This window comes from Superficieibacter sp. BNK-5 (assembly GCF_047456055.1).
Taxonomy (GTDB): Bacteria; Pseudomonadota; Gammaproteobacteria; order Enterobacterales; family Enterobacteriaceae; genus Superficieibacter.
The window spans coordinates 3216635-3447320 of record NZ_CP179893.1 but is presented as its reverse complement, the minus strand read 5'-3'; the positions used below and the strand labels follow the sequence as shown (position 1 = coordinate 3447320).

Here is a 230686-nt window from a genome sequence, read left to right as displayed (position 1 = left end):
TTTGCGCAACGACTTCACGATCGATACGCACCGGCAGCCCCTTCTCATCGGCAAATTTTGCGACGATGGCATACACCTGGGGGATCAGATGGACGTGATGGTGACTGTCAATATGCGTTGGCGCACGGCCAAAAACATCTAAAAAGCGCTGATATTGACAGGCCAGTTCGCGCTCAACCTCCTGCGAATTTAAAGTCCCCTGCTCTGCCACTTCCCAGACCCATTTCCCCAGCCTGCCGTCACGCGCCAGCGATGGCATGGCGGTTAAAGGACAACCAAAGCTGAGCACAAAATGCAGCCCGACGCCAAGTTGCGGCGTTTGTGCGCTGAGTTCAGCGGCGTGTTCCACCGCCGGCGCGTTCATCATTGCCGTGGTGGAGGTCACCACACCATGACGTGCGGCCTCGATGATGCCAAAATTAACGCCTTTGCTTAATCCAAAGTCATCAGCGTTGACGATCAATAAACGTTGCACAGGGTGCCTCCTTTCATTAATGCGATGATTTAATGGCGGCAACCGCCTTCGCAAAGCGCGGCAGATGCTCCTGATGCGCCAGCAGCAGTTCGCGTACCAGCACCTCAGCATCGTTGTCGGAACGCATCAATGGGTTCAGGTTCAGGGCCAGTAACGCATCGTTAAATTCGCCGCTCAATGCCGCCTTGCTTGCCGCAATTTCGAAACACTTAATGGAGTGGATCAGCCCCAGCACTTTTTCATCAAAGTGGGTGATACGCGGGTGTGGCGTCGCGCCGTTACGACCCAGCAGGCAGGTCATCTCAACCGTCCAGTCCTGCGGAATATTCTGCACGCTTCCCTGGTGCGGAATATTGATGTAGTGCTCAGTTTGCTTGTCATTGTAAATCGCGTTAATCACTTCACAGGCGGCATCGGAGTAGTATGCGCCGCCGCGCTGTTCAAGCTCCGCCGGTTTAACGTTCAGATTGGGATCTTTATACAATTCGAAAAGCTGTTTTTCGAGTTGCTGGACAACCTGAGCGCGCGCGCCGCCTTTATAGAATTCGCCCATTTCAATCGCCAGCATCTCTTTGTGCTTAAAGTAATAAAGCAGATAAGAGCATGGCAGCAGATTGAGCGAACGGATCAGCCCTTCATTAAACGGCAGGCCAAAGATATTTTTGACGGTTCTTGCGGTCAGCGTACCGGATGCCACACCGTCGATCAGTTCGGCAAAACGCGACTGACCGTTGACCAGTACATCTTTAATAAAGACCATATGGTTGAGACCAAACAGGTCGACAGACAGGTCGTCGCTATCTTCCAGTTTGAGTACGTCGCGGATAAACATTTTCATGCCGACCGGCACGTTGCACACGCCGATAAAGCGCCTGAAGTTGGTGTGACGATACACCGCCTCAGTCACCATACCGGCCGGGTTAGTGAAGTTGACAATCCACGCGTTCGGACAAATTTCTTCGACATCTTTAATAATGTCAAAGATGACCGGGATGGTCCGCAGGCCCTTAAACAGACCGCCTGCGCCGTTCGTTTCCTGGCCCAGATAGCCGTGGCTTAGCGGAATACGTTCGTCTTTTTCACGCGCTTTTAACTGGCCGACGCGTAATTGGGTGGTAACGAAATCTGCGCCCTGTAGTGCCTCGCGGCGGTTCAGCGTTTTAAAAACTTTTAGCGGCACGCCCGCTTTTTCCACCATTCGTTGACACAGGCTATGAATAATGTCGAGCTTCTCCTGCCCTTCTTCTACATCCACCAGCCACAATTCGCTTACCGGCAGTTCATCATAACGCTTAATAAAACCTTCGAGTAATTCCGGGGTATAGCTACTGCCACCACCAATTGTGACAACTTTTAAACTTTTCATATAAACTCCCGTTCAGTAAACGATCGCCATGATGAATACCTTCACGCGATCATACCTGTGAATTGATAATATAAATAACTTTCTGTGTGACGGTGTTAATTAGCCACCACAACGCTGTTTACGATAAGATCCTGGCGTAAATGCGGTTAATTTTTTAAAGGTCTTAATAAAAATACAAGGACTACTAAACCCGGCGTCATAAGCGATATCGGCCACCGAGAAATTGGTGGTTTCAAGCTGCTTTTTGCAAAAATTAATGCGGATCTCGTTGATGATTTGCACCGGCGTTTTGTTGTAATACTTTTGCGTGGAGCGCGTGAGATACGCCTGGCTCTTAGCCGAAATCTTAATCATCTTCTCCAGCGCATTCTCACCAAACATGGCTTTGTCGTGCATCTCTTTCACGGTTCGCCTGAGCCAGACGGGAATATCATCATCCTCCACCTGCTCTTTATGATGCTGTAAGCGGTTAACAATATAAAACGTTAACAGCTTATTAAATTCATCAAATTCATTATCGCGAAAATCCAGCGAAGCAATAACCGACTCAATATAGGTGAGAAACTCTTTTTTAATATGATACTTTTGCGAGGCAACAAAGCAAAACGGTAACAGGTACAGGTAATGCTCATCAAAAAATGAACGGCTAATCCCCATATTCAGAATTCGCGTCATGCCAAATTCATAAAAAGTTTGATGATGCGAGCCGATAGGAATGAAAACGAAATCCCCTCGCTCCAGCAGTACCCGTTTACCATTGATCTCCTGATAGCAGCTTCCTGTCAGGACAATGGTAAACTCGTAATAGTCGTGCTGATGTAATCCACTGACGCTTTCCACCTTATCAAAGATGAACATATGAAAATCTTCACTGTTCAAAAATTGACTTGCGCGTACCGTTTTGATTTCCATCGCACTCTCCTGTTGCCCGGTGTTCTCTAGCCTATTGCATTTTCTCATGCAGCTCAATCAGCTCGGCAATCAGCTCACGGGCCAGCATCGACGTCATCAGGTGATCCTGCGCATGCACCAGCACCAGGCTCACTTTCATTTTTCCCTGCCCCTGATCGCCCTCAATCAGTTGGGTCTGTACGCGATGCGCTTCGTTCAGCGCCAGCTTTGATTGCGACATCAGTTCCTGGGCCGCAACAAAATCGCCCTGTTTCGCTTTTTTTAGCGCCGCATAGGCCTGACTACGCGCGGAACCTGAGTTAATAATCAGCCCCATCACCACTTCTTCAAGTTCATCGGCCGTGGTATCGGATTCAACAATCTCTTCCAAATCAAACATACGATCTTTCCTTTCAGCAGGGAGCGGGACTTCTCCCGCTCCGGTGAGGGTTAAAACGACAGGGCGTTCCTGATGTCTTCTTCGCTCTCTTCTTCCTCAATCACGGTTTGTGCTTTATTGGAGATGATCACGAAAGGCAGATAGAACATCGTTGCCACCCCCAGGTTGAACAGGGCCAGGATCAATGCACCGATGCTACCGTTAGAGTTAAAGAACGCCCCGAGGCCTGGCGGCATGGTCCATGGCGCAAAGTTGGTTGACGGTGGGATAAGACCCAGCGAGTAAGCCGCCAGCGTGATGCCCGCCAGAATCGGCTGGATCAGTACGAAGGGGATCATCATTAGTGGATTCATGATAATCGGCATACCGAACAGAATCGGTTCGTTGATATTGAACAGCCCTGACGGCAACGCCAGTTTCGCCACCTGACGGTGATCCGCACGGCGTGAGGCGATGAAAATCGCGATAATAAGACCCAGCGTGGCCCCTGTACCACCGAGGAAAATATACGATTCCAGCATCGGTCCGGTCCAGAAATGGAAGGTTTTACCGGCGGCAATGGCCGCATCCACCGAACCAAACTGGGTGTAGGTCGCCATATTTTCCATACCCCAGGGACCAAGGATACCGCTGTTCAGTGCGGTCAGCGCCAGCCCGCCGTGGACACCAAAGAACCACAACAGCGCGTTGAATACCACGTAAGCCCAGCCCACCACGCTTCCCATGGAAGCCAGCGGTTTAGAGACGCTATCCATAATGATTTGATGGAAGTTACTGCCGATGAGCGACAGGCCCCAAGCGACGAAGCCCATAATTAACAAAATGATAAAACCTGGGATCAGCGCAGAAAACGAGCGTGAAACCGATGCAGGCACACTCTCCGGCAATTTGATGACCCAGTTACGGCGCACGATAAAGGTGAAAATTTCTGCGACTACCAGCCCGATAATGATACCGGAAATGATGTTCTGCCCGCCCAGCCAGTTGGCACCGACGGCATAGGCTTCTCCCACGGAAAACGGCGTAACCGTCATAAAAGAGGCAATCGACAATAAACCGGCAGCCAGCGGATCGACTTTACGTTCTTCCGCCAGCGCCATACCGATAAAGAACGGTGTCATCAGCGACATAATACCCAGCGTACCGTTATAAACGCTGCCGCCAATAACCTTGAACCCTTCTAATGTTTGAATCGTCGAAGCGTCAAGTCTTACTCCTAATGAAAAAAAGAATGACCCTTCACCAAAACTCAAAAATACGTTATTAATCAGAACAAACATTGCGCCTGCAAGCGTTAATGGCATTAACCGAATAAAACCATTTTTAATCGCATTAACATGCACCTGCTTGCCTAATTTCACAGCAAAGGGAAGAAGAACCCTCTCAAGTGAATCAATCGCTTTGCTCATAAATAGCATCCTGTAATGCCGCAATGCAAAATTGCGGCGATGAAATATGAAATTACTCTTTGACGGGAAAAATAAATAAAATTAATGTACTGCTGCTTTTTTAATGGCTGCGACGGCGGATTTTAATACCCCCAATCCATCGACTTTTCCGTACAGAATGGAATCAATCACTTCAACAGGTTTGTTGGGTACAGCGCTTTTAATATCTGGCAACATATAAGCAATTTGTGGCCCGATTAAAATGACATCTGCTTCAGGCCCTTTTTCTGCGGCCAGTGATTCAGGAAATGCTTCAATGATAACCGGCACTTCATATTTTTCTGCCTGAGCACGCATTTTTGATACCAGCAGAGAAGTGGACATCCCTGCGGAACAAAACAAATAAATTTTTTTCTTCTCCATAAAACCCTCCATAATTTTACGAACAAATTTTATACGGCGAATTATTAACCTCAACTTGCCTTTGCAGGCAATTCGAAATGATATTGTTTTGCCTGAGTGAAGTATACGATTTTACGTAGGGGGGTGATAATGCGTAAAGTGCATGAATTGTCTCTCTTTGACCTCATGCTTTGACGACCCTCACATTTCGGTCAAATAATTCGCGATGCTAAAAAAGAATAGCGCAGACAAAAAGAAACCGGCACAAAGGCCGGTTTCTTTTTTAACTCAGGCAGCAAAAGGAGGTTACTGCTTCGGAGCCTGCGGATCGGTATCATACTCGGCACAGGTCTGATAGCCAGAGTTAAGCACCCGACCAGCATCATCCAGAGCCACAAAATAAGTTTCTGTTTTACCGTCCCGTTGACCCAGGATATAGGTCTGGCATGTACCGCGAGCATGGACCATCGACACTTCAGAAGAAGGACGGCCGGCGATCTGCTGCACCTGCTGACGCGTCATCCCTTTCTTAATATCTTTTACAACTGGCTGTGTGAATTGGTCTTTAGTACGATCATAGGCCGTACAACCAGCCAACATAGTCAGTACTGCCGCTGCACTTAAAATTCCTGCTACATTCTTGTTCATATTCCGTCCTCTTGTTTATCAGCGTGTTATAAGCCTGGAATACAAACCCGAATTTTTCAACTTGCTTGAGAAAATCCTCTGTCTTTCGGAAATATCCTTAAAAAACAGCTATGGAGAGCGAAAATGCGTCAATTACCCTCTTCTGCCCGGTCAATTGTTGTCGTTTTAACGCTTAAGAGGTAGGTTTAAGGTATCGTCCAGAAATGTCGATGACATAGCAGAATTTAATTACGGGGGTGACATGGCTCTGCAACAAGAAATTATTCGTGCGCTTGGCGCTAAACCACAGATTGACGCGGAAGAAGAGATTCGCCGCAGCGTGGACTTTCTCAAATCCTACCTGACCACCTATCCCTTCATCAAATCCTTAGTCCTGGGGATCAGCGGCGGACAGGATTCAACCCTTGCCGGAAAACTGTGTCAGACAGCGATCGATGAGCTGCGGGCCGAAAGCGGTGTTGAGGACCTGCAATTTATCGCCGTGCGCCTGCCCTACGGTGTGCAGGCAGATGAGCAGGACTGCCAGGACGCCATTGCGTTTATTCAGCCCGATCGCGTATTGACCGTCAATATCAAAGGCGCAGTGTTAGCCAGCGAGCAGGCATTGCGTGATGCAGGCGTTGAATTGAGCGATTTTGTACGCGGCAATGAAAAAGCGCGTGAACGCATGAAAGCACAGTACAGCATTGCAGGCATGACCAAAGGGGTGGTCGTGGGCACCGACCATGCCGCTGAAGCGCTGACTGGATTCTTCACCAAATATGGCGACGGCGGCACGGACATTAATCCGCTGTTCCGTTTAAACAAACGTCAGGGTAAGCAGTTGCTGGCGCAGCTTGGCTGCCCGGAACATCTTTATAAGAAACTGCCGACGGCGGATCTGGAAGATGACCGTCCATCTCTGCCCGATGAAGCGGCGCTCGGCGTCACCTATGAAGATATTGACAACTATCTTGAAGGCAAACCGGTTGATGAAGGCACCGCCCGTATTATTGAAGGCTGGTATCTGAAAACCGAACATAAGCGTCGCCCGCCAATCACCGTGTTTGACGATTTCTGGAAGAATTGACGTACTCCCCGCCCTAAAGGGCGGGGATTCTTGCTTCGCGGAGCCGAACCTGAGCCGCATTAAGCGGTTCAGGGATTACCGGCTCTCCACAAGCTAACACGGCGAGTCCCGCCGCTTTTATATTCCGCGCTGCGTTAATGTCACGGTCATGGTCTGCGCCGCATTCCGGGCAGTGCCATTTCCGGACATCCAGCAACATTTTTTTCATCGTGAAACCGCAACTGCTACAGCGTTTTGAGGACGGGAAAAACTGATCAATGGTGACCACTGAACGTCCGGCCCATTCGCCTTTGTACTGGAGCTGGCGCACAAATTCGCTCCAGCCTGCGTCTGCTATCGCTTTTGACAGTGACGGGTTGCGGATCATGTTCTTCACTTTGAGGGATTCGACGCAAACAACTTGATTCTCGTTAATGAGTTTGCGGGTGGCCTTGTGCAGGGCATCCATCCGGCAATCGGCAATTTTCGCGTGGACCCGGGCCACCTTTAAGCGGGCTTTGGTGCGGTTTTTCGAACCTTTGGCCTTTTTGCTTAACCGGCGCTGGAGGAACGCCAGGCGTGCCGCGTATTTAGCGGTATGGCGGGGATTGCCGGACTTAAATCCGGTATCGGTGACGAACAAATCTTTTAAACCAACATCAATGCCAGCCGTTCTCGGGCTGATCGGCAGTGATACAGGTTCAAATTCGCAAAGACACGACACGAAATACCGCCCGGCGGCATCTCTGGACACGGTGACGGTAGACGGTACGGACGGCAGCGGGCGACTCCAGCGCACGTCTAAAGGCGTTTTGCTCTTTGCCATGTACAACCTGCCATCGCGGTATTTAAACGCGGCATCGGTAAGCGTGGCGGCCTGTTTATGGCGCTTGCTTTTGAATGTCGGGTATCCGGCACGTCCGGCGAAGAAGTTCGAAAATGCCGTTTGCTGGTGGCGCAGGGCTTGCTGTAGCGGCACGCTGGAAACATCATTGAGCCAGGCAAATTCTGGCTCCTTTTTCAGCGCCGTTAATCGTGCGCTGGCCTGCACATAACCAATTTTTTCCTGACGCTCATAGTACGCATCGGTCCGCCAGCGAAGTATGGAATTATAGACGAAACGCACGCACCCGAACGTCTGAGCCAAAAGCTCAACCTGATCGGGTGTTGGACAGAATCGATATTTATAGGCGCGTTTCATATGACTTGCAAAATACGCTGAAAAATGTAATCCATATTGACGAAGGTCAAAAAATGTTACGCCGTTACCGCGCTTATATCCCCGACCGATTGGGCGAGGTCTTAGGCGCAAATTGATAATCGCCTACGGACCGGGCAGGTTTTCCGATCCGTTCTTTTCGCCTCTTTTTTCGCCAGATTTAACTTGCTATACTGTATGTGTAAACAGTATCAGGAGTTAATGTGGCAAGGCGTCCCTCAGCCCCGCGCCTCGATTTCGAAGCGGCGGCAATTTATGAATATCCCGAGCATTTACGTCCCTGGCTTGAGGCGCTGCCCAAATTGCCCGGCGTTTATTTTTTTCATGGCGAAAGCGAAGCGATGCCGCTTTACATCGGTAAAAGCATCAATATTCGCAGCCGTGTGCTCTCGCATTTACGCACGCCTGCCGAAGCCGCGATGCTGCGCCAGTCCCGACGCATCACCTGGGTCCGTACCGCAGGTGAAGTGGGCGCACTGTTGCTGGAAGCGCAGATGATTAAAGAGCAGCAACCGCTGTTTAATAAGCGGCTGCGGCGCAATCGCCAGCTCTGTTCGTTGCTGATGGTGGACGGTAAACCGCAAATCGTTTACGCCCGCGAAGTCGATTTCTCCCACCAGCCGGGGCTGTTTGGTCTTTTTGCCAATCGACGCGCGGCGCTTGGCGCATTACAAAGTATCGCCGATGAACACAAGCTATGTTACGGGCTGCTCGGGCTGGAATCCGTGACGCGTGGACGAGGCTGCTTTCGTTCTGCCCTGCACCGTTGTGCGGGAGCCTGCTGTGGTAAAGAAAGTATCGAAGAACATAATCAGCGGCTGTATGACGCTCTGGCGCGGCTACAGATCGTCTGCTGGCCGTGGCAAGGCCCGGTAGCGATGAAAGAAAGCGGCCCGGATATGACCCAATATCATATTATTGATAACTGGCTGTGGCTGGGATCGGTGAACAGCCCCGACGAGGCGTCGTCGTTATTACGCACCCCTGCCGGGTTCGATCAGGACGGCTATAAAATTCTCTGCAAGCCGCTGATCGCGGGAAATTTCGAAATCAGCGAATTAGTGTCCCGGTAGCCAGGTGATCTCACTGAACAGAAGTTGACCTTCACTTTTGAGTAAGCGCAAGGTATGACACCCGTCCTGCCAGTATGCACCCTGTTCGGCGGTGAGTAATTTATCGCCGAGCTGCCATGCACCATTTAAGACGAATACCACGCCACCGCGCGAAGCAAAGGTGGTGAAGGTGCGATCAGCCACCCGGACTTTTGCCTGGCAACGATCGCGACGGGTAATGACGTTGAAGTCCATTGACATATGCCCTTCGGTAAGATGCGCCCGGACTTTGTGCTCGCCGGAAAAGCGAAATGGCTGGAACTGCCGCAGCGTATGCCGGAACGCGTTTCCGGCGTCAAGCGTCATTTCGCCCCCCTCGAGCAGAGTAATCACCCTGTCTGTGCCAGGAATAACCGCAAATTCACCATTCGCGGCAATAGAGGCGATACTGGCCCGCCAGTTGAAGTCGCGGGTGGCCGGAGGAAAACAGCACAGTTCCCGCGTCTCACCTGCACCGTTACGCCATAAATTGACCGCCATTTTGCGCATATCAAAATAATCCATCATCACTCCTGAAAGGCACAGTGCGTATCGCCATGCCGCCTGTGGCTATTGGCGGCTTATCATCATCAATTATTCGTTATTTATCGGCAGCAGAATGACTGGCCTTAGCGCAGCGTTATAACAAATTAAAAAAAAGTCCGCGATGCGACGTAAGGCCATGATAATGCACCAGCTTGAGGAGAATACCGTGTCGGTAGCCGGTGGCAAGAGATAAAATGAAAAAACCGCCGGGCCTGCCCACGGCCTGTATCGGCTATGGGCAAGACCGGCGGTCTTGAATGTTGTCGGCTGAATTATTCAGCTGGCGGAGCCATTTTACCGTCCGGGGCGTGATGTTCTGTCAGACGCTTCTCAAAATTGGCATTAAACTGTTTTTTCTGTTCCGGAGTCAGAATGTTGTAAATCTTGTTCTGCGCTTCCATTCGGGCCAGCATCTGCGATTTGTGCTGGGCCGCCATTTTGTCGATCTGCGCTTCGGCTTTCGCTTTATCGAAGGTATCGCTGGCGATCAGGTCATGGTTTGCACGCAACTCTTCCACTGGCGGGCGCTTCATCTCGCTACGCTGAGCTTTCATGATGTCGCGAACCTGCTGTTTCTGCGCGTCGGTCAGATTCAGATCCTTAAACATCATGTCATGATGCGGACCCATCGGCCCTCTGTGCTGCGGTGCCGTTTTCGCGGGGGTCGCGGTAGTGGTTGTGTCAGCGGCATGAGCCAGGTTAGCCGCGCCAAAAGCCAGGGTTGAGGCAACAAACAGAGCAGTTAATTTACGCATGGATTTATCCTTCTTTCAGTTATTCTTTCGGCGTGTTTGCCGTGTTGACGATATTAACTTTACGCGCTTTATCGTCAATAAGTCAGTGCAAGAGTAAAGCATTGAAAGTGTAAAAAACGTTTTACCGCCAATTATGAAGAAAATATGAAAAAAAGATGGAGAGTGATAACAAAAATAAATAATTCGTTGATTACGAAGAGATTATGCAGAAGTATAAAACAGCGGCGATTATTAATAAAGCACTTTGCTCAGATTAATCTGCATTGCTCCTGCCAGGTTTAACCCGGCGTTCAGTAATATACCGATGCCGGGAATTACACTATCCGCTGCAAAGAACGCGTTTTAACATTAAACCTGCACGCAAGCCTGGCGCGACGTCAGGATTGGGGAAAAGAACATATTCTGTCTCGTTGCCAACCTGCCAGCAGCGTTCCCCGTCTTCCGCCAGCAGGGTGCCGGGGACAAAGGAGGTGAAATTAAGCGTTTCTGCTGACATGTGCAGGGTGAAATGGCTGTCGTACCGGGTCAGTTGCTGTACCACCTGATAGCGCAGTGGTTCCGCGTAGCGGGTGTCCACCAGCTCTCCGGCGAGTAAATGGGTGAGTGCCCGGGCAGTGGTGGCGAAAAGCGACAGATCGTTGTCACCAAACGGCAATGCTTTACCCAGCTCAAGGGTGCAGGCCAGTGCCGCAAAGCGTTCTCCGCTGAAATGGCTGAAGGTGCCGCCCGGATGCTGATGAAAAACCAGTGCCTCCAGCCCGGCGGCTCCCAGCCACTGTAGAAATGACTCATCCCACGGCGCGGCTCTGGCAGGCAGCACGCCAAAACGCAGGTGGTGCGAGCCACGGATGGCGGTATGCAGATCCAGATGCCAGCACTGCGCCCGTTCATCCTGCTGGAAGAAACGGCTGACCGTCTCTTCCAGCAGCGCGGCACGCGCGGTTTCATCGCTCGCCGGGAATTGCCGCCAGCGTCCGCCAAACATCCGATTGAGATCGGCTTGCAGGTAGCGTTTACCTGCCCGTAACGCGGCAGGGTTCCCGAAGATCACCAGCAGCCGCCAGCGCAGCGGGATCTCCCCCGCCATTAATGCGGTAAGTAGATGGTCCACCATTTCGACCGGCGCGGTTTCGTTGCCGTGTATTCCGGCTGAGAGAACCAGCGCCCGGGCGACCGGCTGATGCGGTGACAGTTCGAGTATTCCCTCGCCCAGCCAGCGCCAGCGGAAATACGGCGTTTCTCCCCGCGTTGCCAGTGGCGGCGTGGCCGACAGCGTCGATGCTAAAAAATGATTCATTTCGCCCCCGTTAGCGCTGGAAGGGATAGACAGAGCCGAGGTGGAGGATCTGCGTCAGGTTGTCCAGCGCCTCGCGCCCCTCGCGCAGCAGGTGTGGATCGGCCAGATCGGTCTGCACCAGTTGATCACAGTAATAGCGATCTACCCAGCGATTTAAGCTGTTGAACAGTTCATCATTCATCATGACGGCCGGATTCACTTTTCGACGCTCTTCTTCCGTCAGCACCACCCGCAGGCGCAGACAGGCCGGGCCGCCGCCGTTCGCCATACTTTCGCGCAAATCAAAGACCTTCAGCTCGCTGATGGGATTGTCCTCTTCCAGCAGTCGGGTCAGATAACGCCAGACCCGCGGATGTTGCTGCGACTCCTGGGGCAACACCAGCAGCATTGAGCCATCGGCTTTACTCAAAAGCTGGCTGTTAAAAAGATAGGTGGCGACGGCTTCATCGACGCTGACCTCACTGGCCGACACCTGAATCGGCATAAAACCGGGAATACGCTGGTGCAGCGTCGCCATCAGCGCAGGCTGATCGACAAAAGCCTCTTCATGACAGAACAATACCTGGCGGTTGCTCACGGCGATCACGTCATTATGAAAAACGCCGCAGTCAATCACCGCCGGATTTTGCCGGGCGAAAACGAGCTGCTGCGGATTGACCTGATTCAGCCGTGCCACTGCCTGACTGGCTTCCAGCGTCTGACGCGCCGGGTAGCGCTCCGGACGCGCCACACCGCTCTCTTCACGTCCGTAGACAAAAAGCTGAATGCCCGGCTGACCATACTCCCCGCCGAGGCGGTTATGGTTCGCCGCGCCTTCATCGCCAAACAATGCCACCTGCGGCAGCGCGGAATGGATCGCGAACCGGGAGGGATCGGTAAAAATGGCGCGCAGTAACGCTTCGGTGGTTGGCGCTTCGCTGGCGCGGTGAAATTTGTTATTCAGGTTAGCCACCGTCAGGTGAACTTTGCCGTCCAGCGCATCCGCAGAAGGACACACCGTGGCGGCATTCGCCACCCACATTGACGAGGCTGAACTCACCGACGACAGCAGCCACGGGGCCTGCGAGGCGACGGTTTCAATAATCTTTTCATCGCTGCCACTAAATCCCAGTTGCCGCAACAGCGCAATATTCGGCCGCTCCTGCGGCGGGATCACCGCCTGCATAAACCCGGCGTCGGCCAGCGCCTTCATCTTTAATAACCCCTGCTTCGCCGCCAGCTTGGGATTCGACAGTTGCAGACGATGTTTTGTCGACGCCTGATTACCAAACGAGAGGCCCGCATAGTGGTGAGTGGGACCCACCAGCCCGTCAAAGTTCACTTCCCTGGCGTTCATAACTGTTCCTCGCGGTCAAAATTCAGTCCCGGACTGAGTGTGGCTGGCAGGGTTAACGCAGATGACGCCAGGCTTGCCATTGGCCACGCGCAATAATCGGCGGCATACCACGCGCCAGGCCGATGATTTCCGGACGCACCGACGCCGCCGAAGGGCGCGGTGCTGGCTGCGCCGGTCAACGGTTTATTCCAGTTGACGATCCCGGCTCGCGCCTCCAGCAATAATTGCTCAAACTTCTCCCGTTCGCCAGAAATCAACCCGCTCGCCAGCCCGTAGCGGGTGGCGTTCGCCAGGCGGATGGCGTCATCGAAATCATCATAGCGCCAGACGCACAGTAACGGGCCGAAGACCTCTTCATCCGGGGTAGTTGCCACACCGGTAACATCGACAATTCCCGGTGTTAGCAGCGAGGTGCCCGGCTGGAGCAAGCGCGGTTCCAGCAACGTCACGCCGCCGTTGTCGACGTGCTGCTTCCATGCCTGAACAACGTGCTGCGCGGCCTGTTCTGAAATCAATCCCCCCATAAACGGCGGCGGTTCGGCATTCCACGCGCCGGGCGTCAGGCGACGGGCAACCTCCACCAGCCGGGCCAGAAAACGATCGCCCTGCTCGCCCCGCTTCACCAGTAGCCGCCGTGCGCAGGTGCAGCGCTGTCCGGCGGTGACAAATGCGGACTGAATGGTGAGATGGACGGCGGCGTCAATATCCGCTGGCTCATCAACGATGAGCGGGTTATTGCCGCCCATTTCAAGGGCGAGGATTTTCTGCGGTTGCCCGGCCATTTGTTGATGCAACTGCGCGCCGGTGGCGGAACTGCCGGTGAATAACAGACCGTCGATGTCGGCAAGCTGACTAAGCGCGACGCCGGTTTTCCGACCGCCCTGTACCAGATTCAGCACGCCGGGAGGTAAGCCCGCATCTTCCCACAGCTTAACCACCGCCTCACCGCTGGCCGGGGTCAACTCACTGGGTTTGAAAATCATCGTATTGCCTGCCAGCAGCGCGGGCACGATATGGCCGTTCGGCAGATGGCCCGGAAAGTTATAGGGACCAAAGACCGCCAGCACGCCATGCGGACGGTGGCGTAACGTGGCCTCACCGTCCGGCAGATCGGTACGCTGTTCACCGGTGCGAACGTGATACGATTTTACCGAGATCGCAATCTTATTGATCATCGCCGCCACTTCAGTTGCCGCCTCCCAGCGCGGTTTGCCGGTTTCTCTGGCGATGATTTCCGTTATGGCCGGTTTATGACGCTCCAGCAGCGAGGCAAATCGTTCAACAATCGCCTGACGGGCGCTGAACGGTTGTCTGGCCCAGCCAGCAAACGCCGCGCGTGCCGCGTCCCCGGCCTGACGGACCTGTTCAGCATCAGCATCATAGCCATGCCACACCACCTCGCCTGATACCGGATTGCATTTAACGCGGCGCTCGCCACGACCCGTTATCCAGTCACCGTTGATCCACTGGCTCATTGTTTTTTCTCCTCAGCGCACAGACGTACCACCCGGACATGGTCGCCCGCATGACATTTCAGGGCGTCCATCTGGGCCGCCGTCAGGATCAGCCGCTCGCACTTCGGATCGGCCTCAATCAACATGGCACGAAAGTGATGATACTGTTCGTTAGCGACCAGGCACATCGGCTGCTCGCCCGACGCGGGTTGACCTTCTGCAACCGTCACCAGCCGGCTTTTGCGAATGGCACGCACGCGGTCGATATCGCACTCCAGCGTCGGGCCACCGTCAAAGATGTCGATGTAATCCCGGTAGCGGAAGCCCTCTTTCTCCAGTACCGCACGGGCTGGCGCGGTTTGTGGATGCACCTCGCCAATGACGGCCTGCGCCTCGGGTGACAGAAAATCGGTATAGATAGGATGCCTGGGCATCAGCTCAGCAATAAAGGCTTTTTGCCCGGTGCCGCACAGGTAGTCCGCCCTCGCAAACTCCATCGAAAAAAAACGCTTGCCAAGACCTTCCCAGAACGGGGAATAGCCGTTGTCGTCAATCACGCCGCGCATTTCGGCAACCACTTTTTCATTGAAGCGGTCGCGAAATGCCGCCATAAACAGAAAGCGTGATTTTGACAACAAATAGCCGTTTCCCTCTTTGCGCCAGGCGGGATCGAGAAACAGGGTGCATAATTCGCTGCTGCCAGTATGGTCATTACTCAAAAAGAGCGCCGGGAGCGCGTTATACACGTTCAGTTCTTTGGAAGCATGAACCAGGGTGCCAACACGGTAGTTGTACCAGGGATCGTTTAAGCCAACCGCGACCTCAATGGCACAAATTCCGGCGACGTCGCCGCTGTCCGTGTCTTCCAGCACAAAAACGTACCCCTGCTCGCCACGCTCAATGGTGCCTTGCCAGGTTTGTAGTGAACGTTCAATACGCGCTGAAAGCGTCGCTTCATCGGCAGGAAGCGAGGTTAAGCCACCGCCTGTTTTACCGGCCAGCGCCACCAGTGCGGGCAAGTCATCATGGGCAACCGGGCGAATAATCATCATGATGAACCTCCTGACACAAAGCGTTCACAGGCGCGGGCAAAGCGGTCAAGACCTGCGGTGATCTCTTCTTCGCTGATAATCAGCGCCGGGGCGAAGCGCACTACGTTGCCACCGGCAATCAGCACCATCAGCCCCTCGTCGGCCGCCAGGTTACTCAGCTCTTTGGCTCGCCCGGCATAACGTTCGTCGAGCACGCAGCCGATCAGCAGGCCAAGACCACGGATCTGTTTAAAGACGCCGGTTTTCTGGCTGATAGCCTGTAGCCGTTCGCTGAACCACTGGTGGCGCTGCTTCACGCCGTTCAGCACCTCTTCACGGTTAATCAGGGAGAGGACTTCTCCGGCGACCGCACTGGCCAGCGGGTTACCGCCGTAGGTGGTACCGTGAGTGCCGACGGTCATGACTCTGGCGCAGGCGTCGGTTGCCAGCAGCGCACCAATCGGAAAGCCACCGCCCAGCGCCTTGGCGGTGGTCAGTAAATCAGGCGTGACGCCATAATGCATGTAGGCATACAGCTCGCCGGTACGCCCCACGCCAGACTGCACTTCGTCAAAAATCAGCAGCGCATGATGGCGATCGCACAACTCCCGCAGGCCGCGCAGAAAAGCCGGTTCGGCAGGCACGACGCCGCCCTCGCCCTGAATCGGCTCGACAATCACCGCACAGGTGTCGTCGTTGATCAGCTCGTGTGCCGACGCCAGATCGTTAAATACCGCGTGGCGGATGTCCGGAGGGAGCGGCGCAAAATCCCGCGAATAGGCAGGCTGTCCGCCAGCGGAGACGGTGAACAAAGTGCGGCCGTGAAACGCATTATTGAACGCCACGATACCGCTTTTGTGCGGGCCGACCCGATCGTGCGCATATTTACGTGCCAGCTTGAGCGCCGCTTCATTGGCTTCCGCCCCGGAGTTACAGAAGAAAACACGATCGGCAAAGGTGGCGTCGATCAGGCGTTTCGCCAGCCGAAGGACCGGCTCATTGGTATACCCATTGCCGGTATGCCAGAACTTGTCCGCCTGATCTTTCAGCGCCTGATTCAGCGCCGGATGCGCATGTCCCAGCGCGTTTACCGCGATGCCACCCGCAAAATCAATATAGTCCTTACCCTGCTGATCCCACAGGCGGGAACCTTCTCCGCGTACCGGAATAAAAGACGCCGGAGCGTAGACAGGCATCATCCATTCATCAAAATTATTACGCGTTATTGACTGAGACATAGCGACCTCATCCGGTAAATGAAAAGTTTATGAAATGTTAATTTTCATGAGCGTTTGCGCTGTAAATGTAGATTGCAGGCATCGTGCCAGCCAGCGAAAAAAATGCATAAATCGGATGAGAGAACGAAATATCAAGGAGATACAAGCCGACGCTATGCACCTATATTGCATATAAAGTGCATAACTAGTCTGAAAGGAGGTTTTATAGCGCGATAATCAGAAATATTATTCATACGTAAAATATAATTCTGGAAATGTGATCGCCTGCGAAATTTCTCGTAGATTTACGCCTCAAAACGGGGCGTCGTGCACCGGGATCGCGCAAAAATTGCACGCTGGCGGATGAGGCGAAGCATTGCCGCGCCATACGGCGTAATTTCTGCTACCATCGCAGCTCTACTCATCCAGCACAGTGGCAGCGACTATGAAATTTGTCTCTTTTAATATCAACGGCCTGCGCGCCCGCCCTCACCAACTTGCCGCGATTATCGAAAAGCATCAGCCCGATGTCATTGGCCTGCAGGAAACCAAGGTCCACGATGATATGTTTCCCCTCGAAGAGGTGGCGAAGCTGGGATATAACGTGTTTTACCACGGGCAAAAAGGTCATTACGGCGTCGCGTTATTGACCAAAGAGACGCCGGTCTCGGTGCGTCGCGGCTTTCCGAATGACGATGAAGAGGCCCAGCGCCGGATTATCATTGCTGAAGTGCCCTCGCCGCTGGGCAATGTCACCGTGATTAACGGCTATTTCCCCCAGGGCGAAAGCCGCGATCATCCGCTTAAATTCCCTGCCAAAGCCCAGTTCTATCAGAACCTGCAAACTCTGCTGGAGAGCGAACTGAAAAAAGAGGATCCGGTGCTGATTATGGGGGATATGAATATCAGCCCCACCGACCTGGATATTGGCATTGGCGAAGACAGCCGCAAACGCTGGCTGCGTACCGGCAAATGCTCGTTCCTGCCGGAAGAACGTGAGTGGATGCAGCGCCTGCTGGGCTGGGGCCTGGTGGACACTTTCCGTCAGGCGAATCCGGAGACGACCGAGCAATACTCCTGGTTTGATTATCGCTCAAAAGGCTTTGATGATAATCGCGGCCTGCGCATTGATTTGCTGCTGGCAAGCACCCCGCTGGCCGAGCGCTGCGTGGAGACGGGTATTGATTATGAGATCCGCAGTATGGAAAAACCCTCAGACCATGCGCCGGTATGGGCGACGTTTAAGGTTTAATGAAAATTCTCGACGTGGTTGCCGCCATCATTGAACGTGATGGCAACATTTTGCTCGCTCAGCGATCTGAACAGGCCGATCAGCCAGGGCTTTGGGAGTTTGCGGGCGGAAAAGTGGAGCCAGGCGAAACGCAGCCGCAGGCGCTCGTTCGTGAACTGCGGGAAGAGCTGGGGATCGATGCGACGGTGGGAAGCTATGTCGCCAGCCATCAGCGCGACGTCGCGGGCCGGATGATCCACCTTCATGCCTGGCACGTCCCGCAGTTTAGCGGTACGTTAACCGCTTATGAACACCAGGCGCTGATCTGGTGTTCCCCTGCGCAGGCGCTGGCTTATCCGCTGGCACCCGCCGACATTCCATTATTAGAAGCGTTTATGCTTTTACGCGCCGCCAGACCAGCGGATGAGTACTGAGGGTCTTTTCATCGCGCTGACATTGGAGCAGTACCCCTTCGGTTTTAATCACCGCACCCTCAGAATAATATTGATCCTGATAGACGCAGCACTGGTTACAGGGCTGCGCACGTTGACCGCTGGAGCTAAAGACTTCGGGCGGAACATTCACCTCAACATCGGGGCGAATTCGCTGGTCTGCCAGCGCGCTGGTACAGCTCAATGCAAAAATCGCGGCAGCGATAATAGTCTTCATATTATTTAATTCCTGAATGTATTTATTGCTTACTATAACCAAAGCCAGATAAATATTCTGTCATCACTTTTTATTATGATGTCCAGGCCATTATAAATTCGCCCTCTGATAGATTTTTTTCTTGCAACCCGCACGGGCGCGAATGCTATAGTCGAAAAGCAGTCACTTTTTAATCGCAACCATAATAACTACAACCCATCACATCATAAGAGGATCTTATATCTATGGATCAGACACGCTCTCTGGAAACTTTTCTTGCCCGCGTACAGCAGCGCGATCCAGAGCAAAAAGAATTCGCTCAGGCCGTGCGCGAAGTTATGACAACATTATGGCCATTCCTGGAACAGAATCCCCGCTATCGCGAAATGTCGCTGCTGGAACGGCTGGTCGAACCCGAACGCGTGATTCAGTTCCGCGTGGTATGGGTTGATGATCGTAATCAGGTTCAGGTCAACCGTGCCTGGCGCGTACAGTTCAGCTCTGCCATCGGCCCTTTTAAAGGCGGTATGCGCTTCCACCCGACCGTTAACCTGTCCATTCTGAAATTCCTCGGCTTTGAACAGACGTTCAAAAATGCGCTGACTACCCTGCCGATGGGCGGCGGTAAAGGCGGAAGCGATTTCGATCCGAAAGGAAAAAGCGATGGTGAAGTGATGCGCTTCTGCCAGGCGCTGATGACCGAATTATATCGCCACCTTGGCCCGGATACTGACGTACCGGCAGGCGATATCGGCGTGGGCGGACGTGAAGTCGGCTTTATGGCCGGGATGATGAAAAAACTCTCCAACAATACCGCCTGCGTATTTACCGGCAAGGGCCTCTCATTTGGCGGTAGCCTGATCCGTCCGGAAGCGACCGGCTACGGGCTGGTGTACTTTACCGATGCGATGCTGAAGCGTCATGGTCTCGGTTTCGAAGGCATGCGCGTCGCGGTGTCCGGTTCCGGCAACGTCGCGCAGTACGCGATTGAAAAAGCCATGTCGCTGGGCGCGCGCGTTATTACCGCCTCCGACTCCAGCGGCACGGTCGTCGATGAAGCGGGCTTTACCGCTGAAAAACTGGCACGCCTGGTGGAAATTAAAGCCAGCCGCGATGGCCGCGTAGCCGCCTACGCGAAAGAGTTTGGCTTAACGTACCTCGAAGGCCAGCAGCCCTGGAACGTCCCGGTAGACATCGCCCTGCCGTGCGCCACTCAGAACGAACTGGATGTGGATGCGGCTCGCCAGCTTATCGCTAACGGCGTGAAAGCGGTGGCGGAAGGAGCCAACATGCCGACCACCATTGAGGCGACCGATCTGTTCCTGGACGCTGGTGTCCTGTTTGCGCCGGGCAAAGCGGCCAACGCGGGCGGCGTGGCAACGTCGGGTCTGGAAATGGCGCAGAATGCGGCACGCATGGGCTGGAAAGCCGAGAAAGTGGATGCCCGCCTGCACCATATTATGCTGGATATCCACCACGCCTGCGTCGAATACGGCGGTGAAGGCAAACAGACGCATTACGTGCGCGGCGCGAATATCGCCGGCTTTGTGAAAGTGGCCGACGCGATGCTGGCGCAGGGTGTGATTTAAGTGTTGTGCGCCTCGTGAAAAGCGAGGCGCTTTATTTCGTTACTGATAACCTGCCCAGGCGCGATCCAGTACCTCCACTGCCGGTTGGGCTATCGCCACGCTGCTGGGTGGCAGAGTGCTGGTCCTGACCCTGCTGGAGCGTAATTCTCCCCATGACCAACTCACCCGGACGTTGCTGTCCAGTCTGGCGATCGCTTGCGCGGCGTTGTTACCGTAAATGAAAGGGAAATCAGCGGCGGTAATAAATTCAGATTTACCAATGCGCAGTTTCGAAATGGGATTAAAGCGCATTTTTCCAACGCTAATTAAATACCCTTCCGGCACTTCCAGCGCGGTTAATTCCGGGACTTTCTGAATATAAAAATTCTCTTCATTGATAAAACAGCCGTGAAAATCGGCATCGTTATCATTAATGCTTTCCCGGGTTTCACAGGCAAAATGCCAGCCATCATCACCGCTACCGATATAGCCATCGGCATTCACCCCGGTATGCGTTAGCGTATAGCGGGTGTTGCCAAGGCTGCCCTCCTCTTTAGCAAAAAGATCGAGGGTGGCAGGCACGTTGCGACTGGCGGTGATCTGGCAGGTTATTCTTCCTTGCGGGAATAACGGACGGGACGAAAAGGTCATAATGACGGGCGCAAGGCTATATTCCGTTACCGAGCTAATCTCGCTGGCAAAGTATAAATCTGCGCAGTGAACAGAATGCAAATTCGCCTGTTGCTTCAGCCACGTGGTTTCCTCGAGGGTAGCCCGACGAAACGGATGCCGGGTTACGCCGCCGTCAGTCGTGGCATGTGATAAGGCAGAAAAGAAAAACAGCGCCGCAAATATATATTTTTTATCCATGTATTTAACCCGATAAATATTTATCCCTTATTTTTATCCGGGATATCGCCCAAAAGTCGGCGGGAATAATATCAGGGTTAAAAAAAACGCCTTTGAGCAATATCCCCTCAAAGGCGTTTTTCAGAATATATTAAGACGCCGCGGCGTCTGCGCCTTTACCGGGCGACGCCGATTTTTTGCTACTGCGTTTACGGAAGGTTTTTTTCTTATCCGCACCCGGCACAACAATGCCCCGGAACTGACGTACCGGCGTGCTGCGGGCCTGGTGAATCAGGTCATGAAGGGTGCCAACCAGCGGCTGCATAAAATCCTGATAGCGGCACTGTTTTTCACTGATTTGCGTCAGCACCGACTCCCAGTGCGCGGTCATATCTGGCCGTGCCGCCATTTCGGGCAGAGAGTGGATCAACGCGCGCCCCGCTTCCGTTGAATGAATGTAACGCCCCTGCTTATGTAAGAAGCTGCGCTTAAACAGCAGTTCGATGATCCCGGCGCGAGTCGCTTCGGTGCCAAGACCATCCGTAGCACGCAGGATCTTCTTCAGATCTTTATCCTGCACAAAACGGGCGATCCCGGTCATGGCGGAAAGCAGCGTGGCATCGGTAAAGTGGCGCGGGGGCTGAGTTTGCCGCTCGACGACCTCGCCTTTTTCACACAACAGCTCATCGCCTTTGGCCACTACCGGCAGCGGCGTGCCGTCATTCTCTTCATCCCGCTCTTTCGAGCCAAGCAGCGTGCGCCAGCCCGCATCGGCCAGAAAACGCGCTTTAGCAACGAATTTGCCGTTGGCAATTTCCAGCTCAATGACGCATTTACGGAACACGGCATCCGGGCAAAATTGCATCAGATACTGGCGGGCAATCAGACCGTACACCTTCGCCTCATTGTCGTTAAGATTGACGGAGGAACTGCGCGCTGTCGGGATGATCGCATGGTGGGCATCCACCTTTTTATCATCCCAGCAGCGGTTGCGTTTGTTCGGATCGACCGCCGGCTGTGGCAGCAGCTCTGGCGCATGAACGCTGATCGCGTTCATGACTGCCTGACGCCCGGCGAAATGTTCCTCTGGCAGATAGCGACAGTCTGAACGCGGGTAGGTAATCAGCTTGTGGGTTTCATATAGCTTCTGGCAAATATCCAGCACGTTCTGCGCGCTGAGATTGAAACGTCTGGCGGCCTCAATTTGCAGCGATGAAAGAGAAAACGGCAGCGGCGCGGGTTCTGATTCCCGTTTATCGTTATACGAGGTGACGATGGCGGGCTGCCCGGCAATCCGGCTCACGACGTGATCGGCCAGCGGACGGTGCAGCAGACGCCCCTCTTCATCCTGATACGGTTCGCAGGCTTCGCTGGGTTGCCAGAGGGCAGTAAAGCGCTCGTCCTTTGGCGTGACAATATGCGCTTTCACATCGAAAAAATCTTTAGCGACGAAGTTTTCAATTTCTTCATCGCGTCTGACCACCAGCCCGAGTACCGGCGTTTGCACGCGCCCCACGGAAAGCACGCCCTGATAGCCCGCGTTGCGTCCGAGAATGGTATAAGCGCGGGTCATATTGATACCGTACAGCCAGTCGGCCCTTGCTCGCGCCAGGGCAGAGACGCACAGCGGAATAAACTCGCTGTTAGCACGCAGGCGCGAAATGGCGCGCTCGACGGCCTGCGGGTTGAGATCGTTAATCAGGCAGCGCTGTACCTGCTGTCGCTTTGCCGGGGCGAGTTGCAGGTAGTCCAGCACCTCATCCACCAGCAGTTGCCCTTCACGATCCGGGTCTCCCGCGTGGATCACCTCTTCGGCCTCGTGCAGAAAACGCTTAATCACGTTGAGCTGTTTCGTTACCGACGGTCGCGGCTGGAGCTGCCACTTTTCGGGCACGATAGGCAGATCGCTCAGATTCCAGCGCGCGTAGCGGCCATCGTAGGCGTCAGGCTGCGCCTGTTCGAGAAGATGGCCGATACACCAGGTCACTACCTGGCCATTTCCACACTCAATAAAGCCATCGCCCTTGCGATGCGGTTTAGGCAGTACATCCGCAATCGCCCGACCGAGGCTTGGTTTTTCCGCAATAAACAGCCGCATCGACTTAACGGATCTCGATCATCGGTCGTCCCGCGCGTGCATGCACCAGTTCGCCAATGGCGCTCAGGCTGATGCCAAATTCCGCGGCGGCGGCCTGGACTTCCGCTTCGCCTTGTTCTGTCACCGCCAGCAGCAGGCCACCGGAGGTTTGCGGATCGCACAGCAGGTTGCGCCACGCTTCCGGCATATCGCCCATCAGGTGCCCATAGCTGGCATAGTTACGCCCGGTCCCGCCCGGCACCGCGCCCAGCAGGATATACTCTTCCACGCCCGGCAGTTTCGGCACATCTTCAAAGCGGATCTGCGCCTGTACGCCTGCGCCCTGACACATTTCGCTCAGGTGGCCCAGTAAACCAAAGCCGGTGACGTCGGTCATCGCTTTCACGCTATCAAGGTTGGCAAACGCCGCGCCGGCAAGGTTCATCTGGCACATTACTTCCGTCGCCAGTCCCTGATGTTCCGGCTTAAGCAGGGATTTTTTCTCGGCGGTCGTTAACACGCCAATTCCCAGCGGCTTGGTAAGATACAGTTTGCATCCCGCCTGAGCAGTGCTGTTTTTCTTCACGCGCTCCGTCGGCACGATGCCCGTCACCGCCAGACCAAAAATAGGCTCAGGGGCATCAATAGAGTGGCCGCCTGCGAGAGCAATACCCGCCTGTTTACACGCATGACGCCCGCCTTCGATCACCTCGCGGGCGATTTCCGGAGCCAGTTTCTCAATCGGCCAGCCAAGAATAGCGATGGCCATAATTGGCTTTCCGCCCATGGCAAAAATATCGCTGATGGCGTTAGTGGCGGCAATGCGGCCAAAGTCGAACGGATTATCAACGATCGGCATAAAGAAGTCGGTGGTGCTGATAACGGACGTGCCGTTGCCCAAATCATAGACCGCCGCATCGTCGCGGGTTTCATTGCCGACAAGCAAGTTGGGGTCGATAAACTTTGCCTGTTCGCTGTGCAGGATCGTCTCCAGCACTTTAGGGGAAATTTTACAACCGCAACCCGCTCCGTGGCTGTATTGCGTTAAACGAATAGCTTGCGCGCTCATGGACCTCTCCTGTTAATGCACTGCCGCTATGGTAGCGCCAGAAGCGGGCAGTGATAAGTACTACTGTCTGAATCACGCTGCTTTCGCTCATAATCCAGACAGTTTTTCCGCTGTTATCAAAAATAGCGCACGAATGGCGCGGTATCGGCCATCTCAATGGTGGTTGAGGCTTTTAATTGCGGCGTGCCCAGATAAAGGAAACCGACGATTTTATCCTGCGCGCGGCATTCCAGCCCTTCACGCACAACCGGGCTGTCGGTTAACGGACCACTGCGCCAGATGCCGTTAAATCCTTGTGCCAGCGCCGCCATTTGCATGGCCATCACCGCGCAGCCGGCAGACATTTCCTGTTCCCAGCGTGGCACCTTATGGTGCTCCTCGCATTTTGCCACTACCGCGATAATCATCGGGGCACGAAGCGGCGCGTTACGCGCTTTGTCGATGGCTTTTTCGTCCGATCCGGCCTCGATTGCGCCTTTTTCCAGCAGCTCACCGAAGCGCTGACGCGCCTCACCTTCTACAATAAAAAATCGCCACGGTTGTAACGTACCGTGGTCCGGTGCGCGAATGCCGGCGCGTAAGATATTTTCCAGTTGATCGCCTGCCGGAGCCGGGTCGATCAGCCGTGAAGCACTGCGGCGGTTGACGAGCAGTTCAAGTGCGTCCATTAATTAACTCCTGTTATGTTAATTCTTCACAAAATTAACATGTACAGGCGTTTTGTTACAGCACCGGCGGCGATTCCTGCTGACAAGTGGCGGCGGTGTATTTAGGATAGCCACACGATTTTGCCGACACGGCAAATTTTTCATTCTGTTTGGTCAGGGAGATTGCATGCGAACCCTTTGGCGATATATTGCCGGATTTTTTAAGTGGACATGGCGTTTACTGAACTTTGTACGCCAGCTAGTTCTTAATGTGGTGTTTATTTTCCTGCTGCTGGTATGCGTCGGGATCTGGATGCAGCTCACCAGCGGTCCGGAAGAGAACACCCAGCGCGGCGCACTGCTGCTGGATATTACCGGTGTTGTTGTCGATAACCCGTCTCCCACCAGTAAACTGAGCGCGGTGACTCGCCAGTTGTTTGGTGCCAACTCCGATCGCCTGCAGGAAAACTCGCTATTTGATATCGTGCATTCTATTCGGCAGGCAAAAGAAGACCGTAATATCACGGGCATAGTGCTGGATTTGAAAAACTTCGCCGGGGCCGATCAGCCGTCGATGCAGTACATCGGTAAAGCGCTGCGCGAGTTCCGCGACAGTGGCAAACCGGTGTATGCCGTTGGTGACAGCTATACGCAGGGCCAGTATTACCTCGCCAGCTTCGCGAACAAAATCTGGCTGTCGCCGCAGGGCACGGTCGATCTGCACGGTTTTGCCACTAACGGCCTGTATTACAAATCGCTGCTGGATAAGCTGAAAGTGTCCACCCACGTGTTCCGGGTCGGCACGTATAAATCCGCAGTCGAGCCGTTTATTCGTGATGATATGTCTCCTGCCGCACGTGAAGCGGACAGCCGCTGGATTGGCGAGCTGTGGCAGAACTATCTCTCTACCATTGCCTCCAATCGAAAGATCACCGCGCAACAGGTATTCCCTGGTGCTCAGGGGGTTCTCGACGGATTGCGTAAAGCCGGTGGCGATACGGCGAAATACGCGCTGGACAACAAACTGGTTGATGAGCTGGGTTCCAGCGCCGATATGGAAAAAGCGCTGACCAAACAGTTTGGCTGGAGCGATAAAGACAAAGATTTTAGCGCCATCAGCATGTATGACTATGCGCTGAAAAAACCGGCGCAAGAAGGTGGCAAAATCGCGGTGATCTTCGCTAACGGCGCGATCATGGATGGTGAAGCGACCCAGGGTAATGTAGGTGGCGATACCACCGCTGCCCAGATCCGCGAAGCGCGTCTCGATGCCGATGTGAAAGCCATCGTGCTGCGCGTTAACAGCCCTGGCGGCAGCGCCAGCGCTTCAGAAGTCATTCGTTCAGAACTGGCGGCGGCAAAAGCGGCGGGTAAACCGGTGGTGGTTTCCATGGGGGGAATGGCGGCATCCGGCGGTTACTGGATTTCAACGCCAGCGAACTATATCGTGGCTAACCCAAGCACGCTGACGGGCTCTATCGGCATCTTCGGCGTGATTAACACCGTAGAAAACAGCCTTGATTCGATTGGCGTCCATACCGATGGCGTGGCTACCTCGCCGCTGGCGGATGTTTCTATTACGAAAAATCTGCCACCGGAAGTTCAGCAGATCATGCAGTTGAGCATCGAAAATGGCTATCAGCGCTTTATTTCGCTGGTTGCCGCGGCCCGTAAGAGCACGCCGGAGCAAATCGATAAGATTGCTCAGGGCCATGTCTGGACCGGTCAGGATGCAAAAAATAACGGTCTGGTCGACAGCCTCGGCGACTTTGACGATGCGGTTGCCAAAGCGGCCGAGCTGGCTAAGCTCAAGCAGTGGCAACTGGATTATCTGGTGGAAGAGCCAGGCGTCTTCAACATGGTGGTTGATAGTCTGACCGGTTCGGTCCGCGCCATGCTGCCGCAGGCAATGCAGGCGTACCTTCCGGCTCCGCTGGCAGGTGCCGCAAGCGTGGTGAAGGAAGAAAGCGATAAACTCGCGGCCTTTAACGATCCGCAAAACCGCTATGCGTTTTGCTTAACCTGCGCGAATATTCGTTAACCCCTGTCTCCCTTCCGCCTGGCGGAGGGGAGCTTTCCTGATTCAAAGACATCATGCAAAAGAAATCCATTTACGTCGCCTATACCGGCGGCACCATTGGTATGCAGCGCTCCGAGCAGGGCTATATTCCTGTTTCCGGTCATCTCCAGCAACAGTTGTCGCAGATGCCGGAATTCCACCGCCCGGAGATGCCGGATTTTGCCATTCATGAGTATCAGCCGCTGATGGATTCTTCCGATATGACGCCGCAGGACTGGCAGCATATCGCGGAAGATATCCAGGCGAATTATGACGATTACGACGGCTTTGTGATCCTGCACGGCACCGATACCATGGCGTTTACCGCCTCGGCCCTCTCCTTTATGCTGGAGAATCTCGGTAAGCCTGTCATTGTGACAGGGTCACAAATCCCGCTGGCGGAGCTGCGTTCTGACGGACAGATTAATTTGCTGAATGCGTTATACGTTGCCGCGAATTACCCCATCAGTGAAGTGGCGTTGTTTTTTAATAATCGTCTTTATCGCGGTAATCGCACCACCAAAGCGCATGCTGATGGTTTTGATGCGTTTGCCTCGCCGAATCTGGCGCCTCTGCTGGAGGCAGGCATCCACATTCGCCGCCTGGGTACACCGCCCTCTCCACGCGGCACCGGCGAGCTGATTGTCCACCCGATTACTCCCCAGCCCATCGGCGTGGTGACGATTTATCCGGGGATTTCCGCGGACGTGGTACGTAACTTTCTGCGTCAGCCGGTCAAGGCATTGATCCTGCGCTCCTACGGCGTGGGTAACGCGCCGCAGAACGCCGAGTTTCTTCAGGAGCTGGCCGACGCCAGCCAGCGTGGCATTGTGGTGATCAATCTTACCCAGTGTATGTCAGGCAAAGTGAATATGGGCGGCTATGCCACCGGAAACGCGCTGGCGCACGCCGGGGTGATCAGCGGTTTTGATATGACGGTCGAAGCCACGCTGACCAAACTTCACTACCTGCTAAGCCAGGGGCTGAGTACCGGGGCGATTCGTACCGCCATGATGCAAAATCTGCGTGGCGAACTGACGCCAGACGAATGAGGAAGTAATCATGAATAAACGCGCACTGTTACTGGTGGATATGCAGAATGATTTTTGCGCGGGCGGCGCGCTGGCCGTGCCGGAAGGTGATAGCACCGTTGATATCGCCAATGCGCTGATTGACTGGTGTCGCAGCCGCAGCATCAAAATCGTTGCCTGCCAGGACTGGCATCCGGCGGATCACGGGAGCTTTGCCAGCCAGCACGGCGTTGAGCCTTTTAGCGAAGGCGTGCTGGATGGCATTCCACAGACCTTCTGGCCCGATCACTGCGTTCAGGGGAGCGAAGGCGCAGAGCTGCATCCGCTACTGAAGCGTGACGCAATCGAAGCGGTTTTTCGCAAAGGCCAACATCCGCAGATTGACAGCTACAGTGCTTTTTTCGATAACGAACACCGTCAGCAAACCGGGCTGAATAACTGGCTACAGGAACATGAGGTTGGCGAAGTAATCGTGATGGGGCTGGCAACGGATTACTGCGTCAAATTTACCGTGCTCGATGCACTGCAACTGGGTTATCAGGTGAATGTGATTACCGACGGCTGTCGCGCAGTGGATCTGAATGCGCAGGACGGCGCGCACGCGTTTATGGAGATGTCGGTCGCGGGGGCCACGCTGTATACTCTGGCAGACTGGGTGGAAACGCAAGGGTAGCATGACTTACCATCCCAACATGATGTTCGCGACACATTGCATCATTATTACTCTGGAAGGCACTGAACTATGGCGTTTATCCCTAAAAATTATGCCCGGCTTGAAGTCGGCTATCGCGAGAAAGCGCTGAAGCTTTTTCCCTGGGTCTGTGGGCGGTGCTCGCGCGAGTTTGTGTACTCAAATCTCCGTGAGCTGACCGTGCATCATATCGATCACGATCATTCGAATAATCCCGAGGATGGCAGTAACTGGGAGATGCTGTGCCTGTACTGCCACGATCACGAGCACTCGAAATATACTGAGGCCGATCAATATGGCTCCACGGTGGTCGCAGGTGAAGACGCGCAGGATAGCGTGGGTGCAGCGAAATATAACCCGTTCGCCGATCTGAAAGCGATGATGAATAAGAAGTGAGTGTCGTACTCGCCCGATAGCACAGGCTTAGCGGGCGAAAAAGCGAGATCGACGGAAGACCGCCCCGCTCAGGGTCAGGATTTAAACGTCGCGATTGGTTGCGGCGCGATACCAAACTCTTCTTTTAGCTGCTGCTTGGTTTTCATGACCATCTGACCACGAGTGTCAATGGTCATATGCTGAGCATTGGTGTTGTGACGCGCCTGCCACAGCATCACCAGTTGCAGGCTGTTCTCTTTTTGCTCAGGCGTCAGCGCCACACCATCAGGCCATTTGCCTAACTCTACTGCGGTTACCAGACGTTGATAGACTTCCGGGGTCATGCTCTCAATAACATTGTTGAGATCCATGCTGTTGCTCCTGCTGCTGGAATAATTTGCTGAATCGATTTTTCAACCCTTGATTTGTTCGCCATCGCTATCATCGGTGAAGCTCAGGGAGGCCGAGTTAACACAGAAGCGCTCACCGGTGGGCTGAGGGCCATCCGGGAAGACGTGTCCGAGGTGGGCATCGCAGTTTCCACACCGAATTTCAATACGTTGCATGCCGTGCGAGTAGTCATTTAACGAACGCACCGCGTCTTCGCTAACCGGTTCAAAGAAGCTCGGCCAACCGCAGCCGGACTCATATTTTGACTGAGAATTGAACAATGGTGCGTCGCAGACCAGGCAGTGATAGACCCCTTCGCGTTTATTGTGCAGTAAACGACCAGTGAACGGCGGTTCGGTGCCATGATTTTGCGTCACATAAAATTGCATTTCGCTCAGCGAATTTTTTAGCGTTTCTGAGGAGGGTTTATTAGCCATTTTCTCACATCTCGCAGTAGTCGCACTTACATTTATAAGCCTATTCTAACAAAACATTAACATCAAGGTCCGGCTATTTGTTCTAAACTTATCCGGTGTATGGGGTTACCCTGATTATTGTGATGGCGTTCACATTTTTATCCGGCTAGCCCTTTAAAATTCCGAGCGCAGCCCCCATGTGCTTTTCAGCACAAAAGAAAAGTGGAGCGAGTCAGTCGTCCAAAGGTTAGGCAGAGGATTGATTTGTCGCAATGATTGACACGATTCCGCTTGACGCTGCGTAAGGTTTTTGTAATTTTACAGGCAACCTTTTATTCACTAACAAATAGCTGGTGGAATATATGACTATCAAAGTAGGTATCAACGGTTTTGGCCGTATCGGTCGCATTGTTTTCCGTGCTGCTCAGGAACGTTCTGACATCGAAATCGTTGGCATCAACGATCTCCTGGACGCTGACTACATGGCGTACATGCTGAAATATGACTCCACTCACGGCCGTTTCAACGGTACCGTAGAAGTGAAAGACGGCCATCTGGTTGTTAACGGCAAAACCATCCGTGTTACCGCAGAAAAAGACCCGGCTAACCTGAAATGGAACGAAATCGGCGTTGACGTTGTTGCTGAAGCCACCGGTATCTTCCTGACCGACGAAACTGCTCGTAAGCACATCACTGCTGGCGCTAAAAAAGTCGTTCTGACTGGTCCGTCCAAAGACAACACCCCGATGTTTGTTAAAGGCGCTAACTTTGACAAATATGAAGGCCAGGACATCGTTTCTAACGCATCCTGCACCACCAACTGCCTGGCTCCGCTGGCAAAAGTTATCAACGACAACTTCGGCATCATCGAAGGTCTGATGACCACTGTTCACGCGACCACCGCAACCCAGAAAACCGTTGACGGCCCGTCTCACAAAGACTGGCGCGGCGGCCGCGGCGCATCCCAGAACATCATCCCGTCCTCTACCGGTGCTGCTAAAGCAGTAGGTAAAGTACTGCCAGAACTGAATGGCAAACTGACGGGTATGGCGTTCCGCGTTCCGACTCCGAACGTATCCGTTGTTGACCTGACTGTTCGTCTGGAAAAAGCGGCTTCTTACGAAGAAATTAAGAAAGCCATCAAAGCGGCTTCCGAAGGCCCGATGAAAGGCGTTCTGGGTTACACCGAAGATGACGTTGTTTCTACCGATTTCAACGGCGAAATCTGCACTTCCGTGTTTGATGCTAAAGCTGGTATCGCACTGAACGACAACTTCGTGAAACTGGTTTCCTGGTACGACAACGAAACTGGTTACTCCAACAAAGTTCTGGACCTGATTGCTCACATCTCCAAATAAGTTGAGATGAGACATGATCCCAAAAGAGCGACTTCGGTCGCTCTTTTTTTGTTTTGAAGACAGAGGATTGCGCTAAATGATTAATAAAATTTTTGCTCTACCTGTAATCGAACAGATAACCCCGGTTCTTTCTCAACGTCAGCTCGACGAGCTGGATGTAATCGTTGTTGACCATCCGCAGGTTAAAGCTTCATTCACGCTCCAGGGTGCGCACCTGCTCTCCTGGAAACCGGCTGGTGAAGAGGAAGTCTTGTGGTTAAGTGGCAATACTCCGTTTAAAAACGGCGTGGCGCTGCGCGGTGGTGTTCCGATCTGCTGGCCATGGTTTGGCCCTGCAGAACAAAAAGGCCTGCCTTCCCACGGTTTTGCCCGCAATCTGCCGTGGACGCTGAAGGCGCACAATGAAGACGACAATGGCGTAGTGTTGACATTCGAGCTTCAGAGCAGCGATGCAACGCGTCAGTACTGGCCGCATGATTTCACGCTTTACGCCCGCTACAAACTGGGTAAAACCTGTGAAATCGAGCTGGAAGCCCACGGCGAATTTGAAACAACCTCTGCCCTGCATACGTACTTCAACGTTGGCGATATCAGCGCGGTGAAGGTCAGCGGCCTTGGCGATCGCTACATCGATAAAGTGAATGACGCGCAGGAAGGGATACTGGCAGACGGCGTGCAGACTTTCCCGGATCGCACCGACCGTGTTTACCTTAACCCGGAAGCCTGCAGCGTGATCCACGATACGGCACTTAACCGCAGTATTGAAGTGATTCATCATCACCATTGCAACGTGGTTGGCTGGAACCCTGGCCCGGCGCTTTCTGTCAGCATGGGCGATATGCCGGATGACGGCTATAAAACCTTTGTCTGCGTGGAGACGGCGTGCGCTACCGTTAAGCAGAAAGCCAGCGAAGAGAAGCCTTCTCGTCTGGCACAGACTATTCGCGTGGCTAAACGCTGAGTCTGTGTTATTTGCCGGGTGGGGGCTTCGCCTTGCCCGGCCTACAAAACACCACGTTATTCGCAACCTCAGGCCTGGGCAAGCGAAGCGCCGCCAGGCATAATTCCACGGTATAACGTTTATCTACAATCTGACGGCTACTCACTATTACCCGGCGACATATCAAACCACGTCCAGCGGCATTTTGCGCTGCGGGGCCGGGAAGGCGCGGTCCAGCTTTGCCAGCTCATCTGCACTCAAGGTAATATTCAGCGCTGCGGCATTCTCTTTAACGTGCGCCACGCTCGACGCTTTCGGGATCGCCATCACGCCCTGATGACTAATCACCCACGCCAGCAGAATTTGTGCCGCGCTGGCATTATGCGCATGGGCGATGTCCAGCACCGCGTTGTTATTCAGTAATCCATTACGCAGACGACCTGCCTGCGCCAGCGGACAATAGGCCATTACCGGCAACGACTGTTGCTGGCACCAGGGCAGTAAATCATATTCGATGCCGCGCGAGGCCAGATGATAAAGCACCTGGTTGGTCGCGCACTGTTGACCGCCGTCAACCTGCCACAGCTCCTGCATATCATCGATGTCCAGGTTCGATACGCCCCAGCGGGCAATTTTCCCCTGTGCGATCAGCGTTTGCATCACCTCCACCGTTTCCGCCAGCGAATAATTTCCCCGCCAGTGCAACAGATACAAATCGAGATGGTCGGTGCCTAAACGACGCAGGCTGGCTTCACAGGCGGCAATGGCTTTTTTGCCCCCCGCATTCCACGGATAGACTTTTGAGACCAGAAAGACCTTATCGCGAATGCCCTTCAGCGCCTCGCCCACCACCTCTTCAGCACCGCCGTCAGCGTACATTTCAGCGGTATCCATCAGCGTGAGTCCCTGCTCCACGCCAGCCCGTAACGCGGCGACTTCAGCGGCACGCTGGCTTCGGCTCTCTCCCATATACCACGTCCCCTGACCGATTGCCGGCAGCGTGGCTTGATGGCTAAAGTGAACGGATTTTGTCATAGCTCCTCCTGAGAGTTTTACTGCACCAGCATAATGCAAAACAGGGCGTATTCGCCCTGTTTTGTCGCACAATATGCCCTGTTAGTTTGCACTATCAGAAACTGTAGGTCACCCCGGTAGAGAAAAGCCCGGACCAGGATTTATCAACCATCGGGCTGTCGGTTACTTCATCCGACAGGCGCGTATAGCGTCCGGAGCCATAAATATTCCAGTTGTCGGTCAGACTATAGTTAACGGCCAGTTCAACATACGGGTTCCAGCTGTCGTCAGGGTTGTAGCTCTTAAGCCCACTGCGGCGAGACTCCTTCCCGGAAACCCCATAGTAGTAGTCGTTCTGATTTTCACTGCTCCATTCCACCCCGATGCCTGGAGTGATATGCAGGCGATCGTTGGTGTAGCGATAAAGCCATGCCACATCACCGGTGAAGCCGTTACTGTTATCCAGCGTATCGCCCGCAAACGTAGTACGCAGGAAGCCATATGGCGTTTCATGGATATAGGTCAGCCCCGCCATTACCGTGGAGCGACGGCGATCGAGCTGGCGCAACTGGTTGTTATCGCTGTCGTGAGGTTTGAAATGCAGCGGCGAATAGTACGCTGTAATAGAGAGTTTGTCGGTCTTGTCATTCCACAAATAGTAACCGCCGCCGAGGCCACGGAACCAGAAATCATCGCCCTCATAAGCGATTACCGGTACAGGATAAACATCGTCGTCATATTGCTTGTAGGGGTTTTGTACGACGCCGACACCCGCGCCCACTGTCCAGGGGCCTGCTGCTGCCTGCGCAACGGAAGCCGAAGAAGCAATTAGCACACCCAGTGCCACAAGTTTGAATTTAGTCACAATTCGCTCTTTCCTGTATCAAATTATCCGCTGAGGAAGTGTAACCGCCCTTGACCCACATCCCAAATTATTTACAAGAACCTTACTTAGACAAACGTTTTAGCATGATTGCCGCTAATGACAAAAGGTTTGCATATTCGTTACATCACCATGACGCAAGGCCAATGTTCTTCAGCCTGAAAGAATTTTTTGATGATGAGTTATTGATATGTCATTGAAATTGGGCCTGGCTCGCAGGCAAGTTTTGCAAATGCCATCTACGCTTTATTGAGAAGGTGTATCGCCGGGCACATCGTCTTTTGGCCTCCTCTAACCTGGCATAATGGTTGCTGGAGTGTGAATGAGCGTGGCTCAGCCTACCTCTTCCGGGAGCCTCTACTATTCATATGAACGGCTCTTTTACCTGTGCTAAAACGAAAGGACGGCATGCCATGAATATATTCGATCACTACCGCCAGCGTTATGAAGCTGCCAAGGACGAAGAGTTCACACTGCAGGAATTTCTTACTATTTGCCGCCAGGATCGTAGCGCCTACGCCAATGCGGCGGAGCGGCTATTGACGGCAATCGGTGAGCCAGTGATGGTTGATACTGCTCAGGAGCCACGGCTATCACGTCTCTTTTCGAACCGGGTTATCGCACGCTATCCGGCCTTTGAGGAGTTTTACGGTATGGAAGAGGCCATTGAGCAGATTGTTTCGTACCTGAAACATGCCGCTCAGGGCCTGGAAGAGAAAAAGCAGATCCTGTATCTGCTGGGACCGGTCGGCGGCGGTAAATCGTCGCTGGCAGAACGACTGAAAGCGCTGATGCAGCGCGTGCCGATCTATGTGCTGAGCGCTGACGGCGAACGCAGCCCGGTTAACGATCATCCGCTATGCCTGTTTAATCCACAGGAAGATGCGCAAATTCTCGATAAGGAGTACGGCATCCCGCGCCGCTACCTTGGCACGATTATGTCGCCGTGGGCTGCGAAACGCCTGCATGAATTTGGCGGCGATATCACGAAATTCCGCGTGGTAAAAGTGTGGCCTTCCATTCTGGAACAGATTGCGATTGCCAAAACTGAACCTGGCGATGAGAACAACCAGGACATTTCGGCGCTGGTGGGTAAAGTGGACATCCGTAAGCTGGAAAACCATGCCCAGAACGATCCTGATGCTTATGGCTATTCCGGCGCGCTGTGCCGGGCCAACCAGGGGATCATGGAATTCGTCGAAATGTTTAAAGCGCCGATCAAGGTGCTGCATCCCCTGCTGACGGCGACGCAGGAAGGTAACTACAACGGTACCGAAGGGATCTCCGCCCTGCCGTTTAACGGAATTATCCTCGCCCACTCGAACGAATCTGAATGGGTGACGTTCCGTAATAACAAAAACAATGAGGCGTTTCTTGACCGTGTGTACATCGTTAAGGTGCCTTACTGCCTGCGGATTTCCGAAGAGATCAAAATCTACGAGAAACTGCTTAATCACAGTGAGTTGACCCATGCACCGTGCGCACCGGGTACCCTGGAAACGCTGGCTCGCTTTACCATTTTGTCGCGTCTGAAAGAGCCGGAAAACTCCAGCACCTACTCCAAAATGCGCGTCTATGATGGTGAAAGCCTGAAAGACACCGACCCGAAAGCGAAGTCTTATCAGGAATATCGGGATTACGCCGGGGTGGATGAGGGCATGAACGGTCTCTCGACCCGTTTCGCCTTTAAGATCCTGTCTCGCGTTTTCAACTTTGATCACGCAGAGGTTGCGGCAAACCCGGTCCATCTTTTCTACGTACTGGAGCAGCAGATCGAACGTGAGCAGTTCCCGCAGGAGCTGGCAGAGCGCTATCTTGAATTCCTGAAAGGGTATCTGATCCCGAAATATGCCGAATTTATCGGCAAAGAGATCCAGACGGCCTATCTGGAATCCTACTCCGAATATGGGCAGAACATTTTTGATCGTTATGTCACGTATGCGGATTTCTGGATCCAGGATCAGGAGTATCGCGATCCCGATACCGGCCAGCTTTTTGACCGTGAATCGCTTAACGCCGAACTGGAAAAAATCGAGAAGCCTGCCGGGATCAGTAACCCGAAAGACTTCCGTAATGAAATCGTTAACTTCGTACTGCGCGCCAGAGCGAATAACAGCGGACGTAATCCAAACTGGACCAGCTACGAGAAACTGCGCACGGTCATTGAGAAGAAAATGTTCTCTAATACCGAAGAGCTGCTGCCGGTGATCTCGTTTAACGCCAAGACCTCGACCGACGAGCAGAAAAAGCATGACGATTTTGTCGACCGGATGATGGAGAAAGGCTATACCCGTAAACAGGTTCGCCTGCTGTGCGAATGGTATCTGCGGGTACGTAAATCATCATAATACTAACGCCCGGCAGCGTGATGCTCGCCGGGCCTGAATAAAGATGCGATCTCAGGCCCCGGGTTCCTGAGACGCAGCGTGAAGTTGGCAAAAGCAGTACGGGGGGCATATGACCTGGTTCATTGACCGACGACTGAACGGTAAAAATAAGAGCGCGGTGAACCGTCAGCGTTTCTTACGCCGTTATAAAGCACAAATTAAGCAATCTATTTCCGAAGCGATAAACAAGCGCTCGGTGACTGACGTCGACAGCGGCGAATCCGTCTCCATTCCGGCAGGCGATATCAACGAGCCAATGTTCCATCAGGGGCGTGGCGGCGAGCGGAGTCGGGTGCATCCTGGAAACGACCACTTCGTTCAGAACGATCGCATTGAACGTCCTCAGGGTGGCGGCGGTGGTGGCGGTAGCGGACAAGGCCAGGCGAGTCAGGACGGCGAAGGCCAGGACGAGTTTGTCTTCCAGATTTCCAAAGATGAGTACCTGGATCTGCTTTTCGAAGATTTAGCGCTGCCGAATCTGAAGAAAAATCAGCACCGGCAGATGAACGAATATAAAACGCATCGCGCCGGGTATACTTCCAACGGTGTGCCCGCCAACATTAGCGTGGTACGCTCGCTGCAAAATTCACTGGCCCGACGTACTGCAATGACGGCAGGCAAACGCCGTGAACTGCGGGCGCTGGAAGCCAGTCTGGATACGGTGAGTAAAAGCGAACCAGCGCAACTGCTCGAAGAGGAGCGGCTACGCAAAGAGATCGCCGAACTGCGGGCTAAAATTGAACGCGTGCCGTTTATCGACACCTTCGATCTGCGCTACAAGAACTATGAAAAACGACCGGAACCCTCCAGTCAGGCGGTGATGTTCTGTCTGATGGACGTTTCTGGCTCGATGGACCAGGCCACCAAGGATATGGCGAAACGCTTTTATATTCTGCTCTATTTGTTCCTGAGCCGAACGTATAAGAACGTTGATGTGGTGTATATTCGCCATCATACTCAGGCAAAAGAAGTGGATGAACATGAGTTTTTCTACTCGCAGGAGACCGGGGGAACTATTGTTTCCAGCGCCCTGAAGCTGATGGATGAAGTGGTTAAAGAGCGTTACGATCCGGCGCAGTGGAACATCTATGCTGCGCAGGCATCTGACGGCGATAACTGGGCGGATGACTCACCGCTGTGTCACGAGATCCTGGCGAAGAAAATTCTGCCGGTGGTGCGTTATTACAGCTATATCGAGATCACACGGCGAGCGCATCAAACGCTGTGGCGGGAGTATGAACATCTTCAGGCATCGTTTGATAATTTCGCCATTCAGCACATTCGGGAGCAGGAAGATATTTATCCGGTGTTCCGCGAGCTGTTCCATAAGCAAAGCGTCACTTCAAGTGATTAGCGTTACGCCCCGCGCCGATGCGCGGGGTGCATTACTGCCCTTTGACAGAACAGCAGGCGATATAGTTGAGGTGTCTGCGCTGCGATCGAAAAAAACGAAACATCCCCAGAAAGCGGCTGCGGTTCTCGCGGCAGCGTAATCCGTTAAAAACAATCCTGATTGCGCCTTTAAGTCCTTCATCGCGGATTAACCCTTGCGGTGACATCAGCGACATTTCCCCCTGATGCTGCTTCACCTCGGCAAAACCCGATGCCAGTAAAATCTCCCGCCAGCCCTGTTTCGTCATTGGACTGACATTGGATTTCACCACCTGCTGAAGCTGGCTTTGCTGCTCCTCAGCCAGCCGCCCGGCGGTAAACATAATATCGTGGGTTAACAGGCGTCCGCCGGGCTTTAAAACCCGATAATATTCGGCAAGCAATTTCGCTTTAGCTTTGTCAGCGTACATGGTGAGCATGGCTTCGTTAATCACCACGTCAAAGCTGTTATCGGCGAAGGGCAGGCTATTCGCGTTGGCAGGCATGACCTGAATATGCTCCTCAAGCCCCTGCACCGCGACGTTATTCTTCGCCTTCGCCAGTGCGTCCTTATCCATATCAACGGCAGTAACATGACAGCCATAGCGTTGCACCAGCTCAATCGCCGTCGTCGCCATATTACAGGCCACTTCCAGAACCCGGCTTTCCGGCGTTAATTGCGCCTGGCTGAACAGCCATTCGGTCGCCTCTGTGCCGCCAGGACGCAAACGCGTTTTGCCAAGGCTGGCCAGAAAAGTATGCCCTGCTTTTTCATGAATGCTCATTTATCCCCTCCCCCTCATAAGATGCATACTGAATACAACATTACCAGCGTAGCGATAAAACTGAGAATGATTTTTATTTTTACTGAGATAGCCGTCGACAGATTATTCAACCGGAGGCATCAGCGGGTAAAAAAAGCCTGTTTACTCACGGGTATGTGCGTAAAATGAGCATGCTTATTATTTTTCGGCAAGGAAAACTACGATGTTTGATGTCACACTGCTTGTCCTGCTGGGACTGGCAGCTCTGGGGTTTGTCAGCCATAACACTACCGTCGCCGTTTCTATTCTGGTGCTGATTATTGTCCGGGTAACGCCGCTGAGCACTTTTTTCCCGTGGATTGAAAAACAGGGGCTGACCATCGGGATTATCATCCTGACGATTGGCGTTATGGCCCCTATTGCCAGCGGCACTCTGCCGCCGTCCACGCTGCTTCACTCGTTTGTGAACTGGAAATCGCTGATTGCCATCGCCGTAGGAGTGTTCGTTTCCTGGCTGGGCGGGCGCGGCGTAACGCTGATGGGGAGCCAACCGCAACTGGTCGCCGGCCTGCTGGTGGGAACGGTACTGGGCGTGGCACTGTTTCGCGGCGTGCCGGTGGGTCCGTTAATCGCTGCCGGGCTGGTCTCGTTGGTCATCGGAAAGCAGTAGTCCCTTTTCATATCTGGCGTAGACAGGTTGTATTACGCCTTCGTTTTATCTGTAGAGAAATTTATGTCTTCTGTTCTTCCTGATTCGGGCCGCCGCAGCATCCTGCTCATTGCCGGTATTATGATGATTGCGACCACCCTGCGCGTGACGTTTACCGGCGCGGCACCGCTGCTTGACGCTATCCGCGCGGAATATGGCCTCACCACCGCGCAGACTGGCCTCCTCACCACGCTTCCGCTGCTCGCCTTCGGCCTGATCTCCCCGCTGGCCGCAGGCGTGGCGCGTCGTTTTGGTATGGAGCGCAGCCTGTTTGCTGCGATGCTGCTGATTTGCGCCGGGATCGCCATCCGTTCCCTGCCCTCGCCTCTATTTTTGTTCACAGGTACGGCCATTATTGGCTGCGGTATTGCGCTGGGTAACGTCCTGCTGCCGGGCCTTATTAAGCGTGATTTCTCACAGCACGTGGCGAAAATGACCGGCGCTTATTCGCTGACCATGGGTGGCGCGGCGGCATTAGGCTCGGCGCTGGTGGTGCCGCTGGCGTTAAGCGGTTTTGGCTGGCGCGGGGCGCTGCTGATGCTGATGGTGTTTCCGTTGCTGGCGTTTTTGCTCTGGCTCCCCCAATGGCGTCAACAACAGCCTGTATCGTTAACGTCCTCACGCATGCAGCACAGCCGGGGGATCTGGCGATCGGCACTCGCCTGGCAGGTGACGCTATTTTTAGGCATTAACTCGCTGATTTATTATGTGATTATCGGCTGGCTACCCGCCATTTTGATCGGTCAGGGTTACAGCGAAGCGCAGGCGGGATCGCTGCACGGCCTGCTGCAACTGGCGACAGCGGTTCCGGGTCTGGCCATTCCGCTGATTTTGCATAAACTTCGCGATCAGCGTGGGATCGCCGCGCTGGTAGCTTTGCTGTGCGCCGTCAGCGCGGCGGGTTACTGGTTCTTTCCGCAAAGCGCCGTACTGTGGACACTGCTTTTTGGCTTCGGGTCCGGCGCCACTATGATCCTTGGCTTAACCTTTATTGGCCTTCGCGCCTGCTCTGCACACCAGGCGGCAGCACTTTCCGGCATGGCGCAGGCGGTGGGTTATCTGCTTGCGGCCTGCGGTCCACCGCTGATGGGTAAAATTCACGATGCCAGCGGCGACTGGCATGTGCCGCTGCTGGCCTGTGCGGTGTTATCCATCGCGATGGCCGTTTTCGGTGCCCTCGCCGGACGCGAGCGGGAAATTAACGTGAATTAATGGCTGGCGGCATATAGTAGCGCCTGCACCAGCGGTGCAGGTCGCCCTGCCAGCGCATTGCGCTCATGCTGAAAGAGCGTTGCGACAAAAAACGGGTGGGTCACGAGTTCAACCGCCCGGATTTCCCCCTCCTCATCCCAGCCGGTCACATGCAACGGCTCATTTTCAAGCGCCAGCGCGAAATCCGCCGCGATGCCGTAATTGCAGTGATACCCCTCTTCAATACTCTCTTTGCCATAAGCACGGGCGATATGGGTATTGGCACGCAGCTCAATAACATCGTTTTTTTCGACCAGCGAACAGGCCAAAGGTGCAATAACCATTCTTCCTTCGTTATCCATTTCGGCATGAGCGGCATCCTCCCAGCCCATCACGTTGCGTGCGTATTCCAGAATGGCATGCTGAAAGCCACCGCAGGTACCCAGGAAGGGAATCGCGTTTTGCCGGGCATAGCGCGCGGCGAGCAATGCGCCGTCGATATTTTCATAGGGGCTGGCTGGCACCAGCCAGATGGCATCATACTCCGCCAGATCGTCTTCGTTTTTAATATCACGGGTGGCTAACCAGTGATATTGCGCAGCCATATCCAGCACGGCAGCGGCATCATCAATAGCCAGCGGGATCGCCTGATGAGCAATGACATCGGCATTATAATCGCCGACAAGTGCAATACGCAGAGAGGAATTCATGAGGAGTACCTTATGTCTGAACGGAAAACGGACAACACAAGGAACCTCACATTAGCGATCTTTTCACTTAAAGACAATACCTTAATTCAGGCGGTCGGCGGCGGGCCGTAGCGCTGTATTGTGCGCATGGGATGTACTACTCTTGAGGTCATATATGACATTGCCGGATACGGAATGAAAAATAAGTTACTGGTGAGCGCCTGTTTGATGGGATTTACCGTTCGCTACAATGGCAGCGAAAAAGCTAACCTGACGACACGACTCGCCCGCTGGCAGCGCGAAGGACGGGTCGTCATCCACTGCCCGGAACTGGCTGCCGGGCTATCCACTCCCCGCCGGCCAGCAGAAATTGTCTCTGCCGATGGCGCGGATGTGATGGGCCATCGTGCGCGGATTATTGAAAATGATGGTCGGGATGTGACCGCCCATTATCAGTTGGCCGCCTGGCTGGCGCTGCAAACGGCGATGGAACAATACTGCGGTGCAGCGCTGCTGACCGACGGCAGCCCGACCTGCGGCAGCCAGTTTATCTATGACGGCAGCTTCAGCGGTATCCGCAAAGCAGGTATGGGCGTCGCCGCTGCGCTGCTGCGTGAACATGGGATCGCCGTTTTTTCTGAACGGCAGATCCCGGCGCTCATCGCATGGATGGAGAAAACGGAGGAGGAGTATGATCCAGTGTCAACGCGTATACGATGATCCCGCCCCGAATGACGGTTGAAGAATCTCACCCTGCTTTATGCCGCAAAAAACATCCGCCAGAATCATGCGCTGATTCTGGCGAACTGGCTTAATGCGTTGAGGGATGATCGCGTCGCCACAGCTCCCACTCATCGATAGTCTGTCCATCGCTGAGGCGGCATTCAGTACGCACGCCCTGAGGACTCTGCACCGGCTCCCGCGTCCCGCCTTGTTTCAGACACCATACTGCCGCCGGATTTGCCAGTCCGACTTCAGGAGATGGGTTTTGCTCGCTGGCACAGCCCACCAGCACCAGCGGTAACAACAGGCTAAGTCGTTTCATCGTCTCTCCTTGTATCGCTCCCGGAAACCTGAAGTTGATCTTCATGATTTCTTCATTTTCCACGGGCATTTTTCGTTTAGTGTAGAGATGCTCTTTTCATGACCAGAGAGCAAATCATTCCGTAATTGAGTTTTTCGCCCCGCTGCTCGCTACGGGGCTTTTTTTTGCATGACGCCATTCTGATAAGCCGAATATATCAAATTTTACCCAACCGTGCTTTACTGTGCCTGTAACAAGAAAATGTCTTTTCAGACACCATGTTTCTCTGCACCGGTGAATTAACAGGACTAATGTGATGAAAAAAACAACGATTATTATGCTGATTGTAGCGATTGTCGCCGTTGCGGGCACTCAGCTTGGCTGGTGGTAATGCGAAATACGTTTTCAGGATAAGTAATAAATACAGGCTCTCTCAACTCATAAAACAGAGCCTGTAGCCTTGTGTATTAATCAAGCAATAACGTAAATAATCGAAAAGAAAAGGCATATTACCTCCTTTTTGTCATAGTTAATTAATCCTATTAGACTTATCTGATTCTATTGTTATATTTAAGTTATGGGAAGATAATGAAAGTGAATTAAAACGCGTTGACAAGGAGTTTTCAGTTAATGGATTGGGAAATTGATCAAACCCTCGTTTGCCCCGTTACCGGGACTGGATTTGCTATCGCCTCTGCTGTAAAAAACATGAAGCTAATACTATGGTATAAAGGAAGCTACTTTCTTCGTACAGGTAATATTCTCACCCATAGCCCTTTTGGTGTAATTGTGAATGGAAGGAGAACGTCAATAGCGATTATTCATACCTTCCATTACTCAAACGCGCTATGGCAAACATTTAAAAACAGGATCTCATGCCCAGGCAATGACGATCCGACAATAACTGTTTGCCATCGTTATAAAGAGTGCATGTTTACGCTATGCCCTTACGGCGCGAAATCAGACTGAGCGGATTCAGGCATTAACCGGACACGCGTAAGGCACGTCCGGTTCAACTGCTAACGGCGATACTCCGCCAGTTTCGGTACGCTGCTGATGGCCAGATGACTAACGTCATCGCCTGCTACCATCGCAGATTTACAAAATATGCATTTTGCACCGAAGCGATTTTTTTCCGTCACATCGTAGGGTGACGTTCTGTACTGCGACCCGTGACAAGCCGGGCATCTGAATTGTATTTTCAAAATTATTTCCTTACATAAGCGCCTTATGGCATTCATGGTTTGAATACAGATGCGAATCGAAGCTTCAGATGGAGACTCAAGAGAGGATATCTTTGATGAGAACTGCTTTAGTAAACTACTCAAAAGGTTGTCTGTGTATCAAACCCACACTCCATTTACGCATGATTCGAACATTAACACAAGATTTATTTACGCTATTAAGTGGCGGGCCCACATTCCTGCCTCGCTAGTCTATTTTAAAAAAAACGCCGACTTTTTTCCGGGGTAACTGGTCATGACCGTTCAATTTATTCCAGTAACCCCGCTTGACCATAAATAACTTAAAAATTATGCCACCATCCGCAGACAGGCATTGGCGCAGTTTCGGCATATTTTAGCGCAGCGCTGGCAGTGATCGCTCTGATGCTTGGCACACTCCTCTGCGCAGGCTTTACAAATATCCACGCAGATACGACACGTCTGCTTAAAATAGTCGCTATCGAGACTCATAAACTGGGCTGACAGCCGACAAATACCCGCACACTGCACGGCAAGTCGAATGCAGTCGGTCATCATGCCAGGGTTTTCTTCCTTCAGACAAGACGCGGCGCAGAAATCACACATCGCCGCGCACTTGTAGCATAACTCAATACATTTCAGGGCGTCCTGATGCATATCTCACCTCATTTTTTTCATCATAGATGTGATAAGTCTGGACAAAGAAAGGGATATAGCAAGCGCCGGGAGACGATTAGCAGGCGGAGACGGTCGTCAGGATACCTTGTTTCGTTGATGACCGAAGCATCCCTTTTTCACTGTTCTAAGATGCGCTGGAACATTAACGAGGGAGTCATTGTATGATAGCAGTCCTGTTTGAAGCCACTACGTTACCCGATGCACAACAGCGATATCTGGAGCTTGCCGCAGAACTCAGGCCGCTGCTGGCAACCATGCCGGGATTTATCTCGCTTGAGCGTTTTCAAAGCCTGTCCACACCTGACAAAATATTGTCTCTGTCATGGTGGGAAAATGAAGAATCTGTTCTGTGGTGGAAACAAAATAGCCATCATCAGGCCGCTCAGGCAGAAGGAAAAAACGCCATTTTCTCCTTTTACCGTATCCGCATCGCTGGTGTACTGCGGGATTACTCCGTCGATACAGGGAACATTAGAAATGTATGATATTCATGTCGTGCTCAGCAATGCGCCAGGCTCGCTCGCCGCTTTAGGAAAAACCTTAGGCCAGAACGGCACAGGTCTGGAGGGCGGAGGCGTTTTCATCTTGCCGGCGAGGCAGGCGCCTCGCTGCTACGGTTGATGATTGAAAAAGAGTGGCTACGCCGGACGCCAGGTTACCGTGAGCTGTCGGTGACGCTGAAGGGACAGGCCGCGTTGCAAAAATGGTTTTCAATAACGGCAACCACGACTTCACGCTAAACGCTATTATTGGCCAGATTCAAACCTCCGGATGCTGCGTTGAAAGCAATCGTCGGCATGTGCTACAGCATGCGGTCTATACTGTGGATTCACTTTAGTTCTTTCGGAGGTAAAATGGAGTATCTGGCAAGACTGAATATCGTGACGGTGCTGATGTCCACTGCTTTCTGGATAAATCTCGCGTTAGTATTTTTTATAACCGCAATAACCTACTGGGTGATCAATCGATTACTCGGCTTTGTCTATAAAACCTTTCAGAACTCTAACAAGCATGAAGGCCATGATGAGCGCCTGCGATATATCGTTTTTGATATGCTGAAAAAAACCAATAAAGCACTCATCCTGTTTGCTGCTTTTCTCTTCAGCTTGCGTTTTATTGCCTTACCGGATCGGTTGTTTTCTACTATCTCCCACGCCTGGTTTTTAGTCGTGGCAATACAGATGGCTATCTGGCTCGATCAAAGCGTGCAGTCGTGGATGCGGCATTTGCTCTATGCGCCAGGGACCAATAAAAATCCAGTTACACTGGTGATCCTGGGTATGATCATGCGGGTGCTGGTGTGGTCCATGATGCTGCTCTCTATTCTGGCGAATGCGGGAGTTGATATTACCGCGCTGGTAGCAAGTCTGGGAGTGGGCGGGATTGCCATCGCGCTGGCGGTTCAGACCGTATTAAGCGATGTGTTTGCCTCGCTGTCGATTGGGTTTGATAAGCCTTTTGAAATCGGCGATTTTGTGGTCTTTAATGACGTTGCAGGTACGATAGAGCATATTGGGCTAAAAACTACACGTATTCGTAGCCTCAGCGGTGAGCAGATTGTCTGTGCAAATGCGCAGTTGCTGCAGCAAACCATTCATAACTACAAACGGATGCAGACGCGACGTATTGTTTTTACCTTTGGCGTTGCCACCTCTACCCCACCGGAAAAGCTGCGCACCATTGGCGATATGGTGAAAAATATCATCACAGAGGTCGGCGAAACGAAATTCGACCGCGCGCATCTGCTGGCCTTTAATCAGGATCGCCTGACCTTTGAAGTCGTGCATATCGTAAACACCGCTGATTACAATAAGTACATGGATATCCAGCAGGAAATCAATATTCGTATTATTGAGCAGTTGCTTGAGAAAGATGTTGAACTGGCGCTGCCAAGTCTGGTCGTGAGATCACCGGTGCAACTGGCAAGCAATAAGGCCTCACGTCAAATACCGGAGCGTCAATCTGCATAAACGGATCTACCGTAATAGCCGGGGAAACACCCCTTTTACGCTACACAAGGAAGTCTTGAACAGCTTTTTTGTGTAAATGAACTATTTTTGCAGAGACAAGCATTCTCTGCGATATAACGCTCGTTCTGCAAAAACAAGGGGAACCAAAGATGATGGATACGCAAGAGCAATACTGGAACCCGATGGTTCCTGAATTAACCGTTTCTGACGTTGCTCGCTCGCTGAGTTTTTATGTTGATATGCTTGGCTTCACGGTCCTTATCCGACGCGACAATCCGGACTTCGCGTACCTCTGTTCAGGCGAAGCACAACTGATGCTTGAGGCTTATCATCCTGGCAGTTGGGATACCGGTGAACTCAGCTATCCACTGGGCCGCGGAGTAAATTTTCAAATTGAAGTCGATGATATCACTCCCCTATTTACACGCCTCAGGGAAAATAATATTCAACTCTATCGCGAACCGAATGATAACTTCTATAGCACCGAGGACCGTCGGTTCTGCCAAAGAGAATTTCTGGTTCAGGATCCTGATGGTTACTTGCTGCGTTTTAGCCAGTATATTGATAGCTCGCCACAGGACTAGACAGCGTGATCATCGGCTCGCTTCACTTCTGAGAGTAAGCAGTTTGATAATCGTTAAAAAATGAATAAAAAAACGGGAGCATTCAGGCTCCCGTTTTGTTTACACCATCAGAAATTACATATTCTTGATGATTGCATCACCAAACTCTGAACATTTCAGCAGCTTAGCGCCTTCCATCAGACGCTCGAAGTCATAGGTCACGGTTTTAGCCGCGATAGCGCCTTCGGTGCCTTTAACGATCAGGTCTGCCGCTTCGAACCATTCCATATGACGCAGCATCATCTCAGCGGACAGAATGATTGAACCCGGGTTCACTTTATCCTGACCGGCATATTTCGGTGCCGTACCGTGCGTGGCTTCGAACAGCGCGCATTCGTCACCAATGTTTGCGCCTGGTGCAATACCGATACCGCCAACCTGGGCCGCCAGGGCGTCAGAGATGTAGTCACCGTTGAGGTTCATACAGGCGATAACATCATATTCTGCCGGACGCAGCAGGATCTGCTGGAGGAATGCATCGGCAATCACGTCTTTAACGATGATATCTTTACCGGTTTTCGGATTTTTGATTTTCAGCCACGGGCCACCGTCAATCAGTTCGCCGCCAAACTCGTCACGCGCAAGCTGGTAGCCCCAGTCTTTGAACGCGCCTTCGGTGAACTTCATGATATTGCCTTTGTGTACCAGGGTAAGGGAATCGCGATCGTTAGTGATAGCGTATTCAATCGCCGCACGCACCAGACGTTTGGTCCCTTCCTCAGAGCACGGTTTGATACCAATGCCGCAATGTTCCGGGAAGCGAATTTTTTTCACGCCCATCTCTTCACGCAGGAATTTAATGACTTTTTCCGCGTCGGCAGAGTCGGCTTTCCATTCGATCCCGGCGTAGATATCTTCGGAGTTTTCACGGAAGATAACCATATCGGTCAGTTCAGGGTGTTTAACCGGGCTTGGCGTGCCCTGGTAATAACGCACCGGTCGCAGGCAGACATAAAGGTCCAGTTCCTGACGTAGCGCCACGTTCAGAGAGCGAATACCACCGCCAACCGGGGTAGTCAGAGGGCCTTTAATGGCCACACGGTATTCACGGATCAGATCAAGTGTTTCAGGGGGCAGCCAGACGTCCTGGCCATAAACGTGGGTCGATTTTTCACCGGTATAAATCTCCATCCAGGAGATCTTACGCTCGCCTTTATAGGCTTTTTCCACGGCGGCATCGACCACTTTCAGCATCGCCGGCGTGACGTCAACACCGATACCATCACCTTCAATGAAGGGGATAATCGGGTTATTCGGAACGTTCAGCTTGCCGTTTTGCAGGGTGATTTTACTACCTTCCGCCGGAACAACTACTTTGCTTTCCATTCACCTCTCCTTCGAGCGCTTCTGGTTGTTACTGATTTTTGTTAATGATTTGTAATAAGCCCATCAATACTACCTGATAGTTTGGTTCCATGAAAGGCATTCATCATTACGCTATAATGCGACAATTGATAACGTCTGAAAATACTATGCGTAAAACTTCTTTAGATAATGCTTAACGTTTGTCTACAATGTGATAAAAGAACTAAAAAATCAATAGATTATAATAATCCTGCAAACTTCCTGCACTATCACCTGACAGGCTTTTTCCATTCTCATATCAGGTGTATCGTTTCAGCCTTTCAAGCTCTGATTGCTAAAGCCTGAAATAAAGCCAGGAAGGGTGGTTACGCATCAGGCCGTGCTGTAGCGAGATGACCTGCTAACGGAGAGATAAGCTGCGCAATTTGCGTAATCTGAATGGTATTCACATGTGGCTAAAAAAGGCTCCTATCCATAAAAATCTGGATAATATTACGTGATAAAAAGCAAGGGGTGTTGCAAAACTATTGAGAAACCGTTATTTCTAATTTGGATAAAATATTTGTAGAACTTCACTTTTACTTTTATTAAATATATCGAGATCCCGTTCAAAACCAGTCCGGGCGATATAACCTTCTTTTTCTTTAGTGAATCGCTTATCATCTGTGAAAAATAAAGCCATTAAATAGTCAGTATCTTTAATACCTTTACCTTCTACAAGTGAAATAACGTGTTTATAACATAATGTATCATGCTCTCCTGTACGTTCTTTCAGCATGCACTCTTGTAATTTTAAGGATGAATCATTATTTTTGGCATTGTATCTATTAAGTAAACTGACAGCTTCACTATAATCCCCCTCAGAAATTAAAATACTTGAATATGCTCGTATTACGTTATTATTGTTGGGATTGTGTTTTGAAAGACAATTTAATTTATCCTGTACAACTTTCTTCTCTTTCGTGTCAGCAAGTGTGTACTTCGTGACCAACTCCGAAGCCTGTTTTGTCGGGATATCAGCATATACCTCTTCCGCACAGGCATTTGCCATTCCCATGAAGAGCAATGCAGCGCCGATAATTTTTTGTATAGTCACCAACTCATCTCCTGTTGAATTGCGTTAAAGCTATGACTCTCTTTAGGCTCCTGGGAAATGGTATAACTGTCCCTGCATAACCTGCATCATATAAATAACCTGCCTCTAACTCTATTTTGGGTGCTGATGAAGAGTTATAGGGTATGTGAAACATTGTTGATCCAATGACAAAATCATCGAAACCCACAGCAAAACCTTCCCCTTTTTTTCTCTCAAGAGAATATATTTTATTACTGAGTAGATCTCTCACTTTACACCAAAATAAAAGGCTTCCAGTACCTGCCGCTCTTGCTGCATTGCTTTTACCAGTAGCAGATATGTAAACATTTTTACCGTTTGATGAATTTTCATCTTTGATAACGATATCAATAGAGTAGCTGGCATGTATGCCCACCCCTTCAATTCTCATATCAGCCGGTTGGGAAAAATAAAAACTTTTTATTGTCATATTAAGGCATCCTTTTTAACAAATCATCCATAAACCGCAAAAAGATAACATATAAAACTTTCTTAAGAATTTATTTTACCCCCGGACTAAAACGTAAGCAACTGTTTCCCCGCAAAGGCTGACAGTGTCCTCCAGCGATTCATCTCACTCTCTTTATGTTGAAAGTTTACCTGCATCTGTTCAGCATTATGAGGCCTGAAATTCATTGTGAAGGCCACAGGATCCTACAAGTTAAACGCGCCTTTCGAAGAAAGAAGATTTCTGAAAGAATACGCTCTCTGCCACGCCTGGTATCGCTTTATGCAGCTACGGCACTGACCGGGGAACATATGCACAAAAAATCGACGTATCAGCGCATTAACAAATTCAGCTCACAACGAGCCACCAGGAATGAACGTAAAGACCAGCCGCAGCGGGTCATTGTGTTCAATAAACCCTATGATGTGCTGCCGCAGTTCACCGATGAGGCCGGACGCAGCACCTTAAAAGATTTTATCCCGGTCGCCGGGGTATATGCCGCCGGGCGTCTGGATCGGGATAGTGAAGGTCTGCTGGTCCTGACGAACGACGGTGCGTTACAGGCGCAATTGACCCAGCCGGGTAAGCGCACCGGTAAAATCTATTATGTTCAGGTTGAGGGCGTACCTTCAGAAGAGGCGCTGGCAGCGTTGCGTGCTGGCGTTACGCTCAATGACGGCCCCACCCTGCCCGCGGGCATCGAGGTAGTGGCGGAGCCTGACTGGCTGTGGCTGCGCAAACCGCCGATCCGCGAGCGGAAGTCGATCCCGACAAGCTGGCTAAAAGTGACGCTCTATGAAGGGCGCAACCGTCAGGTGCGCCGGATGACGGCCCACGTCGGCTATCCCACGCTGCGTCTGATCCGCTACGCGATGGGTGATTATACGCTGGATAATCTTGCCAGCGGTGAATGGCGGGAAATCGAAAATAGGCTGTGAATTGATAAAGTAAACGGTAAAATCCCTGCTTTTGATTCGCCCGACGGCTTTGACGAGAGGGATCCATAATGTCTCAGCCAGATTATCTTCTATTGCTTAACAAACCAGCGGCTGAGCGACTTTATCTGATGTTGCAATCCGGACTTATTTGCCATGACCACTATATCCCGTTCTGTGACAACGTCATCCTGGATGAAGCCACTCCTCCGGGATGGATATTAGAATTAGCCACCGTGACCGACACGCCAGATGCGCTCACTATTATCGGCAAATATGTCTGGTCAGAACCTTTTATCCAGTTCGAAGCGTCAGTTGATTTTTATATTGCCTGTCTGTTTTTACGCTACCAACAATGCCAGATCTCATGGGAGACCTTTCTCAAACTGGCGGGACGATATTCAGATGCATACCAGGAAGGCCGTTACGATTGTAGCTACTACTACGGCATGTTAAACGCGCTTGAAGACTGCGACTACGATTTACGCTGTGAAAAAAATCAGGTACAGGAAATCGATCGACAATTTGCTACTGTTATCTCTTCGGCAAGAGAGCTCTACAACGACTTTGTCCTGTGGTTTAACAAAGGAAAAAGTCAGAACATCATAAGGCAATCTCATGTTTAAACCGCACGTCACCGTCGCCTGCATCGTGCATGCAGAGGACAAATTTCTCGTCGTTGAAGAGACCATTAACGGCAAAGTATTGTGGAACCAGCCCGCAGGCCATCTGGAAGCGGATGAAACGCTGGTGCAGGCGGCAAAGCGCGAGCTGTGGGAGGAAACGGGTATCGTGGCAGAACCGCAGCATTTTATCCGCCTGCATCAATGGATCGCCCCGGATAAGACGCCATTTCTGCGCTTCCTGTTTGCCATTGAACTTAACGAAATGTGCCCTGGAGAGCCGCACGACAGCGATATCGACCGTTGTCTGTGGGTCAGCGCCGATGAGATCCTTAACGCGGCGAACCTGCGTTCGCCGCTGGTAGCGGAGAGTATTCGCTGCTGGCAAAACGGACAGAAATACCCGCTGGCGCTGATCGGCGAATTTAACTGGCCGTTTACAGAGGGTGTCAAGTCAGGGGGGGCGTGCTAAAATACGCCGCCTTGAAGTTCAATGTCGTGAGTATTCCTATGTCTGAAAGCCCGAAAAAAGTGATCGTCGGTATGTCCGGCGGTGTCGACTCTTCCGTTTCTGCTTATTTGCTCCTGCAACAGGGCTATAAGGTAGAAGGCCTGTTCATGAAGAACTGGGAAGAAGACGACGGCGAGGAATATTGCACCGCTGCGGCCGATTTAGCCGACGCGCAGGCAGTCTGCGACAAGCTCGGCATTGAACTGCACACCGTTAACTTTGCCGCAGAATACTGGGATAACGTCTTCGAGCATTTCCTCGAAGAGTATAAAGCGGGCCGCACGCCGAACCCGGATATTCTGTGCAACAAAGAGATCAAATTTAAAGCCTTCCTTGAATTTGCCGCCGAAGATCTGGGCGCGGATTATATCGCGACCGGTCATTACGTGCGTCGTGCGGACGTTAACGGCAAAAGCCGCCTGCTGCGCGGTCTGGACGGCAATAAAGATCAAAGCTACTTCCTGTATACCCTCGGCCATGAACAAATCGCCCAGAGCCTGTTCCCGGTGGGCGAACTGGAAAAACCGCAGGTGCGTAAGATTGCGGAAGAGCTGGATCTGATCACCGCGAAGAAAAAAGACTCCACCGGTATCTGCTTTATCGGTGAGCGTAAATTCCGCGAGTTTCTCGGTCGCTATCTGCCCGCCCAGCCGGGTAAAATCCTTACCGTCGATGGCGAAGAAATTGGTCAGCATCAGGGGCTGATGTACCACACCCTCGGCCAGCGTAAAGGGCTGGGGATTGGCGGGACCAAAGAGGGTAGCGAAGATCCGTGGTACGTGGTGGATAAAGACGTTGAGAACAATATTCTCATCGTGGCGCAGGGGCATGACCATCCGCGTCTGATGTCCGTCGGGCTGATTGCCCAGCAACTGCACTGGGTCGACCGTCAGCCGTTCACTGGGACTCTGCGCTGTACGGTGAAAACCCGCTATCGTCAGAGTGATATTGCCTGTACGGTGACGGCGCTGGATAACGAGCGCATTGAGGTTCATTTCGATGAGCCGGTCGCGGCCGTCACGCCGGGCCAGTCTGCGGTCTTCTACAGCGGCGAAGTGTGCCTCGGCGGCGGTATTATTGAGCAGCGCCTGCCGCTGCCGCTATAAAAGCGTCTTTGATTATGTTTACCTGCGGATCGTGGATACGCAGGATTAACAAGGAGTGAGTGTGGCGAAGAACTATTATGACATCACCCTGGCGCTGGCAGGCATCTGCCAGTCCGCACGTCTGGTGCAACAACTGGCCCATCAGGGCCACTGCGATAGCGACGCCCTGCACGTTTCGCTGAACAGCATCATCGACCTCAACCCGGACTCAACGCTGGGAGTTTTCGGTGGCAGCGAAGCCAACCTCCGTCTCGGTCTTGAAACGCTGCTCGGTGTGCTGAACGCTAGCAGCCGTCAGGGCCTGAACGCTGAACTCACTCGTTATACCCTTAGCCTGATGGTGCTTGAGCGTAAGCTCGCCAAAGCCAAAGGCGCAATGGATACGCTTGGCAGCAGCATTTCTGGTTTACAGCGCCAGCTCGACCATTTCGATCTTCAGTCTGAGACCTTGCTGAGCGCGATGGCGGGCATCTATGTCGACGTCATTAGCCCGTTGGGGCCACGCATCCAGGTGACTGGCTCTCCTGCCGTACTGCAAAGCGCACAGGTGCAGGCCAAAGTTCGCGCCTCGCTACTGGCCGGTATTCGTGCCGCTGTGCTCTGGCACCAGGTTGGCGGTAGCCGCCTGCAACTCATGTTTTCTCGTCAGCGCCTGCTAACTCAGGCCAAACACATTCTTGCTCATTTAACTCCGGAGTTGTGATCTATGGAATTATCCTCACTGACCGCCGTTTCCCCCGTCGATGGACGCTATGGCGATAAAGTCAGCGCGCTGCGCGGCATTTTCAGCGAATACGGTTTGCTGAAATTCCGCGTCCAGGTCGAGGTACGCTGGCTGCAAAAACTGGCCGCGCACGCAGCGATTAAGGAAGTTCCTTCATTTGCTGCCGACGCAAACGGTTACCTTGATAAAATCGTTGCCGACTTTACTGAAGAAGACGCAGCACGCATCAAAACGATTGAACGCACCACAAATCACGATGTAAAAGCGGTTGAATATTTCCTCAAAGAAAAAGTCGCCAGCGTGCCTGAGCTGCATGCGGTTTCCGAGTTTATTCACTTCGCCTGTACTTCCGAAGACATCAACAACCTCTCCCACGCGCTAATGCTGAAAGCCGCCCGCGATGAGGTGATCCTGCCTTACTGGCGCAAGCTGATTGATGCGGTAAAAGATCTTGCCGTGCAGTATCGCGATATTCCCCTGCTCTCCCGTACCCACGGTCAACCGGCTACGCCGTCTACGCTGGGTAAAGAGATGGCTAACGTCGCGTACCGTATGGAGCGTCAATATCGTCAACTTAGCCAGGTCGAGATCCTTGGCAAAATCAACGGTGCGGTGGGCAACTATAACGCCCATATTGCGGCCTACCCGGAAGTAGACTGGCATCAGTTCAGCGAGGAGTTTGTCACTTCGCTGGGTATTCAGTGGAACCCGTACACCACACAGATCGAACCGCACGACTATATTGCCGAACTGTTTGATTGCATCGCGCGCTTCAACACTATCCTGATCGATTTCGATCGTGACGTCTGGGGTTACGTGGCGCTTAACCACTTCAAACAGAAAACCATCGCCGGTGAAATCGGTTCCTCCACCATGCCGCACAAAGTGAACCCGATTGATTTCGAGAACTCCGAAGGCAACCTGGGCCTCTCCAACGCGGTCTTGCAGCATCTGGCGAGCAAACTGCCGGTCTCCCGCTGGCAGCGCGATCTGACCGACTCCACCGTACTGCGCAACCTTGGGGTTGGCGTGGGTTATGCGCTGATCGCCTATCAATCCACCCTGAAAGGCGTCAGCAAACTGGAAGTGAACCGCGATCGTCTGCTGGACGAACTGGATCACAATTGGGAAGTACTGGCCGAGCCGATCCAGACCGTGATGCGCCGTTACGGCATTGAAAAACCGTATGAGAAACTGAAAGAGCTGACGCGTGGTAAACGCGTCGATGCGGAAGGTATGAAACAGTTTATCGACGGTCTTGCGCTGCCGGAAGAAGAGAAAACCCGCCTGAAAGCCATGACTCCTGCCAATTATATTGGTCGTGCCATCACCATGGTGGATGAACTGAAGTAATTTCCTGCCACGCCCTCTTTCTGTCAGGAGAGAGGGCGTTATTACCGGCTGGTTGAACCACTATTTATCTCTTTGCGCTACACTGTTGCCGATCGTTATGTGAGGAAAGAGTTATGCGCGTACTCGTTGTAGAAGATAATCCCCTGCTGCGTCATCATCTTAAAGTCCAGCTTCAGGAGATGGGCCATCAGGTCGATGCCGCTGAAGATGCCCGCGAAGCGGATTATTATCTTGGTGAGCATGTTCCTGACATTGCGATTGTCGATTTAGGATTGCCGGATGAAGACGGTCTGTCGCTAATCCGCCGCTGGCGCAGCCACGGCGTCTCCCTCCCGCTACTGGTGCTGACCGCCCGTGAAGGCTGGCAGGATAAAGTCGAAGTCTTAAGCGCGGGCGCGGATGACTACGTCACCAAGCCTTTTCATATCGAAGAAGTGGCCGCGAGAATGCAGGCGCTGTTACGGCGCAATAGCGGGCTGGCCTCGCAGGTGATTTCTCTGCCGCCTTTCCAGGTCGATCTCTCCCGCCGTGAACTCTCCGTCAGCGACGAAACCATCAAGCTGACCGCTTTTGAATACACGATTATGGAAACGCTGATCCGCAACCACGGTAAAGTGGTCAGTAAAGATGCATTAATGCTTCAGCTTTATCCGGATGCAGAGCTGCGTGAAAGCCATACCATTGATGTGCTGATGGGGCGACTGCGCAAAAAAATTCAGACCCGCTATCCGCATGAGGTTATCACCACCGTGCGCGGCCAGGGCTACCGTTTCGAACTGCCGGCATGAACCGTCTGCTACGGCATTTTTTGCCGCTTTCTCTGCGGATCCGCTTTCTGCTGGCCACGGCGGCCATCGTATTAATTCTGTCTCTGGCCTATGGCATGGTGGCGCTGGTCGGCTATAGCGTGAGTTTTGATAAAACTACCTATCGCCTGCTGCGCGGGGAGAGCAACTTATTTTATACCCTCGCCAGGTGGGAGAACGGCAAGCTAAGCATTGACCTGCCGGAAAATCTGGCGCAGCAAAGCCCGTCTATCGCACTTATTTATGACGATCACGGCACATTGCTCTGGGCGCAGCGCGACGTTCCCTGGCTTATCCAGCGCATCCACCCGGACTGGCTAAAAAGCAACGGATTTCAGGAAATCGAAACGGACGTGGATTTCAGTAGCAGCCTGCTGCGTGACGATCGTGACGTGGAAGAAAAACTTGAGGAGATGCGCCGCGAAGCCGATCCTGACGATGAAATGACGCACTCTGTGGCAGTCAATATCTATCCGGCAACCGCCAGAATGCCACGCTTAACCATTGTCATCATCGACACCATCCCGATTGAGCTGAAAAGCTCTTATATGGTCTGGAACTGGTTCTTCTATGTGCTTATTGCCAACTTGCTGCTGGTGATCCCCCTGCTCTGGGTCGCGGCATGGTGGAGTTTACGCCCGCTGGAGGCGCTGGCGAAAGAAGTCCGCGAACTTGAGGAACACCACCGCGAGGCGCTAAATCCTGAGACCACGCGTGAACTTACCCATCTGGTGCGCAACCTTAACCGCTTGCTGAAAACGGAGCGTGAGCGTAACGAAAAATATCGCACTACCCTCACCGATCTCACACACAGTTTAAAAACGCCGCTCGCCGTACTGCAAAGTACGCTGCGATCCTTGCGCAGCGAAAAAATCAGCGTTGCCGACGCTGAGCCGGTGATGCTGGATCAAATCAGCCGCATCTCACAGCAAATTGGCTATTTTTTGCATCGTGCCAGTATGCGCGGTGGCAATATTATGCTGAGTCGCGAACTGCATCCGGTAGCGTCGCTGCTGGATAATCTGACCTCCGCGATGAATAAAGTTTATCAACGCAAAGGCGTCAGTATTTCGCTGGATATCTCGCCGGAAATCAGTTTCGTCGGTGAAAAAAACGATTTTATGGAAGTCTGTGGCAACGTGCTGGATAACGCCTGTAAATACTGCCTTGAGTTTGTGGAAATCTCCGCTCGCCAGACAGACGACAACCTGCACATTATGATCGAAGATGATGGTCCCGGCATTCCGCAAAGCAAACGCGAACTGGTGTTTGATCGCGGACAGCGCATTGATACCCTTCGACCGGGTCAGGGCGTGGGGCTTTCTGTGGCACGGGAAATCGTTGAACAATACGATGGTAAGATTGTCACTGACGAGAGTCTGCTCGGCGGCGCGCGAATGGAAATTATCTTTGGCCGACAGCATCCCGGTAATCAAAACGGTTAACGCCCGGGTTTTTCTTTTTTTCTCCTGCATCGTAACTGCCCGCCATCCGTTATAATCGCTTCAGTTACGAGCCTGCGGGAAACTATTATGGACTATCAATTAGCATTAAACTGGCCCGATTTCATTGAACGCTACTGGCAAAAACGCCCGGTGGTGCTGAAACGGGGTTTCGCCAATTTTGTGGATCCTATATCTCCCGACGAGCTGGCCGGTCTGGCGATGGAAAACGAAGTCGACAGCCGTCTGGTAAGCCATCAGGATGGTAAATGGCAGCTCAGCCACGGCCCTTTTGAAAGCTACGATCATCTGGGTGAGAATGACTGGTCGCTGCTGGTGCAGGCCGTCAATCAGTGGCATGAACCAACTGCAGCGCTGATGCGACCTTTCCGTGCCCTTCCTGACTGGCGCGTGGACGATCTGATGATCTCCTTTTCCGTACCGGGCGGCGGCGTGGGTCCGCATCTCGATCAGTATGATGTGTTTATTATTCAGGGCACCGGACGTCGCCGCTGGCGTGTTGGCGAGAAAGTGCCAATGAAGCAACACTGCCCGCATCCTGACCTGCTCCAGGTCGATCCATTCGAAGCGATTATCGACGAGGAGCTGGAACCCGGCGATATTCTGTATATTCCACCAGGATTCCCGCATGAGGGTTACTCGCTGGAAAACTCGATGAATTACTCGGTGGGGTTCCATGCGCCAAACGCGCGGGAGCTGATCAGCGGCTTTGCCGATTATGTTCTGCAACGCGAACTGGGCAGTTACCGCTACAGCGATCCGGATATCCCGTCACGCGACCATCCGGCGGATATTTTGCCGCAGGAACTGGATAAGCTGCGCGGCATGATGCTGGATCTGATTAATCAGCCGGAGCATTTCAGCCAGTGGTTTGGCGAGTTTATCACCCAGGCGCGTCACGAGCTGGATATTGCCCCGCCGGAGCCGCCTTATCAGCCGGATGAAATTTACGATGCGCTGAAGCAGGGAGATAAACTGGTACGCCTTGGCGGCCTGCGCGTGCTGCGTATTGGCGACGAGGTATTTGCTAACAGTGAGAAAATCGACTCCCCTCACCGTCCGGCACTCGAAGCCCTCTCCAGCCACATCGTGCTAAGCGGCGAACATTTTGGCGACGCGCTGGAAGACCCCTCTTTCCTCGCGATGCTGGCGGCGCTGGTTAATAGTGGATATTGGTTCTTCGAGGATTAAGGCTCAGCCTCTTTTCTTAATTGGTTCTTTGAGGATTAAGGCTTAACCTCTTTCCTTAAACATGCCGGGCGGCGCAAGCTTGCCCGGCCTACAAAACCCAGCCCTCGCCAACTCATCTATTCCAGGCCTGATAAGCGCAGCGCCATCAGGCATTCCCCCCCCCCAGCCCCCGTAGGCCTGATAAGCGCAGCGCCATCAGGCATTCAGCCCTCCGAACATTCAGGTAAAAAAACGCGGTTCGCCCGTCGCAAAATCGGTAATATCTCCAGCCCAGTCTACCGGGTATAACCCTTCTCTTACATCTCGATGGAATGTTGAATACGGCCAGTCTTTCACTTGCTGTACCAGACCATGTTTAAGTGGATTAACGTAGATATAATCAATATGTCGACGGTAGTCCTCTACATCCCGGATACCATGTTCCCAAAAACGAGGTTGCCATACCTGTACCATGCTCTGTTCTTCCCTGAGCGATTTGGTAAAGGTTTTTTTAATTTCACGCCAGCGTCCCGAATAATCACAGTCATCTTCCGGTAACGACCAGATACAATGCATGTGTTCAGGTAAAATAACCCAAGCGTTGATAGTAAAAGGTTTTTTATGCCTGACCAGGTTAACAGCCTGACGCAGATGGTGGATATGGCGAGTAAGTAAATCACTACGACGATCATGAAGGTTTACTGTAAAAAACCATGTACCGCCTTGAATATAGTATCGACGATAGAATGACATGAGAGATTCCTTTCTCTACGAACGAATAAACGAGGCAATGTGCTCAACATGCCGGGCGGCGCAAGCTTGCCCGGCCTACAAACCCTATACACCACTCAGCCCAACGTAGGCCTGATAAGCAAAGCGCCATCAGGCATTCAGCCCGCCGTCCCCAACACTAGCCCGATAAACCGATCAAGCAACGTTAGCGTTATGCTTTGTCGTTAATTCCGCAATGCGCACAATCACCTGTACCGCTTTTTCCATTCCTTCGAGCGATACAAACTCGTGTTTGCCGTGATAGTTATAGCCGCCGGTGAACAGGTTCGGGCACGGTAATCCCATAAAGGACAACTGGGAGCCATCGGTGCCGCCGCGAATCGGTTTCATGTCCGGTTCAATATGGCAGTCAAGCATCGCCTGTTTCGCGATTTCAATGATATGCGGATGTTCGGCCACCTTTTCATGCATATTGTAATAGCTGTCTTCAATGATCAGCTCAATGTAGCAATCTGGATGCAGCCCCTTGCCGACTTTTTTGGCGATTTCCATCATCTTGCGCTTGCGGGCTTCAAACTGCTTACGGTCAAAGTCGCGCACGATGTAATGCATTTCAGCACGATCAACGCTGCCTTTAATGCTGGTAAGATGATAAAAACCTTCATAGCCCTCGGTGTGCTCAGGACTTTCTTCGGCAGGCACTTCTGCGTGAATGCGCGACGCCAGTGATAGCGCGTTGACCATCACCCCTTTTGCCGTACCGGGATGCACGTTATTGCCAACGATTTTGATGGTCACCGAGGCCGCGTTGAAGTTTTCAAATTCCAGTTCACCCACGCCGCCGCCGTCAACGGTATAGGCCCACTGCGCGCCGAACTGTTCGACGTCAAAATGTTTCGCGCCTTTGCCGACCTCTTCATCCGGCGTAAAGGCCACGCGGATATCGCCGTGAGGAATATTTTTACCCTTCAGCACCGCCAGCGCGGTCATGATCTCAGCCACACCCGCTTTGTCATCCGCGCCGAGCAGCGTTTTACCGTCGGTGGTAATCAGCGTCTGGCCCAGCATCTGATGCAGCACCGGGAACATCACTGGCGACAATACTTCGTCACCAATGCCTAACGCGATATCTCCACCGCGATAACCTTCGATGATCTGCGGATTGACATTTTTACCGCTAAAATCTGGCGACGTGTCAACGTGGGAGATAAACCCGATTGCCGGGATATTGCCATCAACGTTGGCAGGCAGCGTGCCCATCACGGTGCCTTTATCGCTAAGGGTAACGTTAACCAGCCCCATCTCCTCAAGCTGGGCTTTGAGCAAATGCAACAGCTTCCATTGTCCTTCGGTACTCGGCACCTGACGCACGCCAGGCTTCGATTGCGTATCCAGAGAAACGTACTGTAAAAAACGCTCAAGTAATTTTTCCATGCGGTCACCCTCACTTTTTGTGACAACATTATCAATAAGCACGAAAACACAAATATTGCGTCAGGTCACTTTTAGGCTGGCAAACGAGAATATTTTTCGTTACGCCAGCCTTTGTAATAAAGGTAGCGTACCATTACGTATCAAGGATTGGCGATTTCAATGGTTTGCCGTAGAATGCCAGCCCTTAATCATGTGCAGAACCCAAAGGTGGTTAATCACAAACCCCGTATCGGTCAGCTTCCCGATGCGTCTACATGGGACAGAGTCATAAATTGAATACACAACCGCGTTCGCTTTCACCACTGGTGCAACTGGCGGGAATTAATAAAAGTTTTGACGGTAAGAAGGTTATCGCAGATTTTAACCTGACCATCAACAACGGTGAATTCCTCACGCTGCTTGGCCCCTCTGGCTGCGGTAAAACAACCGTTCTACGCCTGATTGCCGGGCTGGAAAATGTCGATACCGGCCGCATCCGTCTGGAAGATCTGGATATTACCGATGTTCCGGCAGAAAACCGTCACGTCAATACCGTCTTTCAAAGCTACGCGCTTTTTCCGCATATGACCGTTTTTGAAAACGTGGCGTTTGGCCTGCGGATGCAAAAAACGCCTGCCGCTGAAATCACTCCGCGCGTCACCGAAGCACTGCATATGGTGCAACTCGAAGAATTTGCCCAGCGCAAACCGCATCAGCTCTCCGGCGGGCAGCAGCAGCGCGTCGCCATCGCCCGCGCGGTGGTCAACAAACCTCGCCTGCTGTTACTGGATGAATCGCTTTCCGCGCTGGATTACAAGCTGCGCAAGCAGATGCAGAATGAACTCAAAGCGCTTCAGCGCAAGCTGGGCATCACCTTTGTCTTTGTCACCCACGATCAGGAAGAAGCTCTGACCATGTCAGACCGTATCGTGGTAATGCGCGACGGGCGCATTGAGCAGGACGGCACGCCGCGCGAAATCTATGAAGAACCGAAAAACCTGTTTGTCGCCAGTTTCATTGGTGAAATCAATATATTCAGTGCCACGGTAATCGAGCGTCTCGACGAACGCCGCGTGCGTGCCAGCGTTGAAGGCCGGGAATGTAATATTGACGTTAACTTTGCCGTCGAAAAAGGACAGAATCTGAACGTCCTGCTGCGTCCGGAAGATCTGCGCGTTGAAGAGATCAACGACGGCAGCGAGGCCGAAGGGCTGGTGGGTTACGTGCGCGAGCGTAACTATAAAGGCATGACTCTGGAGTCCGTGGTCGAGCTGGAAAACGGCAAGATGGTGTTGGTCAGCGAGTTCTTTAACGAAGACGATCCGGATTTCGATCACTCGCTGAATCAGAAAATGGCAATTAACTGGGTAGAGAGCTGGGAGGTTGTACTGGCTGATGAAGAACACAAGTAAATTCCAGAATGTGGTGATCGCCACTATCGTTGGTTGGCTTGTGTTATTTGTCTTTCTGCCCAACCTGATGATCATCGGCACCAGCTTCCTGACCCGCGACGACGCCAATTTCGTCAAGCTGGTCTTTACGCTGGATAACTATGCCCGGCTGGTGGACCCGCTCTATTTCCAGGTGCTGCTGCACTCGTTAAATATGGCGCTGATCGCCACCGTCGCTTGCCTCGCGCTGGGCTATCCGTTTGCCTGGTTCCTGGCGAGGCTGCCGCAAAAGGTGCGTCCGCTGCTGCTCTTTTTGCTGATTGTTCCTTTCTGGACCAATTCGCTGATCCGCATCTATGGCCTGAAGATTTTTCTCAGCACCAAAGGCTATCTGAACGAGTTTTTGCTGTGGCTGGGCGTTATTGAAACCCCCATTCGGATTATGTTTACCCCCAGCGCGGTGATCATTGGCCTGGTGTACATCCTGCTGCCGTTTATGGTGATGCCGCTGTACTCCAGCATTGAAAAGCTGGATAAACCGTTGCTGGAAGCAGCGAAAGATCTGGGCGCTAACAAGATGCAAACCTTCGTGCGTATTATTCTGCCGCTGACCATGCCGGGCATTATTGCCGGTTGTCTGCTGGTGATGCTGCCAGCGATGGGGCTGTTTTACGTTTCAGACCTGATGGGCGGCGCGAAAAACCTGCTAATTGGCAACGTCATTAAGAGCCAGTTCCTCAATATTCGCGACTGGCCGTTCGGTTCAGCCACCAGCATTACCCTGACGGTGGTGATGGGGCTGATGCTGCTGGTTTACTGGCGTGCCTCACGCCTGCTGAATAAGAAGGTGGAGCTGGAATGATCGGTCGACTGCTGCGCGGCGGTTTTATGTCCGCCATCTATGCTTATTTATATATTCCGATCATTATTCTGATCGTGAACTCCTTTAACAGTTCGCGCTTCGGCATTAACTGGCAGGGGTTTACTACCAAATGGTATAGCCTGTTGGTGAATAATGACAGCCTGTTACAGGCGGCACAGCATTCGCTGACCATGGCGGTATTTTCGGCAACCCTGGCGACGCTGATTGGCTCATTGACCGCCGTAGCGCTCTATCGCTACCGTTTTCGTGGCAAGCCCTTCGTCAGCGGGATGCTGTTTGTCGTGATGATGTCGCCGGATATTGTGATGGCGATTTCCCTGCTGGTGCTGTTTATGATGCTGGGGATCGAACTGGGATTCTGGTCGCTGCTCTTTTCGCATATCACTTTCTGCCTGCCCTTCGTGGTGGTTACGGTCTATTCACGCCTGAAAGGGTTTGATGTGCGGATGCTGGAAGCGGCGAAAGATCTGGGTGCCAGCGAGATGACGATCTTGCGTAAAATCATTCTGCCGCTGGCGATGCCCGCGGTAGCTGCTGGTTGGCTGCTCAGCTTCACCCTGTCGATGGATGACGTGGTGGTATCGTCGTTTGTTACCGGCCCAGCCTATGAAATTCTGCCGCTGAAAATTTATTCGATGGTCAAAGTTGGCGTGTCACCTGAAGTGAACGCGCTGGCGACGATTTTACTGGTTTTGTCGCTGGTTATGGTGATTGCCAGCCAGCTTATTGCACGTGATAAAACAAGGGGACGTTAAGATGATTAAATGGTCACGCCACCTGCTGGCCGCGGGCGCACTGGCCTTCGGCATGAGCGCCGCCCACGCCGACGACGGCAAAACGCTGTATTTCTACAACTGGACCGAGTATGTGCCGCCGGGCCTGCTGGAGCAGTTCACCAAAGAGACAGGGATCAAGGTTATCTATTCGACCTATGAGTCGAATGAAACCATGTACGCCAAGCTGAAAACCTATAAAGACGGCGCGTACGATCTGGTGGTCCCGTCCACCTATTTCGTCGATAAAATGCGTAAAGAAGGAATGATCCAGAAGATCGACAAATCTCAGCTGACCAACTTCAAAAATCTCGATCCAGAAGTGCTGAATAAACCGTTCGATCCGAATAATGACTACTCCATTCCCTACATCTGGGGCGCAACCGCGATCGGTATTAACAGCGATGAAATCGATCCGAAAAGCGTCACCAGCTGGGCCGATCTGTGGAAACCGGAATATAAAAGCAGTCTGCTGCTGACTGACGACGCACGCGAAGTCTTCCAGATCGCCCTGCGCAAGCTCGGTTATTCGGGCAATACCACCGATCCCAAAGAGATCGAAGCGGCGTATAAAGAGCTGCAAAAGCTGATGCCGAACGTTGCGGCATTCAACTCGGATAACCCGGCCAACCCGTATATGGAAGGCGAAGTAAACCTGGGGATGGTCTGGAACGGTTCGGCCTACGTTGCCCGTCAGGCGGGTACGCCGTTGCAGGTAGTCTGGCCGAAAGAAGGCGGCATTTTCTGGATGGACAGCCTCGCCATTCCGGCTAACGCAAAAAATAAAGAAGGCGCGCTGAAGCTGATTAACTTCCTGCTGCGCCCGGATGTGGCAAAAGAGGTCGCGGAAACTATCGGTTACCCGACGCCTAACCTTGCCGCACGCAAGCTGCTTAGCCCGGAAGTCGCAAACGATAAGTCGCTTTATCCTGACGCTGAAACCATCAGCAAGGGCGAGTGGCAGAACGATGTTGGCGACGCCAGCGCGATTTATGAGCAGTATTATCAGAAGCTGAAAGCGGGACGCTAACAGCAGACAGGCGGAGCAGCCTGCTCCGCCTGGAAAGTGCCTTACAAACCTTTCAGCATTTTCTCCACAAACTCCGGCACCACTTCACTCGCCAGCCCGTAATGCTTCTCTTCAAATTCGCTACCAACCTGGCTGGGTTCGAGATTCAGCTCCACCGTATGCGCGCCGTGTAAGCGGGCCTCATGGACAAAGCCTGCCGCCGGGTAAACGTGCCCGGAGGTGCCGATGGCGATAAAGACATCCGCCATTGCCAGCGCGCTGTAGATTTCATCCATACCGAGCGGCATTTCGCCGAACCATACCACATGCGGGCGCAGCGGTGCGGGAAACTGGCAGCAGTGGCATTTATCCTCTGGCGTGACGTCACCGGTCCACTCCAGCACCTGCCCGCTCCATGAGCAGCGGACTTTCAGCAGTTCGCCGTGCATATGCACGATATGTTTATTACCCGCGCGCTCATGCAGATTATCAATATTCTGCGTGACCAGCAGAAAGCGATCGCCGAGCGCCTCTTCAAGCTTAGCCAGCGCATGATGCGCGGCGTTAGGGACAATTTCAGCCTGCTGGAGCTGCCGACGCCGGGCGTTGTAAAACGCCTGCACCAGCGCCGGATCGCGGGCGAAGCCTTCGGGCGTTGCCACATCTTCAACCCGATGCTCTTCCCATAAGCCATCCGCCGCACGGAAGGTGCGGATCCCCGACTCGGCTGAAATTCCGGCACCGGTCAGAACCACGACTCTTGGTTTATCCATCTCTTCTGGCACCCTGTCTCTGAAGAAAATGCGTTGACGCAGACGCTCGCGCAGTCGGCGTTTGTTACGGCGAAAACGACTTAATCGATGTAGGCGGCGCGACTGCATAATTACCTCTGGGGAGTATCAGTAAGGTGAAGGAACGCCGCGCCGCGCATTCCTCCTGCATCACCGTGCCGGGCGCGCTCAATGCGCGGTACGCTGGCAACCGGTAATAAGTGGCGCGGTAAACGCGCCGCGAGTCCTTCAGCTATAGCACTAAAGTTAGACAATCCACCGCCGATCACCACTAAATCAGGATCGATAATCGTCAGGATATTACCGAGGCACACCGCCAGCAGGTCGAGATAACGCTCTACGTGCTGACGCGCCTTCTCGTCGCCCTGTTGCCAGAGGTGCACAATCTCCTCGGCGCTGAGCGGCTGGTGGTAGTAATGCTGATAAAGCCAGGCAAAGCCACGGCCGGAAAGATAATTTTCAATACAGCCAATCTGGCCGCAGCCGCAGCGCCGTAGGGGAAAGTCTAAGCCCATCAGGGTAAATGCATCGACCGGCAGGCGAATATGACCAAACTCGCCGGTGATATAGCTGCATCCGGTAATGGGCTTGCCGTTGATGACCAGGCCGCCGCCGACCCCGGTCCCGAGGATCAGCCCCATCACCAGCGGATACTGGATAAATTCTTCATCCCAGGCTTCGGAAAGCGCAAAGCAGTTGGCGTCATTGTCCAGACGCACATCGCGGTCCAGCAAACGACTGAGATCGGCGCGCAGCGGTTTGCCGCTGGCGGCGGGGACGTTGGCGGCATACAGCGTGCCGTCATCGGTTTCCGGCATACCGGGAATACCAATACCGACCGTGCCTTTACAGGCGAAACGGGCGTCGGCCTCGGCAACCAGTCCGGTTACTGCCTGTAAAAAGGATTCATAACTGTCTCGTGGGGTGGCGATGCGCTTTTCCCATTGCAGATGTCGCTTATTATCAAAAACGCCCAGCGCAATCTTGCTGCCACCAATATCAAATCCGTAATACATCGCCACTCCTTTTGAAATTATTGCCCGCTTAATACCCTTGCAGGATCAATGTTACTCGCGCGCCGCGCCGGATACCAGCTTGCCAGCAGGCTCAGCAGCAGCGCCGTCACCAGAACATACAGCACGTCCAGCCAGTGTAATTCTGACGGCAGGAAGTCAATAAAGTAAATATCGCCGGACAGGAACTGATGGCCGATCAGCTTTTCGATGAACTCAATAATCGCCGTCAGCTGTAGCGCGCCAATCACGCCGATAATGACTCCGATAAGGCTGCCAAATAGTCCTGCGAGCAGTCCGTACCAGACGAAAATCGCGCGGATCAGCCCGTCTTTCGCGCCGAGGGTGCGCAGTACCGCGATATCGCTGCTTTTGTCTTTTACTGCCATCACCAGAGTGGAGACGATATTAAAACAGGCCACGCCGATCACCAGAATCATCGCCAGATACATAATGGCGCGGATCATCTGAATATCGCGATACATATAGCCGTAGGTACCTACCCAGCTTTTGATATAGACGTAATCATTGGTCACTTCACCCGCCGAGCGCACCAGCGCCGGCGCGTTAAAGACGTCGTTAACTTTCAGCGCAATGCCGGTCACACTGCTGCCCATCTCCAGATACTGCTGCGCATCCTGCATCGGGATCATTGCAAAGCTATGATCGAGCTGGCCGCTGAGTTGCAAAATGCCGGTAACGCGGAGTCGAATACGCTTCGGCTGAAGCAGCTTATGGTCGGCGCTGGCATTGGGGATCATAATCGACACTGAATCGCCCTGCTTAACGTGCAGCGCGTCGGCAACGCCTTTACCGATAATAATCTGCTGTTCGCCCGCCTTGAAGTTCGCCCAGGCATTGCCCTGCACATACTGAGGCAGCGCGCTGAGACGGCTTTCCTGCTGTGGATCGACGCCCTTTACCTGAATGGCGCGGATGTTCGCGCCGCTCTCGACCAGCCCGGTGAAATCGACGTAAGGCGCGGCAGCGACAATACCAGGCACTTTTTCGATTTTGCTGAGCTTGTCGTTCCAGCCGTTCCACGGCTGATTCACCGGCTCGATCTGACCGTGCGGCACCACGGCTAAAATACGGTTGTTCAGCTCGCGCTCGAAGCCGTTCATTGCGCTCAGACCAATAATCAGCACCGCGACACCGAGTGCGATGCCAATGGTAGAAATAATCGAAATCAGCGATACCATGCCACTGCGACGGCGGCCACGGCTAAAACGCAACCCGATAAGAAGGGATAAAGGCGAGGCCATTAATCAGCTCCCATCAGGCTCAGTTCAGTATTCAGGCGACCATCCCGCATTTCCAGCTGACGGGACATCCGCCGTGCCAGTTGCAGATCGTGGGTCACGACCAGGAATGCGGTTCCCTGCGAACGGTTCAGTTCACCGAGAAGCTTGAAGATGCTGTCAGCGTTACGCGCATCCAGGTTACCGGTCGGCTCATCGGCCAGCACCAGACGCGGGTTATTGACCAGCGCACGGGCAATCGCCACGCGCTGACGTTCACCGCCGGATAACTCGGAGGGACGGTGGCTGGCGCGATGATCAAGCCCCACTGCTTTCAGCATCTCCCGCGCCCGCTGGTTGATCTCCGCCGGACGTTTTTTGCCAATCAGCAGCGGCATCGCGACGTTCTCCAGCGCGGTAAAATCAGGCAGAAGGTGATGAAACTGATAGATAAAACCAAGGTTCTGATTACGCAGTTCCGCTTTTGCCGCAGATGACAGTTTGCTCATCGGCTGGCCGCTGAAAATCACATCGCCGGAGGTCGGCGTATCCAGCCCGCCGAGCAGGTGCAGCAGCGTACTTTTCCCGGAGCCGGAGCTGCCGACAATCGCCATCATTTCGCCTTCGCCCACGCTGAAGCTGACATCGTGCAACACGTCGGTTTGCACACTGCCTTCCTGATAGCGTTTGCACAGGTTGTCGCATTGCAACAGGATCTTATTCATAACGTAAAGCCTCAGCGGGTTGAGTGGCGGCAGCGCGCCATGAAGGATAAAGCGTGGACAGCAGCGCAATCGCCATCGCCACCAGTGCAATCGCGATCACCTGTAACGGTTCAATCGCCACCGGCAGCGCCGCGCCGTCAAGAAATGCGCCGATAATCGGCATTAAATTGTTGAGCTGGCTGGCGAGCAGCGCCCCCAGCGCAGCACCGAGCAGCGCACCGATAATGCCGGCGCTGGCCCCCTGCACCATAAACACCGCCATGATCTGCCGTGGCGTCAGGCCCTGGGTTTGCAGAATGGCAACTTCGCCCTGCTTCTCCATCACCATCAGCCCCAGCGAGGTGATGATATTGAAGGCGGCGACGGCGACAATCAGACTGAGCAGCAGGCCCATCATGTTTTTTTCCATCCGCACGGCCTGGAACAGTTCGCCTTTACGCTCGCGCCAGTCCTGCCATTTGGTGTCCGGCGGCAGCGTCTGTTGACTGAGGGTATCCACCTGTAAAGGCTCATTAAGCCATAAACGCCAGCCGGTGATATTCCCGGTCGGGTAACGCATCAGGCGCGACGCGTCCTGAATATTGACCAGCATCTGATAGCCGTCGACTTCGCTGTTGGCGGCAAAGGTGCCAATCACCGTAAACAGGCGCTGGCTGGGAATGCGCCCCATTGGCGTAAACTGGCTGGCCGATGGCACCATGATGCGTAATGAATCGCCACGGTTAAGCCCCAATTGCCCGGCCAGTTGCTCGCCAAGAATGACGTTGTAGCGTCCCGGCTGCAAATCGGTCTGCTTCACATTAACTAAATACGGTGAGAGCGGATCTTTTTGCGCCGGATCGACGCCCAGCATCACGCCCACCGCCACGCTGCGCGCGCTCTGCAATACCACGTCACCCGTGGTGATGGGCGCAACGCGGTTTACGCCCTGAAGCGTCACCGCCTTTTCAGGAATTTTTTGCGGGTCCAGCGACCCTTGCGCGGAAGAAAGAATGGCCTGCGGCATCAGCCCCAGAATATTGTTTTGCAGCTCGCGCTCAAAGCCGTTCATAACGGAAAGCACCGTCACCAGTGCCATCACGCCAAGCGTAATGCCGATAGTGGAAAGCCATGAGACAAAGCGACCGAAGCGGTCCGCTGCGCGCCCACGCATGTAGCGCAGGCCGATAAATAGTGCGACAGGTTGGTACATGTAATCCGTCTGGTTGCTGTGGCAGAAGAGGAAGTATATAAGCGAAAGCGCACAGCGTAAATGAGGGAAACCGTAAGAGTTCGTCATTGGACTGTCAAAAAGTTCAGCTAAATCAATTTGCTATTATTGATTCACGCGCGCGGGCGCAGATTGATCTACCATTTGCTTATGTAAAATGAACGCGGATAATAATCTGCATTGAGAATCAGCACGTTGTCCCCATATCTTCTGGGCAAACCTATCAGAGACCCCGACACGACCTATGCCTGAACAACACCGTTATTCCTTGCCTGTCAAAGCAGGCGATCAACGCCAATTGGGAGAGTTAACCGGCGCGGCCTGCGCGACAGAGATCGCCGGGATCGTCGAGCGCCATCCAGGCCCGGTAGTGCTGGTTGCGCCCGACATGCAAAACGCCCTGCGCCTGCACGACGAAATCACCCAGTTTACGGATAACCTGGTTATCAACCTCGCCGACTGGGAAACGCTGCCTTACGATAGTTTTTCTCCGCACCAGGAGATCATCTCCTCGCGGCTGTCGGTGCTCTATCAGCTTCCCACCATGCAGCGCGGCGTATTGATCCTGCCGGTGAATACGCTGATGCAGCGCGTCTGTCCACACAGCTATCTGCACGGTCATGCGCTGGTGATGAAAAAAGGACAGCGCCTGTCGCGCGATGCGCTGCGTGCGCAGCTCGAATCCGCAGGCTATCGTCATGTGGATCAGGTCATGGAGCACGGTGAATATGCCACCCGTGGCGCGCTGCTGGATCTCTACCCGATGGGTAGCGTGCAGCCCTATCGTCTGGATTTTTTTGATGACGAAATCGACAGCCTGCGCCTTTTTGATCCCGATACCCAGCGCACGCTGGAAGAAGTCGACGCCATCAACCTGCTGCCCGCGCACGAATTTCCTACGGATAAAGCGGCGATCGAACTTTTTCGCAGTCAGTGGCGCGACAAGTTCGATGTTAAACGCGACGCCGAGCATATTTACCAGCAGGTGAGTAAAGGTACATTGCCTGCCGGGATAGAATACTGGCAGCCTTTATTTTTTAGCGAACCGCTGTCGCCGCTGTTCAGCTATTTCCCGGCCAATACGCTGATTATCAATACCGGCGACGTCGAAAGTAGTGCCACCCGTTTTCAGGCCGATGCCCATGCCCGCTATGAGAATCGGGGCGTGGATCCGATGCGTCCCCTGCTGCCGCCAGAACAGCTATGGATGCGCACCGATGAGCTGCTCGGCGAATTAAAACGCTGGCCGCGCATACAGTTAAAAACCGAGAGTCTGGCAGATAAAGCCGCGTTTACTAATCTGGGCTATCGCACATTGCCCGACCTGTCGGTACAGGCGCAGCAAAAGTCCCCGCTCGACAACCTGCGTAAATTTCTGGAGTCTTTCGACGGTCCGGTGATTTTCTCGGTTGAAAGTGAAGGACGCCGTGAAGCCCTCGGCGAGCTGGTAGCGCGTATCAAGTTGTCGCCAAAACGCATCCTGCGGCTGGATGAAGCGACGGACAAAGGGCGCTATGTGATGATCGGTGCGGCCGAACACGGGTTTATCGACACCCTGCGCAACCGTGCCCTGATCTGCGAAAGCGATCTGCTGGGCGAGCGCGTAGCGCGTCGTCGCCAGGATAGTCGCCGCACCATCAACCCGGATACGCTGATCCGCAACCTCGCTGAGTTGCATATCGGGCAACCGGTAGTGCATCTGGAACACGGCGTGGGCCGCTACGCGGGCATGACTACCCTTGAGGCGGGCGGCATCACCGCGGAATACCTGATGCTGACCTACGCCAACGACGCCAAGCTGTACGTTCCGGTTTCCTCCCTGCATTTGATCAGCCGCTATGCGGGCGGTGCAGAAGAGAATGCGCCGCTGCACAAACTGGGCAGCGATGTCTGGACCCGCGCCCGGCAGAAAGCCGCCGAGCGGGTGCGCGACGTGGCGGCAGAACTGCTGGACATTTATGCCCAGCGGGCGGCGAAAAAAGGCTTTGCTTTTAAGCATAACCGTGAACAGTACCAGCTATTTTGCGATAGCTTTCCCTTTGAGACCACGCCCGATCAGGCGCTGGCGATCAACGCCGTGCTGAGTGATATGTGTCAGCCGCTGGCGATGGATCGTCTGGTCTGTGGCGATGTGGGTTTTGGTAAAACTGAAGTCGCCATGCGCGCCGCCTTTCTCGCGATCGAAAATAATAAGCAGGTCGCGGTACTGGTTCCCACTACCCTGCTCGCCCAGCAGCATTTTGACAATTTCCGCGACCGTTTCGCCAGTTGGCCGGTGCGCATCGAGATGCTATCGCGCTTTCGCAGCGCCAAAGAGCAGGCGCAAATTCTCGAACAGGCGGCCGAAGGGAAAATCGATATTCTGATCGGTACCCACAAACTGTTGCAGGCGGATGTCAAATGGCGCGATCTGGGCCTGCTGATTGTCGATGAAGAGCACCGCTTCGGTGTGCGGCATAAAGAGCGTATTAAAGCGATGCGTTCTGACGTGGACATTCTGACGCTGACCGCCACGCCGATCCCGCGCACGCTGAACATGGCGATGAGCGGGATGCGCGATCTGTCGATTATCGCCACTCCACCCGCACGCCGTCTGGCGGTGAAAACCTTCGTGCGCGAGTACGATAATCTGGTGGTCCGTGAGGCGATCCTGCGTGAAGTATTGCGTGGCGGGCAGGTCTATTATCTCTATAACGATGTTGAAAATATCCAGAAAGCGGCGGCGCGCCTCGCCGAGCTGGTACCGGAGGCGCGCATTGCCATCGGTCACGGCCAGATGCGCGAGCGCGAGCTGGAACGGGTCATGAACGACTTCCACCACCAGCGTTTTAACGTGCTGGTGTGTACCACCATCATTGAGACCGGGATTGATATTCCGACCGCCAATACCATCATCATCGAACGCGCCGATCATTTCGGACTGGCGCAGCTACATCAGCTACGCGGGCGCGTCGGTCGTTCGCATCATCAGGCCTATGCGTGGCTGCTGACGCCGCATCCGAAAGCGATGACCACCGACGCGCAGAAACGCCTGGAAGCGATTGCCTCGCTGGAAGATTTAGGCGCGGGCTTTGCGCTGGCAACGCACGATCTGGAAATTCGCGGCGCGGGTGAACTGCTGGGTGAAGATCAGAGCGGTCAGATGGAAACCATCGGCTTCTCGCTGTATATGGATCTGCTGGAAAACGCGGTAGATGCCCTGAAAGCGGGTCGCGAGCCGTCGCTTGAGGATCTCACCAGTCAGCAAACGGAGGTCGAACTGCGAATGCCGTCGCTGCTGCCGGATGATTTTATTCCGGACGTTAACACCCGCCTTTCCTTCTATAAACGCATTGCCAGCGCCAAAAATGAGAATGCGCTTGAAGAGATTAAAGTTGAGTTGATTGATCGCTTTGGCCTGCTGCCTGATCCGGCGCGTAATCTGCTGGATATTGCGGGTCTGCGTCAGCAGGCGCAGCGGCTGGGGATCCGCAAGCTGGAGGGCAATGATAAAGGCGGACAGATCGAATTCGCGGAGAATAATCACGTTAACCCTGCCTGGCTGATTGGCCTGCTGCAAAAGGAGCCGCAGTATTTCCGGCTTGATGGCCCGACGCGGCTGAAGTTTTTCCAGGATCTCAACGAGCGAAAAGTGCGTATGGACTGGGTGCGCAACTTTATGCGCCAGCTTGAGGAAAATGCGATAGCCTGAATGTAGTAATAAAAAAAGCCCCACGGTAATCACCGTGGGGCTTCCTGTAAATACCAGGCAGAGGGTTATCTTATTTGTAAATCACAGCGGTGCCATGCAGCGTATTCGGACCACTTACGGAGGTGATGCGGAAAGATTTCGCGCCCATTGCATCCGCTTTTTGCGCCAGCTGGTTTTCCAGCGAGCCTAAATTTGTCCCGGCATCCGCAGAGATAACGCCAGCTTTTTGCTGATCGGCTGGAGTGGATTGCACCTGAACAGCAGCAACGCTTGCAAAAGAAAGTGAACTCAGTACAGCGGCGGCGAGGAGAGTTTTGATGTTTTTCATAATATTGACCTTATGCAGATGAACGGTGGATCGCATTTAATTAACGATCGATAGGTAAATCATAAGTGTGATCAATGTCACAGTCAAGTTTATTTTATAACGATCGTTATTAATAAATGAAAACCCTTATCTTTCATTAACATAAGCTTATTAATTTTTTATTGGTTTCAAGGTAGCACCGCGATACATTTATTTTTATAATGGTTATTCACTTAACTGACTCAGGTACAACGGCACCATGACAGCTGACGTTCAAAGTTGCACAAAAAAAAGCCGTGGCCGACCAAAAGTGTTCGACAGGGACGCGGCGCTGGATAAGGCCATGACACTCTTCTGGGAACACGGGTATGAAGCAACCTCGCTCGCCGATCTGGTCGAGGCGACGGGCGCTAAAGCCCCGACGCTCTATGCGGAGTTTATTAATAAAGAGGGGCTGTTTCGGGCGGTACTCGATCGCTATATCTCGCGCTTCGCCGCGCGCCATGAGGCAGCGTTGTTCAACGAGGAACAATCCGTAGAGCAGGCGCTGGAAGCCTATTTCACGGCGGTCGCTACCTGCTTTACCAGCAAAGAAACCCCGGCGGGCTGCTTTATGATCAACACGTCTGCGACGCTTGCCGCCTCGTCAAAGGAGATTGCCCGCACGCTTAAAACCCGTCATGCGCAGCAGGAACAGACGCTGTGTCAGTTTCTGGTTTCCCGGCAGCAACGTGGGGAGATCCCGGCGCAAAAAGATGTTCAGGCGCTGGCGCAGTTTCTGAACTGTATTTTGCAGGGCATGTCGATTAGCGCGCGTGAAGGCGCGAGCCTTGAGGATTTGCAGCAGGTTATTCGTACCACCTTCTGCCTGTGGCCAAAGATGCTTACGCTGTAAGCCACAAAAAAGCCCCTCAGCCTGAGCGATGAGGGGCAAACAGTAGATAACGCTTTTTTACGCTTTGTTATTCAGGATCAGCTGACCGTTATTATCGAGCGGGATTTGCGTTCCCGGATCGTCTTTCATGCGGATTTTCCCCTGCTGATCGCCGATTTTATAGGTCACATCATAACCAAGCATATTTTCCGATTTGTCGTACACCGTTTTGCAGCGCTGCTGCGTGGTAGTGTACGTATCCGCTTCCTGCATAGAACCCTGGATCTGGTTACCGGCATAACCGCCGCCCAACGCGCCCGCGATGGTGGCAATGTCTTTACCACGTCCGCCGCCAAACTGGTGGCCTACAACCCCACCGGCGACCGCACCGAGCACAGAACCAGTAATGCGGTTTTCGTCCTGCACCGGGCGTCGGTGCGTGACATTGACGTTACGACACTCTTTACGCGGCGTTTTAACCGTTTCTTTTATCGGCGTTGCTGAGACTACCTGCGCATACTGCGGGCCACGTTCAAAGACGTCCAGACTGGCTACGGCTGCCACACCCAGCGCAGCGGCTACGCCAATCCCTATACCCGCCAACATTGATTTATTCACGGGAGATCCTCCTTCGTTGCTGTTGGTCATAATTTTGCAATCAAGTGGATATTTCGCCAATCAGAACAGCGCCTAAAAACGGGGGATCGGTGGGTAAAACAGAATGATTCAGAGGAGTCTTAGGGCCATACGCCCTTTTGGCAGGATTATATTTTGCCAGGGAGAGAAGTTGCCTGATGGCGCTGCGCTTATCAGGCCTACGGAGGTAGCCGGGTGGGTTGAATGCCTGATGGCGCTGCGCTTATCAGGCCTACGGGCAGCCAGGCTTACGTGTGGTGGATTCACTGGCCGGGCGAGCTTGCGCCGCCCGGCTGCATGGCTTAGTGCAGTTTAAGACGCGGACGGATCACCCGGTTAATGCTGCCGACCAGCATCATCAGACCGGTTTTAAAATAGCCGTGCAGCGCGATCTGGTGCATACGGTACAGTGAGATATACACAAAACGTGCAATACGCCCTTCGATCATCATCGAGCCACGGGTCAGGTTCCCCATCAGGCTACCGACGGTCGAAAAGTTAGACAGCGACACCAGCGAACCATGATCTTTATACTGGTACGCTTTTAGCGGTTTCCCCTTCACCTGCGCCAGGATGTTATGCAGCGCACAGGTTGCCATCTGGTGCGCGGCCTGCGCGCGTGGCGGTACAAATCCGCCTTCCGGACGAGCGCAGGAGGCGCAGTCGCCGATGGCGTAAATATCCGCATCGCGCGTCGTTTGCAGCGTCGGCTCGACCACCAGTTGGTTGATGCGGTTTGTTTCCAGTCCACCTAACTCTTTCATAAAGTCCGGCGCTTTAATGCCTGCGGCCCAGACCATCAAATCAGCTTTAATGTACTCGCCTTCTTTAGTGTGCAATCCGCCTTCGTCGGCGCTGGTCACCATTGTTTGGGTAAGCACTCGCACGCCGAGTTTGGTCAGTTCGTTATGCGCCGCACCCGAAATACGCGGCGGCAGCGCAGGCAGAATACGCTCGCCGGCTTCCACCAGGGTGACATTGATCGCTTCATTGGTCAGCCCTTTGTAGCCGTAACTGTGGAGCTGTTTCACCGCATTGTGCAGTTCCGCAGACAGCTCAACCCCGGTTGCCCCACCGCCGACAATCGCGATATTCACCTTGCCGTTAGCCCCCAGATTTGCCGAGAACTTGAGGAACAGGTTGAGCATCTCCTGATGGAAACGACGCGCCTGATGCGGGTTGTCGAGGAAAATACAGTGCTCTTTAACGCCTGGTGTATTGAAGTCGTTAGAGGTACTGCCAAGCGCCATGATCAGCGTGTCGTAAGGCAGCTTGCGCTCAGGCACCAGTAATTCGCCTTTTTCATCGCGCAGTTCGGACAGGGTCAACGTTTTACTTTCGCGATTAAGATCGATAACCGACCCTAGCTGGAACTGAAAATGGTGATTCCGCGCGTGCGCCAGATAGCTCAGGGCATCCACACCTTCATCGAGTGAACCCGTCGCCACCTCATGCAACAGCGGCTTCCACAGGTGGCTGTGGTTGCGGTCGACGAGGGTGATTTTGGCTTTCTTACCCCGCCCTAACTTTTTGCCCAGCTGCGTTGCCAGTTCAAGACCGCCAGCACCACCGCCTACAATCACAATCTTCTTCAATGGTGTAGTCAACGTGACCCCCTAAAATTATTAACCAATTGTTAACTAAAGGTTATGATAATAACTTTTAGTTAACAACAAGTTACCGCTCTGAAACCGTATCACTCCCATGAGAATAACACGTCAGGGTCATTGGTCATACCAAAATTGATGTACATCAAGTTTTGCCGCTGAAAAGATGAACAACTGTAGACACAGGCAAAAAAAAGGGCCAGCCCGATGGCTGACCCTTTATCTGACAGAATGTTTATCCAAGTGTTTTAAACGCCTTAATGCGCTGTAAGTGCGGAGAGATATTTTTGAACTTGTGGGTCTGCTCTTCATCCCAGACGATTTCATACCACGGGCACAAAATCTCTGCGCTGCGCTGGCTGTTAAGCGCCTCATCCCGGCGCGACAGGATCGCCATACACCGGTCGCGATTCTTCTCACGGAAATTACTCACGCACTTAGTGGCTATATCAGTATATTCTTCCGGGCGATCGATTTTGCCTTCCATATTTTCCGCCGGGAACAGGTTCGGGTTGAACACCACCTGGCGGATATCACAGAGGAAGCCAATGCGTTCTGCCCAGAAACCGCCAAGCCCGACGCCGCAAATCAGCGGGCGATCGTCCGCATTCAACTGGAGCATCTTGTCGACTTCTTTCAGCAGATGCTGCATATCATGCTTCGGGTGACGCGTACTGTAGCTAATCAGTCGCACATCCGGATCGATAAACTGCAACTGCAATACCTTTTCATGGTTGCCCGGGCTGTTTGAGTCAAAACCGTGTAAATAAATAATCATCGCATCCTCACCATACTCTGTATCCCGCAGGGATTAATGGATTGCTTTGTGTTCCTGCCAGCGCGCGTGCAGCTGATTCAGTTGCGCACTTATCGTCTTCCAGCGGGCGGAATCCATCAGTTCCTGACGAGTAAACGTCCCTTTATGATACAATTGCGTAACACGCTGTGCATTGATCGGCGACAGATTATCCAGCACGCTGACCGCCCCTTTACGATTATTGCAGACCAGGATCATATCGCAACCCGCATCCAGCGATGCCTGACCGCGCTCGGCGTAGCTTCCCATGACTGCGGCACCTTCCATCGACAGGTCGTCAGAAAAAATCACGCCATCAAAATGAAGTTCACCACGCAGGACGGTTTTCAGCCAGTGCGGAGACCCACTGGCCGGACGGGGATCGACCTGCGTGTAGATCACATGCGCGGGCATAATGGCGTCGAGACGCTTTTCGTCGATCAGGGTACGGAAGATAGTCATATCCCGGGCGCGAATTTCTGCTTCAGAGCGCGGATCCTGCGGCGTCTCTTTATGCGAGTCCGCCGTCACTGCACCGTGGCCGGGGAAGTGTTTACCGGTAGTTTTCATTCCCGCCGCGTGCATGCCGTCAATAAACCGCCGGGCCATCGCCAGCGCCTTCAGCGGATCGTCATGATAAGAGCGCTCGCCAATCGCGGCACTAATATGACCGACGTCCAGCACCGGGGCGAAACTGATATCAATGTCCATGGCGATCATTTCGCTCGCCATCAGCCAGCCCGCCTCTTCGGCCAGCACGCCACCCGCTTCCAGACCGTGCAATTCGGCAAAAGACTGGGCGGCAGGCAGGCGGGTAAAGCCCTCGCGAAAACGCTGAACGCGTCCACCCTCCTGATCGACGGCCACCACCAGCCGATGATGCGAGGCGGCACGGATCTGGCGCACCAGCTCGCGCAACTGCGCAGGATCGTGATAGTTGCGGGTAAAAAGAATTAATCCGCCTACCGACGGATGCGCCAGAATCTCACGCTCTTCCGCATCCAGTTCAAAACCTTCGACATCCAACATTACCGGACCCACGCTTATCTCTCCTGTATTTTATGTAGCTGTTTCCATGTTTTATCGGCGAGGACGATAAACTGCCCGTCACCGGTTTGCTGCCAGCGGCGCTCAAACCACCCCGCCATCAGCATCAGCACCCACGGGTGCCAGCGTCTGACCTGTCGCCAGAGCAACGATGGCGCGATGCGCGCCGTGGCTGCATAGTCCTCAACCAGCTGGCGTCTCGCCGCCTGTCCTGTCATCCACACTGCCGCCAGCTCCAGCGCGATATCCCCATCACCTGCATATTCCCAGTCAATTAGCCGCAGTCCGCTGGCGGTGTGCACGATATTGCCCGGGTGAACATCCATATGCAGCGGCGACAGCCGCAACGGCTGCGGCTCCCCGCTGCGCTTTAACCGTTTTAACTGCCTGAGCCAGAACAGCGTGCGCCGCTCGCTGGCGCTGTTTTGCCAGTAATACTCCAGCAGCGGGAGAAGCGTAATGCGCCAGCCAAAACGCGGCTGCTGATGGAGATGATACAGCACCTTTACCAGTTCGGAAGTCGCGGGCAACGTGCTTTTTACTGCGCCGTGCAGATAATCGACGACCATCCAGCCGCGCGTGTAAAAACACGCCGACGGCGCGAGCGTGGCAGGCAGGCGGCGAAGCGCATGGTACTGGCGCAGAAAGTGAAATTCAGGGGACTGCGGATCGTGATGCTGACGTAGCACCCTTCTCTGCTGCCCCTTCTCAATGATGCAACTCCCGCCGCCTAACCCGGAGGAGGACTCCGGCGCGACGGGATGATACTGCGGAAAAAAGCGTGACAGTAGCTGGTCACGCGACAGCTTATTGTTGCTGAACTGCACCTTTACCCGACCAGATAATCTCGCCGGTCTGCACCAGCATCAGCTGCATTTGCAGGGTTGGCGTATTCACATTACCCGATGCGTTTGAGTACAGCACATAATGCGCGCCAACGTTACGGGCGATGCCTATGGCTTTACTGCGGCTACCGAGGCTGTCCTGCGGTGACAGACCGAGCTGCTGTTTTGCCATCGACAACTGCTGAGCGGAAACGAGCGTAAATTTACCGTTGTTAGCCAGCGCGTTGCGCAGCGCTTCGGTCGCCTCACTCGCGTTAAGGGAACCGTTAGTGCGGTTGTTCACGCTGTCTACCAGCAGAACGCTACCGCTGTTCACGCCGTCTGCTTGGAGCATTTTCCCGGCCAGAGGCTGAATCGCACTGTTCCAGTCATAGTGGCGCTCACGCGGTGCCGGTGCGGCGGTATCATCCTGATGCTCAATCGGTCCTGGCTGTTCCGGAATGGTCGGCACCGTCGGTACGCCCGGCACCGGCTGCTGCGGCTGAGTCGGTTGCGGCTGCTGCGCGCCCGGCTGAGCGGTATCCACTGGTGCAGGTTGTTGCTCTTTAGTTACACACCCTGCCAGAAAAATCGCGAGGGCGCTAATCAGCGCGAAACGTCGCATCGTTATCATCAAGGTTACCCCGTTATATTGTTATAAATAGAGATAAAGTCTGACCTTCTCGGCACCCAGACCGTTTGCCGTCCCAAACAACGTTACGCCGGAATTTCCAGGAATGGTCACACTGCGCGGTGCCTCCAGAGGGTGCATCTCCAGTCCCCGACCGTCATACCAGTAAAAACGATAGTGCACGGTGACCGGTTCGCGTCGTTCATTAAACAGCGCAGAGGACGCAATCGCCTGGATATCGGAGTTTTTCACTTCAGGCGGCTGAGCGCTGATCCCGGCGGCCAGCACTGTTGCTTCCATAACCAAAGTTTGGTTATCGCCGACCGGAATTTCCGGGCGTGGGGAGCTGCAGCCGGCCAGCAGAGCCATCGTCAGCAACGCTGCATACCGTCCTCTTTTCATCGTATTAGCCTTTATGCGCCAGCATAGGACCCAACGCGCGTCCGCCCAGCAGGTGCATATGGATATGATAGACCTCCTGCCCACCATGACGATTACAATTCAGGATCAGCCGGTAGCCATCCTCAGCAATGCCTTCATCGCGAGCAATCTTGCCCGCGACGGTGATCATCCGTCCCAGGGCTTGCTCGTGCGCTTCTGTCACATCGTTTACCGTTGGGATCAGAATGTTAGGAACGATCAGGATATGGGTGGGAGCCTGCGGGGAGATATCACGAAACGCGGTGACAAGTTCATCCTGATACACGATATCCGACGGGATTTCGCGGCGGATAATCTTACTAAAAATGGTCTCTTCGGCCATGACATTTCCTTAATTCATTATGAGTGCGCAAACCTGACATACAGGATACAACATCCATAAGAGTATGAGCGACTTACTCCCGCTCTTTCAACTTTATCCGACGTTTTCTTTCCCCCTTCTCACTCAGGCGCTGCTGGTTTAAGCAGAAATCCCGACGAAACACGGTCCGCGCGATCAAAACAACGTTCTGGAAAGCGGCGTAACATCTGTTTACAGGATGAACATAAATGCGTATATTTCGCATTTGCATTTACATGCGCGAATGCAAATCAGAATTATTACCTTGCACTTACTACCGGCACCGCATCGGTTTTGAGGCAAATAGTAAACATAACAAAGGGTTTAACATGTCTTTCACTCATTCAACCAGGGATGACCAGCACACGCCTGCCACCACCCCAACTCGTCTGGCCGCCTGCATCGCCTTTGCGCTGATGCCTGCCGCCGTTTTCGCTGCTGATACTAAAAAAGAAGATACCATTGTGGTTGATGCTGCCGCTCAGGCCGCCGCGGATACACAGGAGCAGGATTACAGCGTTAAAGCCAGTACTGCTGGTACGAAAATGATGCTGGTACAGCGTGATATCCCGCAGTCGGTGAGCATTATTAGCGAGCAGCGCATGGAAGATCAGCAACTGCAATCCCTGGGAGAGGTGATGGACAACACCACAGGCATCAGCAAAAGTCAGGCGGACTCCGATCGCAGTCTTTATTATTCCCGTGGCTTCCAGATTGATAACTACATGGTTGATGGGATCCCAACCTATTTTGAGTCCCGCTGGAACCTGGGCGATGCCTTATCTGATACCGCCCTGTTCGAGCGAGTGGAAGTGGTGCGCGGCGCGAACGGGTTGATGACCGGAACGGGGAATCCTTCCGCCTCCATCAATATGATCCGCAAGCATGCGACCAGCCAGGAATTCAAAGGCAACGTTTCTGCGGAGTACGGAAGCTGGAACAAACAGCGCTACGTCGCGGATTTACAAAGCCCGCTGACCGATAATGGTAAAGTGCGCGGTCGCATTGTGGCAGGTTATCAGAATAATGACTCCTGGCTCGATCGCTACAACAATGAGAAAAAATTCTTCTCCGGCATTATCGATGCCGATCTGGGTGATCTGACCACGCTTTCCGCAGGCTATGAATACCAGAGCATCGACGTTGACAGCCCGACCTGGGGCGGTCTGCCGCGCTGGAATACCGACGGCAGTACTAATCACTACGATCGCTCACGCAGCACCGCGCCGGACTGGGCTTATAACAATAAAGAAATTAATAAAGTCTTTGTGACGCTTAAACAGCGTTTCGCCGAAACCTGGCAAGCCACACTGAACGCGACCCACTCCGAAGTGAAGTTCGACAGTAAAACGATGTACGTTGATGCGTATGTCAACAAAGCCGATGGAATGCTGGTTGGCCCTTACAGCAGCTATGGTCCGGGCTATGATTATGTCGGCGGCACCGGCTGGAACAGCGGCAAGCGTAAAGTCGACGCGGTGGATCTCTTTACCGACGGCAGCTACGACCTGTTCGGCCGTCAGCATAACCTGATGATCGGCGGAAGCTACAGTAAGCAGAATAACCGCTACGTGAACACCTGGGCCAACGTGTTCCCGGATGAGCTGGGTAGTTTCTATAACTACGACGGCAACTTCCCGGAAACCAACTGGGGACAGCAGTCTCTGGCGCAGGATGATACCACCCATATGAAATCGCTGTATGCCGCGACGCGCATTTCATTGGCCGATCCGCTACACCTGATCCTCGGTGCCCGCTATACCAACTGGGAGATCGATACGCTGACCTACAGCATGGAGAAAAACCACACCACGCCTTATGCGGGACTGGTTTACGACATTGATGATAACTGGTCGGCCTACGCCAGCTATACCTCTATCTTCCAGCCGCAGAATTACCGCGACAGTTCAGGTAAATACCTTGCGCCGATCACGGGTAATAACTACGAGGTGGGCCTGAAATCAGACTGGATGGACAGCCGTCTGACCACCACGCTGGCCGTGTTCCGTATTGAACAGGATAACGTTGCACAGTCTACCGGCTCGCCTATCGCTGGCAGCAACAATGAGACCGCGTACAAAGCGGTGGACGGCACGGTAAGCAAAGGCGTCGAATTTGAAATTAACGGCGCGATAACCGATAACTGGCAGATGACCTTTGGTGCAACGCGCTATGTTGCTGAGGACAGCGAAGGCAACGCGGTGAATCCTAACCTGCCACGCACCAGCGTGAAACTGTTCTCCAGCTACCGTCTACCGGCTGTACCGGAACTGACCGTTGGCGGCGGCGTGAACTGGCAGAACCGCGTTTACACCGATACCGCGACCCCGTTCGGTACCTTCCGTGCAGAACAGGGCAGCTACGCGCTGGTGGATTTGTTTACCCGGTATCAGGTCACCAAAAACTTCTCCGTGCAGGGTAACGTTAATAACCTGCTTGATAAAACCTACGACACCAATATCGAAGGCTCTATCGTTTACGGCGAACCGCGTAACTTCTCAATTACTGCCAATTACAGCTTCTGATTGTCATCTTCTACAGGGGGCCGCCCGGCTCCCTGCTTTTCAAGCCCTGACTGCCCACCAATTTTTGACATTGTTCCGGTTTATATTTTCAGGGGATACTTCCCTGCTCTGACTCATCGTTGTGCAGGGATCAACTTCAACAGGAGAGAACATGTTTCGCTTTATTATTGCCATCCTCGGCTCGTTAATGATTATGCAATCGGCCTTCGCAGATGCTACCCGTCCTGAAATTGCTAAATACGTTAAAGGCTACGAAGGTCAGGAAGGCGTTCAGGTGTGGACACTGCGAATTGGACCAAAAGAGGCTAACGAATCTTTAGTGCAGATTGCGAATGTTGATAACGCGCTGGATAAGAAGATTATTCGTTGCAAAGTAGAGCCGGCGAGTGGCGGCGCAACCAGTTATAAAACAGAAATCGATGGTAAATCGTGGGAGCTTTTGCGGGTTAAAGATGGCTCGGGCGAACTTTATCTTCCCGGTGAGTCTTCATCGACCTGGGTGGCTTATAGTCAATCGCTATCACAGGAAGGCAATGCCGAACATTTCCTGACGGACTATCTGGAGCAGGAAGCTAAATAATCTCCTCTCCCTGACGTAAAAAAGGCAGCGTTTCCGCTGCCTTTTATCTCCCCAATTTACTGCTTAGCTGTGACGGATATATTCGTCCATCTCAGTTTTCAGGTTGTCAGACTTGGTGCCGAAAATAGCCTGCACGCCAGAGCCTGCCACCACCACACCTGCTGCCCCCAGACGTTTCAGGCCAGGCTGATCGACTTTAGCCACGTCCGCCACGCTTACGCGCAGACGGGTGATACAGGCATCAAGGTTGGTGATGTTATCTTTACCACCAAACGCCGCTACCAGAGCCGGAGCCATTTCGCTGGTCGCGCCCGCTTTGGCGTCTTCACTTGTGTCTTCACGACCCGGCGTTTTCAGGTTCAGCGCTTTGATCAGCACGCGGAAAACCGTGTAGTACACGATCGCATAGCAGATACCGATTACCGGGAACAGCCACAGTTTGCTGCTGTTACCAGACAGAACCACAAAGTCGATCAGGCCATGTGAGAACGAGGTACCGTCACGCATTCCCAGCAGGATACAGATCGGGAAAGCCAGACCGGCCAGAATTGCGTGGATCACATAAAGAATCGGTGCAACGAACATGAACGAGAATTCAATCGGTTCGGTGATGCCGGTCAGGAACGAGGTCAGCGCCGCGGAGATCATGATACCGCCGACTTTAGCGCGGTTTTCCGGCTTCGCCGAATGCCAGATAGCAATAGCAGCAGCAGGCAGACCGTACATTTTGAACAGGAAGCCGCCAGACAGTTTACCCGCCGTCGGGTCACCGGCCATGTAACGCGGAATATCGCCGTGGAATACCTGACCTGCTGCGTTGGTGTATTCACCAATCTGCATCTGGAAAGGAACGTTCCAGATATGGTGCAGACCAAACGGCACCAGGCAGCGCTCAATGAAGCCGTAGATACCGAAAGCGACTACCGGGTTCTGGTAAGCAGCCCACTGCGAGAAGGTCTGAATAGCCGTACCGATAGGTGGCCAAATGAAGGAGAGCACGATACCCAAAAAGATCGCCGTCAGGCCAGAGATGATCGGCACAAAACGTTTACCGGCAAAGAAGCCCAGATACTCAGGCAGCTTAATACGGTAGAAGCGGTTGAACATATATGCCGCAATCGCACCCGCAATAATACCGCCTAATACACCGGTATCTGCCAGATGTTTAGCCGCGATTTCTTCGGCGGGTAAATGCAACACCAGCGGCGCAACAACAGCCATGGTTTTAACCATGATGCCATAAGCGACAACGGAAGCCAGAGCAGAAACACCGTCATTATTGGTGAAACCCAACGCAACGCCGATGGCGAAGATCAGAGGCATATTAGCAAAAACAGATCCGCCTGCTTCCGCCATAACATGTGAAACAACTTCTGGCAGCCAGCTGAAGTTTGCCGACCCGACGCCCAGCAGGATACCTGCGATAGGCAGTACGGAGACTGGCAGCATCAGCGATTTACCGACCTTTTGCAGGTTAGCAAATGCATTCTTAAACATAATTGGAGTGCTCCTGAGTATTTGTGCTTTTTTTACGCTTTCGCGCCTGGATGAGGGGGGAGAGCCTCATCGTTAACCAGGCCTCTTAGGGCCTTTATTTATTACACAGAGTAAAATAATTCATGAGATTTTTGTTTGATGGCAATCACGTTTCCGCCATCAATCATTAGCAGATTTTCATATATTTACAATCGGGATAGCAAAGAAGCTTATAAATTGGCGTCACCACCCGTTTTCAGGCGGTGAACTTTACTCGCTTCTGGCATTAATTACGAGCACTAAAAGAATTAGTGGATCAGGCAGACTGAAGGCGAAGCGGATCGATGTGAAACAGGCTGACGAAGTTCTCTGTGGTTTGCTGCGCCAGTTGTTCAAGCGTCACCCCTTTTAGCACGGCCATATATTCCGCCACGTCGCGCGTCATTGCGGGCTGGTTTTCTTTACCCCGATGCGGTACGGGGGCCAGGTAAGGTGAATCCGTCTCCACCAGCAAACGATCAACAGGAATGTAGCGCGCAGCGTCGCGCAGCTGTTCTGCGTTGCGGAAGGTAACGATGCCGGAAAATGAGATATAGAATCCCATATCCAGGAGTTTGCCTGCCGTTTCGCGATCTTCCGTAAAACAGTGTAGTACCCCGCCGCACTCCGTCACCTTTTCTTCACTCAGGATTTGCAGAGTGTCGGCACGCGCATCGCGAGTGTGTACAATGACTGGCTTGTTAAGCTCGCGCCCGATGCGGATGTGATCGCGGAAAGAGCGTTGCTGCTGCGCTTTGGTTTCTGGGGTGTAAAAGTAATCGAGGCCGGTTTCCCCCATCGCCACCACGCCCTCTTCCGCCGCCAGCGCACGCAGTTCTTCAACGTCATACGCCTCGTCCTGATTAAGCGGGTGAACGCCGCAGGAGAACACCACGTTCGGACGATCGCCCACCAGCGTGCGCATACCGCGATAGCCCGGCAGCGTGGTTGAGACTGCAAGGCAGAATTTCACATCGCGGGCGGCGGCTTTCGCCAGCACATCATCGACGTCTTTATGCAGGGATTGATAATCAAGGCCATCAAGATGGCAGTGTGAGTCGACTAAAAACATAATGTCTCTCTCAGAGGTGTGAAACAGGGAGCGTCACGCCGGGTTGCAGGTAATGCTCCCAGCGTAGCAAGCAATCGGTCAGCGTCAATTCGCGATTAAGGCCCGTCACGTTGAGCAACTGTTGACGGCATGCGCAGATTTCCTGCGCCAGAGTTCGCAATCTGGCTCCGGTAAGGTCCCGCGCCAGAAGACTGACCAACGGCACAACGTCCGCATTGGTCAGGCGGGTGATATGTTGGTTCACTTTCAGCGCATCAAGCATCAGTGTCGCCAGCCAGTGCAGGCGCGAGGCGACATCTTCGTGATTCAGTACCGGCAGAAGCGATAGCCAGTCACGGCGGGTTAGCGCGTTTTCCAGCCCCTGACAGAGCTGCTGGCGCGCCGTCCAGGCGTCGGTCTGCAAAAGCTGAAGCGCCGCGGCTGGCGCATTGCCGCTCAGGCGCAGCGCCGTAAGCAGCATTTCTTGTGACGCCGTCACTTCTCTCGCCAGCCAGGCCAGCGCATACGGTTCTCCGGGCGGTGCGAGGTGATGCATTCGACAGCGGCTACGCAAGGTCGCCAGCAGATGCACCGGTTCACGGCAGGCCAGCAAGAACCAGGTATTTGCTGGCGGCTCTTCCAGCGTTTTCAGCAACGCATTGGCGGCAGCATCGGTCAGAAGCGTCGCGTCGCTTAACCAGACCACTTTCGCCCCGCCAAGCCGCGCGTGTTCATATAATTTTTCGCTCAGTTCGCGCACCGCATCAATGCCCAGCGAACTTTTGCCTTTTTCGGGAGCCAGCGCGTAATAATCCGGATGCGTTCCCGCCTGCATCAGCTGGCAACTATGACACTGGCCGCAGCTTTTATGCCCCTCCGGACGCTGGCACATTAAATAGCGGCTGATGGCATACATCAGCGACTCTGCGCCCATCCCCGGCAAGGCGTGGATCAGTAACGCATGATGGCCACGCCCGCCCTGATAGCTGGTGACCAGCGATTCGAAATGCGGGCGCAGCCACGGATACCATTTCATGCCCCCTGCTCCCTGACCCAGGCAATAATGGTGTCACGGATATCGCTCATCACCTTCTCCAGCGGTTGTGTCGCATCGATCGTGCGAATACTGGCATCCTGCGCCGCCAGTTCCAGGTAACGCGCACGGGTACGGTTGAAAAAGTTCAGCGACTCCTGCTCAATGCGATCCAGTTCACCGCGCGCACGTGCGCGTTTTAGTCCCACTTCAGGCGTTACATCGAGATACAGGGTGAGATCCGGGCGAAAATCGCCGAGTACCGCATCGCGCAGGGTAGCCAGCATAGTACGGTCAACGCCGCGTCCGCCCCCCTGGTAAGCCTGGGTCGAGAGATCGTGACGGTCGCCGATAACCCACTGTCCGTTCGCTAATGCCGGTTTAATGACGGTCTCAACCAGTTGCACGCGGGCGGCGTAAAACATCAGCACTTCGGCTTTGACGTCAATTTTTTCATCGCCCGTGGACTGAATGTCCAGCACCAGGCTGCGCAGTTTTTCAGCCAGAATCGTACCACCGGGCTCACGAGTGAACAGTAAGTCGCTGATGCCTTGCTGTTGCAGGGTTTGCACCACGACATCACGGGCGGTGGTTTTTCCCGCGCCTTCCAGCCCTTCAATGACGATATATTTACTGCGCATTTTTTTCCTTAAGTGCTTTCAAATAGTCCTGCACCGAGCGGTTGTGGCTGGCAAGGTTGGTATTAAAGGTATGCCCGCCTTTACCGTCGGCAACAAAATAAAGATACGACGTTTTTTCCGGATGCGCGGCGGCATTAAGCGATGCTTCGCCCGGCACAGCAATCGGCCCCGGGGGCATTCCCGCGATGACATAGGTATTATACGCGGTTGGCGTCTCCAGATCTTTACGCGTCAGATTGCCATGATAACTCTCACCCATCCCATAAATCACGGTCGGATCGGTTTGCAGGCGCATCCCGCTACGCAGACGGTTGATAAATACAGAGGCGACCCGCGTGCGTTCACTGGCGACCGCGGTCTCTTTTTCGATGATGGAAGCCATCGTCACCATCTGGTTTTTATCTGCGTAAGGTAAATCATCGGCCCGCCCGTCCCAGGCCTTATCAATGGCGGCAACCATTTTATTATGCGCACGCTTAAGCAGTGCCACATCCGTGGTATTGGCGGTATACATCCACGTATCCGGCCAGAACCAGCCTTCGACCCAGTCCGCATGCTCCAGTTTTAACGCGTCGGCGACGGTCGCGTAGCTGTCGTCTTTCAGCGTGTGTTTAATATAGGGGGCATCACGGAGCTGGCGTAGATAGTCACTGACGCGCATCCCCTCCACCAGACGCAGCGGGAACTGTGCCTCTTTGCCGCTCTCCAGCAGTTTTAGCATCTCGCGGACGGTCATACCCGGCGTAAAGCGGTAGGTCCCGGCTTTAAAGTGCGACAGATCTGGCTCAAGGCGCAGCAGCCACTGAAACACGCGCGGACGGTTAATGATTTTCTCTTTATAAAGCTGTTCGCCCAGCGCCAGCCGACCGGTGCCCGCTTGCAGGGTAAAAATGGTCTCGTTGTTAATCAGCAACTTACTGTTCGCCAGATGGCGAACTTTCCAGGCTCCTGCGCCAGCGGCAATACCCAGCACAACCAGCAACAGGAGGATAAAACGCAACATTTTCTTCATGATGTAATCAATGGCTCACAAAGTGGGGCTAAAAAATGATAAAGCTCGCGCGATGACCACTCGTTGTCTTCCCAGCGACGAACCGGTGCCAGCGGCAGCAGCGCGTTGCAAATAAGCACTTCATCGGCATCACGCAGCACATCAGGACGCACAGCGGTTTCGACAACGCGAAAAGGCGATTGTGCGAGTTGAGCGATGCAATGCTGACGCATAATGCCATTAACACCTGCATAATCGAGACGAGGCGTAAACACATCCCTTCCCTTGCGCCAGAATAAATTAGCCGCACAGCATTCCGTAAGCCACCCGTCGCTGTCAAGGACCAGCGACTCATCGGCATCCGTCTGCTCAAGATGAGAGCGAATGAATATCTGTTCGAGACGGTTAAGGTGTTTCATGCCGGCAAGGTAAGGATTACGTCCAAGCGGGACTGGACTGAGCGTCAGCGTAATCCCCTCCTCCCGCCAGCGCGAATAATGGTCAGGATAAGGCGAGGTGCTAAGAATACGCGTCGGTGCCTGGCAGCCTTGCGCACTATAACCGCGCCCACCAGCGCCACGGCTGATGATGATTTTCATTACGCCCTGCTGTTGTTCCAGCGCGAGACTGTTCATTTCGCTCGTCAGTTGCGGCCACGGTTCAAAAGGAATAAGTAATCGCTGGCTCTCGTTCTGGAGTCGATGCACATGTCTTTCAGCCAGAACAACCCGTCCGGCAAAGATCCGCGCGGTGGTAAAGCAACCATCGCCAAACTGCGTGCCCCGATCGTTTACAGGCAGCATTTCAGTACGTAGACCATTCACCAAATACACTGCCGCCCCTCTCGAAATTAAATTGACGAGCTAAATTATATCAATTAAATCATTCAGTGTACATATAATAAGTTGGCTCTATCATTTCCCATAAAAATATCATAAAGAATAATATATATAATGAATAGATTATTTAAGAGAGATTAAAAAGACGATTAAGCATAAATCACAACACCTCTTTAGATTATCCTGTAAGATCCATTTACCCATAGATACAACATTAGCAAAGTAATAGTGTTGATTCTATGGAAATATCCAAGAAATGAAAATATCTAACATCTCTATAAAAGGAAAAGATTAATGAAGGGAAAGCTGACCGCTATTGCTTTATTAGCAGCCGCCGTGACAAGTTCAGCCGTTATGGCCGATGATGGCAAAGTGAATTTCGTTGGAAATATCATCGAACAAGGTTGTGAAGTTAACAGCACTATCAACTCTCCGCTGGAAGTTAAGTTAGGCGATGTTGCAAAAACCGCCTTAGCGGGCACCGGCACCACAGCAGCTAATACCAAATTCACCCTGGTATTAAAAAACTGCCCGGATGACCTGAAAGGCAAGCCTGTGGTAGTTAAATATGACGGTGCAGCAGATACCGTCAATCCTGATACTTTGCAGCTCACCGGCTATGGTGATACTGGCGTCGCTAAAGGTGTTGCAATCCAGTTAGCTAATGAATCAGGAGAAGCTTTACCGCTGGGTCTGAGTTCTGACGAGAAAACGATATCCGCGACCGGCGAAACGAACCTGAATTTCTTCGCCCGCTATATCGCAACTGAAGATACTGTGACCGCAGGTACAGCTAATGGCACGGTAAACTTTACGCTGTCTTATAATTAATATTTTTATTAATTTATTTAACGGCTATGGACTAAACCGGGACATCCCGGTTTAGTCTTCTGAGGCTCATCTGATGACATTTATTAAAACATTACTCGCTACAACACTTCTGTTTTCGATGGCAACCGCGCAGGCTGGCGTAATTATCGGCGGGACACGTGTTATTTATGATGGTAGTAAAAAAGAAACGTCCATTAGCGTCAAAAACCCGGACAAATACTCCTATCTGATTCAGTCATGGGCTGAAAATGAGAGTAATAACGCTGAAAAGGTTCCCTTTATTATCACGCCTCCCCTGTTTCGACTGGGGGCAGCGGAAGAGAACAAACTGCGGATCATTCGTGCCGGTGGAAACCTACCCGAGGATCGGGAATCGATGTTCTGGATGAATATTAAATCGATTCCGGCAACAGAAAATCAACCCGATACCAACACGCTGCAAATTGCCATTAAAACGCGCATCAAGCTTATCTATCGCCCTCAGACACTGACCGCTCAACCAGAAAGCGTCGCGGATAAACTGACATGGCAGCGCAGCGGCAACCAGCTGACGGTAACCAACCCTACCCCGTATTACATGAATTTCAGCGCCATTAAGGTAGGTAACGGCACCGTGAAAGATGCAACCTATGTTGCACCAATGAGCAGTGCACATTTTTCGCTGCCGGCAGGTGCCACCGGCAATGTGAGCTGGATCATTATCAGTGATTTCGGTGCCGCCGGTAATAAACATCAGGCTCGCTTATAACACGTATTAACTCAACTCCGTAAGGATCGCGGAATGCATACAGACGCTAAAAAAAAGACAATATTGCTCACAAAAATCGCCTGTTTCATTGCCTTGCAGTGCGCGCTTCCGGCGCTGAATCCCGCTTTTGCCCGCGAATACTTTAACCCTGCGCTGCTGGGAATTGATGGCCCAGGTAAAGAACTCACCGACCTGAGCGCATTTGAAGACGGTATAGGGCAAATGCCTGGCGTCTACCGCGTCGATGTTATCGTAAACAAAAACGCGCAGGGCACGCGCGATGTTAATTTTTCTATGCAAAAAGACGCGGCGGGCAACGAAACGTTGCAACCCTGCTTCAGCGTTGACGAACTGCGAGAATTTGGTATTCGTACAGAGCAATTCCCCCAGCTTTCTGCCGGAGGCGAGTGCGCCAGCCTCTCTGCAATTCCGATGGCGCGCGCCGAGCTGTTTTTTAGCCGCCAGCAATTAATGCTTGAAATCCCTCAGGCGGCAATGAATACCCAGGCGCGCGGTTATGTTCCCCCTGAGCGTCTGGATGAGGGCGTGAACGCCCTTTTGCTCAATTACACGTTTAACGGCGGTAATACTAAAGCCCGACATTCAGATGACCTCGACTCGGACAGCTATTACCTCAATTTACGCCCCGGCATTAACGTTGGCCCCTGGCGTTTGCGTAATTACAGCACCTGGAGCCGTAACAGCACCGACGGGCAGACGGATGAACAATGGGACTCGGTTTATACCTATGCGCAGCGTAATATTCTGGCGCTCAAAGGTCAGTTAACCCTTGGCGACAGCACCTCCCCTTCGGATATGTTTGACGGCGTTCCCTTTCGCGGCGCGCAAATAGCATCCGATGACGATATGCTGCCGGAAAGTTTGCGCGGCTATGCGCCAGTGGTACGCGGCATTGCCCGAACCAACGCCCAGGTCATCATCCGGCAGAACGGCTATATCATTTACCAGTCCTATGTCTCGGCAGGTCCGTTTGTTATCAGTGACATGTATCCGACCGGCAGCAGCGGCGATCTTGACGTCACGATTAAAGAGGCGGATGGCAGCGAGCAACATCAGCTGGTTCCTTTTGCTTCCCTGCCGGTTTTACAACGCGAAGGCCGATTGAAATACAGCCTGACCAGCGGTCAGTACCGTCCTTATGATGGCGATATTGATAAATCCTGGTTAACGCAGGGCACGGCGATTTACGGTCTGCCCGCCGGATTTACCGTGTACGGCGGCGGCCAGTTTTCCCAGCACTATCAGTCCCTGCTGGCCGGTCTCGGCAAAAACTTTGGCAGCCTGGGTGCCGTTTCCGTTGATGCGACCCAGGCCTGGTCAACGCAAAAAGAGCAGGATAAAGAAAGCGGCCAGTCTTTACGCGTGCGTTACAGCAAAAATATTATCGAGACGGGCACGAACATTTCCATTTCCGGTTACCGCTACTCGACCTCAGGTTACTACACCTTATCAGAGGTGCTGGATACCTGGCGGAATACGCTCCGGGAAGACCGCCCTGACCGACGTCGAAACCGGGCGGAAATCCTGCTTAACCAGAACCTGTGGGAAAACGGCGGTTCGATTTCACTTAACGCGATAAGCGAGGATTACTGGAACAGCGATCGTGAAATGCGCTCGATTGGCGCGGGTTATAGCAACAGCTGGAACGGCATAACCTACAGCCTTAACTATAGCTATAACCGTAATACAACCAACGGCCACGATAGCGATAAAGTTTATGATGAAGATCAGGTCTTCTCGCTGAATATCAGCGTGCCGCTTGACCGGTGGTTAAACCACAGCTGGGCGAATTACGCGTTCAATACCAGTAAACATGGCAACAGCAGCCATACCGTTGGTCTGAACGGCACGGCGCTGGAGGAGCAAAACCTTAACTGGGGCATACAGGAAAGCGAAACCGATCATGGCGAAGGCAGCGGCGGCAACGCCACGCTGGATTATCAGGGCTCCTATGCCAGGGTCAACGCGGGCTATGCATACGATCGCGACCAACATCGCGTCAATTACGGTATTGAGGGCGGTATCGTCGCTCATGCGCATGGCATAACCTTAAGTCAGGCGCTCGGCGAGACGGTGGCGCTGGTAGAAGTGCCGGGCGCTGGCGGCGTAGACATCAGCAATCAGACCGGTGTCAGGACAGACTTCCGTGGCTACACCATCGTGCCGTATATCAACCCTTATCGGGAAAACGACATTGTGCTCAATACCGAAGCGCTACCGGAAGATACGGATGTCGCTCTGGCGTCGGTCACCGTCGCCCCAACCCGCGGGGCGATTGTTCGGGCGCATTTTGATACCCGCATTGGCAAACGTGTTCTCATGACGCTCACCCGCAGCAACGGCGAAGCAGTTCCTTTTGGTGCCGTGGTTTCCTTGGATGGTGCGGACAGCAATTCGGCGATCGTCGGCGATGGCGGGCAGGTTTACCTCTCCGGCATGGCAGATCGGGGGAGCGCGGTCGCGAAGTGGGGCCGAAGTGCAAACGAACAATGTCGTATTAGCTGGAGATTGGCGGAAACTGTGCCAACAAGCGGCGTAACAGAGACACAAACACTATGTCAGTAATCAAGGATACGATCATGAAGACATTTTTAGCCGGTATCATCCTCGCTTCTGGCAGCTTGCTGGCTATAAAGCCTGCCTACGCAGATTATTTTCTGGACTTTAGCTTTCATACTATGAATTATGGCTTAGCGCCATTATCCATACCGGCCTCCGTAGGAGAGACCAGCGGCTGGACCGATAATAATTCTATACTTTTTCATACTTTCGCAAGTGATGGCCGTCAAAGTTATGTCGAGCTCTCAGTTAATGGTACGCTTCTTGGCGATGGCGTCACCTGGGCTACGAATAATCCCGGCATTGGCATTCAGTTCAGGTTTACGCCTCGTGCAGCTGGTTATACACCCGCTGAAAGTACAACGGCCCCTAATTACAGAATTAATATGGACGGTACCAGCGGCGTAAGCACCGGCTATTTCCATTTATATTACCGTATCGTGAGATTATTAGAAAAAATCCCGGCAGGAAGCCTGACGTCAGCGCCTGAAGTCACCCTGAACGCTTATAATCCAGATGGAGATGGTACAGGCATGTTCTCAGGGCTCATTCTTGCTGGAATAACCAGCCAGCCCAAAATAGATGCCTGCATTATCAATGCGCCGCAGGAAATTACCCTATCCCCCCTTTATGGCGTGGATATCGTGAATGGCGCGATGAAAGTGACCGACGCTCCGACGATTACGCTGACCAATTGTCCTGGCGCTGTTAATAAGATTACTTATAACTTCTCAGCCGTATACGGTACGCACAAAGCTGCAAATGGTGTTTTAAATACGGCTGAAGGAGAGGGTTACGCGCAGGGCGTCTATATACAAATACAAAACGCGGATGGAACGCCGCACACCGTCAATAACGCAATTGCCCTCAGCGATTATGCAGGGTCAGGAGATTATACTATTCCTGATTTTAAAGTCGCTTACTATGTTGACGATAAAAATGAAATCACCGCTGGAAACGTTAAATCGGCCATTGAGCTTAAAGTTGAATATAACTAACACTAAGGACAAAAAATGAAAATGGATAAAAAAATGGCACTCCTGGCGCTGGTTTGCGGCAGTTTATTTTCCGCAACCTGCTCTGCCGTAAATATTGATATTACCGGCACGGTTGTCGCTTCCCCTTGCGTTGTCAACAACGGCAATGAGTCTCTGGAAGTGCCTTTGGGCGATAATATTCAGGCTAATGAACTGGCTGTGGCGCAGAGCACAACCGCCTGGAAAAACTTTACGCTGGCGCTGACTAGCTGCCCGCCGGCAACGACATCCTTCAGCGTGGCGTTTGCCGGCACGGCAGATGATAACGCAAACTATTATAAAAATACCGGTACCGCAACCAACCTGAAACTGGAACTGACCAGCCAGGATGGCAGCAAAACGTTCAACAACGGGGCCGTACTGGAAAACGTCGCCATTTCGTCCTCCCATACATATGACCTGTTGCTTCGCGCTCGTGCAGTTTCGAAAGGGTTGGTCATGCCGGGTACGATCCAAAGCCAGGTACAGGCGACATTTACCTATCAGTAATACAGGAAGGCAGAATGGCGCTAAAACGACTCCCCGCCCTCCTGTGTCTGTGGGCGGCATATGGCATGAGTTCCGCACAGGCGGCCGATATTAATCTTAGCGGTACGGTAGTCGCTTCTGCTTGTACCGTGGATACCGGCACGAAAGAGCAGACGGTAACCTTTCAGCAGGCCCGCGCGGTTGACTATACCCGCGTCGGAGATAGCAGCGAATGGCAGGATTTTACGCTGACCTTATCGGCCTGCCCGGTATCAACAACCCAGGTTACGGCTTCATTTAGCGGCGATCCAGATAACGACGATGCCACAAAATTCGCCAATACGCAGGGCGATGCCACAGGCATGGCGTTGCAGATTATGACGCGAGACCATCTTACTGAAATCCAGCCTTCAGGCGAATTAGCGGTCAGGGTCGATAGCGCAAACCGCAGCGCGGAGTTTCCGCTTTCCGCCAGAATGTTCACGCCAACGGGGAGAGTAACAGCCGGTCAGTTTCAGACGGTGGTTCAGTTCTCTTTTACGTACCAGTAACCAACCCATAAAAAAAGCGAAACGCCTGGGCGCTTCGCTTTTTTACTGGCGACGATAATGACTAGATGCGCTTAAAGATCAGCGAACCGTTAGTACCGCCAAAGCCGAAGGAGTTACACAGAGCGTACTCCAGTCCGCTGACCTGACGGGCTTCGTGCGGAACGAAATCCAGGTCACAACCTTCATCCGGGTTATCCAGGTTGATGGTTGGCGGAATAGCCTGATCGCGCAGCGCAAGGATGGAGTAGATGGACTCTACTGCCCCTGCTGCACCTAACAGGTGACCGGTCATGGATTTGGTCGAGCTGACCATTACGCGACGAGCTGCGTCACCAAAGACCGTTTTCACTGCCTGAGTTTCTGCTTTGTCGCCTGCTGGTGTAGACGTACCGTGCGCATTCACGTAGCCGATTTGGCTTGCGTCGATACCCGCATCGCGGATAGCGTTCGCCATCGCCAGTGCGGCACCTTCGCCATTTTCCGGCGGCGACGTCATGTGATACGCATCGCTGCTCATGCCGAAACCGACGATTTCCGCATAAATTTTAGCGCCACGTTTTTTCGCGTGTTCATACTCTTCAATCACAATAAGGCCAGCACCGTCGCCGAGGACAAAACCGTCACGGTCTTTATCCCACGGACGGCTTGCCGCCTGCGGATTATCATTACGAGTAGACAACGCACGCGCTGCGCCAAATCCGCCCACGCCCAGCGGTGTGCTGGCTTTTTCAGCCCCACCAGCCAGCATGGCGTCAGCATCGCCATAAGCGATCATCCGCGCGGCCTGGCCGATGTTATGCACGCCAGAAGTACAGGCGGTGGCAATAGAAATGCTTGGACCACGTAGGCCGAACATGATGGTCAAATGACCCGCCACCATGTTAACAATTGTAGACGGCACGAAGAACGGGCTGATCTTACGCGGACCGCCGTTCACCAACGAGGTGTGGTTATCTTCGATAAGACCGAGACCACCAATACCAGAACCGATCGCGGCACCAATACGTGTCGCGTTCTCTTCCGTCACAACAAGGCCAGAATCCTGCATGGCCTGCCAGCCTGCAACAATTCCATATTGAATGAAGGCATCCATCTTGCGCTGTTCTTTGCGCGAGATAATGTCATCACAGTTAAAATCCTTTACTAAGCCAGCAAATTTCGTTGCATAGGCGCTAGTATCGAAATGGTCGATCAGGCTGATGCCACTCTGACCGGCAAGGAGAGCTTTCCAGGTAGACTCTACGGTATTGCCGACAGGAGACAACATGCCCAGTCCGGTCACAACTACACGACGCTTAGACACGGTTGTCCTCCAGGGAGGGAAAAAAAAAGTGCCAGATAAAACTCAGGCGGTCGAGTGACCGCCTGGAGATGTTCACTTACGCCTGGTGGCCGTTGATATAATCAATGGCAGCCTGAACGGTAGTGATCTTCTCAGCTTCTTCGTCCGGAATCTCAGTATCAAACTCTTCTTCCAGAGCCATTACCAGCTCAACGGTGTCAAGAGAATCTGCGCCCAGGTCTTCAACGAAGGAAGCATTGTTGGTCACTTCTTCCTGCTTAACGCCCAGCTGTTCGCCGATAATTTTCTTAACGCGTTCTTCGATAGTGCTCATACTCTTAAATTTCCTATCAAAACTCGCTTTCGCGATGGTTTTCGTAGTGTATAAAATGTTGAAAAATTTGCAACTAAATCCCGGCAGTTCTTACCACGATTTTACGCTATTTTGCGGGTGAACCCCTCAATAACGCAAACTATTTTGCACCTGTTTATGCTCTAAAACGTGCGGTTTGCGCGGTTCCTGAGCATTTCGGGTGCATCGTGGTTAAACCATGTACATTCCGCCGTTGACGTGCAGGGTTTCACCAGAGATGTAACCTGCTTCGTCAGACGCTAAGAATGCCACCGCGCTGGCGATCTCTTTTGCATCACCAAGGCGACCCGCCGGAACTTGCGCCAGAATACCCGCACGCTGTTCGTCAGAGAGCGCACGCGTCATGTCCGTTTCAATAAAGCCCGGAGCAACAACGTTTACAGTAATCCCGCGAGACGCCACTTCACGCGCCAGCGATTTACTGAAGCCGATCAGACCCGCTTTTGCCGCAGCATAGTTGGCCTGGCCTGCATTTCCCATGGTTCCAACGACAGAACCGATGGTGATGATACGCCCATGACGCTTTTTCATCATAGCGCGCAATACTGCTTTTGACAGACGGAAAACCGATGACAGGTTGGTTTCCAGGATGTCATTCCATTCGTCATCTTTCATGCGCATTAACAGGTTATCACGCGTGATGCCGGCATTATTCACCAGAATATCGACTTCACCAAACTCTGCGCGAATATTTCCCAGCACGGATTCGATAGATGCCGGATCGGTCACATTCAGCATCAAACCTTTACCATTGCTGCCCAGATATTCACTGATAGCCTGCGCGCCATTCTCACTGGTCGCGGTACCGATCACTTTTGCACCGCGTGCAACGAGGGTTTCCGCAATCGCGCGGCCAATGCCACGGCTTGCGCCCGTTACCAGTGCGACTTTTCCTTCAAAACTCATGGTATTCCTCTTTTTATTGTGCAATCGCCGCTGACAGTGCTTCCGGCTCGTTAAGCGCCGAGGCAGTCAGGGTGTCAACAATACGTTTGGTCAGGCCGGTCAATACCTTGCCTGGACCGACTTCATAGAGGTGCTCAACGCCCTGTGAAGCCATAAATTCTACGCTTTTCGTCCACTGGACCGGGCTGTAGAGCTGGCGTACCAGCGCATCGCGGATGGCATCCGGCGCGGTTTCGCACTTAACGTCAACGTTGTTGACGACGGGCACGGACGGCGCGTTAAAAGTGATATTCTTCAGCTCGGCCGCCAGTTTTTCTGCGGCGGGTTTCATCAGCGCACAGTGAGACGGAACGCTGACGGGCAGCGGCAGCGCACGCTTGGCTCCGGCTGCTTTACAGGCCGCACCAGCGCGCTCAACGGCGTCTTTATGCCCGGCGATAACCACCTGACCCGGCGAGTTATAGTTCACCGGAGAGACCACTTCCCCCTGCGCTGATTCTTCGCAGGCTTTAGCAATCGCCGCGTCGTCAAGGCCAATGATGGCAGACATCGCGCCGGTGCCCGCAGGTACAGCTTCCTGCATAAACTTACCGCGCAGTTCAACCAGACGTACCGCGTCGGCGAAATCAATCACGCCAGCACAGACCAGCGCCGAGTATTCACCCAGGCTATGACCTGCCATCAGCGCCGGCGTTTTACCGCCCTGCTGCTGCCACGCGCGATACAGTGCAACCGAAGCGACCAGCAGCGCAGGCTGCGTCTGCCATGTTTTATTCAGTTCTTCTGCCGGACCTTGCTGGGTCAGTGCCCACAGATCGTAGCCCAGCGCCGCAGAGGCTTCGCGGAAGGTCTCTTCAATAACCGGATGAGCAGCGGCCATGTCAGCCAGCATCCCCACGGTCTGCGAACCCTGTCCCGGAAAAACGAATGCAAATTGCGTCATATTATTATCCTTTTTTAGAAACGAACCAGCGCCGAACCCCAGGTGAAACCGCCGCCAAAGGCTTCCAGCAGCACCAGTTGTCCTGGCTTGATGCGTCCATCGCGCACGGCTTCGTCAAGCGCACAAGGCACCGAGGCCGCCGACGTGTTGCCGTGGCGGTCAAGGGTCACTACCACGTTGTCCATCGACATACCCAGCTTTTTCGCGGTGGCGCTGATAATACGCAGGTTAGCCTGATGCGGCACCAGCCAGTCCAGCTGCGAACGATCCAGATTGTTAGCTTCCAGCGTTTCATCGACGATGTGCGCCAGCTCGGTGACCGCAACCTTAAAGACCTCGTTACCGGTCATCGTCAGGTAAGTAGAATTTTCCGGATGCACGCGATCGAGGTTCGGTAGCGTCAACAGCTCACCGTAGCGGCCGTCAGCGTGAAGATGAGTGGAAATAATCCCCTGTTCTTCAGACGCGCTCAGCACCACGGCACCCGCACCGTCGCCAAAGATGATGATCGTACCGCGATCGGTGGGATCGCAGGTACGTGCCAGCACGTCAGAGCCGATCACCAGCGCGTGTTTCACCGCCCCGGATTTTACATACTGGTCAGCCACGCTCAGTGCATAGGTAAAACCTGCACAGGCTGCGCCAATATCAAAAGCCGGACAGCCTTTAATCTCCAGCATGTTCTGGATCTGGCAGGCCGCGCTCGGAAACGCATGGCTTGCCGAGGTGGTGGCAACAATAATCAGTTCGATCTGTTCGGCGTCAACGCCCGCCATCTCAAGCGCACGTTTTGCAGCTTCAAAGCCCATTGTAGCAACGGTCTCATTCGGCCCGGCGATACGGCGTTCACGAATACCTGTACGGGTGACAATCCACTCGTCAGACGTGTCGACCATTTTTTCCAGATCGGCGTTAGTTCGCACTTGTTCGGGCAGATAGCTGCCGGTACCCATAATCTTCGTATGCATGTACGCTCAGTCACTTTTTGCTAATACAGATTCCAGGCGAGCGGCAATCCGCTGGGGGACTTGTCGCTGCACCGCCTGCACTGCCTGTTCAATTGCCACGCTAAAGGCTCTCTGATTGGCAGCACCATGACTCTTAATCACCGTGCCGCGTAATCCTAACAGACAGGCACCATTATACTGGTCGGGGTTGAGGTGACTGAATCGCCTTGTCAGGCTTTTTTGTAACCAGTGTTTTAATAACCACAGCCACCACGACCTTTTTTTACCTTCACCCTGAGACTTCAGCAGCGAAAGAAACATTCTTACAACACCTTCCATGGTCTTTAATGTGACATTGCCTGTGAATCCGTCGCAGACCATAACATCGGTTTTTCCGGTCAACAGTTCATTGGCTTCAAGATAGCCAATATAGTTGATCGAGGGCACTTTTTTCAGCAGTTCGGACGCCTGACGAATATTATCGAGTCCTTTGACTTCTTCTTCACCAATATTCAGCAACGCCACGCGAGGCTGAGTGATACCGATGACCTCTTCTGCCAGCACGGCACCCATCACGGCAAACTGCGCCAGCATTTTACTGTCGCAGTCTACGTTAGCTCCCAGATCGAGCACCACCGTTTTTCCCTTCTGCTGGTGAGGAAGGATAGTCACCAGCGCCGGGCGCTCAATACCGTCGATCGGCTTGAGCAGTAATTTCGCCAGCCCCATCAGCGCACCGGTATTGCCCGCGCTGACGCAGGCTTCGGCACGACCTTCTTTCACCAGTTCCAGCGCAATGCGCATAGAACTGCCCCGGCTGTTACGCACAGCCTGAGAGGGGCGAGCATCACTGGCAATAACTGACTGCGCAGGAATAACCTGCAGACGCGAACGTTGTTCAAAGTCAGCTCTGGCAAGTAATGGCGTGATAGCGTCGGGATCGCCGACCAGGAGGAGTGTGAGTTGCGAATTAGAGTTCAGTGCCTGCAAAGCTGCAGGCACTGTCACGGAAGGGCCAAAATCGCCCCCCATGACATCTAACGCCAGGGTTAGATGAGTCAAGGTATCGTCGCTGCCCGGTTTGGTTATCCCCGTCTGCACGGGGAATTCCTCACTAAGCTTCACCACGCTTCCACTCTTCGTCTTTCACGTTACCGCAACGGCAACGCGAAAGTCGTTGAGTATCGCGTGATTACTTAGCGATGACCTTGCGGCCACGGTAGAAACCGTCGGCAGTCATGTGGTGACGCAGGTGGGATTCACCAGACGCTTTGTCTACAGACAGGCTGGTAACTGCGGTCAGAGCGTCATGAGAGCGACGCATGCCACGTTTGGAACGGGTTGGTTTATTTTGTTGTACGGCCATGGACCTTACTCCTTAATTACGGCTTCTCCCCGCGCTCGCGGGAAACACCTGTTACTTACGCTTTAAGCTGGCTAATACGGCAAATGGATTTGGTTTTTGTGCCTCTTCAGGCAGTTCGCCAAAGACCATGTCCGCGTCGGACACTTCACAGTGTTCAGAATCATGCACCGGAACTACCGGCAAGGAGAGGATAATTTCATCTTCAACCATCGCCAGCAGATCGATTTCACCGAAATCGTTAACCTCAATCGGTTCATACGCTTCCGGGAGTGCTTCAGCCTGTTCGTCGGAACGGACCGGACTGAAACAATACGTTGTGTGAACGTGACGCGTGAACGGTTTCCCGCAACGCTGACATTCGAGCGTTACCGTGACCTTTGCATCGCCGTTGATGACCGCGAGGCGCTGGCTGTCGATAGCAAACGACATCGTGCATTCTACATCACTGTCCACACTGACTACAGACGCGGCAACACGCTCTGCCTGATCGGGAGCATAAATGCCCTGGTAATCGAGGCGTTTTTGAGCCGTGCGAACCGGGTCAAGAGTCAGGGGTAATTTTACCTTTTGCATAGGGCGCGCATATTAACTTTGTAACGTCATAGAGTCAAAGAAAAAGGCAACCTCAGGATGCCTTTTGCCAATAATTCGCACACATTGCGGCCTTTAGTTTAAAATGAGGGCATCCGATACGCTATATCTGAATGAAAAAATATATGACCCGTCTTATTCTTGCCTCTACTTCACCGTGGCGGCGTATGCTCCTGGAAAAGCTTGGCCTTACCTTTGAATGTGCGGCGCCGGATACCGATGAAACGCCGATGCCCGGCGAAACGCCACGTCATCTGGTGCTGCGTCTGGCGCAGGCTAAAGCACAGTCGCTGGCCGAGCGTTTCCCTCAGCATCTTATTATTGGCTCGGATCAGGTATGCGTACTGGACGGTGAAATAGCCGGTAAACCGTTAACCGAAGAACGCGCGCGGCGGCAATTAATGCAGGCCAGTGGCAATATCGTCACTTTTTATACTGGGCTAGCGCTTTATAATTCGGCAAGCGGGCATTTACAAACTGAATGTGAGCCGTTTGATGTCCACTTTCGCCATTTGAGCGAGCAGGAAATAGGCGACTATCTGCGCAGAGAAAATCCACTGCAATGCGCGGGCAGTTTTAAAAGCGAAGGGCTGGGGATCGCCCTGTTTGAGAGACTGGAGGGGCGCGATCCCAATACGCTGGTGGGGCTGCCGCTGATTGCGCTGTGCCAAATGCTGCGTCGCGAAGAGATGAACCCGCTGTTGGGATAAGCAAATTGCGGGTGTGGAAGTGGTATCCGGCTGCGGTGCGCTATATGCCGGATGGCGGCTTTGCCTTATCCGGCCTACGAATCGCGTTATTGTCGGGCATTGTACCGTACGAATGATAGTATCGTTGGGCCTTGTACCGTGCAAATGATGGTATCGTTGAGCTTTGATCGTAGGCCCGGTAAGCGCAGCGCCACCGGGCAGGCAAGCCAAAAACACCTATGATGCCGTTGTAATGCCGGATGGTGGCCTCGTCGGGCTTTGTACCGTGCGAATGCTGGTATCGTTGAGCTTTGATCGTAGGCCCGGTAAGCGCAGCGCCACCGGGCATGACGACTGCGGCGCTACTTCGCGTTACGCAATACCTGCAAACACCGCTTCAGCTCATCATCCAGCGGCGCTTCAATACGCAACACCTCTCCCGTGGCCGGGTGGGTAAACTTCAGCGCTGCCGCGTGCAGGAACAGACGGTTAAGGCCGGTTCCCGCCAGTTGCTTGTCAAACTCACGGTCGCCGTAGCGATCGTCAAAGGCAATCGGGTGGCCCGCATGTAACGTATGCACGCGGATCTGGTGCGTGCGCCCGGTCACCGGGCTACAGCGTACCAGGGTGGCATGCTCATAACGTTCTTCCACCTTGAACCGCGTTTCGGACGGTTTACCTTCCTGATCCACTCGCACAATGCGCTCACCGCTTTGCAGAATATTTTTCAGCAGCGGAGCCTGGACAACTTTCATATGCGATTGCCACTGGCCGCGAACCAGCGCCAGATAATCCTTCTGCATACCTTTATCGCGCAGTTGCTCATGCAACGAACGCAGCGCCGAGCGCTTTTTGGCGACCAGCAGCACGCCGGAGGTATCGCGGTCCAGACGGTGCACCAGCTCAAGGAAGCGCGCTTCCGGGCGCAACGCACGCAGACCTTCAATGACGCCAAAGCTCAGACCGCTGCCGCCGTGGACTGCCGTTCCTGAAGGCTTGTTGAGCACCAGAATATGCTCGTCCTCATAGAGAATGACATCCGTCAGCGCGGCCACTTTTTGCAGGCGCGGCGAGACGGCCACTTCTTCACGTTCAGCGACGCGCACCGGAGGAATACGAATTTCGTCTCCCGCCTCCAGCTTATACTCAGGCTTGATGCGCTTCTTATTCACCCGCACCTCGCCTTTACGCAGGATGCGATAAATCATGCTCTTTGGGACCCCTTTTAACTGGGTGCGCAAAAAGTTGTCGATTCGTTGCCCCGCGTCATCAGCGGTAATGGCAATCATTTTTACGGATGGATTCTCATTTTTCATAGTCGGCGATTTTAATTAGCCATCCTCATTAGCGCCACTCATTTTTATGTGCTTATATTTAACATCATCCGATCTCATTGGGTTTACATGATGTTGTTGTGGTTGTTATTAGAACAATCTGACCCTGACGTGTAAAAACTGTGAGTAACCGGGTGATAAAAGGTAAAAGCCAGCTTGCTATAATAAGGTTAGCAATGGAATAATGATGCGGTTTTCCGTGTTGAATCTTGTTAAGACAAGGAATTTTGCGGAATTACCAGTTTTGTCTGTCCGGTCATCAACGCAGCAATGGCGTAAGACGTATTGACCTTTCAGACAGTTAGCGGGCTACGGGTTGTAGTCCTTACCGGTAAATGGATTCGTCCCTGGAGAGTTTCCCCAGGCTGTTTCCCAGTTAATTGCGCTGTGTTTCCGTATGAAAGACAGGCAACCGACACTCTGCGCCTCTATAAGCGAGCGACAACCGTGAGGTTGGCGACGTGAACAGACACGAGGCCATCGGTCATCCCCGGAAAGGCAATACTCTGCCCGTAGCTTAGTCGTCAATGTAAGAATAATGAGTAAGTTACGATGAAAAGAATGTTAATCAACGCAACTCAGCAGGAAGAGTTGCGTGTTGCCCTTGTAGATGGGCAGCGCCTGTACGACCTGGATATTGAAAGCCCGGGACACGAGCAGAAAAAAGCGAACATCTATAAAGGTAAAATCACCCGTATTGAACCCAGTCTCGAAGCCGCGTTTGTTGATTATGGCGCTGAAAGACATGGTTTCCTCCCCCTCAAAGAGATCGCTCGCGAGTATTTCCCTGCCAGCTATAACTCTCATGGCCGCCCGAACATCAAAGATGTGTTGCGCGAAGGCCAGGAAGTCATCGTTCAAATTGATAAAGAAGAGCGTGGTAATAAAGGCGCAGCGCTGACCACCTTTATCAGTCTGGCGGGTAGCTATCTGGTGCTGATGCCGAACAACCCGCGTGCAGGTGGTATTTCACGCCGCATCGAAGGTGACGACCGTACCGAATTGAAAGAAGCGCTGGCCAGTCTTGAACTGCCGGATGGCATGGGCCTCATCGTGCGCACCGCGGGCGTTGGCAAATCTGCCGAAGCGTTGCAGTGGGATCTGAGCTTCCGTCTGAAGCACTGGGAAGCGATTAAAAAAGCCGCCGACAGCCGCCCTGCCCCGTTCCTAATCCATCAGGAAAGTAACGTTATCGTTCGCGCATTCCGCGACTATCTGCGTCAGGACATCGGCGAAATCCTCATTGATAACCCGAAAGTGATGGAGATGGCGCGTCAGCATATCTCTGCGCTGGGTCGTCCGGATTTCAGCAGCAAAATTAAACTGTATACCGGTGAAATCCCGCTGTTCAGCCATTACCAGATTGAATCGCAGATCGAATCTGCCTTCCAGCGTGAAGTGCGCCTGCCGTCCGGTGGTTCCATTGTTATCGATTCCACGGAAGCGCTGACGGCCATTGATATCAACTCCGCTCGCGCTACCCGCGGCGGCGATATCGAAGAGACCGCATTCAATACTAACCTTGAAGCGGCTGATGAAATCGCTCGCCAGCTGCGTCTGCGCGACCTCGGTGGTTTGATTGTCATCGACTTTATCGATATGACCCCGGTTCGCCACCAGCGCGCGGTAGAAAACCGTCTGCGTGAAGCGGTCCGTCAGGACCGTGCGCGTATTCAGATTAGCCATATTTCTCGCTTTGGCCTGTTGGAAATGTCGCGTCAGCGTCTAAGTCCGTCTCTCGGTGAATCCAGTCATCACGTTTGTCCGCGCTGTAGCGGTACCGGCACCGTGCGTGATAACGAATCCCTTTCGCTGTCGATTCTGCGTCTGATTGAAGAAGAAGCGCTGAAAGAAAATACCCAGGAAGTGCATGCCATTGTCCCGGTGCCCATTGCCTCCTACCTGCTGAATGAAAAACGTAGCGCGGTCAATGCTATTGAAACCCGCCAGGACGGTGTGCGCTGCGTGATCGTGCCGAACGATCAGATGGAAACGCCGCATTACTCAGTACTGCGCGTGCGTAAAGGCGAAGAAACGCCGATGCTCAGCTATCTGCTGCCGAAACTGCACGAAGAAGCGATGGCACTGCCGTCTGAAGAAGAAACGCCGGAGCGTAAACGTCCGGAACAGCCTGCACTGGCAACGTTTGCCATGCCGGATATTCCTCCTGCTCCGCCAGTGCCTGAAGAGACTGTCAAAGCCACCCCGGCTGCGCAACCTGCTCCTGCCGCCAGCCAGAGCGCTGAAGGCCCGGGACTGTTCTCGCGCATTATCAGCGCATTGAAAAAAATGTTTGCCGGTGAAGAAGAGAGCAAACCTGTTGAACAACCGCCAGTGAAGGTGGAAGAAAAACAGGAGCGTCCTCAGGAACGCCGTAAGCCACGTCAGAACAACCGTCGCGACCGCAACGACCGTCGTGACAACCGTAATGAACGTAACGAGCGTAACGACGGCAGCGAAGCTCGTGAAACACGCGAAGACAACCGTCGCAACCGTCGTGAAAAACCGCAGAATGCCGAGACACGTGATGCGCGTCAGCCAGCGGTAAGCAATGAGGCTGAGAAGCCAAAAGCACGTGATGAGCAGCAGCCTCGTCGTGAGCGTAATCGCCGCCGTAATGACGATAAGCGTCAGAATCAGCAGGATGTTAGCGAGCTTAACCGCGAAGAACAGCCGGTTCAGGCAACAGAGCAGGAAGAACGCGTTCAGACCATGCCGCGCCGTAAACAGCGCCAGTTGAACCAGAAAGTGCGTTTTGAAGTTGCTCCGGAAGCGGTTAAAACGGTTGAAGAGCCGGCTACGGTCACCGCGCAGCCTTCTGCCGCTACTGAGCAGGTGCAAAACGCACCGGCTCAGCGTACTGAACTGGCGAAAATTGACCTGCCGGCAGTGGTTGAAACCACTTCAGAGCAGCAGGATGAAAATGGGGACAACCGCGATAATAACGGTATGCCACGTCGTTCACGCCGTTCACCGCGCCACCTGCGCGTGAGTGGTCAGCGTCGTCGTCGCTATCGTGATGAGCGTTATCCGACCCAGTCGCCAATGCCGTTGACCGTCGCCTGCGCGTCGCCAGAAATGGCCTCAGGTAAAGTGTGGATCCGTTATCCGGTTGCCCGCGCTCAGGAAAGCGAGATGGAGCAGCAGGATGCGTCAGCACCGATTGTTGCAGAAGTTGAACAGGCTATCGTGGCCGTTATCGAAGAAGCGCAGGCGGAAGCAGCGGTAGAGGTTGCAGAACCGCAGGCTCCGGTCGCTGAACCGCAGACGCCGGCCATTGAAACGACGCATCCGGAAGTGATTGCAGCACCGGTCGACGAGCAGCCACAGCTGATTGCCGATGCCGATGAAGCGACGGCGGAAGAAACCGCTGCGGCGGCAACGCCTGCTGAACCGGTCGTTGAAGCGCCGGTAACGGAAGAGGCACCAGTTGCACAGTCTCCTGTTGAAGCGACACCGGCAGAGGAAGAGCCTGCTGCGTCAATGGCAGAACAGCCTGCGGCTGACGCTCCGGTTGCCAAACCTGCGGTTGAGTCAGAAGTAGCGGCTGAGCCAGCGGTGGTTGCTAAACCGCCAGTTGAGGCTGTTGAACCAGCACCGGTCGCTAAACCGCCTGTTGAAGCTGTCGAGCCAACGCCGGTCGTTGAGCCAGCGGCTGAGCAGTCACAGGCTGTCGAGCCAGCCCCCGTAGCTAAACCAGCAACTGTCGCTTCCAGCGCTGAGCTGAAGAAAGCTCGCAGCCACGCAACTGCACCGATGACCCGCGCTCCTGCGCCGGAATATACGCCGGAAGCGCCACGTCAGAGTGACTGGGTACGCCCGTCGTTCGACTTTGACGGCAAAGGCTCAGCGGGTGGTCACAGCGCCACCCACCACGCTACGGCCGCACCAACGCGACCGCAGTCAGCGGAGTAAACCAAAAAGCCGACCTCAGGGTCGGCTTTTTTACGCCCGCTAACAACAGCCCAAAAGCGCCTGCCCCGTACACCGTTGCCCGGTGGCGCATTCGCTTACCGGGCCTACAATTTGCACGTAATTCATTGATAATAAAAATAACGTAGGCCGGGTAAGGCGAAGCCGCCACCCGGCAAAACAACCGCAAAACGCCTGCCCCGTACACCTTTGCCCGGTGGCGCATTCGCTTACCGGGCCTACGGTTTGCATGTAGAACGCAGCAAAATCCAGGCCTGTGCAAGCGTAGCGCCGCCAGGCATAATTTCACGATGTAACGTTTGTCAACTGACGGGCTGGGAGGTAGTGGCAACGGTGATGGGGATTATCGCGCTGACGATAGGGTGATGGCGAACTGCCCCACCATCACTGCCAGGCATATCGCACGCAAAAAAACGCTCCGGCGAACCGGAGCGAAATGGCGATTATTTATTTAGCTGAAACAGGGACATCCCCTGCATATCGCTGAAGGTTTTATACGACGCCTGGAGCGCTGCTTGCTGCATCATGTAAGACGAGATGGCCGAGTTCCAGTCCACGTCAACCAGATCGCTCATCTGCTGCGCCTGGGATACGGTACGATCATCGCCCAGCGCATCCAGCGCATCCAGTTCATTAAGCTGCGTACCGAGTTCTGCACGCACACTGAGGACGTTGTTAAGCGAGTTTTTCAGGCCACGGTTGGTCTTATCAATTGCCGCCTGTGACTGGGCCTGTGCCTCTTCATCATCCGCTACCGGTACTTTCAGGGCCGCGATAGCGCTGTCCAGCATGGAGAAAATGTTTTTCTCTGAGGCAGACCCGTCCGGCTCAGCAACGGCGTTACTGGTCAGACTGGCGAATACTTGCGTGCCGGTATGGCCGATAACCATCGAACGCGCGGCATCCACCTGCTGAGTAACGCTGGTGTTACCGCCTGTGTAGGTGCCATCCTCCTGTGAGAACGGCGCTTTATCGGTGTTATAGCCAGCAAAGATATAACGCCCGTTACCATCAGTGGAGTTGGCCAGGTTCATGATCTGGTCGCGGATCCCCTGCAAGTCCGTCGCCAGCGAGGCGCGGTCGTCATCGCTTAACGTGCCGTTTCCGGCATTGACGATTTTTTCCTGCGCGCTCTGGATCGCTTTGGTCACCTGATCCAGCGTGCTTTCTTCCAGCGAAACACGCTGAGTTGCGAAGGTACGCGCCAGACCATACTGGCTATTTTGTGCCTGCGCCTGAGAGACCACCACCGCCTGCGAGGCGGCAATCGGATCGTCTGACGGTTTGGTTACCCGTTTACCGGTGGAGATTTGCTCACCATACTTCAGCCATTCGGTCTGCGAGCTGGAGATGCCGCGCATATTTTGCTCGTACATCATTTGGGTGCTAACACGCATTGTTCAGGTCCCTTAGCGCATATTGAGAAGCGCGTCGAATAGCGTCGAGGCGGTCTGCATCACCTGCGCGTTCGCCAGATAATACTGCTGGTAACGTTGCAGGTTGCCATACTCTTCATCGAGGTTAACCCCGGAAATGGACTGTTGCTGATTGCTCAGTTGAGTCACCACGTTAGTCTGGGTGGTGCTGCTGGTTTTAAGCGTTGAGGTTTTGTTACCGATATCGCTCACCAGCGTGGCATAGGCATCGTTAAAGGTTTTGCTGCCGCCGACCTTTTTCGCACTCTGTAAATCCAGCAGCGCCTGACCGTTACGGTTATCGCTTTCACCGCTTTCACTATCGTCCAGGCCCATGGCGATTTTGGCCGGATCTTTAATCGCGGTGCTCATATTAACGATGGCGTCGCTCACCGGCTTCACCGTAAAACTGTCATCTTTTGCGGCTGTACCGCTGACGGTCACTTTCAGGCCATCAAAGCTGAGCGAGTTATCGCTTTTATCCAGCGTCGGGGTGAAAGTGGTATTATCAGCAAGACGCGTCACCTGCCAGTTACTGCCGTCATAGGTCACTTTATAGTCGGTCGCCTGCACGCTGGTGCTGTCGCTAATCGTCGCGCTAAGCGCTGCGGTACCGGTATTACGGCTGTTACTGACCACCGCCGGTTTACCGATGTTAAAGAAATCGCCGCCCGCATCGCCGTTAGCATCAATGCCCTGCGCATGCTGCTGATTAAAGGCATCCGCAAACGTCAGCGCCATCTGGTTGAGCGTATTACGCGTCTGGTCCAGATCCTGCGAGCGGAACGTCAGCATGCCGCCGAGCGAACCGCTGGTCAGCAGCTTCTCGGGGATTTCAATTTTTCCGGCCGTTGGGTCAACATACGCCACCGTGGTGCGTGACGGGTCGGCACTGGATGGTACGGCTGCCAGTTGACGCGCTGTGGAACCCTGCGCTAGCGTATAGCCGTTCGCCATTGTCACGTTATAGGTGCCGCTGTCCTGCACGCTCACTTCGACGCCAACCACTTTATTCAGTTCGGACACCAGTTGGTCGCGCTGATCCAACAAATCATTAGGCGATGCGCCCGCGCCAACGCCGGTCAGACGCGAAATCTGATCGTTAAGATTGGCGATCTGCTTACTGTAGTTGTTGATCTGCTCAACGCTGGAGCCGACCGCGATATTGACCTGCTTATCCTGGTCACGCAGATACTGATCGGTCACTTTGAACTGATTCACCAGCCCGTCGGCTTTGCCGATAACGGCCTGACGCGCAGAAGGATCTTCCGCGTTGCTGACCAGGGTTTGCATCGAGGAGAAGAAATCTTGCAGCGTCGTTGAAAGTGTATTGGTGCTGCTGGAGAGCATGTCATCGATTTTCGACATCTGCTCATAACGCGTGGTCAGCCCGGCGCTCTGATTTTGCGCAGAGCGCAACTGGTTGGTAATGAAGGCATCATATTCGCGTTGCACACCGGTGACAGTAGCCCCGTTACCGATCCAGCCGCCCGCACCCAGAGTGCTGTTCGCCTGGGCAAATACCGTCGTCTGACGGGTATAGCCCGCAACGTTATAGCTGGAAATGTTATTACTGACGGTATTGAGCGCGGTTTGCGCTGCGCTAAGCCCGCTCATGGCGCTGTTAATCAAACTGGACATGGAGGTTCCTTTTACACTTTCAGACATGAGTCCCGCTAACAGTTATCGGCAGGACTCCGTTGAACTTGAGACGTTTCAGAACAGATTTTCGAGATCGTTACCGTAAGCCTTGCTGACTTTGTCACTCATGGCCTTCATTTGTTGGATCATCCCGGTCAACTTGCGGGCATAGGCCGGGTCGGTGGCATAACCGGCATTCTGCAATGCCTGCGCGCCCTGCTCTGCACTGGAGGCGGTGGTCACCGCCGCATAGCGTGGATTGCGGGTCAGCAGCCCGACATAGTCAGAAAGCGCTTCCAGATAAGAGCTATAGACGCGGAATTTGGCCTTGACCTTTTTGGCTTCGCCATTTTCAAATTCGGTGGTGGTGATTTCGGTCACCGGTCCTTTCCAGCTGGAGGTGGCCTTCACGCCAAACAGATTAAAACTGGGTTCGCCGTTTTCACGTTTAATCTGCCGCTGTCCCCAGCCGGATTCCAGCGCCGCCTGCGCCAGAATCAGATGATGAGGAATGCCGCTCTGCTCGCTTGCCAGCCGCGCCGGAAGAGAAAGCTGGGCCAGAAAATCTTTACTGTCGCCGGAGAGCGCCTTGTCGTTGGTTTCCGGTACTTTCGGCAGCGCTTTACGCACCATCTGCGTCAGCGTCTGATTCTGATAACTGGTCACCGTTTCAAGGTCGAAGCGCATCGGCGTCTGCGCGGTTTGCTCTGACGGCTGGGATTGACCCGCCGCCATTTGTTTGACCATCATCTCAGCCAGCCCCAGACCTTTGCCGGCGGTCATCTGCTGAGCGATTTGCTGGTCGTACATGCTGGTGTAAAGCCGCGTTTGATCGCTGCCGAAAAGCCCGTCCTTCGGCAATGCCTCACGCATGCTTTTCAGCATCATCTGGACAAACATCCCTTCGACCTGACGCGCCACCGGCTTCAGATTCGCCTGCGGATCCTGACCGGTTTTGTTTTTCAGTTCGTTCAGCGACTGCGCATCCCAGGCGGCGCTGGAGAGAAGTTTGCTATCGCTCAGCATCAGATGATTTCCACTTTAGCCCGCAGGCAACCGGCGCTTTGCATTGACTGCAAAATTGACATCAGCTCCATCGGCGTTGCGCCCAGCGCATTGAGTCCGCGTACCACGCTGTTCAGGTTGGCACTGGCGTTGACGCTTTGCAGCGATCCGCCGCTCTGGCGCAGATCGATTTGGGTTTGCGGCGTGACCACCGTCTGACCGCCGCCAAACGGCGTATCCGGCTGGCTGACATTGGCCTGGCGGTTAACCGTGACCGACAGATTGCCCTGTGCGACGGCGCAGCTATCCAGCGTCACTTCACGGTTCATAACTACCGATCCGGTACGGGAGTTGATGATCACTTTCGCATCCTGCGGCGTCACGTTGACGTTCATATTTTGAATGTCGGCCAGTGCACGCACCTGAGAGCTGTTGCTCGCCGGGACCCGCACCTGCACGGTTCGCGCGTCCAGCGCGGTGGCACCGTAGCCGCCATTGCGGTTAATGGTATCCGCCACCTGCTGCGCGAGGGTGAAGTCTTCTTCATTGAGCTGAAGGTTAATGGTATTGCCGGAGCCGAACTGGGTGGGAATTTCGCGCTCGATCACCGCACCGCCGGTGATACGTCCGCCGTTGAGCTGGTTAACCTGCACGCTGCTACCGCCAGCGGACGCGCCCGCACCGCCGACCAGAATATTGCCCTGCGCCAGCGCGTAAACCTGATTATCGACCCCTTTCATCGGGGTCATCAGCAGCGTACCGCCGCGCAGGCTTTTGGCATTACCCATTGAGGAGACAACAATATCAATCGCCTGCCCCTGACGGCCAAACGGCGGGTATTTCGCCGTCACCATCACCGCCGCCACGTTTTTAAGCTGCATGTTGGTGCCCGCCGGCACGGTAATGCCCATCTGCGAGAGCATGTTGTTCAGGCTTTGGGTGGTAAACGGCGTTTGCGTGGTCTGATCCCCCGTGCCGTCAAGCCCCACCACCAGCCCGTAGCCGATCAGCGAGTTATCGCGCACGCCCTGCACGCTGGTCAGGTCGCGAATACGTTCGGCCTGCGTCACGCCTGCCATCAGGATCAGGGCAATACCCATCAGGGATTTAAACATAACCACCTCGCTTACATCGGCGATAAATTAAGGAAGAAGCGCTGGAGCCAGCCCATATTTTGCGCTTCGTTGATATAGCCGTTGCCGACATATTCAATACGCGCATCCGCCACCTGCGTTGAGGCAACGGTGTTGCTGCCGCTGATGGTGCGCGGGTTGACCACCCCGGAGAAGCGGATGAACTCAGTGCCCTGGTTAATGGCGATCTGTTTTTCACCCACTACATGTAAGTTGCCGTTGACCAGCACCTGATCTACCGTCACCGTCAGCGTACCGCTAAAGGTATTGCTGGCATTGGCCCCGCCTTTGCCGTTGAAGGTATTGCCGCCGGAGGTATCAACATCCGCACGGGCATTACCAAACAGCCCTTGCAGGTAACGCGGCGTGGTATCAAAGCCAAAATTGGTTTTGCCATCGCGGCTGGCGTTCGCCGACGAGCTTTTGCTGGCGCTGACGTTTTCCTGAAGCACGATAGTCAGCGTATCGCCAACGTTACGCGGGCGACGATCTTCGAAAAGCGGCTGATAGCCATAGTTCACCGGCTGCGCCGACTGAAAAATAGAGCCGTTGGCCACCGGCAACGGTCCGGGAACGGGCTGTGCTGACGTTGCGCCCTGCACCAGCGGCGTTGACGGGATCAGGGCACAGCCGGTAACGGACATTGCCAGCACAGCCAGAAGTGAATAACGGTACGCCGCGTATTTTTGCATTGCTTTCATCTTTAAAATCAGAGCGCCGATGTGACAGGGTCACACCGGCTGCCTCTTAGAGTTGCGTCAGTTTTTGCAGCATCTGGTCGGTCGTCGACACGGCCTTACTGTTGATTTCATAGGCGCGCTGAACCTGGATCATGCTGACCAGCTCTTCCGCCACGTTGACGTTCGAGGTCTCAACATAGCCCTGGTACAGCAACCCCGCGCCATTCAGGCCCGGCGTGCTTTCATTCGGCGTACCGGAGGATTGCGTTTCGGCATACAGGTTCTCACCCAGGCTTTCCAGGCCGCTGTCGTTCATGAAGGTGGTCAGGTTAAGCTGCCCCACCTGCACCGGGGCAGCCTGTCCCTGCTGGGTGACGCTCACCACACCATCACGCCCGATGGTAATGCTCAGGGTATTGGCCGGAATCGTGATCGCGGGCTGTACCTGAAAACCGCCCGCTGTTACCAGTTGGCCGTTCTGATCGACCTGAAACGAGCCGTCGCGGGTGTAAGCCGAGGTACCGTCCGGCAGCATCACCTGGAAGAAGCCCTGGCCTTTAATGGCGACATCTTTACTGTTGTCGGTCTGCGACAGGTTACCCTGGCTATGCAGACGTTCGGTGGCGACCGGACGCACGCCAGTGCCGATCTGTAAACCTGACGGCAGCGTGGTTTGCTCAGAGGACTGCGCACCCGGTTGGCGAATGGTCTGGTACAGCAAATCTTCGAAAACCGCACGCTGGCGCTTAAAGCCGTTGGTGCTGACGTTCGCCAGGTTGTTGGCGATGACGTCCATATTGGTTTGCTGCGCGTCGAGGCCAGTTTTCGCGATCCATAAAGAACTGTTCATAGATATCCTGCTATTAGGTCATTGACAGCAACTGGTTAGCCCGCTGCGCGTTCTCATCCACGCTGCTGATAACCTTCATCTGCATTTCAAAACGCCGCGCGCTGGCGATCATATCGGTCATCGCCGCCACGGGTTTAACGTTACTGCCTTCCAGCACGCCGGACATGACCCGGATGCCAGCATCAGCCTGAAGCGTGGCACCGCGCGTTTCCTGCGCCTGTTGCGTCAGACGGAACATGCCATCATCGCCGCGCTGCACTTCGTTGCCGTCGGCTTTCACCAGCTTTAATTTTCCCACTGGCGCGATGGTGTTTGCCGGATCGCCGGGATTGAGGGCGGAGAGCGTGCCGTCGGCGGCGATGGTAATTTCCGCCCCTTCCGGCACCACAATCGGACCCGCTTCGCCAATCACCGGGTGACCCTGAATGGTCAGTTGACCGGTCGGGCTGACCTGGATGTTACCGTTGCGGGTATACCCTTCGCCGCCATCGGCGGTTTGCACCGTCAGCCAGCCTTCCTCCTGCACCGCCACGTCCAGCGGACGCGAGGTGTAGTCCATCTGACCGGGCGTCATATCCGCACCAGGGGTGGATTCGGTCACCAGCGTGCGGGTAGCAAGAGATAATCCGGTAACCGGCACCGCGCGCAGGGCGTTAAGCTGGGCACGAAAGCCCGGCGTGGACGCGTTCGCGAGGTTGCTGGCCGTGACCGACTGCTGATTCATGGTCTGGCTGGCCGCGCCCATCGCGGTATATATTGCGTGATCCATTAAACTATCCCGTCAGGCGCTTAGCGCAGGTTAACCAGCGTGTTAAGGATCTGATCCTGGGTTTTGATGGTCTGCGCGTTGGACTGATAGTTACGCTGGGCGACGATCATGTTCACCAGTTCTTTACTCAGATCGACGTTGGAGGCTTCCAGTGCGCCGTTGGTCAGGGAACCGAAGTTACCGCTGTTGGCGGTACCCAGCAGCGCCACGCCGGAGGCTTGCGTCGCGGCCCAGATGTTATCGCCCTGAGACGCCAGACCTTCGTTATTAGCAAAGTTAGCCAGTACGATCTGTCCCAGTACCTGCGATTGCTCGTTAGAGTAGTTACCCACCACCGTGCCGTCGTCGTTAATCTGATAGCTCACCAGATCGCCTGGCTTGTAGCCGTTCTGCGAGCTGGCAACGACGTTGTTCGCGCCGGTGTTCTGCTGCATGGAATTAAAGAAGCTGAGGGCGAAGGTCGCCGGGGTTGCCCCGTTCATCGCGCCGGTAGTGACTTCGATCTGCGGCTGTGTGTTGGCGTCCTCGTTCAGCGTGCCGTTGGCGGCGTAGTCGTACACGCCTTCCAGTTGACCATTGCTGTCAAAGTTCATCTGCGCGGCTTTCACGACCGCCGCATCAGCCACGCTGGAATCCTGAGTCCAGACATCCCATTTGTTTTCCGCTGTCTTAACGTAATACACGTTGACGTCGTGGGCGTTACCCTGGGTATCAAAGACGGTGATCGCCGCTTTTTTATTGTAGGTGTCGGCATCGCTGGCGCTGAACGTGGTCTTCGCCGGTACCGCATCCGAGGAATTCAGGTTGATCTGAATCGCAGCGCTGGTAGTGGTTTTGGCTGACATCAGCGTATTAGGAATAGAAATGCCGGTCGGGTTTGCCCCCTGCTGGACGGTAGGCGGCGTACCGGTTGCCGGGTAGCCGGTTAACTGAAGTCCCTGCATGTTCACCAGGTTACGGTTTTCATCCAGTTTGAACTGGCCGTTACGGCTGTAGTAAACCGAACCGTTGGTATCGACCATACGGAAAAAACCGTTCTGGCTGATGGCCACGTCCAGACCACGCCCGGTATTGGTGGTGGTGCCGTCGTTAAAATCCTGAGTGATACCCGCCACTTTTACGCCCAGACCGACTTTAGAACCGGCGAACATATCGGCAAAGGACGCCGTGCTCGACTTAAAGCCATAGGTGGCGGAGTTGGCGATGTTGTTGCCAATGACATCGAGGTTGGAGGCCGCAGCATTCAGGCCGCTAACCGCTTGAGAAAAGGCCATAACTTACTCCTGATAAGTAAAGAGGCTTAAATAATCTGCCGAACTTCGTCGAGTGTGGTGGTGCCGTAGGTACCCAGATCGAGCAGGCTACCGTTATCGCCGCGGGTCACGCCCTGCACCAGTGCAAATTGCAGCGGTTGGGCCACCAGTTGCGTCGCGCCGTTACTGGCGGCGATGCTGACGTTATAAGAGCCTTCCGGTGCCGCAGTACCGTCAGTTGAGGTGCCGTCCCAGCTAAAGGTATGCACCCCAGCGGTTAGCGCACCGATATCAATAGTCCGCACCACTTTGCCGCTTTTATCGGTAATGGTGGCGGTGACGGTATCCGCTGCCTGCTGAAGTTCCACGCCAAATGGGGTGGTGGTGCTATTACCGGAGAGCACGGTGGTGCCGGGGATCATCACGCCATGATCGATCAGCGTGGTGGCCTGTAAAGACTGATTATTATCAATCTGTCCGGAAATCGAGCCGAGAGTGGTATTGAGCTTTTCAATGCCGCTGACGGTACTGATTTGCGCCAGCTGGGTGGTCAGCTCGTTATTTTCCATCGGGTTGGTCGGGTCCTGATTTTTTAACTGCGCCACCAGCAGCGTCAAAAAGCTGCTTTGCAGGTCGGCGGAGCTATTACCCGTCACCGTACTGGTGCTGGTACTGGTTGTACTGACGCCAGTATTGGTTGGATCGTTTACGTTTACAGCGATAGACATGGGCGTTTCCTTTATTGTCCGAGCGTCAGGGTTTTTAGCATCATGCTTTTAACGGTATTGAGCACTTCGACGTTGGCCTGATAGCTGCGCGAAGCGGACATGGTGTTCACCATCTCGCCCACTACATCTACGTTAGGCATCCGCACGTAGCCCTGGGCATTAGCCAGCGGATTTCCCGGCTCATACACCAGTTTGTCAGCGGCCTCGCTTTCAATCACGCTGGCAACTTTGACGCCGCCGGTAGCCGCTCCCGCCGCCGCATCTACCTGAAAAACCACCTGCTTTGCACGGTAGGGTTCGCCGTCTGGCCCGGTTACGCTGTCGGCGTTTGCCAGGTTACTGGCCGCCACGTTAAGCCGCTGCGACTGCGCGGTAAGCGCGGAACCCGCGATGTCGAAAATATTCAGTAACGCCATGAATTAATTCCCCTGAAGCACGCTCATCATGCTTTTAATTTGTCCGCTTAATACCGTCAGCCCGGTCTGATATTGCAGGCTGTTATCAGCAAACTGCGTCCGCTCCCGATCCATATCGACAGTGTTGCCATCCAGCGAAGGCTGATCGGGAATACGGTACATCAGGTCAACAGAAGGGGCAGAGAGCGTCTGGGCAGGGATATGACGCGCCGACGTTACCGCCAGCTGCATTCCGGAGGCTTCAGGGCGTCCACGCTCCATCACTTTGTTCAGTTCACCGGCAAAATCCAGGTCGCGCGCCTGATACCCTGGGGTATCCGCATTGGCAATGTTGGCCGCCAGGACTTCCTGACGCTGCGCCCGTAAGTTCAGCGCTTCCTGCTGGAAGCGTAACGCGGCGTCGAGTCTATCGAGCATATCTCCTCCGCTGATGGCAAAATTTCAGCCAGTAGCTTAATTCTCCTTACGCGCGCGTTATCGACGGAATAAACGCATAATGCGTCGCTATTTGTTGCGTTGATAGAAAGCGACAACGGGTAAAATCCTTCCATTCCTTAACCGGCTGGAGTTCGCGATGTCCGCCCTGAAAGGCACCCTCACTGCTGCCCTGCTCGTTCTGTGCCCACTGGCACAGGCGCAGGATCTTAATGCCCAACTGTCGGCATTTTTTGCTCAACGTCTGACGGGATTCAGCGATGAGGTGGTGGTGAAGGTCAAAACGGCGAGCAATTTATTGCCACACTGTGAACAGCCTGCGCTGAGCGTTCAGGGTAATAGCAGATTGTGGGGTAACGTAAACGTGCTGGCCCAGTGCGGTGGCGAGAAGCGTTATATTCAGGTGCAGGTTCAGGCGACCGGTAATTATGTGGTTGCCGCCGCGCCGCTCGCCCGGGGGAGTACGCTATCTCCCGCCAGCGTGACGCTAAAACGTGGACGCCTCGATCAATTACCCCCGCGCACCCTGCTGGAGATGAATCAGGTGCAGGACGCGGTGGCGTTACGCGATCTGGCGGCCGGCCAGCCCGTTCAGCAATTTATGCTGCGCCAGTCCTGGCGGGTCAAAGCCGGACAGCGCGTGCAGGTCATCGCCAGCGGAGAGGGTTTTAGTATTAATAGTGAAGGTCAGGCGCTTAACAATGCCGCCATCGCCCAGAATGCCCGGGTGCGCATGTCTTCAGGCCAGGTGGTTAGCGGCACGGTGAACGCAGACGGGAATGTTCTGATTAACCTATAATCTTTTTAAAGAAATAACGACCGTTGCCGATAATTAGCTAACAATTGATATAGATGGCAGCAGCACCATAACCTCGATGAGGACAACAGAATGAGCATTGATCGTACATCGTCCCTGAAGCCAGTGAGCACCGTTCAGCCTCGCGAAACCAGCGATATGGCCACGCCGAAAGCACGTGCGGAGAAATCCACAACCGCTAACAGCACCAGCGTCACGCTGAGTGATGCGCAGGCCAAACTGACGCAGGCGGGCAAAGATGACATCAACGTTGAACGCGTCGAAGCGCTGAAAACGGCTATTCGTAACGGCGAACTAAAGATGGATACCGGCAAAATCGCCGACGCGTTGATCCGTGAAGCACAGAGTGACTGGCAGAGTAAATAACCGTATGAGTCGTCTGCCAGAAATACTGGACCAAATGACCGTCACCCTTAACGCACTTAAAGGCGTTATGGATGCCGAGCAGCAGCAGCTTTCCGTTGGCAGCGTCAACGGCAGCGCATTACAGCGTATTACTGAACAAAAAAGTTCGCTGCTGGCGACGCTCGATTATCTTGAAAGCCAGCGTCGGCATGAGCAGGACGCGCAGCGTAGCGCCAATGATGATGTGGCCGACCGCTGGCAGAGTATTACCGAAAAAACGCTGCAACTGCGCGAGTTGAACCAACATAACGGCTGGCTGCTCGAAGGGCAGATCGTGCGTAACCAGCAGGCGCTTGAGGTGCTTAAACCGCATCAGGAACCCGGCCTGTATGGGGCCGATGGCCAGGCGTCCTCCGCCAGTCGTGGCGGCAAAAAGTTCTCTATTTAATGGTATTGGGAGCGACCATACCGGTCACTCCCTGAATCCCACTTACGCCGTCCGGCGTGCAAACTCCTTCACTTTAAAGCCCAGTAGCGCAAGCGTCGCAAAATAAGCGACGACGCCAGCCACTACCACGCCCATCAGACGCAGGATGCGCACCGGCATGCCACCCTGTGACCATTCCGGCATCAGATGCATCACGCCCACCAGCACCGCCGCCATGACCATAACCGCAACAATCAGACGCAGCAGGAAACTGCCCCAGCCCGGTTGCGGAGTAAAGATTTTTTTCTTACGCAACTGCCAGTACAACAAACTGGCGTTAAGGCAGGCGGCAAGACCAATTGAGAGCGACAGCCCGGCGTGTTTCAGCGGACCGATAAACGCCAGGTTCATTACCTGGGTCATGATCAGCGTCACGATAGCAATTTTGACCGGCGTTTTGATGTCCTGACGCGAGTAAAACCCCGGCGCCAGCACCTTCACCACGATCAGCCCCATTAAACCCACCGAGTAGGCCACCAGCGCACGCTGGGTCATGGCGGCATCAAACGCGGTGAACTTACCGTACTGGAACAGCGAGACGGTCAGTGGTTTGGCCAGGATCCCCAGCGCCACCGCGCTCGGCAGCGCCAGCAGGAAGCACAGACGCAGCCCCCAGTCCATCAGGCGGTTGTATTCATCGTGGTTGCCGCTGGCGAAGCTTTTTGACAGCGACGGCAGCAGGATAGTCCCCAGGGCTACCCCCAGTACGCCGGAGGGAAACTCCATCAGGCGGTCGGCATAGTACATCCAGGAAACCGAGCCGGAGACCAGAAAGGAGGCGAAAATGGTATTGATAATCAGCGAGATCTGGCTGACCGACACGCCGAGGATCGCCGGTCCCATCTGCTTTAACACCCGCATTGAGCCAGCATCTTTAAAATTGAGACGCGGCAATACCAGCATACCGATTTTCTTCAGGTGCGGCAGTTGATAAAACAACTGCAACACGCCGCCAACCGTCACCGCCCATGCCAGCGCCAGGATTGGCGGATGAAAGTACGGCGCGGCAAACAGCGCAAAACCGATCATGCTGACGTTCAGGAACGTCGGCGCAAACGCCGGTACCGAGAAACGGTTCCAGGTATTAAGGATTGCTCCTGCCAGCGAGGCCAGTGAGATCAGTAAAATGTAGGGGAAGGTAATTTTTAGCAGTTGGGTGGTGAGCAGGAATTTATCGGCAGTATCAGCAAAGCCTGGTGCGGTAATAGTGATCACCCACGGCGCAGCCAGCATCCCGGCAACGGTGACAATCGCCAGCGCCAGCGTCAGCATTCCCGAAACATAGGCCACGAAAACTCGCGTAGCCTCTTCACCCTGCTTGCTTTTATATTCCGCGAGGATCGGCACAAAAGCCTGAGAGAATGCCCCTTCGGCAAAAATGCGCCGCAACAGGTTGGGCAATTTAAAGGCGACAAAAAAGGCGTCCGTTGCCATACCCGCACCAAAAACGCGCGCCACGATTGCATCGCGTGCAAATCCCAGCACCCGAGAGAACATGGTCATAGAGCTGACGGCAGCCAGCGATTTTAATAGGTTCATTAATGTGTTTTCCACAACACAGAGCAGAACGCCTGCAGTGCAGGCGCTGGAAAAGGCGATTAGTCTACCTGGATTGCCGTGAATTACTACTGCCAGATGTTACAGCGGGTTATCCCTGTGCCCGCTCGCGCCATAATTTTTCAATGATCGACTGAGCAAGAATGGCCTGCTCACCCGCCGTTTGCGGAACGGTCTGATTTTGCACGCACTCGGTAAAATGGTGCGCGCAGCCAACGAAGCCGCGCTGTTCCAGCGTCGTCTGCCAGCCGGGAATAGCCCGGGTAACGATGCCTGCCCCCCGCTCCTCCCGCCATTCGCGCATATCGGTGATATCGATCAGCGCGCCGTCGGTCACGGCCTGTACCGCTTCGCGCTGGCTTCCGGCGCGACGGTGCATACTGGTGGTGATTTGCAGTTGACGATGGCTGAAGTAATGTTCGGCATACAGCATTTCGCCCTGTTCCGTGGTTTGCAGCGTTCCGCTTTTAAGCGCACCTTCACCACCCGCCAGCCACAGCGCGGTATCCACCACGTGCAGATAATCGTCCAGCAGCGTAAAGCGTAAATCGTGCGGGCCGACGCTGTTGCTGCGGTGTTTGTCCATCCGCAGGGAGAACGCCGCGTTCATGTTGTCTTTCAGCTCACGGTAGAGTGGCGAAAAACGCCGGTTGAAACCGACCATCAATGTCAGATGCTTACGCTCAGCCAGGGCGATAAGCCGCTCAGCATCTTGCAGGTTTTCCGCCAGAGGCTTATCCACGCAGACGTGAACGCCCGCGTTGAGCAGCTCGCTCACCACGGCGTAGTGCGATGCCGTGGAGGTATGGACAAATACGGCGTCACACTGGGCTGCCAGTTGCGGGAGTGAATCCGCACAGGGCAGACGATAACGCTCACAGATCCGCTGCGCCTTCTCTTTCGTCGGCGACCAGGCCGCCTGCAACGTCCAGTCCGTCGCCGCGCTTAATACCGGCAGCCAGGCTTTCTGAGCGATCCCGCCCAGCCCGACCACGCCAATGCGTAATTTATTCGTCACGTTTACTCTCCCAGATGCGCCAGCAGCGATTCCAGCCGCTGTTTAAGTTCGGCGACTTCGCCTTCCAGCGCGTCGACACGGGCGTAGAGATCGTCAGACGCCGCAGGGGCAGCGTCAGGCGCTGGCATGGCGATATCGACCTCCCCGCTAAACAGATGCATAAAACGGCTTTCGCGCCGTCCCGGCTCCCGTGCCAGCCGCACGACAAAAGGTCCATCTTCCCGGCTGGCCAGTTTTTCCAGCGCATTTTCCACGTCGTTCATATCACTAAATTCGTGCATGCGCTGGGCGCGGCTGCGTAGTTCTCCCGGCGTCTGCGCGCCGCGTAACAGCAGCGTGGCGATGAGAGCAACCTCTGCCGAAGACAATTTCAGATCGCCAAATTCAGAATTACAAAAACGCTGCTCGTATTTAGTCACCCGATTGCCAAAGCCACTGACGGTGCGCAGATAGTGGCGTTTTACCAGCGCATCCAGCACCTCCTGAACCTCGTGTTCGCTAAGCGACATCACCGGTTCACGGTTGGTTTTCTGATTGCAGGCGGTAACGACCGCGTTTACGGACAGCGGGTACTGCTCAGGGGTCGTCACCTGCTTTTCCAGCAGGCAACCTATAACGCGCGCTTCCGTGGCGGTTAACGCATATTTCATCTTTTTCTCCTTATCGACCTGCGGTCCATTGCGGGGTGGTCAATGCTGTCAGCACATGATCGCGCCACTCACCGTTAATTAACAGATAGTCTTTGGCGTAGCCTTCTTTCTCAAAACCCAGCCGCGCCAGCAGGCCGCCGCTACGCTGATTATGCGGCATATAATTCGCCATGATGCGGTGAATATGCTGGGTCCGCTGCATATAGCGGATCGCGGCGGTAAGCGCCTCGAACATCAGCCCCTGCCCCTGCCATTTCTGACCAATAGAGTAGCCGAGATAACAGGCGTGGAACGATCCGCGAACCACGTTGGAAAAATTAGCCACGCCGATAATTTCTTTTTCTTCCGGATCGAGTAGCGCGAAATAAAACGCTGTGCCCTGTTTGTGGAATTCGTTAATCATGCCAAGCCGCGCCTGCCAGCCTGAGGGATAACAGTGGCTGTCATCGCGCACCGGCTCCCAGGGTTTTAAAAACTGTCGATTTTGTGCGTAATAATCCGCCAGCCGCCAGGCATCACGGTCGTGGACCAGACGCACCACCAGCCGGTCCGTGGTCAGGTGTACTTTCGGCACGTTACTGCGATAGCCAAACATGTAGACTCCTTCACTTACTTCTTGCCCTGGTCACTTCACTATACCTGCCCACAGGGCTGGAGTGAAAACAACAACATACCATTTTCTGCGCCAGGTCCGTTTTTCGATAAAAGGTATCAATCAAAGCGGGCTTTTGATGAAAAAATATCGTCGCGTAAAAGGTGGGAAAACTGTCGGCCGCGCCGCAAAATAGGCGGGTACTCGCCTTTTTATTTCCCGGAGGGGAAATGTCCCGTATCTCGCAGGCAAGGAGCCTGGGTAAATATTTCCTGCTGATAGATAATATGCTGGTCGTGCTTGGCTTTTTCGTGGTCTTTCCATTGATTTCGATTCGTTTTGTCGATCAAATGGGCTGGGCTGCAGTAATGGTCGGTATCGCTCTCGGTTTGCGCCAGCTTATCCAGCAGGGGTTGGGTATTTTTGGCGGAGCCATTGCCGACCGTTTTGGCGCGAAGCCTATGATTGTCACCGGCATGCTGATGCGCGCCGCCGGGTTTGCCACCATGGCAATCGCGCAGGAGCCATGGATGCTGTGGCTTTCCTGCCTGCTTTCGGGACTTGGCGGCACGTTGTTCGACCCACCGCGCTCGGCGCTGGTAGTGAAATTAGTTCGTCCGCATCAGCGGGGGCGTTTTTTCTCCATACTCATGATGCAGGATAGCGCAGGCGCGGTGATTGGTGCTCTGCTGGGCAGTTGGCTTTTACAGTACAACTTTAGTCTGGTATGCAGCGTCGGCGCGGTGCTGTTTATTGCCTGTGCCGTATTTAATGCCTGGTATCTTCCTGCCTGGAAACTGTCAACGGTGAAAGTGCCGGTGCGTGAAGGTCTCGCACGCGTGCTGCGTGACAAGCGTTTCGTCACCTATGTTCTGACCCTGACCGGTTACTACATGCTGGCCGTCCAGGTGATGCTGATGCTACCGATTATGGTCAACGACATTGCCGGCACCCCGTCGGCGGTGAAGTGGATGTATGCTATTGAAGCCACGCTGTCGCTTAGCCTGCTTTACCCCCTGGCACGCTGGAGTGAAAAACGGTTTCGTCTTGAACACCGCTTAATGGCGGGCCTGCTGATCATGACGCTCAGTATGCTGCCCATCGGGCTGGTGGGCAGCCTGCAACAGCTTTTCTCGCTGATCTGCACCTTTTACATTGGCTCGATTATCGCCGAACCGGCGCGCGAAACGCTGAGTGCCGAACTGGCGGATGCCCGCGCACGCGGTAGCTATATGGGTTTCAGCCGTCTGGGATTAGCCTTTGGCGGCGCACTGGGCTACGCAGGAGGCGGCTGGCTGTTTGACGCAGGTAAAGCCTCCGGTCAGGCCGAGCTTCCCTGGTTTATGCTGGCGATGATTGGCCTGATGACGTTGCTCGCCCTGTGGTGGCAGTTCAGCCCTAAGCACCCGGCACCCGGTATGCTGGAACCGAGAACCTGATTTGATAAGCGCCTGTTTCTCTTCCATACTCAAAGTCTGGACGGTAATACCTGGAGGAGAAACGTGAAGCTTTATATTTACGACCACTGCCCTTACTGTGTAAAAGCCAGAATGATCTTCGGCCTCAAAAATATCCCTGTTGAGCTGAACACATTGCTCAGCGACGATGAGGCAACGCCGGTCAGAATGATCGGTCAGAAGATGGCTCCCATCCTGCAAAAAGATGACAGCCGTTACCTGCCGGAAAGCCTCGACATCGTGCATTATGTCGATAACGTTGACCGAAAACCGCTGCTGACCGGCGATCGCAACCCAGCTATTGAAGAGTGGCTGCGTAAAGTGAATGGCTACGTTAACCGTTTGCTGATCCCGCGTTTTGCGAAATCACCGTTTGATGAATTTTCCACCCCGGAAGCGCGTCGCTCTTTCACGGAGAAAAAAGAGGCCCAGTTGGGCAGCTTTGCCGATCATCTTGCCCATTCCGCCGGGCTTATTAAGAATATCAGTGACGATCTGCGCATTCTGGATAAACACATTGTGAAGCCCAACGCGGTGAACGGTGAGCTTTCGGAAGATGACATTCACCTGTTTCCGCTATTGCGTAATCTGACCATCGTCGCCGGGATCAACTGGCCGACCCGGGTTGCCGATTATCGCGATAACATGGCGAAACAGACCCAAATTAATCTGCTCTCTTCTATAGCGTCCTAACCGTCTGGCGGACGGACGTCCGTCCGCCAGTACTTTTAAGCCTTTTCCTCTGTTAATTTCTGTGCTGACAGTACATGCTGCTTGTGTCAGGATAGATGACAGGCATGATGCAGAGGAAACCCATGAAGAAGATTGTTGTTGCCGCCGCCCTGATCGTCAGCGGCCTGATTGTCGGGTGTAACCAGCTTACTCAGTACACCGTCAGTGAGTCAGAAATTAATCAGGCGCTACAAAAACGGAATAATTTTTCCAAAGACATTGGTCTGCCGGGCGTGGCTGACGCACATATTGTCCTGAACAATCTCACCAGTGCCATTGGCCGTGAAGAGGCGGATAAAGTCACGCTGAGTGGCGATGCGTTGCTGGATATGAACTCCCTCTTCGGCAGTCAGAAAGCCACGATTACCCTGAAGCTGAAAGCGCTCCCCGCCTTTAACAAAGAGCAGGGCGCAATCTACCTGCAGGAAATGGAAGTGGTGAATGCTGACGTGAAGCCAGACAAAATGCAGCCGGTGGTGCAAACACTGCTGCCTTATTTGAATCAGTCACTGCGTAACTACTTTAATCATCAGCCCGCTTATATGTTGAAAGATGATGGTGGAAAAGGCGAAGCACTGGCTAAAAAATACGCTAAAGGTATTGAAGTGAAGCCGGGTGAAATCGTCATTCCTTTCACCCATTAATCGTTTTGTTACTCTTCGACGCAAGCCTGCAAGGTGCCCTTCAGGCTTGCGTAACACAATAAAAGAGTGCAAACGAAAACGTTTCCGCTTATCCTTAGTGCCCGGCAAAAAACAGCCCTGATACCCGCCGGAGCGCTCTAATGACTGACCAACCGCAAGTACTTAAAATCCGCCGCCCTGACGACTGGCATCTTCATCTGCGTGACGGGGAAATGCTGAAAACCGTCGTACCTTATACCAGTGAAATTTATGGCCGTGCGATTGTCATGCCCAATCTGGCACCGCCTGTCGTGACGGTAGATGCCGCGATAGCCTACCGTCAGCGTATTCTGGCTGCCGTCCCTGCCGGACATACTTTTACGCCACTGATGACCTGTTATCTGACCGATTCTCTCGATCCGGCAGAACTGGAGCGCGGTTTTAATGAAGGTGTCTTTACCGCCGCCAAACTTTATCCGGCCAATGCCACCACCAACTCAAGCCACGGCGTGACCAGCATTGATGCCATTATGCCGGTGCTGGAGCGGATGGAAACGCTGGGTATGCCGCTGCTGGTGCATGGCGAAGTCACCCACGCGGATATTGATATTTTTGATCGTGAAGCGCGGTTTATTGAGACCGTTATGGAACCGTTGCGCCAGCGCTTGCCGGGGCTGAAAGTGGTATTTGAGCATATCACTACCAAAGACGCGGCGGATTACGTGCGTGAAGGCAATGAGCGGCTGGCGGCGACCATCACCCCCCAGCATTTAATGTTTAACCGTAATCATATGCTGGTTGGCGGCGTGCGGCCTCATCTTTACTGTCTGCCGATCCTCAAGCGCAACATCCACCAGCAGGCGCTACGTGAGCTGGTCGCCAGCGGCTTTGACCGTGTTTTTCTCGGCACTGACTCCGCCCCGCATGCGCGTCATCGTAAAGAAGCCAGCTGTGGCTGTGCGGGCTGTTTCAATGCCCCTACCGCGCTTGCCAGCTACGCGACCGTGTTTGAAGAGATGAATGCGCTGAAGCACCTGGAAGCGTTTAGCTCGCTTAATGGTCCCCGCTTCTATCAATTGCCGGTGAATGACACGTTTGTTGAGCTGGTTCGCCAGGAGAGCCAGGTGGCCGAGTCTATCGCCCTGCCTGACGATACGCTTATTCCGTTCCTCGCTGGCGAAACCGTGCGCTGGACGCTGGTAAAATAATTTGCGGTCCCCTGTTGTAAGTTAATGCGCTAAACTGTATAAATATACAGTGCATTACACAGGGGGCAATTATGCGTATTGAAGTCACTATCGCCAGAACCACATCCTTACCGCCCGGTGCGCTGGACGCTCTTGCGGGCGAACTGTCCCGGCGGGTTCTCACTCATTTTCCTGACTGTGACGGTAACGTCAGCGTGCGTTATGCTGCTGCCAATAATCTCTCCGTGTTTGGTGGGCTTAAAGAAGACAAAGATCGCATCAGTGAAATTCTCCAGGAGACTTGGGAAAGCGCTGACGACTGGTTCATTACCGATTAATTTTTGCTCCCTCATTGTGCATGTTTGCCGGGTCGCCCCGGCTTTTTTTCATCTTTTTCCTGCTGATTTTTTAGTCACTTTCTTATTGATCGTAATACTTAATAAAAATTAAAGAACAATCCCGCGCTTAATCGTTCAAAAAAGACACGCCATGAAAAAACATTTCAGCGGAAATATATTTATTGGAACATTTTATCTTTTTATTGATATACTTAAGTTGCTTCAAAAAAAACACGCATTGAACCCAGCAGGTATCGTTATTTCACGCTTACAAAGGGGTCATGATGGAAAAAAATAATGAAGTCATCCAGACCCATCCCCTTGTTGGATGGGACATCAGCACCGTGGATAGCTACGATGCGCTGATGCTGCGTTTACATTACCAGACCCCCAATCAGCCCGAGACCGATGATACGGAAATTGGTCAGACACTGTGGCTGACAACTGACGTAGCGCGTCAGTTTATTTCAATCTTAGAAGCAGGTATCGCTAAAATTGAATCCGGCGACTACCAGGAAAATGAGTATCGCAGGCATTAATATCACCCAGATTAATGTTGTACATTCACTCAAAAGGCACCCACAGGGTGCCTTTCTTATTTGCGCTAAACCATAAAAAACGTATGCTACCTGTTGTTAATTAACCTACTTCTACGGGAGCGAGATGCAATACGATCTGGTAATTATTGGCAGTGGCTCCGTCGGGGCGGCAGCGGGCTATTATGCTTCACGCGCCGGGCTGAACGTACTTATGACCGATGCCCATCTGCCCCCGCATAAGGAAGGCAGTCACCATGGCGATACGCGGCTGATGCGCCACGCCTATGGCGAAGGTGAAAAATACGTCCCGCTGGTGCTGCGTGCGCAGGCGCTGTGGGAGACATTTGCCGCGGAAAGCGGCGAGGCGGTATTCGAACGTACCGGGGTCATTAACCTGGGTCCGGCAGATTCCCCTTTTCTGGCGAACGTCGCCAGCAGCGCTCAACGCTGGCAACTGACGACAGAGCAGCTTGATGCCACGGCCATCATGACGCGCTGGCCGGAAATTCGCGTGCCGGAAAATTATATCGGCATTTTTGAGGCCCATTCAGGCGTATTGCGCAGTGAACTGGCGATTAAAACCTGGGTGCAGCAGGCGCGCGAAGCGGGATGTGCACAGTTGTTTAACTGCCCGGTGACGGCCATTCAACATCATGATGCTGGTGTCACTATTGTCACCGCCGATGGCGAGTACCATGCCCGTAAAGCGCTCATTAGCGCCGGTACCTGGGTGACGAAACTGGTGCCATCGCTGCCGCTGCAACCGGTACGTAAGATTTTCGCCTGGCACCAGGCCGACGGGCGCTACAGCAGTAAAAATCACTTCCCGGCGTTCACCGGCGAGCTGCCTGATGGCGATCAGTTTTATGGTTTCCCGGCCGAGGATAACGCCCTCAAAATAGGCAAACACAACGGTGGGCAGGTCATTCATTCTCCGGAAGAGCGTAAACCTTTTGGCACCATCGGAAGCGATGGCGCTGAGTCATTCCCGTTCCTGCGACAGATCCTGCCGGGCATCGGCGGATGCCTGTACGGTGAAGCCTGTACTTATGATAATTCGCCGGACGAGGATTTCATTATTGATACCCTTCCCGGTCATTCGAGTACGCTGCTAATAACCGGCCTCAGCGGCCACGGCTTTAAATTTGCCCCGGCGCTGGGCGAAATTGCCGTACAGTTTGCTACAGGCGAATCCAGCGAATTTGATTTAGCGCCTTTCTCCCTCGCCCGCTTTCAACATTAATCCGGCTGCGGTCTTTCTGGCCGCAGCTTATTTCCTGGGTTTGTATTGTGGTAAAGGACATTATTTACTTAGCAGGCTTACTTTAAGTGATAGTGTATTTTCGGCAGCGCGGTTAACTGACAAAAGCTGACATAGATTGATAAAAATATAAAATTAGCGATAAAATTTTGAATGATAGCGTTGATTAAAAACCCTGCTAACTCGACACCAACCCGCTGAAAACGCGAACACTCTGAATTAAAACTCCACTTTTATTCAACATTACTGAATAAGTTAAAATAGTTATAAAATTATGCTAATTTGATGTTGCAATATAGTTTATCGCCCATCATTGTAAGCACTCTTAATTCCGTTACGAGATGCCGGGCATGAACCTGCGTAATTCTTCATATCGCTATGGATTTGTTTCAATTGCGTTGCACTGGCTGGTGGCTGTTGCGGTCTATGGAATGTTTGCCCTGGGCCTCTGGATGGTCACCCTCAGCTATTACGACGGCTGGTATCACAAAGCGCCGGAGTTGCATAAAAGCATCGGTATTGTATTGATGCTTACGCTGGTGGTTCGCCTGATCTGGCGTACCGTTTCCCCGGCTCCGGCAGCCTTGAGCCATTACTCAAAACTTACCCGCATCAGCGCAGTACTGGCCCATATTGCGCTATACCTGCTGCTGTTTGCCATCGTGATTAGCGGTTATCTGATCTCCACGGCTGACGGTCAACCGATCAGCGTCTTTGGCCTTTTCGAAGTTCCTGCCACGCTGACCGACGCGGGCGTACAAGCCGATCTGGCGGGCAATCTGCATTTATGGCTGGCATGGAGCGTAGTCGTACTGTCCGTCCTGCACGCGCTTGCCGCCCTTAAACACCATTTCATCGATAAAGACGATACCCTGCGCCGCATGCTGGGAAAATCGTCCCCTGACTCTGGAGCGTAATATGAAAAAAAGCCTGCAAGGATTGTTACTGGGAAGTCTGCTGCTGAGCGCTGGTTCAGCCGTTGCCGCAGATTATAAAATTGATAAAGAAGGCCAGCACGCCTTCGTCAATTTCCGTATTCAGCATCTCGGTTATAGCTGGCTATACGGCACCTTCCGCGATTTTGACGGCACGTTTACTTTCGATGAGAAGAACCCGTCTGCCGATAAAGTTAACGTGACGCTGAATACCAACAGCGTGGATACCAACCATGCGGAGCGCGATAAGCATCTGCGCAGCGCCGACTTCCTGAATGTGGCAAAATTCCCGCAGGCGACGTTTAAATCAACCGCGGTTAAAGCCGATGGCGATGCGCTGGATGTGACCGGTGATTTGACGCTGAATGGGGTGACCAAACCGGTGACGCTGAAGGCGAAGATGATCGGTCAGGGTGACGATCCGTGGGGTGGCAAACGCGCCGGTTTTGAAGCGGCAGGTAAAATCAGCCTGAAAGAGTTTAATATTAAGACCGATCTCGGCCCGGCATCGCAGGATGTAGAGCTGATTATTTCAGTGGAAGGCGTACAGCAGAAGTAATGATTAGCCCGGCAGTTCAGGCTGCCGGGCTGACCTGTTATTCCGGGTCAGGAATACCCAATTTTGTGTTCAGACGCCCCCGGGACTTATTGAAGATCTTATTACCGTTTTCACGCCCCGCGCGTAGCTGGCGCTGTTGCTCTTCAGGCAATGCCCTCTCCGTCTGGCACGCTTCGCTGCAGCATCCGGAATATTTTTCGGCACAGGTAGGGCACTGAATAAACAGCAGATGGCACCCGTCGTTCAGGCAGTTAGTGTGGCTGTCACAGGGCGCGCCGCACTGGTGGCAATGGGCAATGATGTCATCGGAAATGCGCTCGCCCATTCGCTCGTCAAAGACAAAGTTTTTACCGATAAACCGTACCGGCAATCCCTGTTCACGCGCCCGGCGCGCGTATTCAATAATGCCACCTTCAATGTGCGAGACTTTGTTAAAGCCGTTATGTTTCATCCACGCGCTGGCTTTTTCGCAGCGGATCCCGCCGGTGCAATACATGACAATTTTTTTGTCTTTGTGCTCCTGCATCATTTCCACCGCTTTCGGCAACTGCTCACGGAAAGTGTCGGCAGGGATTTCCAGCGCGTTTTCAAAGTGCCCCACTTCATATTCGTAGTGGTTGCGCATATCGATAAACAGGGCGTCCGGATCGTCGAGCAGGGCGTTAACTTCGGCGGCTTTAAGGTAGTCACCGACATCGCTGGCATCAAAACTGGCGTCTTCTATTCCGTCGGCGACAATACGCTCGCGCACTTTCAGACGCAGCACCCAGAACGATTTACCGTCATCGTCGAGAGCAATGTTCAGGCGCAGCCCCTGAAGCGCAGGATCGACATTCTCCAGCAGCGCCCGCAGCGCGTCGGTTTTACTTTGCGGAATACTGATTTGGGCGTTAATCCCTTCGTGCGCCAGATAAATACGGCCAAAGACGTTGAGTTCAGTCAGGGCAGTATACAGCGCGTCGCGCGTCGCTTTGGGATCGGCAATGGTGAAATATTTATAGAATGAGATCGTCGTGCGCGGTTCGGTCTCGGCCAGCATCCGCGCCTTCAGTTCTTCATTCGAAATGCGGTTGTGTAACACTGGCATGGTGTACGTTCCTGCAATCGTGAATGAATAAGATAAACGGGCGGCATCATATAGCAATAACTGACAATTTACATCCCCACATTTTTAGCTACATTTGCATCATCTATAACACTTACAATCCACAACTGCTGTTTTACTACTCACTTCGTCGTGCAAAATGTTGGCATCAGATAAAAAAGTGCGACAATAGAGCCGGTTGTAAATTTAATGACAGGAATGACATGACGCATTTACCAAAATTCACCGTGGCGCTGCTTCATCCGCGATACTGGTTAACCTGGCTGGGCATTGGCATGTTATGGCTGGTGGTTCAGTTACCCTACCCGGTTCTTTATCGCCTTGGACATGGTCTTGGTCATCTGGCACAACGCGTTATGAAACGTCGGGTAAAAATTGCCGAGCGTAATCTGGAACTGTGCTTCCCGGAGATGAGCCAGACGCAGCGCGATGAAATGGTACATAAAAATTTCGAATCTGTTGGCATGGGATTGCTTGAGACCGGCATGGCGTGGTTCTGGTCGGATCGTCGGATGGCGCGCTGGACCGAGGAGCGCGGCATGGATGCGATTAAAGAGCAAATCGCGCAGGGGCGCGGGATCTTACTGATCGGCGTTCATTTTCTGACCCTGGAAATGGGGGCGCGTATATTTGGCATGCATCTGCCGGGCATTGGCGTCTATCGCCCTAATGATAACCCGGTGCTGGACTGGTTGCAGACCTGGGGGCGGATGCGCTCCAATAAAGATATGATCGACCGCAAAGACGTAAAAGGCATGATTCGCGCGCTGAAAAATTGCGATGTGATTTGGTATGCTCCCGATCATGACTATGGCCCGCGCACCAGCGTATTCGTGCCGTTTTTTGCGGTAGAGCAGGCAGCGTCCACGTCTGGCACCTGGATGCTGGCCCGCACCTCCAAAGCCTGCATTGCGCCGTTCGTGCCGCGGCGTAAACCCGATGGCAAAGGTTATGAACTTATCGCGCTGGAGCCGGAATGCGATCCCCCTCTGGATAGCGCCGAAACCACCGCTGCATGGATGAACAAGATCGTCGAGAAGTGCATCATGATGGCCCCCGAGCAGTATATGTGGCTGCATCGCCGTTTTAAAACGCGTCCTCAGGGTGTACCTTCCCGCTATTGATGTCGGGATGCCAGGCTTTTACCCGACCTGCCCGGCGGCGCAAGCTTGCCGGGCCTACGCTCAATCCACCCGCCATCCCCCATTCTAAGCTTTAAAAGCTATCGCGTTTGCAGCCACTCCTGGCCGGGCGCATAATTAGCGGGCTTATCATATTTTTAGCTAAACTTAGTCTATTCTGTGCTGCATTGCGGGAGCCTATGCCCTCTTCAGATACCCCGATCAACTGGAAACGTAATCTTACGGTCACCTGGTTTGGCTGTTTTTTAACGGGTGCCGCGTTTAGCCTGGTCATGCCTTTCCTGCCACTCTACGTTGAACAACTCGGCATCACCGATCACAGCGCGCTGAATATGTGGTCGGGGCTGGTCTTCAGTATCACCTTTCTGTTCTCTGCCATTGCCTCGCCGCTGTGGGGCGGCCTGGCCGACCGCAAAGGGCGCAAAATTATGCTGCTGCGTTCTGCCCTCGGCATGGCGATAGTGATGCTGCTGATGGGAATGGCGCAAAACATCTGGCAGTTTTTGATCCTGCGGGCGCTGCTCGGGCTGCTTGGCGGCTTCATCCCGAATGCGAACGCGCTGATAGCCACGCAAATCCCTCGTAACAAAAGCGGCTGGGCGCTGGGCACACTTTCCACGGGGGCGGTCAGCGGCGCGCTGTTAGGCCCTCTGGCAGGCGGCCTGCTCGCAGACAGCTACGGCCTGCGCCCGGTGTTCTTTATGACCGCTGGCGTGCTGTTTTTGTGTTTCCTGCTCACGCTGTTTTATATTCACGAACAATTTGTCCCGGTGGCGAAAAAAGAGATGCTCAATGCCCGCCAGGTCATTGCTTCACTGAAAAGTCCAAGGCTGGTGCTCAGTCTGTTTATCACCACCCTGATTATTCAGGTCGCCACCGGTTCCATTGCGCCAATTCTGACGCTTTACGTGCGCGAACTGGCAGGCAACGTCAGCAACATCGCCTTTATCAGCGGCATGATCGCCTCTGTACCTGGCGTGGCGGCGCTGTTAAGCGCTCCCCGCTTAGGGAAACTGGGCGACCGCATCGGCCCGGAGAAAATCCTGATTGCTGCACTTGTCGTTTCGGTACTGCTGTTGATCCCGATGTCATTTGTGCAGACGCCGCTTCAGCTCGGTATTTTACGTTTCCTGCTCGGTGCCGCCGATGGCGCGCTGTTGCCCGCCGTACAAACGCTGCTGGTGTATAACTCCACCAACCAAATCGCCGGGCGTATTTTTAGCTATAACCAGTCATTTCGCGACATCGGCAATGTCACCGGCCCGCTAATTGGTGCAGCCGTTTCCGCCAGCTATGGCTTCCGTGCTGTCTTCCTGGTGACTGCTGGCGTGGTGTTATTTAATGTTGTCTACTCTACCTTTAGCCTGCGTCGCCGACGTCCTGTCCGGACACCTGAACAACCGGTTGATTAGGCGGGTTTTTCGCCATGTCACACATGATGTGCATGATTTTTTGCTGTTCAACCTTGCACTGGCCAATATTCAGCTATTCTTTCCCTGAACAACACGTCGAATCACAGGGAGATACCAATGACTATGTATGCCACACTCGAAGAAGCCATTGATGCGGCGCGCGAAGAATTTCTTGCCAATACCCCCGGTGTTGAAGAGGAAGAGGCCAACATTCAGCAGTTAAGCATCCAGAAGTATGTGTTACAGGATGGCGACATCATGTGGCAAGCCGAATTCTTTGCCGAGGAAGGTGAGAACGGTGAATGTCTGCCTGTCCTGAGCGGTGAGGCAGCGCAAAGCGTATTTGACGATGACTATGACGAAATCGAACTTCGTCAGGAGTGGCTGGAAGAAAATACGCTGCATGAATGGGATGACGGCGAGTTTCAGCTTGCGCCGCCGCTGGATACCGAAGAAGGCCAGGCAGCAGCTGACGAATGGGATATTCGTGATTAACGTATAGCCTTGCAACTCATCACGGGCCTGTTATTCATAAGGCCCGTGACTGGCATCCAGCGGTAATAGCAGCGTATCAAAAATCAGTGAAAACGGCAGATCCAGAACGGTCAGCCAGCGCCAGCTGGAATCACGCACGTCCCACTGCACGCCGGGATAATACTGATTACCATGTCCCTGTCCGGGAATGGTACGGCTGATAATACTGCCGCAACCGCACAGCATTATCGACATCACGACTACCATCACCATTCTCATGTTTTTTCCCCTGCCCTAAAAAAATACCGGCCCTGAGGCCGGTATTGAACGGATAACAGTATCTACGGTTTGGTGCCTTGTAATGCCGGGTGACGCTTCGCTTACCCGGCCTACGCACCATAGAGCTGCTCTTACCCTGCCTTAACCGGATGATTTTATCTTCAGCGCCAGCGGGTTTAGCGCCAGTTGCTGATAAGAACTCACCCACGAAGAGTAGCGCTCTGGCGAACTCCACACGCGATAATGCAGACGGGACATGGTCACAGGATCGCTCAGCAGCACCAGACGGCGGTCGCGGCTAAGTTTTTCCGGCGTCTCGTTCAGCGCCTGCTCAACATGGCGGTCACGGGCAATTTCAAGAATGTTGCCCTTACCGTGACGCCCCGTTGCCATCGCCGTGGCGAGTGCGTTGAAGGACGGGTTGAATACCGCATGCATAAAGCCATCTTTCAGCGAGCGCTGGATATTCAGTTCCAGGAAGCGGTCGGTATCGATCAGCACCTGCGGCGGTGAGTACTCTTCCGGGATCAGGAACAGTTTCCAGCGTTTAGTGCGTAGCCCCACCGTCGAACGGCTGGAAATGACCGAAACAAACGGCGAGAGGATCAGCGAGAAAACGATCGGCGCCAACCAGAACAGGAAGCGCAGGTCCAGCCAGGCCATGCCTACCGCCCACACCAGACCCAACAGCATTTGCGAGCCGTGGCGCTTAAACGCTTCTACCCATGAGGTTGAGTCATCATCACGCTGCGGTGAATTCCAGACCACTTCCCAGCCGAGAAACGCGCTGACCACAAAGACGGTGTGGAACAGCATACGAACCGGTGCCAGCAGCACTGAGAACAGCACTTCCAGCAGCAGGGAGAGCGTGACGCGAATAAAACCGCCGTACTCTTTCGGCCCTTTACACCACACCAGAATGATACTGAGCAGTTTCGGCAGGAACAGCAGTACCATCGTCGACGCAAACAGCGCAATCGCCAGTTCAGGACGCCACTGCGGCCATACCGGGAATAGCTGACGCGGCTGAAGGAAATATTGCGGTTCCGTCAGGGCGTGTACCACCTGCAAGGCCGTCGAAAGCGCGAGGAACATAAACCACAGCGGCGCGGAGAGATAGGACATGACGCCGGTTAAGAACACCGCACGGTGAACCGGGTGCATTCCTTTCACCAGGAACAGGCGGAAGTTCATCAGGTTGCCATGACACCAGCGACGGTCGCGTTTCAGCTCATCCAGCAGGTTTGGCGGCAGCTCTTCATAAGAGCCAGGCAGATCGTAGGCAATCCACACGCCCCAGCCTGCACGGCGCATCAGCGCGGCTTCAACGAAGTCATGCGACAGAATCGATCCGGCAAAGGAACCCTCGCCCGGCAGCGGTGCCAGCGCACAGTGCTCAATGAACGGCTTCACGCGAATAATGGCGTTATGCCCCCAGTAGTGCGATTCGCCCAGTTGCCAGAAGTGCAGACCGGCGGTAAACAGCGGACCGTAGACGCGAGTGGCAAATTGCTGGCAGCGCGCGTATAGCGTGTCCATGCCGGAAGCTTTCGGCGACGACTGGATGATACCCGCGTTAGGATTTGCTTCCATCAGACGCACGAGACCGGTCAGACATTCCCCCGTCATCACCGAGTCCGCATCCAGCACCACCATATAGCTGTACTGGCTGCCCCAGCGGCGGCAGAAGTCATCAATGTTACCGCTTTTGCGCTTCACGCGACGACGACGACGGCGATAAAAGATTTGCCCTTCGCCCTGCACTTCCGCGATAAGCTCCATCCAGGCTTTCTGCTCGGAAACGCAGATGTCCGGATTGTAGCTGTCGCTGAGAATATAAACGTCAAAGTGCTGCTGCTGACCCGTGGCTTTCACCGACTCCCAGGTCGCCCGCAGTCCGGCGAAAACACGATCCACATCTTCGTTGCAGATAGGCATGATCAACGCCGTGCGATGCCCGGGATTGAGCGGCTCATTGCCGGTCGTCGAGGCGGATATACTGTATTTATCCTTCCCGATAAGCAGTTGCAGAAAGCCCATCAGCGCGGTCCAGAAGCCCGCTGAGACCCAGCAGAACAGCACCGCAAACAGGATCAGGATCCCGGTTTGCAGGATATATGGCAGAAGCTGCATAAAGGAGACCAGCAAATCCTGGCCCATCATGTCGCCCGGATTGATCAGCGCCCAGCCCTGGTATGGCAGGATGGTTTTCATATACCAGGTTGCCACCACGGTTTGCGCCAGCGTTAACACCAGCAGAATATAGCGACGGATCGTCCCCATCAAACGCCACTGTTGTTCGCTGACCTGCTGCTCTTTGGTCAGACGGGAAAGATAACGCGGCTGCTGTTCACGGCCGCGCAGGCGGTCCCAGAAACGGCCAACCGGGTTGGTACGCCACGGATCGGGAAACATCGAGGAACGCTTCGCCTTTGGCATCGCGTGAAGCTGTGTGCGTCCCATATCGTCTTTGATCAGTTGATCGTTACGCAACGACTCCGGCCAACTGTGTTCAAGACGAGACTTGACCGACCCCAGCGGAGCGTCATCTTCAGGTTCGAATCGCTGATGTTCAGGATCAAGCGCTTCATGGACTGCGCGGATATCCATATCGGCAGGAAGTGCCGCTTTTTCAGCATCCGTAAGCGGCAGAGCGTCGATATACTTCGTTGTATTATTCATTGGCAGGTAGCTGATAGCTCCAGGTTTCACTCAGCGTCTGGTCAGCGTTAACCAGCGCGGCGCGCATCTCAGTGGTCTGCTTAGGATCTTTGATCTTCATGCGCAGCGTCAGACGCCATCCTTTAGTGACAGGATTATAGCGCACGCTGTTCTCAACGATTTCACCGTTGTCACCGATGCTGGTTTGCGCAGTGACCGGGGTGTCCGCAGGCAGTTTTTTCATTTCCGGACCGGCGAAGTCAATCACGAAGGCCAGCGTTCCGTCCGCCTGACGGATCAGATTAGATTGTTTAACGTCACCTGCTGAGCGACGAGTCTGCGTTACATACGCGTTATCCGGCGCATGCAGTTTGTCTTCATCGCGGCTGAAGGTGATGGTGTAGCTGAAGTTCATCTCTTTACCGGCCGCAGGCAGTTGATCCGGCGTCCAGTAGGCCACGATATTATCGTTGGTTTCATCGTTGGTCGGAATTTCGACCAGCTCAACTTTGCCTTTGCCCCACTCGCCTTTCGGCGTGATCCAGGCGCTTGGACGCAGATCGTAACGGTCGTCGAGATCTTCATAGCGGCTAAACTGACGGCCACGCTGTAACAGGCCGAAGCCCTGAGGGTTTTCCATTGCGTAGCTGCTCACACCCAGATGTTTCGGGTTATTAAGCGGACGCCAGATCCACTCACCGTTACCGGCGTGAATCGACAGACCGTTGGAGTCATGCAGTTCAGGGCGGAAGTTGGTGGTTGGAGAGGGCTGGTTCGGCCCGAAGAGGAACATGCTGGTCAGCGGCGCGACGCCAAGCTTGCCGACTTTGTCACGCAAATACACTTTCGACTGTACGTCAACGACGGTATCGCGGCCTGGCATAATAGTGAAGCGGTAAGCGCCGGTGGCACGCGGTGAATCCAGCAGCGCATAGATGTTCAGGCGCTTGTCAGTCGGTTTCGGACGTTCAATCCAGAACTCACGAAAACGTGGGAACTCTTCGCCTGACGGCAGTGCGGTGTCAATCGCCAGACCACGGGCGGAAAGGCCGTAAACCTGACCCTGCCCCAGCACGCGGAAGTAGCTTGCGCCAAGCATGCTAACGATTTCGTCGTTCTTATCTTTACTGTTAACCGGGTAAAGCACTTTAAAACCTGCAAAGCCCAGATCTTTTACGGTGTCTTTATCGTGCTGAACATTGCCAAAATTGAAGTAGTCCGGGCTGTATTTGATCTTACGCACGGCGTTGGAGGTCACTTCGTTGATGGCCACCGGCGTGTCAAAGTACATCCCCTGATGATAAAATTCGAGCTTGAAAGGAGTCTTGATCTTGCCCCAGTAAGCCTTGTCGTGGTTGAACTGGATCTGCTGATAATCCGCATATTTCATGTCGCGGAAGACGGAGGGCAGATTGCTTTTAGGAGCCTCATAGCCTTTACCTGCCAGTGACTGTGCCTGCTTTGCCACATCATCAATGGAGAACGCCCATGCAGATGAGGTGCACAGGGACAACGTTATGGCTACGCCTAACCAGCGCATTTTCATCATCTGTGATTTATTTTTCATAATAAGTAAGCACTTCCCCCTTTGTGTGCTTAAATCGATCCGATCCATTTTAATGGAAACTCTGGCAATCCGACAACATAATCCCCATTTTGTTCAGCTAGCGGCTTAGGGTTTAAGCAACCGTCAGCGACCTTTTGCACTTTACGTGCTTATCCTGGAGACAGGTTTTCGGACTTGGTGTAGGGTTGCAGCGGATGTTAACATTATCGCGTCTGGTGATAAGACGAAAAGTCTGAGAATGCAAACAATTATATGAGTAACGTACCCGCACAACGTGAATATTTCCTCGATTCCATTCGCGCATGGTTGATGCTTTTGGGGATCCCCTTTCATATCTCGTTAATCTATTCCAGCCATACCTGGCACGTAAATAGTGCCGAGGCATCATGGTGGCTTACTCTGTTTAACGATTTTATTCATTCCTTCCGGATGCAAGTTTTCTTTGTTATTTCCGGTTATTTTTCATACATGCTATTTCTACGCTATCCATTAAAGAAATGGTGGAAAGTCCGCGTCGAGCGCGTCGGTATTCCTATGCTCACCGCCATACCTTTATTAACGCTGCCGCAGTTTATGATGCTGCAATATGTGAAAGGTAAAACCGAAACCTGGCACACGCTCTCATTATATGAAAAGTATAATACCCTGGTCTGGGAGCTGACCTCGCACCTGTGGTTTTTACTGGTTTTGACCATCATGACCACCGCGGGGCTGTGGCTATTTAGCGTGCTTCGCAAGCGGCAGCAACAGCAGGATGGCGTCCTGTTCGCCAACCTGACGCTCGGCAAATTGACGCTGATCTTTTTACTGCTCGGTATTGCTTACGCCGCCTTGCGCCGCACGCTGCTGATTATTTACTCGCCAATTCTTAGCGACGGCCTGTTTAACTTTGTAGTCATGCAGACCCTGTTTTATATCCCTTTCTTTGTGCTCGGCGCGCTGGCCTTTATTAACCCCCGCCTGAAGGATCTTTTCACGACGCCTTCGCCGTGGTGCATGCTCGGCGCGATTGCAGGATTTGCCGCCTATTTACTCAATCAGCGCTACGGCAGCGGTGACGCCTGGATGTATGAAACCGAGTCGGTCATTACGATGGTATTTGGCCTGTGGATGGTGAACGTGGTCTTTTCCTTCGGACACCGGCTGCTCAATTTCCAGTCGGCGCGGGTGACCTATTTCGTTAACGCATCCCTCTTTATTTATCTGGTGCATCACCCGTTAACGCTGTTTTTCGGTGCGTATATTACGCCGCAAATCAGTTCTAATACGCTGGGCTTCTTTACCGGACTGGTGTTTGTGGTGGGCTGCGCGCTGGTGCTTTATGAAATTCACCTGCGTATTCCGCTCCTGCGTTTCCTGTTCTCAGGCAAGCCGCAGACGAAGCAGGATAAATCGCCGGTTACCACCAGATAACGCCGCGCCCCCTTACCTGAGGGGGCGACTTATATTACAGTAGCCACTCCACCGGCAGACGGTAAACCAGACGCACCAATAACCGCTTCAGCAAGCGTGAATTCGGCTCCTTTTTCAGCACGATAGTTTCCCCATCCTGCTCTTCGATCCAGTTAATCCGCCCCCAGCGATCGAGTTTGAGTTGCCAGGCGGCGTGACGCTGGCTCTTCAGAAAATTGTGGTGGATCTTTTGCGCCAGCGGCTCGCTGTCGATCACAAAGCCCATTTCGGTGTTCAGCATTGCCGAACGCGGATCGAAATTAAACGAGCCGATAAACACTTTGCCGCCGTCCACGCTGAAGGTTTTGGCGTGCAGGCTGGAGCCGGAGTTACCCGTAAGCCCGCTATCGTGCAGGCCCGGCGTCAGCCTGCTTGTCGGCTTTAGCTCGAAAAGCGCCACGCCATGACGCAGCAGCTTTTTGCGCCAGCGGGCGTAACCCGCATGGACCACAGCCACGTCGTTAGCGGCCAGCGAGTTGGTCAGTATTGCCACCTTTACGCCCCGGCGGACCATTTGCAGGATCATCGCCACCCCCGCACGACCGGGCACAAAATAAGAAGAGATAATATCAATCTGCTTTTCCGGCGCCCCCATCACGTTCATCAGACGCTGAGGCAGCAACGTGCGCTTGCGCGCTTTCCCCTGGCCTTTGCGCGGATCGTCACTCAGCAGGCGGGTATGCGCCCAGAGCAAAGGAAGCGTGCCGGCCTCCAGGCGCGAAACGAAGGAGGTGGTTTTGAGCTTGTGCAGGTACTGCTGGGCGTATTTGTCATTGAGCCATTCATCGGGGATCTCTACTCGTCGGGTAATATCCTCTTCCGAAATATCCAGCACCTGCTGGAGCGTCGAGACCGATTTACACTCCCAGTAGCGCTGAAAATCCTCGGCCACATCCTGAACCACGTCGCCCAGCGCCATAACGTCGAGATCGGTAAATAACGGCTCCTTGCCCGCGCCAAAATAGGCGTCACCCACATTTCTGCCACCAATAATGGTCACTTCGCCATCAACGGTGAAACTTTTGTTGTGCATCCGGCGGTTAAGGCGTGCGAAGTCTGTCAGATAGCCCAGGATACGCAGCGTGCGAAAGGAGAAAGAGTTGAACAGCCGTACTTCGATATTGTGGTGGGCGTCCAGAAGGCGCAGCGTATCATCAAGCCCGACCGTATTATTGTCATCCAGTAAAAGCCGCACCTTAACGCCCCGCTCCGCCGCCTCAACCAGCACACGAAACAGCAAGCGTCCGGACATATCGTCCTCCCAGATATAGTACTGTACATCCAGGGTTCGTTCCGCCATTTGCGCCAGACGGTAACGTGCGGCAAAGGCGTCAAGGCTATCATCAAGGGGTAAAAGACCACAAAGGTCAGGATGCGCCGCACGGGCCGGGGCGATTGCTCGCCCCAGTCGCGTATTATGCGACTGGCTCGTCTCCCTGCTGGGTGAGTAATCGCTCATAAAGTCCTGCATTTTCCTCATCATAACAGACAAAGTATATCTGCTCTGGCTGAGGACGCCGGGTAATGTAATCCGAAACGGCATTAATTGCGATTTCTGCGGCAGCCGCTTTCGGATAACCGTAAATACCCGTACTGATAGCAGGGAAAGCGATGGAGTGAAAATCGTTGTCGCGGGCGAGCTGAAGACTGTTGCGATAAGCGTCTTCCAGCAGTCGTGCTTCGTTGTGATCTCCCCCGCGCCAGACGGGTCCCACGGTATGAATGACCGCTTTTGCCGGAAGGTTACCGGCCAGGGTAATCACCGCATGGCCCGGCGCGCATTCTCCCTGCTGCTGGCGGACCACTTTGCAGGCGTCCAGCAATGCAGGCCCGGCCGCACGATGGATTGCGCCATCCACACCGCCGCCGCCCATCAGAGAAGCGTTGGCCGCATTAACGATGACATCCACCTGCATGGTCGTAATGTCTCCCCGGATAACGTGAATGCGTGATTGCATAATTTTCTCCTGCTGGCCTTGGTAGCATTTACTCTATCTTACTTCGCTGCCGGGAGAAATGCGCGTCCTGCGAAAAGGCAGGAACGCGCCGCTATGCTAACGGTACTGAATGGTATAGATCGCGAGCGTCCGTTCCGGATTAAGGTATTTCAGCGATGTGGCATCAAACAGTTCGTGAGCGATATCCTGCCGCGCCGTATGGCCTAAAGAACGGTGGAGCGTCATGGTTTTCCCTTCACGCTGGCATGTCACCGCAATTTCACGACTGTTGTTAGTGACTTCACAGGGAGGCTCGACAATCTGCCCGCGAAAATGGATCACACCGCCCGAGGTTTCCCTGGCAGCGTCAGCAGAGAAACTCACCGCCATTAACGCCAGGACGCTGATAAAAACGTGAAAAGATAATTTCATGGTCACTCTCCTCTGCCAGAAAACGTTTCTGAAACCGGAAATAAAACTGAGCATTTAATTATCTTTACTACTCTTTATTAACAAAAAAAGAAATACGTATTAACGAAATAATCATTTATTTTCACAGCCACTTAAAATTTAATACAAATATATTCACCAAGTAAATATATTGCGCAAATTTATAGCACCGGAGTGATGAATAAGGGCGGAAAGAAGGCGTGTGGGCGACATCGTCAGAGAATTGTCGCCGCAGAAGAAGAAATATTATTTTAACGCACAGGGTTATTATTCGGGCGCGTTCAGCGGAAGGCGCTTTTTAGCGGCGCGGGAGGCCAGCCACAGGCCGCTGTTTTTCATGGCATAGCCAAAAACAAGCCCCAGCATGACAGAGGGGAGCACCAGTTTATAGTCGCCCTGTCCGGCGAACGTCGCGCAGGCTCCCATAAACGTGCCGGGAACAAAAGATAATAAAAGCTGTTTCGCCTGTATACACATCAAAAACGCCACCATGCCGGTCATTATATAGCCGACACTCTCCAGGTGCGGTGCCAGCGCGCTGCCGTGAATAATCACCAGTGCCCAGAGCACACCGCTTATCAATGTGCAGGCCGAAATAGCCAGCCCTTTCAGGCCACCTTGCGGACAGGCAAAATAGGCCGTACAGCCAAGAAACCCGGCCCAGCTCAATAAACCTAAGGAGACGGCGACCCAGCCCCATAACCCGGAGAGGATGCCTGTGGTGATTGCGATAGCGAGAAGTGTGCTCATGGCGCGCATCATAGCAGATGCGCGCCAAACAAAAGAGATCTGCCGCACAGCATGCGCAACATTTCTCACTCCATTACATTTTATTTGTGATTTAAATCACATTTATTCAGTTTCATCTTCCTGCAACTCTTCCCACATGGCCGCGATAGCGTCGCGCGTCAGTTGCGCCAGCGTGCGCCAGAAGGGTGTTTGAGCATGCGCTTCTACTTTACCGAGGAAGGTATCGCACCACGGCAGTAAAAATTCGGCAAACAGGGTTTCCTGGGCTTCACTCTCATCTTCAGTGGATTGATCTTCCAGCCAGGAGGCTGCCAGTAGCAGCGTGCCGAAATGATCTGCCGGGCTTTCCGCCAGCGGCATACCGCGATCGCTGAGGAATGTGCGCACGTCGCCTTCCGTAGCCCCTTCCACCCACGCGCTACGGAACGGCGCAACGCGGCAGTCGTTACCGACAAACAAGGCGTTGTAGTCGGCGGTCAGCGCGTCCATATCAACGCTTTTTTGCAGGCGGGCCAGCAGTTCATCCTGTTCCAGCGGCCAGCTGGCGGCCAGTTTGCCTTCTTTAAGCAGGGTGAACAGCGGCACCAGCAGCGGATCCTGCGGCTGACGATAGTAGAGCGAACCGAGGACGCGACACAGGATTGAAAACTCGTTCATGCAGTAATTCCATTAATAAGATTAAAAATCGGCAAATTCAGGGATAGGAGCCATGCCGCGCGACTCCAGAAAATCAAGTAAACGCCGGGGCGAAACGTTGAGGATGCGATCTTCCGGGAAATGGACCTCATCGAGGATTTTACGGCATTCGCTAAAATCGCCCAGCGTAAACGCCGTATGAGAATCCGATCCCAGCGCCACCCAGCCGCCCGCATCGCGAACCGCGGCCGCCACCGCCCGGCAATTCGCTTCACTGCCCTTACGCGAATGTACAAAGGACGAGTTGTTGATCTCCAGCGCCACATGATACTTCGCGGCAGCGGCAGCAATCGCCGGGATATCGACCGGATATTTCGGGTTGCCGGGATGGCTGATAATATGCACCGTACCGCTGGCCATGGTGGCGATCATCGCCTCGGTATGGGCAGCTTCATCCTGCGGCGGGAATACTGGCTCATGAAAACCCGCGATAATCAGGTCGAGTGAGGTCAGCATCGGACCGGTACAGTCAATCTCGCCGGGCGAGGTTTTAATGTTGGCTTCGATACCGCGCAGGATACCGACGCCATCCACAATGCGCGGCCAGATGCGCATATTAATAAAGTGCCAGTGATGCGGCGCATCTACCATATCCGGGCCGTGGTCGGTGATCGCAAAGAGCTTAATTCCCTTACTCTTTGCTTGCGCAATGTAGTCGCTAAGCGTGCTGTAAGCGTGGGTGCTGGCGACGGTATGCATATGCAGATCGACGGGATACATCGTTCTCTCCTCTGATGTTTTGCGCAAGGATAGCAGGTATTGCCCTGCGACATTAAGCAAAACCCGGCCGCGGCCGGATTCGAATCAGTAACCGCGAACGCGATCGACGCGCCCGGTAACTTCCTCGCCTTTCTCAAGCCCGGTAATGGTACGGGCGATCCAGGCAATGGCTTCAGCGGGACGCGTTACGGCGGCGATATGCGGCGTCATCGCCACGCGCGGATGCGTCCACAGCGGGCTTTGCGGGTCCAGCGGTTCGCGGCTGAAGACATCCAGCATCGCGCCTTTCAATTTGCCGCTTTCCAGCGCCTGCAATAAATCTTCTTCCACGACATGAACGCCGCGCGCCAGATTTAATAAATAGCTACTTTCCGGCAAGTGGCTTAAACGCCCGGCATTGATAAGGCCGACGGTTTCCGGCGTGTGCGGAAGGAGGTTAATCAACACGCGCGTGCCGCTTAAAAACTCGACCAGTTCGGTCTGGCCGGCAAAGCTTTTCACGCCGGGCCATGATTTCCGGCTACGGCTCCAGCAACGGATCGGAAATCCCCATGCCTGCAACGCTTGCGCGACTTTACCGCCAAGCACGCCCGCGCCGAGAATGCCGATGGTAAAATCCGCTTTATTATATGCGTCCAGCGGCTCCCAGCGCGCCTGCAGCTTTTGCGCATGATAATCGTCAAAGCGCCGGAACCAGTGCAGCACCTGGCTTACCGCATATTCCTGCATCTGCTCGCCCATGCCAGTATCCTCGAGGCGAAAGAGCGCGGTCGACTCCGCCAGCATCTCCGGATGCGCCTGCAACTTGTTCAGAATTGAATCGACGCCCGCGCCCAGGGCAAATACCGCTTTTAGCTGGCGGCCTTTCAGCATTTCCACCGGCGGCTCCCAGACCAGTGCATAATCCGCAGGGTGATGATCGCCTTCTTCCCACTGGCGCACCGTGGCACCCGGCAGTTTGTTCTCCAGTTCCGCTTTCCAGTAGTGAAAATCAAAGGTGGGATGGTAAAAGATGATATCCATAGAGACTCCTGACATTGCACAACGGTTGTCCTGTAGCGGACGCGACGGTTTCTGTTTGATCTGTATCGGTTTTGAGGATATCAAATTTCTGCGCGGAGTTTTGTAAAAAGCCATCCGACGACAAAAAAGACACTTTTTGTTTAATCCGGAAGCAACCTGGCGGAAGTTTAACTAAACGCACCGCTTCCGGTGAAAAGAACATTGACGGATTTAACGGATTTCCTTACATTAGCGCCCGTTCCGGTGATGCCGGAACAACAATATGGTGAGGTGTCCGAGTGGCTGAAGGAGCACGCCTGGAAAGTGTGTATACGGCAACGTATCGGGGGTTCGAATCCCCCCCTCACCGCCATATTTGAAGAAAAGCCTGCACTTACGTGTGGGCTTTTTTTTCGCATATACCTCCTGACCAGGGGGGATGAGAAGCCCCGACCGGGGTTCGACAACGGGCGTCAGCCCGTTGGACAGACGACGAGCCTGCGAGGAGGCTGCAAAGTCACCTTCTGAGCGACAGGCTCACTGACCCGTTTAAGCTATTGAGAAGAAGCAGATGCCTTCTGCACTACTGGATCGCCCTGACTACGCTGAAGTACAAGGGTCCGCTAGCGCAAAGCGCTTACTACGCTAGCAGGGACACGTTTTTGAGGGTTAAGAGATAAACAGGCTAAGCACCAGCACCATCCCCAGGCCGACCACAGAGTTAATCAACTCCAGCAGACCCCAGGTTTTAAAGGTATCTTTCATTGAAATGCCGAATGTCTCTTTGAACAACAGAAAGCCACCATCGTACATTAGCGTGATGGTGTTACTGCCGCAGGCAACAGCGAGGCACATCAGAGCGGGATTGAGATGAAACGCACTGACCATCGGTGCAACAATCCCGGCAGAAGTAATAGCCGCTACCGCGCCCTGTCCGGTAAGAATGCGAATAATCGCGGTGATTATCCACGCGACAATAAACGGCGACAAAGGTAAGTCACCCATAATCGTGACGATATGATCGCCGACGCCGGAAACCACAATCACCTGTTTCAGGATGCCACCAGCGCTTATCACAAATAAAACGTTAGCTATTTTCGCAATAGCATCGCTCACGCAGTGCGTCACACCATCCGCCGTCATGCCGCGCTTCACGCCGAGAAACCAGACGGCGGCAAGTGTTGCCAGCAGCATACTGATTTCCGCGCTGCCGAAAAAGGTGCACACTTTAACCAGTTCCGGGCTGGTGGACATAAATCCTTTAATGATGGAAGCCACAATCATTAGCACCGCCGGGATCAGCGGGATTAATATACTGATACCGAAGGAAGGCAAATCCTGTGAGGTTTTTTCCTCGACCGGTTTTAGCAGCGAATTGAGCGGTATTGCTTTGATGCCCGGCAGGAATTTTGGCAGCAGAATGCCTGCACAAAACAGCGCCGGAAGAATCACTAAAATGCCATACAGATAGACCTGTACAATATCGGCATTAAAGGCGCTAATAAGCGCAACCGGGCCGGGCTGCGGCGGGAACAGGCTATGCCCCATTGTTGCACCTACAACCGTTGGGACCACTAGTTTCATATACGGAATGTTTGCTTTTTTGGCGATATTTAATACCAGCGGCATTGCAATCAGGAATGCCACTTCATAAAACATGGCAATGCCAAAAATAACGCCGATAAACATTAACCCAACAGAAAGAAATCGCGTGCCGCAGTGTTCAATAACTGTGTCGGCAATCCGCTGGCTGGCACCTGACTCGGTCATAAATTTTCCGATGACGGCACCGAAAATAATAATCAACGCCAGGTGACCGAGAATACTGCCCAACCCCTCCTGGATTACTGTGACGATTTTATCCAGCGGAATCCCTTCCATGATAGCGACAAAAATACCGGCAATCAGCAAGGCGAAAATATTGTGGAATTTATAACGGAGGTTCATGAGAACCAGGAGCGCAATACCTACCAGCACCCAAAATAATGCTAACAGCGGGGACATAGAGCATTCCTTACAGATGGTGCGTCAAAAGAAGCCGGAGAAGCCTCCGGCCCATACATTATTGGTGTTGTTTTTCGAGTGCTTCCCACAATCCGTGCAGGTAGGTGACGCCGAGGGCGCGATCGTACAGCCCATAACCCGGACGCCCGGTCTCTCCCCAGATAAAACGTCCGTGATCCGGTCGGATATAACCATCAAAACTATTATCATGCAGGGCTTTCATCACCTCATACATATCAAGAGAACCGTAGCGTGATAAATGCGCAGATTCATAGAAATCTTTATCTTTAATCAATTTGATATTGCGCACATGAGCGAAATGGATACGCTTACGGCGGGTAAATTCAGCGAGAATTTGATAAACATCGTTATCAGGATCCTCAGCAATAGAGCCAGTACATAACGTAATTCCATTGGCTTCAGAATTTACTGCATTACAAATCCAGTCGAGATCGTCTCTGTTTTTAACAATGCGAGGCAATCCAAAAATAGAGTACGGCGGATCATCCGGGTGTATGGCCATTTTAATACCGACTTCTTCACATACCGGAATAACGCGTTCAAGGAAATAGACCAGGTTTTCCCGCAGTTTTGCATCATCAACATCTTTATATTTGGCGAATAACTCCTGAACTTTCGCCAGACGTTCTGGCTCCCAGCCTGGCAGGGCAAAACCGTTGGAATTTTCCAGTACCTCTTTCACCACTTCATCGAGGGTTTTATCGATACCTTTTTTTTCAAACGCCATGGTCAATGAACCATCCGGCAGGACGTAATTCATGTCTGTTTTCATCCAGTCAAAGACTGGCATAAAGTTATAGCAGATGACTTTAACACCGATTTCCGCCAGATTACGGATCGTCTGCTGGTAATTAGCAATCAGTTGGTCACGGCTGGGGAGACCAATTTTGATATCATCGTGAATGTTCACGCTTTCAATCACTTCCATTTTTAGACCGGCCTGCTGAACCTGGTCGGCAAGGGCGTGGACTTTTTCCGTTGACCACACATCGCCAACCGGAACGTCATACAGCGCCCCTACAATTCCCTCAACACCGGGAACCTGGCGGATATATTCCAGCGAAATCTTATCTTCCACTGGTCCAAACCAGCGCATTGTCATTTGCATACCTATTACCACCTGTGAAGTAAAAATATTCTTCTACCATACTAGTATTCCTAATGGTAAGCGCGCTGGTATCTTTTTGCGATCTGATTCACACAACGTATGGATAGCGTGGTTAATTACCTGCGTTCAGTTGTGGGAACGCGGGTATCGCAGGTAAAAAAATTGAGTGGCAGAAAACTGACGCTGTTGAACTACATGCGTGGTGCCTGGGAGGAGTTGAAATGGCTTTACTGCGCTTAGAAAATCAATTACTAAAAGCAGCCGTGATGCTTATCACAGCCGCTGAATCGCCACGATAACCCTGGCCTATCATGACCGTTGTTAGAATACGCCTGTGCCGGGATACAATCTTACAATGTCTGGCCCTGCATAGAGTTGACTGTTGCAATGCATAGCCCGCTTTGAGATTAAGCTGAAGGGGGTTTAGGCCCGAACATCGCTTCCAGTTGTTTCTCGTCAGGCATTCCGACAACCTGCTGAAGCTCCTGTTTATCATTCATGTAATAAATTGCCGGGGTTGCTACTGCACCGGTTTCGTCCATAAGCTGCTGGTGGTATTGCAGCAGGTTGAAGGTCTCTTTAGGTGTACTGGCTGGCGGTTCAGGTCGCTTTTTCCCGTTAGACATTTCATAGTCGCTCCAGGCTTTCGCAGGATCATCAGCGTTAAGAATTGCAGACGCATATTGCCCGCTTTTCGGGTTAATCACCGCCACTAACAGCGTGTTCAGTTCCACTTTACCGGAACTGATCCACGGCCGGGCAGCTGCCCAGAATTGTTTGCAGTACGGGCAGAACGGATCGGCGAATACCACCACTTTCCGTTTCGCCTCTGGATTACCTTCCTTAATACCCTGCGCAGCGTTGAGTTTTTCCCAAAGTTGCCGCCCCTGAGGAATGTACAATTCACGCTGGAACAGCGCTTCGCTGAGGTTCTGGCCCTTCTCGTCATAAAGATAACCGGAAATAGCATGTTTGCCGTCCGGGGTAAGCCAGATGGTTACTCCCATGTCCTGGTACTGGCCCAGCCAGCTGCGTAAGCCGCCGTCGGTTTTGACTTCTCTGATGATCTTTACGCCCTGCTTTTCAATCTGTTGCACTGCAGGTGGTATCGGCTCGCTGGCCCAGACCAGCAGGGGGAATACGCTGAATAGTGCCAACTGTTTTTGCAACATAATGTCGTCCCGTCCGATGGAGAGGCTGTCACCTCTACCGTTAAAGTTATGATTTACGCTTCGCCAGCGTCGGTATAACCTGCCTGCCCAGTTTTTCCGCCATGACCAACACATGCTCCAGTGGTATAAAAGACCACGCAGCTAGCACCGGGGAGAGCCTGCAAGGCCGACAGGCGGATGATATTATTTTTTGATCTGCAACGGGCAGAAAATGTTCTTTAGACATGTGATTAATTATCCTGATTCATGGTAAGTACTATCCGGTAGCGCACTTGTCCCTGTTTTAGGCTGTAGAGCGCTTCGTTTGCCCTTTCAAAAGGCGTTAGCTCTGTCACTGGCAGGGTCTGAAAGAGGTGGCTGAATCGCAGTGCATCTTCGGTTTGTGAAGGTGTGCTGACGAAGAAACCTGTAATAGTGCGTTCATTTTCGGGGTATCTGGCAGAGGCAAGCGAAGCTGCATCAGGGGGCATACAAGAATCATTATCATCCAGACATCAGAAAAGGGTTATTATCTAAAAATCTTTCAAAGCTTAAAATAGCCCTTAGCCTGCGTGACAAGTAAAAACGCAACGGAAAGCACATACAGCCCATATGATAATTATTATTCCTCACTAAGAAAAAACAATGGCTCGGTATATAGACTTAACCAATATTTAAACCGTTTTCTGAAGTACGGTCGAAGTTCTTCAGGTTGCTCCATTTCAAATTCCCTGATCTCTTTTTCGTTAGCGTTGTCACACCATAACCGCATTGCATTATAAGCAGCAATATCGACTATTATCATTTGCTGTTCGCTTAGCGTTATGGGCCTGAACCCTGAGAGATGTGCTTGCATTTTTAGTTATAAATTTCACAAGGAAATTCCGTCATTCAGGATGAATTATTCGTCTTTATCGCAACTCTCAAGCAAAAGTTTAATGAATGCTAATTAATCCTCAGACAACATTAAGGAAGGAAATAGTTCTGCATCGTCCTTCCTTACATTTTCCTCCTGGTGGCTGAAAGAATCATCTTTATCAGAAGAAGACAAAATAAACCCCAAATCCAAATGTAATCCAAAATAAAACACCAATTATGAAAACCATAATCCAGGCTGCACGTTTTGAAATCATTATTTCGCCATTTTTCATACAAAACCATCCCTCTGAGATCAATAATCTTTTAACACCCTATAAGTAAAAGAAATACCAGGTATAAAGGTCAAGCAGTATAGAACCGTCACTAAAGCTTTTAGCAGCAATCTGTTGTGCTATAGCTCCCCCTCGGTTTACGTTTATTATTTATCTTTTCCGGTAGCTTTTTTCAGCTCAACAATGTCTCTGCTTCCATTCACATGAATGTTTCGGCCATCACGTGATAAGGCATACGTTTACTTTTGCAACTGCTAATTTAGCCTTTAGTTTTTTGATGAAAACCAATTTATTTATTTTTGAATGAGTGAGTTCATATTCAGCCCCAGGTAACAAATCAGACCCACGAATCTTCAGTCTACCCACAATAACCAAAGAATGGCCGCTTTCGTTAACACAAGCGTTAGAGAGGTTGGCGTTATGAATGCTATTATCCCAATGCTCAAGCCTCACTTTCGTAATTTGATCATGATCACTTCCTTTTTTCTCTTTGTAAAATCCTGAAGCATTTGTATTCGCCGTCAGCATTAACGTTATTGAAGTTGCCATCAAGTTTTGATTAAATTTCATGATGCACCCTAAGAGAAAAAATTATAGTTGATATTGATACTTCAACGAAACACAAGCAATGTTGCAACCATCAGTAACCTGACCTTATTAAAAAGGCACCCCAAAATGAGAGTCGTAAAGCATGCTCTGCTTATGTGATAATTTCAAAACTGCTTAGTGAACATTAAATATGGTTATTCATTTTAATTCACCCGCCAGAAGAAAATTAACAAAATCAAATATTCATAATGCACATAGATTAGTTTTAAGCAATTTCCTATGTCAAACATTAAGAATCTCATGGTGTGTAACATTTTATTTAACTAGAGGAGATATAATATAATTACACATAATAACACCAGGAAATCAAAATGATTAGAGAAGTTATTTCCGGCCAGAAAGGACAAAAATACTCTGGGGAGAAAGGCTTTTTTGGCGAAATGTATAACATCTGTTAAAGTCGATCTTTATAAATGTTAAAAATAAAATTCATTCTCATTTGTCACATAACAACACATTGCTGTTCATTTTTTATACAATCATGAAAAGTGGATGGCGTTCGTTTTTTCAGATTCTCGCTCTAAAGAGTAAAACGTTGCAATTGGGTTACTGTTCAGGCACCTCCGGCGTTGTATCTGTAAATATTTTAGTCTCACTGTGCATCTTTTACCGTTAGCGTTGAGTGAGTACCGTAGCGATGCCAGTCATTTACAACAGGAAGTGGTGAACACAGTGCAGGCGCAAGTGCAACGCAGACAGGTTGTTGTCAGCAAACTCAGTAGTCCTGACAAACTTGCATCACTGGACGGTTGAACGTCTGGTGGCGTGATATCTGTGTCACGCCTCAATAATGATTAATGCTTAACCAGACGATTGATAAAGCGTAAAATCTTCTTGACCGTTTTAGCGCGACTCCCTATAGTAGCGCCCCGTTGCCCCCGCAAGGTCTGGCAGCAATACAATATGGTGAGGTGTCCGAGTGGCTGAAGGAGCACGCCTGGAAAGTGTGTATACGGCAACGTATCGGGGGTTCGAATCCCCCCCTCACCGCCATATTTGAAGAAGAGCTCGCACTCACGTGTGGGCTTTTTTTTCGCATATACCTCCGGACCAGGGGGGATGAGAACCCCCGACCGGGGTTCGACAACGGGCGTCAGCCCGTTGGACAGACGACGAGCCTGCGAGGAGGCTGCCCGCAGGGCGAGCGCAGCGAGTCAATCCCCCCCTCACCGCCATATTTGAAGAAAAGCCCGCACTTACGTGTGGGCTTTTTTTCGTCTATATCGCTTATATTTTCTGGATCAGAAGCCAGGTAAAGCATCAGCCATTTATCAGCAAAACTTTCCCCTGAATCCCCCCCTGTGCAGCGCGTTCATGCGCAGCCGCTGCTTTTGCCATTGGCCAGGTGCTATCAATCATAACGCGAAGCGTACCATTTCCAAGTAATCTCCCCGCTTCCGCTAGCTGCTTACCATTGGAGCGCACCTGAGTCGATGTAACCGTAATATTACGTTTAGCGGCTTCATCCTGGCCCGAAAAGCCCAGCGGATTGACCAGGAACATTGCTCCGCCGGGCTTGATGATACGTAGAAAGCGTTCCATATTCGAACCGCCGACAGCATCAATCGTTAAGTCCACTTCTCGTACGACAGTCTCGGCGGCTACTTTGGTATAATCGATAAATTCATTGGCACCCAGTTCTCGCAGGAATGCCTCATGCTTACCGGAAGCCACCGCAATCACCCTTGCGCCCTTCCATTTAGCGATCTGTACCATCAGATGCCCCACGCCACCCGCTGCGCCATTCACCAGTACCGTTCTCCCTTCGAGTGGCACAGCCCTGTGTGGAAACGACTGGAAAGGATTTGGCGCATCATGTTCTGGCTCGATGAGAAACTGCCAGGCTGTCAGTAGCGACATTGGTGCCCCTGCGGCCTGAACATGATTGATACTCTTTGGCTTCAATGCCAGCTCGGAGGCAGGGACACAGACATATTCGGCATAAGTGCCGCTGCCTTTCATCAGATTTTGCGGGAAACGTACCATTGAATATATTTCGTCCCCCATATTCACCCCGGAAACATGATGCCCCTTATCTACGACGACTCCCGATACATCTGTGCCCAGAATCAGTGGAAAGTTAGCATCGGGTCGCCATTCAGGCGGTAGCGTCCGATACCCGTCTCGCAGATACAGATCCGGAGGATTAAGACTTGCTGCCCTGACGTGAACAAGGACTTCATCCGCTTTTACGATTGGCCGGGGTACTTCGGTATAATGCAATACCTCCGGACCACCGAACTCCCACAGCTGTATTGCTTTCATCATCTCTGCCATCGTCATTTCCCTCAAAATTTAGTAAGTGAATTGAGGATATAACCAACGGTTAGTGTTGATAATAGCGTTCAGTTTCGCTTTACTAATGCCATGAAGGAACAAATTGGTTTTGAAAGACTGACCGGATTGATCGCTTTTGCTCGCGCTGGCTCGCTGGGTAGCTACACCGCTGCGGCGCGTTCACTCTCAGTCTCTCCTTCGGCCATCAGCAAAAGTATTCAGCGTCTTGAACGGCAGCTTGGTATTTCTCTCTTTACGCGTACCACGCGATCCCTGACCTTCACTACTGAAGGTCGTGATCTGCATGAACGTGCGCTCAAATTGCTGCGCGATGCTGAGGAAATCGGGCAGATAGCAAAATCTGCTCGTGCTGAACCTGCTGGTACATTACGTATTGCGGCTTCGCTACCAATCGGTCTTTATCTATTAGCGCCAGTGATAACCCAGTTTCGCCAGCGCTACCCTGATGTCACAATTGACCTGAGGCTGAACGACCATATTCTCAGCCTGGTAGAGGACAGTCTCGATGTTGCGGTCAGGATCGGCGATCTCCCGGATTCAGCACTTCTGTCGCGCCGTCTTGCTCCTTATCAACTCTGTTGCTATGCGTCACCAGACTATCTAATCAGAAAATGCGTCCCCTACAAGCCGGATGAGCTGATAAATCACGACACCGTTAACTTACGCTACCAAAGTTCGGGTCAGCTATTTCGCTGGCCGTTTAGCGTCGACGAGAAAGAAATCGATATAACGCCTTCATCCTCTATTGTTGTTGATAGTAGTGAGGCCGTGATAGCGACGGTGGCGGCGGGTGCGGGTATTGGCATGGCGGCAAGTTTTATGGCAGCTCCGTGGATCGAGCGTAAAGTTTTAGTCCCGGTACTGTCAGATTTCGCCGTAGAGCGTCATAACATTACTGTTATCTGGCCCGAAAGCCGCCGGAATAATCCTGCCGTGCGCGCTTTTCTGGATAAGCTGATTGAATGGTATTCTGGTACTTCTTTTTATTATACAGATTAGCTATTCTGTCATTAAACAATATCGGGCCAAAAAGCATTGCAATAAAATCATCAAAGAAATACGCAATATACCATCCAGACAGATAGTCAACGCACTGATGGTCGAACACAACCGATATCAATGGTATGTGCTGTATTTACCTTCAGAGAATACGATTGAACTTGGTGTAAATTTATTCAACGTTGATCTCACTATAGGTAAAAAATTTTATGTTCGAACACTGTCAGAACGTTACATATATTTTGTGCCCTCATTCATACCGGTGTCAATTGATGACTCAACTAATATTATATGTCCTCTCAAAACCTTTTACGAACTCAGTGAGAAAACACAGGAACTGGTCCTCGGTTATATTGACGCTGTGAAGCATGATATTAAAAAACCATGGATTATTAGCCAACCCGGGGCATCATCACCATAGTAAACCTGACTTAAGGAATGCCAAAAATAACAAAGCCCGGTTGCCCGGGCTTTGCACACAGAATCAATATCAATAGTAGGCTTGCAGCGTGCGCTGACAGAGCACGGAGCGCACGCAGTCGTCCGTCGTAAAACGCACCACGCCAATCATCTCATCTTCTTCAAAACGTGCCAGCGCATCGCTTAACCCTGATTTTACGTGCGACGGCAGGTCGCACTGGGTGATATCGCCGTTGACGATGACCGTCACGTTCTCCCCGAGGCGCGTTAAAAACATCTTCATTTGCGCAGCGGTCACGTTCTGAGCCTCGTCGAGAATGACGACCGCATTTTCAAATGTACGTCCGCGCATATAGGCGAACGGCGCGATTTCTACCTTGCCGATTTCCGGGCGCAGGCAGTACTGCATAAAAGAAGCCCCCAGTCGTTTGACCAGCACGTCATAAACCGGGCGGAAATAAGGTGCAAACTTCTCGGAAATATCTCCGGGTAAGAAGCCGAGATCTTCGTCGGCTTGCAGGACCGGACGTGTGACAATGATCCGCTCCACATCCTTATGAATCAGAGCCTCAGCCGCTTTAGCCGCGCTGATCCAGGTTTTACCGCAACCTGCCTCACCGGTAGCAAAAATAAGCTGTTTGGTCTCGATAGCATTCAGGTAGTGCGCCTGAGCTTCATTACGCGCCTCAATCGGTGAGTTATCCCGGCAATCCCGCGCCATACCGATTGATTCTACGCCGCTCATCTGGACAAGCGAGGTGACCGATTCTTCTTCACGCTGTTTATGACTACGCGAATCCCGTCTCAGCACACGTTTCGCTTCACGACGAGCTTTGATCACTGCTTTTTGTCTTCCCATGGATAGCACCTTGAGTTGTTAATTAACATCCACACGCTACGATCGGCGCGATTATGTACAAAAACATCTGAGGTTTGGCTTCCTTGTAAGCCATGACTTGCGTTTTAACGGACGTGAACATACGGCCAACTGCGTCATACGCTCCGTCGGTAAACTCGTTAGCTGCCCTTGAGGGGGAAAATAAGGTGGTAAAGAAGGGGGTGACGAAGGCGCTGCCTCCGCTGATGCAGGGATAGATTATCGATGCTGAATGTCCAGTGCCGGACGCTACCATTCACGATCTCCCGTTGCAGCGACATCCTGTCGTGGTTTCCCGTTCCTATAAGAAGTAAAACAAATCTTTCCAAAATTGCAACATTATCTTTACTTAAAAATAACAAATACGGTTAACTTTTTGTTTGCACAAGCCTCTTATATTTATATTACAGAAATATAACAATAACCGGGAAAGAGGAAAAAATTATGATCTGACGAGCATAACGCCCGTCAGATTGAGAACTTTATGCCTCTAACAACGCCTGTCCAAGGTAGCCATTCGCATTTTGTACGCCTGGCAGAACGAAGAAAAAGCCGCCGCCGATCGGCTTGATGTACTCTTCCAGCGCTTCCCCGTTAAGCCGCTTCTGCACCGTCAGAAAACCCTTTTCCAGATCGTGCTGATAACAGACGAAAAGCAGGCCCATATCCAGCTGACCAGAATGAGTAACGCCGAGCGAGTAACTGTAGCCACGTCGCATCATCAGGCTGGACTGAGTTTGTGGCGTGCGCGGATTTGCCAGGCGGATATGGCTATCCAGCGCAATCACTTCGCCGTCCGGGTCCTGCGCATAATCAGGCGTATCGTGCTCCTTCTGCATGCCCAGCGGCGCGCCTGTGGTTTTGTCGCGGCCAAATATGGTCTGCTGCTCTTTTAACGGCGTGCGGTCCCAGAATTCAACGTGAAACTGAATGATCCGTACCGCCTGGTAGCTGCCGCCCGTGGCCCACGCCGGTTCGCCCTGCTCCGCCGTCACCCAGACCACCTCATCCATTAACGCATTATCCTGACTGTCCGGGTTAGCGGTGCCGTCTTTAAACCCCAGCAGATTAACCGGCGTCTCTTTCCCCTTACTGCGCGCGGCGTGATCGGAAATAAAGCCCTCCCGTTTCCAGCGCACGCTTAATAAATCCGGCGTGTGTTTGATGATATCGCGCAGCGCGTGGATCACCGTGTCCTGAGTATTGGCGCAGATTTGCAACAGCAGATCGCCGTGACATAGCGCGGCGTCCAGCGAGTCATTGGGAAAGCGGGCCATCTTTTGCAGCTTTTTCGGTGCCTGTTTTGCCAGACCGAAACGGTCGTCAAATAGCGACTGGCCCAGCGACAGCGTCATGGTCAGGTTATCCGGCGCGATGAATTTACCGAGGATGCCGGAATCGGTCGGCGGCAGGCGGGGATTGGGTGTCTGCGGCGCGGGGCCTCCCGCGGTCAGAAAGGCAAACCGCCGGGTGAGCAGGCGCAACAGACGTTCCAGTCCGGCTTTGTCGCTCGCCAGCACGTCAAACGCCACCAGCATCATCGCCGCCTGTTGCGGGGTGAGGATGCCTGCCTGATGAGAGCCGTAGAACGGCTGCGTCTCCATTCGCGCATCCGGCGACAGCGTGCCCGGCGCGCTTTGCGGTTTCGCCGCGTGGGCAACCGGACAACCGCCGCCAACAACCAGCGCGCCACCCAGCGCACCGATATGCTTCAGTAAACGACGGCGCGACGGTTCGTCGACGCCGGAGGGATCGTAATCAGACATTGCGCTTAGTCCAGACCCAGGATACCGCGCAGCTGCGCCAAATCTTCCGCCAGCGTGGTGATCGGCCCTTTCAGCGCATTACGGTCGGCATCGGTGAGTTTGTCATAGGTTTCAAACCCCTCTTTGGTACGATATTTAGCAAGGATGGCATCCACTTTTTTGAAGTTAGCATCCACCTTCGCCAGCAGCGCCGCATTCTCTTTTTGCAGTTGCGGACGCAGCAGATCGACAATTTTCTGCGCGCCATCGATATTGGCCTGGAAATCCCACAGGTCGGTATGGCTGTACCGATCTTCTTCGCCGCTGATTTTGCTTGAAGCCACTTCTTCGATCAGGCCAGCCGCACCGCCCACCACTTTTGACGGCGGGAATGCCAGTTCCCCGATGCGTTTCTGGAGATCAACGACATCGGTATAAAGCCCGTCGGCGTAGCGATCCATATCTTTGGTGCTGTTATCACCAAACAGCGCTTTTTCCAGCCGGTGAAAACCGGTGAATTTAGGATCGGCGGCTTTTTGTTCATAGTCGTCTTCACGGGCGTCAATCGCGCCATCAAGATCGGAGAACAGCTCGGCAATCGGCTCGATGCGCTCGTAATGCTGGCGGGTCGGCGCATACAACGCTTTCGCTTTTTCAACATCACCGGCTTTAACCGCATCGGTAAAGTCTTTGGTACCTTTCACCAGCGCCGACGTCTCCGCCGTCACGTAGGCTTTGTACTCTGTGATAGCGCCGCTCAGAGAAAGCAACGCGTTCCCTTTGTCAGCATCCGCCGTGGCCGCCCCCGTCACCGTGAGCTTACCTTTAGGGTTGGTGAGCAGGCCGCAGGTCATATCGTATTCACCCGGCTGGAGGTTGGCGGTCATCTTCTGGGTAAAGCCCGGCGCGATGTTTTCCCGCTCTTCAACCACCATCACGCCCTTCAGGATCTCCCATTCCAGCGCTTTCTGACTATGGTTCTGAATAATAAACTGCGTTTTTCCCGCCTTCACCGTCAGGCTCATCGGCTCGCACTGTTTATCGTTGACGGTCACTTTCACCTGCGGCACATCGGCAGCCTGTACGGCAAAGGCGGAAGTAAACAGCGCTGCGAGGCTGAGTTGCAGGGCACTACGGCTAACGTTGGTGGTCATAGCACATCCTTCAATAAGTATGTTGTAACTAATATAATCATTTTACGCCATTAGGGCGCAGGCGTACTGGACGCCACGGCGGTGCGCGGCGGCCAGATAAACAGCGCCAGCGCCGGAATAAGATAGATAAAATACACCGCCACTTCGCTGACGCTCGGTGCCTCCTGGTAGCCAAAAACGCCTTCCAGCAGCGTGCCGAACAGCGAATGCGTCGACAGCACGTTGCTTAAATCAAACGCCACATCCTGAAACTGATTCCACAGTCCGGCCTCGTGGAAGGCGCGGATAGCGCCCGCCGCCAGCCCCGCCGCAACCAGCAAAATAAACAAACTGGTCCATTTAAAGAACGCGCCGAGGTTAAGGCGAATGCCACCCCAGTACAGCAGGAACCCCAGTACGACGGCGGTGGTTAGCCCCAGCACTGCGCCCAGCGGCGGCCAGATCCCCAGATCCTGCTGAAAGGCCGCCAGCAAGAAAAACACCGACTCCAGCCCTTCCCGCGCGACGGCGAAGAAAACCATCAGGATCAGCGCCCAGCCATGATGGTTGCCATTGTGTAGCGCCTTCTCGACCGCCTGCTCCAGTTGCTGCTTAACGTTGCGGGATACTTTACGCATCCAGAACACCATCCAGGTGAGGATGATGACCGCCACCACTGCGACCAGCCCTTCAAACAGCTCCTGCTCTTTTTGCGGAAACTCGCCGGTGGTTTCGTTGATGAAGATACCAAGCCCGAGGCACAGCGCCGCTGCCAGCACCACACCAACCCACATAACGCCAATCCAGCGTCCCCGCTGGGTTCGCTTCAGATAGCTGGCAATCAGGCTGACAATTAACGCCGCTTCCAGCCCTTCGCGTAACATGATGAGAAATGGAACAAACATCGGCGCGCCCTTATATCAAGTAAGGTCAATAGTTGAAAAGAAACGTAAATAGCAGTGATAGTGATTATCATTACGGAAAGAAGAAAAACAAGCGAAATCTCGTTTAGCGGCGGGAAAAGTTGATGCGTTGGTTAATAATAACTCAGGTTACCAATTCAAAATAAACGACAAAAAAGGCGGGATATGACCCCGCCTTGTCAGTAGGTTTTGAGGAAAATTACTCCGCTAAGCGGGCAGGCGGCGCGCTGTTATAGTGCGCATCCGCTTCAGCAAAGCGCTGCTGCATCGTGGCTGACGGCGCTTTGCCCAGCAGGCTAAATACCACAATGCCGATGCTGCCGAAAATGAAACCGGGAATGATTTCATACAGGCCGAACCAGGCGAACTGTTTCCAGACGATCACCGTCACAGCACCGATGATCATTCCGGCCAGCGCGCCGTTGCGGGTCATACGCGACCACAGCACCGAGAACAGAATGACTGGCCCGAATGCGGCACCGAAGCCCGCCCAGGCGTAGCTCACCAGACCCAGCACGCGGTTTTCCGGGTTAGCCGCCAGCGCGACGGCAACCAGCGCCACCACCAGCACCATCATCCGGCCGACCCATACCAGCTCTTTCTGGCTGGCGCCCTTGCGCAGAAACGCCTTATAGAGGTCTTCAGTAATCGCGCTGGAGCAGACCAGCAGCTGACAGCTTAACGTGGACATCACTGCGGCCAGAATCGCCGACAACAGCACCCCGGCAATCCACGGATTAAACAGGATCTGCGCCAGTTCGATAAACACACGTTCTGCGTTCTGATTCACCGCGCCTGCCAGCGACGGGTTATTGGTAAAGTAAGCGATGCCATAGAAACCGACTGCCACCGCCCCGGCAAGACAGAGGATCATCCACGTCATGCTGATACGGCGGGCGTGAACGATAGTGTGATGAGAATCCGCAGCCATAAAACGCGCCAGAATATGCGGCTGACCAAAATAGCCCAGTCCCCAGCCCATCAGGGATATAATGGCGACCACATCCAGCCCCTTGAGCATATCAACGTTTTCGACGCTTTTTTGCCGGATAACCGCCATTGACTCATCAAAACCGCCAACTGACATGACCACCATCACGGGCGTCAGGATCAGGGCGAAAATCATCAGGCTGGCCTGCACGGTATCGGTCCAGCTGACGGCCAGAAAACCGCCGATGAAGGTATAAATAATTGTCGCCGCCGCGCCCGCCCAGAGTGCGGTTTCGTAGCTCATACCAAAGGTACTTTCAAACAGACGAGCGCCGGCAACGATGCCCGATGCGCAGTAGATAGTGAAGAAAAGCAGGATCACCAGCGCTGAAATAATCCGCAGAAGACGGCTGCCGTCTTCAAAACGCCCGGTGAAATAATCCGGCAATGTCAGCGCATTATTATTTACCTCGGTATGCACACGCAGGCGTCCGGCCACCAGCTTCCAGTTAATCCATGCGCCGAGCGTCAGGCCGATGGCGATCCAGCTTTCCGAGATCCCCGAAATAAAAATCGCGCCTGGCAACCCCATTAACAGCCAGCCGCTCATATCAGATGCGCCGGCGGAGAGCGCCGTGACCAGCGCGCCCATTCGCCGCCCGCCAAGAATGTAATCGCCAAAGTTATTTGTCGAGCGCCAGGCAAAAAAGCCAATCAATATCATGCCAAAAATATAAACAAGGAATGTCACCAGCATTGGGGTGCTCATAGCCATTAACCATCTCCAGAGTGTTTTATCTGTTATTGCGCCACCGGAACGGTGTGGCAATATGCTGTCATCATCAGGCGACCGTATCCTGCCGTAACCTTTTGCTATTCACAAATGGTTTAACACAGCATTCACATCATTTTTCGTTAAGTACAAATATGATTTTCGTTTAGGTTGCACTCGCTCACGTTTTTAGAGGTTGCACCCTGAGAAAGTGTTAACCAACGCAAAAAAATGCTGACAATGATCTTCCCGGAGCCGGCAATAGCAATAACTTTTAATTAACACTCCCCCTATTTTCAGCCTTGCTACCGCCGTCACATTTAACAAGGTTGCACAAAGTTGCAACATGCCCGATAGTCTTTTGCCATAACATACAGAACATCAGGAGTAAGGCATGGGGACGACCACCATGGGGGTCAAACTTGACGACGCCACGCGCGAGCGGATTAAAGCGGCGGCAAGTCGTATTGACCGCACGCCGCACTGGTTTATCAAGCAGGCGATATTTAATTATCTCGAGAGGCTGGAAAGCAACGAGCCTGTTGCCGAGATCCCTGCCCTGTTGAGCAGTACCGCTGAACACGAGGATAACGTCGCGCCGGTTGAAGAAATCCACCAGCCTTTTCTCGATTTTGCCGAGCAGATCCTGCCGCAGTCGGTAAACCGCGCCGCCATCACCGCCGCGTATCGCCGCCCCGAGACCGACGCCGTCCCGATGCTGCTGGAGCAGGCGCGTCTGCCGCAGGCGATTGATGAACAGTCGCACAAGCTGGCATATCAACTGGCGCAATCGCTGCGTCAGCAAAAAAATGCCAGCGGCCGCGCCGGGATGGTGCAAAGTCTGCTCCAGGAGTTTTCCCTCTCTTCGCAGGAAGGCGTGGCGCTGATGTGTCTTGCCGAGGCGCTGCTCCGTATTCCGGATAAAGCCACGCGCGATGCGCTGATCCGCGATAAAATCAGCAACGGCAACTGGCAATCGCATATTGGCCGCAGCCCGTCGCTGTTTGTTAACGCCGCCACCTGGGGGCTGCTATTTACCGGGCGGCTGGTCTCAACCCATAACGAATCTCACCTTTCGCACTCGCTTAACCGCATCATCGGCAAAAGCGGTGAGCCGCTGATCCGTAAAGGCGTGGATATGGCGATGCGTCTGATGGGCGAGCAGTTTGTGACGGGCGAAACCATCTCAGCCGCGCTGGCCAACGCCCGCAAGCTTGAGGAAAAAGGCTTCCGCTACTCCTACGATATGCTGGGCGAAGCGGCACTGACCGCGGCGGATGCTGAAGCTTATATGGTCTCTTACCAGCAGGCGATCCACGCCATCGGCAAAGCCTCCAACGGACGCGGGATTTATGAAGGACCAGGGATCTCCATCAAGCTCTCCGCGCTGCACCCTCGTTATAGCCGCGCCCAGTATGATCGGGTGCAGGAAGAACTGTATCCACGGCTGAAGTCGCTGACGCTATTGGCCCGCCAGTACGATATCGGTATTAACATCGATGCCGAAGAGGCGGATCGTCTGGAAATCTCCCTCGACCTGCTGGAAAAACTCTGTTTCGAGCCGGAGCTGGAAGGCTGGCACGGCATCGGATTCGTAATTCAGGCGTATATGAAGCGTTGCCCGTTCGTCATTGATTTCCTGATTGACCTGGCAACCCGTAGTCGCCGCCGTCTGATGATCCGTCTGGTGAAAGGCGCATACTGGGACAGCGAAATCAAACGCGCACAGATGGAAGGGCTGGAAGGCTATCCCGTTTACACCCGTAAGGTTTATACCGATGTCTCCTACCTCGCCTGCGCCAAAAAACTGCTGGCGGTGCCCAATCTTATTTACCCGCAGTTCGCTACCCATAATGCGCATACGCTGGCGGCGATTTATCACCTTGCCGGACAAAACTACTATCCGGGGCAATATGAGTTCCAGTGCCTGCACGGGATGGGTGAACCGTTGTACGAGCAGGTGGTCGGGAAAGTTGCCGACGGCAAACTGAACCGTCCGTGCCGCATTTATGCGCCGGTGGGCACGCATGAAACGCTGCTGGCCTACCTGGTGCGCCGCCTGCTGGAAAACGGTGCCAACACCTCTTTCGTCAACCGCATCGCCGACGGCACCTTGCCGCTCGACGAACTCGTGGCGAACCCGGTATCAGCGGTCGAGCAACTGGGGGTTAAAGAAGGAGAAATCGGCCTGCCGCACCCTAAAATCCCGCTGCCGCGCGACTTGTACGGCACGGGACGGCTTAACTCTGCCGGGCTGGATTTGTCAAACGAGCACCGTCTGGCGTCGCTCTCCTCGGCGCTGCTGAATAGCGCGGCGCAGAAATGGCTGGCGCTGCCGGTGCTGGCTGAGGCCACAGAAGAAGGTGAAATGACGCCGCTGGTCAACCCTGCCGAACCGGGAGATATCGTCGGCTTTGTCCGCGAAGCCAGCGAGGCAGAAGTCGATCGTGCATTGGTCAGCGCGGTTAACCAGGGACCGATTTGGTTCGCCACGCCGCCGCAGGAGCGTGCGGCGATCCTGCAACGGGCCGCCGTGCTGATGGAAGACCGGATGCAAACGCTGATCGGCATCCTGGTGCGCGAGGCCGGGAAAACCTTTAGCAACGCCATCGCGGAAGTACGCGAGGCGGTCGATTTCCTGCACTACTATGCGGGACAGGTGCGCGATGATTTTGATAACGAAACGCATCGTCCGCTGGGTCCGGTGGTGTGTATCAGCCCATGGAACTTCCCGCTGGCGATCTTCACCGGGCAAATCGCTGCGGCACTGGCTGCGGGTAACAGCGTACTGGCAAAACCGGCCGAGCAAACGCCTCTCATCGCGGCTCAGGGCGTGGCGATCCTGCTGGAAGCGGGTGTTCCGCCCGGCGTCATTCAGTTGCTGCCGGGACGTGGAGAGACCGTGGGTGCAAGACTCACCGCTGACCAACGCGTGCGCGGGGTCATGTTTACCGGATCCACTGACGTTGCCAGCCTGTTGCAGCGTAGTGTTGCCACACGCCTGGACGCTCAGGGCCGTCCGACCCCGCTCATCGCGGAAACGGGTGGGCTAAATGCGATGATTGTTGATTCCTCGGCGCTGACGGAACAGGTGGTCGTCGACGTACTGGCCTCGGCGTTTGACAGCGCCGGGCAGCGCTGCTCGGCGCTGCGCGTGCTGTGTATACAGGAAGACGCCGCCGATCATACGCTAACCATGCTGCGCGGCGCGATGGCGGAATGCCGGATGGGTAATCCGGGACGTCTCAGCACTGATATCGGCCCGGTCATTGATGCCGAAGCGAAGGCGAATATCGAACGCCATATTCAGGAAATGCGCGCGAAAGGACGCACCGTATTCCAGGCCGCACGCGAGGTGGGTGATGACAGCCGCGAGTGGCGAAGCGGCACGTTTATTCCGCCGACACTTATTGAGCTGGACAGCGTGGATGAGATCAAAAAAGAGATCTTTGGCCCGGTACTTCACGTCGTGCGCTACCGCCGTAGCGAATTGCCACAATTACTTGAGCAGATTAATGCCGCGGGCTACGGCCTGACGCTGGGTGTCCACACGCGTATTGATGAGACCATTGCTCAGGTGACCGGCAAAGCGAAGGTCGGCAATTTGTACGTCAACCGCAATATGGTGGGCGCGGTGGTTGGGGTACAACCGTTCGGCGGTGAAGGGTTATCGGGTACCGGACCAAAAGCCGGTGGCCCGCTTTATCTTTATCGCCTGCTGGCCAGCCGTCCGCAGAATGCGCCAGCTATCACCCTCACCCGCCAGGATGGCGAGCGTCCGGTAGATGCACAGTTGAAGCACTTACTGACGCAGCCGCTGACGGCGTTAACGTCATGGGCAGCGGACCGTCCTGCATTACAGGCATTATGCCAGCGTTTTGGCGAGCAGGCCCAGACCGGGACGCAGCGCCTGTTGCCCGGTCCGACCGGGGAGCGCAATAGCTGGACGCTAATGCCGCGTGAAACGGTCGTTTGCCTGGCGGATAATAATGACGATGCGCTGCTCCAACTGGCGGCAGTCCTGGCGACAGGCGGACGCGTTATGTGGCCGGAAGGCGCGCTGCATCGGGACCTCTGGCAGCAACTGCCAGCCCAGGTACAGGCGCGTATCGGGTTTATCAACGCTCAGGCGCTAACTGCAGAAGCATTCGATGCGGTTATCTTCCACGGTGATTCGGATAAACTCCGCGAACTGTGTGGCGATATCGCCGAACGCGAAGGCGCGATCGTGCCGGTGCTTGGTTTTGCCCGTGGCGAGACAGATCTGCCGCTGGAGCGTCTCTATCTTGAGCGATCTCTGAGTATTAACACCGCCGCCGCAGGTGGTAACGCCAGCCTGATGACAATCGGTTAAACACTCGTTACTCTGTAAAGGCTCCTGCTACAGGAGCCTCAGACTGCTGACAAACGTTATACAGTGGAATGATGCCCGGCGGCGCTTTGCTTGCACGGGCCTGGAAAAGTGGCAGATCCAATAATTTGTAGGCTGGGTTAGGTAAAGCTACGACCCGGCAAAACGACACAGATATTTGAGGTCCATAATGAAGCGAATGACGTTACTGATGGCCAGCCTGCTGGTCAGCATTCCCGCTTTTGCCGACAACTGCGACAACGCCTCGACGCAGCTGGAGATGAACCAATGTAGCGCCCAACAGTATCAGGCGGCAGATAAAAAGCTGAACGAGACGTGGAATAGCGCACTGAGCCGCGCCCAGGCACCGCAAAAAGAATTGTTGAAGAAAGCGCAGCAAAAATGGATTGCCTTGCGCGACGCCGACTGTGAGCTGATTGCCTCTGGCACCGAAGGCGGCAGCGTGCAACCGCTGATCCATAACCAGTGTCTGACGGAAAAAACGGAAGAACGTAACGCCTGGCTGGGGTCGATGTTGCAGTGTGAAGAAGGCGATTTAAGCTGTCCGCTGCCGCCTGCAAACTGACTTACCCTTTTCTGGAGCGCAGAAATTAAAATGCCGCCGGGCGAAAACCCGGCGGCTGGGGGAGTGACTTCAGTTACTTACTTGAACGACTTACTTCAGTACTTCAACTTCAGTGATTTACTTGAACTACTTACTTCGGCACTTCAACTTCAGTGACTAACTCGAACTACTTACTTCGGCACTTCAACTTCAGTGACTAACTCGAACTACTTACTTCAGTACTTCAACTTCAGTGACTAACTTCAACTACTTACTTCAGTACTTCAACTTCAGTTACTTACTTCAACTTACTGATACTTCAGTCACTTACTACCACTTCTGAAAAACAGTCAGCTAGCTACTACGACCGCCGCCATGACTGCTTTTACCCCCTTTTTTGCCAGCTTCAGAGGCGCGCTGGGGATCGTTCTTAAAATTCCCGCCGCTCTGCTGACCACCTTTACGGCCTGCTTCTGATGCTCTGTTTCGGTCTTCTGCGAAGTTACCGGAACCACCACGATGGGTTGTCATTACTGACCTCCATTATTGATTAGACATCATACTGCATTTAGTAAAAGAGTATTCTTTCACCTCACGGCAAACTACAAGGATCTTTAACTGCGCCGCGTGAGATTAAGCATAGTGGAATGACGTTTGTTAGCCAGCGGATATTAATATTCTGCAACAGGATCGGCGCTAAAAATGACCGTTTTTCTTGCTCGAAAACATAAGCGTTTATTATGTTTTAAAAAAATAGGGCCGCGGAAAATGTTTCATTTTGCTACGCCTGTTGTTATTTACGCTTATCGTCCCTTTTCTGTACAAAAATCAACCCACAAGGCGGTAAGTTTGCACTTTTAGCATCTCGACATAGAGTTAATGGAGTGCTTAATACAAAACGGCTATAACGAGGAGCGAAAGAAATGGCAAAAATTTTAGTGCTCTATTATTCCATGTATGGACACATCGAAACGATGGCGAACGCAGTTGTGGAAGGGGTAAAGAAAGTCTCCGGCACCGACGTCGTGCTCAAACGGGTCCCGGAAACCATGCCCGCTGAACTGTTTGAAAAATCCGGCGGTAAACAGCAGAGCGCACCTGTCGCCACCCCGCAGGAACTGGCGGACTACGACGCTATCATCTTTGGTACGCCAACCCGCTTCGGCAATATGACCGGACAGATGCGCACCTTTCTTGATCAGACCGGCGGCTTATGGGCCAACGGCAGCCTGCGCGGCAAAATCGCCAGCGTGTTCAGCTCAACCGGCACCGGCGGCGGTCAGGAACAAACTATCACCTCAACATGGACGACGCTTGCTCATCACGGGATGATCATCGTGCCGATTGGCTACGGTGCCCCAGAACTTTTTGACATCTCGCAGGTACGCGGCGGCACGCCTTACGGCGCGACCACAATCGCAGGAGGCGACGGTTCCCGCCAGCCCAGCGAGGAGGAGCTGGCAATCGCTCGCTATCAGGGCGAGTACGTTGCAGGACTGGTAGTAAAACTCAACGGCTAATCTTTCACAGGAGAATATGTATGCCTACTCAAGAAGCTAAAGCTCATCGCGTTGGAGAATGGGCCAGTTTGCGCAATACGTCGCCAGAGATCGCCGAAGCCATCTTTGAGCTGGCCGATTATGACGAAACGCTGGTCGAGAAAATCTGGGAGGAAGGCAACGACGAAGTGCTGATTCGCGCCTTTGAGAAAACCGATAAAGATTCGCTGTTCTGGGGTGAACAGACGATTGAGCGTAAGAACGTGTAATACACAGGCTCCCCTGCATCCACAGGGGAGCAAAAGCGTTATTTCACCGCCTCATTCATTACTTCACTAAATTTATCCATCGGGCAGAAGCCTTCTGCATCAACCGGGCATCCGTTGAGTGCCAGGGTAACGCGCTGTGGCGGCGCTTCCAGGGTTAACTTATCGGCATTTCTGATCTGTTTCGTGCTCTGATACACATACTCAATCTTCATCAAATCACGGTTGCCTTTTTCATCATGCCAGCGCTGGAACACCAGTTTCCCGCCAATCGGCGTGCGTTCGTTCTGATCGTGAAGTTCGTAAGGTTTGAAATCCAGCGCGGTTAACAGCGAACCGATATTAGAGTCGTGACCGACCAGCAGCGTGATCTTCGGCGTTTTATTCGCGTCTTTGACCAGCGCGTTATCGATATATTTCACCAGCGGCGCGGCGACATTACGGGCCACTTCCGGCGAGGTGAACAGACTGTCCTGATAGCCGTTTTTCAGACGCGAGAGCACGCGCCACTGCTCATCAGTTTTGATTTCGCCCCATGCCACCTGATCCATCGGGAAACCTTCGTAGTATTGCAGCGTAAAGGCGTCCACCAGCGAGTTGCCGACTTTCAGCGGTCCGGAGACGCCCGGCTCTTCCTGATATTTCGCGCTGAAGCTGTCTTTCGGTTCCGTCAGAGAGCAGGTCTGCTTCTCTTTACAGGAGGGCGAGTCTTTATAATCGACGATCTTCTCCAGCAACTGATAGCTTTCCGCCAGCTTCATCTGCTGACGCTCTTTATCCATCGCGGTGGTGGCGGTTTTGCTGAAGGCTTCCGAATTATCGGTGATCACCGGGTTAAAGGTCGGGTCCATGGTGCCCATTTTTTCCTGATGATGGACCGGAACATCACAGCCGGGAAACGCGCCGGTAATGAAGAATTGTGCCGTTGCCACCGTGCGTTGCAGGCTGTTTGCATAGGCATAGACCGCATCGGAGGTCGGGCATTCGCCGGAGGTCACCATCCCCTGCTGTGCCAGCCACTCGCGCATATAGTGGCCCATATACACCTCAAGCACGCCGCCCTTGGTCGTTAACTGACCGCCCGGCACATCCCACTCCGGCCATTTTTGCGGCGTTGACTGTTCCAGCACGCTGCCGTTATTGGCAAGCGGGGCGCGCAGGTTGTGGCGACTCATGATCAGCACCTGCTGGAGCTTGTACCCGTCCGGCGTGGTTTGCGCCTGCACGCCGCAGGTCATGACCAGCGAACCCATAATGGTCGCTGCAAGTAGTGTTTTTTTCATTCCTTGCCCCTCAGAGGTTAATCGTTCGTTAATTGTGACAGATTTATGACACACCTCGCGCTCCCGTGGCGCTCGGGTTATTGATTCTGTGACGTTGCGCGTATTCAGGGCAAAAAAAAGGCCGCCATAGCGACCTGTTTCGATTATTTCTTTTCAGGGGTGGGTTTTTTATCACCGGATTCCGGGGCTTCGCGCGGATCGTCTTTTTCGATAGTCAGCATGGTTTTCTCCATTCATTCGTCAGGAAAAGACAAGTATAGACTACAAAATCCACAGCCTAGTTACATTTACCGGTCGGCTTTTTAAGCGGGCCGCAACTGCCGGGATCGAATATTTTATAACCTTTATTTTCCATACAGGTTTCAAGCTGATCGATCCGCTTATCGTGTTGTTCCATCGTTTCACCGCCGATTAAAACGTTTCTTCTCCATAGTTCACTATCAGGATTAATCTTCGGATCTAAGCCGCAAGCGTGAAGATCGTTTCTACGCTGAACAGGATCGGTGTGGCCCATTTGTCCCCGTTGTTGAAACGTTTGTACTTAGGGTGGAAAACGATAATTTGATGAATCCATATCTCCCACGACGCAACCATTCAAGCCCAGTGGCAAGAGCACGATTAACACACGTGCTCTCAATTTTTTTATAAGCTGAGAAGGCATTAATTGCACATACCGGTTGGCGCTTTAAGCGGGCCACATCTGCCCGGATCTAACAGAACATAACCTTTGTTTTTCATACAAGCTTCAAGACTGGCAATTCGGCGATCCTCCTGCTCCATCGTCTCGCCTTCCAGAGCGACATTTCTACGCCATAATTTGCTGTCAGGATCGGTATTGCGATCTAAACCGCAGGCATAGAGATCGTTTTTACGTTGAACCGTGTCAGTATGCCCCAGTTGTCCCTGTTTTTGGAAAGTCTGTATATATGGCGGAAAATCATAGTTGGATGAATCCATATCCGCTACGACACAGCCACTTAATGTAAATACACTGAACGGAATAAACATCAAACTAAGTCGCATTATTTCCCCCTTAAGGCTGCGCATTAAAAATAAATTCCAGTAGTTCTGGAGAAATCAGCTCACTTGCCGCAAAAGGAGCAGCAATGGGTATTGCGGCAATCGTCCAGGTTTCAGCAGCAGCATTTGTCAGAGGGCTTCGGCCACGGGCGGTATTCCCTTCCTGATCGTAGAAACCAGGCAACTGACCACCAATAAGATCGTGAGCGCCTGCGAAGCTTTCAACAATATTATCACCAATATCTCCCCAGAACCCGCCGGGCGTATAAGTACCGAACGGTTTCAGTATTCCACCAAGCGCCTGAGAGCCGCCGGTTGCACCGTATAAATCTTTTGCCAATGAACTTTGCAAAAATTCATCCATCGTTTTGTAGTCATCGTTACCTTTGTAAATAACATGCCCTTCGGTATCGCGTTTCAAAATGAGTCCCGCCTTGTCTACCGTTTCGCAACGACCATTATCTTTACCACAAATAATATCTAAGCCGATTCGGGTACCACCCGCTTTTACACCGTCATAAAGTGCAGTACTGTCACCGGAAACGTTACTATAAACTTTCCCTGTTGTTCTGTCTTTAACGCCTTCAAAAATAAGCGAGTTTTGAATAGTCTCTTCGCGCATTTTCGTGGCGGCAAGCGAGAGTGTTCCTTGCGTAATTGCCGTGTCGGGTGAACCTGCCACTACGCCCACCAGGGTTTGCAGGAAGCGGCGTTGATACTGTAGCTTATAAATGTCGTTCACAGCCTCCTGCTGCTTTTCCCGATCCCCGCTCGCAATCGCTTTTTTAAGCACATCCCGCGCCGCTGCCTGCTTACCATCCAGATATGAACTTATCTGCTTGTTCGCATTCTGCTTAAAGTCTTTGGTTACCTTGACCTGAAGGTTAAGCTCTTTAAAAACTTTATCTTTATCGAAGTTATTTTCGATATATCCGGCATTAGCAGCGGCATTTTCCGTGGTGATATCGGTTTTAATCTCGGCCAGGGTTTCATCTACCGTTTTTCCCGTCAGGCGCTGCTGGGCGTCGGCGTCGGTAATCGTGATAGCAGAGGTGTTGATGCCGCTACGGGTCACTGATTGTTGACTATCGCTGTCATGGCCAATCCCGAATGAAACGTCTTTTTGCAATGAACCATAGCCCGTCGCCAGTTGCGTATTGCCATTCTTATCGGTCACCGTTTTGCTGCTCTGCGGCGCGGCATTGTCGCTCAGCCCCAGATCGGCGTTCATGCTCATTGAGCCGCCCAGCCCGATGCCCGTTCCTTCATATTCAGAATGGTTATCAATATCGCTCCAGGTCAGCGTGCCGGTGCTGAAGCGGTTTTTACCCGCCTGCTCGGCGCTCTCGTTAGACGTGATCAGACCGCCTTTCAGGTTGGTCAGATCGTTAATATCAATCTGATAGCCGTCGTCCCCGGCGAAGATCCCCGACTGTTCCGCCACCGAGGCGTAGTCGGCATCAACTTTCGATTTGCTGAAGTTACCCGAGGCCGCGAAGCCGTAGCCAACCGTCACCTGGCCGCCCATATCGGTTTGCTTGCCCTGGTACTTCATAGTGTCCTGAAGGCTTTCGATATTCAGGTTATCAGCGACGATATCCACGCCTTTGCCGAGTACCTGACCGCCGCGCAGGGTGGTGTCACCGCCGCTGACGATTTGCGTCTGGCTGTCCATATCGCCGACGTGGCTGTTGCGCCAGGAGACCTCATCGCCGTTACCGTAGCCTTTCCCTTTATTGGCCCCGGCGGTAATGCCGAAGGACGCGCCGCCCTGCCCGTAGCTCACCGCCACGCCCGCATTCCAGCCGCTGGATTTATTATCCGAACGCTCGTGGCGCTCCTGCTGTGCGGCAAGAATATTGACGTCGTTATCCGCCTGCAACAGCGTGCCTTGTTTGCCGCTGACGTCCGAACCAATGATATTGATATCCGAACGTTCGCCGCCATGCGCCACCACGACGGCATTTTTCCCGGCATTGACCTTGCTGGCCAGCGCGCTGGTACTGGTGGTGTCCTGAGTGCTGCTCTGCTTGCTTTGCCCGTAGGTCAGGGAAACGCTGACGTTCTGCGCCGCGCCCTGCGCGCCGTTTTGCATCACGCCCTGGGCGCTGTCCATCATCGCATTCGCCGCCCGCGCGCTGTCCCATCCGGCATTCGCCGCTGCCAGCATATTAATGCGATCGTCGTTGCTTTCACCCACGCGTTTAACCGAGGCAGCCGCCGCTTCCAGGGCCTGAATTACCGGCACGTTGACAGCAAGGGTAAAGCCTTTCTGCTCAACAGAATGTTTAAACTGCGAGGCATAGGTGTCCTGCGCCGCTTCGATGGTGACGTTTTTCCCTTCAATCACTACGTTGCCGTTCGGCGAGGAGACCGTGCTGCCGGTCTGGCGGTAATTATTGCCCGCCACCAGTACCGTGTCGCCCTGAAGGCTGCCCACCAGCGAACTTTCGCCGCTCTGCGCCTGACTGGCCTGATCGGTGGACTCTTTGCGTGAACCGATAGTAAAGCCGATGCCGCCAGAACCCATCAAACCGGATTTTTTCTCCTGCTTAAGGTGGGTCTCGTCGTTACGCCCCGCCATGCTGCTGATGGTTAAATCATTGCCCGCTTTCATCGCCACGTCGCCAGTGCCCGCGATGCTGCTGCCGATCACGCCGATATTATTCCCGGCGATCACTTTTACGCTGTCGGCACTCAGTTCACTGCCCTGCACGGTCTGGCGATCAACCGTATCACGGGTGGTGGTGGTTTTCTTCGACAGCCAGCCACTGCTGCCGGTGACTTTATGGCGCTCATCCAGATCGGTGCTGTTCAGCACGCCGCGAATGTTCACATCGTTTCCGGCGTTGAGGTTCAGCGCTTTTTCGGAGGCGATCGACGAGCCATCGACGTTAATATTTTGTCCGGCGGCAAGCGCGGTATCATTCCGGGTTTTGATCTGCGTACCCACGCGGTCGACACGGCCCTGATTGAGGGTGTTGTCTTTGTCCCACACCAGACTGTCGCGAGCGGAGGTCGTGACTGTGCCGAGGTTAATATCCCGCGCGGCACCGATTTGCGTCTGTCCATTCTCACCGCTGTTAATTACCTGTGCCCCGGTCAGATTGACGTCACGGCCCGCTTTCAGTGACAGTTTGCCGTCATCACCCTGGACGTAGATGCCGGATACGCTGTCAATGGTGGTACGCTGGAAGCTATTCTGGTCCACGGCGCTTTCGGCGCTACGGGTGGTGGTGGTGGCATTGATATCCCGCCCGGCATTGACCAGCAGGCTGTCCGTGCCCTGCAACACGCCGCCGATATTATTCACATCGGTGCGGGCGGTCAGGCTGGCGCTGGCCCCCTGGATCGTGCCCGCCTGATTAGTAATATTGTCAGCATCCAGTTGCAGCACCCGACGTCCGGCGATAGTGCCACGGTTAAACAGGTCGCCATCGAGTTTCATCACCACGTTGTTGCCGGCGATTAATGCTCCGGACCCGCTGATATCACCCGGTTTCACTTTGGCATACACCTGCGGCATCAGCACCGACTGCATCGAGCCGTCCGGCATTTTCACCTGGGTATTGACCAGCCAGACGATATCGCCCGTCAGCAAGGACATCTGCTGCGGCGTCAGCGCCACGCCGAGCTTCAGCGCGTATTGTTTACCGAAAGCCACCCCGGCATCCATCAGCGCTTTGTACTGCTCTTCATCGCTGGTATAGCCTTCGAGATAGCGCTGCCCGGTGAGATCGACCACCTGTTCACGGATCAGCCGCTGCTCATAGTAGCCGTCGCCCAGACGTTTGAGTTTGTTGTCCTGATCCTGACCGAGCGCGTCCTGCATATAGTCGCTACCCAGCCACTCTTTTTCATTGGTGAAGCGCGGATCGGTTTCCACCAGATACGATTCACTGGCCGAAGGATTAATTTTAAACAGGCTGTTATCCGGCAACTGCGTGTTCGGACCAACGATGCGAATGGTCTCCTCACCCGGCGTCACCGCAAACTGCTGCCCCGGCGGCGGCGTTACCGGCTCGCCGTCTGAAACGGTCTGCTGCCACGGCGCGTGGGTGCTGGCGTCCACTTTGCCGGTTACCGAGCTGGATTTAGCAATTGCCACGTCGGTGCCCTGAGTGGTCAACGGCGCAATCGTGACGTTGCTGCCTTCCACCGTACCCTTGCTGATAATCTGGCCTGGCTTGAGCGAAATGGTCTGGATCACCGTTGGCGGCTGGTAAGCCGTGCGATCGCGTCCCTGCTCGTCTGAACCTTTGTGACGGATACGGTAATAGTGGGTGACCGTACCGACATCAGTCGTGTGCCGTTCCCCGTCCACCGCCTCGTTACGGGTCAATTTAATGCCATCGGTGAACAGCGTACCCCCGGCGATAACCTGGCTCTTATCGTTAAACAGTTCATCGGCCACAATGGTCATATCGCCACCGGCAATGATCTTCGCCGGATCGGTTTCCTTGATGCGCGTCTCTTCAACAGTACGGTTGTAGTCATACTGGTTGAAGTTATCGTTATTCGCGCCCGTGTCATCCGGGCTATTGAGGTTACGCAGACGGTCGGCGGAGTTGCCGTCGACGAATACGCCTTCGGTGGTGGCGTCCCAGCGGGTCGGTGAACCACTGTGCTGGTATTCCCGGATCTGCTCCTGAGACACTGTCACCAGTTCGGTGGAGAAATGATCGTTAATGTTGTTGATCTGCCCGGCGGCGATCCACATGTTATTGGCCGACTCAATAGTCGAGCTGTGGTTATTGATAACCCCGGCGCGACCCGCCACGTTGCCCTTGTCATCAAGCTGGCCGCCGATCGCCATATCGCCGCCGCTGTAGACCAGGGCGTGATCGACATTATTCAGCGTGCCGGTGCCGATATCCACCCGCTCGCGCCCGGCCAGCGTCGCGGCTTTGCCGCCTGCGGCGAGGTTGTTGAAGGTGACGGTATTAATGCCAATGGCGTCGCCGTAGATCCGCCCGGTGCCAACGTTGTTCAGGGTATTCGCGTCAATGCGCGTATAGCCGCCGTCGATAAGCCCGTAGTTGGTCAGCGTCCCGCTGACGGTGAGGCGGTTTTCCCCGGCGTTGATTTCGCCGCTTTCCGCGTTGCCCAGGCTGCCGCCGTGCAGGTCCAGTTTTTTCCCGGCCAGCAGTTTGCCGCTGTTGCTGATGCTGCCCGGCGTGGTCAGTTGCAGGCTGTCATTGGCAATAATCGAGCCGCTGTTGTCCAGCGCGCTGTTGCTGCGCAGGATCATGTCGCCCAGCGAGAGCAGATCGCCGTCGCCGCTGACGCGCTGCGCGGTGATATCCAGCAGTTCGCCGGCTTTTGCCACGCCGCCGGTGTTCACCAGATCCAGCGCTGCACCGTTAAGCGTGAGCGTGCCGGAGGAGGCCAGCGCGCCGCCGGTGTTGTCCAGCAGGCCATTGTTGCTGATGGCCAGTTTGTCATTCGCCAGAATAGTGCCGCGCTGGTTATTGAGCGTGCCGGTGGTGAAGGTCGCCGTGTTCGCCTCCACGCCCTGATTGCTGCCCTGGGTGTTCTGGTTGGCAAAGCTTGCGGCGATGACTGTCAGGTCCGCACCGCTGCGGATAAGTCCCGAGACGTTATCAATCGCCCCTTTCGCCGTGTCGAGCAGCAGATCGCCCACCGACTGGATTTGCCCGCCGCTATTTTGCAGGCTGCCGCTGGTCAGGGTGGTGTCCTGCTCACCGATGATGCGCCCGCCGCTGCGGTTATCGAGGCTGGCGGTGCTGGCATCGAACGCGCCTTTTGCCGCCAGGGTGCCGTTCTGGTTATTGAGCGCCCCGCTGCTGAGGGTCAGCGCGCCGAGGCTGTTCAGCGTGCCGTCATTGTTGGTAAAGGCGTGCCCGGCGGTGTCCAGCGTTACGCTGCCGCCCTGCATCAGGCCGGTGGTGTTGGTGAGCGTGCCGTCGAGCGCCAGATTCAGCGCGTCCGTGGCAACCAGTTCGCCAGCGGTGTTATCCAGCGTACCGCTGTTAAGCGTGATCGCTTTTGCCGAGAGCAGGACGCCGTCGTTGTTCGCCACGCTGTCGGCGGTGAGGGCCATGGCCCCGAGGCTGGTGATGCCGCCCTTATCGCCGCTGTCACGGTTGCTGAGGGTGCCGGCAGTCAGGCTGAGCGCGGCGCCGCTCTGGATCAGCCCGCCGTCGTCATTATTAATCGTCTCGCCGCCCAGCGTCAGCGCCTGCTGTGCGGAAATCTGGCCTGCGCGGTTGTCCAGCGACTGCACCTGAATATCTGCTCCATTGCCGCTGACCAGAACCCCGTTCTGGTTAGCCAGAGTGGCGGCATCAAGATCCAGCGCCTTACCCGCGCCAATCACCCCGTCAGTGTTATTCAGGGCGGTGGCGGTATCAAGAACCATATCACCGCCGGATTTCAGCGAGCCGTCCACGTTGAGGAGGGTGTCCGCGTGCGCGGTCAGCGCCTGCTCCGATCCCAGCTGGCCATGGCTGTTATCCACCTTATCGCCGCGCAGATCTAGCGCGCCGCCGCTGACAATGACGCCCTGCTGATTATCAATATCGCCCGCCACGAGGTTCAGCGTGCCGCCGCTGCTGATGCCGCCGGTGGTGCCGCTGTTGCGGTTGGTCAGCGCCGCGCCGTGGGTGTCCAGCCAGCTGTTGCCTGCAGCCTGGATCAGGCCCGCGGTATTGTCCAGCGCGCCGCTGTCGAGGCGCAGATCGCCCTGCGAGAACAGCGTGCCGGAGGTATTCGTCAGCGCACCGCCATTAAGCTGGAGGGTAGCGCCGCTGGCGACAATTTCTCCTGATGTATTATCGAGGCTGGCGGCATTCAGCGTCAGCGCGCCTGCGCTTTCCAGACGTCCCTTACGGTTGCTGGCCGCGCCGCGGCTGGTGAGGTCAGACTTGCCCGCCGACGCAGAAATCAGCCCGTCGTCGTTGTTCAGGGCGCCCGCGTTCACATGAACGTCGTCGCTGGCCGCCAGCGAGCCGCCGGTGTTGTCCAGCCCGTCACGAATTTCTGTGTTCAGGCTGCCGCTCTGCGCGGCAATTACCTGTCCCTGGCGGTTATTCAGCGACTGCGCGCGCAGGGCCACGTTACCGTTGGCGGCAATCTGCCCCTCGCGGTTATCCAGTTCCCCCGGCAGATCCAGCGACAGATCGCCGCTGCCGGTCTGCACGAGGCTGCCTTTCTGGTTGGACAGGGCTGTGGCCTGCACGGACAGGGCATCAGCGTTGATCGTGCCGCCCTCGTTGTTCAGTAATTTGCCGCTGCGGGCGGTCAGCTGGCGGGAGCTGACCAGTGCGCCGGAAGTGTTCAGATCGCCGTCTCCGGCGTCAAGCGTGATGTTATCCGCCTGCGTCTGGCTGCCGCTGAGATCGACGCCCAGCCCGCGTGCGCTGAGATTGCCACCGGCCAGCGTCTGCCCGTGTGCGCTCAGTTGCCCGCGGGTGCTGAGGTCCAGATCGCCCTGCGCAGCCAGTTTGCCGTCGTCCTGCACCCCGGCCGCCAGTACGCCCTGTTGTGATCCGCTCAGGCTGGCCGCCTGGACGCGGGTATTATTGCGCGCCACCACCGAGCCTCGGTTGTTCAGCTCGCCGCCGCTCTGCACGCTGGCGTCGTTGCCCGCATACACCGCGCCGTGGTTATCGATACCGCCCGTCGCGGCAATTTGTGTGTCACCGCTGGCGCTGATATTACCGCTGTTCTCAATGCGCCCGTCGGCGGTTATCGTGACGCTGCCCGCCTGCGCGCCGATATTCCCGGCGTTGCGCACGCCGACGCCGCTTTCAGTGCCGACCATACGAATTTTACCGGCGTACATGCCGCCGAGGCTGGCGACATCCAGCGCCATCTGCGGGCGGGTCGCCGGGTCGTCGCTGGTTTTACTGATCTGCTGATGTTCCGCATCCACCTGGTTACGCCCGGTAGTTACATTCAGCTCGTTCGCCCACACTCCGGCGTTGACCTTAACCGAGCGGGCAATAATGTCGGTGTAATCGGCGCGGGAGCTGTCCAGCCCCTTGCCGTCAATGCGGATTTCGCCGCGCTCAACGCTATAGCCGGTCAGCTGGCCGTTGTTCATCTGCGGTTGCCCGGTGGTCAGCGTGCCGCGGTTGGCGTTGATAAAGCCGCAGCCGTCACAGGTAATGCCTGCCGGGTTGGCAATCACCACCTGCGCTTTTTTCCCGGCCACTTCCACGTAACCATTGAGGCGGCTCGGGTCGCGGGAGTTTACTTCGTTAAGAATGACCCTGGCTTCGCCTTTGCCCAGCCACGGGTTGCCCGCCACCATGCCGCCCAGCTGCGTCTGGACGTTTTTATGCGAGTTATTAAGAATCACGCCCTGCTGATTAACGTCGAACTGGCCGTATTTATTATGCGAGACGCCTGCGGCGGACGGCGTCTGAATATTGACCTGCGGCGTACCGTTGGCGCTGTTGATGATGGTGGGCTGCTGATTTGCCGGTGCGCTGCCGTCGGCCACCACGTTAGCGTGGACGGGCTGTATCACGCCCGTCGCCAGCCACAGACTGAAGCTTAACGCCCCCACTTTACCGATAAGGCGGCTGTGCGTATGTCCGACGCCGGAAGATCGCGCTGACGATGCCCGGCCTGAGCGGGCGATCTCCGCCACCACCATTAACATACCGCGCGCTTTGTTGAAGACGATACGATACAGGTTCTTGTTCATGGGTATTTCCTTGTTAAGCTTCCGGCAGATCTACCGCCAGCGGGTGCTCGCGTCGCCATTGTCGTGCGGCTTCACGGCTGACCCGCGTGCCATGAAAATTCATCACGCGTTTACCGCGCTCGTGGCCCCGGTGCCACAGCGATCGTGCGCAGCCATCGAGGAAGACCTCTTTTTGCAGCAGACGATACATGTCACGGGTATGACCAAACGGCGCGATCCAGTCGCAGAACCACATCCGGTCGCCGCTGTCCCAGTCTTCTTCCCGCATATGAATCGATGCGCGGGTGAGAAAGCGGGCTTCTGATTCAGGATTAAGCCAGGCCCAGCTAAGAAAGAAAACTGGCCGTGCATGCTGCGTGACCAGCACGTACTGGCCGCGTTTGATGATCGGCAGCAGCAGCGTCGGCAGCGCATGCAGCGGCGCATCCCGGTGCATCGGCGAGTGCATCCATAGCCACACTGTTGCACCGAGCACTTCGGCCTCGCTCTCCTGCCCCCCCAGCATCAGCGGGGCTTTAATGTCGTACTCACCGACGCGCATCTGCCGCTCCTTACCAGTCCCAGTTGAGGTTAAACCCGAGGGTTAAATCGCTGGTATCGAAACCGTCCGGCTTCGAGAACGGGGTTCCGGCAAACATGTCGTAGCCGGTATTCAGCGCGTAGCCGCGCAGGCCCGCAACGCCGCCCGCCATGTGCTTACCGACCAGATATTCCGATCCGGCACCGCCCACTTCGCCATAATCCGCCCCGAGGTAAAATTCCTGCGACGGCAGCGGCGTGCTCCAGGCAATGTCGTTGCGCACATACCAGCCGTGGCTGGCGTTCAGCGTGCGCTCGCCGTCAAAGCCGCGCACCGTCCAGCGGTTGCCGATGGCAAACTGATCCTGCGGCGTCAGCGGCGTGCTGCTCATCTGGCGCTGATACTGCACGTTGTAGCGGAAGTTCTGCGTACCGATTTCAAAGGGCACATTCAGTTGAGCGTTGAATTGCAGGATTTTGCTCAGCGCGGTGGCTTCGTCGAAGTACTCTTCCGGCGCAGGCGTCGCGCCGAACCAGCGGGTCCCGCGTTGATAGCTGATACCGGCGTCAAGCGTGGTCTGGCCGATATAGTGCCGGTGCTGTAAGCCAATGCGCCAGGCGGAGGTCTGACGGCGCTGCACGTCCACCTCGGTGTCGTCAATGTAGCTGCGGGTTTTTCGCACCAGCACGTCATAGCTCATGGTGGTTTTTTGCGTGCCGCTGCGATGCAGCACGCGGCTTAGCTGGACGTCGAGGTTTTTACTTTTGCCGCTGTAGCGATAGTCTTCGTTGGCCCCGGCGACCGTCTGGTGATAGTCATAATCGTTGCCGGTGACCGAGAACATCCAGTAGCCGAACGGCACCGAATAGTGGCCGGTGTAGTTTTTGCTGCCCTTGCCGCCCTCGCCCTGTAAATCATGGGACGCGGAGAAATAGAGCAGATCGCTGAGCGAGAACGGGTTATCCAGCGAGAGCGTTAACCCGCCCTGATAACGCCCGGTGCTTTTGGTTCCGGCATCGTCCAGCGACGCGCCGATACGCCACATTTTGTCCTGCTTCCAGCTCACCGCAATATCACTTTCGCCAGGCTGCTCGCCGGGGACGATTTCCATATCCGCTTTCACGGTGGGCAGACGCTGAAGGTTTTCCAGCCCCTGTTCAATGTCGCGCAAATCAAGCAGTGCGCCCTCACGCGGCGGGAAGGCGCTGTAGAGCTGGATATAGCGATCGCTGTCCGCCGTCAGTTTGACGTGGCGGACATAGCCCGGCACCAGCACCAGCGTTAACACGCCGCTGTTCAGATCCTGCGACGGAGCCAGCACGCGGGTGGTGATATAGCCGTGGTCCACCAGCCGGTTTTGCAGGGTACTCATCAGCAGATTAATGCCCTGCGCGCCGAGGCACTGGCCTTCGGCTTCTTTGCCGAGATGCTGGATCGGCAGCCAGCGCGGCAGTTTTTCTTCGCCGCTCAGCACCACGTGTTTAATGGGAAAACAGGGCGTTTCAGCAGGGTAGTTGATGCGGCCGAAGCCGGAGGACGGTGGCGACAGGCGCACATCGGGTTTTGGCGGCGTAAGCTGCTGCTCCAGCGCTTTCTGGCGCTGCTGCTGAATAATGATTTGTTCATCGGCCCCGGCGATGCCGTCGGCGGCGCTCACGACAGGGGTCAGAAGCAGGCCGGTCGTGGTGAAAAAGGCGTAACGTAATACGGTTCGATAGCAGCCCATCAGACGTTCCCTGTGATGTAAGGAAATAGTGATTAATGTTAATTTCTGTAAAATTTACGCGCATTATCCACGTACCGTCTTGTGCAACAATCACCATTATTTATGGGTAGCCCGCTGGGCAACGGTTGGCGACACGCGCTGTAAACATCATGCCTTAAATAAAATTTTCCTTTTAAAACACAATCTTAAATAAAAATCACTCTACTAAGCGGTCCTCTGATCAGCGTTTATTTATTCACCACCTCAGAGCCAGCACCTCTAAAATAAGATTAATCTCAGGGTGACAAACCTCTGGCTATGACCATCCATACTGATATCACCTGCCATCAAACAGATAATCCGGAGGCGATGATAATGGTTTACCAGTTCCTCAGCGGCGCAGACTGGCGCAATATCTGGGTCGTGGGTGATTTACACGGCTGTTATTCGTTGCTGAACAGCAAACTGGCGGCGGTAGGTTTTGATAAAGAAGCGGATTTGCTTATTTCCGTTGGCGATCTCACCGATCGGGGAAAAGAGAATGTCGACTGTCTTTCGCTTATCGGCGAACCCTGGTTTCGCGCCATTCGCGGCAATCATGAAGAAATGATGCTGGATGCGCTGGTAAACCATCGCGATGCCGGTTTGTGGAGAATGAATGGTGGAGAGTGGTTTTTTACGCTTGATGATGCCGAGAAAATCCGCGTACGGACTTTGCTGCCGCAGGTCGCCGCCCTGCCGTTAATTATCGAGGTTGACACCCTGACGGATCGTTATGTGATTTGCCATGCCGATTACCCCGCTGAGCACTACCAGCGGGATAAGCGGATTGATGAAGAGCGCGTGGTCTGGAGTCGGGAGCGGATCGCGTCCTCACAGCGCGGTCAGCGGAAAACAATCAGCGGTGCGGATACTTTTATCTTCGGCCACACGCCTGTCGCGGTCCCGCAGCGCTTCGCCAACCAGTATTATATTGATACCGGGGCGGTATTCAGCGGCGTGTTAACGTTGATGCCGATTCAGGAGAGCGGGAGGCAAAAGTAAGTTTTGCGCCCCGCGTTGTCGCTAAACTTCCATAAAGGGCAGACGGCGGCGCGACCACGAGGCAGGTTGTGTTATCGCCCTTGCCATCGCCGCACCAATTTCGGCGCAGGCGGTGATCCCCTGAACGAACGGTCTGTCGTGCATCAGGTAAGGCAGCGCGCCAAAGGCAATATGGCCGCGAGCCAGTGCGGGTTCCTGTAACGTATAGTCATCACCGACATCCGGGATCTCTTCCCCCGTGGCAAGCAGCTGTTGGCGCAGCGTCGGGAACGGAAGATCTTTCGTCTTCAGCGCCTGTTGTCCGCGCGCATCGATAAATACGTCGAAGGACCAGCTATTTTGCTGGTTAAAAATCCGCGTCTGATTTTCTTCCACTTTCATCTCGTAGTCCTGCCCAAGCGCGAGAATATTAATGATCCCGGCCTCGCGTAGCGCCAGCAGGCGACGAATTGACTGTGAAGGGATCGCGGCATAATTATCGATAAAAATGCGCGCCAGCCCCGATGTAAAACGCTGCACATCCTGCTCACTGAGGTACGGGACAATCTCCTCCACCTTTTCATGCAGCCGCAGGATGGTATAGCGCCATGCCACCGTGCGCTTGTCACGCTTGTTGCGTTCAACTTCATCAAGATTGGTTTGCGCCCAGTGGAAAGGATCGTGTTTTTTGCGGTCGGCGAACCATGCCTCGTTAATTGTATCGGCATTCAGCGTCTGAAGGGCAATACGCGCGCTCCACTGCGGGTCCGCCTGCTCAAGCTCCTGCACTATCAGGCGGAATACGCGGTCAAGCAGCCCATCGGCACCGGCGTCTATTTCGCGCTGGATCGCGTTTTCCGTCACCACCTTCAGCGGGTCGTAAGGAATCGGGCAGTAGAAATCCGCCTCCGGCAGCACGCCAGAGCGCGACATCAGCGTAATATTGAGCGCCTGGCTCTGCGGGTCGAGATTAAACTGAAGCTGGCCGTCGTCGGACTCCACGAATTCGCCGTGCTGGACCACCACCGCCATCGCAGCATCGATGCCGCTCAGCGATGTGCCCATGATCCCGACGTTGCAGGCACGGATATTCGCCTCCATCAACCCCGACCAGGGGCTGGGGAAAAAGGTGCGGGTCGACGTGCTCTCATCAGGCCAGACATGACCGGTTGCAATCACCGCCAGGTCAAAGCGCTCTGCCGCAAGTTCATTTTCAACCCACAGTTTGACGCCCGTTTCAGTGGCTTCCAGATCGGTGACCTGGCATGCCTCATGTACGTTTACCTCAAAGCCCTGCGCTCTGGCCACGGCGACCAGTTGCACGAACTGGTCGCGAAAATATTCCCCCAGCAGGATACGTGGCAGAAACTGGCGGACGTGGAGGGAAGCGCGATCGACACGATAGCGCGCCAGATGCGCATCATCCTGTTGGCGCAACCAGTCAATATAGGTTAAAAAAACGGGCGGTATTTCAATGCTGGCGATATTCGCCAGCATCATTTTTGAATTATCTTCATTGCTGTACGGCATTCCCACACCGGCTTCATCCGCCTGTTCGTAAACCGTGATGGAAAGCGGCACGTTCTTTTTTAGAAGCGAGAAAAAAGTATAAATACCCGTAGGACCTGCGCCGACTATCGCGATCTTTTTCATCAATGTTTGTCCGAAGTTTTTCGATCATCTGTTTGCAGGAAGTCGGCACGCTGGCAGGCGCGAACCGTTTGCAGAAGGGCTGAAAACACTCCCTGTCAAATACAGTGTGGTCGAAAACGCTTATAGAGCAAACTATCTACGCCGGATTAATGTGGGTGGTTAAGGTTCCGCCAGCATTTCAACCGCATCGGTGAATGCACTTATTGCCAGCGCGACATCATCAACGTTAACGGATTCAGCCGGATGGTGACTGATCCCGCCCTGACAGCGTACAAACAGCATGCCGGTCGGCCAGCGTTCAGCGATGGCGATAGCGTCGTGTCCCGCGCCGCTCGGCAGGTGCAACGCGCACGCCTGCACCCTGGTTACCGCGTCGGCAAGCAGCGCTTGTAGGCGTGCATCGCACGGCGTGGCGGCGATGCGGTAAAACTCCTGCGCGCCAAAGTGCATGTGTCGTCGGGTGGCTATTTGCTGCGCCTGCGCCAGCAGATCGTGTAACAGCGCATCCAGCGGCGCGTCTTCAGGTCCGCGAATATCCAGCGTCAGGATAACCTCGCCGGGGATAACATTCACCGCGCCGGGCGTACAGTCCAGAGTTCCTACCGTGGCAACCAGATTGCCCCCTTGCTGTAGGGTGGTGTTTTCCACCGCCATCATCCACTCGGCAGCGGCGGCCAGCGCGTCCTTACGGTGATACATAGGCACCGTTCCCGCGTGCCCCGCTTCTCCGGTAAAGCGGCAATTCAGGCGACGCGCGCCGTTGATCGCCTCAACCACGCCCAGCGCCAGTCCTTGCTGTTCAAGGCAGGGGCCTTGTTCAATGTGAAGCTCAAGATAGGCGGCAAACTCCTCCGTCCGGCGGGCGGCAAGGTGGGTCCGCGTCGGGTCAAGACCCGCATTCACCATCGCCTGCGCCACGCTGATGCCGTTCGCATCCGTTTGCGCCAGCCAGCCGTCGGGCCAGGTGCCGGTCAGGCCGCGGCTGCCCAATAGCGTGATGCCAAAGCGCGTACCTTCCTCATCACAAAAACCGACAACTTCGATGGCTTTTGCCAGCCGTTTACCCTGTTGATGCAGGCTATGCACCACCTCAATGGCGGTCAGTACGCCAAGCATGCCGTCATAGCGCCCGGCATTGCGCACGGTGTCCAGATGAGAACCTAATAAAATCGCCTGCGCGCCTTCCTGTTCGCCTTCGTAGCGTCCGCAGATATTGCCAACGCTGTCCTGCCAGACGGTCATTCCCGCCTGGCGCATCCACTCGCCCACCCGCTGATTAGCCTGCAGATGCTGCGGAGAAAGATAGACCCGGGTCAGCGCGTCCGGCGCTTCGCTAATTGCCGCCAGCTCGTCGGCGCGCGCCATGACCCGCGCCGCCTGCTGAATATCCACCTTCAGGGAAGCTGACACACTCATTGTGACGCCTCGCTGCGATAGTGATCCCATGCCGCCTGCATTACTGCGCCCTGCAGAGTGGGAAACTTCAGATAGTTTAATACCGACTCCAGCGCGCTGAGAGTAGTCATCACGCAATCCTTGCGCGCGTTATAGCCCATTGTGCCGATGCGCCACACTTTGCCGTGCAACGGGCCAAACGAGGTGCCGATTTCAATGCCAAAATCCTCCAGCATCAACTTACGCACCTGGTCGCCGTTCACGCCTGAGGGGATGACCACGCCCAGCACGTTATTCATCTTGTGCTTCAGATCGCCGAACGTTTCCAGCCCCATCGCCTGAATACCTTTCAGGAGAGCATCGCCGTGCAGCTTGTGACGCGCAATGCCGTTATCCAGCCCTTCCTGAAGGATAAGGCGCGCACATTCGCGTGCGCCGAACAGCGCCGAGGTGGCTTCCGTATGGTGATTGAGACGCTCCGGTCCCCAGTAATCCATCACCATGCCGAGATCGAAGTAGTTGGAGTAGACCATTTCATCAACGCCATCACGATGCGCATCGGTGCGGATGCCCTCTTCCACGCATTTGCGGTGGCGAATGGCCTCCTCCATCCGTGCGCTCAGGGTAATGGGCGAGGTGCCGGACGGGCCGCCGAGACATTTCTGCATTCCCGCCGAAACGGCGTCCAGTTGCCAGGCGTCGGTTTCAAGGGCGTTGCCGCCCAGCGAAGCGGTCGCATCGGTGTAGAACAACACATCGTGACGGCGGCAAATCTCGCCCAACTCTTCCAGCGGTTGCAGCATGGTGGTTGACGTATCGCCCTGCACCGTCAGCAGCAGGCGCGGACGCACCCGTTTGATGGCGTCCTCTATCTGGTCCGGAGTGAATACCTCGCCCCACGGTGCGTCAATGGTGTGAACCTCCGCCCGACAGCGGCGGGCGATTTCACACAGCAGATGTCCAAAGCGACCAAACACCGGCACCAGCACTTTATCGCCGGGACGGATGGCGGAGACGAGGATCGCCTCAATACCGGCGCGCGAGGTGCCGTCAATCAGCATCGTCCAGCGGTTTTCAGTGCGAAATACGCCGCGGTACAGCGCCATGACCTCATTCATATAGTGGGTCATCGCCGGATCGTATTGACCAATAAGCTGGCTCGACATCGCGCGCAGCACGCGCGGATCGGCGTTAATCGGTCCGGGTCCCATCAGCAGGCGCTGCGGCGGATTAATTTGCGGAAATTGAGCGATATCCATATGACGTTCCTTTGGTTTAATAAGGCCGCGAACGGCGAGAGCCGCCTCAATGATGTTGTCAGCGTCGGTGCAGTCCGCGTGTTGAGCGGTGCCAGGCCCGTTACGTTAGCATGAAACAAAAGATTCTATAAATAGACATTTGCAACTAATGTGCCAGAGAAGCCTTACCCGCTGCGCCACGGCGAAAACAGTAAAACAGCGAGAAAGAAACGCCTTGAGGAGAGCAGGCAGGCAATAAGGCCGTGTTTTGCGGTTCTGTTAATGCACCAGAATAAGGCAAAGCACCAGCCTGACGCCCCATTATCGCTGTTCCAGTTCGTCGAGTTGCTGATAGAGCGTGGCGATATCGTGAATGCGCGGACGGCCTTTATCGAGAATGCCGTGCAGCAGCGCGTTAGCCAGCAGATTGATCAGGCTGTTAACCGAGGCATAGCTATCAAACGCCGATACGCTGTCCAGCGGCGCGCAGAGCTGCCAGCGCGTGAGCGGAAACAGGCTGTGCGCCTGTGGTTCGCACATCAGCAATACCGGAATACCGTTGTTCTGAAGCTGCTGTAATAACGGGCGAATGATGCGCGGGCGACGACGAAAGGCCATTACAATCACCAGATCGTCAGCCGTGAGATCCACCAGCTCTTCACTCAGGCTTTGTCCCGGCTGCGGCAGTACCAGCACCTGCCCGCGCGCCTGTAGCAGCTGCTGACGCAGGTGTAACGCGGCGGGATAAGCGTTACGCATGCCGATAATAATAATGCGCCGCGAGGCGACCATGCTGGCTATCGCGTCAGCGAATTGCTGTGCATCCAGGGCGTTGACCCACTGGGTCAGGTTCGCCATCTCCTGTTTATAATGGCGCGCCAGCAGCGTATTGCCCTGCACCGCATCGCGATTATCGGTCAGCGGCATTCCACTCTGGCGCAGGGTACGCAGCTCATCGCGCATATCCTTATATTTTTCGTAGCCCAGCCGCCTGAACAGACGGCTCACCGTCGCTTTTGATACCCCGCTCAGCGTTGCCAGCTCGGCACTGTTATAGCTAATGAGATCGTTAAAGTGATCGAAAATAAAATCGGCCACCCGCTGTTCCTGCGGCGTCAAAGCGGCATACTGCCCTTTCAGTCGTTCATCAAGCTGTTGCATATGACCTCTGTAACTTTCGTTTCACCGCACTATATCGCTAAACGCTTTCACAATGCATACCCGATGTGCAAAAAATCCCGTCGTCCCGCTGGCTGAAACTTTTTATTCAGATGTGGAACAGCTTTTGCAACTTCACGATCTCTTTCGGTCATGAGGATGCCTTATGCAGAGTAACGTATCGACACGCGGGATGGCGGTAGCCCCCCATCATCTTGCCAGCCAAAGCGCGCTGGCGATCCTGCGCGAAGGCGGTAGCGCTCTAGAGGCGATGGTCGCCGCCGCTGCAACCATCGCGGTGGTCTACCCGCATATGAACGGGCTGGGCGGCGACGGCTTCTGGCTTATCGTGCCGCCGGAAGGCGAGCCTGTCGCCATTGACGCCAGCGGCGCGGCGGGTTCGCTGGCGACGCCGGAAGCCTACCGCGATGTGTCGCAGATCCCCCATCGCGGCCCGCGCGCCGCCCTGACCGTCGCGGGCACCGTGAGCGGCTGGGACGATGCGCTCAGCTTATCGCAGTCGCTCACAGGTCGGGCGCTGCCGCTGCGCCGTCTGCTTGCCGATGCCATTGGCTATGCCGAAAACGGAATGCCGGTTACGGCGTCTCAGGCCAACGCCACCGCCGATAAACTGGCGGAACTGCGCGATCTGCCGGGTTTTGCGGAAACCTGGCTGGTGGAAGGCGTGGCCCCGCTGGCCGGAAGCCGCTTTCGGCAGCCCGCGCTTGCCTCCACCCTGAAGCGGCTGGCCGACGAGGGACTGGACAGTTTTTACCGCGGTCCGCTGGCGGAATGCCTGGCAAACGGCATGGCGCAGTGCGGCCTGCCCATCACCCTTGCGGATTTACAACAGCATCGCGCCCGTCGCACAACGCCGCTCAGGTTGCAACATACCCACGGCGAGGTGTGGAATCTGGCACCGCCCACTCAGGGACTGGTCTCGCTGGCCATCCTCGGCATAACCGACCGTCCTGATATGGCCGATGCCGATGATGCGACCACCGTACACCGTATCGTCGAAGCCACTAAGCTGGCCTTTGGCCTGCGCGATGCCCATATCACCGATCCGCGTCATCTGAATACCGATATTCAACGCCTGCTGGAACCCGACGCGCTGAGCGCGCTGTCCCGGCACATTGACGATCGCCAGGCCGCGCCGTGGGGCACCGGGAAAGGACCGGGCGATACGGTCTGGATGGGCGTCGTGGATGAAAGCGGGCTGGCAGTTTCTTTTATTCAGAGCATTTATCACGAATTCGGCAGCGGCGTGGTCCTCCCGGATACCGGCATCGTCTGGCAAAACCGCGGCGCATCGTTCAGCCTCGACCCTGCGCATCTGCTGGCGCTGTCGCCAGGAAAACAGCCGTTCCACACGCTCAACCCTGCTGCGGCGCGCCTGAGCGACGGACGGGTGATGGTTTACGGTTCGATGGGCGGCGACGGTCAGCCACAAACTCAGGCGGCCCTTTTTACCCGCTACGTGATACAGGGCGCACCGTTGCAGGAAAGCATTAGCCGTCCGCGCTGGCTGCTGGGGCGAACCTGGGGGCAAAGCTCGGACTCGCTAAAACTGGAAGGCCGTTTTTCGCCGCAGACGGTCGCCCGCCTGCGGGAAGCGGGTCATGAGATAGATATCCTGACGGATTTCAGCGAAGCCATGGGCCATGCTGGCGCGATAGTCCTTCATCCCAACGGCCTGATTGAAGGGGCCTTCGATCCCCGCAGCAACGGCTCCGCCGCCGGTTTTTGAGGAGAAAAACATGAATAACTTACCCTGTGAATGGGACGCGTACCTGACGCAGATGACGCAGATCCTGAATGTGGAACTGGATGATGCGCGCCGCGCGGAGCTACGGTTGCAGTTCAGCCGGATTGCCGCCATGGCCGAACCGCTGATGGCTTTTCCTCTTGATGACCGTCTGGAGATTGCAGGAGTCTATAAAGCATGAAGCTGCATGAAATGCGTATTAGCGATATCCGTCAGGCGCTGATAACGGGCGATCTCAGCGCCCGCGAGATTGCCCATCAGACACTGGCGTCCATCGCGCGCGTTAATCCGCAGATCAACGCGTGGACCGCCGTCACCGAATCACGCCTGCTGGCGGAGGCGGACGCTATTGATACTCTGCGCCGGGCCAGGCAGCCGCTACCGCCGCTGGCCGGCATTCCTTACGCCGTGAAAAACCTGTTTGACGTTGCCGGACATACGACGCTTGCGGGCGCAGAACTGTTTAGCGATCGCCCGGCGGCAGCCGTCGATAGCTGGGCGGTGCGCCAGTTGCACAGCGCAGGCGGGATGCTGACGGGCATGGTGAACATGGACGCCTATGCCTACGGCTTTACCACTGAAAACAGCCATTACGGCGCGACGCGTAATCCGCACGATTTAACGCGCATTGCGGGCGGATCGTCGGGTGGTTCCGCCGCCGCCGTCGCTGCCGGGCTGGTGCACTTTGCGCTCGGTACCGACACCAACGGCTCCATACGCGTTCCGGCCTCGCTGTGCGGGATCTTCGGTCTAAAGCCGACCTTTGGTCGCCTCTCCCGCGCCGGAAGCCATCCGTTTGTGCCAAGCCTCGATCATATCGGCCCCTTCGCCCGCCGGGTTGAGGATCTTGCGGCAGTGTATGACGCACTGCAAGGGCGCGATCCCCGCGACGCCTTTCAGGCCGACGTGCCTCACGCCCCCGTCTCTACCATGCTGGCAAACGGGCTGGAAGGGTTGCGCTGCGCGGTGCTGGGCGGCTATTTCAGCGCCTGGTGCGATAACGATGCCAGGGAAGCCGTCACCCGCGCCGCTCGCGCGCTGAACGCCACCGATGAGCTGGTATTTTCGCAGGCGGAACTTTCCCGTTCGGCGGCATTTATTATCAGCGCCTCCGAGGGCGGCAATCAGTACCTTCCCGCGCTGCGCCGGGAACCGCATCGCGTCGAGCCGCACTCCCGCGAGCGCCTGCTGGCGGGAGCAATGATCCCGTCTGCCTGGTATATTCAGGCGCAGCGTTTTCGCCGCCATGCGCGGGAGGCGTTTAAGACGCTGTTCGCCAACGCGGATGTGCTGATCGCGCCCGCCACACCGTGTTGCGCCACGCGGATTGGCGAGCAAACGATGGAGATTAACGGCCAGAGGCTTCCGGTGCGCGCCAGCATGGGGATGCTGACGCAGCCAATCTCGTTCCTGGGCCTGCCGGTCGCCTCGGTGCCGCTGCGCACGTCAGGCGGATTACCGATTGGCCTGCAACTGATTGCCGCGCCGTTTAATGAACAAGCCTGCCTGCGCGCCGCCCGCGTGCTGGAAGCAAGCGGCATTACCGATGCCCGTCCTGCACAGGAGAGAGTATGATGATTCGGGATGACATTAATCGTCCACAGGTTGTCGCTGAGGTCACGGCGGCGTTTTATCGCTATGAAGACGCGCTGGTGAATAACCACATCAAGGTGCTCGACGAACTCTTCTGGCATGACGCCCGCACGGTGCGCCTGGGTGCCGGGGAAAATCTCTACGGCATTGACGACATACGCGAATTTCGCGCGGCGCGCCCCGCCGCCGGGTTGCAACGCACGTTACGCCATACGCGGATCACCACCTTTGGCGAAGACTATGCGGTATGCAGCACCGAATTTACCCGTGAAGGCAGCGATGCTATTGGCCGCCAGCAGCAAACCTGGGTGCGCTTTCCTGACGGCTGGCGTATCGTGGCAGCGCAGGTCAGCCTGATGCGTTGATCCGATCGGCCCGGCGCAGCGTCCGGGCACGATCTTCATTTTTGAAAGGGGTGAACCTGACGCCAGTGATCGGCAATCTGCTGGCGGGTGCAAACCCAGACGCGATCGTGCTGCTGAATATAATCAAGGAAACGCTGGAGCGCGCGAAAACGGCCAGGGCGTCCTAGCAGGCGGCAGTGCATCCCGATGGACATCATTTTGGGCGCGTTTTCGCCCTCCTCATAAAGCACATCAAAACTGTCCTTCAGATAAGTATAAAACTGCTCGGCAGTGTTGAAGCCCTGCGCGGTGGCGAAGCGCATATCGTTGGCGTCGAGGGTATAAGGGACGATCAAATGGGGCTTGCGTGAGCCGTTGCCACACTCAACTTCGGTCCAGAACGGCAGATCGTCGCCATAGTAGTCGCTATCGTAATCAAACCCGCCGTGCTCGACCACCAGTTGCCGGGTATTCGGGCTGTCGCGCCCGGTATACCAGCCGGTAGGCGCTTTGCCGAAGAGATCGGTTAATACCTGCACCGCTTTTTGCAGATGCTCGCGCTCCGTCTCAATATCGTGATTTTGATAATGGATCCAGCGCCAGCCGTGGCTTACCACGTCATAGTTCGCGCTTTTAATCGCCCCGACGATGTCAGGATGTCGCGCCAGCGCCATCGCCACGCCAAATACGGTCAGCGGCAGGCCGCGCGTGCTGAACGCATCATGGATGCGCCAGAACCCGGCGCGGCTACCGTATTCATATAGCGAATCCATTGACATGTGCCGGTCGGGATAGCTGGCGGCACCGATGATATCGGAGAGAAATTGCTCAGAGCCAGCGTCGCCATGCAGGATGTGATTTTCCGATCCCTCTTCATAGTTCAGCACAAACTGTACGGCAATCCGCGCCTGGCCGGGCCATTGTGCATGCGGCGGTTTTCCGGCATAGCCTCGCAGGTCGCGCGGATAGTGCGGTTCGAAATCGATCATTGCCCTCTCCCTTCTCATTAAAATGAATTGAACATCTGAAACTTACCGCTGACGGCTTTGGCTTCCGGAAAGGCTAAATCGCCGTGTTTGCTGGTGGACAATCCCAGCGCCACCAGCGATTCGACCATCTTCACCGCCGCGCTGACGCCGTCAATCACCGGAACCTGCAGTTCGCGGGTCAGCGCCTGCGCCAGATCGGCCATGCCGCCGCAGCCCAGCACTATCGCGCCGCAGCCGTCCTCCCGGAGCGCCTGAAGGCAGCGCGCGCGCACTTTCTCCTGCGCCAGACCGCTGCCATCCTCCAGCGCGAGCACCGGCAAATCGATGGCGTGCAGTCCGGCGCAGCGATCGTGGAAGCCATACTGGTGCAAAAGATGGCGGGCGATAATCAGCGTGCGCGGCAATGTGGTCACCACGGAAAAGCGGGTTGCCACCAGCGTGGCCATATGCATGGCGGCTTCGGCAATACCGATGACCGGCCCCTGCGCCAGCTCGCGCGCCGCCAGCAGTCCCGGATCGCCGAAGCAGGCGATGACATGGCCGTCCACTCCCTGCTGACGCCCGGCATGTATTTGTTCCAGCACGCCAATGGTCGCTATCGCCTCGTCAAAATGGCCTTCAATGGACGGCACGCCGTCGTCAGGACAGACTGCGAGGATTTCGGTACCCGGCGCGGCTGCCGACCGCGCGGCCGCGCCGATGGTTTCGGTCATGGCGAGACTGGTATTGGGGTTAATCACTTGTATACGAAGGGCTGACATTATGACTCCTTGCGATCGCCGAACAGGCGGGCAAAATCCGGCAGACAAACGCCAGCGCGCTCAAAGCGCAGGCTGGCGACAATATGTTCAAAATGGTGTGTCAGTGCCGCGCTTAACGGTTGTAGCGCTTTTTGACGAAGCAACTCCACCAGATGTTCATGATCGTGGCAGCGGCACCCCTGTCGCCACGGCGCGCCCCACGCGGCGATGACCAGCGATGAACGCTGGCTCAGGCTGGTCACCATCTCTGTCAGGACCTGATTTCCGGAGATGGCCTGGAGTTGAATATGAAACTCGGCGGAAGCGCGTATGGCGGCGGGGCCGTCATAGATTTCATGTGCCTGCTGCTCCTGGCCGATAATGGCACTCAGCGCCGCCAGATGCGGCGGCTGGCAGTGAGCCAGTACGTCGGGAAGGTTGGCGACTTCCAGTAAGGTGCGGGTGCGGAAGATCTCCCTGGCCTCTTCAACGGAAGGGCTGGCGACGTGTGCACCACGTTTGGGCGTCAGGGTGACCATTTGCACAGTGGCGAGTCGTTGCAGCACTTTGCGGATCCCTGTGCGGCTCACGCCGAACACGTCGGCCAGCGCCTCTTCCGGCAATTTACTGCCCGGTAGCAGTTGATGTTCAACAATGGCTGTCATCAGCGACTGGTAAATGGATTCATCCTTGTCCTGCAACGCTGGCGCAGCCTGCAGGCTTTTTTCATCGTTCATTAACCACTCCACCTTTTACTTTTTGATATCGAATCGTATACATAAAAATAAAATATTGCATACAAAAATGATTATTATGGCCCGGATCCTGCAACGTCCTCAGCACTCCCCTTCTCACGGGTTTACATTGACAGGAGCAGGTTTCATGCCAAACAGACAAAATGCGCATCAGATAAAAACCACGGGTTCCGGTGCAGGCTACAGCCCACGGCTTTGCAATGACGATCTGGCCCCCACGCGCCATCAGAACTGGAGCTGGTACAACATTTTCTCTTTCTGGATGTCGGACGTGCACAGCATGGGCGGCTACGTGGTGGCGGCCAGCTTTTTTACGCTCGGTCTGGCAAGCTGGCAGGTCTTACTCTGCCTGCTGGTGGGAATTTGTATTGTGCAGCTGTGTGCGAACCTGGTGGCAAAGCCCAGCCAGATGGCCGGCGTGCCTTACGCGGTTATCTGCCGTCAGGCGTTCGGCGTCTTCGGTGCCAATATCCCGGCGGTGATCCGCGGACTGATCGCCTTTGCATGGTACGGCATTCAAACCTATCTTGCGGCGAATGCGCTGATGCTGGTGATCCTGAAATTCTGGCCTTCGCTGACGCCGCTGACCCAGAGCGCGTTCCTCGGCCTGTCGCATCTCGGCTGGCTGTGTTTTGCCACCATGTGGCTGTTGCAGGCGATGGTGTTCTGGCATGGGATGAGCGCCATCAAACGCTTTATTGATATTGCCGGACCGGCGGTTTATGTCGTTATGCTGGCGCTGGCAGGATGGATTGTATACAAGACAGGTTTTGACGGTATCTCCTTTACCCTTGCCAGCAAATCGCTAAGCGCAGGCGAACAGACCTGGCAGATGATCACCGCTACCGCGCTGGTGGTGTCGTACTTCTCCGGGCCGCTACTGAACTTCGGCGACTTTTCACGCTACGGCAAGAGTATGGGAGAAATTCGTCGCGGCAACCGCTGGGGTTTACCGTTTAACTTCCTGCTGTTCTCGGTGGTGACCGTGGTCATTGTTTCCGGTACCCAGTCGCTGTTTGGCCGGATGATCACTGACCCTATCGAAACCGTCAGCCGCGTGGGTAACGATCTGGCAGTGGCGATTGGCCTGCTGACGATGATTACCGCCACCATCGGCATCAATATCGTGGCGAACTTTGTATCCCCGGCGTTTGATTTTTCAAACTGCTCGCCGCAGAAAATCAGTTTCCGCACCGGGGGCATGATCGCCGCCGTTGGCTCGATTCTGCTGACGCCGTGGAATCTGTTCAACTCGCCGGAACTTATCCACTACACCCTCGACGTGCTGGGCGCGTTTATCGGCCCGCTGTTCGGCATTCTGGTTGCCGATTTTTATCTGATTAAACGCGGGAAAGTGTTCGTTGACGATCTGTTTGACGATACGCCGAACGGCAAGTACTGGTATCGCAACGGCTTTAACCCGAAAGCCATCGCCGCACTGGTGCCGTCCGTTGCGGTAGGTCTGATTATCAGCTTTATCCCATCACTGCATGAAGTCGCCAATTTTAGCTGGTTTATCGGTGTGCTGCTGGGAGCGGGAACCTATCGCTGGCTGGCGCGTGAAGACCGTACTGTCGCCGCATCGGCAGGTTTTAACGCCAGCGTCGCCGCGCAAAAAGAGTAACCCTTCCCCTTTTGCCGCGGCGTACCGTCGCGGCTATCTCAATGCTGGCATCCATTTTGCTTTTAAATTTTACCCGGCATGACACCCACTAAGGCAGAAACCATGATTGACTATCATGCCGCGATTCGCGGTACGTTTTTTGATATCGCCCACCCCGCTGACACTGCCGATGATATCGCCCATTACGCGCGGCATGTCGATGACGGGCTGTTGTTCATTCGGGACGGCCATATTCAGGCGCTGATGCCCTGGCAGGAGGGCGAGCAGTATTTGCACCCGCAAACGGGCTATACCGATCTGCGCGGTAAACTGCTGCTTCCCGGTTTTGTCGATGCGCACGTTCACTATCCGCAAACGGAGATGATTGGTGCCTTTGGCGAACAGCTTCTGGAATGGCTGACGACCTATACCTTTCCGGTGGAGAGCCAGTTTGCCGACGAAGCCTACGCGGCAGAGATAGCCCGCTTCTTCGTGGAGCAGATTTTAAGCCACGGCACCACCACCGCGCTGGTGTTTTGTACGCTGCATCCTGAATCGGTCAATGCCCTGTTTAGCGAAGCGCTGCGACTGAATATGCGCCTTATCGCCGGAAAAGTAATGATGGACCGACACGCGCCTGACTACCTGAGCGAGACGGCCGAAGAGAGCTACCGGCAGACGCGGGAACTCATTCAGCGCTGGCAGCATCAGGGACGGCTTGGCTACGCCATCACCCCGCGCTTTGCGCCCACCTCCACCCCCGTGTTACTGGAGGCGGTGCGTCAACTCAGGGAGGAATTTCCGCAAACCTGGCTACAAACGCACCTGAGCGAAAATCCGAATGAAGTGGCGTGGGTGAAAGATCTCTGGCCGGAACACGAGCGTTATCTGGATGTTTATCATCATTATCAGTTAACCGGCGAGCGCAGCGTCTTTGCCCACGGCATTCATCTCGACGATCGGGAGTGGCAGTGCCTGCACGACACCGGGTCCGCCGTCGCCTTCTGTCCGACGTCGAATCTCTTCCTCGGCAGCGGGCTGTTTCGCTTACCGGCAAGCTGGCAGCACAAGGTGCGGATAGGGATGGGCAGCGACGTGGGCGCGGGCACCACCTTCAGTATGCTGCGCACGCTGGGCGAGGCCTATAAAGTATGTCAGTTGCAAAGCTACCGGCTACGCGCCAGCGAAGCGTTCTATCACGCCACGCTGGGCGGCGCTCGCGCGCTGCGTCTTGACGATCGGATTGGCAATTTTGCGCCGGGCAAAGAGGCCGATTTTGTGGTCATTGATCCGGCGGTCACGCCGTTGCAGCGCCTGCGAATCGGGCGCTGTAAGGATATTTATGAACGGCTTTTTGTCCTCATGACCCTGGGTGATGAACGAAATATCCATGAAACCTGGGTTAACGGCCAGCGCGTATGGCAGGCGTCAGCTTCCGCGATAGGTTGACCAGCCGCCGGGCGCGATTAAAAACGGCAGATGAAAATGTTCGTCTGCCGCATCACCGATTGCAAAGTCGATTTGCGCCCGGCAAAAGAGGGTTTCGCGCCCGTGGTTAGCAAACCACTCGCCAATGTCCGCCACCAGCCGGTAGCTGCCCGGCGGCAGATCCGCGCCGAGTTCGCTGATGCGCCCGTTGGCATTAGTCGTGCCAGCGGCAACGATCCGATCGTCGCGTTCCAGGCGAACCGTTACCCCTCCGGCGGGTTTGCCGGTGGAAATATCCAGAATATGGGTGCTAAGACTGCTCATTGGCCAATCACTCCTTCCAGTCGTAATAATGTAATCTCGCGAAGCTGTTCAAGGGTAACCCGAAGCTCTTCATCATCGCTATGGGCCAGACGCTGCGCCAGGGCCTCAAGGATCTCCTCGCCGCTGCGTCCTTTGGCGCGGATCAAAAACACCCGGCCAAAGCGCGCCTCGTAGCGGGCATTGCCCTCTTTCAGCGCCTGCGTTAGCCGGATATCGCGGTCATCCACCGCGGACTGTTCCTGACGCGAGAATGCCGCGTGCGTCTGCGGACCTGCGGGTTTTTCACCAATCCGCGGATGCGCACCGAGGGCCGTCTCCAGCTCAGCCGCCCCCCAGCCCAGCGTCTGTTGATAAGCCTCTTTTCGCAGCCCGGCCAGGCTGGCATAGGGCCGCGCTGCCACCAGCGCCGCCGACCAGGACGGGATCGCCACGCAGGGCTGCAACATGGCGAGCGCTTCACTCGCCGATAACTGGTTAAAGTGATTCAGCGCGATCATCATTGCTCCTTGCCGCCGCTGTCGCCGCGCTTTTTTCTTCAGGAATGACCAGGTTCAGAACAATAGCCACGACGCCGCCGCAGGTGGCCGCCGAGCCAAACAGGTTGCCGATAATCGGCGGGAAATGGGTGAGAAATGCCGGAACGGCTTCCACGCCCATCCCGAAGCCAAACGCCAGGCCGACAATCAGCATATCGCGGCGGGTTAACGGTTTCTGCGTAATGATACGAATGCCCGCAGCGACAACACAGCCGAACATCACCATTGTCGCCCCACCCAGCACCGGGGTTGGGATCTGACGTAGCACCTCGCCAAACGGCGGGAACAGCCCCAGCAGGATCAGGATCGCGCCGATATAGCGGCCGACAAACCGGCTGGCGACGCCGGTCATCTGGATCACGCCGTTATTTTGCGCAAAGGTGGTATTAGGAAAGGCGCACAGCATGGCGGCAACCAGGCAGCTAATCCCGTCGGCCAGAATACCGCCCTTCAACCGCGAGCGAAACGCGCTATCGTCGATGGACTGCCGGGAGATCAGGCAATTCGCCGTAAGATCGCCTACCGCCTCCAGAATGCAGACCAGCGAGACCAGGGCGATGGGCAAAAAGATGGCGCTGTTAAACTGGAAACCAAACGGAAACAGCGCGGGCAGGCGGAACCAGACGTCGCCTGCGCCGCTGAAATGAAACCTGCCGGTAAACGCGGCGGCAAGGCAGCCGACAGCAATCCCCACCACGACGGAAGAGAGGCGCAGCCAGCGGTTATGGGCGCAGCTCAGCAGGACAATCACGCCCAGCGTACCCGCGCCCAGCGCGATATTGCTCATGCTGGCGAAATCCTTCGCCTGCTCGCCGCCGCACCAGTTGATCACGCTTACTTTAATCAGGCTGATGCCGATCAGCGCAATCACGCTACCGGTAATGATTGGGGTAAAGATTTTCTTCAGCGGCTCAATGAAGCGGCTGACAATAATGGGCACCAGCGCCGCCACCGCGTTCACGCCAAACAGCATCGCCATAATGTCCTGCGGCGTGCCGCCCTGCCCCTTCACCCACATGCCGCCGGCGATAGCCACCCCGAGGAAGGCGAAGCTGGTGCCCTGCATACAGATCATCCCGGCCCCGATGCCCCACACGCGGTTAGCCTGTAAAAAAGTCCCTATACCCGACGCCAGCAGCGACATGCTAATCAGGTACGGCATCCACTCTCCCAGCCCCAGCGCGGCACCAATGATTAGCGGCGGGGTAATAATTCCCACCAGCCCGGCCAGCACATGCTGCAGTGCGCTAAAGAACGCTGGCAACGGCGGGATCTTCTGCTCCAGGCCGTACAATAACGTGTCGTTCTTTTCTTCTGACATGGTGATTCCATCCCGTTATGAACAAGTGTGCCTTGTGTTATGCACAAAGCAGGCCAGAGTCCGCTGTGATCCTTGATTATGCATCACCGCCTTTGAAACATTAGATTCCTGTTAGCAAATAAAGAAACTTTTGATTCATAAAAAGGCAATCCACAGGTTCTGTCGCACCAGTACAGTGCACATTAGCGCTATTGTGTGCATTTCAGCCCCGCTATCAGGGCAGCGATCATTCTGGTACGCAAATTGCTCCTGACTCTTACCGGGTTTATTTAAGGAGAACGGAATGAAAGCATTGGTCATCGGCGCGGGTATTGGCGGTCTGAGCGCGGCCGTCGCGCTAAAAAACGCGGGCATCGCCTGCGAGGTCTTTGAAGCGGTCAAAGAGATTAAGCCGGTCGGCGCCGCTATCTCCATTTGGCCCAACGGCGTGAAATGTATGAATCATCTCGGTATGGGCGAGATTATGGAAACCTACGGCGGTCCAATGCGCTTTATGGCCTATCAGGATTATCAGCGGGGTGACACCCTGACTCGCTTTAGCCTCGCGCCGTTGGTTGAACGCACCGGCGGTCGCCCCTGCCCCGTCTCCCGCGCGGAATTGCAGCGTGAGATGCTGGAATTCTGGGGGGGCGAAAAGGTGCAGTTCGGCAAACGTGTTACCCGGGCGCAGGAAGACGCCGATGGCGTGACCGTGTGGTTTACCGACGGTACAACGGCACAGGGCGATTTCCTGATTGCCGCCGACGGCAGCCACTCGGCATTGCGTCCCTTTGTGCTGGGTTACACGCCGGAGCGTCGCTACGCGGGATATGTAAACTGGAATGGGCTGGTGGAGATCGATGAAAGCATTGCACCTGCCGATCAGTGGACGACCTTCGTCGGCGAAGGCAAGCGGGTCTCCCTGATGCCCGTTTCCGACGGGCGCTTTTACTTTTTCTTCGACGTTCCTCTTCCGGCGGGCCTTGCCGAAGACCGTGACACGCTGCGCGCGGATCTTACCCGCTACTTCAGCGGCTGGGCGCCGCAGGTGCAAAAACTGATCGCCGCGCTAAATCCTCAAACCACCAATCGGATTGAGATCCACGATATTGAGCCTTTTGACCGGCTGGTACGCGGTAAAGTGGCGCTGCTGGGCGATGCCGGGCACAGCACCACCCCGGACATTGGTCAGGGCGGCTGCGCGGCGATGGAAGATGCCGTGGTGCTGGGCGATATTTTCCGCGGCACCCAAGATATCACCGCCGCCCTGCGCCAGTATGAAGCGCTGCGCTGCGATCGGGTACGCGACCTAGTGCTTAAGGCGCGTAAGCGCTGCGACATAACGCATGGCAAGGATATGACGCTGACGCAGGCCTGGTATCAGGAACTGAAAGAAGAGACCGGCGAGCGGATCATCAATGGCCTGTGCGATACCATTCAGGGCGGGCCGTTAGGATGACGCTCCCCCGACGATTTGCATCTCCTCAATGACGGTCGTCAGTTTCTGAATCGCCATTTGCGCCGGGCGGGAGAGCTGGCGCGATGGCGCGGTACACAATGCCAGCGTCAAAGGCCGCAGCAGTTTGTTACGCAGCGGCACAAAGACCAGTTGACCGCCTTTTACCTCATCCAGAACATCCAGCAGGCTGAGCACCGTCACGCCGCTCCCCCTGAGCACCAGCGATTTAATCAGCCTGATATCGTTACAACGGATGCTATTCGCCGGGTAAAAGTCGTAATGCCGGTAGAGCATTTCCACGCGATCGTGGACGATCAGCGGCGCGCCGGGAACAATATGCCGTTCCTGACTTAGCGCGCCCAGAGAGAGCGCGGTAGAGCGGGCCAGCGGATGTTCCGGGCGCATGACCACGCCCATCTCCAGCTCGGCAAACGCCAGGACGCTAAGCCCCGCCTGCCCTTCGGGGTCAAGGATCAGGCCGAAATCAAGATCGGCCTGACGCACCTTCTGGCTGACCGTATAGCTGTCGGCCACCTGTAGCGCCAGTTCAAGCCAGTCCCAGTCGGCAATGATGTCAGCCAGCGCCCCGGCAAAACTGCCTTCCGCCAGCGCCTGCACCATTCCGACGCTGACCGTTCCGCGTTTTAATCCCTGTAGCTCATCAAATTTTTGCCGGGTGAGCTGAAACTCTTTTTGCCAGCGCAGCAGATTGTCATACAGCAACTCTCCCGCCGTGGTCATACGTAGCCCTTCCGGCAGCCGTTCGAACAGCGGCGTACCGAACGTCTCCTCGGCCTGCAGGATCTGGCGATTAATCGCCGAGGGAGAAATATGCAATTTTTCCGCAGCCCGGCGCAGGCTGCCGCTGCGGGCCACCGCGGAAAAATAGAGGGCGAAACGGGAAAAGGGACTCATATGCCACCTGTACGCTTTTTTGCAACGGCTTAGTGAATTAATGGCGATGGATGTGAACACCTTAATATGGCAACAATAAAGTCACAACAATTAAACAAATACTTTTCCGTGAGCAGGAATGACACCCATGAAAACACAACATCCCACGCCGCCCGCCCATTGCACCTTCGAGCCGGAAGACTGGTTGCGCCTGGCAAAATGCTGGCATCCGGTGGCCCGCGCCTGCGATATTGGCGCGGCGCCGGTGAAGGCTACGCTGCTGGACGAACAGTTGGTGATCTACCGGATAAAAAATCAGGTCGTGGTCGCCCGCGATGTCTGCCCGCATCGCGGCGTACCGCTGACCCTTGGATTTCACGATGACGAAGGAATTATCTGCCCGTATCACGGACTGCGTTTTGGCGAGGATGGCCGCTGCAACCGCATTCCCTCCAGCCCGGATCAGCCGGTTCCGGCGAAGCTCAACCTGACCAGCTATGCAGCTGAGGAGCGTTACGGTCTCATCTGGGCCTGTCTGGCCTTCGATCCGCAGAACCCGGTGCCGCTGCCCACCATGCCGCACTGGCACGACGACGGTTTTCAGCAGATCAACTGCCCGGCCTTTGAGGTAAATGGTTTTGCCGGTCGCCAGGTGGAAGGGTTTCTGGATGTCGCTCATTTTGCCTGGATCCACACCGACACCTTCGCCGACCCGGATAATCAGGTTGTACCGGCGTATCATCCGCAGGAAACGGCGACGGGTTTTATTGCGGATTACTGGAGTTCGGTAGGTAATTACCCCGCCAGTTCAGACTTTCGTGCGCCGGAAGGATTTCAGTGGCTACGCCATTTTGAAATGCATCTGCCCTTCACCGCCACGCTGACTATCCATTTTCCCGGCGAGGCCCGCCTGGTGATTATGAATGCCGCCTCGCCGGTATCGTCGCGCATTACCCGCATGTTTGCGCCCATCGCGCGTAATTTCGATCTCCATGTACCGGTTGAGGACGTCCATGCGTTCAATTTACGCGTGTTTGAAGAAGATCGCCTGATGGTGGAGACGCAGCGCCCGGAAAAACTGCCGCTGGATCTCACGCTGGAGGCACATATTCCTGCCGACAGGAGTTCGATCGCCTACCGCCGCGGATTGAAAAAGATGGGTTTTGGCGAATTTTTCCTCGTTTGACGGAGAAGAGAGATGAATGATGTGCTGAAGGTAATTGTTGATGGACTCTGGCGGCAGGGCGATAAAAGCCTTGCCGTCAGGCTGGTGGCGGAAAACGGCGAACCGCTGCCCGCCTGGCAGCCGGGCGCGCATATTGACGTCCACCTGCCCTGCGGCATTATTCGTCAATATTCGCTAACCGGCACCAGCGCCTCCCGGGAGAGTTATCTTATCTGTGTGGCGAAAGAAAGCGCATCACGCGGCGGATCGCAGTATGTCCATGAAACCCTGCGCCCTGGTCAGACGTTGCTGATCTCCCCGCCGCGTAACCTGTTTCCACTGCATGATGCTGACCACGTCCTGCTGCTGGCGGCTGGCGTCGGCCTTACCCCGCTGTATGCCATGGCGCTTCACCTGGAGGCTGTCGGCACGTCGTTTACGCTGCACTATTATGTCAAAAGCCGCGCCAGCGCCGCTTTCCTGCGTGAACTCTCCCGGCCGCTAAAAAATGGCGTTTGCCTGATCCACTGTTCTGATGAGGGCGAAAGCGCGCGCCATGGTCTTAATAATGTGATTTCCGCCCCCGGCGGCCAGGAGCGGTTGTACGCCTGCGGGCCTGCGGGGTTTATGACCGCCGCCACAGAGATCGCGACAGCCAAAGGATGGCCGCAAGCCTGGCTCCACAGCGAAGCGTTCCAGCCTGTGCTTTCGCCGGCGATTGAAGACAATACGCAGACCTTTACCGTCACCCTGGCCTCCAGCGGAGAAAAATGGCCGGTGCCCGGCGATAAAACGATCGCCCAGGTGTTAATCGAAAATGGCGTAGACGTACCGTTGTCCTGTGAAATGGGGATCTGCGGTGCCTGCCTTACCCCGGTTATTGATGGCGTCGTTGACCATCGGGATACGGTGCAATCGGAAGCAGAAAAAAGCGCCGCCAGGCAGTACATCGCATTATGCTGTTCACGTAGTCGTTCAGAGAATTTGTTGATCGATTTATAAAAAAGTACGCCTCTGTAAAACAGGCAGTTATGGCGGGGGCTTAATAAAAAGCGAGCTGGCCGTTAATGGCGATTGAATGATTCTATTTTCGAACTGCCATGGTTTGTTGTCATGAACCGCGGATTAAAGCGTATCGCCATAATAAATTTGATAACCAAGGTTAACGCTTTGCGGCGTATCTTTGCCGCTAAGCCGCTGCATTAATAACTCTGCTGCGACTTTGCCAATGTCGTAGCGCGGCGTAACCACGCTGGCGATCTTCTCAAGCCTGGCGCGGCCGATTTCCAGGCCATGAAAGCCTGCTATGGCGATATCGCCGGGGACGTGGCGTTGCTGCGACAGGCATTCAAGCAGAACGCCAACGGCCAGATCGTCATTGGTACAGAAGATGGCATCGGTCTCCGGCCTTTCACGCATAACCTGCTGAAACATCTGACGGCCAAGCGTAATGGAGGAAATACTTTTGGGCGCGAAATGGACAGGATGCAGACCATGCGCCGCCAGCGCCGTTTCGGTGCCGCGAAAACGGCTAATATCACGGGGATCGTCCATAGATCCAAAATAGGCGATGGCGCGTTTTCCGCTTTCGATAAACGCCTGCGTCATTTCAAACGCGGCTTTTTCGTTATCAAAACCTATTTGTATATCAATGGGGTTTTCGGTGAGATCCATCAGTTCGGCGACGGGAATACCGCTGGCGCGGACGTACTGCACCATCCGTGCGGTATGCTGCCTGCCAGTCAGAATAAGCCCGTCAATATTGTAAGAGAGCAGAGTAAGCACTTCTCGCTCCTCACGCTCTGGATCGTATTCATAATTGGCAATCAGCGTCTGGTATTGACGCACAGACGTCACAGACTCAATTCCCGCTAATACATCGGCGAAAATTAAATTACGAAAAGAGGGAATAAGTACGCCGAAGGTTTTGCTGCGGGCATTAAGTAAAATTTCCGGGGCGCGGTTCGGAATGTAATTATTCTCCTCCATAATTTTCGAAATAATTGCCCGGCTGCGTTGCGATACCTGATTCGGGTCGCGCAAATAACGGCTCACTGTCATCTTGTTCAGTCCAGCCAGATCCGCAATATCCTGCAATGTCATCCGATTGTTTTTCATATGATTCTCTGCGATATACGTCAAACTGTTATCGCAGAGAACCTTAACATAGTCCATGCGGGCGCGCATCACCGATATCCGTTCAGCCAGCGACGTTGCCCGTTGTCAGCGGGGTGGCAGAGGTTTTATTGCCGGCGCGCACGTTGTACATCAGCACAACCGAAGCCAGCAGAGAAATGGCCATAAAAGAGTAAGAGACGCCCGGCCCTCCCGTTAATCCGTTAAGGTAGCCCACAAGCCATGCGCCCAGAAACGCGCCCAGCGCGCCGAAGCTATTGATAAGACCTATCGAAACGCCGGAAACATTACGCGGCAGCAGTTCCGGAATTAAGGCGAAGAAAGGTCCATAAGGCGCATACATGCAGGCTGCGGCAATGACCAGTAAGGCATATGAGAGCCAGAAGGCGTGGTTGCCGAGCATCCAGGAGCCAAAGAACGCCACGGCAGCGATTAACAACAGCGGCCAGACAAAAAGCTTACGGTTCTGGAATTTATCCGATAGCCAGGAGACGGTGAGCATCAGACAAATCGCCGCCAGATAAGGCGCAGCGGCCAGCCAGCCGACGGAAACGATATCCATTTGCGCGGCGTTTTTAAGAATGGACGGCATCCACATCATGAAGCCGTATACGCCAATGCTCCACAAGGCATGTACCGCGCACAGCATAATGACATTGCGCGAACGTAAGGCCTCGCCATAATTACGCACGGGTTTGATATCACTCTGCTCGCTATCCATCGCCTGTTGCAGGGTCTGTTTTTCCTGCGCGCTCAGCCATGTCGCTTCCGAAGGTTTGTCACGTACCAGTACCCACCAGCAGACCGCCCAGATGACCGCTGGTAAGCCCTCAATCATAAACATTTCGCGCCAGCCCCACGCCTGGATAAGATAGCCGGAGACAATAGACATCCACAATACTGTTACCGGATTTCCCAGAATAAGAAAGGTATTGGCCCGCGAGCGTTCGCTTTTGGTAAACCAGTTACTGATATAAATCAGCATGGCAGGCATGACTGCCGCTTCCACGATACCCAGCGTAAAACGAAGGACCATCAGGGTCGGAATATTACTGACAAAACCGGTGGCGGCGGCACAAAATCCCCATAATATCAGGCTACAGAAAATCATTTTTCTTACGCTGCGCTTTACGGCGTAAATAGCGCCCGGCACCTGAAAGAAAAAATACCCTAAAAAGAACAGTGCGCCAATTAACGAGGCGGTGCCTTTGGTAATACCAAGATCGTGCTCAATACCTGCGGCTGCCGCAAAACCATAGTTTGCGCGATCGAGATACGCCAGGCTGTAAGTAATAAAAATAACAGGCATCAAATACCACCAGCGACGAACTGGTAATTTTTGTATGTTCATAAGTAATCCTCAGATGATTAATAAATATTTATTTCGCTGTCACTACAGGAGCGCAAAAAAGGTAAAGCGCTCCCGACTCAGGCGATAATAATTCCTGAGAATTTCAGCGGTAAAAATTAATTTGCAATCAAAACAGGTTATTTATTTTTATACTGCCGCCAGCATTCCTCCATCGACAAAAAGAACGTGTCCATTGACAAAATCGGAAGCTGGTGCAGACAGATAAACCGCAGCGCCAATAAGTTCCTCCGGTCTTCCCCAGCGGGCAGCAGGCGTTCTTTGATACAGCCAGGCAGAGAAATTTTCATCATTGACCAGTGCAGAGGTCATTTCCGTCGCAAAATAGCCAGGCGCGATCCCATTCACCTGTATGTTATATTCTGCCAGTTCCACACACATTCCACGCGTCAGCATTTTTACTGCGCCCTTTGAGGCGGCGTAAGGCGTTATGGTTTTTCTGCCCAGTTCACTTTGCATGGAACATATATTAATGATTTTACCCTGACGCCGCGCCATCATATATTTAGCAACCTGCTTTGATACCAGAAAAACAGATTTTTGGTTAACGTCGATAACCCTGTCCCACTCTGCTTCGGGAAATTCAGTAAAGGGATAGCGACGCTGGATCCCGGCATTGTTGATAAGAATGTCGATAGCGCCAACGGATTGCTCGATGTGCGCAATGGCCTGCTCAACTTCTCCACCGTGGGTGACATCAAAGCCATATCCCACCGCCTTATAGCCCATATCTACCAGCATGCGCGCCGCCTCATCTGCCCGCGCTTGCGTAATATCGTTAATCACAATTTCAGCGCCGTGCGCGGCTAATCCCTTCGCCAGCAAATTACCGATACCCTGCGCAGAACCAGTGATCAACGCACGTTTTCCGGCGAGTCCAAACAAATTTTCCATACCGCCTCCTTTTGAAGTTATCGGTAACTGTATACGCGTAACAGTTAAAACAAAAGAAGAAAAACTGTGCTAATTTTCTTTTTGTGATCGAGTGTACATTTACCACTTCTGGCCGTGATTGCCGGTAGGCAGGGCGGGTTTTCCTGCCCGGATGATGGGGCATGGCGTAATCCGCAACTGGATCATGATCTGGATGAAGAGATGCCAGGTCGGGTTATAAAATTTATTTTGTCAGAAGAGAGTTGATGCTGGCGGGCGAATATGGCCGGGATACGGTAAGAACCCAAAAAACAAAGGGGTTACCTTTCGGTAACCCCTTGTTAAATTTGGCGGAAGCGTAGAGATTCGAACTCTAGAACCCTTTCGGGTCGCCGGTTTTCAAGACCGGTGCCTTCAACCGCTCGGCCACGCTTCCGGGTTGAGGCGCAATATAAACATCTCCATGCGCCGTGTAAAGCACTAATCCGATCGTTTGCCTGAAAAAGCGTCAAAATGTGATTAATCGGCTGAAATAACAGCATATTGAGCAGTTAATCAACACAAACGGTACGTGTGCGCTTAATGTTTTTTAATGTAGAGGTCTTTGGTGTAGTAATACCCCAGGCTGTCAGGCGTAAATCCGCCGACCCACGGCTTCACAAGATGCGTGCGTACATAGTGATAAACCGGGATCGCAGGGACATCCTGCCCGAGAATCTCCTCCGCCTGCTGATAATATTGACCGCGAGCTTTCACATCTGCTGCCCGGGCGGCGTTTGTCAGCGCCTCATCGTAAGCGGTATTACTGTACTTGCTGGTATTTTCGCTGTCGTTGGTGCGGAAATTATTAAGGAAGGTCGCCGCATCGTCATAGTCAGCGATCCAGGCGTAGCGCACCACGTCAAAGCTGCCGGTGTGCATCGCGTCCAGCATCGTTTTCCACTCCTGATTCTGGAGTTTGACCTCCACGCCGAGATTTTTCTTCCACATGGAGCTGGCAGCGATGGCGATGCGCTGATGGGTCTCCATGGTGTTATAAAGCAAGCTAAAGGAGAGCGGGTGATCCGGACCAAAGCCCGCGTCGGCCAGCAATTTTTTCGCCTCGGCAAGACGTTTTTCGCGCGGCCAACTGGCATAGTCAGGCCCCTTCAGATTAACACCGCCAATTTCCGGCTGGCTAATGACCCATGCCGCACGCTGCCCCTGCCCCATGACTTTCTTAGCAATAATGTCCTTATCCAGCGCCATATTGAGCGCCCGGCGCACGCGCGGATCGTTAAACGGCGCTTTGGTGGTGTTGAACTGATAGTAGTAAGTGGCAAGTTGCGGCGAGACGTTAACCTGCTCGCCCAGCGTTTTTTTCAACTGGGCAAACTGATTGACCGGCACGGTATTGGTAATATCAATTTCCCCCGCGCGATAACGGTTAACGTCGGCGGTCTCGGAAGAGAGCGGAAGATAGGTCACTTTATTAATGACCGTGTTTTTGTCGTCCCAGTAGCGCGGGTTGCGTTGCGCCACGATGCGCTCGTTGACCACCCACTCCGAAAGCTTATACGCCCCGCTGCTGACGAAGTGTTCGGGTCTCGACCATTTATCGCCAAAACGCGTAATCAGCACTTTATCGACCGGCACCAACGACGGGTGGGCGAGCATCGCGAGGAATGCAGCGGTAGGCTGGGTCAGCGTGACTTCGAGCGTGGTATCGTTAATAGCTTTCACGCCCAGGGTATCCGGCGCTTTTTTACCCTGCGCAATGTCAGCCGCATTGACGATATGCATGTTGCCCGGATAACTGGCGTAGGGAGAAGTGGTTTTAGGATCTACCAGCCGCTGCCAGCTAAAGACAAAATCCTGCGCGGTAATAGCCGTGCCGTCGGACCAGGTTATGCCAGGGCGCAAATGAAACGTCCAGACGGTATTATCTTTATTTTCCCAGCTCGCCGCGAGATGGGGGGCAATGGTGCCGTCGGGATTAACCCCGACCAGACCGTCGAACATATCGCTGATAAGATTAAACTCAACGTCACTTTCTACTTTATGCGGATCCAGCGATGCTGGCTCGCTACCGTTATTTCTCACCACTTCCTGCTGCGCAGCAAGCTCTGTTCCGGGAGGGACGGTTGCCGCCAGCACGGAGGTCGTTGTCAACAGTAAACTCGCTGCCAGCAAGGTGTAATTGTATGTTTTATAGGTAACTCGATTCATTTCCTTTGCCTCATCAATGGGATACTTCTCGTCACGCTCTCTCCACTCTTAACGACAGTCAGGAGGCAAAGCAAACCTTTTTAGCGACCTATAAGATATTGATCTCGTCTTTTCCTGAGATCGCTTATTCATCCTGCCCGGAACCTGATTCGTATTATTTTATTCTGTGCAGAAAACCGTAAAATGAGTAAAGATGGGTAAAACCGATATGCCGTTAGGCTTTGATTTTCTATTATTCTTGCTAATTACATCTGTCATAAGAGAGTGACTCATGGATCGTTTTATTACCGTTTCCCGCGATAGTTCATCGCTGCTTAGCACGCATAAAGTGCTACGTAATACCTATTTCCTGCTGAGCCTGACGCTGGCATTTTCAGCGATAACCGCCACGGCGAGCACGCTGCTGGCGCTGCCATCGCCGGGTCTGATCCTGACGCTGGTCGGCATGTACGGGTTAATGTTCCTGACCTACAAACTGGCTAATCAGCCTTCAGGTATTCTGGCGGCTTTCGCGTTTACCGGCTTCCTTGGCTATATTCTTGGGCCAATCCTTAACGCCTATCTCTCCGCAGGGATGGGGGATGTGATCGGGATGGCGCTGGGCGGTACGGCGCTGGTGTTCTTCTGCTGTTCCGCTTATGTACTGACCACGCGCAAAGATATGTCTTTCCTCGGCGGCATGCTGATGGCAGGCATCGTGGTAGTGCTGGTGGGAATGGTAGCCAATATCTTCCTGCAGCTTCCGGCGCTGCACCTGGCGATTAGCGCCGTGTTTATCCTGATCTCTTCCGGCGCGATCCTGTTCGAGACCAGCAACATTATTCGCGGCGGTGAAACCAACTATATTCGTGCGACCGTCAGCCTGTATGTTTCACTGTACAACATCTTCATCAGCCTGCTGAGCATCCTGGGCTTCGCCAGCCGGGATTAACACGTAAAGTGCTGTCACCAGGCCCCGCTTATGCGGGGCTTTGTTTTTTGCTACACTGCCACCAGTTTACCGAATGACATTGTGAAATATGATGCTTAACTTTGCAGGCCATGACATTGAAACTGATAGCGAAGGCTATCTGAAGGATACCCATCAGTGGAGCGAAGCACTCGCCGAAGTGATTGCTGAACAGGAAGGCATTGCGCTCTCGCCGGAACACTGGGAAGTGGTGCGTTTTGTACGCGCCTTTTATCTTGAATTTAACACTTCACCGGCAATTCGAATGCTGGTCAAAGCAATGGCGAATACCTTTGGCGAAGAGAAAGGCAACAGCCGCTATCTCTATCGCCTGTTTCCGAAAGGTCCCGCGAAGCAGGCGACAAAAATTGCCGGCCTGCCTAAACCGGTGAAATGCATTTAATAGCGAATGCTGAATTTGGTCCATGACGGATCGCCCTGAGAAGGTTCAGTCAGAACCTTCTCCACCCTGGCGCTGCGCGGACCACCCGCTTTCAGCCATGCCAGTAATTGCTCTACCCGCTCACCGTCACCGCAAGCCACGACTTCCACGCTACCGTCATCCAGGTTACGTGCATAGCCAGTAAGCCCCAGCTTTTGCGCCTCATGCTGAGTGGTATAGCGAAACCCAACGCCCTGCACCATGCCGTGAACCCAACATTTTACGCAGCGGGTCGATTTTTCATCAGACATAATAACCTCACTGTTCAAAAACCTCAGGCTAAGTTTAACAGCTCATGCTGAATTGCAGGATACTGAAGGTGGGTTTCGCTTAACGCGTTGCAATTTCCGGGCGAAGTCGGGAAAATGCGCCAAATTTCCTTATTTGACAGAAAAGTAAACTATGAGTGTACGTTTAGTGTTAGCGAAAGGGCGCGAGAAATCGCTGTTGCGCCGCCATCCGTGGATTTTCTCCGGCGCCGTTGCCCGGATGGAAGGCAAGGCCAGCCAGGGTGAGACCATTGATATTGTCGATCATCAGGGCAAATGGCTGGCACGTGGAGCGTATTCTCCCGATTCACAGATCCGCGCCCGCGTCTGGACATTCGATCCGCAGGAGTCGGTGGATATCGACTTTTTCGTTCGCCGCCTTCAGCGTGCGCAGACCTGGCGTGACTGGCTGGCGAAGCGCGACGGGCTGGACGCCTGGCGTTTAATCGCCGGAGAATCTGACGGCCTGCCGGGCGTAACCATCGACCGCTTCGGCAACTTCCTGGTGCTGCAACTGCTGAGCGCCGGGGCAGAATATCAGCGTGCGGCGCTGATCTCGGCGCTCCAGTCGCTGTGGCCGGAATGCGCGATTTACGATCGCAGCGATGTAGCGGTGCGTAAGAAAGAAGGTCTGGAGCTGACGCAGGGGCCGGTCACTGGCGAGCAGCCGCCCGCCCTGCTGCCGATTCAGGAACACGGCATGAAGCTGCTGGTGGATATTAAAGCAGGCCATAAAACCGGCTACTATCTCGATCAGCGCGACAGCCGTCTGGCAACCCGTCGCTACGTCGAAAATGCGCGTGTGCTGAACTGCTTCTCCTACACCGGCGGCTTTGCAGTTTCCGCGTTGATGGGCGGTTGCCGTCAGGTCATCAGCGTCGATACCTCGCAGGAAGCGCTGGACGTGGCGAAGCAGAACGTTGAGCTAAACCAGCTCGATCTCAGCAAAACTGAATTTGTGCGCGATGACGTCTTCAAATTGCTGCGTAAATATCGCGATAGCGGCGAGAAATTTGACGTGATCGTAATGGATCCGCCTAAGTTTGTTGAAAATAAAAGCCAGTTGCAGGGTGCCTGCCGTGGCTACAAAGATATCAATATGCTGGCAATCCAGTTGCTGAATCCGGGCGGCGTACTGCTGACATTTTCCTGTTCCGGTCTGATGACTACCGATTTATTCCAGAAAATTGTCGCTGATGCCGCAATAGATGCCGGACGTGATATACAATTTATAGAGCAGTTCCGTCAGGCTGCCGATCACCCGGTGATTGCTACTTATCCGGAAGGACTCTATCTGAAAGGGTTTGCCTGCCGCGTCATGTAACTTGAAAAAGGGAAATTTAGCCCCACATAACCTGTAGAGCAATTTTCCCCTGGAGGTGACAATGATTGCCAGCAAATATGGCATTGGTCAGCAGGTTCGCCACAACCTGCTGGGCTATCTGGGCGTTATTGTGGATGTGGATGCTGAGTATTCCCTTGAAGAGCCAGCACCGGAAGAACTTGAGGTGAATGACGAGCTTCGCGCCGCGCCCTGGTATCATGTGGTGATGGAAGATGACAGCGGACAGCCCGTGCATACCTATCTTGCCGAAGCACAGCTTAGCGGTGAGATGCTGGAAGAGCATCCGGAACAGCCTTCAATGGACGAATTGTCCCGTACCATCCGCCGCCAGCTTCAGTCGCCCAGACTTTGCCACTAAACTCCGAATACGAAAAAGCCCGCCTGGTCGATACCCCGGCGGGCTTTTTATTTATTTCGCCAGGCCCAGGCGAGGGATTTCAATTGCCGGGCAACGATCCATCACCACGTTCAGACCCGCGTCACGCGCCAGTACTGCCGCCTGCTCGTTAATCACTCCTAGCTGTAGCCACAACGTTTTGGCTCCTACGGCGATGGCATCCTGGGCCACGCCCCATGCGGCCTCAGAATTACGGAAAACATCGACCATATCAATTTTTTCCGGCACATCGGCCAGCGTCGCATAGCCTTTCTGTCCCAGAAGCGTATTTCCCGCCACTTTCGGCGATACCGGAATAACGTGATAACCCTGATCCAGCAGATACTTCATGACCCGGTAGCTGGGCCGGTCAGGTTTGTCGCTCGCACCTACCAGCGCAATGGTACGTGTTGACGTCAGAATGCCTGCAATATCGTGCTCTTTCATCTTATCCTCCGGGCAGTTTCAGCCAGTGTACGATAATCCTGGCAGAGCAACCACAGAACCCACAAGGAGGTGTCTGAAAAACGCAACCAGAGAATAATCAGACTGCTGACAGAGTGGGTGGTCGCCCCGTGTTCCACGGACGGTTTGTCATCAACCTCATAATTCACATTTTTTGATAGTGCGGGTTGCAGCGGCAGCGACTTTCAGTACTCTGTAAGCAAATTACACTACGGATATTTACCATGGAACTCACAACACGCTCTCTCCCGCCGCGTAAGCATATTGCGCTGGTGGCCCACGACCATTGCAAAACCACGTTGATGAAATGGGTGCAGCGCCACCAACCTCTGCTGGCACAGCACGTTTTATATGCCACCGGGACGACGGGCAATCTGATCCAGCGGGCAACCGGGCTTGAGGTTAATGCCATGCTCAGTGGCCCGATGGGCGGCGATCAGCAGGTCGGCGCGATGATTGCGGAAAGCAAAATTGACGTACTGATTTTTCTCTGGGACCCGTTAAACGCCGTGCCGCACGATCCGGACGTTAAGGCGCTGCTGCGCCTGGCAACGGTATGGAACATTCCGGTGGCGACCAATGTCTCGACCGCCGACTTTATTATTCAGTCGCCGCAATTCAGCGACAGAATTGATATTCTGATCCCTGATTATCAACGCTATCTTGCCGAACGCCTGCAATAAGCCCTCAGGGTTTTCGCGCGACCGGTACGTCAAGCTGCTTTAATGCCTCAACAAAGCTGGACGGCCGGTCTTTATTAAACAGTAACCAGACGCGCTGGCGTGCCCGCGTAATTGCCACATACAGCAGACGACGCTCTTCCGCATCAGGGTAATCCTCTGGCTGTGGAAGCAACGCCTGCTCCATCACCGACTCACGTGCCGGCGCTGGAAATCCCTCCTGCCCCTCCTCAAGCCCGAGAATAATCACGTAATCTGCCTGTTGGCCTTTACTGGCATGAATGGTCATAAAGGCCAGATTCAGGTTTGGCCAGCGGGTAGCTGCCTTTTCAAGAACGGCTGGTTTCAAATGATGGTAGCGTGCCAGCAGCAGGATCCGCTCTTGCGGCGTGGCATAGCCGCTGAGCTTGTCCAGTAGCGCATCAAGCTGCTCTTCCGCCATTAGCGTGACCGCTTTTTTATCACCTGTCTTCAGGCTGTTAAGCGGCTTTTTAAGCTGATGCGGGTTTTGCTGGATAAAACGGTTGGCAACCTCACCGATACGTCCGTTAAAGCGATAAGTGGTGTCCAGCGCGCAGCGATCCCCTTCACCGAAGTGGTGATGAAAGGCGGTAGTTAAGGTCATTTGCGCACCACTGAAACGATAGATAGCCTGCCAGTCGTCACCGACTGCAAACAGCGTCGTTTGCGAGTTTTGCTTGCGCAATGCCGCCAGCAATGCAGCGCGCTGCGGCGAGATATCCTGAAACTCATCGACCAGGATGTGCTTCCACGGGCTAACGAAACGCCCTTTTTCCAGAATGTTGATGGCCTGGTGGATCAGCCCCGAGAAATCCACCGCGTTCTCTTTTTTCAGCGCTGTTTTCCAGGCTTTCAGCAACGGAGCCATGAGCTTAATACGACGGCTAAACAGATCGCGCACCTCCTCTGGCGCAGAGGCGATCATATCTGCCTGCGCACCGCCGTGCATCCGCATCAGGCTTACCCAGCGGTCAAGGCGACTTCCCATACGCCGCAGCACGCTTTTGTCATTCCAGAAACTGCCTTCCGGCAGGTCCCACGCCATTTCCTCTTCCAGCCACTGCCGCCAGCCTTTAGCCTGGGCTTTTTTCTCCTGACACTGCTGCTGCCACGCGTCGGTAAGCAGCTTCTGGCGTGCGGATGCATCGTTCTCCAGCTTGCTGACTTGTGGAACCTTTTTACTTCCCTCGCGGATAATATGCAGCGCCAGCGAATGAAAAGTGCGCGCGGAAATCTCTTCGGTATGCAGTCGTTCGCGGATGCGCTCATCCATCTCTTCAGCGGCCTTACGACCAAACGCCAGCAGCAGGATTTGATCTGCCGCGGCTTCACCGCGCGCCAGCAGCCAACCGGCCCGCGCTACCAGTACCGAGGTTTTACCGCTCCCCGCCCCGGCTAATACCAGTAATGATTGTTCGCCATTCACTACCGCTCGCGCCTGCGCCGGATTCAGCGGGGAGCTTTCTACCTGCTCAAAGAACTCTGCGTACTGGCTGAGCATGGTGTCGGTGAAGGTCTGGTTATGCGCCAGGCGGCAGCTTTCGCTATCTTTCAACCATGCCTGACACTGCCGCCACGGCTCACGACAGTTATCAAAGCTATCAAGTCGGCTGGTGGGCACCGGGAGGGCATCAAGCGCGTTACGGATCTGCTGCTGAAGCCCCTGCGTCTGCTGACGCGTCAGCCATTTGCCTTCACCGCTGCTGCGGGCAATGTCGTCTAATTGTTCGTTAAGCACCTGCGCGGCAATCTCGCTCATCTGCGCGCTCCACGCGTCCCAGAGGGCAATGAGATGGCTGTGGAAGCGCTGCGTTTCACTCCACTCCGTCCCATGCAGGCGCACCACTTTATCTTCCGGCAGCACAAATTCCAGCTCGCCCCAGACCAGACCGCGCTTACAGCGAACTGAGATTAATTGATTGAAAGGGATAAGATATTCATGACGTTCCCCTGAGACTTTCACCCCGGCGTGCAGAATTTCCACCCGATCATAAGGATGCTGCGCCATGCGTTTGCCCAGCGATGTGGCTTTCAGTTCCATGCGACGTTCGACTCTGACAATACCTGTTATCACCCAGTTTAACCGTCAGATACCGGGTGCTCCAGCCAAAAAAACGTTACAATCATCGGGAACGATTATTCCCATAGTTTTACTGAGGCTGTATGCGCACCGTCCTGAATATCCTCAATTTTATACCGGAAGAGTGTTTCACTGCTTTTCCGGGGCCTGCAACCACGCTTTCGGTACAGGATCGCTAACGCTATGCTCAGCCCTTTGATACGCCGTTTTACCGGCAACAGCGTCTGGCTTTATAACGTCAGGATCTTCATCGCCCTGTGCGGCACCGTCGCCCTGCCCTGGTGGTTGGGAGAGGTTAAATTGACCATTCCACTGACGCTTGGCGTGGTGGCAGCGGCGCTGGCTGATCTTGATGACCGGCTTACCGGGCGACTGCGTAATCTGGCGATCACCCTGGTGAGCTTTTTTATCGCCTCCGCGTCAGTGGAGCTGTTATTTGACTGGCCGTGGCTGTTTGCTCTCGGCCTGACCATCTCCACCAGCAGTTTTATTCTGTTAGGCGGGCTGGGGCAGCGCTATGCCACTATTGCCTTTGGCGCGCTACTCATTGCCATCTACACCATGCTTGGCGTGTCGCTGTATGAACACTGGTATCAGCAACCGCTGCTGCTGCTGGCGGGAGCCGTCTGGTATAACCTGTTGACGCTCAGTGGGCACCTTATTTTCCCCATCCGGCCGTTGCAGGATAATCTCGCCCGTAGTTACGAGCAGTTAGCACATTATCTGGAACTGAAATCCCGGCTGTTCGATCCGGATATTGAAGAGGAAAGTCAGGCGCCAATGTACGATCTGGCACTGGCAAACGGGCAACTGGTCTCGACGTTAAATCAAACCAAAGCCTCACTGCTGACTCGCCTGCGTGGCGACCGGGGACAGCGCGGCACGCGGCAAACGCTGCACTATTACTTCGTCGCTCAGGACATTCACGAGCGCGCCAGCTCCTCGCATATTCAGTATCAAACGCTGCGCGACAGTTTTCGCTACAGCGACGTGATGTTTCGTTTCCAGCGGTTGCTGTCAATGCAGGCACAGGCTTGTCAGCATCTCGCCCAGGCTATTCGAATGCGCACACCGTGGCAGCACGATCCGCGTTTCGAAAAAGCGTTTATCCATCTTGACGCCGCCCTGGATCGGGTACGCGCCTCGGGCGTGCCGGACGATCAGGTTAAAGCGCTGGGCTTTTTGCTCAATAATCTGCGGGCAATTGATGCACAGCTGTCGACCATTGAATCCGGGCAGTCGCAGGAACAATCTCACAACGAGACCGAAAATCTGCTGGCCGATGACCGACTGCACGGCTTCAGCGATATTCGCACGCGATTAGCCCGCAACTTCACGCCAGAATCCGCGCTATTTCGCCATGCCGTCCGCATGTCGCTGGTGCTGTGTGTCGGTTATGCATTTATCCAGTTTACCGGCCTGCATCATGGCTACTGGATCTTATTGACCAGCCTGTTCGTCTGCCAGCCAAACTACAACGCCACGCGTCACCGGCTGGCACTACGGGTCATCGGCACCATCATTGGCGTCGCGATTGGTCTGCCGGTGCTGTTTTTCGTGCCGTCGATTGAGGGACAGTTGATTCTAATCGTGCTGACCGGGGTTCTGTTTTTCGCTTTCCGTAATGTGCAGTATGCGCATGCGACGATGTTTATTACCCTGCTGGTCCTGCTGTGTTTTAACCTGCTCGGTGAAGGATTTGAGGTCGCCCTGCCGCGCATTTTTGATACGCTTATCGGCTGCGCTATTGCCTGGGCGGCGGTGAGCTTTATCTGGCCGGACTGGCGGTTTCGTAATCTGCCGCGCGTGCTGGAGCAGTCGATCAACGCTAACTGTCGCTATCTTGACGCCATTCTTGAACAATATCATCAGGGTCGCGATAACCGTCTGGCCTACCGCATTGCGCGCCGTGACGCTTACAACCGCAACGCGGAACTGGCGTCGGTGGTGTCAAATATGTCAACCGAACCCGACGCCTCCGCTGAGCTGCGGGAAAATGCCTTCCGGTTGCTCTGCCTTAATCATACTTTTACCAGCTATATTTCGGCGCTGGGGGCACATCGCGAGAAGTTAAGCAGCGACGAGGTGCTGGCGCTACTGGATGACGCGGTATGTTACGTTGATGACGCCTTTCACCATGCGCCAGACGATGAACCCCGCGTGCGTCAGGCGCTGGACGATCTCACCCGGCGTATTCACCATCTGGAGCCTCATACCCGCAGCACCGAGCCGCTGGTTCTGCAACAGATTGGGCTGCTCATTGCGTTGCTTCCTGAGATTAATCGCTTGCAGCAACAGGTTACGCTACCTTCTCAATAGCTGTCGATTCGCGCCTGACATTTACAGGTCAGGCGCGTGAACACGCTTCATATAACCTGCCGCTAAACTTAATCGCATTAATAATATTGATGAGTCACCTTATGCAAAAAAGCCAATAACAAACCGACAAAGTAAATTAAAATCAATTCGTTTTCATTTCGCAATTTTAACAATATAAAAGCATATTTATCACCACGATCCTTTTATGGACGGCATCTGCATTATTATTTGCAAAACGTCCTTCCCTTCGGTATACAGAGAAAACACGTTTAAAATAACAATACATTGGATGAATGGGAAAGCGTCTTTAGAAAAGGATTTAATATGAGTTTGCCAGCATTTCAGGAAACATTACAAAAATTTCTTGTACCGGTTGCCAATAAGATTGCGCAGCAAAAACACTTACAGGCAATTAAAGATGGGATGATTGCCATCATTCCCATTATCATCGTGGGTTCATTCTCGTTATTACCGATTGCCATGAAAAATCTGTAAGGCGCAGGTCCGGTAGCAGACTTTATCGGCACACATCTGCACGGCCTGACGCAGGCAAGTCAGTTTACGACCGGACTGATTTCACTTTATGCTGCCTTTTTTATCGCCAATGCCCTGGCGAAACTTTATGGAATTTCATCGCTGATTACCGGCATTTCCGCTATTATTATGCATGTCATGTTAAGTGCTGCCATTACTGACGGTAATTTAAGTACCACTTATCTCGGGGCCGAGGGTCTTTTTACCAGTATTGTTTCCGCCATTGTCACGGTAGAAATTACCCGTATTATGATACAGCGTAAGCTGGTTATTAAGATGCCTGACAGCGTACCGCCGATGGTGATGGAAAGTTTTTTAGCCTTACTGCCATTAATTGTCACCGTTATTTTAGCGGCGGCGGTTTCAGTAGGCATTGTCGCATTAACCGGACACCCTTTCCCACAATGGCTAATGATCGTTCTGGCCCCGGCGGTTAATTCAATGGATACCTTACCGGCGATGCTGATTATTATTTTCCTGACTCAGCTATTGTGGTTTTTTGGGCTTCACGGACCGGCAATCACTTCCGCCGTCTGGGTCCCTTTTGCCGTAACCTATGGCGCGGCGAATATTGCCGCCTACGGAGCAGGGCAACCGGTCGAGCATTATTTTACCTTTGGCTATTACTACGCTCTGCTTCAGGTGTCTGGCTCTGGCCTGACGCTCGGCCTGGTGCTCCTGATGTTTTTTTCCCGCTCGAAAAACTTAAGTTCAATGGGCAAGGCGGCCATTGGTACGTCAAACTACTGGAAACCTACGATCCACAGCGCGTTGTCCCCGGATCGTTCACTTACAGTGGCACCCAATATTAATAAAACGCGCGGGTAATCTTAAAGGGCGGCCTCCCTGACGCATGCCGCCCGCAACATTTACCGATCACCGTGTCAACACAGGCCAGACTTCGGGTTAATCATTGCTGAGTTCTGGCAACGTATTAAACCAGTCCGTCAGCTGTTGACGCCGTTGTACGGTAAGCATGGCTTCGTGCATACCGGCAATAGCGCCTTCTAGCGCATAAAGGAGTCTTACTGACAGATACTTTTTCTTTTCCCTTATCTTTAACCACGCCAGTTCTGCGCCCAGCGCGCGCAGGTCTTCCTCGGTACGGATCCCCACCTCCATTAGCAGCATTTCGAGATGAAAGGTAATATTCGGCAGGTCCTTCAATCTTTTGACGCCACCACGGCGAACTTTTTCCTGTTGCGCGGCCTGAAGTGAGAATGAACTTAGGTGCAGAAGCGTTTGACGGTCGCCCCAGAGCGCATCATCAACCCGATAATAATTCAGCAAGATCGGACGCCCCCTTTTCTGCAGCGTGAGTAACGAGGTGGGATGATTGACCCGATAAGGTGCACTTTGCTCGCAAACTCGCAGATACAAATCCCCTTCAGCCACCATCGCAAAGACCGTGTTATCTATCGCCAGACTATATCCGCCAAACAGCGCCCGATAGCGGACGGTTCCCAGCGGCGAAAGATATTCTTGCGACTGATAAATCCGTTTGTATGAGATATTGCTCATGATTATTCCTTAAAAATCATGTATATAAACTATAAACTTTACTAACGGATCCGCTAATCAGGAAAATAGGCAACTTCACGTCTCGCGGCAAGATGAATTTCGCAATCTACAGAACTGAAGTTCAAATTTGCGAGTCGCTTTCAGAAAATGAGGTTGATCTTTGTACGTAGCAGGGGTACTGTATATGCATACAGTAACTCACAGGGCTGGATTGATTATGTACACTTCAGGTCATGCAAATCGCACCTCTTCATTTTCGACAACGTCTACTGCCGGGGCATTCTCCGCGACTGAGCCATCCTCAATGGGTCTTATCAGCGAAATTGTCTATCACGAAGACCAGCCCATGATGACGCAACTTCTGCTATTGCCCCTGCTACAACAGCTGGGCCAACAATCTCGCTGGCAGCTTTGGCTCACCCCTCAGCAAAAGCTGAGCCGTGAGTGGGTACAGGCGGCAGGTCTTCCCCTGACCAAGGTCATGCAGATTAACCAGATGTCCCCGTGTAATACGCTGGCATCCATGATCCGTGCGCTTCGCACCGGAAACTACAGCGTGGTGATTGGTTGGTTATCTGAAGAGTTAACGCCTGATGAATATTCACTTTTGGCACAGGCAGCCGAAGAAGGTCATGCGATGGGGTTTGTTATGCGCCCCATTCGAGGGGGTGATCGTAACGGCAGACAGTCAAGTGGGTTAAAAATTCACTCAAATTTGTATCATTAATCGCAATTAAGAATTTTCCTGGCAAATATTTTAAATTGTTGGCAACCTTTTTATTGTACAAGCAAATTTCGCGACAAAGCTTGTCTGGTGCGGTTTCCCGCATTGTCTCCAGTCCAAAAATGACACACAAATGTTTCATATTATGTTCAGCAACCTTTTTTTTTCATATGCCTGACAGAGTTCACACTTGTAAGTTTCCAACTACGTTGTAGACTTTACATCGCCAGGGGTGCTCGTCTTAAGCCGTTAATAACGGCAGCGTAATTAATAAGTCGCGCCCCCGGTGAAGGATTTAACCGTGAGTTTCTTTGAATATTCATGGCGATTTTTGGATGATAACGAGGCGCAAAAAATGAAAAAGACAGCTATCGCGATTGCAGTGGCACTGGCTGGCTTCGCTACCGTAGCGCAAGCCGCTCCGAAAGACGAAACCTGGTATACTGGTGCTAAACTGGGCTGGTCTCAGTACCATGATACCGGTTTTATCCCGAACGATGGTCCGACCCACGAAAACCAGCTTGGCGCTGGCGCTTTCGGTGGTTACCAGGTTAACCCGTATGTTGGTTTCGAACTGGGTTACGACTGGTTAGGCCGTATGCCTTATAAAGGCGACAACGTAAACGGTGCTTTCAAAGCACAGGGCATTCAGCTGACCACCAAACTGAGCTACCCGGTAGCTGACGACCTGGACATCTATACTCGTCTGGGTGGTATGGTATGGCGTGCAGATGCTAAAGCTCAGTCTCGCGTAAGCGGCGACACCTTCAAAGATCACGATACTGGCGTTTCTCCGGTATTCGCTGGTGGTCTGGAGTGGGCTGTTACTCGTGATGTTGCTACCCGTCTGGAATACCAGTGGACCAACAACATCGGCGACGCTAACACCGTTGGTACTCGTCCGGACAACGGCCTGCTGAGCGTAGGTGTTTCCTACCGCTTTGGTCAGCAGGAAGATGCTGCACCGGTAGTTGCACCGGCACCGGCTCCGGCTCCTGAAGTACAGACCAAACACTTCACGCTGAAGTCTGACGTTCTGTTCAACTTCAACAAAGCTACTCTGAAACCGGAAGGTCAGCAGGCGCTGGATCAGATGTACACCCAGCTGAGCAACCTGGATCCGAAAGACGGTTCCGTTGTGGTTCTGGGCTTCACCGACCGTATCGGTTCTGACGCTTACAACCAGGGTCTGTCCGAGAAACGTGCTCAGTCTGTTGTTGACTACCTGATCTCTAAAGGTATTCCGTCCAACAAGATTTCCGCACGTGGTATGGGTGAATCCAACCCGGTTACCGGCAACACCTGTGACAACGTGAAAGCTCGTGCTGCGCTGATCGACTGCCTGGCACCGGATCGTCGCGTTGAGATCGAAGTTAAAGGTATCAAAGACGTTGTAACTCAGCCGCAGGCTTAAGTTATCGTCCAATAAAAAACCCCGCGCTGCGGGGTTTTTTTATGTCTTTCGCTCAGGGAGCATTCATTCTTTACCCAATAGCGCTTTAAGATCGCTCTTCAGGCTGCTCATTTGCGTGGCATACTTCTCTTTATTCTCCGCATCCTCAATCAATTGCACAATCGTTTCGGATAGCGTTTTACCCCGCCGCTGAGCAAGACCCGCCAGACGCTGCCAGACGGCAAACTCAAGATCGATAGATTTTTTGCGCGTGTGCTGATGCTCGGCATTAAAGTGCCGCTTGCGCCGCGCGCGGATCGTTTGCTTCATACGGTTCAACAAATCCGGATTGATATGCTGTTCAATCCAGTCATTCACCTGAACCGGTTCATTTTCGAGCTTCAGCAAGACATCGACGGCTTCTCTGGCAGCGCTGGAATCAATATAACGGGTGATCAACTCTCCCTCCCGGTGTTTTTTCACCAGGTATTTCCACTTCCAGCCGCTCTCAAGATTTTCCAGTTGTTGATATTTCATCGCGATCTCAATGTGACCGTGTAACTCTTTCAGGATAACAGTTTTTTTGCGTTGTGCTGAGCAGAAATCGCAGGCCCTAATTCGAAATGAGTTTAACCGCACGTTGATTATCTATTATCCGTGTGCTCACCTGCTGCATGCGGTATAATCGCGCGCTTTGAATCTGACTAAAAATATCGACTTTGACCATAAATAAACTTGCCTGGCGCGATCTTACGCCTGATACCGAAAGCTATCAGAATGTGTTTGCACAGCCTGATTTCGCATCTGTTGACGAAACGCTGTTGAACGGCACCCAGGACCGTCTGCTCTATGCGCTTGAGCAGTTGCTTCGTCCGCTGTCGGTATCCTCCTTTATGCTGGTGAAAGCACCAGAAGAAACCGAGTATCTGCATCTGCTGGCGGCAACGGCCCGTGAACTCTGCCCGCCGGAGGAGCAGCTGACCGGTGTTCGCTATCAGATTGACCGTCATCATATTACGCTGCAGCCTGCGCAATCGCAGGACGATAACTTTGCCGGTACGGGTAAAATCATTTGTGCCGACTGGGTTGAAGCGGAACAGCTTTTTGGCTGCGTTCGTCAATTTAACGGCGACGTTAGTCTGCATCCAGGTCTGGTGCATCAGGCAAACGGCGGTGTGCTGATGGTCTCACTGCGCACGCTGTTAGCCCAGCCCCTGCTATGGATGCGTCTGAAAATGATTGTCGCCCTCCAGCGCTTTGACTGGGTGGCCTTTGACGAGTCACGTCCCCTGCCGGTCAGCGTGCCGTCTATGCCGCTCTCCTTAAAAGTGATCCTCGTGGGCGAGCGCGACTCGCTGGCTGATTTTCAGGAGATGGAGCCAGAACTGACCGCCAATGCCATCTACAGCGAATTTGAAGATAATTTCCAGGTCACCGATGCCGATGATATGCAGCGGTGGTGCCGCTGGATTTACCAGGTGGCGGATTATTATCAATTGCCTAAACCGGCTGCTGATGCCTGGCCCATTTTCGTCCGTGAAGCCGTGAGATATACCGGCGATCAGGACACCCTGCCGCTCTGCCCGTTGTGGATTGCACGCCAGCTGCGTGAAGCGGCTGCCTTTACCGAAGCGTCGACGTTTACGGCGGAACAGCTTCAGGTCATGCTGACCCAGCGTGAGTGGCGGGAAGGTTTCCTGGTCGAGCGCATTCAGGATGAGATCCTGCTTGAGCAAATCCTCATCGAAACCGAGGGTGAACAGATTGGACAAATCAATGCCCTGTCGGTGGTAGAGTTTCCTGGGCATCCGCGCGCCTTTGGTGAACCTTCGCGTATTAGCTGTGTGGTCCATGTCGGCGATGGCGAATTTACCGATATCGAACGCAAGGCGGAGCTGGGCGGCAACATCCATGCCAAGGGCATGATGATTATGCAGGCGTTTTTGATGACCGAGCTTGAACTTGACCAGCAAATTCCCTTCTCGGCGTCGATCACCTTCGAACAATCCTATAGCGAGGTCGATGGCGACAGCGCCTCGCTGGCCGAACTTTGCGCGCTGATTAGCGCCCTGGCCTGCGCGCCCATTAATCAAAGTATTGCCATTACCGGCTCGGTGGACCAGTTTGGGCGCGTTCAGCCTGTCGGCGGTCTGAATGAGAAAATTGAAGGCTTCTTCACGATTTGCCAGCAGCGCGGCCTGACCGGTAGCCAGGGCGTCATTATTCCGGCGGCCAACGTGCGCCACCTCAGCCTCACGCAGGCGTTATTACAGGCTGTGGAAGCGGAACAATTTTTCATTTGGGCTGTCGATGATGTTACCGACGCGCTGCCTCTACTGACCCGCCTTGTGTGGGACGGTGAAGGACAGACTACGCTGTTGCAAACAATTCAGGAGCGGATAGCACAGGCCAATCAGCCGGATGCGCGTCATCGCTATCCCTGGCCGTTACGCTGGTTCAACCGGTTTGGTTCGAACTGATCGGACTTGTTCAGCGTACACGTGTTAGCTATCCTGCGTGCTTCACTAAAATAAGGCTTACTGAGAACATGGTAGATAAACGCGAATCCTATACAAAAGAAGATCTTCTTGCCTCTAGTCGCGGTGAACTGTTTGGCGCTAAAGGCCCGCAGTTACCGGCACCCAACATGCTGATGATGGACCGTGTCGTTAAAATGACGGAAACGGGCGGCAACTATGACAAAGGGTATGTTGAAGCTGAGCTGGATATTACTCCGGACCTGTGGTTCTTCGACTGCCATTTTATTGGCGATCCGGTGATGCCAGGCTGTCTGGGTCTGGACGCGATGTGGCAGCTGGTAGGATTCTATCTTGGCTGGCTTGGCGGTGAAGGTAAAGGCCGCGCGCTGGGCGTTGGTGAAGTAAAATTTGCCGGTCAGATCCTGCCGACGGCGAAAAAAGTGACCTACCGTATTCACTTCAAGCGCGTCGTAAACCGTCGCCTGGTCATGGGCATTGCCGATGGCGAAGTGCTGGTTGACGGTCATCTGATTTATACTGCTAAAGAATTGAAAGTGGGTCTGTTCCAGGACACATCAGCATTCTGATGGGTTAACAGGCGAAACCTCCGCCTGGCGGAGGTTTCTTTATTAAAGAGACAGAATCAGGCGATAACTGCCCTGTCCTCCATGGCTTCTCGCCAGCCTCCAAGCCAGTATGACCTCTGATTCAGCGCCTGATAGGGGCAAAGTTCTTTTGAGCGTCCGGCAATACCCGCCTGATACCCTCTTTGATGTGCCCGTTCCAGGCGATCTCGTTTTTGTCTCTTCATGCCTCGTTTCCCTCATCGTTTTGGTCTGGTGGAAAAGAAAACAGTGATTACTAAATGCGCAATCACATCTAACGAATACCGCGAAAAATGCTGAGCGTCAATGCGCAATTTTCATACCGATGTCATATTTGTGAGGTATGCAAATCCTGCGTTGTGGCAAATTTGTGAGCCAGGACGAGTAACGGCCTGAAGATAAATGCAAAAAAAAAGCCGCACCGGCAGAATACCCGGTACGGCTTTAGCAGTATTAATTTTACTTATGGCAGACGCTTAATCTCACTGGCAATAGCCGATGCTTCCTGACCCCATGCCTGTGCCAGCATTTTCACCATCTCGTCGTAACCATCTTTTTGCTGCGCCAGTTCAACATGGAATGGGCGCTTAATGATCTGCCCCTGATGGTTTAACAGCCACTCGCCGCTGACAATGACATGCCCGTCATAGCGTCCTTGAAAACCCGTCACCGTCACGTTCAACGTGTCCTGATCGCTGCCCAGCGGTTGTGAGGCAACCACCCACCCCGGAAGCTGGTTGCTCAGATTAGCCACCAGCGTGGTGCGTAACTGCTGATCCAGCGGGCTGGCCCACAGATTACTGGTGGCGATAACATACTGGACGTCAGTAGTCTGATAAACCACGCCGTTTCCGGCGAGGTAATCCGGCACCGCAACCTGCTCAACCCACAGCAGGCGATTTCCCTGGCTGGCAACGCTCTGCATTAATAGCTGCGAAGAAGGCAGCTGGTACCAGGTCTTGCTCTCTTCACTGCTGCTGCACGCGGTTAACGCCAGTGCCATTATGACCATCAGCCACTTTTTCATTGTTTTGCCCTCTTCGGCTCAGGATCTTTTTTGCTTTTCGCTTCAAAGACCAGCGCGTTGCTCTTATCGTTCAGCGTTTTCAGTACCGGTTGTAGCTCCCGCAATACCTGATCCAGACGCTGCATATCCGACACCATTTTGTTATAGGCGGCGGAGCCTGGCTGGAAGCCCTGCATACTACGATTGAGTTCACGTAGCGTTTTCTGCATATCCGCAGGCAGTTCCTGCGCGGATTGACTGGCAGTCAGCTTATTAAGATTATCCAGCGTCGTTTGCAGGCGGCGCAACGTTGCCTGACTTTCGCTAAGCGTGTTGGTTGCCTGCTGAAGCATTGGATTAAGCGGCAGACTATTGATCTTATCCAGCGTATCCATCAGCCGCTGCTGGATTTGCGCCAGCCCACCGCTTTCCGTCGGAATGACTTTATAGCCGCCAAACTCACGCATCCCGGTAACAGGTGTGGCTTTGGGGTAGAAATCCATATCGACATACAGCGCGCCAGTGACCAGGTTCCCGGTTTTTAGCGAGCCACGCAGACCGCGTTTAAGCAGATCCGCCAGATGTCCCGCCACGTCAGGGTTTTCGCCAAGCTGACTGGCCAGACGTTCTGGTTCGATGCGGATCAATACCGGGATGCGATAATCGTTATTTAGCGCCTGACGCAGACCCGGCACGAAGAACGGGACTTCACCGACCGTCCCCAGACGGATGCCGCGGAACTCAACCGGCGCACCGGGCTGAAGACCACGAATCGAATCTTTAAAGAACATCAGATAATCGATGTGATCGGTATACAGCGACTCCTGAATATTTTTCTGGCTGTCGTAAAGATTGAATTCGCTTTTTTCCGCCACCGGTTGTCCCAGTTCAAGTCCTTCCGGCACGTCAAAGCTTACTCCGCCGCTAAACAGCGTGGTCAGCGATCCCATCTCAACGCGCATACCGGCGGAGTTAAGATCGACGGCGATCCCGCTGTCTTTCCAGAAGCGAACGTTGCTGGTCACCAGACGATCGTTAGGCGCGTTAATAAACAGCTGATAGCTCATGGAGCGCTTCTGCGGATCGAACGTGCTGGTTTCGACAGAGCCGACGCGGTAGCCACGGAACAACACCGGATCGCCAGGGCTGAGCTGTCCGGCTTTTTTACTGTCAAGAATGACACGGATCCCTTTCGCATCCGGCGGTGCCAGCGGCGGTGAATCCAGCAATTGATAGCTTTCCGGCTCGCTGCCCTTTTTACCCGGCTGAAGCTCGATGTAAGCCCCTGACAGCAGCGTTCCAAGGCCGCTAATCCCTTCGCGATCGACCTGCGGTTTCACCACCCAAAAGACCGAGTCTTTATGCAGCAGTTTCTCCATTCCGGCATTCAGCCGCGCCTTGATTTCAACATGCGTCAGATCGTCGGTTAGCGTGGCGCTTTCGACAACGCCGACGTTAACGCTGCGGCTTTTAATGGTGGTTTTACCGCCTTCAATGCCTTCGGCATTGGTGGTGATAAGCGTTACCATGGGTCCCTGATGGCTGTAATGATAAAACAGGATCCATGCGCCAATCAGCGCAGTGACGATAGGAAATATCCAGACCGGGGACCAGTTTTTCACCTTCTTCACCTGGGCCTCACCCTTTTTTGTTTCCATGTTATAACGATTCCTCATGGCTGCTTTCCGGCTCCCGATCCCAGGACAAACGGGGATCGAAGATCATTGCCGAGAACATGGTCATTATCACCACCAGCGCAAACATGAGCGCGCCCATAGCAGGATAAATATTCATTAATCCGCCCATGCGCACTAGCGCCGAGAGGACTGCGATCACAAATACATCAATCATCGACCAGCGGCCAACGAACTCCACCACTTCATAAATCAGGTGCATTCTCTCCCGATCGCGCTGACCATGCCCCTTTGCGTCCCAACACAGCCAGGCGATGGCGATCATCTTCAGCGTCGGCACCATAATACTGGCGATGAAAATGACCCCCGCGACCGGATAAGAACCTTCACTCCACAGCAGGACGACACCAGCCAGGATAGTGGACGGCATTTTATCGCCCAGCAGATCGGTGATCATAATCGGCAGAATATTGGCCGGAAGATAGAGCAGGATGGAGGTCACCAGCAGTGCCATTGTCCATTGCAGACTGTTTTTACGCCGCACATGTCCATCCGTGTGACAACGCGGACAGGTTTTTTGCCCGGTGGGCAGGATTGCTGTACAGCAGGTGCACGAACGCAGTCCCTGACGGATCCCCGTGACGCCCGGCGTCAGAGGCTGCGAAATAGCAGGCATAGGTTCGATGTCATC

Annotated in this window: 221 protein-coding genes, 3 tRNA genes and 1 pseudogene (2 of these 225 cut by a window edge); 92 read left to right on the top strand and 133 right to left on the bottom strand. The window is 53.9% G+C overall.

Going from position 1 to position 230686, the window contains the following annotated elements:
- From chbG to osmE, 7 genes are all read right to left on the bottom strand, one after another.
- On the bottom strand, window positions 1-475 hold the 5' portion of the coding sequence (gene chbG / locus ACMGGS_RS16470; RefSeq protein WP_414163516.1) for a chitin disaccharide deacetylase. Its footprint begins 284 nt before the window's first position; 475 of the gene's 759 nt are visible here — the first part of the coding sequence; the start codon lies at window positions 473-475; its stop codon lies beyond the left edge, outside the window.
- Window positions 476-491: 16 nt separating this feature from the next.
- Window positions 492-1841, bottom strand: a complete 1350-nt coding sequence (locus tag ACMGGS_RS16465; RefSeq protein WP_414163515.1) for a 6-phospho-beta-glucosidase — start codon at window positions 1839-1841, stop codon at window positions 492-494.
- A gap of 99 nt (window positions 1842-1940) precedes the next feature.
- A complete protein-coding gene (gene chbR / locus ACMGGS_RS16460) occupies window positions 1941-2753 on the bottom strand; it encodes a transcriptional regulator ChbR (protein WP_414163514.1) in 813 nt (270 codons plus the stop codon).
- A gap of 31 nt (window positions 2754-2784) precedes the next feature.
- A complete protein-coding gene (gene chbA, locus ACMGGS_RS16455) occupies window positions 2785-3132 on the bottom strand; it encodes a PTS N,N'-diacetylchitobiose transporter subunit IIA (RefSeq protein WP_414163513.1) in 348 nt (115 codons plus the stop codon).
- 50 nt (window positions 3133-3182) lie between these two features.
- Complete coding sequence (gene chbC, locus ACMGGS_RS16450) at window positions 3183-4541, bottom strand: PTS N,N'-diacetylchitobiose transporter subunit IIC (RefSeq protein ID WP_414163512.1); 1359 nt, start codon at window positions 4539-4541, stop codon at window positions 3183-3185.
- A gap of 81 nt (window positions 4542-4622) precedes the next feature.
- Window positions 4623-4943 carry a PTS sugar transporter subunit IIB gene (locus tag ACMGGS_RS16445; RefSeq protein ID WP_414163511.1) on the bottom strand — a complete coding sequence of 107 codons (321 nt, stop codon included), beginning with the start codon at window positions 4941-4943 and terminating at the stop codon, window positions 4623-4625.
- Between the two features lie 285 nt (window positions 4944-5228).
- The gene (osmE, locus tag ACMGGS_RS16440; protein WP_176918208.1) at window positions 5229-5570 is read right to left on the bottom strand and encodes an osmotically-inducible lipoprotein OsmE; all 342 of its coding nucleotides are present in this window, start codon (window positions 5568-5570) and stop codon (window positions 5229-5231) included.
- A 241-nt stretch (window positions 5571-5811) separates the two neighbouring features.
- Here osmE and nadE point away from each other — a divergent pair, with 241 nt between their 5' ends.
- The gene (nadE, locus tag ACMGGS_RS16435; protein WP_414163510.1) at window positions 5812-6639 is read left to right on the top strand and encodes an ammonia-dependent NAD(+) synthetase; all 828 of its coding nucleotides are present in this window, start codon (window positions 5812-5814) and stop codon (window positions 6637-6639) included.
- A 13-nt stretch (window positions 6640-6652) separates the two neighbouring features.
- On the opposite strand, the gene ACMGGS_RS16430 is transcribed toward nadE, so the two are convergent.
- Entirely contained in the window at window positions 6653-7819 is a 1167-nt protein-coding gene (locus ACMGGS_RS16430) for an RNA-guided endonuclease InsQ/TnpB family protein (protein WP_414163509.1), read from the bottom strand.
- A gap of 221 nt (window positions 7820-8040) precedes the next feature.
- Here ACMGGS_RS16430 and cho point away from each other — a divergent pair, with 221 nt between their 5' ends.
- Complete coding sequence (cho, locus tag ACMGGS_RS16425; RefSeq protein WP_414163508.1) at window positions 8041-8910, top strand: excinuclease Cho; 870 nt, start codon at window positions 8041-8043, stop codon at window positions 8908-8910.
- Here the strand turns inward: cho and ves are convergent.
- The 7 genes from ves to ACMGGS_RS16390 form a co-directional block, all read right to left on the bottom strand.
- Window positions 8896-9453 (bottom strand): environmental stress-induced protein Ves, encoded by a 558-nt coding sequence (gene ves, locus ACMGGS_RS16420; RefSeq protein WP_176918310.1) that lies wholly within the window; start codon window positions 9451-9453, stop codon window positions 8896-8898. The genes cho and ves overlap by 15 nt on opposite strands.
- Before the next feature lie 293 nt (window positions 9454-9746).
- Window positions 9747-10229, bottom strand: coding sequence for an ATP-independent periplasmic protein-refolding chaperone Spy (gene spy / locus ACMGGS_RS16415; RefSeq protein ID WP_414163507.1), 483 nt, complete (start codon window positions 10227-10229; stop codon window positions 9747-9749).
- Between the two features lie 319 nt (window positions 10230-10548).
- On the bottom strand, window positions 10549-11526 hold the full coding sequence (gene astE / locus ACMGGS_RS16410; protein ID WP_414163506.1) for a succinylglutamate desuccinylase: 978 nt from the start codon (window positions 11524-11526) through the stop codon (window positions 10549-10551).
- 10 nt (window positions 11527-11536) lie between these two features.
- Window positions 11537-12862, bottom strand: coding sequence for an N-succinylarginine dihydrolase (gene astB, locus ACMGGS_RS16405; RefSeq protein ID WP_414163505.1), 1326 nt, complete (start codon window positions 12860-12862; stop codon window positions 11537-11539).
- Window positions 12859-14337, bottom strand: coding sequence for a succinylglutamate-semialdehyde dehydrogenase (astD, locus tag ACMGGS_RS16400; protein WP_414163504.1), 1479 nt, complete (start codon window positions 14335-14337; stop codon window positions 12859-12861). The genes astB and astD overlap by 4 nt, the downstream gene beginning before the upstream one ends.
- Window positions 14334-15368 (bottom strand): arginine N-succinyltransferase, encoded by a 1035-nt coding sequence (astA, locus tag ACMGGS_RS16395; RefSeq protein ID WP_414163503.1) that lies wholly within the window; start codon window positions 15366-15368, stop codon window positions 14334-14336. The genes astD and astA overlap by 4 nt, the downstream gene beginning before the upstream one ends.
- Window positions 15365-16585 carry an aspartate aminotransferase family protein gene (locus ACMGGS_RS16390; protein ID WP_414163502.1) on the bottom strand — a complete coding sequence of 407 codons (1221 nt, stop codon included), beginning with the start codon at window positions 16583-16585 and terminating at the stop codon, window positions 15365-15367. The genes astA and ACMGGS_RS16390 overlap by 4 nt, the downstream gene beginning before the upstream one ends.
- Before the next feature lie 424 nt (window positions 16586-17009).
- Between ACMGGS_RS16390 and xthA the strand changes: the two genes are divergently transcribed.
- Both xthA and ACMGGS_RS16380 read left to right on the top strand, forming a co-directional pair.
- Window positions 17010-17816 (top strand): exodeoxyribonuclease III, encoded by an 807-nt coding sequence (xthA, locus tag ACMGGS_RS16385; RefSeq protein ID WP_414163501.1) that lies wholly within the window; start codon window positions 17010-17012, stop codon window positions 17814-17816.
- Window positions 17816-18229, top strand: a complete 414-nt coding sequence (locus tag ACMGGS_RS16380; protein ID WP_414163500.1) for a pyrimidine (deoxy)nucleoside triphosphate diphosphatase — start codon at window positions 17816-17818, stop codon at window positions 18227-18229. The genes xthA and ACMGGS_RS16380 overlap by 1 nt, the downstream gene beginning before the upstream one ends.
- Here ACMGGS_RS16380 and ACMGGS_RS16375 read toward each other — a convergent pair.
- On the bottom strand, window positions 18189-18464 hold the full coding sequence (locus ACMGGS_RS16375) for a DUF1496 domain-containing protein (protein ID WP_414163499.1): 276 nt from the start codon (window positions 18462-18464) through the stop codon (window positions 18189-18191). The genes ACMGGS_RS16380 and ACMGGS_RS16375 overlap by 41 nt on opposite strands.
- Before the next feature lie 224 nt (window positions 18465-18688).
- Here ACMGGS_RS16375 and gdhA point away from each other — a divergent pair, with 224 nt between their 5' ends.
- Window positions 18689-20032 (top strand): NADP-specific glutamate dehydrogenase, encoded by a 1344-nt coding sequence (gene gdhA, locus ACMGGS_RS16370; protein ID WP_176918220.1) that lies wholly within the window; start codon window positions 18689-18691, stop codon window positions 20030-20032.
- 39 nt (window positions 20033-20071) lie between these two features.
- Here the strand turns inward: gdhA and ACMGGS_RS16365 are convergent, their stop codons facing one another.
- The 4 genes from ACMGGS_RS16365 to ACMGGS_RS16350 form a co-directional block, all read right to left on the bottom strand.
- On the bottom strand, window positions 20072-20881 hold the full coding sequence (locus ACMGGS_RS16365; RefSeq protein ID WP_414163498.1) for a hypothetical protein: 810 nt from the start codon (window positions 20879-20881) through the stop codon (window positions 20072-20074).
- Between the two features lie 130 nt (window positions 20882-21011).
- A complete protein-coding gene (locus ACMGGS_RS16360) occupies window positions 21012-22958 on the bottom strand; it encodes a DNA topoisomerase III (RefSeq protein WP_414163497.1) in 1947 nt (648 codons plus the stop codon).
- A gap of 4 nt (window positions 22959-22962) precedes the next feature.
- The gene (selD, locus tag ACMGGS_RS16355) at window positions 22963-24006 is read right to left on the bottom strand and encodes a selenide, water dikinase SelD (RefSeq protein ID WP_414163496.1); all 1044 of its coding nucleotides are present in this window, start codon (window positions 24004-24006) and stop codon (window positions 22963-22965) included.
- Between the two features lie 116 nt (window positions 24007-24122).
- On the bottom strand, window positions 24123-24674 hold the full coding sequence (locus ACMGGS_RS16350) for an NAD(P)H nitroreductase (protein WP_176918224.1): 552 nt from the start codon (window positions 24672-24674) through the stop codon (window positions 24123-24125).
- 166 nt (window positions 24675-24840) lie between these two features.
- Here ACMGGS_RS16350 and sppA point away from each other — a divergent pair, with 166 nt between their 5' ends.
- The 4 genes from sppA (at window position 24841) to yajD (ending at window position 28830) form a co-directional block, all read left to right on the top strand.
- A complete protein-coding gene (gene sppA, locus ACMGGS_RS16345; protein ID WP_414163495.1) occupies window positions 24841-26694 on the top strand; it encodes a signal peptide peptidase SppA in 1854 nt (617 codons plus the stop codon).
- A gap of 53 nt (window positions 26695-26747) precedes the next feature.
- Window positions 26748-27764, top strand: coding sequence for an asparaginase (ansA, locus tag ACMGGS_RS16340; RefSeq protein ID WP_414163494.1), 1017 nt, complete (start codon window positions 26748-26750; stop codon window positions 27762-27764).
- Between the two features lie 10 nt (window positions 27765-27774).
- Window positions 27775-28416 carry a bifunctional nicotinamidase/pyrazinamidase gene (pncA, locus tag ACMGGS_RS16335; protein ID WP_414163493.1) on the top strand — a complete coding sequence of 214 codons (642 nt, stop codon included), beginning with the start codon at window positions 27775-27777 and terminating at the stop codon, window positions 28414-28416.
- 69 nt (window positions 28417-28485) lie between these two features.
- Window positions 28486-28830: an HNH nuclease YajD gene (gene yajD / locus ACMGGS_RS16330; protein ID WP_176918229.1), complete on the top strand. Its 345-nt coding sequence runs from the start codon at window positions 28486-28488 to the stop codon at window positions 28828-28830.
- A gap of 74 nt (window positions 28831-28904) precedes the next feature.
- On the opposite strand, the gene ACMGGS_RS16325 is transcribed toward yajD, so the two are convergent.
- Together ACMGGS_RS16325 and msrB are read right to left on the bottom strand one after the other, a co-directional pair.
- Window positions 28905-29180 carry a YeaC family protein gene (locus ACMGGS_RS16325; RefSeq protein WP_414163492.1) on the bottom strand — a complete coding sequence of 92 codons (276 nt, stop codon included), beginning with the start codon at window positions 29178-29180 and terminating at the stop codon, window positions 28905-28907.
- Between the two features lie 42 nt (window positions 29181-29222).
- Window positions 29223-29636, bottom strand: a complete 414-nt coding sequence (gene msrB / locus ACMGGS_RS16320) for a peptide-methionine (R)-S-oxide reductase MsrB (protein ID WP_414163491.1) — start codon at window positions 29634-29636, stop codon at window positions 29223-29225.
- A gap of 341 nt (window positions 29637-29977) precedes the next feature.
- On the opposite strand from msrB, the gene gapA reads away from it, so the two are divergent.
- Both gapA and ACMGGS_RS16310 read left to right on the top strand, forming a co-directional pair.
- On the top strand, window positions 29978-30973 hold the full coding sequence (gene gapA, locus ACMGGS_RS16315) for a glyceraldehyde-3-phosphate dehydrogenase (protein WP_194208485.1): 996 nt from the start codon (window positions 29978-29980) through the stop codon (window positions 30971-30973).
- A gap of 76 nt (window positions 30974-31049) precedes the next feature.
- Window positions 31050-31934 carry a D-hexose-6-phosphate mutarotase gene (locus ACMGGS_RS16310; RefSeq protein ID WP_414163490.1) on the top strand — a complete coding sequence of 295 codons (885 nt, stop codon included), beginning with the start codon at window positions 31050-31052 and terminating at the stop codon, window positions 31932-31934.
- Between the two features lie 162 nt (window positions 31935-32096).
- On the opposite strand, the gene ACMGGS_RS16305 is transcribed toward ACMGGS_RS16310, so the two are convergent.
- Window positions 32097-32948 (bottom strand): aldo/keto reductase, encoded by an 852-nt coding sequence (locus tag ACMGGS_RS16305; RefSeq protein WP_414163489.1) that lies wholly within the window; start codon window positions 32946-32948, stop codon window positions 32097-32099.
- A gap of 94 nt (window positions 32949-33042) precedes the next feature.
- A complete protein-coding gene (locus ACMGGS_RS16300; RefSeq protein WP_414163488.1) occupies window positions 33043-33792 on the bottom strand; it encodes a MipA/OmpV family protein in 750 nt (249 codons plus the stop codon).
- Window positions 33793-34223: 431 nt separating this feature from the next.
- On the opposite strand from ACMGGS_RS16300, the gene yeaG reads away from it, so the two are divergent.
- A complete protein-coding gene (gene yeaG / locus ACMGGS_RS16295) occupies window positions 34224-36158 on the top strand; it encodes a protein kinase YeaG (protein WP_176918235.1) in 1935 nt (644 codons plus the stop codon).
- Window positions 36159-36267: 109 nt separating this feature from the next.
- Window positions 36268-37551 (top strand): YeaH/YhbH family protein, encoded by a 1284-nt coding sequence (locus tag ACMGGS_RS16290; protein ID WP_414163487.1) that lies wholly within the window; start codon window positions 36268-36270, stop codon window positions 37549-37551.
- A gap of 31 nt (window positions 37552-37582) precedes the next feature.
- Here ACMGGS_RS16290 and ACMGGS_RS16285 read toward each other — a convergent pair whose 3' ends face one another.
- Complete coding sequence (locus ACMGGS_RS16285) at window positions 37583-38353, bottom strand: SAM-dependent methyltransferase (protein WP_414163486.1); 771 nt, start codon at window positions 38351-38353, stop codon at window positions 37583-37585.
- 202 nt (window positions 38354-38555) lie between these two features.
- Between ACMGGS_RS16285 and ACMGGS_RS16280 the strand changes: the two genes are divergently transcribed.
- Window positions 38556-39002, top strand: coding sequence for a DUF441 domain-containing protein (locus ACMGGS_RS16280; protein WP_176918238.1), 447 nt, complete (start codon window positions 38556-38558; stop codon window positions 39000-39002).
- A gap of 63 nt (window positions 39003-39065) precedes the next feature.
- Window positions 39066-40253, top strand: coding sequence for a CynX/NimT family MFS transporter (locus tag ACMGGS_RS16275; RefSeq protein ID WP_414163485.1), 1188 nt, complete (start codon window positions 39066-39068; stop codon window positions 40251-40253).
- Here the strand turns inward: ACMGGS_RS16275 and ACMGGS_RS16270 are convergent.
- A complete protein-coding gene (locus tag ACMGGS_RS16270; protein WP_414163484.1) occupies window positions 40250-40942 on the bottom strand; it encodes a CTP synthase in 693 nt (230 codons plus the stop codon). The genes ACMGGS_RS16275 and ACMGGS_RS16270 overlap by 4 nt on opposite strands.
- Window positions 40943-41116: 174 nt before the next feature.
- Here ACMGGS_RS16270 and ACMGGS_RS16265 point away from each other — a divergent pair, with 174 nt between their 5' ends.
- Window positions 41117-41641, top strand: a complete 525-nt coding sequence (locus tag ACMGGS_RS16265) for a DUF523 domain-containing protein (protein ID WP_414163483.1) — start codon at window positions 41117-41119, stop codon at window positions 41639-41641.
- 91 nt (window positions 41642-41732) lie between these two features.
- On the opposite strand, the gene ACMGGS_RS16260 is transcribed toward ACMGGS_RS16265, so the two are convergent.
- On the bottom strand, window positions 41733-41966 hold the full coding sequence (locus ACMGGS_RS16260; protein WP_414163482.1) for a DUF333 domain-containing protein: 234 nt from the start codon (window positions 41964-41966) through the stop codon (window positions 41733-41735).
- Window positions 41967-42261: 295 nt separating this feature from the next.
- Between ACMGGS_RS16260 and yoaJ the strand changes: the two genes are divergently transcribed.
- Both yoaJ and iraM read left to right on the top strand, forming a co-directional pair.
- Window positions 42262-42336 (top strand): protein YoaJ, encoded by a 75-nt coding sequence (gene yoaJ / locus ACMGGS_RS16255; protein ID WP_103677854.1) that lies wholly within the window; start codon window positions 42262-42264, stop codon window positions 42334-42336.
- Between the two features lie 239 nt (window positions 42337-42575).
- Entirely contained in the window at window positions 42576-42914 is a 339-nt protein-coding gene (gene iraM, locus ACMGGS_RS16250) for an anti-adapter protein IraM (RefSeq protein WP_414163481.1), read from the top strand.
- Between the two features lie 50 nt (window positions 42915-42964).
- Here the strand turns inward: iraM and ACMGGS_RS16245 are convergent, their stop codons facing one another.
- Window positions 42965-43156: a cold-shock protein gene (locus ACMGGS_RS16245; RefSeq protein WP_414166294.1), complete on the bottom strand. Its 192-nt coding sequence runs from the start codon at window positions 43154-43156 to the stop codon at window positions 42965-42967.
- A 321-nt stretch (window positions 43157-43477) separates the two neighbouring features.
- Window positions 43478-43804 (bottom strand): four-helix bundle copper-binding protein, encoded by a 327-nt coding sequence (locus ACMGGS_RS16240; protein WP_176918244.1) that lies wholly within the window; start codon window positions 43802-43804, stop codon window positions 43478-43480.
- Window positions 43805-43986: 182 nt separating this feature from the next.
- Between ACMGGS_RS16240 and ACMGGS_RS16235 the strand changes: the two genes are divergently transcribed.
- The 4 genes and pseudogenes from ACMGGS_RS16235 (at window position 43987) to ACMGGS_RS16220 (ending at window position 46379) form a co-directional block, all read left to right on the top strand.
- Window positions 43987-44310 (top strand): antibiotic biosynthesis monooxygenase family protein, encoded by a 324-nt coding sequence (locus ACMGGS_RS16235; RefSeq protein WP_414163480.1) that lies wholly within the window; start codon window positions 43987-43989, stop codon window positions 44308-44310.
- Window positions 44303-44416: pseudogene (locus tag ACMGGS_RS16230) on the top strand (amino acid-binding protein); the annotation flags it as partial. The gene ACMGGS_RS16235 and the pseudogene ACMGGS_RS16230, both read left to right, overlap by 8 nt.
- A gap of 263 nt (window positions 44417-44679) precedes the next feature.
- On the top strand, window positions 44680-45795 hold the full coding sequence (locus ACMGGS_RS16225; RefSeq protein ID WP_414163479.1) for a mechanosensitive ion channel family protein: 1116 nt from the start codon (window positions 44680-44682) through the stop codon (window positions 45793-45795).
- 149 nt (window positions 45796-45944) lie between these two features.
- Window positions 45945-46379 (top strand): bleomycin resistance protein, encoded by a 435-nt coding sequence (locus tag ACMGGS_RS16220; RefSeq protein WP_414163478.1) that lies wholly within the window; start codon window positions 45945-45947, stop codon window positions 46377-46379.
- A gap of 114 nt (window positions 46380-46493) precedes the next feature.
- Here the strand turns inward: ACMGGS_RS16220 and icd are convergent, their stop codons facing one another.
- The 3 genes from icd to ACMGGS_RS16205 form a co-directional block, all read right to left on the bottom strand.
- Window positions 46494-47744: an NADP-dependent isocitrate dehydrogenase gene (gene icd / locus ACMGGS_RS16215; protein WP_414163477.1), complete on the bottom strand. Its 1251-nt coding sequence runs from the start codon at window positions 47742-47744 to the stop codon at window positions 46494-46496.
- 523 nt (window positions 47745-48267) lie between these two features.
- Window positions 48268-48819, bottom strand: coding sequence for a hypothetical protein (locus ACMGGS_RS16210; protein ID WP_414163476.1), 552 nt, complete (start codon window positions 48817-48819; stop codon window positions 48268-48270).
- A gap of 4 nt (window positions 48820-48823) precedes the next feature.
- On the bottom strand, window positions 48824-49267 hold the full coding sequence (locus ACMGGS_RS16205) for a hypothetical protein (RefSeq protein WP_414163475.1): 444 nt from the start codon (window positions 49265-49267) through the stop codon (window positions 48824-48826).
- Between the two features lie 329 nt (window positions 49268-49596).
- Here ACMGGS_RS16205 and rluE point away from each other — a divergent pair, with 329 nt between their 5' ends.
- The 9 genes from rluE (at window position 49597) to ACMGGS_RS16160 (ending at window position 57997) form a co-directional block, all read left to right on the top strand.
- A complete protein-coding gene (gene rluE, locus ACMGGS_RS16200) occupies window positions 49597-50223 on the top strand; it encodes a 23S rRNA pseudouridine(2457) synthase RluE (RefSeq protein WP_414163474.1) in 627 nt (208 codons plus the stop codon).
- 68 nt (window positions 50224-50291) lie between these two features.
- The gene (locus ACMGGS_RS16195; RefSeq protein ID WP_414163473.1) at window positions 50292-50846 is read left to right on the top strand and encodes a hypothetical protein; all 555 of its coding nucleotides are present in this window, start codon (window positions 50292-50294) and stop codon (window positions 50844-50846) included.
- On the top strand, window positions 50839-51315 hold the full coding sequence (locus ACMGGS_RS16190) for an NUDIX hydrolase (RefSeq protein ID WP_414163472.1): 477 nt from the start codon (window positions 50839-50841) through the stop codon (window positions 51313-51315). Before ACMGGS_RS16195 ends, ACMGGS_RS16190 begins: the two co-directional genes overlap by 8 nt.
- Before the next feature lie 38 nt (window positions 51316-51353).
- Complete coding sequence (gene mnmA / locus ACMGGS_RS16185; protein WP_414163471.1) at window positions 51354-52460, top strand: tRNA 2-thiouridine(34) synthase MnmA; 1107 nt, start codon at window positions 51354-51356, stop codon at window positions 52458-52460.
- Between the two features lie 61 nt (window positions 52461-52521).
- Complete coding sequence (hflD, locus tag ACMGGS_RS16180; protein WP_414163470.1) at window positions 52522-53163, top strand: high frequency lysogenization protein HflD; 642 nt, start codon at window positions 52522-52524, stop codon at window positions 53161-53163.
- Window positions 53164-53166: 3 nt separating this feature from the next.
- The gene (gene purB, locus ACMGGS_RS16175) at window positions 53167-54537 is read left to right on the top strand and encodes an adenylosuccinate lyase (RefSeq protein ID WP_414163469.1); all 1371 of its coding nucleotides are present in this window, start codon (window positions 53167-53169) and stop codon (window positions 54535-54537) included.
- A 113-nt stretch (window positions 54538-54650) separates the two neighbouring features.
- Complete coding sequence (gene phoP / locus ACMGGS_RS16170) at window positions 54651-55325, top strand: two-component system response regulator PhoP (RefSeq protein WP_194205774.1); 675 nt, start codon at window positions 54651-54653, stop codon at window positions 55323-55325.
- Window positions 55322-56788, top strand: coding sequence for a two-component system sensor histidine kinase PhoQ (gene phoQ, locus ACMGGS_RS16165; protein WP_414163468.1), 1467 nt, complete (start codon window positions 55322-55324; stop codon window positions 56786-56788). The genes phoP and phoQ overlap by 4 nt, the downstream gene beginning before the upstream one ends.
- Before the next feature lie 87 nt (window positions 56789-56875).
- On the top strand, window positions 56876-57997 hold the full coding sequence (locus ACMGGS_RS16160) for a JmjC domain-containing protein (protein WP_414163467.1): 1122 nt from the start codon (window positions 56876-56878) through the stop codon (window positions 57995-57997).
- 219 nt (window positions 57998-58216) lie between these two features.
- Here the strand turns inward: ACMGGS_RS16160 and ACMGGS_RS16155 are convergent, their stop codons facing one another.
- Both ACMGGS_RS16155 and pepT read right to left on the bottom strand, forming a co-directional pair.
- Entirely contained in the window at window positions 58217-58729 is a 513-nt protein-coding gene (locus tag ACMGGS_RS16155; RefSeq protein ID WP_414163466.1) for an REP-associated tyrosine transposase, read from the bottom strand.
- A gap of 174 nt (window positions 58730-58903) precedes the next feature.
- Entirely contained in the window at window positions 58904-60142 is a 1239-nt protein-coding gene (gene pepT, locus ACMGGS_RS16150) for a peptidase T (protein WP_414163465.1), read from the bottom strand.
- Between the two features lie 254 nt (window positions 60143-60396).
- Between pepT and potA the strand changes: the two genes are divergently transcribed.
- Genes potA through potD form a run of 4 tightly spaced genes read left to right on the top strand, consistent with a single transcriptional unit; the run spans window position 60397 to window position 64198 of the window.
- Window positions 60397-61533: a spermidine/putrescine ABC transporter ATP-binding protein PotA gene (potA, locus tag ACMGGS_RS16145; RefSeq protein WP_176918262.1), complete on the top strand. Its 1137-nt coding sequence runs from the start codon at window positions 60397-60399 to the stop codon at window positions 61531-61533.
- Window positions 61517-62374, top strand: coding sequence for a spermidine/putrescine ABC transporter permease PotB (gene potB / locus ACMGGS_RS16140; protein WP_194205770.1), 858 nt, complete (start codon window positions 61517-61519; stop codon window positions 62372-62374). The genes potA and potB overlap by 17 nt, the downstream gene beginning before the upstream one ends.
- The gene (potC, locus tag ACMGGS_RS16135) at window positions 62371-63150 is read left to right on the top strand and encodes a spermidine/putrescine ABC transporter permease PotC (RefSeq protein WP_176917230.1); all 780 of its coding nucleotides are present in this window, start codon (window positions 62371-62373) and stop codon (window positions 63148-63150) included. The genes potB and potC overlap by 4 nt, the downstream gene beginning before the upstream one ends.
- 1 nt (window position 63151) lies before the next feature.
- The gene (gene potD / locus ACMGGS_RS16130) at window positions 63152-64198 is read left to right on the top strand and encodes a spermidine/putrescine ABC transporter substrate-binding protein PotD (protein ID WP_414163464.1); all 1047 of its coding nucleotides are present in this window, start codon (window positions 63152-63154) and stop codon (window positions 64196-64198) included.
- Window positions 64199-64239: 41 nt separating this feature from the next.
- Here potD and cobB read toward each other — a convergent pair whose 3' ends face one another.
- The 5 genes from cobB to lolC are packed head-to-tail and all read right to left on the bottom strand — an operon-like array spanning window position 64240 to window position 69139.
- Entirely contained in the window at window positions 64240-65058 is an 819-nt protein-coding gene (gene cobB / locus ACMGGS_RS16125; RefSeq protein WP_176917232.1) for a Sir2 family NAD+-dependent deacetylase, read from the bottom strand.
- Between the two features lie 2 nt (window positions 65059-65060).
- A complete protein-coding gene (gene nagK, locus ACMGGS_RS16120; protein WP_414163463.1) occupies window positions 65061-65984 on the bottom strand; it encodes an N-acetylglucosamine kinase in 924 nt (307 codons plus the stop codon).
- 17 nt (window positions 65985-66001) lie between these two features.
- Window positions 66002-67246, bottom strand: coding sequence for a lipoprotein-releasing ABC transporter permease subunit LolE (gene lolE / locus ACMGGS_RS16115; protein WP_414163462.1), 1245 nt, complete (start codon window positions 67244-67246; stop codon window positions 66002-66004).
- Window positions 67246-67947, bottom strand: a complete 702-nt coding sequence (gene lolD, locus ACMGGS_RS16110; RefSeq protein ID WP_414163461.1) for a lipoprotein-releasing ABC transporter ATP-binding protein LolD — start codon at window positions 67945-67947, stop codon at window positions 67246-67248. The genes lolE and lolD overlap by 1 nt, the downstream gene beginning before the upstream one ends.
- Window positions 67940-69139, bottom strand: a complete 1200-nt coding sequence (gene lolC / locus ACMGGS_RS16105; protein ID WP_414163460.1) for a lipoprotein-releasing ABC transporter permease subunit LolC — start codon at window positions 69137-69139, stop codon at window positions 67940-67942. Before lolC ends, lolD begins: the two co-directional genes overlap by 8 nt.
- A 262-nt stretch (window positions 69140-69401) precedes the next feature.
- Between lolC and mfd the strand changes: the two genes are divergently transcribed.
- Complete coding sequence (gene mfd, locus ACMGGS_RS16100; RefSeq protein ID WP_414163459.1) at window positions 69402-72848, top strand: transcription-repair coupling factor; 3447 nt, start codon at window positions 69402-69404, stop codon at window positions 72846-72848.
- 70 nt (window positions 72849-72918) lie between these two features.
- On the opposite strand, the gene bhsA is transcribed toward mfd, so the two are convergent.
- Window positions 72919-73176 carry a multiple stress resistance protein BhsA gene (gene bhsA, locus ACMGGS_RS16095; protein ID WP_414163458.1) on the bottom strand — a complete coding sequence of 86 codons (258 nt, stop codon included), beginning with the start codon at window positions 73174-73176 and terminating at the stop codon, window positions 72919-72921.
- Window positions 73177-73414: 238 nt separating this feature from the next.
- Between bhsA and ACMGGS_RS16090 the strand changes: the two genes are divergently transcribed.
- Window positions 73415-74050, top strand: a complete 636-nt coding sequence (locus tag ACMGGS_RS16090; RefSeq protein ID WP_414163457.1) for a TetR/AcrR family transcriptional regulator — start codon at window positions 73415-73417, stop codon at window positions 74048-74050.
- A 57-nt stretch (window positions 74051-74107) separates the two neighbouring features.
- Here ACMGGS_RS16090 and ACMGGS_RS16085 read toward each other — a convergent pair whose 3' ends face one another.
- From ACMGGS_RS16085 to hinT, 8 genes are all read right to left on the bottom strand, one after another.
- A complete protein-coding gene (locus tag ACMGGS_RS16085) occupies window positions 74108-74647 on the bottom strand; it encodes a glycine zipper 2TM domain-containing protein (protein WP_414163456.1) in 540 nt (179 codons plus the stop codon).
- A gap of 320 nt (window positions 74648-74967) precedes the next feature.
- Window positions 74968-76272 (bottom strand): NAD(P)/FAD-dependent oxidoreductase, encoded by a 1305-nt coding sequence (locus ACMGGS_RS16080; RefSeq protein WP_414163455.1) that lies wholly within the window; start codon window positions 76270-76272, stop codon window positions 74968-74970.
- A gap of 235 nt (window positions 76273-76507) precedes the next feature.
- The gene (gene ycfP, locus ACMGGS_RS16075) at window positions 76508-77050 is read right to left on the bottom strand and encodes an alpha/beta hydrolase YcfP (protein ID WP_103678050.1); all 543 of its coding nucleotides are present in this window, start codon (window positions 77048-77050) and stop codon (window positions 76508-76510) included.
- A 33-nt stretch (window positions 77051-77083) separates the two neighbouring features.
- Window positions 77084-78109 carry a beta-N-acetylhexosaminidase gene (nagZ, locus tag ACMGGS_RS16070; RefSeq protein ID WP_414163454.1) on the bottom strand — a complete coding sequence of 342 codons (1026 nt, stop codon included), beginning with the start codon at window positions 78107-78109 and terminating at the stop codon, window positions 77084-77086.
- Window positions 78110-78111: 2 nt separating this feature from the next.
- Window positions 78112-78942, bottom strand: coding sequence for a thiamine kinase (gene thiK, locus ACMGGS_RS16065; RefSeq protein WP_414163453.1), 831 nt, complete (start codon window positions 78940-78942; stop codon window positions 78112-78114).
- The gene (gene lpoB / locus ACMGGS_RS16060; RefSeq protein WP_414163452.1) at window positions 78923-79573 is read right to left on the bottom strand and encodes a penicillin-binding protein activator LpoB; all 651 of its coding nucleotides are present in this window, start codon (window positions 79571-79573) and stop codon (window positions 78923-78925) included. The genes thiK and lpoB overlap by 20 nt, the downstream gene beginning before the upstream one ends.
- Before the next feature lie 21 nt (window positions 79574-79594).
- Complete coding sequence (locus tag ACMGGS_RS16055; protein ID WP_414163451.1) at window positions 79595-79972, bottom strand: YcfL family protein; 378 nt, start codon at window positions 79970-79972, stop codon at window positions 79595-79597.
- Window positions 79973-79976: 4 nt separating this feature from the next.
- Window positions 79977-80333, bottom strand: coding sequence for a purine nucleoside phosphoramidase (gene hinT / locus ACMGGS_RS16050; protein ID WP_176917245.1), 357 nt, complete (start codon window positions 80331-80333; stop codon window positions 79977-79979).
- A 347-nt stretch (window positions 80334-80680) separates the two neighbouring features.
- On the opposite strand from hinT, the gene fhuE reads away from it, so the two are divergent.
- Entirely contained in the window at window positions 80681-82876 is a 2196-nt protein-coding gene (gene fhuE, locus ACMGGS_RS16045; RefSeq protein ID WP_414163450.1) for a ferric-rhodotorulic acid/ferric-coprogen receptor FhuE, read from the top strand.
- Window positions 82877-83027: 151 nt separating this feature from the next.
- The gene (locus ACMGGS_RS16040; protein WP_414163449.1) at window positions 83028-83456 is read left to right on the top strand and encodes a hypothetical protein; all 429 of its coding nucleotides are present in this window, start codon (window positions 83028-83030) and stop codon (window positions 83454-83456) included.
- A gap of 63 nt (window positions 83457-83519) precedes the next feature.
- On the opposite strand, the gene ptsG is transcribed toward ACMGGS_RS16040, so the two are convergent.
- The 6 genes from ptsG to pabC all read right to left on the bottom strand — a co-directional run bounded on the left by ptsG (window position 83520) and on the right by pabC (window position 89520).
- Entirely contained in the window at window positions 83520-84953 is a 1434-nt protein-coding gene (ptsG, locus tag ACMGGS_RS16035; protein ID WP_194205755.1) for a PTS glucose transporter subunit IIBC, read from the bottom strand.
- 295 nt (window positions 84954-85248) lie between these two features.
- Window positions 85249-86043, bottom strand: a complete 795-nt coding sequence (locus tag ACMGGS_RS16030) for a metal-dependent hydrolase (RefSeq protein WP_414163448.1) — start codon at window positions 86041-86043, stop codon at window positions 85249-85251.
- Between the two features lie 10 nt (window positions 86044-86053).
- Window positions 86054-87058, bottom strand: a complete 1005-nt coding sequence (gene holB, locus ACMGGS_RS16025; RefSeq protein WP_414163447.1) for a DNA polymerase III subunit delta' — start codon at window positions 87056-87058, stop codon at window positions 86054-86056.
- Window positions 87055-87696, bottom strand: coding sequence for a dTMP kinase (gene tmk / locus ACMGGS_RS16020; protein WP_414163446.1), 642 nt, complete (start codon window positions 87694-87696; stop codon window positions 87055-87057). Before tmk ends, holB begins: the two co-directional genes overlap by 4 nt.
- Window positions 87686-88708, bottom strand: a complete 1023-nt coding sequence (gene yceG / locus ACMGGS_RS16015; protein WP_414163445.1) for a cell division protein YceG — start codon at window positions 88706-88708, stop codon at window positions 87686-87688. Before yceG ends, tmk begins: the two co-directional genes overlap by 11 nt.
- Window positions 88705-89520, bottom strand: coding sequence for an aminodeoxychorismate lyase (gene pabC, locus ACMGGS_RS16010; RefSeq protein WP_414163444.1), 816 nt, complete (start codon window positions 89518-89520; stop codon window positions 88705-88707). Before pabC ends, yceG begins: the two co-directional genes overlap by 4 nt.
- A 300-nt stretch (window positions 89521-89820) precedes the next feature.
- Here pabC and ACMGGS_RS16005 point away from each other — a divergent pair, with 300 nt between their 5' ends.
- The 6 genes from ACMGGS_RS16005 (at window position 89821) to ACMGGS_RS15980 (ending at window position 95741) form a co-directional block, all read left to right on the top strand.
- On the top strand, window positions 89821-90357 hold the full coding sequence (locus ACMGGS_RS16005; RefSeq protein WP_414163443.1) for a fimbrial protein: 537 nt from the start codon (window positions 89821-89823) through the stop codon (window positions 90355-90357).
- 73 nt (window positions 90358-90430) lie between these two features.
- Window positions 90431-91105, top strand: a complete 675-nt coding sequence (locus tag ACMGGS_RS16000) for a fimbria/pilus periplasmic chaperone (protein ID WP_414163442.1) — start codon at window positions 90431-90433, stop codon at window positions 91103-91105.
- A 33-nt stretch (window positions 91106-91138) separates the two neighbouring features.
- Complete coding sequence (locus ACMGGS_RS15995) at window positions 91139-93691, top strand: fimbria/pilus outer membrane usher protein (protein ID WP_414163441.1); 2553 nt, start codon at window positions 91139-91141, stop codon at window positions 93689-93691.
- A gap of 14 nt (window positions 93692-93705) precedes the next feature.
- Window positions 93706-94683, top strand: a complete 978-nt coding sequence (locus tag ACMGGS_RS15990; RefSeq protein WP_414163440.1) for a fimbrial protein — start codon at window positions 93706-93708, stop codon at window positions 94681-94683.
- Window positions 94684-94698: 15 nt separating this feature from the next.
- Window positions 94699-95211: a fimbrial protein gene (locus ACMGGS_RS15985; RefSeq protein ID WP_414163439.1), complete on the top strand. Its 513-nt coding sequence runs from the start codon at window positions 94699-94701 to the stop codon at window positions 95209-95211.
- Window positions 95212-95225: 14 nt separating this feature from the next.
- Window positions 95226-95741: a fimbrial protein gene (locus ACMGGS_RS15980; RefSeq protein ID WP_414163438.1), complete on the top strand. Its 516-nt coding sequence runs from the start codon at window positions 95226-95228 to the stop codon at window positions 95739-95741.
- A 61-nt stretch (window positions 95742-95802) separates the two neighbouring features.
- Here ACMGGS_RS15980 and fabF read toward each other — a convergent pair whose 3' ends face one another.
- The 8 genes from fabF to yceD form a co-directional block, all read right to left on the bottom strand.
- The gene (gene fabF / locus ACMGGS_RS15975; RefSeq protein WP_414163437.1) at window positions 95803-97044 is read right to left on the bottom strand and encodes a beta-ketoacyl-ACP synthase II; all 1242 of its coding nucleotides are present in this window, start codon (window positions 97042-97044) and stop codon (window positions 95803-95805) included.
- Between the two features lie 76 nt (window positions 97045-97120).
- Window positions 97121-97357, bottom strand: coding sequence for an acyl carrier protein (acpP, locus tag ACMGGS_RS15970; protein WP_000103754.1), 237 nt, complete (start codon window positions 97355-97357; stop codon window positions 97121-97123).
- A 210-nt stretch (window positions 97358-97567) separates the two neighbouring features.
- A complete protein-coding gene (gene fabG, locus ACMGGS_RS15965; protein ID WP_194205749.1) occupies window positions 97568-98302 on the bottom strand; it encodes a 3-oxoacyl-ACP reductase FabG in 735 nt (244 codons plus the stop codon).
- Window positions 98303-98315: 13 nt separating this feature from the next.
- Window positions 98316-99245 (bottom strand): ACP S-malonyltransferase, encoded by a 930-nt coding sequence (gene fabD, locus ACMGGS_RS15960; protein WP_414163436.1) that lies wholly within the window; start codon window positions 99243-99245, stop codon window positions 98316-98318.
- A 14-nt stretch (window positions 99246-99259) separates the two neighbouring features.
- Complete coding sequence (locus ACMGGS_RS15955; RefSeq protein WP_414163435.1) at window positions 99260-100213, bottom strand: beta-ketoacyl-ACP synthase III; 954 nt, start codon at window positions 100211-100213, stop codon at window positions 99260-99262.
- A 6-nt stretch (window positions 100214-100219) separates the two neighbouring features.
- Window positions 100220-101254: a phosphate acyltransferase PlsX gene (gene plsX / locus ACMGGS_RS15950; protein ID WP_414166293.1), complete on the bottom strand. Its 1035-nt coding sequence runs from the start codon at window positions 101252-101254 to the stop codon at window positions 100220-100222.
- Window positions 101255-101384: 130 nt separating this feature from the next.
- Complete coding sequence (rpmF, locus tag ACMGGS_RS15945) at window positions 101385-101558, bottom strand: 50S ribosomal protein L32 (protein ID WP_049840331.1); 174 nt, start codon at window positions 101556-101558, stop codon at window positions 101385-101387.
- A 51-nt stretch (window positions 101559-101609) separates the two neighbouring features.
- Window positions 101610-102131 (bottom strand): 23S rRNA accumulation protein YceD, encoded by a 522-nt coding sequence (yceD, locus tag ACMGGS_RS15940; RefSeq protein WP_414163434.1) that lies wholly within the window; start codon window positions 102129-102131, stop codon window positions 101610-101612.
- A gap of 143 nt (window positions 102132-102274) precedes the next feature.
- Here yceD and ACMGGS_RS15935 point away from each other — a divergent pair, with 143 nt between their 5' ends.
- Complete coding sequence (locus tag ACMGGS_RS15935) at window positions 102275-102859, top strand: Maf family protein (protein WP_414163433.1); 585 nt, start codon at window positions 102275-102277, stop codon at window positions 102857-102859.
- 341 nt (window positions 102860-103200) lie between these two features.
- Here the strand turns inward: ACMGGS_RS15935 and rluC are convergent, their stop codons facing one another.
- The gene (gene rluC, locus ACMGGS_RS15930) at window positions 103201-104154 is read right to left on the bottom strand and encodes a 23S rRNA pseudouridine(955/2504/2580) synthase RluC (RefSeq protein WP_414163432.1); all 954 of its coding nucleotides are present in this window, start codon (window positions 104152-104154) and stop codon (window positions 103201-103203) included.
- A 570-nt stretch (window positions 104155-104724) separates the two neighbouring features.
- Between rluC and rne the strand changes: the two genes are divergently transcribed.
- Window positions 104725-108087: a ribonuclease E gene (gene rne / locus ACMGGS_RS15925; RefSeq protein WP_414163431.1), complete on the top strand. Its 3363-nt coding sequence runs from the start codon at window positions 104725-104727 to the stop codon at window positions 108085-108087.
- Window positions 108088-108548: 461 nt separating this feature from the next.
- Here rne and flgL read toward each other — a convergent pair whose 3' ends face one another.
- From flgL to flgB, 11 genes are all read right to left on the bottom strand, one after another.
- Window positions 108549-109502 (bottom strand): flagellar hook-associated protein FlgL, encoded by a 954-nt coding sequence (gene flgL / locus ACMGGS_RS15920; RefSeq protein WP_414163430.1) that lies wholly within the window; start codon window positions 109500-109502, stop codon window positions 108549-108551.
- A gap of 12 nt (window positions 109503-109514) precedes the next feature.
- Window positions 109515-111161: a flagellar hook-associated protein FlgK gene (gene flgK / locus ACMGGS_RS15915; RefSeq protein ID WP_414163429.1), complete on the bottom strand. Its 1647-nt coding sequence runs from the start codon at window positions 111159-111161 to the stop codon at window positions 109515-109517.
- Window positions 111162-111236: 75 nt separating this feature from the next.
- Window positions 111237-112187 carry a flagellar assembly peptidoglycan hydrolase FlgJ gene (gene flgJ, locus ACMGGS_RS15910; RefSeq protein WP_414163428.1) on the bottom strand — a complete coding sequence of 317 codons (951 nt, stop codon included), beginning with the start codon at window positions 112185-112187 and terminating at the stop codon, window positions 111237-111239.
- A complete protein-coding gene (locus ACMGGS_RS15905) occupies window positions 112187-113281 on the bottom strand; it encodes a flagellar basal body P-ring protein FlgI (RefSeq protein ID WP_414163427.1) in 1095 nt (364 codons plus the stop codon). The genes flgJ and ACMGGS_RS15905 overlap by 1 nt, the downstream gene beginning before the upstream one ends.
- Window positions 113282-113292: 11 nt before the next feature.
- On the bottom strand, window positions 113293-113991 hold the full coding sequence (locus ACMGGS_RS15900; protein ID WP_176917794.1) for a flagellar basal body L-ring protein FlgH: 699 nt from the start codon (window positions 113989-113991) through the stop codon (window positions 113293-113295).
- A 55-nt stretch (window positions 113992-114046) separates the two neighbouring features.
- Window positions 114047-114829: a flagellar basal-body rod protein FlgG gene (gene flgG / locus ACMGGS_RS15895; RefSeq protein ID WP_176917795.1), complete on the bottom strand. Its 783-nt coding sequence runs from the start codon at window positions 114827-114829 to the stop codon at window positions 114047-114049.
- 13 nt (window positions 114830-114842) lie between these two features.
- Complete coding sequence (locus tag ACMGGS_RS15890) at window positions 114843-115598, bottom strand: flagellar basal body rod protein FlgF (protein WP_414163426.1); 756 nt, start codon at window positions 115596-115598, stop codon at window positions 114843-114845.
- Window positions 115599-115618: 20 nt separating this feature from the next.
- Window positions 115619-116872: a flagellar hook protein FlgE gene (gene flgE / locus ACMGGS_RS15885; protein WP_414163425.1), complete on the bottom strand. Its 1254-nt coding sequence runs from the start codon at window positions 116870-116872 to the stop codon at window positions 115619-115621.
- A 26-nt stretch (window positions 116873-116898) separates the two neighbouring features.
- Entirely contained in the window at window positions 116899-117579 is a 681-nt protein-coding gene (gene flgD, locus ACMGGS_RS15880) for a flagellar hook assembly protein FlgD (protein ID WP_414163424.1), read from the bottom strand.
- 11 nt (window positions 117580-117590) lie between these two features.
- Window positions 117591-117995 carry a flagellar basal body rod protein FlgC gene (gene flgC, locus ACMGGS_RS15875; RefSeq protein ID WP_176917799.1) on the bottom strand — a complete coding sequence of 135 codons (405 nt, stop codon included), beginning with the start codon at window positions 117993-117995 and terminating at the stop codon, window positions 117591-117593.
- A 3-nt stretch (window positions 117996-117998) separates the two neighbouring features.
- The gene (flgB, locus tag ACMGGS_RS15870) at window positions 117999-118412 is read right to left on the bottom strand and encodes a flagellar basal body rod protein FlgB (protein WP_414163423.1); all 414 of its coding nucleotides are present in this window, start codon (window positions 118410-118412) and stop codon (window positions 117999-118001) included.
- A gap of 157 nt (window positions 118413-118569) precedes the next feature.
- Between flgB and flgA the strand changes: the two genes are divergently transcribed.
- The 3 genes from flgA to flgN all read left to right on the top strand — a co-directional run bounded on the left by flgA (window position 118570) and on the right by flgN (window position 120040).
- Window positions 118570-119229 (top strand): flagellar basal body P-ring formation chaperone FlgA, encoded by a 660-nt coding sequence (gene flgA, locus ACMGGS_RS15865; RefSeq protein WP_414163422.1) that lies wholly within the window; start codon window positions 118570-118572, stop codon window positions 119227-119229.
- A 90-nt stretch (window positions 119230-119319) separates the two neighbouring features.
- Window positions 119320-119613, top strand: a complete 294-nt coding sequence (flgM, locus tag ACMGGS_RS15860; protein ID WP_414163421.1) for a flagellar biosynthesis anti-sigma factor FlgM — start codon at window positions 119320-119322, stop codon at window positions 119611-119613.
- A 4-nt stretch (window positions 119614-119617) separates the two neighbouring features.
- Window positions 119618-120040: a flagella biosynthesis chaperone FlgN gene (gene flgN / locus ACMGGS_RS15855; protein ID WP_414163420.1), complete on the top strand. Its 423-nt coding sequence runs from the start codon at window positions 119618-119620 to the stop codon at window positions 120038-120040.
- A 42-nt stretch (window positions 120041-120082) separates the two neighbouring features.
- Here flgN and murJ read toward each other — a convergent pair whose 3' ends face one another.
- From murJ to rimJ, 4 genes are all read right to left on the bottom strand, one after another.
- The gene (murJ, locus tag ACMGGS_RS15850; protein WP_414163419.1) at window positions 120083-121618 is read right to left on the bottom strand and encodes a murein biosynthesis integral membrane protein MurJ; all 1536 of its coding nucleotides are present in this window, start codon (window positions 121616-121618) and stop codon (window positions 120083-120085) included.
- Window positions 121619-121727: 109 nt separating this feature from the next.
- The gene (locus ACMGGS_RS15845; protein WP_414163418.1) at window positions 121728-122654 is read right to left on the bottom strand and encodes a Gfo/Idh/MocA family protein; all 927 of its coding nucleotides are present in this window, start codon (window positions 122652-122654) and stop codon (window positions 121728-121730) included.
- A 2-nt stretch (window positions 122655-122656) separates the two neighbouring features.
- Complete coding sequence (locus ACMGGS_RS15840) at window positions 122657-123304, bottom strand: YceH family protein (protein ID WP_414163417.1); 648 nt, start codon at window positions 123302-123304, stop codon at window positions 122657-122659.
- A 10-nt stretch (window positions 123305-123314) separates the two neighbouring features.
- Window positions 123315-123899 (bottom strand): ribosomal protein S5-alanine N-acetyltransferase, encoded by a 585-nt coding sequence (gene rimJ / locus ACMGGS_RS15835; protein ID WP_414163416.1) that lies wholly within the window; start codon window positions 123897-123899, stop codon window positions 123315-123317.
- A 227-nt stretch (window positions 123900-124126) separates the two neighbouring features.
- On the opposite strand from rimJ, the gene mdtH reads away from it, so the two are divergent.
- The 9 genes from mdtH (at window position 124127) to ACMGGS_RS15790 (ending at window position 131527) form a co-directional block, all read left to right on the top strand.
- Window positions 124127-125335 (top strand): multidrug efflux MFS transporter MdtH, encoded by a 1209-nt coding sequence (gene mdtH / locus ACMGGS_RS15830; protein ID WP_414163415.1) that lies wholly within the window; start codon window positions 124127-124129, stop codon window positions 125333-125335.
- A 63-nt stretch (window positions 125336-125398) separates the two neighbouring features.
- Complete coding sequence (grxB, locus tag ACMGGS_RS15825; protein WP_414163414.1) at window positions 125399-126046, top strand: glutaredoxin 2; 648 nt, start codon at window positions 125399-125401, stop codon at window positions 126044-126046.
- Between the two features lie 122 nt (window positions 126047-126168).
- A complete protein-coding gene (locus ACMGGS_RS15820; RefSeq protein WP_414163413.1) occupies window positions 126169-126729 on the top strand; it encodes a lipoprotein in 561 nt (186 codons plus the stop codon).
- A gap of 140 nt (window positions 126730-126869) precedes the next feature.
- A complete protein-coding gene (pyrC, locus tag ACMGGS_RS15815; RefSeq protein WP_414163412.1) occupies window positions 126870-127916 on the top strand; it encodes a dihydroorotase in 1047 nt (348 codons plus the stop codon).
- A gap of 71 nt (window positions 127917-127987) precedes the next feature.
- A complete protein-coding gene (gene dinI, locus ACMGGS_RS15810) occupies window positions 127988-128233 on the top strand; it encodes a DNA damage-inducible protein I (protein ID WP_176917812.1) in 246 nt (81 codons plus the stop codon).
- A 284-nt stretch (window positions 128234-128517) separates the two neighbouring features.
- A complete protein-coding gene (bssS, locus tag ACMGGS_RS15805; RefSeq protein WP_414166292.1) occupies window positions 128518-128772 on the top strand; it encodes a biofilm formation regulator BssS in 255 nt (84 codons plus the stop codon).
- 124 nt (window positions 128773-128896) lie between these two features.
- Complete coding sequence (gene solA / locus ACMGGS_RS15800) at window positions 128897-130015, top strand: N-methyl-L-tryptophan oxidase (RefSeq protein ID WP_414163411.1); 1119 nt, start codon at window positions 128897-128899, stop codon at window positions 130013-130015.
- A gap of 368 nt (window positions 130016-130383) precedes the next feature.
- Window positions 130384-130950 (top strand): cytochrome b, encoded by a 567-nt coding sequence (locus tag ACMGGS_RS15795; protein WP_414163410.1) that lies wholly within the window; start codon window positions 130384-130386, stop codon window positions 130948-130950.
- Between the two features lies 1 nt (window position 130951).
- On the top strand, window positions 130952-131527 hold the full coding sequence (locus tag ACMGGS_RS15790; protein ID WP_414163409.1) for a YceI family protein: 576 nt from the start codon (window positions 130952-130954) through the stop codon (window positions 131525-131527).
- 37 nt (window positions 131528-131564) lie between these two features.
- Here ACMGGS_RS15790 and ACMGGS_RS15785 read toward each other — a convergent pair whose 3' ends face one another.
- Entirely contained in the window at window positions 131565-132614 is a 1050-nt protein-coding gene (locus ACMGGS_RS15785; protein ID WP_414163408.1) for a rhodanese-related sulfurtransferase, read from the bottom strand.
- A 221-nt stretch (window positions 132615-132835) separates the two neighbouring features.
- Between ACMGGS_RS15785 and ACMGGS_RS15780 the strand changes: the two genes are divergently transcribed.
- The 3 genes from ACMGGS_RS15780 to ACMGGS_RS15770 all read left to right on the top strand — a co-directional run bounded on the left by ACMGGS_RS15780 (window position 132836) and on the right by ACMGGS_RS15770 (window position 135681).
- Window positions 132836-133756 (top strand): Kdo(2)-lipid IV(A) acyltransferase, encoded by a 921-nt coding sequence (locus ACMGGS_RS15780; protein WP_414163407.1) that lies wholly within the window; start codon window positions 132836-132838, stop codon window positions 133754-133756.
- Between the two features lie 197 nt (window positions 133757-133953).
- Window positions 133954-135186 carry a multidrug efflux MFS transporter MdtG gene (gene mdtG / locus ACMGGS_RS15775; RefSeq protein WP_414163406.1) on the top strand — a complete coding sequence of 411 codons (1233 nt, stop codon included), beginning with the start codon at window positions 133954-133956 and terminating at the stop codon, window positions 135184-135186.
- Between the two features lie 117 nt (window positions 135187-135303).
- On the top strand, window positions 135304-135681 hold the full coding sequence (locus ACMGGS_RS15770) for a MysB family protein (RefSeq protein ID WP_194205722.1): 378 nt from the start codon (window positions 135304-135306) through the stop codon (window positions 135679-135681).
- 30 nt (window positions 135682-135711) lie between these two features.
- On the opposite strand, the gene ACMGGS_RS15765 is transcribed toward ACMGGS_RS15770, so the two are convergent.
- The 3 genes from ACMGGS_RS15765 to mdoG all read right to left on the bottom strand — a co-directional run bounded on the left by ACMGGS_RS15765 (window position 135712) and on the right by mdoG (window position 140167).
- The gene (locus tag ACMGGS_RS15765) at window positions 135712-135939 is read right to left on the bottom strand and encodes a YceK/YidQ family lipoprotein (protein ID WP_414163405.1); all 228 of its coding nucleotides are present in this window, start codon (window positions 135937-135939) and stop codon (window positions 135712-135714) included.
- A 141-nt stretch (window positions 135940-136080) separates the two neighbouring features.
- Window positions 136081-138621 (bottom strand): glucans biosynthesis glucosyltransferase MdoH, encoded by a 2541-nt coding sequence (gene mdoH / locus ACMGGS_RS15760; RefSeq protein ID WP_414163404.1) that lies wholly within the window; start codon window positions 138619-138621, stop codon window positions 136081-136083.
- A complete protein-coding gene (gene mdoG, locus ACMGGS_RS15755; RefSeq protein ID WP_414163403.1) occupies window positions 138614-140167 on the bottom strand; it encodes a glucans biosynthesis protein MdoG in 1554 nt (517 codons plus the stop codon). Before mdoG ends, mdoH begins: the two co-directional genes overlap by 8 nt.
- A 252-nt stretch (window positions 140168-140419) precedes the next feature.
- Here mdoG and mdoC point away from each other — a divergent pair, with 252 nt between their 5' ends.
- Window positions 140420-141580 (top strand): glucans biosynthesis protein MdoC, encoded by a 1161-nt coding sequence (mdoC, locus tag ACMGGS_RS15750; RefSeq protein WP_414163402.1) that lies wholly within the window; start codon window positions 140420-140422, stop codon window positions 141578-141580.
- Between the two features lie 34 nt (window positions 141581-141614).
- On the opposite strand, the gene ACMGGS_RS15745 is transcribed toward mdoC, so the two are convergent.
- The 7 genes from ACMGGS_RS15745 to ghrA form a co-directional block, all read right to left on the bottom strand.
- A complete protein-coding gene (locus tag ACMGGS_RS15745; RefSeq protein WP_414163401.1) occupies window positions 141615-143102 on the bottom strand; it encodes a phospholipase D family protein in 1488 nt (495 codons plus the stop codon).
- Window positions 143035-143577: an O-acetyl-ADP-ribose deacetylase gene (gene ymdB, locus ACMGGS_RS15740; RefSeq protein ID WP_414163400.1), complete on the bottom strand. Its 543-nt coding sequence runs from the start codon at window positions 143575-143577 to the stop codon at window positions 143035-143037. The genes ACMGGS_RS15745 and ymdB overlap by 68 nt, the downstream gene beginning before the upstream one ends.
- A gap of 96 nt (window positions 143578-143673) precedes the next feature.
- Window positions 143674-143988 carry a fimbrial protein gene (locus tag ACMGGS_RS15735; protein WP_414163399.1) on the bottom strand — a complete coding sequence of 105 codons (315 nt, stop codon included), beginning with the start codon at window positions 143986-143988 and terminating at the stop codon, window positions 143674-143676.
- A gap of 285 nt (window positions 143989-144273) precedes the next feature.
- Complete coding sequence (locus tag ACMGGS_RS15730) at window positions 144274-144756, bottom strand: DUF1097 domain-containing protein (protein WP_414163398.1); 483 nt, start codon at window positions 144754-144756, stop codon at window positions 144274-144276.
- 102 nt (window positions 144757-144858) lie between these two features.
- Window positions 144859-145413 carry a molecular chaperone gene (locus ACMGGS_RS15725; RefSeq protein ID WP_414163397.1) on the bottom strand — a complete coding sequence of 185 codons (555 nt, stop codon included), beginning with the start codon at window positions 145411-145413 and terminating at the stop codon, window positions 144859-144861.
- A gap of 21 nt (window positions 145414-145434) precedes the next feature.
- Window positions 145435-146172 carry a phosphatase gene (locus ACMGGS_RS15720; protein WP_414163396.1) on the bottom strand — a complete coding sequence of 246 codons (738 nt, stop codon included), beginning with the start codon at window positions 146170-146172 and terminating at the stop codon, window positions 145435-145437.
- A gap of 84 nt (window positions 146173-146256) precedes the next feature.
- On the bottom strand, window positions 146257-147195 hold the full coding sequence (gene ghrA, locus ACMGGS_RS15715; RefSeq protein ID WP_414163395.1) for a glyoxylate/hydroxypyruvate reductase GhrA: 939 nt from the start codon (window positions 147193-147195) through the stop codon (window positions 146257-146259).
- A gap of 264 nt (window positions 147196-147459) precedes the next feature.
- On the opposite strand from ghrA, the gene ACMGGS_RS15710 reads away from it, so the two are divergent.
- A tRNA-Ser gene (locus ACMGGS_RS15710) sits at window positions 147460-147547 on the top strand.
- 296 nt (window positions 147548-147843) lie between these two features.
- Here ACMGGS_RS15710 and ACMGGS_RS15705 read toward each other — a convergent pair.
- The 5 genes from ACMGGS_RS15705 to ACMGGS_RS15685 all read right to left on the bottom strand — a co-directional run bounded on the left by ACMGGS_RS15705 (window position 147844) and on the right by ACMGGS_RS15685 (window position 153179).
- The gene (locus tag ACMGGS_RS15705; protein ID WP_414163394.1) at window positions 147844-149178 is read right to left on the bottom strand and encodes a gluconate:H+ symporter; all 1335 of its coding nucleotides are present in this window, start codon (window positions 149176-149178) and stop codon (window positions 147844-147846) included.
- A gap of 58 nt (window positions 149179-149236) precedes the next feature.
- Window positions 149237-150307, bottom strand: a complete 1071-nt coding sequence (gene uxuA / locus ACMGGS_RS15700; protein WP_414163393.1) for a mannonate dehydratase — start codon at window positions 150305-150307, stop codon at window positions 149237-149239.
- A gap of 407 nt (window positions 150308-150714) precedes the next feature.
- The gene (gene dsbG, locus ACMGGS_RS15695; RefSeq protein ID WP_414163392.1) at window positions 150715-151479 is read right to left on the bottom strand and encodes a thiol:disulfide interchange protein DsbG; all 765 of its coding nucleotides are present in this window, start codon (window positions 151477-151479) and stop codon (window positions 150715-150717) included.
- A 46-nt stretch (window positions 151480-151525) separates the two neighbouring features.
- A complete protein-coding gene (locus ACMGGS_RS15690) occupies window positions 151526-151705 on the bottom strand; it encodes a hypothetical protein (protein ID WP_414163391.1) in 180 nt (59 codons plus the stop codon).
- A gap of 1123 nt (window positions 151706-152828) precedes the next feature.
- On the bottom strand, window positions 152829-153179 hold the full coding sequence (locus ACMGGS_RS15685; protein WP_414163390.1) for a hypothetical protein: 351 nt from the start codon (window positions 153177-153179) through the stop codon (window positions 152829-152831).
- 944 nt (window positions 153180-154123) lie between these two features.
- Between ACMGGS_RS15685 and ACMGGS_RS15680 the strand changes: the two genes are divergently transcribed.
- Window positions 154124-154211 (top strand) — tRNA-Ser (locus tag ACMGGS_RS15680).
- 267 nt (window positions 154212-154478) lie between these two features.
- On the opposite strand, the gene ACMGGS_RS15675 is transcribed toward ACMGGS_RS15680, so the two are convergent.
- Window positions 154479-155495: an NADP-dependent oxidoreductase gene (locus ACMGGS_RS15675; protein WP_414163389.1), complete on the bottom strand. Its 1017-nt coding sequence runs from the start codon at window positions 155493-155495 to the stop codon at window positions 154479-154481.
- A 90-nt stretch (window positions 155496-155585) separates the two neighbouring features.
- Here ACMGGS_RS15675 and ACMGGS_RS15670 point away from each other — a divergent pair, with 90 nt between their 5' ends.
- Window positions 155586-156515: a LysR family transcriptional regulator gene (locus ACMGGS_RS15670; RefSeq protein ID WP_414163388.1), complete on the top strand. Its 930-nt coding sequence runs from the start codon at window positions 155586-155588 to the stop codon at window positions 156513-156515.
- A gap of 490 nt (window positions 156516-157005) precedes the next feature.
- Here ACMGGS_RS15670 and phoH read toward each other — a convergent pair whose 3' ends face one another.
- The 5 genes from phoH to putP all read right to left on the bottom strand — a co-directional run bounded on the left by phoH (window position 157006) and on the right by putP (window position 163318).
- Window positions 157006-157794, bottom strand: coding sequence for a phosphate starvation-inducible protein PhoH (phoH, locus tag ACMGGS_RS15665; RefSeq protein WP_176920739.1), 789 nt, complete (start codon window positions 157792-157794; stop codon window positions 157006-157008).
- 500 nt (window positions 157795-158294) lie between these two features.
- Complete coding sequence (gene efeB / locus ACMGGS_RS15660) at window positions 158295-159578, bottom strand: iron uptake transporter deferrochelatase/peroxidase subunit (protein WP_414163387.1); 1284 nt, start codon at window positions 159576-159578, stop codon at window positions 158295-158297.
- Between the two features lie 5 nt (window positions 159579-159583).
- Window positions 159584-160711, bottom strand: coding sequence for an iron uptake system protein EfeO (gene efeO / locus ACMGGS_RS15655; RefSeq protein ID WP_414163386.1), 1128 nt, complete (start codon window positions 160709-160711; stop codon window positions 159584-159586).
- A gap of 50 nt (window positions 160712-160761) precedes the next feature.
- On the bottom strand, window positions 160762-161595 hold the full coding sequence (efeU, locus tag ACMGGS_RS15650) for an iron uptake transporter permease EfeU (RefSeq protein ID WP_414163385.1): 834 nt from the start codon (window positions 161593-161595) through the stop codon (window positions 160762-160764).
- A 217-nt stretch (window positions 161596-161812) separates the two neighbouring features.
- Window positions 161813-163318 carry a sodium/proline symporter PutP gene (gene putP, locus ACMGGS_RS15645; protein WP_414163384.1) on the bottom strand — a complete coding sequence of 502 codons (1506 nt, stop codon included), beginning with the start codon at window positions 163316-163318 and terminating at the stop codon, window positions 161813-161815.
- A gap of 391 nt (window positions 163319-163709) precedes the next feature.
- Between putP and putA the strand changes: the two genes are divergently transcribed.
- The gene (gene putA / locus ACMGGS_RS15640) at window positions 163710-167669 is read left to right on the top strand and encodes a trifunctional transcriptional regulator/proline dehydrogenase/L-glutamate gamma-semialdehyde dehydrogenase (RefSeq protein ID WP_414163383.1); all 3960 of its coding nucleotides are present in this window, start codon (window positions 163710-163712) and stop codon (window positions 167667-167669) included.
- Window positions 167670-167856: 187 nt separating this feature from the next.
- Complete coding sequence (locus ACMGGS_RS15635; RefSeq protein ID WP_414163382.1) at window positions 167857-168252, top strand: lysozyme inhibitor LprI family protein; 396 nt, start codon at window positions 167857-167859, stop codon at window positions 168250-168252.
- Between the two features lie 333 nt (window positions 168253-168585).
- Here ACMGGS_RS15635 and ACMGGS_RS15630 read toward each other — a convergent pair whose 3' ends face one another.
- The gene (locus ACMGGS_RS15630; RefSeq protein WP_414163381.1) at window positions 168586-168762 is read right to left on the bottom strand and encodes a general stress protein; all 177 of its coding nucleotides are present in this window, start codon (window positions 168760-168762) and stop codon (window positions 168586-168588) included.
- A gap of 392 nt (window positions 168763-169154) precedes the next feature.
- Here ACMGGS_RS15630 and wrbA point away from each other — a divergent pair, with 392 nt between their 5' ends.
- The gene (gene wrbA, locus ACMGGS_RS15625; protein ID WP_414163380.1) at window positions 169155-169751 is read left to right on the top strand and encodes an NAD(P)H:quinone oxidoreductase; all 597 of its coding nucleotides are present in this window, start codon (window positions 169155-169157) and stop codon (window positions 169749-169751) included.
- A gap of 20 nt (window positions 169752-169771) precedes the next feature.
- Window positions 169772-169999: a YccJ family protein gene (locus ACMGGS_RS15620; protein ID WP_176920730.1), complete on the top strand. Its 228-nt coding sequence runs from the start codon at window positions 169772-169774 to the stop codon at window positions 169997-169999.
- Between the two features lie 38 nt (window positions 170000-170037).
- On the opposite strand, the gene agp is transcribed toward ACMGGS_RS15620, so the two are convergent.
- From agp to ACMGGS_RS15585, 7 genes are all read right to left on the bottom strand, one after another.
- Window positions 170038-171279: a bifunctional glucose-1-phosphatase/inositol phosphatase gene (agp, locus tag ACMGGS_RS15615; protein ID WP_414163379.1), complete on the bottom strand. Its 1242-nt coding sequence runs from the start codon at window positions 171277-171279 to the stop codon at window positions 170038-170040.
- 143 nt (window positions 171280-171422) lie between these two features.
- Window positions 171423-171512, bottom strand: coding sequence for a hypothetical protein (locus ACMGGS_RS15610; protein WP_414163378.1), 90 nt, complete (start codon window positions 171510-171512; stop codon window positions 171423-171425).
- 44 nt (window positions 171513-171556) lie between these two features.
- The gene (locus tag ACMGGS_RS15605; RefSeq protein ID WP_414163377.1) at window positions 171557-171793 is read right to left on the bottom strand and encodes a hypothetical protein; all 237 of its coding nucleotides are present in this window, start codon (window positions 171791-171793) and stop codon (window positions 171557-171559) included.
- A gap of 146 nt (window positions 171794-171939) precedes the next feature.
- Window positions 171940-172302 (bottom strand): hypothetical protein, encoded by a 363-nt coding sequence (locus ACMGGS_RS15600; protein WP_194205670.1) that lies wholly within the window; start codon window positions 172300-172302, stop codon window positions 171940-171942.
- 10 nt (window positions 172303-172312) lie between these two features.
- Window positions 172313-180976: a hemagglutinin repeat-containing protein gene (locus ACMGGS_RS15595; protein WP_414163376.1), complete on the bottom strand. Its 8664-nt coding sequence runs from the start codon at window positions 180974-180976 to the stop codon at window positions 172313-172315.
- Window positions 180977-180989: 13 nt separating this feature from the next.
- Window positions 180990-181517 carry a toxin-activating lysine-acyltransferase gene (locus ACMGGS_RS15590; protein ID WP_414163375.1) on the bottom strand — a complete coding sequence of 176 codons (528 nt, stop codon included), beginning with the start codon at window positions 181515-181517 and terminating at the stop codon, window positions 180990-180992.
- A 10-nt stretch (window positions 181518-181527) separates the two neighbouring features.
- Window positions 181528-183222 (bottom strand): ShlB/FhaC/HecB family hemolysin secretion/activation protein, encoded by a 1695-nt coding sequence (locus ACMGGS_RS15585; RefSeq protein WP_414163374.1) that lies wholly within the window; start codon window positions 183220-183222, stop codon window positions 181528-181530.
- Between the two features lie 351 nt (window positions 183223-183573).
- Here ACMGGS_RS15585 and ACMGGS_RS15580 point away from each other — a divergent pair, with 351 nt between their 5' ends.
- Window positions 183574-184245 carry a metallophosphoesterase gene (locus ACMGGS_RS15580; RefSeq protein WP_414166291.1) on the top strand — a complete coding sequence of 224 codons (672 nt, stop codon included), beginning with the start codon at window positions 183574-183576 and terminating at the stop codon, window positions 184243-184245.
- A gap of 21 nt (window positions 184246-184266) precedes the next feature.
- On the opposite strand, the gene ACMGGS_RS15575 is transcribed toward ACMGGS_RS15580, so the two are convergent.
- The 4 genes from ACMGGS_RS15575 to hpxU all read right to left on the bottom strand — a co-directional run bounded on the left by ACMGGS_RS15575 (window position 184267) and on the right by hpxU (window position 189671).
- Window positions 184267-185877 (bottom strand): FAD-NAD(P)-binding protein, encoded by a 1611-nt coding sequence (locus tag ACMGGS_RS15575; RefSeq protein ID WP_414163373.1) that lies wholly within the window; start codon window positions 185875-185877, stop codon window positions 184267-184269.
- Between the two features lie 159 nt (window positions 185878-186036).
- Window positions 186037-187293: an allantoate amidohydrolase gene (gene hpxK / locus ACMGGS_RS15570; RefSeq protein WP_414163372.1), complete on the bottom strand. Its 1257-nt coding sequence runs from the start codon at window positions 187291-187293 to the stop codon at window positions 186037-186039.
- Entirely contained in the window at window positions 187290-188531 is a 1242-nt protein-coding gene (locus tag ACMGGS_RS15565) for a pyridoxal-phosphate-dependent aminotransferase family protein (RefSeq protein WP_414163371.1), read from the bottom strand. The genes hpxK and ACMGGS_RS15565 overlap by 4 nt, the downstream gene beginning before the upstream one ends.
- Window positions 188532-188831: 300 nt before the next feature.
- Window positions 188832-189671, bottom strand: coding sequence for a MurR/RpiR family transcriptional regulator HpxU (gene hpxU / locus ACMGGS_RS15560; RefSeq protein WP_414163370.1), 840 nt, complete (start codon window positions 189669-189671; stop codon window positions 188832-188834).
- Between the two features lie 163 nt (window positions 189672-189834).
- Between hpxU and hpxW the strand changes: the two genes are divergently transcribed.
- From hpxW to hpxZ, 4 genes are read left to right on the top strand one after another with little or no spacing between them, the layout of a single operon-like run.
- Window positions 189835-191418: an oxamate amidohydrolase gene (gene hpxW, locus ACMGGS_RS15555; RefSeq protein ID WP_414163369.1), complete on the top strand. Its 1584-nt coding sequence runs from the start codon at window positions 189835-189837 to the stop codon at window positions 191416-191418.
- Window positions 191419-191428: 10 nt separating this feature from the next.
- The gene (hpxX, locus tag ACMGGS_RS15550; RefSeq protein ID WP_414163368.1) at window positions 191429-191617 is read left to right on the top strand and encodes an oxalurate catabolism protein HpxX; all 189 of its coding nucleotides are present in this window, start codon (window positions 191429-191431) and stop codon (window positions 191615-191617) included.
- Window positions 191614-193011: an AtzE family amidohydrolase gene (locus ACMGGS_RS15545; RefSeq protein WP_414163367.1), complete on the top strand. Its 1398-nt coding sequence runs from the start codon at window positions 191614-191616 to the stop codon at window positions 193009-193011. The genes hpxX and ACMGGS_RS15545 overlap by 4 nt, the downstream gene beginning before the upstream one ends.
- Window positions 193008-193394, top strand: coding sequence for an oxalurate catabolism protein HpxZ (gene hpxZ / locus ACMGGS_RS15540; protein WP_414163366.1), 387 nt, complete (start codon window positions 193008-193010; stop codon window positions 193392-193394). Before ACMGGS_RS15545 ends, hpxZ begins: the two co-directional genes overlap by 4 nt.
- 35 nt (window positions 193395-193429) lie before the next feature.
- On the opposite strand, the gene puuE is transcribed toward hpxZ, so the two are convergent.
- The 3 genes from puuE to ACMGGS_RS15525 are packed head-to-tail and all read right to left on the bottom strand — an operon-like array spanning window position 193430 to window position 195839.
- Entirely contained in the window at window positions 193430-194362 is a 933-nt protein-coding gene (gene puuE / locus ACMGGS_RS15535; RefSeq protein ID WP_414163365.1) for an allantoinase PuuE, read from the bottom strand.
- Window positions 194363-194379: 17 nt separating this feature from the next.
- A complete protein-coding gene (gene hpxA / locus ACMGGS_RS15530; RefSeq protein ID WP_414163364.1) occupies window positions 194380-195123 on the bottom strand; it encodes an allantoin racemase in 744 nt (247 codons plus the stop codon).
- Window positions 195123-195839, bottom strand: a complete 717-nt coding sequence (locus tag ACMGGS_RS15525; protein WP_414163363.1) for a GntR family transcriptional regulator — start codon at window positions 195837-195839, stop codon at window positions 195123-195125. Before ACMGGS_RS15525 ends, hpxA begins: the two co-directional genes overlap by 1 nt.
- Before the next feature lie 145 nt (window positions 195840-195984).
- Here ACMGGS_RS15525 and ACMGGS_RS15520 point away from each other — a divergent pair, with 145 nt between their 5' ends.
- Window positions 195985-197481 carry an NCS1 family nucleobase:cation symporter-1 gene (locus tag ACMGGS_RS15520; protein ID WP_414163362.1) on the top strand — a complete coding sequence of 499 codons (1497 nt, stop codon included), beginning with the start codon at window positions 195985-195987 and terminating at the stop codon, window positions 197479-197481.
- Window positions 197482-197583: 102 nt separating this feature from the next.
- Entirely contained in the window at window positions 197584-198909 is a 1326-nt protein-coding gene (guaD, locus tag ACMGGS_RS15515; RefSeq protein WP_414163361.1) for a guanine deaminase, read from the top strand.
- On the opposite strand, the gene uraH is transcribed toward guaD, so the two are convergent.
- From uraH to ACMGGS_RS15500, 3 genes are read right to left on the bottom strand one after another with little or no spacing between them, the layout of a single operon-like run.
- Window positions 198889-199212: a hydroxyisourate hydrolase gene (uraH, locus tag ACMGGS_RS15510; protein ID WP_414163360.1), complete on the bottom strand. Its 324-nt coding sequence runs from the start codon at window positions 199210-199212 to the stop codon at window positions 198889-198891. The genes guaD and uraH overlap by 21 nt on opposite strands.
- On the bottom strand, window positions 199209-199709 hold the full coding sequence (uraD, locus tag ACMGGS_RS15505) for a 2-oxo-4-hydroxy-4-carboxy-5-ureidoimidazoline decarboxylase (protein WP_414166290.1): 501 nt from the start codon (window positions 199707-199709) through the stop codon (window positions 199209-199211). The genes uraH and uraD overlap by 4 nt, the downstream gene beginning before the upstream one ends.
- Window positions 199687-201069: a solute carrier family 23 protein gene (locus tag ACMGGS_RS15500; protein WP_176920697.1), complete on the bottom strand. Its 1383-nt coding sequence runs from the start codon at window positions 201067-201069 to the stop codon at window positions 199687-199689. The genes uraD and ACMGGS_RS15500 overlap by 23 nt, the downstream gene beginning before the upstream one ends.
- A 283-nt stretch (window positions 201070-201352) precedes the next feature.
- Between ACMGGS_RS15500 and hpxO the strand changes: the two genes are divergently transcribed.
- Window positions 201353-202507, top strand: a complete 1155-nt coding sequence (gene hpxO, locus ACMGGS_RS15495; protein WP_414163359.1) for an FAD-dependent urate hydroxylase HpxO — start codon at window positions 201353-201355, stop codon at window positions 202505-202507.
- Here hpxO and hpxR read toward each other — a convergent pair.
- Window positions 202499-203422 (bottom strand): LysR family hpxDE operon transcriptional regulator HpxR, encoded by a 924-nt coding sequence (gene hpxR, locus ACMGGS_RS15490; RefSeq protein ID WP_414163358.1) that lies wholly within the window; start codon window positions 203420-203422, stop codon window positions 202499-202501. The two genes, hpxO and hpxR, sit on opposite strands and share 9 nt — an antisense overlap.
- 127 nt (window positions 203423-203549) lie before the next feature.
- On the opposite strand from hpxR, the gene hpxD reads away from it, so the two are divergent.
- Together hpxD and ACMGGS_RS15480 are read left to right on the top strand one after the other, a co-directional pair.
- Window positions 203550-204587 carry a molybdenum cofactor-independent xanthine hydroxylase subunit HpxD gene (gene hpxD / locus ACMGGS_RS15485; RefSeq protein ID WP_414163357.1) on the top strand — a complete coding sequence of 346 codons (1038 nt, stop codon included), beginning with the start codon at window positions 203550-203552 and terminating at the stop codon, window positions 204585-204587.
- A gap of 12 nt (window positions 204588-204599) precedes the next feature.
- On the top strand, window positions 204600-205568 hold the full coding sequence (locus ACMGGS_RS15480) for a PDR/VanB family oxidoreductase (protein WP_414163356.1): 969 nt from the start codon (window positions 204600-204602) through the stop codon (window positions 205566-205568).
- A gap of 123 nt (window positions 205569-205691) precedes the next feature.
- Here ACMGGS_RS15480 and idnR read toward each other — a convergent pair whose 3' ends face one another.
- From idnR to ACMGGS_RS15455, 5 genes are all read right to left on the bottom strand, one after another.
- Entirely contained in the window at window positions 205692-206684 is a 993-nt protein-coding gene (gene idnR, locus ACMGGS_RS15475) for a DNA-binding transcriptional regulator IdnR (RefSeq protein ID WP_414163355.1), read from the bottom strand.
- 82 nt (window positions 206685-206766) lie between these two features.
- Window positions 206767-208053 carry an MFS transporter gene (locus tag ACMGGS_RS15470; RefSeq protein ID WP_414163354.1) on the bottom strand — a complete coding sequence of 429 codons (1287 nt, stop codon included), beginning with the start codon at window positions 208051-208053 and terminating at the stop codon, window positions 206767-206769.
- Window positions 208054-208200: 147 nt separating this feature from the next.
- Window positions 208201-208965 carry a gluconate 5-dehydrogenase gene (gene idnO, locus ACMGGS_RS15465; protein WP_414163353.1) on the bottom strand — a complete coding sequence of 255 codons (765 nt, stop codon included), beginning with the start codon at window positions 208963-208965 and terminating at the stop codon, window positions 208201-208203.
- 327 nt (window positions 208966-209292) lie between these two features.
- A tRNA-Ser gene (locus ACMGGS_RS15460) sits at window positions 209293-209380 on the bottom strand.
- A 143-nt stretch (window positions 209381-209523) separates the two neighbouring features.
- Window positions 209524-211152, bottom strand: coding sequence for an ABC transporter substrate-binding protein (locus ACMGGS_RS15455; RefSeq protein WP_414163352.1), 1629 nt, complete (start codon window positions 211150-211152; stop codon window positions 209524-209526).
- Window positions 211153-211423: 271 nt separating this feature from the next.
- Between ACMGGS_RS15455 and yccA the strand changes: the two genes are divergently transcribed.
- Window positions 211424-212083, top strand: a complete 660-nt coding sequence (gene yccA / locus ACMGGS_RS15450) for an FtsH protease modulator YccA (RefSeq protein WP_103675364.1) — start codon at window positions 211424-211426, stop codon at window positions 212081-212083.
- A gap of 91 nt (window positions 212084-212174) precedes the next feature.
- Window positions 212175-212504 (top strand): sulfurtransferase TusE, encoded by a 330-nt coding sequence (tusE, locus tag ACMGGS_RS15445; protein WP_414166289.1) that lies wholly within the window; start codon window positions 212175-212177, stop codon window positions 212502-212504.
- Here tusE and yccX read toward each other — a convergent pair.
- Window positions 212501-212794 (bottom strand): acylphosphatase, encoded by a 294-nt coding sequence (yccX, locus tag ACMGGS_RS15440; RefSeq protein ID WP_194205641.1) that lies wholly within the window; start codon window positions 212792-212794, stop codon window positions 212501-212503. The genes tusE and yccX overlap by 4 nt on opposite strands.
- Before the next feature lie 151 nt (window positions 212795-212945).
- Here yccX and rlmI point away from each other — a divergent pair, with 151 nt between their 5' ends.
- Window positions 212946-214136, top strand: a complete 1191-nt coding sequence (rlmI, locus tag ACMGGS_RS15435; RefSeq protein WP_414163351.1) for a 23S rRNA (cytosine(1962)-C(5))-methyltransferase RlmI — start codon at window positions 212946-212948, stop codon at window positions 214134-214136.
- A gap of 61 nt (window positions 214137-214197) precedes the next feature.
- Window positions 214198-214515: a heat shock protein HspQ gene (gene hspQ, locus ACMGGS_RS15430; RefSeq protein ID WP_414163350.1), complete on the top strand. Its 318-nt coding sequence runs from the start codon at window positions 214198-214200 to the stop codon at window positions 214513-214515.
- 51 nt (window positions 214516-214566) lie between these two features.
- Here the strand turns inward: hspQ and ACMGGS_RS15425 are convergent, their stop codons facing one another.
- A complete protein-coding gene (locus tag ACMGGS_RS15425) occupies window positions 214567-214980 on the bottom strand; it encodes a CoA-binding protein (protein WP_276164528.1) in 414 nt (137 codons plus the stop codon).
- A gap of 242 nt (window positions 214981-215222) precedes the next feature.
- Here ACMGGS_RS15425 and mgsA point away from each other — a divergent pair, with 242 nt between their 5' ends.
- The gene (gene mgsA / locus ACMGGS_RS15420) at window positions 215223-215681 is read left to right on the top strand and encodes a methylglyoxal synthase (RefSeq protein WP_414163349.1); all 459 of its coding nucleotides are present in this window, start codon (window positions 215223-215225) and stop codon (window positions 215679-215681) included.
- A 4-nt stretch (window positions 215682-215685) separates the two neighbouring features.
- Here the strand turns inward: mgsA and helD are convergent, their stop codons facing one another.
- On the bottom strand, window positions 215686-217740 hold the full coding sequence (gene helD, locus ACMGGS_RS15415; RefSeq protein WP_414163348.1) for a DNA helicase IV: 2055 nt from the start codon (window positions 217738-217740) through the stop codon (window positions 215686-215688).
- A 222-nt stretch (window positions 217741-217962) separates the two neighbouring features.
- Here helD and yccS point away from each other — a divergent pair, with 222 nt between their 5' ends.
- From yccS to ACMGGS_RS15400, 3 genes are all read left to right on the top strand, one after another.
- Complete coding sequence (gene yccS / locus ACMGGS_RS15410; protein ID WP_414163347.1) at window positions 217963-220098, top strand: YccS family putative transporter; 2136 nt, start codon at window positions 217963-217965, stop codon at window positions 220096-220098.
- Between the two features lie 324 nt (window positions 220099-220422).
- A complete protein-coding gene (locus tag ACMGGS_RS15405) occupies window positions 220423-220593 on the top strand; it encodes a hypothetical protein (RefSeq protein WP_414163346.1) in 171 nt (56 codons plus the stop codon).
- A 24-nt stretch (window positions 220594-220617) separates the two neighbouring features.
- Window positions 220618-221460, top strand: coding sequence for a PTS transporter subunit EIIC (locus ACMGGS_RS15400; protein ID WP_414166288.1), 843 nt, complete (start codon window positions 220618-220620; stop codon window positions 221458-221460).
- A 78-nt stretch (window positions 221461-221538) separates the two neighbouring features.
- On the opposite strand, the gene ACMGGS_RS15395 is transcribed toward ACMGGS_RS15400, so the two are convergent.
- A complete protein-coding gene (locus tag ACMGGS_RS15395) occupies window positions 221539-222153 on the bottom strand; it encodes a TfoX/Sxy family DNA transformation protein (protein WP_414163345.1) in 615 nt (204 codons plus the stop codon).
- 217 nt (window positions 222154-222370) lie between these two features.
- Here ACMGGS_RS15395 and sulA point away from each other — a divergent pair, with 217 nt between their 5' ends.
- The gene (gene sulA, locus ACMGGS_RS15390) at window positions 222371-222880 is read left to right on the top strand and encodes an SOS-induced cell division inhibitor SulA (RefSeq protein ID WP_414166287.1); all 510 of its coding nucleotides are present in this window, start codon (window positions 222371-222373) and stop codon (window positions 222878-222880) included.
- Between the two features lie 352 nt (window positions 222881-223232).
- On the top strand, window positions 223233-224291 hold the full coding sequence (gene ompA / locus ACMGGS_RS15385) for a porin OmpA (RefSeq protein ID WP_276164522.1): 1059 nt from the start codon (window positions 223233-223235) through the stop codon (window positions 224289-224291).
- A gap of 63 nt (window positions 224292-224354) precedes the next feature.
- On the opposite strand, the gene matP is transcribed toward ompA, so the two are convergent.
- Window positions 224355-224807, bottom strand: coding sequence for a macrodomain Ter protein MatP (gene matP / locus ACMGGS_RS15380; RefSeq protein WP_414163344.1), 453 nt, complete (start codon window positions 224805-224807; stop codon window positions 224355-224357).
- A gap of 182 nt (window positions 224808-224989) precedes the next feature.
- Between matP and ACMGGS_RS15375 the strand changes: the two genes are divergently transcribed.
- Together ACMGGS_RS15375 and fabA are read left to right on the top strand one after the other, a co-directional pair.
- Entirely contained in the window at window positions 224990-226750 is a 1761-nt protein-coding gene (locus tag ACMGGS_RS15375; protein ID WP_414163343.1) for an AAA family ATPase, read from the top strand.
- 68 nt (window positions 226751-226818) lie between these two features.
- Window positions 226819-227337, top strand: coding sequence for a bifunctional 3-hydroxydecanoyl-ACP dehydratase/trans-2-decenoyl-ACP isomerase (gene fabA / locus ACMGGS_RS15370; protein WP_414163342.1), 519 nt, complete (start codon window positions 226819-226821; stop codon window positions 227335-227337).
- A gap of 56 nt (window positions 227338-227393) precedes the next feature.
- On the opposite strand, the gene rmf is transcribed toward fabA, so the two are convergent.
- From rmf to pqiA, 4 genes are all read right to left on the bottom strand, one after another.
- The gene (gene rmf, locus ACMGGS_RS15365) at window positions 227394-227561 is read right to left on the bottom strand and encodes a ribosome modulation factor (protein WP_103675379.1); all 168 of its coding nucleotides are present in this window, start codon (window positions 227559-227561) and stop codon (window positions 227394-227396) included.
- A 257-nt stretch (window positions 227562-227818) separates the two neighbouring features.
- Window positions 227819-228382 (bottom strand): membrane integrity-associated transporter subunit PqiC, encoded by a 564-nt coding sequence (pqiC, locus tag ACMGGS_RS15360; protein ID WP_414163341.1) that lies wholly within the window; start codon window positions 228380-228382, stop codon window positions 227819-227821.
- A complete protein-coding gene (gene pqiB, locus ACMGGS_RS15355; RefSeq protein WP_414163340.1) occupies window positions 228379-230019 on the bottom strand; it encodes an intermembrane transport protein PqiB in 1641 nt (546 codons plus the stop codon). The genes pqiC and pqiB overlap by 4 nt, the downstream gene beginning before the upstream one ends.
- 1 nt (window position 230020) lies before the next feature.
- Window positions 230021-230686: the 3' portion of a membrane integrity-associated transporter subunit PqiA gene (gene pqiA / locus ACMGGS_RS15350; RefSeq protein ID WP_414163339.1), read on the bottom strand. The gene runs 591 nt beyond the window's last position; the window shows 666 of its 1257 coding nt (coding positions 592-1257); its start codon lies off the right edge, out of view; its stop codon occupies window positions 230021-230023.

Coding starts and splice junctions, on each gene's coding strand:
- ACMGGS_RS15705 (WP_414163394.1), bottom strand. CDS start 149,178: ATGTCCCCGCTGTTAGCATTATTTTGGGTGCTGGTAGGTATTGCGCTC.
- wrbA (WP_414163380.1), top strand. CDS start 169,155: ATGGCAAAAATTTTAGTGCTCTATTATTCCATGTATGGACACATCGAA.
- ACMGGS_RS15725 (WP_414163397.1), bottom strand. CDS start 145,413: ATGAACGAGTTTTCAATCCTGTGTCGCGTCCTCGGTTCGCTCTACTAT.
- ACMGGS_RS15955 (WP_414163435.1), bottom strand. CDS start 100,213: ATGCATACGAAGATTATGGGTACCGGCAGCTATCTGCCCGAACAAGTG.
- ACMGGS_RS15425 (WP_276164528.1), bottom strand. CDS start 214,980: ATGAAAGAGCACGATATTGCAGGCATTCTGACGTCAACACGTACCATT.
- ACMGGS_RS16445 (WP_414163511.1), bottom strand. CDS start 4,943: ATGGAGAAGAAAAAAATTTATTTGTTTTGTTCCGCAGGGATGTCCACT.
- ACMGGS_RS15890 (WP_414163426.1), bottom strand. CDS start 115,598: ATGGATCACGCAATATATACCGCGATGGGCGCGGCCAGCCAGACCATG.
- hpxU (WP_414163370.1), bottom strand. CDS start 189,671: ATGCAACAGCTTGATGAACGACTGAAAGGGCAGTATGCCGCTTTGACG.
- ACMGGS_RS16325 (WP_414163492.1), bottom strand. CDS start 29,180: ATGGATCTCAACAATGTTATTGAGAGCATGACCCCGGAAGTCTATCAA.
- bssS (WP_414166292.1), top strand. CDS start 128,518: ATGGAAAAAAATAATGAAGTCATCCAGACCCATCCCCTTGTTGGATGG.
- ACMGGS_RS15780 (WP_414163407.1), top strand. CDS start 132,836: ATGACGCATTTACCAAAATTCACCGTGGCGCTGCTTCATCCGCGATAC.
- mgsA (WP_414163349.1), top strand. CDS start 215,223: ATGGAACTCACAACACGCTCTCTCCCGCCGCGTAAGCATATTGCGCTG.
- flgL (WP_414163430.1), bottom strand. CDS start 109,502: ATGCGTGTTAGCACCCAAATGATGTACGAGCAAAATATGCGCGGCATC.
- ACMGGS_RS15745 (WP_414163401.1), bottom strand. CDS start 143,102: ATGATGAGGAAAATGCAGGACTTTATGAGCGATTACTCACCCAGCAGG.
- ACMGGS_RS15520 (WP_414163362.1), top strand. CDS start 195,985: ATGCCAAACAGACAAAATGCGCATCAGATAAAAACCACGGGTTCCGGT.
- ACMGGS_RS15600 (WP_194205670.1), bottom strand. CDS start 172,302: ATGCGACTTAGTTTGATGTTTATTCCGTTCAGTGTATTTACATTAAGT.
- matP (WP_414163344.1), bottom strand. CDS start 224,807: ATGAAATATCAACAACTGGAAAATCTTGAGAGCGGCTGGAAGTGGAAA.
- hpxK (WP_414163372.1), bottom strand. CDS start 187,293: ATGAGTGTGTCAGCTTCCCTGAAGGTGGATATTCAGCAGGCGGCGCGG.
- hpxZ (WP_414163366.1), top strand. CDS start 193,008: ATGATGATTCGGGATGACATTAATCGTCCACAGGTTGTCGCTGAGGTC.
- uxuA (WP_414163393.1), bottom strand. CDS start 150,307: ATGCAAATGACAATGCGCTGGTTTGGACCAGTGGAAGATAAGATTTCG.
- ACMGGS_RS15990 (WP_414163440.1), top strand. CDS start 93,706: ATGAAGACATTTTTAGCCGGTATCATCCTCGCTTCTGGCAGCTTGCTG.
- guaD (WP_414163361.1), top strand. CDS start 197,584: ATGATTGACTATCATGCCGCGATTCGCGGTACGTTTTTTGATATCGCC.
- ACMGGS_RS15690 (WP_414163391.1), bottom strand. CDS start 151,705: ATGTCTAAAGAACATTTTCTGCCCGTTGCAGATCAAAAAATAATATCA.
- agp (WP_414163379.1), bottom strand. CDS start 171,279: ATGAAAAAAACACTACTTGCAGCGACCATTATGGGTTCGCTGGTCATG.
- ACMGGS_RS15480 (WP_414163356.1), top strand. CDS start 204,600: ATGAATGATGTGCTGAAGGTAATTGTTGATGGACTCTGGCGGCAGGGC.
- ACMGGS_RS16155 (WP_414163466.1), bottom strand. CDS start 58,729: ATGTCATTCTATCGTCGATACTATATTCAAGGCGGTACATGGTTTTTT.
- mdtG (WP_414163406.1), top strand. CDS start 133,954: ATGCCCTCTTCAGATACCCCGATCAACTGGAAACGTAATCTTACGGTC.
- acpP (WP_000103754.1), bottom strand. CDS start 97,357: ATGAGCACTATCGAAGAACGCGTTAAGAAAATTATCGGCGAACAGCTG.
- ACMGGS_RS16310 (WP_414163490.1), top strand. CDS start 31,050: ATGATTAATAAAATTTTTGCTCTACCTGTAATCGAACAGATAACCCCG.
- hpxA (WP_414163364.1), bottom strand. CDS start 195,123: ATGTCAGCCCTTCGTATACAAGTGATTAACCCCAATACCAGTCTCGCC.
- holB (WP_414163447.1), bottom strand. CDS start 87,058: ATGAAATGGTATCCGTGGCTGCGCCCGCATTTCGAATCGCTGGTCACC.
- ACMGGS_RS15770 (WP_194205722.1), top strand. CDS start 135,304: ATGACTATGTATGCCACACTCGAAGAAGCCATTGATGCGGCGCGCGAA.
- ACMGGS_RS15630 (WP_414163381.1), bottom strand. CDS start 168,762: ATGACAACCCATCGTGGTGGTTCCGGTAACTTCGCAGAAGACCGAAAC.
- puuE (WP_414163365.1), bottom strand. CDS start 194,362: ATGATCGATTTCGAACCGCACTATCCGCGCGACCTGCGAGGCTATGCC.
- yccS (WP_414163347.1), top strand. CDS start 217,963: ATGCTCAGCCCTTTGATACGCCGTTTTACCGGCAACAGCGTCTGGCTT.
- ACMGGS_RS16290 (WP_414163487.1), top strand. CDS start 36,268: ATGACCTGGTTCATTGACCGACGACTGAACGGTAAAAATAAGAGCGCG.
- ACMGGS_RS15605 (WP_414163377.1), bottom strand. CDS start 171,793: ATGGGCCACACCGATCCTGTTCAGCGTAGAAACGATCTTCACGCTTGC.
- uraH (WP_414163360.1), bottom strand. CDS start 199,212: ATGAGCAGTCTTAGCACCCATATTCTGGATATTTCCACCGGCAAACCC.
- mdoH (WP_414163404.1), bottom strand. CDS start 138,621: ATGAATAATACAACGAAGTATATCGACGCTCTGCCGCTTACGGATGCT.
- ACMGGS_RS15405 (WP_414163346.1), top strand. CDS start 220,423: ATGAGTTTGCCAGCATTTCAGGAAACATTACAAAAATTTCTTGTACCG.
- pepT (WP_414163465.1), bottom strand. CDS start 60,142: ATGGAAAAATTACTTGAGCGTTTTTTACAGTACGTTTCTCTGGATACG.
- ACMGGS_RS15985 (WP_414163439.1), top strand. CDS start 94,699: ATGAAAATGGATAAAAAAATGGCACTCCTGGCGCTGGTTTGCGGCAGT.
- astE (WP_414163506.1), bottom strand. CDS start 11,526: ATGAATCATTTTTTAGCATCGACGCTGTCGGCCACGCCGCCACTGGCA.
- yccA (WP_103675364.1), top strand. CDS start 211,424: ATGGATCGTTTTATTACCGTTTCCCGCGATAGTTCATCGCTGCTTAGC.
- astB (WP_414163505.1), bottom strand. CDS start 12,862: ATGAACGCCAGGGAAGTGAACTTTGACGGGCTGGTGGGTCCCACTCAC.
- ACMGGS_RS15980 (WP_414163438.1), top strand. CDS start 95,226: ATGGCGCTAAAACGACTCCCCGCCCTCCTGTGTCTGTGGGCGGCATAT.
- ACMGGS_RS15545 (WP_414163367.1), top strand. CDS start 191,614: ATGAAGCTGCATGAAATGCGTATTAGCGATATCCGTCAGGCGCTGATA.
- ACMGGS_RS16005 (WP_414163443.1), top strand. CDS start 89,821: ATGAAGGGAAAGCTGACCGCTATTGCTTTATTAGCAGCCGCCGTGACA.
- ACMGGS_RS15565 (WP_414163371.1), bottom strand. CDS start 188,531: ATGGATATCGCTCAATTTCCGCAAATTAATCCGCCGCAGCGCCTGCTG.
- potD (WP_414163464.1), top strand. CDS start 63,152: ATGATTAAATGGTCACGCCACCTGCTGGCCGCGGGCGCACTGGCCTTC.
- chbC (WP_414163512.1), bottom strand. CDS start 4,541: ATGAGCAAAGCGATTGATTCACTTGAGAGGGTTCTTCTTCCCTTTGCT.
- ACMGGS_RS16380 (WP_414163500.1), top strand. CDS start 17,816: ATGAAAATTCTCGACGTGGTTGCCGCCATCATTGAACGTGATGGCAAC.
- ACMGGS_RS16040 (WP_414163449.1), top strand. CDS start 83,028: ATGTTTCGCTTTATTATTGCCATCCTCGGCTCGTTAATGATTATGCAA.
- ACMGGS_RS15795 (WP_414163410.1), top strand. CDS start 130,384: ATGAACCTGCGTAATTCTTCATATCGCTATGGATTTGTTTCAATTGCG.
- ACMGGS_RS16365 (WP_414163498.1), bottom strand. CDS start 20,881: ATGGATAAAAAATATATATTTGCGGCGCTGTTTTTCTTTTCTGCCTTA.
- rpmF (WP_049840331.1), bottom strand. CDS start 101,558: ATGGCCGTACAACAAAATAAACCAACCCGTTCCAAACGTGGCATGCGT.
- ACMGGS_RS16265 (WP_414163483.1), top strand. CDS start 41,117: ATGAAAAATAAGTTACTGGTGAGCGCCTGTTTGATGGGATTTACCGTT.
- potB (WP_194205770.1), top strand. CDS start 61,517: ATGAAGAACACAAGTAAATTCCAGAATGTGGTGATCGCCACTATCGTT.
- ansA (WP_414163494.1), top strand. CDS start 26,748: ATGCAAAAGAAATCCATTTACGTCGCCTATACCGGCGGCACCATTGGT.
- ACMGGS_RS16205 (WP_414163475.1), bottom strand. CDS start 49,267: ATGACAATAAAAAGTTTTTATTTTTCCCAACCGGCTGATATGAGAATT.
- ACMGGS_RS16195 (WP_414163473.1), top strand. CDS start 50,292: ATGTCTCAGCCAGATTATCTTCTATTGCTTAACAAACCAGCGGCTGAG.
- helD (WP_414163348.1), bottom strand. CDS start 217,740: ATGGAACTGAAAGCCACATCGCTGGGCAAACGCATGGCGCAGCATCCT.
- ACMGGS_RS15575 (WP_414163373.1), bottom strand. CDS start 185,877: ATGAAAAAGATCGCGATAGTCGGCGCAGGTCCTACGGGTATTTATACT.
- putP (WP_414163384.1), bottom strand. CDS start 163,318: ATGGCTATGAGCACCCCAATGCTGGTGACATTCCTTGTTTATATTTTT.
- ACMGGS_RS16430 (WP_414163509.1), bottom strand. CDS start 7,819: ATGAAACGCGCCTATAAATATCGATTCTGTCCAACACCCGATCAGGTT.
- ACMGGS_RS16225 (WP_414163479.1), top strand. CDS start 44,680: ATGGAGTATCTGGCAAGACTGAATATCGTGACGGTGCTGATGTCCACT.
- pncA (WP_414163493.1), top strand. CDS start 27,775: ATGAATAAACGCGCACTGTTACTGGTGGATATGCAGAATGATTTTTGC.
- bhsA (WP_414163458.1), bottom strand. CDS start 73,176: ATGAAAAACATCAAAACTCTCCTCGCCGCCGCTGTACTGAGTTCACTT.
- ACMGGS_RS15840 (WP_414163417.1), bottom strand. CDS start 123,304: ATGAAATATGCGTTAACCGCCACGGAAGCGCGCGTTATAGGTTGCCTG.
- ACMGGS_RS16240 (WP_176918244.1), bottom strand. CDS start 43,804: ATGCATCAGGACGCCCTGAAATGTATTGAGTTATGCTACAAGTGCGCG.
- ACMGGS_RS15720 (WP_414163396.1), bottom strand. CDS start 146,172: ATGTATCCCGTCGATCTGCATATGCATACCGTCGCCAGCACCCACGCT.
- astA (WP_414163503.1), bottom strand. CDS start 15,368: ATGATGATTATTCGCCCGGTTGCCCATGATGACTTGCCCGCACTGGTG.
- ACMGGS_RS15765 (WP_414163405.1), bottom strand. CDS start 135,939: ATGAGAATGGTGATGGTAGTCGTGATGTCGATAATGCTGTGCGGTTGC.
- ACMGGS_RS15595 (WP_414163376.1), bottom strand. CDS start 180,976: ATGAACAAGAACCTGTATCGTATCGTCTTCAACAAAGCGCGCGGTATG.
- mdoC (WP_414163402.1), top strand. CDS start 140,420: ATGAGTAACGTACCCGCACAACGTGAATATTTCCTCGATTCCATTCGC.
- rluC (WP_414163432.1), bottom strand. CDS start 104,154: ATGAAAAATGAGAATCCATCCGTAAAAATGATTGCCATTACCGCTGAT.
- ACMGGS_RS15730 (WP_414163398.1), bottom strand. CDS start 144,756: ATGAGCACACTTCTCGCTATCGCAATCACCACAGGCATCCTCTCCGGG.
- xthA (WP_414163501.1), top strand. CDS start 17,010: ATGAAATTTGTCTCTTTTAATATCAACGGCCTGCGCGCCCGCCCTCAC.
- tusE (WP_414166289.1), top strand. CDS start 212,175: ATGCTTAACTTTGCAGGCCATGACATTGAAACTGATAGCGAAGGCTAT.
- ACMGGS_RS16465 (WP_414163515.1), bottom strand. CDS start 1,841: ATGAAAAGTTTAAAAGTTGTCACAATTGGTGGTGGCAGTAGCTATACC.
- ACMGGS_RS15900 (WP_176917794.1), bottom strand. CDS start 113,991: ATGCAAAAATACGCGGCGTACCGTTATTCACTTCTGGCTGTGCTGGCA.
- flgN (WP_414163420.1), top strand. CDS start 119,618: ATGAGTCGTCTGCCAGAAATACTGGACCAAATGACCGTCACCCTTAAC.
- ACMGGS_RS16260 (WP_414163482.1), bottom strand. CDS start 41,966: ATGAAACGACTTAGCCTGTTGTTACCGCTGGTGCTGGTGGGCTGTGCC.
- yccX (WP_194205641.1), bottom strand. CDS start 212,794: ATGTCTGATGAAAAATCGACCCGCTGCGTAAAATGTTGGGTTCACGGC.
- astD (WP_414163504.1), bottom strand. CDS start 14,337: ATGAGCCAGTGGATCAACGGTGACTGGATAACGGGTCGTGGCGAGCGC.
- spy (WP_414163507.1), bottom strand. CDS start 10,229: ATGCGTAAATTAACTGCTCTGTTTGTTGCCTCAACCCTGGCTTTTGGC.
- ompA (WP_276164522.1), top strand. CDS start 223,233: ATGAAAAAGACAGCTATCGCGATTGCAGTGGCACTGGCTGGCTTCGCT.
- ACMGGS_RS16055 (WP_414163451.1), bottom strand. CDS start 79,972: ATGAAAAGAGGACGGTATGCAGCGTTGCTGACGATGGCTCTGCTGGCC.
- lolC (WP_414163460.1), bottom strand. CDS start 69,139: ATGTACCAACCTGTCGCACTATTTATCGGCCTGCGCTACATGCGTGGG.
- idnR (WP_414163355.1), bottom strand. CDS start 206,684: ATGAAAAACAATCGGATGACATTGCAGGATATTGCGGATCTGGCTGGA.
- pqiC (WP_414163341.1), bottom strand. CDS start 228,382: ATGAAAAAGTGGCTGATGGTCATAATGGCACTGGCGTTAACCGCGTGC.
- solA (WP_414163411.1), top strand. CDS start 128,897: ATGCAATACGATCTGGTAATTATTGGCAGTGGCTCCGTCGGGGCGGCA.
- sulA (WP_414166287.1), top strand. CDS start 222,371: ATGTACACTTCAGGTCATGCAAATCGCACCTCTTCATTTTCGACAACG.
- yceD (WP_414163434.1), bottom strand. CDS start 102,131: ATGCAAAAGGTAAAATTACCCCTGACTCTTGACCCGGTTCGCACGGCT.
- ACMGGS_RS15635 (WP_414163382.1), top strand. CDS start 167,857: ATGAAGCGAATGACGTTACTGATGGCCAGCCTGCTGGTCAGCATTCCC.
- rlmI (WP_414163351.1), top strand. CDS start 212,946: ATGAGTGTACGTTTAGTGTTAGCGAAAGGGCGCGAGAAATCGCTGTTG.
- ACMGGS_RS16235 (WP_414163480.1), top strand. CDS start 43,987: ATGATAGCAGTCCTGTTTGAAGCCACTACGTTACCCGATGCACAACAG.
- ACMGGS_RS16280 (WP_176918238.1), top strand. CDS start 38,556: ATGTTTGATGTCACACTGCTTGTCCTGCTGGGACTGGCAGCTCTGGGG.
- flgK (WP_414163429.1), bottom strand. CDS start 111,161: ATGTCCAGTTTGATTAACAGCGCCATGAGCGGGCTTAGCGCAGCGCAA.
- ACMGGS_RS16390 (WP_414163502.1), bottom strand. CDS start 16,585: ATGTCTCAGTCAATAACGCGTAATAATTTTGATGAATGGATGATGCCT.
- hpxX (WP_414163368.1), top strand. CDS start 191,429: ATGAATAACTTACCCTGTGAATGGGACGCGTACCTGACGCAGATGACG.
- ACMGGS_RS16000 (WP_414163442.1), top strand. CDS start 90,431: ATGACATTTATTAAAACATTACTCGCTACAACACTTCTGTTTTCGATG.
- dinI (WP_176917812.1), top strand. CDS start 127,988: ATGCGTATTGAAGTCACTATCGCCAGAACCACATCCTTACCGCCCGGT.
- ACMGGS_RS16350 (WP_176918224.1), bottom strand. CDS start 24,674: ATGGACGCACTTGAACTGCTCGTCAACCGCCGCAGTGCTTCACGGCTG.
- rluE (WP_414163474.1), top strand. CDS start 49,597: ATGCACAAAAAATCGACGTATCAGCGCATTAACAAATTCAGCTCACAA.
- ACMGGS_RS15500 (WP_176920697.1), bottom strand. CDS start 201,069: ATGTCAGAAGAAAAGAACGACACGTTATTGTACGGCCTGGAGCAGAAG.
- rmf (WP_103675379.1), bottom strand. CDS start 227,561: ATGAAGAGACAAAAACGAGATCGCCTGGAACGGGCACATCAAAGAGGG.
- hpxW (WP_414163369.1), top strand. CDS start 189,835: ATGCAGAGTAACGTATCGACACGCGGGATGGCGGTAGCCCCCCATCAT.
- efeO (WP_414163386.1), bottom strand. CDS start 160,711: ATGACCACCAACGTTAGCCGTAGTGCCCTGCAACTCAGCCTCGCAGCG.
- gdhA (WP_176918220.1), top strand. CDS start 18,689: ATGGATCAGACACGCTCTCTGGAAACTTTTCTTGCCCGCGTACAGCAG.
- ACMGGS_RS15470 (WP_414163354.1), bottom strand. CDS start 208,053: ATGAACATACAAAAATTACCAGTTCGTCGCTGGTGGTATTTGATGCCT.
- fhuE (WP_414163450.1), top strand. CDS start 80,681: ATGTCTTTCACTCATTCAACCAGGGATGACCAGCACACGCCTGCCACC.
- ACMGGS_RS15620 (WP_176920730.1), top strand. CDS start 169,772: ATGCCTACTCAAGAAGCTAAAGCTCATCGCGTTGGAGAATGGGCCAGT.
- uraD (WP_414166290.1), bottom strand. CDS start 199,709: ATGATCGCGCTGAATCACTTTAACCAGTTATCGGCGAGTGAAGCGCTC.
- icd (WP_414163477.1), bottom strand. CDS start 47,744: ATGGAAAGCAAAGTAGTTGTTCCGGCGGAAGGTAGTAAAATCACCCTG.
- ACMGGS_RS16030 (WP_414163448.1), bottom strand. CDS start 86,043: ATGTTTTTAGTCGACTCACACTGCCATCTTGATGGCCTTGATTATCAA.
- ACMGGS_RS16305 (WP_414163489.1), bottom strand. CDS start 32,948: ATGACAAAATCCGTTCACTTTAGCCATCAAGCCACGCTGCCGGCAATC.
- ACMGGS_RS15610 (WP_414163378.1), bottom strand. CDS start 171,512: ATGGAGAAAACCATGCTGACTATCGAAAAAGACGATCCGCGCGAAGCC.
- ycfP (WP_103678050.1), bottom strand. CDS start 77,050: ATGATTATTTATTTACACGGTTTTGACTCAAACAGCCCGGGCAACCAT.
- fabD (WP_414163436.1), bottom strand. CDS start 99,245: ATGACGCAATTTGCATTCGTTTTTCCGGGACAGGGTTCGCAGACCGTG.
- pqiB (WP_414163340.1), bottom strand. CDS start 230,019: ATGGAAACAAAAAAGGGTGAGGCCCAGGTGAAGAAGGTGAAAAACTGG.
- ACMGGS_RS15685 (WP_414163390.1), bottom strand. CDS start 153,179: ATGAAATTTAATCAAAACTTGATGGCAACTTCAATAACGTTAATGCTG.
- flgA (WP_414163422.1), top strand. CDS start 118,570: ATGTCCGCCCTGAAAGGCACCCTCACTGCTGCCCTGCTCGTTCTGTGC.
- ACMGGS_RS15905 (WP_414163427.1), bottom strand. CDS start 113,281: ATGTTTAAATCCCTGATGGGTATTGCCCTGATCCTGATGGCAGGCGTG.
- ptsG (WP_194205755.1), bottom strand. CDS start 84,953: ATGTTTAAGAATGCATTTGCTAACCTGCAAAAGGTCGGTAAATCGCTG.
- sppA (WP_414163495.1), top strand. CDS start 24,841: ATGCGAACCCTTTGGCGATATATTGCCGGATTTTTTAAGTGGACATGG.
- ACMGGS_RS15455 (WP_414163352.1), bottom strand. CDS start 211,152: ATGAATCGAGTTACCTATAAAACATACAATTACACCTTGCTGGCAGCG.
- lpoB (WP_414163452.1), bottom strand. CDS start 79,573: ATGATAACGATGCGACGTTTCGCGCTGATTAGCGCCCTCGCGATTTTT.
- ACMGGS_RS15670 (WP_414163388.1), top strand. CDS start 155,586: ATGAAGGAACAAATTGGTTTTGAAAGACTGACCGGATTGATCGCTTTT.
- flgC (WP_176917799.1), bottom strand. CDS start 117,995: ATGGCGTTACTGAATATTTTCGACATCGCGGGTTCCGCGCTTACCGCG.
- nadE (WP_414163510.1), top strand. CDS start 5,812: ATGGCTCTGCAACAAGAAATTATTCGTGCGCTTGGCGCTAAACCACAG.
- efeB (WP_414163387.1), bottom strand. CDS start 159,578: ATGTCTGATTACGATCCCTCCGGCGTCGACGAACCGTCGCGCCGTCGT.
- purB (WP_414163469.1), top strand. CDS start 53,167: ATGGAATTATCCTCACTGACCGCCGTTTCCCCCGTCGATGGACGCTAT.
- ACMGGS_RS16375 (WP_414163499.1), bottom strand. CDS start 18,464: ATGAAGACTATTATCGCTGCCGCGATTTTTGCATTGAGCTGTACCAGC.
- lolD (WP_414163461.1), bottom strand. CDS start 67,947: ATGAATAAGATCCTGTTGCAATGCGACAACCTGTGCAAACGCTATCAG.
- idnO (WP_414163353.1), bottom strand. CDS start 208,965: ATGGAAAATTTGTTTGGACTCGCCGGAAAACGTGCGTTGATCACTGGT.
- ACMGGS_RS15735 (WP_414163399.1), bottom strand. CDS start 143,988: ATGAAATTATCTTTTCACGTTTTTATCAGCGTCCTGGCGTTAATGGCG.
- ACMGGS_RS15395 (WP_414163345.1), bottom strand. CDS start 222,153: ATGAGCAATATCTCATACAAACGGATTTATCAGTCGCAAGAATATCTT.
- ACMGGS_RS15820 (WP_414163413.1), top strand. CDS start 126,169: ATGAAGAAGATTGTTGTTGCCGCCGCCCTGATCGTCAGCGGCCTGATT.
- mdtH (WP_414163415.1), top strand. CDS start 124,127: ATGTCCCGTATCTCGCAGGCAAGGAGCCTGGGTAAATATTTCCTGCTG.
- chbA (WP_414163513.1), bottom strand. CDS start 3,132: ATGTTTGATTTGGAAGAGATTGTTGAATCCGATACCACGGCCGATGAA.
- hpxR (WP_414163358.1), bottom strand. CDS start 203,422: ATGAGTCCCTTTTCCCGTTTCGCCCTCTATTTTTCCGCGGTGGCCCGC.
- flgB (WP_414163423.1), bottom strand. CDS start 118,412: ATGCTCGATAGACTCGACGCCGCGTTACGCTTCCAGCAGGAAGCGCTG.
- iraM (WP_414163481.1), top strand. CDS start 42,576: ATGGATTGGGAAATTGATCAAACCCTCGTTTGCCCCGTTACCGGGACT.
- phoQ (WP_414163468.1), top strand. CDS start 55,322: ATGAACCGTCTGCTACGGCATTTTTTGCCGCTTTCTCTGCGGATCCGC.
- dsbG (WP_414163392.1), bottom strand. CDS start 151,479: ATGTTGCAAAAACAGTTGGCACTATTCAGCGTATTCCCCCTGCTGGTC.
- fabG (WP_194205749.1), bottom strand. CDS start 98,302: ATGAGTTTTGAAGGAAAAGTCGCACTGGTAACGGGCGCAAGCCGTGGC.
- ACMGGS_RS16270 (WP_414163484.1), bottom strand. CDS start 40,942: ATGAATTCCTCTCTGCGTATTGCACTTGTCGGCGATTATAATGCCGAT.
- tmk (WP_414163446.1), bottom strand. CDS start 87,696: ATGCGCAGTAAATATATCGTCATTGAAGGGCTGGAAGGCGCGGGAAAA.
- phoP (WP_194205774.1), top strand. CDS start 54,651: ATGCGCGTACTCGTTGTAGAAGATAATCCCCTGCTGCGTCATCATCTT.
- potC (WP_176917230.1), top strand. CDS start 62,371: ATGATCGGTCGACTGCTGCGCGGCGGTTTTATGTCCGCCATCTATGCT.
- ACMGGS_RS15935 (WP_414163433.1), top strand. CDS start 102,275: ATGACCCGTCTTATTCTTGCCTCTACTTCACCGTGGCGGCGTATGCTC.
- rne (WP_414163431.1), top strand. CDS start 104,725: ATGAAAAGAATGTTAATCAACGCAACTCAGCAGGAAGAGTTGCGTGTT.
- hpxO (WP_414163359.1), top strand. CDS start 201,353: ATGAAAGCATTGGTCATCGGCGCGGGTATTGGCGGTCTGAGCGCGGCC.
- fabA (WP_414163342.1), top strand. CDS start 226,819: ATGGTAGATAAACGCGAATCCTATACAAAAGAAGATCTTCTTGCCTCT.
- hpxD (WP_414163357.1), top strand. CDS start 203,550: ATGAAAACACAACATCCCACGCCGCCCGCCCATTGCACCTTCGAGCCG.
- yeaG (WP_176918235.1), top strand. CDS start 34,224: ATGAATATATTCGATCACTACCGCCAGCGTTATGAAGCTGCCAAGGAC.
- hinT (WP_176917245.1), bottom strand. CDS start 80,333: ATGGCCGAAGAGACCATTTTTAGTAAGATTATCCGCCGCGAAATCCCG.
- cobB (WP_176917232.1), bottom strand. CDS start 65,058: ATGCAGTCGCGCCGCCTACATCGATTAAGTCGTTTTCGCCGTAACAAA.
- ACMGGS_RS15995 (WP_414163441.1), top strand. CDS start 91,139: ATGCATACAGACGCTAAAAAAAAGACAATATTGCTCACAAAAATCGCC.
- putA (WP_414163383.1), top strand. CDS start 163,710: ATGGGGACGACCACCATGGGGGTCAAACTTGACGACGCCACGCGCGAG.
- hspQ (WP_414163350.1), top strand. CDS start 214,198: ATGATTGCCAGCAAATATGGCATTGGTCAGCAGGTTCGCCACAACCTG.
- gapA (WP_194208485.1), top strand. CDS start 29,978: ATGACTATCAAAGTAGGTATCAACGGTTTTGGCCGTATCGGTCGCATT.
- ymdB (WP_414163400.1), bottom strand. CDS start 143,577: ATGCAATCACGCATTCACGTTATCCGGGGAGACATTACGACCATGCAG.
- ACMGGS_RS15785 (WP_414163408.1), bottom strand. CDS start 132,614: ATGCCAGTGTTACACAACCGCATTTCGAATGAAGAACTGAAGGCGCGG.
- ACMGGS_RS16360 (WP_414163497.1), bottom strand. CDS start 22,958: ATGCGGCTGTTTATTGCGGAAAAACCAAGCCTCGGTCGGGCGATTGCG.
- yceG (WP_414163445.1), bottom strand. CDS start 88,708: ATGAAGAAAATGTTGCGTTTTATCCTCCTGTTGCTGGTTGTGCTGGGT.
- yajD (WP_176918229.1), top strand. CDS start 28,486: ATGGCGTTTATCCCTAAAAATTATGCCCGGCTTGAAGTCGGCTATCGC.
- ACMGGS_RS16275 (WP_414163485.1), top strand. CDS start 39,066: ATGTCTTCTGTTCTTCCTGATTCGGGCCGCCGCAGCATCCTGCTCATT.
- ACMGGS_RS16220 (WP_414163478.1), top strand. CDS start 45,945: ATGATGGATACGCAAGAGCAATACTGGAACCCGATGGTTCCTGAATTA.
- ves (WP_176918310.1), bottom strand. CDS start 9,453: ATGGATTATTTTGATATGCGCAAAATGGCGGTCAATTTATGGCGTAAC.
- flgD (WP_414163424.1), bottom strand. CDS start 117,579: ATGTCTATCGCTGTAAACGTAAACGATCCAACCAATACTGGCGTCAGT.
- ghrA (WP_414163395.1), bottom strand. CDS start 147,195: ATGGATATCATCTTTTACCATCCCACCTTTGATTTTCACTACTGGAAA.
- ACMGGS_RS15585 (WP_414163374.1), bottom strand. CDS start 183,222: ATGGGCTGCTATCGAACCGTATTACGTTACGCCTTTTTCACCACGACC.
- nagK (WP_414163463.1), bottom strand. CDS start 65,984: ATGTATTACGGATTTGATATTGGTGGCAGCAAGATTGCGCTGGGCGTT.
- selD (WP_414163496.1), bottom strand. CDS start 24,006: ATGAGCGCGCAAGCTATTCGTTTAACGCAATACAGCCACGGAGCGGGT.
- ACMGGS_RS16090 (WP_414163457.1), top strand. CDS start 73,415: ATGACAGCTGACGTTCAAAGTTGCACAAAAAAAAGCCGTGGCCGACCA.
- mnmA (WP_414163471.1), top strand. CDS start 51,354: ATGTCTGAAAGCCCGAAAAAAGTGATCGTCGGTATGTCCGGCGGTGTC.
- murJ (WP_414163419.1), bottom strand. CDS start 121,618: ATGAACCTATTAAAATCGCTGGCTGCCGTCAGCTCTATGACCATGTTC.
- chbR (WP_414163514.1), bottom strand. CDS start 2,753: ATGGAAATCAAAACGGTACGCGCAAGTCAATTTTTGAACAGTGAAGAT.
- ACMGGS_RS16160 (WP_414163467.1), top strand. CDS start 56,876: ATGGACTATCAATTAGCATTAAACTGGCCCGATTTCATTGAACGCTAC.
- potA (WP_176918262.1), top strand. CDS start 60,397: ATGGGACAGAGTCATAAATTGAATACACAACCGCGTTCGCTTTCACCA.
- lolE (WP_414163462.1), bottom strand. CDS start 67,246: ATGGCCTCGCCTTTATCCCTTCTTATCGGGTTGCGTTTTAGCCGTGGC.
- ACMGGS_RS16285 (WP_414163486.1), bottom strand. CDS start 38,353: ATGAGCATTCATGAAAAAGCAGGGCATACTTTTCTGGCCAGCCTTGGC.
- osmE (WP_176918208.1), bottom strand. CDS start 5,570: ATGAACAAGAATGTAGCAGGAATTTTAAGTGCAGCGGCAGTACTGACT.
- ACMGGS_RS15675 (WP_414163389.1), bottom strand. CDS start 155,495: ATGGCAGAGATGATGAAAGCAATACAGCTGTGGGAGTTCGGTGGTCCG.
- flgM (WP_414163421.1), top strand. CDS start 119,320: ATGAGCATTGATCGTACATCGTCCCTGAAGCCAGTGAGCACCGTTCAG.
- flgG (WP_176917795.1), bottom strand. CDS start 114,829: ATGAACAGTTCTTTATGGATCGCGAAAACTGGCCTCGACGCGCAGCAA.
- ACMGGS_RS16190 (WP_414163472.1), top strand. CDS start 50,839: ATGTTTAAACCGCACGTCACCGTCGCCTGCATCGTGCATGCAGAGGAC.
- msrB (WP_414163491.1), bottom strand. CDS start 29,636: ATGGCTAATAAACCCTCCTCAGAAACGCTAAAAAATTCGCTGAGCGAA.
- pyrC (WP_414163412.1), top strand. CDS start 126,870: ATGACTGACCAACCGCAAGTACTTAAAATCCGCCGCCCTGACGACTGG.
- ACMGGS_RS15590 (WP_414163375.1), bottom strand. CDS start 181,517: ATGCGCGTCGGTGAGTACGACATTAAAGCCCCGCTGATGCTGGGGGGG.
- ACMGGS_RS15525 (WP_414163363.1), bottom strand. CDS start 195,839: ATGAACGATGAAAAAAGCCTGCAGGCTGCGCCAGCGTTGCAGGACAAG.
- rimJ (WP_414163416.1), bottom strand. CDS start 123,899: ATGTTTGGCTATCGCAGTAACGTGCCGAAAGTACACCTGACCACGGAC.
- ACMGGS_RS15790 (WP_414163409.1), top strand. CDS start 130,952: ATGAAAAAAAGCCTGCAAGGATTGTTACTGGGAAGTCTGCTGCTGAGC.
- flgJ (WP_414163428.1), bottom strand. CDS start 112,187: ATGCTGAGCGATAGCAAACTTCTCTCCAGCGCCGCCTGGGATGCGCAG.
- efeU (WP_414163385.1), bottom strand. CDS start 161,595: ATGTTTGTTCCATTTCTCATCATGTTACGCGAAGGGCTGGAAGCGGCG.
- phoH (WP_176920739.1), bottom strand. CDS start 157,794: ATGGGAAGACAAAAAGCAGTGATCAAAGCTCGTCGTGAAGCGAAACGT.
- flgE (WP_414163425.1), bottom strand. CDS start 116,872: ATGGCCTTTTCTCAAGCGGTTAGCGGCCTGAATGCTGCGGCCTCCAAC.
- mfd (WP_414163459.1), top strand. CDS start 69,402: ATGCCTGAACAACACCGTTATTCCTTGCCTGTCAAAGCAGGCGATCAA.
- mdoG (WP_414163403.1), bottom strand. CDS start 140,167: ATGAAAAATAAATCACAGATGATGAAAATGCGCTGGTTAGGCGTAGCC.